Genomic DNA, 230,686 nt, shown 5'->3' on the forward strand with positions numbered 1-230,686 from the left:
TCACGTACATCAACGTGTGGCAGGTTGCGAGCAGCCAGGTACAGGTTCTGATCAACAGCTTCAGACACGATCAAAACGTCGGTCAGGCTCATGTTGTTCAGTTTGCCCAGAAGATCTTTGGTTTTTGGACTTTCAACAACGAAGTCCTGAACCACGACCAGACGATCAGTACGCACGAGTTCAGCAAGGATGGAGCGCAGAGCTGCGCGGTACATCTTCTTGTTGAGCTTCTGAGAGTGATCCTGTGGACGTGCTGCGAAAGTGGTACCACCGCCACGCCAGATTGGGCTACGGATAGTACCGGCACGAGCACGGCCAGTGCCTTTCTGACGCCAAGGGCGCTTACCGCCACCACGTACGTCGGAACGGGTCTTTTGCTGCTTGCTACCTTGACGGCCGCCGGCCATGTAGGCCACGACTGCTTGGTGAACCAGCGTCTCGTTGAATTCGCCGCCAAATGTCAGTTCGGAAACTTCGATCGCTTGAGCGTCATTTACATTTAATTGCATGTCAGCTTCCCCTTAACCGCGAGCCTTGGCCGCTGGACGTACAACCAGGTTGCCGCCAGTAGCGCCAGGAACAGCACCCTTGACCAACAACAGATTGCGTTCAGCGTCGACGCGCACTACTTCGAGGGACTGCACGGTCACGCGCTCAGCGCCCATATGACCGGACATTTTTTTGCCCTTGAATACACGACCAGGAGTCTGGCACTGGCCAATAGAGCCCGGGACGCGGTGGGAAACGGAGTTACCGTGAGTGTTGTCTTGACCACGGAAATTCCAACGCTTGATCGTACCCTGGAAGCCTTTACCCTTGGACTGACCGGTTACATCAACCAGTTGACCAGCGGCGAAGATTTCAGCGTTGATCAGATCGCCAGCCTGGTAGTCGCCGTCTTCAAGACGGAACTCCATGACAGTACGACCAGCTGCAACGTTTGCTTTAGCGAAGTGACCTGCTTGAGCAGCAGTCACACGCGAAGCGCGACGCTCGCCGACAGTGACTTGCACTGCACGATAGCCATCGGTTTCTTCAGTTTTGAACTGGGTGACGCGATTCGGCTCGATCTCAATGACCGTGACCGGAATGGAGACACCTTCTTCGGTGAAAATACGGGTCATACCGCATTTACGACCGACTACACCAATAGTCATGTTGTAAACCTCATGAGTGTACGGGGCTTTCACCCGCTATGGCCGCCCATTTCAGAGCGTTACACGACTAAGACCCAAGTCTTAGCCGAGGCTGATCTGTACTTCCACACCGGCTGCCAGATCTAGCTTCATAAGCGCATCAACGGTTTTATCCGTTGGCTGGACGATGTCCAGTACGCGCTTATGAGTACGGATCTCGTACTGGTCGCGCGCGTCTTTGTTGACGTGCGGAGAGACCAGAACGGTGAACCGCTCTTTACGAGTAGGCAGTGGGATAGGACCACGCACCTGAGCCCCAGTACGTTTCGCGGTTTCCACGATTTCCTGGGTGGATTGGTCGATCAGGCGATGGTCGAAAGCCTTCAACCTGATACGAATTTTCTGATTTTGCATTGGATTTCAGACTCCGGCTGCTTTTCCCAGCGAGCGCAATACGCCCGTTAAAAGGAGGCGCAATTCTATAGACGCTCCAGATAGGTGTCAACTCAATAAAAAAGGCCCCCGCTGAGCGGGGGCCTTCTCAAACATCCGAAGCTATCTCAGAAGAGATGCTTACTCGATGATTTTAGCTACAACACCAGCACCAACAGTACGGCCGCCTTCACGAATCGCGAAGCGCAGACCGTCTTCCATTGCGATGGTCTTGATCAGGGTAACTTCCATTTGGATGTTATCGCCTGGCATTACCATTTCAACGCCTTCTGGCAGCTGGCAGTTACCAGTCACGTCAGTAGTACGGAAGTAGAACTGTGGACGGTAGCCTTTGAAGAACGGAGTGTGACGACCGCCTTCTTCCTTGCTCAGAACATAAACTTCTGCGGTGAACTTGGTGTGCGGCTTGACCGAACCTGGCTTAACCAGAACCTGGCCACGCTCAACGTCGTCACGCTTGGTACCACGCAGCAGAACGCCGCAGTTCTCGCCAGCACGACCTTCGTCGAGCAGCTTGCGGAACATTTCAACACCTGTGCAGACGGTGTTGGTGGTGTCACGCAGACCAACGATTTCCAGTGCATCCTGAACGCGAACGATACCGCGCTCGATACGACCAGTCACAACAGTACCGCGACCGGAGATCGAGAATACGTCTTCGATTGGCATCAGGAACGGCTTGTCGGTCAGACGAACTGGTTCTGGGATGTAGCTGTCCAGAGTCTCTACCAGCTTCTTAACAGCGGTAGTGCCCATTTCGTTGTCGTCTTTGCCTTCCAGAGCCATACGAGCGGAACCGATGATGATCGGAGTGTCGTCGCCTGGGAAGTCGTAAGTGCTCAGCAGATCGCGCACTTCCATCTCAACCAGTTCCAGCAGCTCAGCGTCGTCTACCAGGTCAGCCTTGTTCAGGAAAACCACGATGTACGGAACGCCTACCTGACGGGACAGCAGGATGTGCTCACGGGTTTGTGGCATCGGACCATCAGCGGCCGAGCAAACCAGGATTGCGCCGTCCATCTGGGCAGCACCGGTGATCATGTTCTTCACATAGTCAGCGTGACCTGGGCAGTCAACGTGAGCGTAGTGACGAATCGAAGAGTTGTACTCTACGTGCGCGGTGTTGATGGTGATACCACGAGCTTTTTCTTCTGGAGCGCTGTCGATTTTATCGAAATCAACGACTGCGGAACCGAAAACTTCGGAGCAGACGCGAGTCAGAGCTGCGGTCAGAGTGGTTTTACCGTGGTCAACGTGACCGATAGTGCCAACGTTGACGTGCGGTAGGGAACGATCAAATTTTTCTTTAGCCACGACAATTAACTCCTTGCCTAAAGGACTGAATCAGCCTTGTTTTTTGGATACAGTTTCAGCGATGTGCGCCGGAGCTGTGTTGTATTTTTTGAATTCCATAGAGTAGCTTGCGCGACCCTGGGACATGGAGCGAACGTCGGTCGCATAACCGAACATCTCACCCAACGGAACCTCGGCGCGAATCACTTTGCCGGAAACCGTGTCTTCCATACCCAAGATCATGCCGCGACGACGGTTAAGGTCGCCCATGACATCACCCATATAGTCTTCAGGTGTAACAACTTCTACCGCCATGATTGGCTCAAGCAACTCACCACCGCCCTTCTGGGCCAGTTGCTTGGTTGCCATGGAAGCAGCCACCTTGAACGCCATCTCGTTGGAGTCGACGTCGTGGTAAGAACCGTCAAAAACGGTTGCTTTCAGGCCGATCAGCGGATAGCCGGCAACAACACCGTTCTTCATCTGCTCTTCGATACCCTTCTGGATAGCAGGGATGTATTCCTTAGGAACCACACCACCCACTACTTCGTTCACGAATTGCAGACCTTCCTGACCTTCGTCAGCAGGAGCAAAACGGATCCAGCAGTGACCGAACTGACCACGACCGCCGGACTGACGAACGAACTTGCCTTCGATTTCACAGTTCTTCGTGATGCGCTCACGATAGGAAACCTGAGGCTTACCGATGTTGGCTTCGACGTTGAATTCACGGCGCATCCGGTCAACCAGGATGTCCAGGTGAAGCTCGCCCATGCCGGAGATGATCGTTTGACCAGTCTCTTCATCAGTCTTGACGCGGAAAGATGGATCTTCCTGAGCAAGCTTGCCCAGAGCGATACCCATTTTTTCCTGGTCATCCTTGGTCTTGGGCTCTACGGCAACCGAAATAACCGGCTCCGGGAAGTCCATGCGAACGAGGATGATTGGCTTATCAGCGTTGCACAAGGTTTCACCAGTGGTGACGTCCTTCATGCCGATCAGGGCCGCGATGTCACCAGCGCGTACTTCCTTGATCTCTTCACGGGCGTTTGCGTGCATTTGCACCATACGACCCACGCGCTCTTTCTTGCCTTTAACCGAGTTGATCACGCCGTCGCCGGAGTTCAACACGCCCGAGTAAACACGGACGAAGGTCAAGGTACCCACGAATGGGTCAGTGGCAATTTTAAATGCCAGAGCGGAGAACGGTTCTGCGTCGTCTGCATGACGCTCCAGCTCGATAGTCTCGTCATCCGGGTCGGTACCCTTGATGGCTGGAATATCAACCGGGGCCGGCAGGTAGTCGATCACAGCATCGAGAACCAGGGGAACGCCCTTGTTCTTGAACGAAGAACCGCAAACAGCCAGGACGATTTCGCCAGCGATAGTACGCTGACGCAGAGCGGCCTTGATTTCCACGTTGGTGAGTTCTTCACCTTCGAGGTACTTGTTCATCAGCTCTTCATTGGCTTCGGCAGCAGCCTCAACCATGTTGTTGCGCCACTCGTCAGCCAGCTCCTGCATATCAGCAGGGATAGGCTTACGAACAGGAACCATACCCTTGTCAGCATCGTTCCAGTAAACAGCTTCCATGGTCAGCAGATCGATCTGGCCCTGGAAGTTGTCTTCGGAACCGATAGCCAACTGGATTGGCACCGGAGTGTGACCCAGACGCTGCTTGATCTGACCGATCACGCGCAGGAAGTTGGCACCAGCACGGTCCATCTTGTTTACATAAACAAGACGTGGAACGCCGTATTTGTTGGCTTGACGCCATACGGTTTCCGACTGCGGCTCAACACCCGAGGTACCGCAGAACACAACAACAGCGCCGTCGAGTACACGCAGGGAACGCTCAACTTCAATGGTGAAGTCTACGTGGCCCGGGGTATCGATTACGTTGAAGCGGTGCTCATCTTTGTACTGCTTCTCGGAACCTTTCCAGAAGGCGGTAATAGCAGCAGAAGTAATGGTAATACCACGCTCCTGCTCCTGAACCATCCAGTCTGTGGTCGCGGCGCCGTCATGCACCTCGCCCATTTTGTGACTTTTGCCGGTGTAAAACAGCACGCGCTCGGTGGTGGTGGTTTTACCAGCATCCACGTGAGCGACGATACCGATGTTACGGTAACGGCTAATCGGTGTAGTACGAGCCATAAAGCCCTCGCAAAATTAGTGAAGCTAAGATTAGAAGCGGTAGTGCGAGAAAGCTTTGTTGGCTTCAGCCATACGGTGCACGTCTTCACGCTTCTTAACAGCAGCACCTTTACCTTCAGCAGCGTCCAACAGCTCGCCGGCCAAACGCAGAGCCATAGACTTCTCGCCGCGCTTGCGGGCGAAGTCTACCAACCAGCGCATTGCCAGGGCGTTACGACGGGACGGACGAACTTCGACCGGAACCTGGTAAGTAGCACCGCCTACACGGCGCGACTTCACTTCGACCAGCGGAGCGATGGCGTCGAGAGCTTTCTCGAAGATTTCCAGGGGATCGCTGTTCTTTCGTTCTTTAACCTTTTCCAGCGCGCCATAAACGATACGCTCGGCAACGGCTTTTTTACCGCTTTCCATTACGTGGTTCATGAACTTGGCCAGAATTTGGCTTCCGTATTTTGGATCGTCAAGCACTTCGCGCTTGGCTGCTACGCGTCTTCTTGGCATGGATAAGCCCTCAAACGGTCTTCAGGTTCGTTCGGAATCAGTGCCCTTTCGGGGCGCCTCCGACCTTACTCTTATCGACTCAGAAAATAAGATGATTCAGTTTTACAAGAAGCGACTACTACTTAGGCTTCTTGGTACCGTACTTCGAACGACCCTGGTTACGGCCTTTAACGCCGGAAGTATCCAGGGAGCCGCGTACGGTGTGGTAACGAACACCTGGCAAGTCTTTTACACGACCGCCGCGGATCAGTACCACGCTGTGCTCTTGCAGGTTGTGACCTTCACCGCCGATGTACGAGGAAACCTCGAAACCGTTGGTCAGGCGCACACGGCATACTTTACGCAGTGCCGAGTTAGGTTTTTTCGGCGTGGTGGTATACACACGGGTGCATACGCCACGACGTTGCGGGCAGTTCTGCAGCGCAGGCACGTCGGATTTCTCGACGATACGCTTACGCGGCTGACGTACCAGCTGGTTGATAGTTGCCATCTACTAGCTCCACTGTTGTCTTGCGACGCTATTGTCTTGCAAGAAAAGCAAAATGGCAGGAACGAATTCCCGCCAAATTTAGGGGTACAAGAGTCTAAAGAGGATCTTGCCCCCAGTCAAGGCAAGGCCCCGACCTCCCCGCCCGTCGAATTGGGGCATAAATGCCTCGATCCGACGAATGGGGCTGCCAGGGCCCAGTCTCATCTATCGCAGAACTCAGTTACCGCTTGAGTTCAGCGCTTCGGTCAGTGCAGCTTCCACTTCACTGGCGCTTACGCGCAGCGGCTTGTCAGCATCACGGCGGCGCTTGCGCTCGCTGTGGTAAGCCAAACCGGTACCAGCCGGGATCAGACGACCCACGACCACGTTTTCTTTCAGGCCACGCAGGTAATCGCGCTTGCCGGTTACCGCTGCTTCGGTCAGTACGCGAGTGGTCTCCTGGAAGGAGGCCGCCGAGATGAACGATTCAGTGGACAACGACGCCTTGGTGATACCCAGCAGCACGCGAGTGAACTTGGAGACAAACTTGTCATCCGCGCCCAGACGCTCGTTCTCTACCAGTACGTGAGTCAGTTCCATCTGGTCGCCCTTGATGAAACTGGAATCGCCGGATTCAGCGATTTCAACTTTACGCAGCATCTGACGCAGGATGGTCTCGATGTGCTTGTCGTTGATCTTCACGCCCTGCAGGCGGTAAACGTCCTGGATCTCGTTGACGATGTACTTGGCCAGCGCACTCACACCCAGCAGACGCAGGATGTCGTGTGGATCGCTCGGGCCGTCGGAGATAACTTCGCCGCGGTTTACCTGTTCGCCTTCGAAGACGTTCAGGTGACGCCACTTCGGAATCAGCTCTTCGTACGGATCGGTACCGTCGTTCGGGGTAATGACCAGACGGCGTTTGCCCTTGGTCTCTTTACCGAACGCGATGGTGCCGCTGACTTCAGCCAGAATCGACGCTTCCTTCGGACGACGCGCTTCGAACAAGTCGGCAACACGCGGCAGACCACCGGTGATGTCGCGGGTCTTCGAAGTTTCCTGCGGGATACGCGCGATAACATCACCGATCGCGATCTTCGCACCATCCGCCACACCGACCAGGGCGTTGGCTGGCAGGAAGTACTGAGCGATTACGTCAGTGCCTGGCAGCAACAAGTCCTTGCCGTTGTCGTCGACCATCTTCACGGCAGGACGGATGTCTTTACCGGCAGCTGGACGATCTTTCGCATCGAGTACTTCAATGTTGGTCATACCGGTCAATTCGTCGGTCTGACGCTTGATCGTGATGCCTTCTTCCATGCCCACGTAGGTCACGGTACCTTTCATTTCGGTAACGATTGGGTGAGTGTGCGGATCCCACTTGGCCACGATTGCGCCAGCGTCTACCTTGTCACCTTCTTTAACCGAAATCACAGCACCGTACGGCAGCTTGTAACGCTCACGCTCACGACCGTAGTCATCAGCGATTGCCAGCTCACCGGAACGGGACACAGCAACCAGGTGGCCATCCACTCGTTCAACGTGTTTCAAGTTGTGCAGACGGACAGTACCGCCATTCTTCACCTGAACGCTGTCGGCTGCGGAGGTCCGGCTTGCCGCACCACCGATGTGGAACGTACGCATGGTCAGCTGGGTACCCGGCTCACCGATGGACTGGGCAGCGATAACGCCGACCGCTTCACCGATGTTCACCTGGTGACCACGAGCCAAATCACGGCCGTAGCACTTGGCGCAAATGCCGTAGCGGGTTTCGCAGCTGATCGGCGAGCGAACGATCACTTCGTCGATGCTGTTGAGCTCGATGAACTCGACCCACTTCTCGTCAACCAGGGTGCCAGCAGGAACGATAACTTCCTCGGTACCCGGCTTGAACACGTCACGGGCAATGACTCGACCCAGTACGCGCTCACCCAGCGGCTCTACAACGTCGCCGCCTTCAATGTGCGGCGTCATCAGCAAGCCGTGTTCGGTGCCGCAGTCGATCTCGGTAACAACCAGATCCTGTGCAACGTCTACCAGACGACGAGTCAGGTAACCGGAGTTAGCCGTCTTCAACGCGGTATCCGCCAAACCTTTACGAGCACCGTGAGTGGAGATGAAGTACTGAAGTACGCTCAAACCTTCACGGAAGTTCGCAGTAATCGGCGTTTCAATGATGGAACCGTCCGGCTTGGCCATCAGGCCACGCATACCGGCGAGCTGACGGATCTGCGCAGCAGAACCCCGTGCGCCCGAGTCGGCCATCATGTACATGGAGTTGAAGGACTCCTGGTCAACTTCGTCGCCATGGCGGTCGATGACTTTCTCTTTCGAGAGGTTGGCCATCATTGCCTTGGACACTTCGTCGTTGGCCTTGGACCAAAGGTCGATCACCTTGTTGTACTTCTCGCCCTGGGTTACCAGGCCGGAGGCGTACTGGCTTTCGATCTCTTTCACTTCATCGGTGGCGGCACTGATGATGCGGGCTTTTTCATCCGGGATAACGAAGTCGTTAACACCGATGGAAACGCCGGAGATGGTCGAATAAGCAAAACCTGTGTACATCAACTGGTCAGCGAAGATCACGGTCTCTTTCAGACCAACCACGCGGTAGCACTGGTTGATCAGCTTGGAGATCGCCTTTTTCTTCATCGGCAGGTTGACGACGTCGTACGACAGACCTTTTGGCACAACCTGATACAACAGCGCACGGCCGACAGTGGTGTCGACGATACGCACGTTGCTCACACTGCCGCCGTCACGGTCGTTGACGGTTTCGTGGATCCGCACTTTGACCTTGGCGTGCAGTGCGGCTTCGCCGGCACGGAACACACGGTCAACTTCCTGCAGGTCCGCGAAGACACGACCTTCGCCCTTGGCGTTGATCGCTTCACGGGTCATGTAATACAGACCCAATACAACGTCCTGCGACGGAACGATGATTGGCTCACCGTTGGCTGGCGACAGAATGTTGTTGGTCGACATCATCAACGCACGCGCTTCCAACTGAGCTTCCAGTGTCAGCGGTACGTGCACGGCCATTTGGTCGCCGTCGAAGTCGGCGTTGTACGCAGCACAGACCAGAGGGTGCAGCTGGATAGCCTTACCTTCGATCAGTACCGGTTCAAACGCCTGGATACCCAGACGGTGAAGGGTCGGTGCACGGTTGAGGAGAACCGGGTGTTCGCGGATCACTTCAGCGAGAACGTCCCAAACCTCTGGCAGTTCACGCTCGACCATCTTCTTGGCCGCTTTGATGGTGGTCGCAAGACCGCGCATTTCCAGCTTGCCGAAGATGAATGGCTTGAACAGCTCGAGTGCCATCTTTTTGGGCAGACCGCACTGGTGCAGACGCAGGGTCGGGCCTACGGTAATTACCGAACGACCGGAGTAGTCAACACGCTTACCGAGCAAGTTCTGACGGAAACGACCTTGCTTACCCTTGATCATGTCAGCCAGGGATTTCAAAGGACGCTTGTTCGAACCGGTGATAGCGCGGCCACGACGACCGTTGTCGAGCAACGCATCGACGGCTTCCTGCAACATACGCTTTTCGTTGCGCACGATGATGTCCGGAGCGGACAGATCCAGCAGGCGCTTCAAGCGGTTGTTACGGTTGATCACGCGACGGTACAGGTCGTTGAGGTCGGACGTCGCGAAGCGACCACCGTCCAACGGTACCAGCGGACGCAGGTCTGGCGGCAGAACCGGCAGAACGGTCAGCACCATCCACTCTGGCAGGTTGCCGGAACCCTGGAAGGCTTCCATCAACTTCAGACGCTTGGACAGTTTCTTGATCTTGGTTTCGGAGTTGGTTTGCGGAATCTCTTCACGCAGACGGCCAATCTCGTGTTCCAGGTCGATAGCGTGCAGCAGTTCACGGACAGCTTCAGCACCCATGCGGGCATCGAAATCGTCACCGAATTCTTCCAGCGCTTCGAAGTACTGCTCGTCGTTCAGCAGCTGACCCTTTTCAAGGGTGGTCATGCCTGGATCGATAACGACATAGCTCTCGAAGTAGAGAACGCGTTCGATATCACGCAGGGTCATGTCCATCAGCAAGCCGATGCGGGACGGCAGCGATTTCAGGAACCAGATGTGGGCAACCGGCGAAGCCAGTTCGATGTGCGCCATGCGCTCACGACGAACCTTGGCCAGCGCGACTTCAACGCCGCACTTCTCGCAGATCACACCACGGTGCTTCAAGCGCTTGTACTTACCGCACAGGCACTCGTAATCCTTTACCGGGCCAAAGATCTTGGCGCAGAACAGGCCGTCACGCTCAGGTTTGAACGTACGGTAGTTGATGGTTTCCGGCTTTTTAACTTCACCGAACGACCACGAACGGATCATCTCAGGCGATGCCAATCCAATACGGATGGCGTCGAACTCTTCGACTTGACCCTGGTTTTTCAGCAAATTCAGTAGGTCTTTCAAGGCCTTTCCTCCTGGCGGAGCAGAGAGCGGGCATCGCTGCCACGCTCTCGATTCGCGTCACGTGTTATTCGGTTTCCAGATCGATATCGATGCCGAGGGAACGAATTTCTTTGATCAACACGTTGAAAGACTCGGGCATGCCCGGCTCCATACGGTGATCGCCGTCCACGATGTTTTTGTACATCTTGGTACGACCGTTCACATCGTCCGACTTCACTGTGAGCATTTCTTGCAGAGTGTATGCGGCACCGTATGCTTCCAGTGCCCAGACCTCCATCTCCCCGAAACGCTGACCACCGAACTGAGCCTTACCACCCAGCGGCTGCTGGGTAACCAGGCTGTAAGAACCGGTAGAACGAGCGTGCATCTTATCGTCTACCAAGTGGTTCAGCTTCAGCATGTACATGTAGCCAACAGTAACCGGGCGCTCAAACTTGTTGCCGGTACGGCCGTCGAATAGCTGCATCTGGCCGCTTTCCGGCAGGTCAGCCAGTTTCAGCATGGCCTTGATTTCGCTTTCCTTGGCACCGTCGAACACCGGGGTAGCCATTGGAACGCCGCCGCGCAGGTTCTTCGCCAGATCCAGGATTTCCTGGTCGGAGAAGGTGTCCAGCTCTTCGTTGCGACCGCCGATCTCGTTGTAGATCTCATGCAGGAACTTGCGCAGGTCTGCGACCTTGCGCTGCTCTTCGATCATACGGTTGATCTTCTCGCCCAGACCTTTGGCCGCGAGGCCCAGGTGGGTTTCAAGGATCTGACCAACGTTCATACGCGAAGGTACGCCCAACGGGTTGAGGACGACGTCGACCGGGGTGCCATTGGCATCGTGCGGCATGTCTTCAACCGGCATGATCACGGAGACCACACCCTTGTTACCGTGACGACCAGCCATCTTGTCGCCCGGCTGGATGCGGCGACGGATTGCCAGGTAAACCTTGACGATTTTCAGCACGCCTGGAGCCAGGTCATCGCCCTGCTGCAGTTTGCGCTTCTTGTCTTCGAACTTGTCGTCCAGCAGACGACGACGATCAACGATGTAGGCCTGGGCCTTCTCGAGCTGCTCGTTCAGAGCATCTTCAGCCATGCGCAGTTTGAACCACTGGCCGTGCTCAAGACCGTCGAGTACTTCGTCGGTGATGTCCTGACCTTTCTTCAGACCTGCGCCGCCTTCGGCCTTGTGGCCTACCAGAGCGGAACGCAGACGTTCGAAAGTCGCGCCTTCAACGATACGGAACTCTTCGTTCAGATCCTTGCGGATCTCGTCGAGTTGAGTCTTCTCGATGGACAGTGCACGAGCATCACGCTCAACGCCGTCACGGGTGAAGACCTGTACGTCGATGACGGTGCCCTTGGTACCGGTAGGTACACGCAGGGAAGTGTCTTTAACGTCGCTGGCTTTTTCACCGAAAATGGCACGCAACAGCTTCTCTTCCGGTGTCAGTTGGGTCTCGCCTTTCGGAGTGACCTTACCCACCAGAATGTCGCCTGCGCCAACTTCAGCACCTACGTAAACGATACCGGCTTCGTCCAGTTTATTCAGTGCAGCTTCACCCACGTTCGGGATGTCTGCAGTGATTTCCTCTGGGCCAAGCTTGGTGTCACGCGCCACACAGGTCAGTTCCTGAATGTGGATCGTGGTGAAGCGGTCTTCCTGAACAACACGCTCGGACAGGCAGATGGAGTCTTCGAAGTTGAAGCCGTTCCATGCCATGAACGCGATGCGCATGTTCTGACCCAGTGCCAGTTCACCCATGTCGGTGGACGGGCCGTCGGCCATGATGTCGCTGCGCTGAACGCGATCACCTTTGCGCACCAGCGGACGCTGGTTGATGCAGGTGTTCTGGTTCGAGCGGGTGTATTTGGTCAGGTTGTAGATGTCGACACCGGCTTCGCCAGTTTCAACTTCGTCATCGGCAACACGAACCACGATACGGCTGGCATCAACAGAGTCGATCACGCCGCCACGACGAGCCACGACGCAAACGCCGGAGTCACGCGCTACGTTACGCTCCATGCCGGTACCTACCAGCGGCTTGTCAGCACGCAGAGTCGGTACAGCCTGACGCTGCATGTTGGAACCCATCAACGCACGGTTGGCGTCATCGTGTTCCAGGAACGGGATCAGCGACGCTGCAACAGAAACTACCTGCTTGGGCGAAACGTCCATCAAGGTGACGTCTTCCGGCGCCTTAACGGTGAACTCGTTCAAGTGACGAACCGCTACCAGCTCGTCGGTCAGGACTTTCTTGTCGTTCATCGTGGCCGAAGCCTGAGCGATCACGTGATCAGCTTCTTCGATGGCGGACAGGAACACGATCTCGTCGGTGACCAGAGCGTCTTTCACCACACGGTACGGGCTCTCGAGGAAGCCGTACTGGTTGGTGCGCGCATAAGCGGCCAGCGAGTTGATCAGACCGATGTTCGGGCCTTCCGGCGTTTCGATCGGGCAAACACGACCGTAGTGCGTCGGGTGAACGTCACGCACTTCAAAGCCTGCACGCTCACGGGTCAGACCGCCCGGGCCCAGTGCAGAAACACGGCGTTTGTGGGTGATCTCGGAAAGCGGGTTGTTCTGGTCCATGAACTGCGAGAGCTGGCTGGAACCGAAGAACTCTTTCACCGCTGCAGCCACTGGCTTGGCGTTGATCAGGTCTTGCGGCATCAGGCCTTCGCTTTCGGCCATCGACAGACGCTCTTTGACCGCACGCTCAACACGTACCAAGCCAACGCGGAACTGGTTTTCGGCCATTTCGCCGACACAGCGAACACGACGGTTACCCAGGTGGTCGATGTCATCGACAATGCCTTTGCCGTTACGGATGTCGACCAGGGTCTTCAATACGGCAACGATGTCTTCCTTGCACAACACGCCCGAACCTTCGATCTCGGTACGCCCGATACGACGGTTGAACTTCATCCGGCCGACCGCAGACAGGTCATAGCGCTCAGGACTGAAGAACAGGTTGTTGAACAGGGTCTCGGCAGCGTCTTTGGTAGGTGGCTCGCCAGGACGCATCATGCGATAGATCTCGACCAGCGCTTCCAATTGGTTGCTGGTGGAGTCGATCTTCAGGGTGTCGGAGACGAAAGGACCGCAGTCGATGTCGTTGGTGTACAGGGTCTCGATGCGAACAACCTGGGCCTTGGCGATTTTTGCCAGGATCTCGGTGTTCAGCTCGGTGTTGCACTCGGCCAGGATTTCGCCTGTAGCCGGGTGAACAATAACCTTGGCGGTAGTGCGACCCAGGACGTAGTCAAGAGGCACGTCCAGCGAGGTAATACCGGCTTTTTCGATCTGGTTGATGTGGCGCGCAGTAATACGACGGCCAGCCTCAACAATGACCTTGCCCTTCTCGTCCTGGATATCCAGAACGGCAATCTCACCACGCAGGCGCGAAGGCACCAGTTCCAGGCTGAGGGTTTCATCCTTCAGGCTGAATACGTTGGTGGTATAGAAAGCGTCCAGTACCTGTTCGGTGGTGTAGCCGAGCGCGCGCAGCAGTACCGAGGCCGGCAGCTTGCGACGACGGTCGATACGCACGAACACGCAGTCTTTCGGGTCGAACTCGAAGTCCAACCACGAACCGCGGTACGGAATGATCCGCGCGGAGTACAGGAGTTTGCCGGAGCTGTGCGTCTTACCGCGGTCGTGGTCAAAGAACACGCCCGGGGAACGGTGCAGCTGGGAAACGATTACGCGCTCGGTACCGTTGATAACGAAGGTACCGTTCTCGGTCATCAATGGGATTTCGCCCATGTAGACTTCTTGCTCTTTGATGTCCTTGATCGCTTTGTTCGACGACTCTTTGTCGAAAATGATCAGACGGACTTTTACCCGCAAAGGTACGGCGTACGTTACGCCACGCAACACGCATTCTTTGACATCAAATGCCGGTTCGCCCAGGCGATAACCGACGTACTCCAGCGCAGCATTGCCGGAGTAGCTGATGATCGGGAAAACGGATTTGAAGGCCGCATGCAGGCCCACGTCGCGGAACTGATCTTTGGTCGCTCCCGCCTGCAAGAATTCACGATACGAATCCAGCTGGATAGCCAGAAGGTACGGGACATCCATGACGTCCGGCAACTTGCTAAAGTCCTTGCGGATACGTTTTTTCTCAGTATATGAGTAAGCCATCAGCGTTCCCCAGCTTGGTCACCTGCTTGTTTGGCCCCTCCGACGGGAGCAGCCAGAAAATCTTGCAAACCCCATGGTTTGCACCACCGCTTCGGGTGGCTACAGCGCGTTAATGGCGGCGACCGAGTCGACAGCCAAGAACGGAAAAAGGCCGGTGGCAAGAGCCACCAGCCATCAGCCTTAAGCTTGACGCTTGGGCTGGAGACGCAAGGTCGATGCTTACTTCAGCTCGACTTTAGCGCCTGCTTCTTCCAGAGTTGCCTTGGCTTTGTCGCCGGCATCTTTGGTCACTGCTTCCAGAACCATGGCAGGAGCGCCGTCAACTACAGCCTTGGCTTCTTTCAGGCCCAGACCGGTCAGTTCACGTACTGCCTTGATCACGTTTACTTTCTTCTCGCCAGCTTCCAGCAGCATGACGTTGAATTCGGTTTGCTCTTCAACAACGGCAGCAGCAGCAGCTGGACCGGCGGAAGCAGCGGCAGCGGAAACGCCGAATTTTTCTTCGAAAGCTTTGATCAGCTCAACAACCTGCAGAACCGACATTTCAGCTACGGCGTTGAGGATATCGTCTTGGGAGATAGACATTGCTGTATTTCCTGAATTGGGGGACGGCCTACGCGGCCATCGAAATAAACAAAAATACGCGAGAGAAGTGACTCAGCCTTAGGCTGCGGCAGCTTCTTTTTGCTCGCGAACTGCAGCCAGGGTACGAGCCAGCTTGCTGGTAGCGCCTTGAATCACGCTCATCAGCTGCGAAATGGCTTCGTCGCGGGTCGGCAGTGTTGCCAGTACGTCGATTTGGTTAGCTGCGAGGAACTTGCCCTCGAACGCAGCTGCCTTGATCTCGAACTTATCCTGACTCTTGGCGAATTCCTTGAACAAACGGGCAGCAGCGCCTGGATGGTCCTTGGAGAACGCGATCAGAGTCGGGCCGGTGAACACGTCGTTGAGAACACTGTATTCAGTGTCAGCAACGGCGCGCTTGAGCAGGGTGTTACGTACAACACGTACGTATACGCCAGCTTCACGAGCCTCTTTACGGAGTCCGGTCATAGCGCCTACTGTCACACCACGGGCATCAGCCACGACAGCGGACAGAGCAGCTTTGGCAGCCTCGTTGACTTCAGCGACGATGGCCTTCTTGTCTTCGAGATTAATTGCCACGGGTTTAACTCCTGCTTGTTACCGTTTCATCTGGCCGGAGCCGGATGTCGTTTTGGTGTCTGATTCGGTAAGGAACCGGGAGCACCATCTGCGTAGGCTTGTTGGTTTAAGACTTGCGTCGCCTACGGTCTTGGATAGCCCCCGCCAGGCAGGGACCCCAATCTTTCAATTGGCGCAATCACTTGCGCCAACCTGTGTCTTATACGTCCAGCGAGCCTTGGTCGATGACCAGACCTGGGCCCATAGTGGTGCTCAGGGTAACGCGCTTGACGTAGATGCCTTTCGAGGAAGCTGGCTTGATACGCTTGAGATCAGCGATCAGCGCTTCAACGTTTTCCTTCAGCTTGACGGCGTCAAAGCCGACTTTGCCAACGGAGGTGTGAATGATGCCGTTTTTGTCGGTGCGATAACGAACCTGACCAGCCTTGGCGTTTTTAACAGCGGTGGCTACGTCTGGAGTTACGGTGCCGACTTTAGGGTTAGGCATCAGGCCGCGCGGACCCAGGATCTGACCCAACTGACCTACAACGCGCATTGCATCCGGGGAAGCAATAACTACGTCGTAGTTCAGGTCGCCGCCTTTCATTTCGGCAGCCAGGTCGTCCATGCCAACGCGATCTGCGCCGGCGGCCAGAGCAGCTTCAGCTGCCGGGCCTTGGGTGAAGACAGCTACACGTACAGTCTTGCCAGTACCGTGTGGCAGCACAGTAGCGCTACGAACGACCTGGTCGGATTTACGCGGGTCAACACCCAGGTTTACAGCAACGTCAACCGACTCGCTGAACTTGACAGTCGACAGCTCGGTCAGCAGGGCAGCAGCGTCTACAAAGTTGTAGGCCTTGCCTGCTTCGATTTTGCCGGCGATAGCCTTTTGGCGCTTGGTCAGCTTAGCCATTACACACCCTCCACGTTAAGGCCCATGCTACGAGCAGAACCGGCGATGGTACGCACGGCTGCATCCATATCAGCTGCAGTCAGATCCGCGTTTTTGGTTTTCGCGATTTCTTCCAGCTGAGCACGGGTAACAGTGCCAACCTTAACGGTGTTAGGACGAGCGGAACCGCTAGTCAGACCAGCAGCTTTCTTCAACAGAACCGAAGCCGGGGTCGACTTGGTTTCGAAAGTGAAGCTACGGTCGCTGTATACAGTAATGATCACTGGAGTCGGCAGACCTGGCTCAAGACCCTGAGTACGGGCGTTGAAAGCCTTGCAGAATTCCATGATGTTCACGCCGTGCTGACCCAGAGCTGGGCCGACGGGTGGACTAGGGTTGGCCTGAGCGGCCTTCACTTGCAGCTTGATGTAAGCGGTAATCTTCTTGGCCATGAGGCACTCCAATTACGGGTTCGAACGCCTCGAAAGGCTCCCCGGTTACTTGCGCGTTTATCCCAGTGACGACAAAACCCCACAGCCTAAGACTGCGGGGTTGGGATGCTTTGCCAGCTAGACCTTTTCGACCTGGCTGAACTCCAACTCCACTGGAGTGGAGCGACCGAAAATGAGCACTGCCACCTGGACACGACTCTTTTCGTAGTTAACTTCTTCGACAGTACCGTTGAAATCAGCGAACGGACCATCTGTGACACGAACAACCTCACCCGGTTCGAACAAGGTCTTCGGCTTGGGCTTGTCGCTGCCATCAGCAACACGACGCAGAATCGCTTCCGCCTCTTTGTCGGTGATCGGAGCAGGCTTATCAGCAGTACCGCCAATGAAGCCCATCACACGAGGAGTGTCCTTGACCAAGTGCCAAGTACCTTCATTCATGTCCATCTGAACCAGCACGTAGCCAGGGAAGAACTTGCGCTCACTCTTGCGCTTCTGACCATTCCGCATTTCAACCACTTCTTCAGTGGGAACGAGAATTTCGCCAAAGCCATCTTCCATGCCTGCGAGCTTTACGCGCTCCAGCAAAGAGCGCATCACATGCTTCTCGTAACCCGAATAAGCATGCACAACGTACCAACGCTTAGCCACGGGACACCCTTAGCCAACAATCAAGGAAACAAGCCAACCGAGCAGGGAATCAAGCCCCCACAACAGCAACGCCATAACCAGAACAACAGCCACGACAATCAATGTGGTCTGCGTGGTTTCTTGGCGAGTCGGCCAAACGACTTTACGAATTTCTGTGCGAGCTTCCTTCACCAATACTGCGAAAGACTTACCCTTTGCGGTCTGCAGACCGACAAATGCAGCTACAGCAGCCAGGGCGAGCAAAGCGAGTACGCGGTACAGGATCGGCGAAGCAGAATAGTACTGATTGCCAACAACGCCTACGACCACCAAAGCGACAACAACAAGCCACTTGACCAGATCGAAACGAGAGCTTTGAGCTTCAGCCTTAGGAGTCATCTATGAAGATCCTGTGAAAAGAAAGCCAGACACATTACGTGAATCTGGCAGGTCAGGAGGGAATCGAACCCCCAACCTACGGTTTTGGAGACCGTCGCTCTGCCAATTGAGCTACTGACCTAAAACAAAATCAGGCCGACCATTATGCAGGCCTGAAAAAGACTTTACAACAACCAACCCCACGAGACTTGAATCCACCCAGCCTTTAAAGCCAGAAGCAACACAACCAAGCCGAGGCAGCCGTTAAAACAAAGGCAGATATTTTCATATCTGCCTTGTTATATGGAGCTCTTGAGCGGATTTGAACCGCTGACCTCACCCTTACCAAGGGTGTGCTCTACCAACTGAGCTACAAGAGCAAAACACCTTGCACAACCTGCAAATCTGGAGCGGGTAGCGGGAATCGAACCCGCATCATCAGCTTGGAAGGCTGAGGTTCTACCACTAAACTATACCCGCGGAGCTTGCAGCTCACGCTAAAAATGGTGGAGGGGGAAGGATTCGAACCTTCGAAGTCGTAGACGTCAGATTTACAGTCTGATCCCTTTGGCCGCTCGGGAACCCCTCCTAAGCGAGCCGGCATTTTACATTAGGCCGGCCTTCTGTCAAGCATTTTCTCATTTAAAAATATGAGGTTAGCTGCGTTGACGTGTTTCGCACTGAAGCTCTTAAAAGCTCTTCACTGCGAAGCGGGCGCCATTCTATGCAAACTATTCGCGAGTTGCAATGCCTTCGCACAGCATTATTTTATGTTTTAACTCGTTGAATTCCTTAGCAAGGTTTTCAAAGGGTAGATCGTTAGCCAGGCGCCGACTTTCGGGGGCGATTCTAAGCCAGTAACCCGAAGCATCAGTCGTACTTAGCAGTTGAATCCTGACCTTTATATCCAGACTGATCAGTCGCTGCTCAAGGGCCTGTGCCTGACGCTTGTCAGTGAAACCACCGATGTACATACATGTATTTTGCACTTCTGGCAGTTTTGCTCTATCCGCGCGCGCAGTAGCATCAGCCGACTCGCTCAAAAGGCGAATGTCCTGCTGTGTGCCCCGATACAAACTCAGCGGAGTGACGTCCTTGGCACGCAGCGGCGCCTCTTGCTGATGCCATATGTAATAAAAAATGTTGAGAACGAGCAAAAGCAAAAACAGCCAACGCATAATCACCTCAAGATAAAGGGCATGCCATTGCCAACCCGACGAATACAAGGTCAGGAACCAACCGGGCTTGTGGAACCGCGTCAGCCACCAGATTCGCATCCCCACCCGTCAGGAAGACCGTAAAGTCATCCCCCCAATAGTGACGGGCCAGCTCAAGCTGGGTCAGCACAAACCCTCGGAGCATCAGAGTACACCCGCGCTCGACAGCCTCGACGGTTGTTCGACCAGGATGAAGACATTCAAGGGCTTTTTCGGCCGCCGCATCGTCGTAACGTATCTTGCGGGTATGGGTGCGTAACTGGTTGCGCATCAGCGGCATGCCAGGACAAATGAATCCGCCCAAGTGCTCGCCATCGGCCGTAACGAAATCTGCAGTTGCGGCGGTTCCGAAATCGAGTACAAGGCATGCGCCCGTAGCCAGCCTATATCCGCCAAGCACCGCCAGCCAGCGATCAAGCCCAAGACGCTCGTAATCTTCGTAGCCATTGCGCACCCCGGCCATCTCCCTGGAGGAAGCCGCACAGCACACAACAACTCCAAATGCCTCCTCCAACGTCGCGACCAACTTGTTGGTTTCCTCTAACGCGCGGACGCTCACAAGCCGGCAGCGCGTAAGGAGCAGGCCCGGAAGGGCCAACAGACTGTCAATCAGTGCGCTATCTGAGCTTACAATGCCCTCCGCACAGGCACTCGCGCTACCCGAACTGATCACGCGCCACTTGATAAAGCTATTCCCACAGTCGAGCTCAAGAATCATCACGCAACCTCAGGCTTAACTCACCGCCACTGTATATTTTTTCGACACCATCAACATCCAGACGCAAAGCACCCTGACGATCCACTCCCAAAACAACACCATCTATGTGGTTGATACCGGCAATAAGAGACACCGCCTTACCTTGCCACAGGTGATTCAGCTCCCACTCCTCCTGAAGCTCCGAAAAGCCGGAGGCCCTGTGTCGCTCGAGGTAGCTGTTTAGATGACGACTCAGTTGCGCGGCCAAGTGATTACGATTAATGGCAACACCCGTCTGCAATTGCACCGATGTCCATTCCTGATCAACATCGTCGGCCTTCTGCATGTTGACATTGATACCAATGCCCAAGACAACGTGACAGATGTCAGCGGGATCGCCCACCAACTCCAGCAAGATACCGGCAATTTTCTTCTGCCCGACTAGAACGTCGTTCGGCCATTTCAGGGCAGCACCTTGCACCCCCGATTCTCGCAAGGCATGCATTACAGCTAACCCGACAACCAGGCTCAACCCCTCCAGTTGCCGCAACCCACCTTCGATGCGCAACACGAGGCTGTAATAGATGTTCTGCGCAAATGGGCTCACCCACTTGCGGCCGCGCCTGCCTCTACCCGCTGTCTGCTGCTCCGACAGCACGATAAATGGAGGTTCCATACCCGCATTGACAAGGCGAAGGGCCTCGGCGTTGGTAGAGTCGATTGAATCGAAAACCTGAACTGCCCATGACAGAGGAGCCGTATTCAGCACGATCTCTTCAGCATTCAGGAACACCAGCGGCGAGGCCAACTGATATCCGCGGCCGCGGACCTTATGGATGGGTAAATTCAGCTCCGCCTCAAGATTCTGCAGCTGCTTCCAGACAGCACTGCGACTAATCCCCAAGGCAGCGCCAAGCGATTCTCCCGAGTGGAATCGACCATCTTTTAGAAGTTTCAACAACGTCAGCATGCAAGTATCGCCTCACAAAGAGGCACGCATGATAGCCATGCGCAGAGTCATTGCATAGAAAGGCCGAACACTGGCACTGAGAATGGCAGCAGAGGCATCATTAGACTTTCCAACCGCCCAAAACAAAACCCCATCTGCTTTCGCAAATGGGGTTTCGGAATTTAATCTTGACGATGACCTACTCTCACATGGGGAAACCCCACACTACCATCGGCGATGCATCGTTTCACTACTGAGTTCGGGATGGGATCAGGTGGTTCCAATGCTCTATGGTCGTCAAGAAATTCGGGTACTGAGTCGCGGCCAGATGGCCTCGCTTCAGCAAATTGGGTATGTGACAGCTGTCGGTGTTTTGTGAGCGTCGAACTTTCGGTTCATCTCGTCTTCACACACCGCAATCTGATGCTTCTACTTGTTTCCAAGTCAGGAGTAGTCAAATTGCTTGGGTGTTATATGGTCAAGCCTCACGGGCAATTAGTATTGGTTAGCTCAACGCCTCACAGCGCTTACACACCCAACCTATCAACGTCGTAGTCTTCGACGGCCCTTCAGGGAACTCAAGGTTCCAGTGAGATCTCATCTTGAGGCTAGTTTCCCGCTTAGATGCTTTCAGCGGTTATCTATTCCGAACATAGCTACCCGGCAATGCCACTGGCGTGACAACCGGAACACCAGAGGTTCGTCCACTCCGGTCCTCTCGTACTAGGAGCAGCCCCTCTCAAATCTCAAACGTCCACGGCAGATAGGGACCGAACTGTCTCACGACGTTCTAAACCCAGCTCGCGTACCACTTTAAATGGCGAACAGCCATACCCTTGGGACCGGCTTCAGCCCCAGGATGTGATGAGCCGACATCGAGGTGCCAAACACCGCCGTCGATATGAACTCTTGGGCGGTATCAGCCTGTTATCCCCGGAGTACCTTTTATCCGTTGAGCGATGGCCCTTCCATACAGAACCACCGGATCACTAAGACCTACTTTCGTACCTGCTCGACGTGTCTGTCTCGCAGTCAAGCGCGCTTTTGCCTTTATACTCTACGACCGATTTCCGACCGGTCTGAGCGCACCTTCGTACTCCTCCGTTACTCTTTAGGAGGAGACCGCCCCAGTCAAACTACCCACCATACACTGTCCTCGATCCGGATAACGGACCTGAGTTAGAACCTCAAAGTTGCCAGGGTGGTATTTCAAGGTTGGCTCCACGCAGACTGGCGTCCACGCTTCAAAGCCTCCCACCTATCCTACACAAGCAAATTCAAAGTCCAGTGCAAAGCTATAGTAAAGGTTCACGGGGTCTTTCCGTCTAGCCGCGGATACACTGCATCTTCACAGCGATTTCAATTTCACTGAGTCTCGGGTGGAGACAGCGCCGCCATCGTTACGCCATTCGTGCAGGTCGGAACTTACCCGACAAGGAATTTCGCTACCTTAGGACCGTTATAGTTACGGCCGCCGTTTACCGGGGCTTCGATCAAGAGCTTCGCGTTAGCTAACCCCATCAATTAACCTTCCGGCACCGGGCAGGCGTCACACCCTATACGTCCACTTTCGTGTTTGCAGAGTGCTGTGTTTTTAATAAACAGTCGCAGCGGCCTGGTATCTTCGACCGGCATGAGCTTACGGAGCAAGTCCTTCACCCTCACCGGCGCACCTTCTCCCGAAGTTACGGTGCCATTTTGCCTAGTTCCTTCACCCGAGTTCTCTCAAGCGCCTTGGTATTCTCTACCCAACCACCTGTGTCGGTTTGGGGTACGGTTCCTGGTTACCTGAAGCTTAGAAGCTTTTCTTGGAAGCATGGCATCAACCACTTCGTGTTCTAAAAGAACACTCGTCATCAGCTCTCGGCCTTAAGATCCCGGATTTACCTAAGATCTCAGCCTACCACCTTAAACTTGGACAACCAACGCCAAGCTGGCCTAGCCTTCTCCGTCCCTCCATCGCAATAACCAGAAGTACAGGAATATTAACCTGTTTTCCATCGACTACGCTTTTCAGCCTCGCCTTAGGGACCGACTAACCCTGCGTCGATTAACGTTGCGCAGGAAACCTTGGTCTTTCGGCGTGGGTGTTTTTCACACCCATTGTCGTTACTCATGTCAGCATTCGCACTTCTGATACCTCCAGCAAGCTTCTCAACTCACCTTCACAGGCTTACAGAACGCTCCTCTACCGCATCACTTACGTGATACCCGTAGCTTCGGTGTATGGTTTGAGCCCCGTTACATCTTCCGCGCAGGCCGACTCGACTAGTGAGCTATTACGCTTTCTTTAAAGGGTGGCTGCTTCTAAGCCAACCTCCTAGCTGTCTAAGCCTTCCCACATCGTTTCCCACTTAACCATAACTTTGGGACCTTAGCTGACGGTCTGGGTTGTTTCCCTTTTCACGACGGACGTTAGCACCCGCCGTGTGTCTCCCATGCTCGGCACTTGTAGGTATTCGGAGTTTGCATCGGTTTGGTAAGTCGGGATGACCCCCTAGCCGAAACAGTGCTCTACCCCCTACAGTGATACATGAGGCGCTACCTAAATAGCTTTCGAGGAGAACCAGCTATCTCCGAGCTTGATTAGCCTTTCACTCCGATCCACAGGTCATCCGCTAACTTTTCAACGGTAGTCGGTTCGGTCCTCCAGTTAGTGTTACCCAACCTTCAACCTGCCCATGGATAGATCGCCCGGTTTCGGGTCTATTCCCAGCGACTAGACGCCCTATTAAGACTCGCTTTCGCTACGCCTCCCCTATTCGGTTAAGCTCGCCACTGAAAATAAGTCGCTGACCCATTATACAAAAGGTACGCAGTCACCCAACAAAGTGGGCTCCCACTGCTTGTACGCATACGGTTTCAGGATCTATTTCACTCCCCTCTCCGGGGTTCTTTTCGCCTTTCCCTCACGGTACTAGTTCACTATCGGTCAGTCAGTAGTATTTAGCCTTGGAGGATGGTCCCCCCATATTCAGACAAAGTTTCTCGTGCTCCGTCCTACTCGATTTCATGACCAAGAGATTTTCGCGTACAGGGCTATCACCCACTATGGCCGCACTTTCCAGAGCGTTCCGCTAATCTCAAAGCCACTTAAGGGCTAGTCCCCGTTCGCTCGCCACTACTAAGGGAATCTCGGTTGATTTCTTTTCCTCAGGGTACTTAGATGTTTCAGTTCCCCTGGTTCGCCTCTTACGCCTATGTATTCAGCGTAAGATAACCATCTTATGATGGCTGGGTTCCCCCATTCAGACATCTCCGGATCAAAGTCTGTTTGCCGACTCCCCGAAGCTTTTCGCAGGCTACCACGTCTTTCATCGCCTCTGACTGCCAAGGCATCCACCGTATGCGCTTCTTCACTTGACCATATAACCCCAAGCAATCTGGTTATACTGTGAAGACAACATTCGCCGAAAATTCGAATTTCTCGATTAAGAGAACTCACAAATTTTACCTTAGCCTGATCCGTTACCAGTGAAAGTAACGTTCAGTCTATCTTTCTATCACATACCCAAATTTTTAAAGAACGATCTAATCAAAGACTAGAAATCAATATTCACTTCAGAATATTCATTTCTAAGCTCTAACAGCAGAAGCAGTTAATGGTGGAGCCAAACGGGATCGAACCGTTGACCTCCTGCGTGCAAGGCAGGCGCTCTCCCAGCTGAGCTATGGCCCCATAACAAAATTGGTGGGTCTGGGCAGATTCGAACTGCCGACCTCACCCTTATCAGGGGTGCGCTCTAACCAACTGAGCTACAGACCCAATTTCGAGCGCGTAACTGATTAGCTAAGAGCTATCAGCTTGGAGCTTAAAGCTGCTTCTATCGTCTTCTTCAATGAATCAAGCAATTCGTGTGGGAACTTATGGAGCAGCTGATGTCGTCGATTAAGGAGGTGATCCAGCCGCAGGTTCCCCTACGGCTACCTTGTTACGACTTCACCCCAGTCATGAATCACACCGTGGTAACCGTCCTCCCGAAGGTTAGACTAGCTACTTCTGGTGCAACCCACTCCCATGGTGTGACGGGCGGTGTGTACAAGGCCCGGGAACGTATTCACCGCGACATTCTGATTCGCGATTACTAGCGATTCCGACTTCACGCAGTCGAGTTGCAGACTGCGATCCGGACTACGATCGGTTTTGTGGGATTAGCTCCACCTCGCGGCTTGGCAACCCTCTGTACCGACCATTGTAGCACGTGTGTAGCCCAGGCCGTAAGGGCCATGATGACTTGACGTCATCCCCACCTTCCTCCGGTTTGTCACCGGCAGTCTCCTTAGAGTGCCCACCATTACGTGCTGGTAACTAAGGACAAGGGTTGCGCTCGTTACGGGACTTAACCCAACATCTCACGACACGAGCTGACGACAGCCATGCAGCACCTGTCTCAATGTTCCCGAAGGCACCAATCTATCTCTAGAAAGTTCATTGGATGTCAAGGCCTGGTAAGGTTCTTCGCGTTGCTTCGAATTAAACCACATGCTCCACCGCTTGTGCGGGCCCCCGTCAATTCATTTGAGTTTTAACCTTGCGGCCGTACTCCCCAGGCGGTCAACTTAATGCGTTAGCTGCGCCACTAAAAGCTCAAGGCTTCCAACGGCTAGTTGACATCGTTTACGGCGTGGACTACCAGGGTATCTAATCCTGTTTGCTCCCCACGCTTTCGCACCTCAGTGTCAGTATTAGTCCAGGTGGTCGCCTTCGCCACTGGTGTTCCTTCCTATATCTACGCATTTCACCGCTACACAGGAAATTCCACCACCCTCTACCATACTCTAGTCAGTCAGTTTTGAATGCAGTTCCCAGGTTGAGCCCGGGGATTTCACATCCAACTTAACAAACCACCTACGCGCGCTTTACGCCCAGTAATTCCGATTAACGCTTGCACCCTCTGTATTACCGCGGCTGCTGGCACAGAGTTAGCCGGTGCTTATTCTGTCGGTAACGTCAAAACAATCACGTATTAGGTAACTGCCCTTCCTCCCAACTTAAAGTGCTTTACAATCCGAAGACCTTCTTCACACACGCGGCATGGCTGGATCAGGCTTTCGCCCATTGTCCAATATTCCCCACTGCTGCCTCCCGTAGGAGTCTGGACCGTGTCTCAGTTCCAGTGTGACTGATCATCCTCTCAGACCAGTTACGGATCGTCGCCTTGGTGAGCCATTACCCCACCAACTAGCTAATCCGACCTAGGCTCATCTGATAGCGCAAGGCCCGAAGGTCCCCTGCTTTCTCCCGTAGGACGTATGCGGTATTAGCGTCCGTTTCCGAACGTTATCCCCCACTACCAGGCAGATTCCTAGGCATTACTCACCCGTCCGCCGCTCTCAAGAGAAGCAAGCTTCTCTCTACCGCTCGACTTGCATGTGTTAGGCCTGCCGCCAGCGTTCAATCTGAGCCATGATCAAACTCTTCAGTTCAAACATCTTTGGGTTTTTAAGAAACCCTAAACTTGGCTCAGCAATCGTTGGTTATTCTTTGATTTCTCGCGGAGTAACTTGTGATGCTGATAATCTTGTTGACTATCAGTCTGACTCCACAAGCACCCACACGAATTGCTTGATTCAGTTGTTAAAGAGCGGTTGGTTAAGATCTTTCGTCTCAACCGAGGCGCGCATTCTACAGCAGCCTCATTTGCTGTCAAGTGATTATTTTCAGAAGCTTTCGAAGAATTCTTCAACAACTTCAACCACTTGCGCTTCCGATCTCTCGTCAGCGGGAGGCGAATTCTACAGCGTTACACGCTGCTGTCAACACCTCTTTTTCTCCGCTTTCGACCGAGAAGATCGAAACGTTAATAGCGCCAAACAACACCGCACTATCAACTTCTTCTGGACTTCGATGAACTGAAGCAATTCGCTGTCGAATCTTGCATAACTACTTGTTTACCAAGGAGTTTTCCGTTTCGACTGCGCCGGAAGTGGGGCGAATTATAGACAGATATAATTCGCCGTCAACACTTAATTTCAGGTTTATTCGGCTTTGAGCGTAATACGCGCAAATGCCTTCTTTCCAGCCTGGCAAACGTGAGTAGCGCCCAGCTCATACATAAAGGTGCGATCAACAATCTCACCGTCTATACGCACACCACCGGACCCCAGCAGATCACGCGCAACCGCAGAGTTCTTCACCAAACCTGCCTTATTAAGGACAGCCGCCACGGGCATCGCCTCTGCAGCAGTCAACTCGATCTCCGGCAGGTCATCCGGCAGCTCGCCATCCTTCATGCGGTTACCTGCCGCACGATGAGCATTGGCCGCAGCCTCCTCACCATGGAACCGCGCAACGATTTCCTCCGCCAGCTTGATCTTCACATCCCGTGGATTGGCGCCCGCCTCGACTTCAGCCCGCAGCCCATTGATCTCATCCATGGAACGGAAGCTCAACAGCTCAAAGTAGCGCCACATCAGCGCATCCGGGATCGACACCAGCTTGCCATACATCACCCCTGGCGCTTCCTGAATACCCACATAGTTACCCAAGGACTTGGACATCTTCTTGACACCATCCAACCCCTCCAGCAACGGCATGGTCAGAATGCACTGAGCCTCCTGCCCATACGCGCGCTGCAACTCGCGCCCCATCAGCAGATTGAACTTCTGATCGGTGCCCCCCAGCTCAACATCCGCGCGCAACGCTACCGAGTCATACCCTTGAACCAACGGGTAAAGGAACTCATGAATGGCAATAGGCTGATTGGTGGAGTAACGCTTGTCGAAATCATCGCGTTCAAGCATGCGCGCCACTGTGTACTGGGACGTCAAGCGAATGAAGTCCGCTGGCCCCATCTGATCCATCCAGGTGGAGTTGAACGCAACTTCGGTCCTGGCCGGATCAAGAATCTTGAACACCTGAGTCTTGTAGGTCTCAGCATTATCGAGCACCTGCTCGCGAGTCAGCGGAGGGCGCGTGGCGCTCTTGCCACTCGGATCCCCGATCATCCCGGTGAAGTCACCTATAAGGAAGATGACCTGATGCCCCAGCTCCTGAAACTGACGCAGCTTGTTAATAAGCACGGTATGACCCAGGTGCAGATCCGGCGCCGTGGGATCAAAGCCAGCCTTGATACGCAGGGGTTGGCCACGCTTGAGCTTTTCGATCAGCTCGGCCTCGACCAACAGTTCTTCCGCACCACGTTTTATCAGCGCTAGCTGCTCTTCAACCGACTTCATAACAGACCCGCAAGGCTCAGATTCAAAAGGGAACCAACCATACAAGATCAGGGACTAATTACAAGTTTTGCCCTGCGCACGGACACCGTTCAGCAAGCCCAGCGTTCGCGAGCTTGCGCCACAGATGATTTGGTTATATTTTATACAGTTATTTCATCTTCATCATGTCATTCATCTTTTCCATTTCATCTTCAAAGTCAAAATTACCTATGACCACTGAACCGTCTAAAGCGCCACCGCTTTACCCGAAGACCCACCTGCTCGCCGCAAGTGGTATCGCCGCCCTTCTTAGCCTGGCACTCCTGGTATTCCCTTCCAGTGACGTAGAAGCCAAACGAACCTCCCTGAGCCTTGAGCTGGAAAGTCCCGCTGATCAACTGACACAAGATCAAGACGCTTCCGACGCGCAACAAGCCACAAACGTTCCGACAGAATCGCCATTTGCCCAGATAGAAAACACCCCGGAAGATACCCGGCAGGCCGAGGCAAAGCCTGCGGCAGACAGCATCAAGAACCCGCTACACCGCGAAGTGATCGTGGCCAAAGGCGACACGCTTTCCACTCTGTTCGAAAAGGTCGGCCTTCCTTCCGCCACCGTTGGTGAGGTATTGGCCACAGACAAACAGGCCAAGCAATTCACCCAACTCAAGCGCGGTCAGAAGCTTGAGTTCGAACTGACTCCAGACGGCCAATTGAACAACCTGCACACCGCTCTCAGCGACCTGGAAAGCATCAGCCTGAGCAAAGGCGCCAAAGGTTTTGCATTCAATCGAGTTACCACCAAACCAGTGATGCGCTCTGCCTACGTGCACGGCGTGATCAACAGCTCTCTATCGCAGTCAGCGGCACGCGCGGGCCTGTCCCACAGCATGACGATGGACATGGCCAGCGTGTTCGGCTACGACATCGACTTCGCCCAGGACATCCGCCAGGGTGACGAATTCGACGTGATCTACGAGCAGAAAGTCGCCAATGGCAAAGTGGTGGGCACCGGCAACATTCTCTCCGCACGCTTTACCAACCGCGGTAAAACCTACACCGCCGTGCGCTACACCAACAAACAGGGCATCAGCAGCTACTACACCGCCGATGGCAACAGTATGCGCAAGGCGTTCATCCGCACACCGGTGGACTTCGCTCGTATCAGCTCGCGCTTCTCGATGGGTCGCAAGCATCCCATCCTGAACAAGATTCGCGCGCACAAAGGTGTCGACTATGCGGCCCCCCGCGGCACGCCCATCAAAGCGGCAGGTGACGGCAAGGTCTTGCTGGCAGGGCGTCGTGGCGGCTACGGCAACACCGTGATCATCCAGCACGGCAACACCTACCGCACCCTGTACGGCCACATGCAAGGCTTCGCCAAAGGCGTCAAGACCGGCGGCTCGGTCAAACAGGGCCAGGTGATTGGCTACATAGGGACTACCGGCCTGTCCACCGGCCCGCACTTGCACTATGAATTCCAGGTCAACGGCGTGCACGTCGATCCATTGGGCCAGAAGCTGCCGATGGCCGACCCGATCGCCAAGGCCGAGCGAGCGCGCTTCATGCAGCAGAGCCAGCCACTGATGGCGCGCATGGATCAGGAACGCACCACCTTGCTCGCCTCGGCGAAGCGTTAAGGTATGCCGCGCTATATAGGTGTGATGTCCGGGACCAGCCTCGATGGCCTGGACGTCGCGCTGATCGAACAGGACTCGGCGATCAACCTGATCGCCACCCATTACATCCCTATGCCGGACACCCTGCGCGCCGAGTTGCTCAGCCTGTGCGCCAGTGGCGCGGACGAAATTGCCCGCTCGGCCATCGCCCAACGGCACTGGGTGGAGCTTGCCGCTCAGGGCATCCACGCATTGCTGGATCAGCAAAACCTCAAGCCGCAGGATATTCGCGCGATTGGCAGCCACGGCCAGACCATTCGTCACGAACCCGCACGGGGCTTCACCGTACAGATAGGCAACCCGGCGCTGCTGACCGAGCTCACCGGCATCACCGTGGTCAGCGACTTCCGCAGCCGTGACGTGGCCGCCGGTGGTCAGGGCGCGCCCCTCGTACCCGCGTTCCACGAAGCGCTGTTTGGCGAACGAACCGGCAACCGGGCGGTGTTGAATGTGGGAGGCTTCAGCAACCTCAGCCTGATCGAGACGGGCAAACCTGTAGCAGGTTTCGACTGCGGACCGGGCAACGTGCTGCTGGATGCGTGGATCCACCAGCAACAAGGCGAGCACTTTGACCGTGACGGCCAATGGGCAGCCAGTGGCAAGGTAGAGCCAGCGCTACTCAGCGCGCTGCTCAGCGATCCGTTCTTCCTGACCCAAGGCCCGAAAAGTACCGGTCGAGAAGTATTCAACCTGCCATGGTTGCAACAACACCTGGCACGGCTGCCCGCCTTCCAGCCCGAGGATGTGCAGGCGACTTTGCTGGAGCTGACCGCTCTGACCATTGTCGAGTCCCTGCAGGCAGCTCAACATCAGACCGAAACCCTGCTGATCTGCGGCGGCGGCGCCCATAACGCCACGCTGATGAAGCGCCTGGCCGCCCTGCTTCCCGCCACCCAGGTCAGCAGCACCGCCGCCTATGGCGTCGACCCGGACTGGGTGGAGGCCATGGCGTTCGCCTGGCTGGCCCACTGCTGCCTGGAGGGCATCGCCGCCAATCGCCCGAGCGTCACCGGCGCCCGTGGGTTGCGAGTATTGGGCGCAATCTACCCCGCCTGACTGCTCCGCAAAACCGACAGACAGCAAAACGCCGCTTGGCCGATCAAAGCCAAGCGGCGTTTTTGTACGCGATGCAGACTCGGTTATCGATCAGATCGAAAACGAAGAACCGCAACCACAGGTCGTGGTCGCGTTAGGGTTCTTGATCACGAAACGCGAACCTTCCAGACCTTCCTGATAATCCACTTCGGCACCTGCCAGGTACTGGAAACTCATCGGGTCCACGACCAGGCTCACGCCCTCGCGCTCGACGATGGTGTCATCGTCGGCCACATCTTCATCGAAGGTAAAACCATACTGAAACCCTGAACAACCGCCGCCCGTAACAAATACGCGCAGCTTCAAGCGATCATTACCCTCTTCATCGACCAGGCTCTTCACCTTGTGCGCAGCACCGTGGGTAAATTGCAAAGCCGTGGGGGTGAAGGATTCAACGCTCATGCTGATAATCTCCCGGCGTAACGCCGTCATATGCGTAATGACCGGCATTATCCGCTTCTCCTAGAAAAGCGGTCAACTATTGTTACGGTATATCAATCGGCAACGCGCTCATAAAAACACAAAAGGCCCGATTAGCGGGCCTTTTGTGTATCTACAGCAAAGCCTTAAGGCAACATGCCCGCGTGGGAAAGACCCAGCTTCTCATCCAGACCAAACAGGATGTTCATGTTCTGCACCGCCTGGCCCGACGCCCCCTTGACCAGATTGTCGATCACCGACAGCACCACCACCAGGTCGCCATCCTGCGGACGGTGTACCGCAATCCGGCACACATTGGCACCGCGCACACTGCGGGTTTCCGGATGACTGCCAGCCGGCATGACATCGACGAACGGCTCATTGGCATAGCGCTTTTCAAACAGTGCCTGCAGATCGACCGAGCGATCAACCACGGTTGCGTACAGCGTGGAATGAATACCGCGAATCATCGGCGCGAGGTGCGGCACAAAGGTCAGGCCCACGTCCTTGCCCGCTGCCCGGCAGAGGCCCTGGCGGATTTCCGGCAAATGACGATGCCCTTTAACGGCATAAGCCTTCATGCTTTCTGCGGTCTCGGAGTACAGCGAACCTACCGCCGCTCCACGACCGGCGCCGCTCACTCCCGACTTGCAGTCTGCGATCAGGCGCGAAGCGTCGGCCAGCCCGGCCTCCAGCAACGGCAGAAAGCCCAGTTGGGTTGCGGTCGGGTAGCAACCTGGCACCGCAATCAAGCGGGCTTGCTTGATCTGCTCACGATTGACTTCCGGCAGGCCATACACCGCCTCCTCCAGCAACTGCGGCGCGCCGTGCGGCTGGCCATACCACTTGGCCCATTCATCGGCGTCCTGCAGGCGGAAGTCGGCGGAGAGGTCGATGACCCTGGTACCGGCAGCCAGCAGTTCGCCGGCCAACGCATGGGCAACCCCGTGAGGGGTGGCAAAAAACACCACGTCACAGGCGCCCAGAGTCTTGACGTCCGGTACGCTGAACGCCAGGCCGTCGTAATGGCCGCGCAGGTTAGGGTACATATCGGCCACGGCCAGGCCGGCCTCGGATCGAGAGGTGATGACCACCACCTCAGCCTGCGGATGCTGAGCCAACAGACGCAGCAATTCGACACCGGTGTAACCCGTGCCGCCGACGATACCGACCTTGACCATAACCCTGCCCTCAACGAACCACTGGAAAGCCGTCGATAATAGGGGTCGTATCGCCCTGCGACAACCGTCAACGTGACGTATGGGCGCATCAGCCACTACTATCTTCCCTACCGTGAACCTGGGAATAACTAGAAATGCTCTATCTATGGATCAAAGCCTTCCACATCATCAGCATCGTCTGCTGGTTTGCCGGGCTGTTCTACCTGCCGCGCCTGTTCGTCTACCACGCTCAAAGCGAGGACACCGTCAGCAAGGAACGCTTCAGCGTCATGGAGCGCAAGTTGTACCGCGGCATCATGGGGCCGGCGATGATCGCCTCCCTGGTCTTTGGCATCTGGCTGATCGTCCTCAACCCGGGCATCTTTCAATCCGGCGGCTGGATCCACGCCAAGCTGACCCTGGTAGTGCTGCTTATCGGCTATCACCATATGTGCGGCGCGCAGGTAAAACGCTTCGCTCGTGGTGAAAACACTCGCAGCCACGTGTTTTATCGCTGGTTCAACGAAGTGCCTGTGCTGATGTTGCTGGCCATCGTAATTCTGGTCGTGGTCAAACCGTTCTAACTTCAATCACTCGGAGTTGCGCCAATGTCACTGCCCGCCTTGCTCGAACAGCGTCTGCACCTGCCCCTGGTGGTAGCGCCGATGTTCCTGATCTCCAACCCGCAACTGGTACTGGCGTGTTGTCGCAACGGGGTGGTCGGCAGTTTCCCGGCGCTCAACCAGCGTGAAAGCAGCGGCTTCAAGGCCTGGCTGGAGGAAATAGAAGCGGGCCTGGCGCAGTTCGATAACCCTGCGCCGTACGCCGTGAACCTGATCGTGCACAACAGCAACCCACGGCTGCAGGCCGACCTCGCGATCTGCGTCGAACACAAGGTCCCCATCGTCATCACCAGCCTCGGTGCGGTAAAGGAGCTCGTGGACGCCGTGCACAGCTACGGCGGCCTGGTGTTCCACGACGTCACCACCCGGCGCCATGCCGAAAAGGCCGCCGAAGCAGGTGTCGACGGTTTGATCGCCGTGGCCGCAGGCGCCGGAGGCCATGCCGGCACCTGGAGTCCTTTCGCGCTGATTGCCGAAATTCGTCAGTTCTTCGACAAAACCCTGCTGCTGGCCGGCTGCCTCAACCATGGGCACGAAGTGCTCGCCGCGCAAATGCTGGGCGCAGACCTGGCCTACTTCGGCACACGCTTTATCGGCACCACCGAAAGCCATGCTCCGGATGCCTATAAAGAGATGCTGCTCACATCACACGCCGCCGACATCGTGCACACTCCGGCTGTTTCCGGTGTGCCCGCAAGCTTCATGCGCCAGAGCCTGGAAAACGCCGGCTTCGACCTCACGGCCCTGCAAGGCAAAGGCGGCTCCACGCTCAAGCCGTTGAGCGACGAGGCCAAGGCTTGGAAGACCGTATGGTCCGCCGGCCAGGGTGTCGGCGAGATCAATGATCTGCCCGGCGTCGATGAACTCGTTGCGCGCCTGGATGCCGAATACCGCACGGCGCGCGAGCAGGCCGCACAGTTGCGCTGGCCACGCTGATACACTCGCCGGGCCCGCCGATAAAGCAGGCCGGCCCACCTTCCCTTACAACTGACAAGGATGCCCGCATGAGCGACAACCGTTTCAAGATTGTGTTTGACGGAGCCCTGCTCCCGGGTGTCGAAAGCACCACTGCCAAGCTGAATCTGGCCGAGTTGTTCAAGAGCGATGTGGCTGCGATCGAGAAGCTCTTCACCGGCCGCCCGGTTGCGCTCAAACGCGACCTGTCGCGTGCCGATGCCGAGACCTACCTCACCGCCCTGAAGAACGCCGGGATCGATGCCCGCATCGAGGCCGAGCAACCCGTTGCTTTCAGCCTGGCTGAAACCCACGAAACCGGCTCTGCAGATTTCTCCCGTCCTGGCGCTTCACCCTATGCGCCACCACGCGCCGCTGTCGGTGATGACCTGCCGGAATTCGCCGACCTGAAAGTGTTCACCATCAATGGCCGCATCGGGCGTCTGCGCTACCTGGCCTGGACGTTGGTGCTGACCCTCGCCATGCTGGTGGCCGGCGGCATCATCAGCACCGCCAGTTTCGCCGTGGCAACCGCCTCGCCGACAGCGGCCATTATTCTCGGCGGCGTGCTCGGTTTCGCCCTGTTTGTCGCACTGGTCGTGGTCAGCGTGCAGATCGGTGTGCAGCGCCTGCACGACCTGGGCTGGTCCGGCTGGCTGTACCTGCTCAACCTGGTGCCGCTGGTCAACAGCGTGTTCCCGCTGCTGATGCTGGTACTGCCAGGTAACGCAGGCGCCAACCAATATGGCGCACCGCCTCCGCGCAACTCCACCGCGGTCAAAGTCCTCGCGACCCTGTGGCTGGCGTTCATTCCGGTGATGCTGGCTATCGTGGTGACCTTGGGCATGAACGGCTACCTGGATCAGCTCGAGGCCAACATGGACAGCAACTATGAAAGCAGTTCGATCACCACCGATGAAGCCGGCGACCAGAGCGTCATCATGGAGGATGAAGACGCGCAAAGTGCTGACGATGCAGGCGAACCTGTAGACTCTCCGGAACAGTAAAGAAACGCCCGCCGCTTGTGACGCCTCCGTCACAGGCCCGGCGGCGTTGCGATGGAGAAAGGCATGACCCGTTACGCTCTGATCACCGGTGCCTCCAGCGGCATCGGCCTGGCCCTGGCCGAAGCCCTGGCGCGGCGTGGCCGCAGCTTGATTCTGGTGGCCCGCCAGCGTGATCAGTTGGAAAGCATTGCACTGGAATTGACTCAACGCTTTGGCGTCGAAGTGCTGTTTCGAGCCTGCGATCTGGGCGAGCCACTGCGCTTGTCCGGCTTTTTGCTGGAGCTGGAAGAAGGCGAGCGGCAGATCGACCTGCTGGTCAATTGCGCCGGCATCGGCACCAGCGGGCCGTTCCTGGCCCAGGACTGGATGACCGAGCAGGACCTGATCGAAGTCAACATCCTCGCCCTCACCCGCCTGTGTCACGCATTGGGCAACGCCATGGCACTGCAGGGCGGCGGGCAGATTCTGAATGTGGCGTCCGTCGCGGCGTTCCAGCCCGGCCCGTGGATGAGCAGCTATTACGCCAGCAAGGCCTATGTGCTGCACTTCTCCGAAGGCTTGCGCGAAGAACTCAAAACCTGCGGCATCAAAGTGTCCGTGTTGTGCCCCGGCCCCACGCGCACCGCATTCTTCGGCACCGCACAAATGGACACCGCCAGGCTCGACCGCAGCCAGCAACTGATGAGCCCCGAAGAAGTCGCGCTGTACACCGTGCGCGCCCTGGAAAAAAACAAAGCCATCATCATTCCCGGGCGACGCAATCGCTGGCTGACGTTCAGCCCGCGTCTGAGCCCGCGCTGGCTGACGCGCAAGATCGCCGGCGCAATCAACAAGGCCTATTGCCTGCGCTGACCGCCTGGGTACACTCACCCGCACATCAATAAGGGAGAAACAGCTGTGGATACTCTGTTCACCAAGATCATCAACAGAGAAATACCTGCCAACATCATCTACGAGGATGACCAGGTTCTGGCCTTCCACGATATCGCACCGCAGGCGCCGGTACATTTTCTGGTGATTCCGAAAAAACCCGTCCGCACCCTGAACGACCTGACCGAGGACGACAAGGCGCTGGCTGGCCATATCCTGTTCACGGCTCAACGCCTGGCGCTGGAACTGGGCTGTGAGGAAGGGTTTCGGGTGGTCATGAACTGCAACGAGATGGGCGGCCAGACCGTTTATCACATCCATATGCATGTGCTGGGTCAGCGCCAGATGAACTGGCCGCCGGGCTGAAACAGCCTGTTTGGGGAGGTCATGGCCGCTGGCCGCGACCTCGCTGCCCCAGACTGCACGCAAACGCTTCGCTCTCTCTTGCGGTAGACTGGCCGCTGAGATTTTTCCCGGAGGTCTGCATGACTACCCAACGTCACTACTCGCCGATTGACCGCCTGCTGCTGCAAGCCGACACCGCCATGCGCACGCTATTGCCCTTCAGCGGCCAGCCTCACCGCCCCTCGCCGGCCATCGTGCAGCCCGATGCCCAGATGAGCGCGACCGAGACCCGCCATGTCGCCGGCCTGATGCGCATCAACCATACCGGCGAAGTGTGTGCCCAGGCGCTGTACCAGGGCCAGGCCCTGACCGCCAAGCTGCCGCAGGTGCGCGCCGCGATGGAGCATTCGGCCGAGGAAGAAGTCGACCACCTGGCCTGGTGCGAGCAACGCATCCGCCAGTTGGGCAGTCATCCCAGCGTGCTCAATCCGCTGTTCTATGGTTTGTCATTCGGCATCGGCGCTGCCGCCGGCCTGATCAGCGACAAGATGAGCCTGGGCTTCGTCGCCGCCACCGAGCATCAGGTGTGCAAGCATCTGGATGAGCACCTCGAGCAATTGCCGGCAGAGGACGAAAAATCCCGGGCAATCCTCGAACAGATGCGCATTGATGAAGCCCTCCACGCGGACAGCGCGTTGGATGCCGGCGGTTTTCGCTTCCCGGCGCCGGTACGATTCGGCATGGGCCTGCTGGCCAAAGTCATGACCAAAAGCACCTACCGTATCTAGCAGGAGCGAGCGTGCTCGCTCCTGGCGCTCAACCCAGTTCGATAATCTCGTAATCATGGGTGATGGCCACGCCGGCCGCACCCAGCATGATCGACGCCGAGCAATACTTCTCAGCCGACAGCTCGATGGCCCGCTTGACCTGGGCCTCCTTCAGCGCCCGCCCCTTCACCACAAAATGCATGTGAATCCTGGTAAACACCTTGGGATCTTCCGTGGCGCGCTCGGCCTCCAGAAACGCCTCGCAGCTCTCTACCGCCTGACGGGACTTTTTCAGGATACTGACCACGTCGAAATTGCTGCAGCCGCCCACGCCCAGCAGCAGCATTTCCATCGGCCGCACGCCGAGGTTGCGGCCGCCCGCTTCCGGCGGACCGTCCATCACCACCACATGGCCGCTGCCCGACTCACCGAGGAACATGGCTTCGCCCGCCCATTGGATGCGTGCCTTCATCGCCCAGACTCCACTGCTAAAAAAGGGTCGCCAGCTTAGCACAGGGCCCGGCAGCGGAAGCGTTTGGCGCGAACGCGATCAATAAAAGCGTTTACCCGATAAATTCGCTAATCGAGACAGAATGTGTCTGGTAAGCTGGCGCCAATTCGATGGCGTATTGCCACTGTCGGAGAGCATAACTTCAATTCCTTAGCGTCGCCTTTCGGGAAACAACCATGGTTGCCCTTACTCCCACACCCAAGATCAAGAATCTCGACAAGCTGTTGATGCATTGCCAGCGCCGGCGCTACCCGGTCAAGCACAACATCATCTGCGCCGGCGAACGCTCCGAAACACTGTTTTTCATCATCAAGGGCTCGGTCACCATCCTGATCGAGGACGACGACGGCCGCGAGATGATCATCGCCTACCTCAACACCGGCGATTTCTTTGGCGAGCTGGGCCTGTTCGAACAAGCCGGAAAGGAACAGGAACGCAGTGCCTGGGTACGCGCCAAGGTCGAATGCGAAGTCGCCGAGATCAGCTACACCAAGTTTCGTGAACTGTCCCAACAGGACCCCGACATCCTGTATGCCCTGAGCGGTCAGATCGCCCAGCGTCTGCGCGACACCACGCGCAAAGTCGGCGACCTGGCATTCTTCGACGTCACCGGCCGCGTGGCCCGGTGCCTGCTGGAGTTGTGCAAACAACCCGATGCCATGACCCACCCGGATGGCATGCAGATCAAAGTGACGCGCCAGGAGATCGGGCGCATTGTCGGCTGTTCACGGGAAATGGTCGGTCGCGTACTCAAGGACTTGGAAGAACGCAACCTGGTGCACGTCAAAGGCAAGACGATGGTGGTGTTCGGCACGCGTTAAGCGGGCATGAAACCGGCAAGCATCTGACGGTACAAAGTGTCGAGCCGGCCGATGGCATCGGGCGCGGCAAAGGCTTCATGCAGGGCAATATGGCTGTCGGCGCGCACCCGCTGCTCCAGGCCACAGGCTTGATTGAAACGGTTGACTGCCGCAATCAATGCCTCGCGGTCGTCATCCAGTAGTAACGCGCCGTGTACCAATCCCACCGGACGACCGCCGCTTTGCCGCCAGCGCTGGGCGGTGCCAACCATCTTGCGACCGTTGAGGTTGACGTTGTAACGCCCGTCGCAGAAGGCGCCATCGACTTCACCCACACTGGCATCACCGCCCAGCTCGATCAGCACGTCGCAGATCGGCTGGCACAAACGCTGATAACCGGTTTCGATTCGCCCCTGGTCTCCTTCGCTGCGGGGTGGCGCGTAGACCAGTGCGATATTCACCGTGGCGCCCGACTGCGGCACCGGCTCGCCGCCGGTTTCGCGCAGCAGCACCGGCCAACCGGCCTGCGCCGACACCTCGCTCGCCGCCGCGAACGCCGGCAACCGGCTCAAGCGACGCGGCATCACCAGCGCCTGGTCGGTGGGCTGCCAGAACAGCAACCCGAATGCCTGCTCGCCTGCGCAAACGGCTGCCAGCAAATCCTGCTCGGCGGCAAGGCCGGCCTCAACAGTCATCGCCATCGGTTGAATCATGCGCCCACCTCCCTGAATACACCCACACCCAATGTGGGAGGGGGCTTGCTCCCGATAGCGAAGTATCAGTCGAAATACGCATCAACTGAACGAATGCCATCGGGAGCAAGCCCCCTCCCACAGGTTGACCGTGTTTCAATCAGTCCAGTGTCGAGCCGCCGACCGGCACGCCACGCTCCGGGAAGAACAGACGTTGCAACTCCGCCCCCGGGTGCTCGGCGCGCATGAACGTCTCGCCCACCAGGAACGAATACACGCCATTGATTTCCATCAGTTCCACATCGGCACGGTTGGCGATGCCACTCTCGGTGATCACCAGGCGGTCACGCGGAATGCGCGGCAGCAGGTCGAGGGTGGTTTCCAGGCTGACTTCGAAGGTGTGCAGGTTACGGTTGTTCACGCCAACCAACCGCGTGTCGACGGTTTTCAATGCGCGCTCCAGCTCATCGCCGTCGTGTACTTCAACCAACACGTCCAGACCGACGCTCTTGGCCACCGCCGCCAGTTCGGCCAGCTTTACGTCATCCAGCGCCGAGACGATCAGCAGTACACAGTCGGCGCCCAGGGCACGGGCTTCGATGATCTGGTACGGGTCAACCATGAAATCCTTGCGGATCACCGGCAGCTTGCACGCCGCGCGCGCCTGCTGCAGGAACAGGTCGGAGCCCTGGAAGTAGTCGATGTCGGTCAGCACGGAGAGGCACGTCGCCCCGCCCTTCTCGTAACTGGCGGCAATGTCGGACGGAACGAAGTGCTCACGAATGACGCCTTTGCTCGGCGAGGCCTTTTTCACCTCGGCAATCACCGCAGGCTGCTTGAGCTTGGCCTGGGCGATCAAGGCATTGGCAAAACCGCGCGGGGCATCGGCGACTTTCGCCTGCGCTTCCAGCTCGGCCAGGCTCACGCGCGCGCGGCGCTCAGCGACTTCTTCTGCCTTGCGGGCCAGAATTTTTTGTAGAACGGTTGGCACACTCATCCTTCATTCTCCATCTTGAATACCGCAGTGAATGCTCCCAGCTCTTCGAGTTTTTCGCGAGCCAGACCGGTGTGAAGTGCATCGTGAGCCAAGGCGACACCCTCTTTAAGACTATAGGCATGGTCGGCGGCGTAAAGTGCCGCGCCAGCATTCAGAACAATCATCTCGGCCGCTTTTTGACCGTTCTCGGTCTTGCGGCGCCCCAGGGCATCGCGGATCAACTCCAGGGACGCGGCCGGGCTTTCCACCGCCAGGCCATGCAGACTCTGGCTCTTCATGCCGAGGTCTTCAGGTTCGACCCAATATTCGGTGATTTGGTCGTTCTTGAGTTCCGCCACAAACGTCGGCGCCGCCAGGCTGAATTCGTCCAGGCCATCCTTGGAGTGCACCACCAGCACATGCTTGCTGCCCATGCGTTGCAACACTTCGGCCAGCGGCCGGCACAGGGCTTCGCTGAACACGCCCACCACCTGATGCTTCACACCGGCCGGATTCGTAAGCGGGCCAAGCATGTTGAACAGGGTGCGCAAGCCAAGATCCTTGCGCGGGCCGGCGGCGTGTTTCATCGCACCGTGATGGGACTGGGCAAACATGAAGCCGATGCCGACGCTGTCGATGCAGCGTGCCACTTGCACCGGCGTCAGGTTCAGGTAGATGCCCGCTGCTTCCAGCAGATCGGCACTGCCGCTCTTGCCGGACACCGCACGGTTGCCGTGCTTGGCCACTGTGCAGCCCGCCGCCGCAACCACAAATGAAGACGCCGTGGACACGTTGAAGATATTCGCGCCATCGCCGCCAGTGCCGACCACGTCGACCACACCGTCGAGGGTCTTGAGTTCAACCTTGTCCGCCAGCTCGCGCATGACCGACACAGCGCCGACGATCTCGTCGATGCTCTCGCTCTTCATGCGCATGGCCATCATGAACGCACCGATCTGTGCGTCGGTGCACTGACCGGTCATGATCTCGCGCATCACATCGCTCATTTCCGCGGTGCTCAGGTCCAGGTGGCCGACGATACGGCCCAGGGCAGTCTTGATATCCATGAAAAATCCTTAGCGCGTGCCGCCGCTCTGCTTGAGAAAGTTGGCGAACAGCTCGTAACCCTGCTCGGTCAGAATCGACTCAGGGTGAAATTGCACCCCTTCGATATTCAGCGTCTTGTGGCGCAGGCCCATGATCTCGTCGACCGAGCCGTCTTCCAGCTGGGTCCAGGCGGTCGGTTCCAGGCACTCGGGCAGGGTTTCACGCTTGACCACCAGCGAATGGTAGCGGGTCACTGTTACGGGATTGTTCAACGCCTGAAATACGCCCAAGTCCCTGTGGAACACCGGGCTGGTCTTGCCGTGCATCACCTGGCGCGCACGCACCACGTCACCGCCAAAGGCCTGACCGATGGACTGATGGCCCAGACACACGCCCAGGATAGGCAGCTTGCCGGCGAAATACTGAATGGCTTCGAGGGAGATGCCCGCCTCGGTCGGGGTGCAGGGGCCAGGCGAAACCACGATGCGTTCCGGGTTCAGCGCTGCGATCTGCGCCACGCTCAGTTCGTCGTTGCGCACCACCTTGACCTCGGCACCGAGTTCGCCCAGGTACTGCACGACGTTGTAGGTAAAGGAATCGTAGTTATCAATCATCAGCAACATGTGGGTTCAAACCTCTTGAATTCACTGATTTCGAATGTCCGCCTTCCAGGGCGTGACCCGCTGTCGAACGCACGTTCCAGTGGCCGGCCGAGCCGACACGGGGCGTCAGACAAAGGGTGAAGAAGGCAAATCGGTACAGGTCCGGCGGGGCCGGCAGGGAACAGTCAGGCGCGCCAACGCCAACGGGCGTGAGCCTTGATGACGCGCATCAAGAGTTTGCTGATGATCAACACGGGGAGGGTCTCGTTCATACGTTGGGGCACAGTAGCGTAGCCTCGCGAGCGGTGCAATATAGTCGCGCAAATACGCGGGTAGACCTGCCCTGGTTTATCGGAAAAAGCTGTTTTCACTTGAAGAACATTCTCAATGTCTGGTTAATGTTTCGCTTCCGATACAACAAAACCAAATGGACTTTGTCATGCAAAAACCCGCCCTTCTTGCCCCGCTCGCCGGCTGCCTGTTGTCCCTGGCCTGTGCCCAGGCGCTTGCAGCCTCCTCGCCCTATTCAACCATGGTGGTGTTCGGTGACAGCCTGGCCGACGCCGGCCAGTTCCCGGATGGCAACGCCGGGTCGACACTGCGCTTTACCAACCGCACCGGGCCGAACTTCCAGGGTGACTTCGGCCTGGTCTCATCGACCTTGCTCGGCAGCCGGCTGGGCGTTGCGCCCAACGACCTGAACGCCTCGACCTCGCCGGTTCGCGCGGCCCAGGGCCTGCCCGACGGCAACAACTGGGCGGTCGGCGGCTACCGTACCGACAACATCCTGGACTCGATCAACTCGGTGTCCAACGCCACGGTCCCGCCCAACAATCCCGGCGGCGGTACGGTATTGCGCAGCCGCCAGGGCTACCTGCCGGCCAACGGCGGGCGGGCGGATCCAAACGCGCTGTATTTTCTCTCCGGCGGCGGTAACGACTTCATTCAAGGCCGCGTGCTCAGCGCGGGCCAGGCCGTCGCTGCAGGCGGCCGCCTGGCCGACAGCGCCCAGGCCCTGCAACAGGCCGGCGCCCGCTACATCATGGTGTGGATGCTGCCCGACCTGGGGCTCACACCGGCCATCAACGGCACACTGCTGCAGGCGCCGAGTTCGGCCCTCAGCAGCCTGTTCAACCAATCGCTGGTGCAACGGCTGTCGCAGATCGACGCGCAGATCATCCCGCTGAACATTCCGCTGCTGCTCAATGAAACCTTCGCCGCCCCCGGCCGCTTCGGCCTGGCCACCGGGCAAAACCTCACCGGCACCTGCTTCAGCGGCAACGGCTGCACCGCCAACCCGACCTACGGCATCGGCGGCACCACCCCGGATCCGACCAAGCTGATCTACAACGACGCCGTGCACCCCACCATCGCCGGGCAACGCCTGATTGCCGACTACGCCTATTCACTGCTGTCGGCGCCCTGGGAACTGACCCTGCTGCCCGAAATGGCCCAAGGCACCTTGCGCGCCCACCAGGATGAATTGCGCAACCAATGGCAGGCCGATAACGGCCGTTGGCAAGCGGTTGGCCAGTGGCGCGCGATTGTGGCCGGCGGTGGCCAGCACGTGGACTTCAACCACCAGGACAGCGCCGCGAGTGGCGATGGCACTGGCTACAACCTGAATGTCGGCGGCAGCTACCGGCTCAACGACGACTGGCGCGTCGGCGTGGCGGCCGGCTTGTACCGCCAGACCCTGGAAGTCGGCGCCAACGATTCGGACTACAAGCTCAACAGCTACATGGGCACCGCCTTCGCCCAATATCAGCAAAACCACTGGTGGGCCGACGCGGCGTTGACGGGCGGCAAGCTGGACTTCGACAGCCTCAAACGCAAGTTCGCCCTGGGCGTCAGCGAAGGCTCCGAAAAAGGCGACACCGACGGCTGGCTGTGGGCCTTGAGCAGCCGCGTGGGCTACGACATCGCCGCGCCGGGCAGCGACTGGCACCTATCACCGTTCATCAGCGCCGATTACGCACGGGTCGAAGTCAACGGCTACTCGGAGAAAGACAATCGCTCCACGGCCCTCACCTTTGATGACCAGCAACGCGACTCCAAACGTCTGGGCGCAGGCCTGCAAGGCAGCTACCAGGTAACACCGCAGACCCAGGTGTACGGCGAAGTGGCCCACGAGCACGAGTTCGAAAATGACACGCAGAAAGTGAACATGTCGCTCAACAGCGTGCAGGGCATCGACTTCAAGCTGGACGGCTATACGCCACGCAGCAATTCGGATCGCCTGAGCCTGGGCGTCAGCCACAAGCTGACTCAGGAGCTGGCACTACGGGCGGCGTATAACGTGAGGAAGGATGACAGTTTGACCCAGCAAGGCGTCAGCGTTGGCGTGAGTCTGGATTTCTGATGCAGTCTTGAGAGCGGTACAAAACAAATGTGGGAGCAGGCAAGCCAGCCCCCACATTTTGTTCAATGCCAGCCTTTAGCGTTGCGGCGTTTGCTCGGCCAACGCCACAGCGCGGAACATCGCGCGGCGCTTGTTCAGGGTTTCTTCCCACTCGAGGGCCGGCACCGAGTCGGCGACAATCCCGCCACCCGCCTGCACATGCAGCTCGCCATCCTTGATCACCGCCGTGCGAATCGCAATCGCCGTGTCCATGTTGCCGTTCCACGCAAAATACCCCACGGCACCGCCGTAGACACCGCGCTTGACTGGCTCCAGCTCATCAATGATTTCCATCGCGCGAATCTTCGGCGCGCCCGACAAGGTGCCCGCCGGCAGAATCGCGCGCAGTGCGTCCATGGCGGTCAGCCCGGCCTTCAGCTCGCCGGTGACGTTGGAGACGATGTGCATCACGTTGGAATAACGCTCGATCACCATCTTCTCGGTCAACTTCACCGAACCGATTTCCGAGACCCGCCCGGTATCGTTACGGCCCAGGTCGATCAGCATCAAGTGCTCGGCAATTTCCTTGTCGTCGCTCAGCAGGTCCTGTTCCAGCGCCAGGTCGGCTTCTTCGGTCGCGCCACGGGGACGCGTGCCGGCAATCGGGCGCACGGTGATCAGGTTGTCCTCGACACGCACCAGCACTTCCGGCGAACTGCCCACTACGTGGAAGTCGCCAAAGTTGAAAAAGTACATGTAAGGCGTCGGGTTGAAGCAGCGCAGTGCGCGATACAAGTCGATGGGCGCAGCCTTGAAGTCAATGGACATGCGCTGCGACGGCACCACCTGCATGCAGTCTCCGGCAAGGATATATTCCTTGATGGTATCGACTGCGCGCTCGTAGTCATCCTGAGTGAAGCTTGAGCGAAAGATCGGATCGGCGGCCGGCGGACGGCTGAGGTCCAGGCCGCGACGCGGAGTGATCGGCTGGCGCAGTTTGTCCAACAAGGCTTCGAGGCTCGCCAGCCCCTGCTCGAACGCATCGGCCTGGGCCGGGTCGGCAAGCACGATGGCGTGCATCTTGCCGGCCAGGTTGTCGAACACCACCACCGCGTCGGAGACCATCAGCAGAATGTCAGGCACGCCCAGCGGGTCCGGGTTCGGGCATTTGCCCAGGCGCTTTTCCACATAGCGCACGCAGTCGTAGCCGAAATACCCGACCAGGCCGCCGTTGAAACGCGGCAGGCCCGGGATGGTCGGCACGTTGTAGCGCGCCTTGAAGCTTTCGACGAAGGCCAGTGGGTCTTCCACGTCATGGCTTTCGATCTCGACGCCATCGTGGGTGATGCTCACGTGGTGATCGTGCACCCGCATCACCGTGCGGCACGGCAGGCCGATGATCGAATAACGGCCCCACTTTTCGCCGCCCTGTACCGATTCGAGCAGGTAGGAGTTGGGCTCGTCGGCCAGTTTCAGGTAGATCGACAACGGCGTGTCGAAGTCGGCCAGGGTGTCGCAGGCCAGGGGAATACGGTTATAGCCGGCAGCGGCCAAACGCAGGAATTCTTCGCGGGTCATGATGTGCCTCGTGGCATGAGGGTCTGGCGGTCGGGTAGGCAAACGTGCCGCAGGGTGCGGCCAGGAGCAGTCAGGCGCGCCAACGCCAGCGGGCCAGAGCCTTGATGACTTTCATCCAGAGTTTGCGGGTAACCACCACGATGGCATTTCCAGAAGGGGACGGGTCGATGTCGGGCAACGTTATCCCAGCGCCCGCTCCCAGGCAACCGGGGATTAACAGGCGCAGATCATCAATCACCAGCGCCGGCGATTCTTCGGCAATCGGCCGGCCATGGTTGTAGCCATAACTCAAGGCCACGCACTGCACGCCTGCGGCTTTCGCCGCCTGCACATCGCTGCGCGAGTCGCCGACGAACAACGACTGGGATGCCGGAATATTGGCCATTTTCATCACGAAAAACAGCGCCGCCGGGTCGGGCTTTTTCTGCGGCAAGGTATCGCCGCCGATGATCCAGCGGAAATAGCGGCCGATTTTCATCTGGTCCAGCAGCGGCGCGACAAAGCGTTCCGGCTTGTTGGTGATCAGGGCCATTTCCACGCCCTTTTTGTGCAGCCACTTGAGGGTGTCGCGCACGCCGGGGTACACCACCGTCAATTCATGGCTGCTTTCATAGGCCGCGTTGAACAGTTCCAGAGCGTGCTCGGCCTCCACCTCGTCGACACCCGTGGCGTCGATATGGTTGGCCAGGGCCCGGCGCACCAGCATCGGCGCGCCATTACCCACCCAGTCGCGCACCGCCTCGATCCCTGACGGCTTGCGCCCCAGTTTGAGCAGCATGGTGTCCACCGCCGCAGCCAGGTCGGGCACCGAATCGATCAACGTACCGTCCAGATCGAACATCACCAGCCGTGGCAGCTTGCCGGGAAACAGCTGCTCGAAGCCGCTCATGGACGCGTCAGCGCCAGTTCGGCGCGCATCTTGTCGATGACTTCCTGGTAGTTCGGCGCATTGAAGATCGCCGAGCCGGCCACAAAGGTGTCGGCACCGGCGGCAGCGATGTCGCGGATATTATTGACGTTCACCCCGCCGTCGATCTCCAGGCGGATATCCCGGCCCGAAGCGTCGATCAGCGCCCGCGCTTCGCGCAGCTTGTTCAGGGTGCCGGGGATGAACTTCTGCCCGCCGAAGCCCGGGTTGACGCTCATCAGCAGCACCATGTCGACCTTGTCCATCACGTACTCGAGCACGTTCAGGGGCGTGGCCGGGTTGAACACCAGGCCCGCCTTGCAGCCGCCTTCGCGGATCAGTTGCAGGGTGCGGTCGACGTGCAGCGTGGCTTCCGGGTGGAAGGTGATGTAAGTGGCGCCGGCCTCGATGAAGTCACCGATGATGCGGTCGACCGGGCTGACCATCAGGTGCGCGTCGATCGGCGCGGTGATGCCGTACTTGCGCAGCGCTGCGCAGACCATCGGGCCGATGGTCAGGTTGGGCACGTAGTGGTTGTCCATGACATCGAAGTGCACGAAGTCGGCACCGGCGGCCAACACCTTGTCCACTTCTTCACCCAGGCGGGCGAAGTCGGCGGAGAGAATCGATGGAGCAATGACGAAGGGCTGCATGACGCACCTTTTCTGAGCTAAATCACGATGGCGCGCATTGTATACCTCATGCTTTGCCGCGCGCACCGTGACCTCGTTCAAGGATCAGAAAGCGGCCCGGTAGATTTTCTCGATATCCGCCGCGCTGAGCTTGCGCGGGTTGTTGCGCATCAGACGCTCGATGCCCGCCGCTTCCACCGCCATGGCCGGGATTGCGTCCTCGGGCACCCCGAAACTGTGCAGCCCGGCCGGGATTTCGACGGCGGCGCACAGGCGCGTCATCGCCTCGACAGCCTGGTCGGCGGCGTCATTGGCGCTCAGCCCGGTGACATTCACGCCCATGGCCTGGGCAATGTCCTGCATGCGCTCGACACAGGCCAGTTTGTTCCAGTGCATCACGTAGGGCAGCAACAGCGCGTTGCTCACGCCGTGGGCGATGTTGAAGCGTCCGCCCAGCGGGTACGCCAACGCATGCACCGCGCCCACGCCGGCATTGCCGAACGCCATGCCGGCCATCAGGCTGGCGGTGGCCATATCGTCACGGGCCTTGAGATTGGCCGGGTTGGCATACGCCTTGGGCAGCGCGTTGGCAATCAGCTTGACCGCGCCAATGGCCAGCGCATCGGTGATCGGCGACGCATTCAGCGACAGATAAGACTCGATGGCATGCACCAACGCATCCAGACCGCTGGCGGCGGTGACGCTGCGCGGGCAGGTCAGGGTCATTTGCGGGCTGATCAGCGCCACATCCGGCAGCAGGTAGTCGCTGACGATGCCCTTCTTCAATTGCGCCGCCTTGTCGGAGAGGATCGCCACATTGGTGACCTCCGAACCAGTGCCGGCCGTGGTGGGGATGGCGATCAGCGGCGGCCCTTTGCGCGGCACCTGGTCGACGCCGAACAAATCTGCCAGGGCGCCGTGGTAGCCGGCGTAGGCCGCCACGCTCTTGGCGATATCGATGGCACTGCCGCCGCCCAGACCGATCAGCCCGTCGTGCCCACCGTCGCGATAGACCTGCATGCAGTCTTCGACGATGGCGATTTCCGGGTCGGGCAGCACACGGTCGAAAATCTCATAGGTGCGTCCGCCCAGGTGTTCGAGCGCCAGCGCCACGGTGCCGGACTTGACCAGCGCGGCATCGGTGACGATCAGCGGGTTATCCACATCCAGGCGCGTGAGTTCGGCGGCGAGTTGCTCGATGGCGCCGGCGCCGGTGAGCAGTTTGTGGGCGATCTTGAATGAGGAAGTACTCATGTGCGCGGCCTCTTATCGGTATGGGCTGGCACAAGGATAGCTGACAGATGAGCGTTGTCTGCCATTCAGCATCTGAATGCACGCAATTCAAATGTGGGAGGGAGCAAGCCCCCCTCCCACAATGGATCTCTATCTGATCTCTAGACCTGCGCTGTCCGTAGCTTCTCGCTGCGCCCACGCAACCACTCCAGCGTCAGCAACAGCAGCACCGAGAACCCGATCAGCAAGGTCGCCGCCGCGGCAATCGTCGGGCTGAGGTTTTCGCGGATACCGCTGAACATCTGCCGTGGCAGGGTGGCTTGCTCGGGACCAGCGAGGAACAGCGTCACCACCACCTCATCGAACGAGGTGGCAAAGGCGAACAGCGCCCCGGAAATCACCCCCGGCGCAATCAATGGCAAGGTCACCCGACGAAACGCGGTCAACGGTGAGGCCCCGAGGCTCGCCGCCGCACGCACCAGATTATGGTTGAACCCCTGCAAGGTGGCCGACACGGTGATGATCACGAACGGCACGCCCAGCACCGCATGCACCACGATCAGCGAAAAAAAGCTGTTGCCCAGCCCCAGCGGTGCAAAGAACAAATAACTGGCCACGCCGATAATCACCACCGGCACCACCATCGGCGAAATCACCAGGGCCATCACCAGCGCCTTGCCGGGAAAATTGCCGCGCGTCAGGCCAATCGCCGCTAGCGTGCCGAACACCATCGCCAGCACGGTGGCCGCCGGCGCCACGATGATGCTGTTCTTCAGCGCGCGCATCCATTCGGCCGAGGCAAAGAAATCCTCATACCAATGCAGCGAAAAGCCCTGCAACGGGTACACCAGGAAACTGCCGCTGTTGAACGACAGCGGGATAATCACCAGCACCGGCAAAATCAGGAACAGCAGGATCAGGCCGCACAGCACCCGCAGGCTGTAGAACCACACCCGCTCCACCGGGGACATATAAGGACTCAGCATCGCAAGGTCTCCTCAGCTCAGGCGCAGGCGGCTCGCGCCCACCAGTCGGTTGTAGATCAGGTACAGCAACACGGTGGCCAGCAGCAGCAGGCCGCCCAATGCCGTGGCCATGCCCCAATTGATGCTGGTGTTGGTGTAGAACGCCACGAAGTAGCTGACCATCTGGTCGTTCGGGCTGCCCAGCAAGGCCGGGGTGATGTAGTAACCAATCGCCAGAATGAACACCAGCAGGCAGCCAGCGCCGACACCGGCGTAGGTCTGCGGGAAGTACACGCGCCAGAAACTGGCGAACGGGTGACAGCCCAGGGAAATCGCCGCACGCAGGTAGGTAGGCGAAATGCCCTTCATCACGCTGTAGATCGGCAGAATCATGAACGGCAGCAGGATGTGCACCATGGAGATGTAGACCCCGGTGCGGTTGAACACCAGTTCCAGCGGGCTGTCGATCAGGCCCAGGCCCATCAGCGCGCTGTTGATCAGGCCGCCCGACTGCAGCAACACGATCCACGCCGCCACCCGCACCAGAATCGAGGTCCAGAACGGCAACAGCACCAGAATCATCAGCAGGTTGCTTTTGCGCGCCGGTAGGTTGGCCAGCAGGTACGCCAGCGGGTAGGCCAGCAGCAGGCAGATCACGGTGATCACCAGGCCCATCCAGAAGGTGCGGGCGAAGATGTCCAGGTAGATCGCCTGGTCAGGCGTGGCCGGGGCGATCTCGCCGAGGTCGTCGATGCGGTGATCGACGGCCGCCAGCAGGTAGTACGGGGTAACGCTGCTGGTATTGCGCCGGATCGCCTGCCAGTAGGCTGGGTCGCCCCAGCGTTCGTCGAGGTTTTCCAGCGCTTGCTTGTAAGAGCCGGGCGTTTCGGCAAACGGCAGCGCCCGCGCGGTTTTCGTCAGCAGGCTGCGATAGCCCGCCAGTTCCATGTTCAAGCGTTTGGACAAGTCGCCCAGGGTCTGGTTTTTACGCGCCTCGCCCAGGTCTTCGCTGAGCGCCTGGTACACCGACTCGCCCGGCAGGCCGCGCCCGTCCCAGGCCGTCACGGCCACCACGGTACGCGGCAAGCCCGCCACCACTTCCGGGTTGCCGACACTCTTGAACAACAGCGCGACAATCGGCACCAGAAACACCAGCAGCAAAAACAGCACCAGCGGCGCAATCAAGGCCTGCGCCTTCCAGCGATTGAGCCGCTCGGCACGCGCCAGGCGCTGCTTGAGGGTGGGGCTGTTGACCTCGTTCGAGGGAACGGCGATGGCCATGGCTGACTCCGGATATTGAAGATAAATGCACACCCTTGTGGGAGGGGGCTTGCTCCCTACCACAGGGGGTCAGCGGTGCTGCTGCTTACTTGGCCGCCCAGGAATTGAAGCGCTGCTCCAGTTGCTCGCCGTTATCGGCCCAGAAGCTCACGTCGATCTGCACCTGGTTGGCGATGTTTTCCGGGGTGGTCGGCATGTCCTTGAGGACGTCCTTGGCCAGCAACGGCACGGCCTGGGTGTTCGCCGGGCCGTAGGCGATGTTTTCCGAGTAGGTCTTCTGCTGCTGCGGCTGCACTGAGAAGGCGATGAATTTCTTCGCCGCTTCCGCGCGGTCCTTGGCCAGGCCTTTAGGGATGGCCCAGGCGTCAAAGTCGTAGATGCCGCCATTCCACACCACTTTGAGGTTGCTCTCTTTCTGCACGGCGGCGATGCGGCCGTTGTAGGCCGAGCTCATCACCACGTCACCCGAGGCCAGGTACTGCGGCGGCTGTGCGCCGGCTTCCCACCACTGGATCGACGGTTTGAGTTCGTCGAGTTTCTTGAATGCGCGGTCCTGGCCATCTTTGCCGGCCAGCACTTTGTACACGTCTTTGGGCGCTACCCCGTCGGCCATCAGCGCAAATTCCAGGGTGTACTTGGCGCCCTTGCGCAGGCCACGCTTGCCGGGGAATTTCTTGGTGTCCCAGAAATCCGCCCAACTGGTTGGCGCGGAAGCCAGCTTGTCGGCGTTATAGGCCAGCACGGTCGACCACACGAAGAAGCCCACGCCGCACGGCTGGATCGCGCCCTTCACGTAGTCGGCGGTGTTGCCGAACAGTTTCGGGTCGAGTGGCTCGAACATGTCTTCGTCGCAGCCACGGGACAGTTCCGGCGACTCTACTTCCACCAGGTCCCAGGACACGCTCTTGGTGTCGACCATGGCTTTGACCTTGGCCATCTCACCGTTGTATTCGCCGGCGACAATCTTGCCATTGCCCGCACTTTCCCACGGCGCGTAGAACGCCTTGACCTGGGCCGCCTTGTTCGCGCCACCGAACGACACCACGGTCAGGTCGGGGCCTGCCATGGCCTGTGTGGCGCCCATCAAGCCAAGTGCCAGGGCCGAATACTTAAGGGATTTCAACATTGTTGTGCTCTCCACGTGCAGGGTTGGTGAAGCCAGGGGGCGATCAGTTCGCCTCTAGAAGTGGGTCGAGTGCGCGAACGTGCTCGACTTGCCAGCCAATCGGTACCACGTCGCCGACCGCCAGGGCCGGGTCCAGCTCGGCAATCGGTTGTTTCACAAAGAAATCGGTCTTGCCGCAGACCTCCAGGCGCACCCGCACGTGGTCGCCCAGGTAGATGAACTCCGCCACGCGCCCGGAGAAACGGTTGACGCAGCGTTCGCTGGTGCCGTTGAGGCTGACGCGCTCCGGGCGCACCGACAGGGTGACGGGGCCGCCGACCTCGCCGACGTTCACCGCCAGCGCCTCGACCTTCTCGCCCCGCGCCAGCTCCACCACGCAACGCTCGCCGGTGTGGCTGTGCAGGCGGCCATTGAGGCGGTTATTTTCGCCGATGAAGTTGGCGACGAAGGTGTTTTTCGGCTCTTCATACAAGCTGCGCGGCGCGGCGATCTGCTGGATTTCGCCCTGGTGAAAAACTGCTACGCGGTCGGACATGGTCAAGGCTTCGCCCTGGTCGTGGGTCACGTACACCACGGTCAAGCCGAGGCGCTGGTGCAGGTGCTTGATCTCCATCTGCATGTGCTCGCGCAGTTGCTTGTCGAGGGCGCCGAGGGGTTCGTCCATCAACACCAGCTGTGGCTCGAACACCAGCGCGCGGGCCAGGGCCACGCGCTGTTGCTGGCCGCCGGACAGCTGCGCGGGGTAGCGCTGGGCGAAGGCATCGAGCTGGACCATGCTCAGCACGCGCTTGACCCGTTCGCTGATATCGGTCTTGCTCAACGAGCGTACCGACAAGGGAAAGGCGAGGTTTTCGGCGACGGTCATGTGCGGGAACAGCGCGTAATTCTGGAACACCATGCCGATATCGCGCTTGTGCGGCGGCACGTTGTTGATGGAGCGCCCGGCCAGCTGGATCTCGCCGGCGGTGGGCGTCTCGAAACCGGCGAGCATCATCAGGCTGGTGGTCTTGCCCGAACCGGACGGCCCGAGCAGGGTGAGGAACTCGCCCTTGCGAATCTCCAGGTTGAGGTCCTTGACGATCAGGTTCTCGCCGTCGTAGCTCTTCTGCACGCCACGAAAGCTGACCAGCACATCCTTTGAATCCACCTCGCTCATACCCGCACCTTTGTGTTTTGGACTGCTGTGGCACAAGCGTAGTCCAGGCGCGAGCCCCCGGAAATCGGGGGCCAGGAGAGAATCGCATCAGCCGGACGGAAGGTGGCGGGTAGGGATTGCCCTACACCGATGGCGGGGATGGGACAGTGCCGTGGCAAGGCGCGAGCTGCACACGGCAGGAACGGTGCGGCGGTGGTTTTCCGGGTCGTCGTTATTGGGTAAGTCGCTAGAGAAGCTTGTGCTCCATGGCGTACTTCACCAGCTCGGCCAATGAGGTGATATGCAGCTTCTGCATCAAACGCGCCTTGTGGGTGCTGATGGTCTTGTTGCTCAGGGCCAGTTGCTGGGCGATGTCATTGACGTTGGCGCCCTGGGCCAGGCGCTCGAACACCGAAAACTCCCGCTCCGAGAGCAACGAATGCAACGGCCGCGAGTCGGTGAGGCCGACCTCGAAGACCATCCGGTCGGCCAGGTCCGGGTCGATATAGCGCCCACCCGCCGCCACCTTGCGAATCGCCGCCAGCAGCAGCGCGGGGTCGCTGTCCTTGGTGGCGTACCCTGCCGCACCGACTTTCAGGGCGCGCGCGGCCATTTGGGCTTCGTCGTGCATCGACAGCACCAGGATCGCCGGCGGATCGTTCAGCGCGCGAATACGCGCAATCGCTTCCAGCCCATTGACGCCCGGCATCGAAATATCCAGCAGCACCACTTCGCAGGGCACATGGCGCAAGGTCTCGAGCAACTGCTCGCCGTTGCTGGCCTCGCCAACCACCAGCAGGTCTTTGGCCAGACCGATCAATTGCTTGATGCCTTCTCGAACAATGGTGTGGTCTTCGGCTACCAGTACGCGGATCACAGGGGTTTCCTTTTGTAGTTAGGCATCCAGCGGCACCGTGACACTCAGGGTGGTGCCCTCCCCCAACGCGCTGTCTAGGGTCAACAGCCCGCCCATGATCAGCACCCGCTCGCGCATGCCCACCAGGCCGAACGACACCGGGCGCTCCCCGGTCTGGACGAACCCCACGCCGTCATCGCTGATGCTCAGCCGCAGGGACTCGCCGTCTATCGCCAGGGTCAGTTCGACAGTATGCGCCTGGGCATGGCGCATCACATTGGTCAGCGCCTCCTGCAGGATACGGAACAGGCCGATGGCCTTGGCATCACTCAGGGCCGGCAGGTGTTCCGGCACCTGCACCAGGCAAGGAATCTGCGTGCGCGCTTCGAACCGCCGCGCCTGCCATTCGATGGCCGAGCCGATCCCGGCATCCAGAATCGGCGGGCGCAGGGCCGTGGCCACGTCTCGCACCAGCTGGAACAATTGGGCGATCAGACGCTTCATGCTGTTCAAGCGCTCATGCAGCCCGGGATCAAGCTGCGCATAGGCCAACTCGCACATGGAGGTTTCCAGCTTGAGTACCGTCAGCATCTGCCCGAGTTCGTCGTGCACCTCGCGGGCGATGCGTGCCTTTTCTTCTTCGCGCACGGTTTCCAAGTGGGCGGAGAGTTCGCGCAATTGCGCTTCGCTTTGCAGCAAGGCAGCCAGGGTGCGGCGCAGTTCGGTGACGTCATTGAGATAGACCACCAGGTATTCGGCCTCGGCAAAGCGCAGAAAACTCAGCGACACCGTGACTGGCACGATGCTGCCATCGGCGCGCGTGCAGTCGGTGGCGAAGTTCTGTGGCGCCTCTTCGTTGGCCCGCGCGCGCTTCCACAGGTTGAGCCAGCGGTCCATGTCCAGCGTGGGATCAAGCGCGGCCAGCGGCCGTTCGATCAGCGCGCCGGGGCCGTAGCCGAGCATGCTTTCGGCCGCACGGTTGGCGTAGCGCACATGGCTGTCCCAGTTGACCCAGAGAATTCCGACGGTGCTTTGATCGATGGAAAACTGCGTCAGCCGTAACGCTTCGGCACCGGCGGCGCGGGCGGCACTTTCTTCACGCGCGGCCAGCAGGCTGCGTTCGAGCCCGCGCTGCTGACGGCGCTGCCAGGCCACCAGCGTCAGGCTGGCAAGCAGCAACAGGCCCAGCAGCAGGCAGAGGTTTTGCCACAACCCGGGGGATGCGGACAGGCGTGGATACTGGGGTTGCAGCCAGCGATTGTGCAATTGGTCGAGGTCGCGGGCGGGGATGGAGCGCAGGGCGCTCTGCATAATGCCCGCCAGTTGGGGCCAATCGCGGCGCGTCGCCACCCGCAGCAATTGCGGCAGGCCAACATCGCCCACCACCGCCAACCCGGCGAACTCCGCTTCGCCCGACAGCCGGCTCAACTGCGCTTCGTCCACCACCGCATAGCGGGCCTGCTGACTCACCAACAATTGCAGGGCCTGGCGCTCCATGGGCACGCCTTGCAGATTGAGGCCGGGATAAGTGCTGCGCAGATAATCGGCCACTGCGCTGGGCATGCGCACGGCGATGCGCGAGAGGCTGTCGAGCTTTTCCAGCTCCACCGCACCGCCGCCCTCGCGGATGCCGACGATGTGCTGCGGCACACGCATGTAGGGATCGCTGAACGACCACAGGCGCAAGCCGGCCGGGGTTTGCTGCAAGCCGGGGGCGATATCGATCTCGCCGTCGCGCAGGGCGGTTTCGAGTGACTCCTGAGCAGGAAAATTGCGCCACGACAGCTCGATATTCAGCGCCTTGGCCAGCCATTGCATCAATTCCACATTGGCTCCGGACAAACGCTGCAACCGCCGGTCGTATTGCGCATACGGTGCCTGCAGCACCAGGCCGACGCGCAGTTGCGGATGACGGGCCAGCCATTCCCGTTGCTCGGCATTGAGTTGCGCCTGCGGTACGCCCGGCGCAGGGGCCGCATTGGCGATCAAGGCGAGGCACAGACCGCCGATAAACAGCACACAGCGAAAACCCATGATCACGTCTCACGTCACTGACAAATACTGACCAACCCATTAGGCTGCTGGAATCATTCCGGCCGGGAAGCAACGATGCCATCACCCAACCGCTCAGCAGTGCCAGCATTGTGCCTGTCGCTGTTATTTACCAGCGCCTTTTCTGTCCAGGCCGCCGACGCCCCTGCGCCCGCCGCCGAAAAACCGGCCGAGCGCCAGCCTCTGGTGGAGCGCAGCCAGGAAGAGTCCGCCGCCCTCGAGCGCCAGCTCCCGCGTGGCGAGCAGCAACAACTGCAGGCTGGCAGCGAGTCATTCCTGGCCCTGTGGAAGCCGGCCAACAGCGCCGAAGCCGAAGGTGTGGTGATTATCGTGCCGGGTGCCGGGGAAACGGCGGACTGGCCGCAGGCAGTTGCGCCGCTGCGACGTAAATTGCCGGACGCCAACTGGGGCACGCTCAGTCTGTCGTTGCCGGACGTGAACCTCGACACCCTGCCGCCCCGGGTAATGGAATCCCCCAAGGCCGCCGTTGACACCAGCAGCAAGGAAGGCAGCACCGCCGCCAAGCCGATCGAACAGGCCGCCAGCGCCGAGGCCGAAGGCACCGACCCGGCCGTGGTACCCGGTGCGGATGAACAGGACAAGACCGACGCCAAACGCATCTTCGACCGTATCGACGCCGCCGTGGCCTTCGCCCAGGCCCAGAGCGCGCGCAGCGTGGTGCTGCTCGGCCATGGCACCGGTGCCTGGTGGGCCGCGCGTTACCTGAGCGAAAAACAACCGGCCCAGGTGCAGAAACTGGTGATGGTGGCCGGCAAGACCCCGCCGGCCCGCCAGCCGGACCTGCTGCAACTGGCACCGGCGCTAAAACTGCCGACGGCGGACGTCTTCTATCAAGACAGCGCAGCCGCCAGCAAAAACGCCCTGGCACGCAACCAGGCCGCCAAGCGCGCGAAAAATGAGGGTTACAAGCAGGTGTCGCTCAAGACGCTGCCCGGCAACAGCTCGGCCGAGCAGGAGCAGTTGTACCGCAGGGTTCGCGGCTGGCTGAGTCCGCAGGGCAACGCCGACTGACACCACAGAACCAGGTTGAATGCTTAAACCCAGTAGTCAGGGGGCCATTGTGGCGAGCGGGCTTGCCCTAATGCCGTTCAGTTAAGCGCAGATTCCCTGTGGCGAGCAGGCTTGTCCTGCGTTGGGCTGCGCAGCAGCCCCAAAGCCAGGCGCTGAGCCGTATCAGGTACACCGCGTTTTGCTCGATTGGGGGCGCTTCGCACCCCAACGCGGGGCAAGCCCGCTCGCCACAGAGGTCTTCGGTCGGAAGCAACTCATCCTGTATTCATTGGGTTGTCATTTGGACACTGTCAGCGAAAATCCCGTCGCTCGCGAATCAGCGCATATGCATTGTGCAACTCCCGGGTACGTTCGGTGGCCTCGCGCACTTGCGCGGGGCTGGCGCCTGAGCCAGCGATTTTATCCGGGTGATGGCGGCTGAGCAGGCGGCGGTAGGCACGCTTGATCACAGACGGTTCGCTCGTCGCGGTCACCCCCAGAATGCGCAGGGCGTCCTGATAGGCACCGCCCCGGTTGGCCACCGGCTTGCGCTCCGGCGCATAGTCGGACGCCAGCGCCTGCAGCTGTTGCGGGGTCCAGCCCAGCCATTTGCCCCACAGATCAATGAGGTCGCGCTCGGCGTTGTCCGCCTTGCCGTCCGCCCAGGCCATGCGCCAGCAGGCGCGCAGCACGCCCTCCGCCGCATGGGGCTGGGCCTTGAGCACGCGCAAATAGGTGCGCACCCGGTCGGATCCGGACTTGCCCCGATTAAACGCAGCAATTGCCCGATGCCGGGCCGGCTCGCTCATGTCCAATGCACGCATTTCCTGGCGGGCCTGCTGGATATGCCCATCCACCACGCGGCCGTTGCTTTTGGCCAGGCGACCCAGCAGCACAAACAACAATTCGTCGTTGCGCAACACCGGGCGCCCACCCAGGCGTTCACGCAACTGTTCCCAGCTTTGCAACTGCAGGCGGCGGTCCAGCGCCTGCCCCAGCAATGCGCCCAATAAAGCCCCCGGAATACTGGCAATGGCATAGCCAGCCCCGGCGCCGATCAGCGTCCCTGGCCACAGCATGCTAGTGCCCCGCTGTCAGCAGGGTTTCGACCTGCGCCAGACGCTCCAGCGTGCCGACATCAATCCAGCGTCCCGTCATGTGCTCTCCCGTTACCTGATCCCTGGCCATCGCCTCGCGCAACAGCGGCGCGAGTTTGAAGGCGCCAGCGCTGCAACCCGCGAACAAACGTGGGTCGAGCACTGAAATGCCACTGAAGGTCAGGTTATCGGCACCGGGCGCCGCATCATGAAGCAGGCCGTCATCCAGGCGAAAATCCCCGCCCGATGGGTGATGCGCCGGGTTGTCGACCATCACCAGGTGGGCCAGGCCCTGGATCGGCTGCTTGAGACGGGTAAAGTCGTAGTCGGTCCAGATATCGCCATTGACCACCAGAAACGGCTCATCCCCCAGCAGCGGCAAGGCCTGGAAAATCCCGCCGCCGGTTTCCAGCGGCTCGCCCTCGGCGGAATAACGGATGCGCACACCGAACTGCGCGCCGTCGCCAAGGTAGCGCTCGATCTGTTGGCCGAGCCAGGCATGGTTGATCACGATGTCGGTAAAGCCTGCCCTGGCCAGCGCCTCCAGGTGATATTCGATCAAGCGCTTGCCGCCGGCCTGCACCAGCGGCTTGGGCGTGTGCAGGGTGAGCGGGCGCATGCGTTCGCCCTTGCCGGCCGCCAGGATCATCGCCTTCATAACACGGCCTCGGCAGGCTGGCGCAGGCTGCAAAGCAGCTCACCCAGCGCATCGAGTTCGGGGCGCTCGGCGAGCACGGCTTCTATATAAGCAAAGAAACGCGGCACATCGGCCAGGTAGCGCGGTTTGCCGTCGCGGTGGCAGATACGCGAGAAGATGCCGATGACCTTGAGATGACGTTGCACGCCCATCAGGTCGCTGGCGCGCAGGAAGTCGTCGAAATCCGCCTGCACCGGGATGCCCAGTTGTACGGCGCGCTCCCAGTAACCGCGCTGCCATTCACGCACGCGGGCCTGGGGCCAACTGAGGAAGGCATCCTTGAACAGGCAGGTGATGTCGTAGGTCACCGGGCCGTAGACTGCGTCCTGGAAGTCGAGCACGCCGGGATTGGGCGTGCTGAGCATGAGGTTGCGCGGCATGTAGTCGCGGTGCACCAACACCTTGGGCTGGGCCAGGGCGCTGTCGATCAGCAGGTCGCTGGCGCGCTGCCAGAGAGCCTGCTGCTGCGGGTCCAGCTCCAGACCCAGGTGCCGACGCACGTACCACTCGGGGAACAATTCCAGCTCGCGGCGCAGCAAGGCCACGTCGTAACTGGGCAGCGGCTCGTCCATCGGCAACTGCTGAAAAGCCAGCAAGGCATCGATGGCATCGGTGAACAAGGCGTCGGCATTTTGCGTGTCGATCACGTCAAGAAAGGTCTTTGTGCCCAGGTCATTGAGCAAAAGAAAGCCGCGCGGTAGATCTTCTGCATAAATTTTTGGGACATTTATTCCTGATTTCGCCAGCAAATAAGCGATATCGACGAAAGGTTTGCAGTTTTCCTGAGGGGGTGGTGCGTCCATCACGACCAACGTGCGGCCGCCCCCCTCCCAACGGAAATAACGCCTGAAACTCGCGTCGCTGCTGGCCGCAGTCAATGTGGCCGGGGGTACGGCGCCCCAGTCCTGAGCGTTGAAAAGGATCGGCAACTGCTCATCCAGCCAGACTTCCAGCTGTTGTAAACGTAGATCGTGCTCGGGCATTACAAGGGTCTCCGACGGCGCTAGCCGTCAAGCGGGGCATGCTTTATTATCACGCATCTTTTTCAGACCATCGAGAGGCGTGCGGCCCAAACCGCGGGCAGATGGCACGCAGGAAGCCCGGACTAATAAGATGGCATTGAAATCCCCCGCGTTTCGTAGAAAATTTCCGTTGCTGGTAACCGGCAGTCTGCTGGCCATGCAACCTTTCGCCACCTCATTCGTGGTCGCCGCGGAACAGTATGACTGCTCAGTCTCTGCTTCGGGTGCCTGGGATTGCGCGCCGAAAACCGCCGCCGCCCCATTACCACCGCGCCCGGTGCATGACGGCGCTGCCGTCAGCTCGGCCAACAGCACGGCCCAGGCCGCTGCGGGTGGCACTGCCGAGGCCGAGCCGAAGACGGCGCTGGTCACCGAATCCAAGGGCCGTGGCCTGCGTTCGCGCAGCGCCGACTACAGCCACCTGGACTGGGTGCCGCGCAATAAGCTGACCGCAGCCCAACTGGCCGAAACCGGCCCGTACTGCGGCGGTGCGTACATCGAGCCGATTCGTCCTGGCATGAACGACAAGACGGACAAGAGCGATGCGCCCACCTTCATCGGCGCCAAGGCCTCCCGTTACGAGCAGGAGTCGCAGGTCGCGACCCTCGCCGGTGACGTGGTCATGCGCCAGGGCAGCATGCAGCTCGAATCCCAGGAAGCCAGTCTGTACCAGGCCGAGAACCGTGGCGAGCTGAACGGTAACGTGCGTCTGCGCGACAATGGCGCGCTGATCGTCGGCGACCATGCCGAGGTCCAGCTGGACACCGGTGCGGCGCAAATCGACAACGCCGAGTACGTGATGCACAAGTCGCGTATCCGCGGTAACGCGCTGTACGCCAAGCGTGCCGAAAACGCGATCATCCGTCTCAAGGACGGTACGTACACCACCTGCGAGCCGGACAGCAACGCCTGGCAACTGCGCGGCAACAACATCACGTTGAACCCGGCCACCGGTTTCGGCACGGCCACCAACGCGACGTTGCGGGTCAAGAACATCCCGATCCTGTACACCCCGTACATCTATTTCCCGATCGATGACCGTCGTCAATCCGGCTTCCTGCCGCCGAGCTTCAGCACCGGCAGCGAGACCGGCTTCACCCTGGTAACGCCGTACTACTTCAACCTGGCGCCGAACTACGACGCCACGTTGTACCCGCAATACATGACCAAGCGCGGCCTGTTGATGGAAGGCGAATTCCGCTACCTCACCAAGTCCAGCGAAGGCCAGTTCGGTGGTGCGTACCTGAACGACGACAACAACGAGCGCAGCAAGCAGACCGATTACGAGAAAACCCGCTATATGCTCAATTGGCAGCATAAGGGCGGGTTGGATTCGCGCGTGACAACGCAGGTGGATTACACCCGGATCAGCGACCCTTACTACTTCCAGGACTTGAAGTCCTTTGAAGAAGGCGTTGAGAGCCGTGACGCTCTGAATCAGCAGGGCTCTGTGTCGTATCGCGGTGACAACTACACAGCTCGCCTGAATCTCCAGGCGTACCAGTTGGCGACCATCTCGCAAATCACGCCGTACGACCGCTTGCCTCAGATCACCTTCAACGGTGCACTGCCATACCATCCGGGCGGGCTGAACTTTACTTATGAGACCGAAGCGGTACGTTTTGATCGGGACCTGCAAAACGGTTCCTTCACTGATGAAAACGGCCTTACATCCGCGCGCCTCGACACCTTTGTCACCGGCCTGACCCGTGCAAACGGTACTCGCCTGAACGTGGCACCCGCTGTCGACTACCCGATGAACTGGACTTACGGTTTCATTACGCCAAAGCTTAAGTACGTCTATACCAAGTACGATCTGGACCTCGACACCATCGGCAAGAACACGCTTGCAGCGGGCGATGAGTTCAAAAGTTCTCAAGACCGTGCTGTGCCGATCGCCAGCGTAGACAGCGGCCTGTTCTTCGACCGCAAGACCAACTGGTTCGGCAAAGAATACAACCAGACTCTTGAGCCTCGCGCTTACTACCTCTACGTGCCGAACAAGGACCAGAGCGACATCCCGGTCTTTGACACCAGTGAAAACACGTTCAGCTACGCCTCGCTGTTCCGCGACAACCGCTTCAGTGGCAATGACCGGATCGGCGATGAAAACAAGCTGTCCCTGGGTGTGACCAGCCGCTGGATCGAAGAAAACGGCTTTGAACGTCAGCGTGTGGCCATCGGCCAGGCCCTGTACTTCAAGGATCGCAAGGTTCAACTGCCAGGCATCCTGGCTGCCGACCGTGACGACGCCAAGACCGATGTGTCGCCGATCGCGCTGGACTACGAGTTCCGCTTCAACCGCGACTGGCGCGCCACGGCCGACTATAACTGGGACCCGGTGAGCCACTCGCCACGTTCCGGCAGCGCAATGTTCCACTACCAGCCGGAAGACAACCCGAACAAAATCATCAACCTTGGCTATCGCTATCGTAACGACCAAGTGGTCTACAACCAGTTGACCGGCAAATGGCAGTTCGGTGGTGACTACAGCGTTCCGTCAGACACTGCGAACTACGTGAAGGATTACTACAAAATCCAGCAACACGACTTCTCGATGATGTGGCCGATCATTCCTCAGTGGAACCTGATCACCCGCTGGCAGTATGACTACGCCCGCAACCGCACTCTGGAAGCCTTCGGTGGTTTCGAGTACGACAACTGCTGCTGGAAACTGCGCGTCATCAACCGTTACTGGGTTTCCAACGACGAATACAGCCAGATCGCCCCACTTAACGAAAAGGGTGACCACGGTCTCTTCTTCCAAATCGTTCTCAAAGGACTCGGCGGCCTGACCGGCGCCAAGGTAGAGAGCTTCCTCGACAAAGGCATTGAAGGTTATCGTCAACGTGAAGATCAAGCTTTCTGAGTCTCTGCGCCCGCTCCTGCTGGGCGCGCTGTTCCTGGGTGCCGCATCGGCGCACGCTGCGGTTCAACAGCTGGATAAGGTCGTGGCCATCGTCGATAACGACGTGATCATGCAGAGCCAACTCGACCAGCGCGTCAAGGAAGTCCAGCAAACCATCGCCAAGCGTGGCGGTGGTGTACCGCCGACCAGCGTGCTGGACCAGCAGGTACTGGAACGCCTGATCGTCGAAAACCTGCAACTGCAGATCGGCGAGCGTTCCGGCATCCGTATCTCGGACGAAGAACTGAACCAGGCCGTCGGTTCCATTGCTCAGCGCAACAACATGAGCATCGACCAGTTCCGCGCCGCCCTGGCCCACGATGGTCTTTCCTATGAAGACGCCCGTGACCAGATCCGCCGCGAGATGATCATCAGCCGTGTACGCCAGCGCCGTGTGGCCGAGCGGGTTCAGGTATCCGAGCAGGAAGTGAAGAACTTCCTCGCGTCGGACCTGGGCAAGATGCAGCTTTCCGAAGAACTGCACCTGGCCAATATCCTGATCCCGACCCCGGACAGCGCCAACTCCGAGCAGCTCAACGCCGCCGCCGCGAAAACCCAGGCTATCTATGATCGCCTGAAAGCCGGTGCCGACTTTGCGCAAATGGCCATTGCCCAATCCGGTAGCGACAATGCCCTTGAAGGCGGTGACATGGGCTGGCGTAAAGCCGCGCAACTGCCACCTCCGTTCGACCGTGAGCTGAGCGCCATGCAAGTCGGTGGCATTACTCAGCCGGCCCGTACCCCGGGCGGCTTCATTATCTTGAAGCTGCTGGAACGTCGTGGCGGCGAGACTTCGCTCAAAGACGAAGTGCATGTACGTCATATCCTGGTCAAGCCAAGTGAAATCCGCACCGAGGCGCAAACCAAGGAACTGGCGCAGAAGATCTATGACCGCATCGAAAGCGGTGAAGACTTCGCCACCCTGGCCAAGAGCTTCTCGGAAGACCCGGGTTCTGCCCTCAACGGCGGCGACCTCAACTGGATCGACCCGCGTGCGCTGGTGCCGGAGTTTCAGGACGTGATGGCCAAGACTCCGCAAGGCGTGCTGTCCAAGCCGTTCAAGACTCAATACGGCTGGCACGTACTGGAAGTCCTCGGCCGTCGCGCTACCGACAACACCAACCAGGCCCGCGAGCAACAAGCGCTGACCGTGCTGCGTAACCGCAAGTACGACGAAGAGCTGCAAACCTGGTTGCGTCAGATCCGTGACGAAGCCTACGTGGAAAACAAGCTGCCAGGCGCCGAGCAAACAGGCACCGACCAGGCTACTCAGTGAAACCACAGCGTTTCGCAGTGACACCCGGCGAGCCGGCCGGCATTGGTCCAGACCTGTGCCTGCTGCTCGCCTCGCACGCCCAGCCGCATCCCCTGATCGCCATAACCAGCCGCGACCTGCTCCTTGAGCGGGCCGCGCAGCTGGGTGTGGCTGTCACACTGCTGGACGTGGCGCCGGGCAACTGGCCCGAGCTGCCGGCCCCGGCGGGCAGCCTGTACGTGTGGGACACGCCCTTGCAAGCCAGGGTCATTGCTGGTCAGTTGGACAAGGCCAACGCGGCCTTCGTACTCGAAACCCTCACCCGCGCAGGCCATGGCTGCCTCAACGGTGACTTCGCCGGCATGATCACCGCCCCGGTGCACAAGGGCGTGATCAATGAATCCGGCATTGCCTTTTCCGGGCATACCGAATTCCTCGCCGAACTGACCCATACCGAACAAGTGGTGATGATGCTGTCCACCCGTGGCCTGCGCGTCGCCCTGGTGACCACGCACCTGCCACTGCGGGACGTCGCCGACGCCATCACCGCCGAGCGAGTGGAGCGTGTGACGCGCATCCTGCACGCCGACCTGCAACACAAATTCGGCATTGCCCGGCCCCGTATCCTGGTCTGTGGGCTCAACCCACACGCCGGCGAAGGCGGCCACCTGGGCCATGAAGAAATCGACATCATCGAACCCACCCTGGAGCGTCTGCGCCAAGAAGGCATGGACCTGCGCGGCCCGCTGCCGGCGGACACTCTGTTTACCCCCAAATATCTGGAGCACTGCGACGCAGTGCTGGCGATGTACCACGACCAGGGACTGCCCGTGCTGAAGTACAAAGGCTTCGGCGCCGCCGTCAACGTGACACTGGGCCTGCCGATCATCCGCACCTCCGTCGACCATGGCACCGCCCTGGACCTCGCGGGCAGCGGCAAAATAGATACCGGCAGCCTGCACGTGGCCCTGGAAACCGCCTATCAGATGGCCGAGACCCGTATATGACCGAGCATTACCAACACCGGGCGCGCAAGCGCTTCGGGCAAAACTTCCTGCACGACGCTGGCGTGATCGACCGCATCCTGCGCTCCATCCACGCCAAGCCAGAAGACCGCCTGCTGGAAATCGGCCCGGGCCAGGGCGCGCTGACCCAGGGCCTGCTGGCCAGCGGCGGCCAGCTCGATGTGGTTGAGTTGGACAAGGACCTGATCCCGATCCTCAACCAGCAGTTCGCCGGCAAGACCAACTTCAACCTGCACCAGGGCGACGCGCTGAAGTTCGACTTCAACAGCCTCAATGCCGCGCCCAACAGCTTGCGAGTAGTGGGCAACCTGCCCTACAACATCTCCACACCGCTGATCTTTCACCTGCTCAACAACGCCTCGATCATCCGCGACATGCACTTCATGCTGCAAAAGGAAGTGGTCGAGCGTCTGGCCGCCGGCCCTGGCGGCGGTGATTGGGGCCGGCTATCGATCATGGTTCAGTACCATTGTCGCGTTGAGCACCTGTTCAACGTCGGCCCCGGCGCGTTCAACCCGCCGCCGAAGGTCGACTCGGCCATCGTGCGCCTGGTGCCCCACGCCGTGCTGCCGCATCCAGCCAAGGATCACAAACTGCTGGAGCGGGTAGTGCGTGAAGCGTTCAACCAACGCCGCAAAACCTTGCGCAACACGCTCAAGGCACTGCTGAGCAATGCCGAAATCGAATCCGCCGGCGTCGACGGCAGCCTGCGCCCTGAACAGCTGGACCTCGCCGCCTTCGTGCGGCTGGCCGACCAGTTGGCGATCCAGCCTGCGCCAGCAGTGGAATAAGGCTCAAGCCTCGACACAATCCAAATGTGGGAGGGGCTTGCTCCCGATTGCAGAGTGTCAGTCGATGCATGCGTTGACTGATCCGCCGCTTTAGGGAGCAAGCCCCCCCACAATTGAATCCAGTGATGCCAACAGTTGCTCAAAGCCTCCCGGACAGCATGTCTGGCCTAGTGCCCATCTCTTGGCCTAGACTGACCCGCATCTGCTGTCTTCCGCTTTTGCTTTTAAGGCCTCTTGCATGTCCGATCCTCGTTACCAGATCGACGTCAGCGTCGTCACCCGCTTTCTGGCGGACCAATCCCAACCCGAGCACAACCGCTTCGCCTTTGCCTACACCGTCACGGTGAAGAACAACGGCCTGGTGCCGGCCAAGCTGCTGTCGCGCCACTGGGTGATTACCGACGGCGACGGCCAGGTCGAGGAAGTACGCGGTGCAGGCGTGGTCGGCCAGCAGCCATTGATCGACAGCGGCGCCAGCCACACCTACAGCAGCGGCACGGTGATGACCTCAAGGGTCGGCACCATGCAAGGCTCGTATCAGATGAAAGCCACCGACGGCCAACTGTTCGACGCCATCATCAAGCCGTTCCGCCTCGCCGTGCCCGGGGCCCTGCACTGATGGCGACGTACGCGGTCGGCGACCTGCAGGGCTGCCTGGATCCCCTCAAGCGCCTGCTGGAGCGCGTGGCCTTCGACCCGGCGCAAGATCGCCTGTGGCTGGTCGGCGACCTGGTCAACCGCGGCCCGCAGTCACTGGAAACCCTGCGCTATCTCTATGGCCTGCGTGATTCGCTGGTGTGCGTATTGGGCAACCATGACCTGCACCTGCTGGCGGCCGGCCGTAACATCGAGCGCCTGAAAAAGGGCGACACCCTGCGCGAAATCCTCGAAGCGCCGGACCGTGCCGAACTGCTGGAATGGGTGCGCCGGCAAAAAATCATGCATTACGACGAAGCGCGCAACATGGCGCTGGTGCATGCGGGCATTGCGCCGCAGTGGACGCTGAAGAAAGCCCTCAAGTGCGCCGCCGAAGTCGAAATTGCCCTGGCCGACGATAACCTCTATACCGCCTACCTCGACGGCATGTACGGCAATGAGCCGGTCAAATGGGACAATGACCTCACCGGCGTGGCACGCCTGCGGGTGATCACCAACTACTTTACGCGTATGCGCTTCTGTACGGTCGACGGCAAACTGGACCTCAAGACCAAGGAGGGCGCTGACAGCGCGCCGCCTGGCTACAAGCCCTGGTTCGCCCACAAGGAGCGCAAGACCCGCGACACGAAGATCATCTTTGGTCACTGGGCCGCCCTCGAAGGCAACTGCGATGAGCCCGGCGTATTCGCCCTCGACACCGGCTGCGTGTGGGGCGGCGCCATGACCCTGATGAACATCGATACCGGCGAGCGCCTCCGTTGCCAGTGCCAATCCCCTCTCCCACCACAAACGGCCGCCCAGCCCTAGGAGCCCGCCATGAGCGAATTCAAACGTATCCCCCCCGCACAAGCCCAGGCCCTGCGCGAGCAAGGCGCCGTGGTGGTCGATATTCGTGACCAGCCCACGTACGCCGCTGCTCACATCAGCGGCGCCCGGCATCTGGACAACGTCAATATTCAAGACTTCATCCGCGCCGCCGATTTCGACGTGCCGCTGATCGTGGCCTGCTACCACGGCAACTCCAGCCAGAGCGCCGCCGCTTACTTGGTCAGCCAAGGCTTCTCCGACGTCTATAGCCTGGACGGCGGCTTTGAGCTGTGGCGTGCGACCTATCCCGCAGAAATTTCCTCGGGCGATCCGCAATAATTTTTTTCACACCCCGCCACCCCGCGTGATGCTTGGGCTTGCGCCGTTTCTGACGAACGGCGCGGGCAAACTAATTTCGCATCACGCCTTGACCTCCACAATTCCGAACTATCCTTAAGCGCAGGCCATCCAAATCAGGGGAGAGCCGGTACACCGGCGCACGGGTCATCGGTAGCGTTTCAGGGTGTTCTGGGGGGAAACAGCCATTGGTGTCTGCCAATGGTTGCCAGCATCGACTGATTGATCCGGCGTCGGCTCCACGTATCGAGCGAGGTGACGACGTCATGAGTATCTTTAGCCACTTCCAACAACGCTTTGCGTCCACACAGCAGGAAGAACTCACGCTTCAAGAGTATCTGGAGCTGTGCAAACAGGACCGCAGCACCTATGCGTCGGCCGCCGAGCGCCTGCTATTGGCGATCGGCGAGCCGGAGCTGGTGGAGACCGCGAACAATTCACGCCTGTCGCGAATATTCTCCAACAAGGTGATCCGTCGCTATCCGGCCTTTGAAGACTTCCACGGAATGGAAGAATGCATTGACCAGATCGTCTCCTACTTCCGCCACGCCGCCCAAGGCCTGGAAGAAAAGAAACAGATTCTTTACCTGCTCGGCCCGGTGGGTGGCGGTAAATCCTCCCTCGCCGAGAAGCTCAAACAGCTGATCGAGAAGGTCCCCTTCTATGCCATCAAGGGCTCGCCAGTGTTCGAGTCGCCCCTGGGGTTGTTCAACGCCACGGAAGATGGCGCGATCCTCGAAGAAGACTTCGGCATCCCTCGGCGCTACCTCAACACCATCATGTCGCCCTGGGCCACCAAGCGCCTGGCCGAGTTCGGTGGTGATATCAGCCAGTTCCGCGTGGTCAAGCTCTACCCTTCGATCCTCAACCAGATCGGGGTCGCCAAGACCGAGCCCGGCGACGAAAACAACCAGGATATTTCGGCGCTGGTGGGCAAGGTCGATATCCGCAAACTCGAAGAATTTCCGCAGAACGACGCCGATGCCTACAGCTACTCGGGCGCACTGTGCCGGGCCAACCAAGGCCTGATGGAGTTCGTGGAGATGTTCAAGGCGCCGATCAAGGTGCTGCACCCACTGCTCACCGCCACCCAGGAAGGCAACTACAACAGCACCGAGGGCCTGGGGGCGATTCCGTTCACCGGGATCCTGCTGGCCCACTCCAACGAATCGGAATGGCACACCTTCCGCAATAACAAGAACAACGAAGCCTTCATCGACCGGATCTACATCGTCAAAGTGCCGTACTGCCTGCGCGTCAGCGACGAGATCAAGATCTACGACAAGCTGCTGTTCAACAGCTCCCTGGCCAAGGCTCATTGCGCGCCTGACACCCTGAAGATGCTCGCGCAGTTCACCGTGCTGTCACGCCTCAAGGAGCCGGAAAACTCGAATATCTATTCGAAGATGCGCGTATACGACGGCGAAAATCTCAAGGACACCGACCCCAAGGCCAAGTCGATCCAGGAATACCGCGACACCGCGGGCGTGGACGAGGGCATGAACGGGCTGTCGACGCGCTTCGCGTTCAAGATCCTGTCCAAGGTCTTCAACTTCGACCCGCACGAAATCGCCGCCAACCCGGTGCACTTGCTGTATGTGCTGGAGCAGCAGATTGAACAGGAGCAATTCCAGGCCGAAACCCGCGAACGCTACCTGCGCTTCCTCAAGGAATACCTGGCGCCGCGCTATATCGAATTCATCGGCAAGGAAATCCAGACCGCGTATCTCGAATCCTACAGCGAGTACGGCCAGAACATCTTCGACCGCTACGTGCTGTACGCCGACTTCTGGATCCAGGATCAGGAATACCGCGACCCGGAAACCGGCGAAATCCTCAACCGCGTGGCTCTCAACGAGGAACTGGAAAAAATCGAAAAACCGGCCGGCATCAGCAATCCGAAGGATTTCCGCAACGAAATCGTCAACTTCGTACTGCGCGCCCGCGCCAACAACAACGGCAAGAACCCCACTTGGCTCAGCTACGAGAAGCTGCGCGTGGTCATCGAGAAGAAAATGTTCTCCAACACCGAGGACCTGTTGCCGGTCATCAGCTTCAACGCCAAGGCCAGCAAGGAGGATCAGCAAAAACACAACGACTTCGTCACACGCATGGTCGAGCGAGGCTATACCGACAAACAGGTACGACTGCTGTCGGAATGGTACCTACGGGTCCGGAAATCGCAGTGAGAGCAGTAGCTGCAAGCTTCTAGCTACAAGCTGCAAGAGAACAGCGCACGCCGTTCCAACTTGCAGCTTGCAGCTTACGACTTGAAGCTCCCCGGAGGGGCCCCATGAGCTATGTGATCGACCGACGCCTCAATGGCAAGAACAAGAGCACGGTAAACCGGCAGCGTTTCCTGCGGCGTTACCGTGACCACATCAAAAAGGCCGTGGAAGAAGCGGTCAGCCGCCGCTCCATCACCGATATGGAGCATGGCGAGCAGATCAGCATTCCCGGGCGGGATATCGACGAGCCGGTGCTGCACCACGGGCGCGGCGGCAAACAGACGGTCGTGCACCCGGGCAACAAGGAGTTCACCACCGGCGAACATATCCAGCGACCCCAGGGTGGCGGTGGCGGCAAGGGTGCGGGCAAGGCCGGCAACTCCGGCGAAGGCATGGACGAGTTCGTGTTCCAGATTACCCAGGAAGAATTCCTCGAGTTCATGTTCGAGGATCTGGAGCTGCCCAATCTGGTCAAGCGCAACCTCACCGGCACCGACACCTTCAAGACCGTGCGCGCGGGGATCAGCAACGAAGGCAACCCGTCGCGCATCAATATCATCCGCACCCTGCGTTCAGCCCACGCGCGGCGCATTGCGCTGTCCGGCAGCAGCCGCGCCAAACTGAGGGAAGCCAAGGAAGAACTGGCGCGGCTCAAACGCGAAGAACCGGACAATTTCGGCGATATCCAGCAGATCGAGGCGGAAATCGAAAAACTCAGCGCGCGTATTCATCGTGTGCCGTTTCTCGATACCTTCGACTTGAAATACAACCTGCTGGTCAAGCAGCCCAACCCCAGCTCAAAGGCCGTGATGTTCTGCCTGATGGACGTGTCCGGCTCCATGACCCAGGCCACCAAGGACATTGCCAAGCGCTTCTTTATCCTGCTGTACCTGTTCCTGAAGCGGAACTACGACAAGATCGAGGTGGTGTTCATCCGCCATCACACCAGCGCCCGGGAAGTGGACGAGGAAGAGTTCTTTTACTCGCGGGAAACCGGCGGCACCATCGTCTCCAGCGCCTTGAAGCTGATGCAGGAGATCATGGCCGAGCGCTATCCGGCCAATGAGTGGAATATCTACGCGGCCCAGGCTTCCGACGGTGACAACTGGAACGATGACTCACCGATCTGCCGCGATATTCTGATCAACCAGATCATGCCGTTCGTGCAGTACTACACCTACGTCGAAATTACCCCCCGTGAGCACCAGGCCCTGTGGTTCGAATATGAGCGCATCGGCGAAGCCTTTGCCGACACATTTGCCCAGCAGCAACTGGTCTCGGCCGGCGATATTTACCCGGTCTTCCGTGAACTCTTCCAGCGCAGGTTAGTGACATGACCGCCAAAAAAGAGACTAGACGCCAACCCCTTTCCACCGGGTCCGAGTGGACCTTTGAACTGATCCAGGCCTATGACCGGGAAATCAGCCGCATTGCGGCGGGTTATGCGCTGGACACTTACCCCAACCAGATCGAAGTGATCACCGCCGAACAGATGATGGACGCCTATGCCTCGGTAGGCATGCCGCTGGGTTACCACCATTGGTCCTACGGCAAACACTTCCTCAGCACCGAGAAATCCTACACCCGTGGCCAGATGGGCCTGGCCTACGAGATCGTGATCAACTCCGACCCATGCATCGCCTACCTGATGGAAGAAAACACCATCTGCATGCAGGCGCTGGTGGTCGCCCATGCGTGCTATGGACATAACAGCTTCTTCAAGGGCAACTACTTGTTCCGCACCTGGACGGATGCCAGTTCGATTATCGATTACCTGGTATTCGCCAAGCAGTACATCATGCAGTGCGAGGAGCGCCACGGCATCGATGCGGTGGAAGACCTGCTCGACTCCTGCCATGCGTTGATGAACTACGGGGTCGACCGCTACAAACGCCCGTACCCGATTTCTGCCGAAGAAGAACGCCTGCGCCAGGCTGAGCGCGAGGAGCATCTGCAGAAGCAGATTAACGACCTGTGGCGCACCATTCCGAAAAAGGCCGGCAAAAACAACGACAAGGATAATGCGCGCTTCCCCGCCGAACCTCAGGAAAACATCCTCTATTTTCTGGAAAAACACGCGCCACTGCTTGAGCCCTGGCAGCGTGAAATCGTGCGCATTGTGCGCAAGATCGCCCAGTATTTTTATCCACAGCGCCAGACTCAGGTGATGAATGAAGGCTGGGCAACCTTCTGGCACTACACCCTGATGAACGACCTGTACGACGAAGGCCTGGTCACGGACGGCTTCATGATGGAGTTCCTCACCTCCCACACCAGCGTAGTGTTCCAGCCCGGCTTCGACAGCCCTTATTACAGCGGCATCAACCCTTACGCCCTGGGCTTCGCGATGTACCGCGATATACGGCGCATGTGCGAGCACCCCACTGAGGAGGATCGCCGCTGGTTCCCGGAAATAGCCGGCAGCGACTGGCTGTCGACCATCAAGTTCGCCATGAGCAGCTTCAAGGACGAGAGCTTTATCCTGCAGTACCTGTCGCCTCAGGTGATCCGCGATCTCAAGCTGTTCAGCATCATGGATGACGACCTCAAGGACGATCTGGTGGTGCCGGCCATCCACGATGAACCGGGCTACCGCACCATCCGCGAAACCCTGGCGGCGCAGTACAACCTGGGCAATCGCGAGCCCAACGTGCAGATCTACAGCATCGATGTGCGCGGTGATCGCTCGCTGACCCTGCGTCACCAGCAGCACGACCGCAAACCCTTGGGCGAGTCCACCGAAGAAGTCCTCAAGCACCTGCACCGGCTGTGGGGCTTCGACATTCACCTGGAAACCCTGCAGGGCGATCAAGTGATGAAAACCCATCACGTGCCACCGCGCAGCGATCACGGTGATGGCGACTATGGCCGTCTGGATTTGGCAGTCGTTCATCTCTGAAACGGCAAAGCCTCCATTGGTCAGGCACAGGCGGTATCCTGTGGCGCTAATGGAGGCTTTTTCATGAAAATCTACACAGTCGGCGGCGCCGTACGCGACCGCTTGCTGGGCATCAAGGTTACCGATGTCGACCGCGTGGTGGTTGGCGCGAGCGCCGAAGAAATGCTCGCCAAAGGCTACAAGCCGGTAGGCGCAGACTTCCCGGTATTCCTTGACCCTAAGAACGGCGACGAGTACGCCCTGGCCCGCACTGAACGCAAAAGTGGCCGGGGCTATGGCGGTTTTGTGTTTCACGCCAGCCCCGAAGTGACGCTGGAAGAAGACCTGATCCGTCGCGACCTGACGATCAACGCCATGGCGGAGGACGACGACGGTAATGTGATCGATCCGTATCACGGCCAGCGCGACCTGCAAGCCCGTATTCTTCGCCACGTTTCCCCCGCGTTTGCCGAAGATCCGTTACGTGTACTGCGCGTGGCGCGCTTTGCCGCACGGTATGCGTCCCTGGGTTTTACCGTCGCGCCGCAGACCCTGGAACTGATGCGCCAACTCAGCGAGTCCGGCGAACTGGAAGCGCTGATACCCGAGCGCAGTTGGAAAGAAATCTCCCGCGCACTGATGGAGAATCAGCCCCAGGTATTTATCCAGGTGCTGCGCGACTGCGACGCGCTGAAAACCCTGATGCCGGAAGTGGACGCCCTGTTCGGCGTGCCGCAACCCGAAGCCCATCATCCGGAAATCGATACCGGTGTGCACACCTTGAGCGTGCTGGAACAGGCCGCCGTGCATCATCAACCGCTGACGGTGCGCTGGTCCTGCCTGCTGCACGACTTGGGCAAGGGCAACACGCCTGTGGATAAGTTGCCGCAGCACATTGCCCATGAGCAACGGGGCTTGAAGCTGATCAAGGCAGTGAACGAACGCTTCAAGGTGCCGAAGGATTGCCAGGAGCTGGCACTGCTGGTGGGTCAATATCATACCCACGGCCACCGTGCGCTGGAGCTGAAAGCCTCGACGTTGTTGGAGTTGCTGCAAAGTTTTGATGTGTATCGTCGGCCGCAACGCTTTGAAGAGTTTGTGGTGAGCTGCGAAATGGATGCGCGTGGCCGCAAGGGACTGGAACAGAGAAGTTATCCACAAGCAGATTATTTACGCGGCGCAGCGAAGGCGGCGCGCGAGGTGCCAGTGGCGCCGCTGCTGGAGAAAGGCTTCAAAGGCCCGCAATTGGGCGAGGCATTGAAGCGCGAACGGCTCAAAGCACTGCAGGCCTACAAATCACTGCAGACCTGAGCCTCACGCCTGCAGGAGGGTTGCGGGCGTGAGTGGCTGGCCCTGCCATTCGAACCCGACCGGCGCCAGCACCTGGTCGATCTGTGCATCACGCCACAGCTCGGCCATGGTCCTGCGGGCCAGTGGATGCACGCGTTCCGGTGCCATCATCGACAGCGGCCACAGAACGAAAGCGTTGGTCAGGATCTCTGCGCGCGGCAGGATCAAACCGTCGAAATCCCCCACCAGCTCGCCGTACAGCAATACGTCGATGTCCAGCGGCAAGCCTTTGCGGCCGGGTGCATAGCGGCCGTTTTCGGCCTCGATGAGTTTCAGCCTGCGGTCCAGTTCCTTCAGCGGCAGGTCGGTATATGCCGACACCACCAGGTTGAAAAAAGGCCCGCTCTTGATGCCAACCGGCTGGCTTTCGAACACCGCCGAGCAACGCATCTGCGTCAGAAAGCTCGCCAATGCATCCAGCCCGGCACACAAACGCAACTCGCGCTCGATATTGCTGCCAAGGCCGAGGTAAACCTGAGTCAGCGACATCCGCGCTCGATCTCCACGCCCACGCCCCTGGCAGCCGGTACGGCGCCTGGCTTGGTCAACTTGAGGTGCAACCAGGGAATCTGGAACTCGCTCATCAGCACCTGCGCCAGGCGCTCGGCGAAGGTTTCCACCAGCTGGTACCGGGACTCGTCGGCAAAGGCCTGGATACGTGCGGACACGCTGGCGTAATCCAGCGCCAGGGTCAGGTCGTCACCGGCCGCGGCCGGGCGATTGTCCCAGGCGAAACTCAGGTCCAGACGCAGGCATTGCTTGATGCCGCGCTCCCAGTCGTAGGCGCCGATCACCGTGTCGACTTCCAGGCCTTCGATAAACACTCTGTCCAAGCACTCTTCTCCGCAGCACGACAAGGGCGCGATGCCCCGTTAGAATCAGGGCGTCCTCGCCCGGAATAGTTAGCATGTTTTGGTCACTGGCGGTTTTCGCCTACCTGCTCGGCTCGCTGTCCTTCGCCATTGTGCTCAGCCGCCTGACGGGAAATCCCGATCCGCGAATGAGTGGCTCAGGCAATGCCGGCGCCACCAACATGTTGCGTCTGGCCGGCAAGAAACTTGCCGTATTGACCCTGCTGGGTGACGTCTGCAAGGGCCTGGTGCCCGTGCTGATTGCCAGCCTCGCCGGCCTGGCCCTGCAACAGCAGGCCTGGGTGGGCGTATGCGCCGTCCTGGGCCATCTGTTTCCCCTGTACTTTCGCTTTCGCGGCGGCAAAGGCGTCGCCACGGCGGCCGGCATGCTGCTGGGGATCTACCCACCCGCGGCTTTGCTGGCCATGACGGCCTGGCTGCTGACGTTCTACCTGACCCGCACCAGCTCCCTGGCCGCGCTGATCGCCACGCCGCTCACCCTGCCATTGCTGGCCTGGCAGGCGCCGGCAGCGCTGTTGCCGATGAGCGTGCTGACGCTGCTGATCGTCTGGCGCCACCGCGGCAATCTACGCGACCTGTTTGCCGGGCGCGAACGGCATTTTTAAATACGCCCGGTGAACCCGGTTCATGCGCAAGCCTTACAACGGTGACAACTGCTCCATCGGCCAGCGCGCCTGCACGCTGATCGCCAGGCTTTCATGCTGCCCGGCCTGCAGGCGCTGGCAGCCGGCGTAGGCGATCATCGCGCCATTGTCGGTGCAGAACTCGGGGCGTGCGTAGAACACATCGCCCTTCATGTCACCGAGCATTTTTTCCAGCGAGGTACGCAAGGCCTTGTTGGCGCTGACGCCGCCAGCGATCACCAGGCGCTGCATGCCCGCCTGCTTGAGCGCGCGTTTGCACTTGATGGTCAAAGTGTCCACCACGGCCTGCTGGAACGCCAGAGCGATGTCGCAACGGGCTTGCTCACTGTCGTCCCCGGCGCTGACGCTTTGCTGCCAGGTGTTGAGTGCCGAGGTTTTCAAACCGCTGAAGCTGAACATCAGCCCCGGGCGATCACACATCGGACGCGGGAAGGTGTAGCGACCGGCCACGCCCTTTTCGGCGAGACGCGCGATTTCCGGGCCGCCAGGATAATTGAGGCCCATCATCTTCGCGGTCTTGTCGAACGCCTCACCGGCGGCATCGTCCAGGGACTCGCCCAACAGGGTGTATTGACCGATTCCATCGACCTGAACCAGTTGCGTATGGCCGCCCGACACCAACAAAGCGACGAACGGGAACTGCGGTGGTGTTTTTTCCAGCATGGGCGCCAGTAAATGGCCTTCCATATGGTGCACACCGAGGGCCGGAATGCCCCAGGCAAATGCCAGCGCCTGCGCGCAAGAGGCCCCAACCAGAAGGGCTCCAACCAATCCGGGACCGGCGGTGTAGGCGATGGCATCGATCTCGGTCGGCACACAGCCGGCCTCGTCCAACACCTGCCGGATCAACGGCAGCATGCGCTTGACGTGATCGCGGCTGGCGAGCTCCGGCACCACGCCGCCATAGGCACGGTGCAGGTCGATCTGACTGAACAGTGCATCGGCCAAAAGCCCGCGTTCACTGTCGTAAAGTGCGACACCGGTTTCATCGCAGGAGGTTTCAAGTCCCAGTACTAGCATGGGTTTGCGCCTTGTAGAGGCTGAATTCGAAGGCGCGCATAATAGTCGCCACTCCCCCTCCCGCCTAGCGGTTTTCGATCAGAGGCTTTGCATTCCGGGCAATGAGGGGTTAACATCCGCAACCCTTAAAAACCGACGACCTCAGCCGCGAATTTTTTGCGACGAGAACGTTGAATCCCGGTAATGAAAGAAGGTAGCTCTGGATGCCAGCCGTCAAAGTAAAAGAGAACGAACCCTTCGACGTAGCTCTGCGTCGTTTCAAGCGCTCCTGCGAAAAAGCCGGTGTTCTGGCTGAAGTTCGTAGCCGCGAATTTTATGAGAAGCCAACTTCTGAGCGTAAGCGCAAGGCAGCAGCCGCTGTTAAGCGTCACGCCAAGAAAGTTCAGCGCGAACAGCGCCGCGCCGTTCGTCTGTACTAATACACAGACGTTCGTAGCAAGCTTCTGCCAAGCCCGGCCCTCAGCCGGGCTGTTGGCATTTGCGGATATCGCTTGATGCTTCACTGTTGACGCCGCACACGCGACCGATACAACCGCTTCACACGTCAGGACTGGCTCTTTTGCCAGCGGTGCGCGTCTCTTCTGACGAGCCTAACAAGGCTACTGACGAGCACACTTATTCTTCAAACAGACGATCAACCGTGTCGGCTGTGCCCATTGACGAGTTCCGAGGCCGCCCGCAGGCCAAGACCGGATACCGGGGCAACATTTCCATGCCGACTCCTGATAGAAACCTAACGTCAGAGAATGTTCGGCAGATACACTTCCTGACAATCCATGCAGACGCAAGCTGGTCGAGCACTCGATAGCTGCGCTTGAACACTTCATGGACCCCGATTGACACGCAGTGATGACGAGAACGCCATGGCCGGGCTGATTCCCCAGAGCTTTATTGACGACCTTCTGAACCGCACCGACATCGTCGATGTTGTCAGCTCACGCGTGCAATTGAAAAAAGCCGGCAAGAACTACACCGCCTGCTGCCCGTTCCACAAGGAAAAGACCCCGTCGTTCAGCGTCAGCCCCGACAAGCAGTTCTACTATTGCTTCGGCTGCGGCGCAGGCGGCAACGCCCTCGGCTTCCTCATGGACCACGACAACCTGGACTTCCCCCAGGCGATCGAGGACCTGGCTAAAGCCGCCGGCATGGAAGTCCCCCGCGAAGAGAGTGGCCGCCCGCACAAACCGCGCCAGCCCACCGATTCGCCGCTGTACCCGCTGCTGACCGCTGCCGCCGACTTTTATCGTCAGGCGCTCAAGAGCCATCCGCAACGCAAGGCCGCCGTCGACTACCTCAAGGGCCGCGGCCTCACCGGCGAAATCGCCCGTGACTTCGGCCTGGGCTTCGCGCCGCCCGGCTGGGACAACCTGTACAAGCACCTGAGCAGCGACACGCTCCAGCAAAAAGCCATGATCGATGCCGGCCTGCTGGTGGAAAACGCCGAGACCGGCAAGCGCTACGACCGTTTCCGCGACCGCGTGATGTTCCCGATCCGCGACAGCCGTGGTCGTATCATCGCCTTTGGTGGGCGCGTGCTGGGCGACGACAAGCCCAAGTACCTGAACTCACCGGAAACCCCGGTGTTCCACAAGGGCCAGGAACTCTATGGCCTGTATGAAGCGCGCAAGAACAATCGCAACCTTGATGAGATCATCGTGGTTGAAGGCTATATGGACGTGATCGCCCTGGCCCAGCAAGGTTTGCGCAACGCCGTGGCGACCCTCGGCACCGCCACCAGCGAAGAACACCTCAAGCGGCTGTTTCGCGTGGTACCCAGCGTGCTGTTCTGTTTCGATGGCGACCAGGCCGGTCGCAACGCCGCCTGGCGCGCCCTCGAAGCTACGTTGTCGAGCCTGCAGGACGGGCGCCGCGCGCGCTTTCTGTTCCTGCCCGAAGGCGAAGACCCGGACACTTTGGTACGCGCCGAAGGCACCGATGCATTCCGTGCGCGCATCAACCAGCATGCACAGCCGCTGGCGGATTATTTCTTCCAGCAACTGACCGAGGAAGCCGACCCGCGCTCCCTTGAGGGCAAGGCCCACATGGCCACCCTCGCCGCACCACTGATCGACAAGGTGCCCGGCGCCAACCTGCGCACCCTGATGCGCCAGCGTCTGCTGGAAATTACCGGGTTGAGCGGCGAGGCCGTCAGCCAGCTGGTGCACAGCGCGCCGCAGACCGCACCACCGACCTATGATCCGGGCATGGACTACGATGCCATGCCGGACTACGCCGACTTTCACCCGCCGCAGGACGCCTATGCGCCGCAGCAGGACTGGACGCCAAAGAAACCCGGTGCCGGCGGCAAGAAGTGGGAAAAGAAACCCTGGAGCAAGAATTTCAAGCGCGGTGATCGCGACGAGGCTTATGCCCCGCGAACACCGGTCGCCGTCGAAGCACCCACGCTGATTGCCCTGCGCACGCTCATCCACCACCCGGAACTGGCGGGCAGGGTTGAAAGTGCCGAGCATTTTGCCAATGAGAGCAATACCTACGCTCAGGTGCTGATTGCCCTGATCGAAGCCGTGCAGAAAAATCCTAAGCTAAACTCCATCCAGTTGATGGCTCGTTGGCATGGCACCGAACAGGGCCGTTTGTTGAAAGCACTCGCAGAAAAGGAGTGGCTAATTGACGGCGATAACCTTGAACAACAGTTTTTAGACACCATTACTAGGTTATCTGCGGGTCAGCACACGCAGACCCTCGATGAGCTTATCAAGAGAGCAAGGCAGCCAGGATTGTCGGCTGAAGAGCAAATTCAGATAGCAAAACAGATGCGCGACCTATTAAAACAGAATGTTTCAGCATCAAACCCGACCTCAGCTGGCGTGTGAGGTCATAGCTCGGGTATAATCCTCGGCTTGTTTTTTGCCCGCCAAGACCTTCAGTGGATAGGGTGTTATGTCCGGAAAAGCGCAACAGCAGTCTCGTATCAAAGAGTTGATCACCCTTGGTCGTGAGCAGAAGTATCTGACTTACGCAGAGGTCAACGACCACCTGCCTGAGGATATTTCAGATCCTGAGCAGGTGGAAGACATCATCCGCATGATCAATGACATGGGGATCCCCGTACACGAGAGTGCTCCGGATGCGGACGCCCTTATGTTGGCCGACGCCGACACCGACGAGGCAGCCGCTGAAGAAGCCGCTGCCGCGCTGGCTGCGGTGGAGACCGACATCGGTCGCACGACTGACCCTGTGCGCATGTATATGCGTGAAATGGGCACCGTCGAGTTGCTGACGCGTGAAGGCGAAATCGAAATCGCCAAGCGCATTGAAGAGGGTATCCGTGAAGTGATGGGCGCAATCGCGCACTTCCCTGGCACGGTTGACCACATTCTCTCCGAGTACACTCGCGTCACCACCGAAGGTGGCCGCCTGTCCGACGTCCTGAGCGGTTATATCGACCCGGACGATGGCATTGCGCCGCCTGCCGCCGAAGTACCGCCACCGGTCGATCCGAAAGCCCCGAAAGCGGACGACGAGACCGACGACGAAGAGACTGAAGGCAGCAGCGACGACGAAGACGAAGTCGAAAGCGGCCCGGATCCGGTTATCGCTGCACAGCGTTTCGGTGCGGTTTCCGATCAAATGGAAATCACACGCAAGGCCCTGAAGAAGCACGGTCGTTCCAACAAGCAGGCAATTGCCGAGCTGTTGGCCCTGGCTGAGCTGTTCATGCCGATCAAACTGGTACCGAAGCAATTCGAAGGCCTGGTTGAGCGTGTTCGCAGTGCCCTCGAGCGTCTGCGTGCACAAGAGCGCGCAATCATGCAGCTGTGTGTGCGTGATGCACGCATGCCGCGTACCGACTTTCTGCGCCAGTTCCCAGGCCATGAAGTTGACGAAAGCTGGACCGACGCGCTGGCCAAGGGCAAGGCGAAATACGCCGAAGCCATCGGTCGCCTGCAGCCCGATATCATCCGCTGCCAACAGAAGTTGACCGCGCTTGAGACCGAGACCGGCCTGACGATTGCCGAGATCAAGGACATCAACCGTCGCATGTCGATCGGTGAGGCCAAGGCCCGCCGCGCGAAGAAAGAAATGGTTGAAGCCAACTTGCGTCTGGTGATCTCCATCGCCAAGAAGTACACCAACCGTGGCCTGCAATTCCTCGATCTGATCCAGGAAGGCAACATCGGCTTGATGAAGGCTGTGGACAAGTTCGAATACCGTCGCGGTTACAAGTTCTCGACCTATGCCACCTGGTGGATCCGTCAGGCGATCACTCGCTCGATCGCTGACCAGGCACGCACCATCCGTATTCCGGTGCACATGATCGAGACGATCAACAAGCTCAACCGCATTTCCCGGCAGATGTTGCAGGAAATGGGTCGTGAACCGACCCCGGAAGAGCTGGGCGAACGCATGGAAATGCCTGAGGATAAAATCCGCAAGGTATTGAAGATCGCCAAAGAGCCGATCTCCATGGAAACCCCGATCGGTGATGACGAAGACTCCCATCTGGGTGACTTCATCGAAGACTCGACCATGCAGTCGCCAATCGATGTCGCCACCGTTGAGAGCCTCAAGGAAGCAACCCGCGACGTACTCTCCGGCCTCACTGCCCGTGAAGCCAAGGTACTGCGCATGCGTTTCGGCATCGACATGAATACCGACCACACCCTTGAGGAAGTCGGTAAGCAATTTGACGTGACCCGTGAGCGGATCCGTCAGATCGAAGCCAAGGCGCTGCGCAAGTTGCGCCACCCGACGCGAAGCGAGCATCTGCGCTCCTTCCTCGACGAGTGATACCAGAACCCCCGGCCCAGGCCGGGGGTTTTGCTTTCTGTACATGTCTTTCTACAGATTAACTGCCTCGCCTCTCCCTCCCCCCGCATTGCCCGTCTACACTCGAAATATTCCCCGTGCCATAACGAGACCGTTATGCCCAGACTGCCGACCGTGATACTGCTGTCGCTGCTGACCTGGACCGCAACGGCTGGCGCGTTGACGCTTACTGATGAAGAGCGTGGCTGGCTGTCGGACCATCAGGAGCTGAAACTCGGTGTGGACCCTTTATGGCCACCGTTTGAATACCGTGATGAAAATGACCGTTACCAGGGCCTTGCGGCCGATTATATTCGCCTGATACAGGATCGCCTGGGCGTCAGGGTCAAACTGATCGAGCCTGGAAGTTGGAGGGCGGTTCTCGATCTGACGAAAGACAATCAGCTCGACCTGCTGCCTGCCGTCATGTCCACCCCTGAGCGTCAAAGCTTCATTGCGTTCACGCGGCCTTACCTGGACTTCCCCATCGTCATCCTGGCCCATGAGGGTGGCGCCAAACCGCGCAACCTTCAGGACCTGTACGGGCTGAAGATTGCCGTGGTGGAAAACTATGCGCCCCATGAGCTGCTGCGCAGCCACCATCCCGACCTCAATCTGGTCGCCATGCCCAATGTCAGCTCGACCTTGCAGGCGCTGGCCACTGACGAGGTGGATGCGGTAGTCGGAGACCTGGCTTCCAGCGTCTGGAGCCTGCGCCAACTCAAGCTGGAAGGCCTGTACGTCAGTGGCGAAACGCCCTATCGCTATCAACTGGCAATGGGTGTGCCGCGCGACAACAAGGTCCTGGTGGGCATCCTCGACAAGGTGCTCGCCGACCTCACCCCCGGCGAAACCGAAGCCATCCAGCAACGCTGGGTAGGCGGCATCAACGATCACCGCACTTTCTGGAAAGACCTGTTGACCTACGGCCTACCCGCCGTATTGCTGCTGATCACCGTATTGGCCATCGTGATTCAGATCAATCGCCGGCTCAGTTCGGAAATTTCCCGCCGCGTCGCCCTCGAACAGGAACTGCGCAGCAGCGAATACCACTACCGTGGCCTGGTGGAGAGCCTTTCCGCCATTGCCTGGGAAGCCAGCGTTACCGATTTCACCTACAGCTACGTGTCGCCCCACGCTGAGGATTTACTCGGCTACCCCCGTGCCCATTGGCTGATCCCGGGCTTCTGGCGCAATATCATTCACCCCGCCGACCTGACCCGCGCCGAAGCCTATTGCAACCGTGAAACGCGCGCCAACCGTGACCACAGCATTGATTACCGGGTTATCACCGCCGACGGCCGCTGCCTGTGGGTGCGTGACATCGTGAGCCTGATCGAACACGGGCACGAACCCGTGCTGCGCGGGTTGATGATCGATATCAGCGAAGCCAAGCGCACGGAAGAAGCCCTGCAGCGTTCCGAACAGAAATTCGCCTCGGTGTTCCAGCAATGTCCGGACATCCTGGTGATCGCGCGCCTTTCCGACGGCTGCCTGCTCGAGGTGAACAAAGCCTTCGAAGACCAGATTGGCCTGAGTGCCGAGCAGGTAATCGGCAAGGCCGGTACCGAGCTGGATATCTGGGGCATTCCCGGCATCGGCTCGGAGTTGCTGAAACGCGTCCAGACCACCAGTATCCGCAACCTGGAACTGCCCTTCCGGCGCAGCAATGGCCAGGCGTTCATAGGGCTGATTTCCGCCGAACCGTTCCTGCTCGATACCACGGAAGCCATCGTCGTCGTGGTGCGCGATATCACCCAGCTCAAGGAAACCCAGCAACAGCTGCAAACCTCCGAAGAGAAGTTCGCCAAGGCCTTCCATGCCTCGCCCGACGGCTTGTTGCTGAGTCGCCAGCGGGACGGCCTGTTGATTGAGGTCAACGAAGGCTTCAGCCGTCTCACCGGCTACACCTCCGCCACGTCTCTGGAACACTCAGCCATGGAGCTGGGCATCTGGGTCGACCTCAACGAACGCAAACACATGCTGGATCTGATACGACGCGACGGCTTCGTGCGTGACTTCATTTGCCACATACGGCGCAGCGACGGGGAGATCCGGCTTTGCGAAGTGTCCAGCCGGCCCCTGCCCATCGGTGATGAAGCCTGCATATTGACCATCGCCCGCGACATCACCGAACGTCAGTTGATGCAGGAGAAACTGCAACAGGCCGCGACCGTGTTCGAAAGCACCGCCGAAGGCGTGTTGATCACCGACACCTCGCAGAACATCAGCGCAGTCAACCGCGCGTTCAGCGAAATCACCGGCTACAGCGAGGCTGAAGCCTTGGGCCAAACCCCGCGTCTGCTCGCCTCCGGCCAGCACGACAGCGCGTTCTTCGCTGCGATGTGGCACCAGTTGGCCGCCCATGGGCATTGGCAAGGCGAGATCGCCAACCGTCGCAAGGATGGCGAGGTGTACCCCAGTTGGCTGACCATCAACGCCGTGCGTAATCGCGACGACGTGATCACCCACTTCGTTGCCGTATTCGCCGATATCTCCAGCCTCAAACTTGCCCAGGCCCGCCTCGATTACCAGGCGCACCACGACCCGCTCACCGGCCTGCCCAACCGCACCCTGTTTGAAAGCCGGCTGCAGGCCGCTCTCGATGGCCACCAGGAAACCGGCCAACAAGGCGCCGTTCTATTCCTCGACCTGGACCGTTTCAAGCACATCAATGACAGCCTCGGCCACCCCATCGGCGACCTGCTGCTCAAAGGCATCGCCGTGCGCCTCAAAGAACAACTGCGCGACATCGACACCGTTGCGCGCCTGGGCGGCGATGAATTCATCATCCTGCTGCCCGGCCTGCAAAACGCCAGCGACGCCGACTACCTGGCCAACAAGCTGCTCGCCTGCTTCACGCAGCCGTTCCAGGCGGGCGAACACGAGTTCTTCATCAGCGCCAGCATCGGCACCAGCCTGTACCCCGAGGACGGCACCGACGTCGCCACCCTGGTCAAGAATGCCGATGCCGCCATGTACCGCTCCAAAGCCAAGGGCCGCAACCGGGTCGAAAGCTACACCAGTGACCTGACGACCCAGGCCAGCGAACGCGTGGCACTGGAACACGAACTGCGCCGCGCCATCGAACGTGACGAACTGAGCCTGTATTACCAACCCAAGCTAAGCCTGACGAGCCAGGAACTGATCGGCGCCGAAGCCCTGATCCGCTGGCACCACCCCACTTTTGGCGACGTGCCGCCCGAACACTTCATCGCCCTGGCCGAAGAAAACGGCACCATCCTGCAGATCGGCGACTGGGTGCTGGAACAAGCCTGCCAGCAACTGCACGCCTGGCAGGGCACCTTCGACACATTCGGCCCGCTCTCGGTCAACCTCGCCGGCGCACAACTGCGCAGCCCCAACCTGCTGGCGCGCATCGAACAACTGCTGCACGACTACCACCTCGACCCCGGCTGCCTGCAACTGGAGATCACCGAAAACTTCATCATGAGCCAGGCCGAAGAGGCCCTGAAAGTGCTGCACCAGCTCAAACACCTCGGCGTGCAACTGGCAATTGACGACTTCGGCACCGGCTACTCCTCCCTCAGCTACCTCAAACGCCTGCCCCTGGACTTCCTGAAAATCGACCAGTCCTTCGTCCGCGGCCTCCCCGACGACCCCCACGACGCCGCCATCGTCCGCGCCATCATCGCCCTGGGCCACAGCATGCAATTCACAATCATCGCCGAGGGAGTGGAGAATGCGGCGCAGCAGGATTTCCTGGCGGCGGAAGGGTGTGAACAGATGCAGGGTTACATCGTGAGCCTGCCATTACCGCCGGGCCTTTTTGCCGAGGCGTTTCTTCGTACGAAGATTGAGAATTTTACGGATGGCACAGCGAAGAAACCGTCGTTATAATCCGCGACCTACTGAGGGCCTATAGCTCAGTTGGTTAGAGCAGGGGACTCATAATCCCTTGGTCGTAGGTTCGAGTCCTACTGGGCCCACCATACTCAAAGCCGCGCATTGCGCGGCTTTCGTCGTTTCTGGTCTCAGGCTTTTCCCCGCACAAGCCTGTAACATGCCACCAACCGCCCCCCATCCCGGAGCCCCCTTGGCCACCCTAGACGAAATCGACCGCCAACTCATCGCTGCGCTGCAACTGAACGCCCGCGAAAGCGTGGCCATGCTCGCTCGGCAGCTCGGCATCGCGCGCACTACGGTCACCTCTCGCCTGGCGCGGCTGGAGAAAACCCAGGTGATCACCGGTTACGGCGTTCGCCTCAGTCAACGTGTCGCCGATGGGGGTCTGCAGGCATATGTAGGCATCACCGTACAACCACGCTCCGGCAAGGAAGTGCTGCGCAAACTCAGCGCCATGGCTCAGGTGCAGCAACTCTGCGCGGTGAGCGGCGAATTCGATTATGTGGCCTGGCTGCGCACCGATTCGCCCGAGCAACTCGACCAACTGCTCGATCAGATCGGCAGTGTCGACGGCGTTGAAAAAACCACCACGTCGATCATCCTCAGCAACAAACTGGATCGCGCACAACCAATCTGATCGATCGACTCGTCATATTGACTAAAACCAGCTCAATATGACGACACATTGCGTCTTATTAATGACCTCTGCACTCCCTAAACTGGCTGCCATCTTTTCCTATACTCAGCGGGTCGCTTCCCGTCGAGTCGTCAACAAGGTCAGCCATGAGCATTCCGTCCAGCACCCTCAGCAAGACCATTCGCCACCCTGCCGACGGTAAAAAACCGATCACTATCTTCGGCCCGGATTTTCCGTTTGCCTTTGATGACTGGATTGAGCACCCGGCGGGCCTGGGCAGCATTCCTGCTGCCAATCACGGCGCCGAGGTGGCGATTGTCGGCGCGGGGATTGCCGGGCTGGTCGCGGCCTATGAGCTGATGAAGCTGGGTCTGAAGCCGGTGGTGTACGAAGCCTCGAAAATGGGCGGCCGTTTGCGCTCCCAGGCGTTCGAAGGCGCCGAGGGCATCATTGCAGAGCTGGGCGGCATGCGGTTTCCGGTGTCGTCCACGGCGTTCTATCACTATGTGGACAAGCTGGGGCTGGAAACCAAACCGTTTCCCAACCCGCTGACGCCGGCCTCCGGCAGCACGGTGATTGATCTGGAAGGCGAGACTCACTACGCGCAGAAACTCTCGGACTTGCCGGCGCTGTTCCAGGAAGTGGCCGACGCCTGGGCCGATGCGCTGGAGGCCGGTTCGCAGTTCGGCGATATCCAGCAGGCTATCCGCGACCGCGATGTGCCGCGTCTGAAAGCGCTGTGGAACAAGCTGGTGCCTCTGTGGGACGACCGCACTTTCTACGACTTCGTGGCCACCTCGAAGGCGTTCGCCAAGTTGTCGTTCCACCATCGCGAAGTGTTTGGCCAGGTGGGTTTCGGCACCGGCGGCTGGGACTCGGACTTCCCCAACTCGATGCTGGAGATCTTTCGCGTGGTGATGACCAACTGCGACGATCACCAGCACCTGGTGGTCGGCGGCGTGGCGCAGGTGCCCATGGGCATCTGGCGCCATGTGCCGGAGCGTTGCGCCCACTGGCCGGCCGGCACCAGCCTCAGCTCATTGCACTGCGGCGCGCCACGGGCCGGGGTCAAGCGCATTGCCCATGCGGCGGGTGGCCGTTTCGCGGTCACCGACAATTACGGCGACACCCGCGAATACGCTGCGGTGCTCACCACCTGCCAGAGCTGGCTGCTGACCACACAGATCGAATGCGACGAAACCCTGTTCTCGCAAAAGATGTGGATGGCTTTGGACCGCACGCGCTATATGCAGTCGTCGAAAACCTTCGTGATGGTCGACCGCCCGTTCTGGAAGGACAAGGACCCCGAAACCGGCCGCGACCTGATGAGCATGACCCTCACCGACCGCCTGACCCGTGGCACTTACCTGTTCGACAATGGCGACGACAAGCCGGGCGTCATCTGCCTGTCGTACTCGTGGATGAGCGACGCGCTGAAAATGCTGCCGCAGCCCATCGATAAACGGGTGAAACTGGCGCTGGACGCCCTGAACAAGATTTACCCGAAAGTCGACATCAAGGCGCGCATCATCGGCGATCCGATCACCGTGTCCTGGGAAGCCGACCCGCATTTCCTCGGCGCCTTCAAGGGCGCATTGCCCGGCCACTATCGCTACAACCAGCGGATGTACGCGCACTTCATGCAGAAGGACATGCCCGCCGAGCAGCGTGGGATTTTCATTGCCGGCGACGATGTGTCCTGGACGCCTGCGTGGGTCGAAGGCGCGGTGCAAACTTCCCTCAACGCGGTGTGGGGCATCATGAATCACTTTGGTGGCAGCACTCACCCCGAGAACCCGGGGCCGGGTGACGTGTTCGATGAAATCGGGCCGATTGCCCTGCCTGAATAACTGCCCGACTCAAGGAGCTGCGTCATGCGTGTCGCCCTGTATCAATGCCCGCCGCTGCCGCTGGACGTGGCCGGCAACCTCAAGCGCCTGCACCAGGTGGCGCAAGAGGCGGCCGGCGCCGATGTGCTGGTGCTGCCGGAGATGTTTCTCAGCGGCTACAACATTGGCCTCGAAGCGGCAGGTGCCTTGGCCGAGGCGCAGGACGGGAATTCTGCCCTGGCCATCGCCGAGATTGCGCGAAACGCCGGCTTGGCGATTGTGTACGGCTATCCGGAGCGCGCCGAAGATGGCCAGGTCTATAACGCCGTGCAGTTGATCGACGCGCAAGGTCAACGCCTGTGCAATTACCGCAAGACACACCTGTTCGGCGACCTCGACCGTTCGATGTTCAGCGCCGGCGGCGATGATTTTCCGCTGGTGGAACTCAACGGCTGGAAGCTGGGGCTGCTGATTTGCTATGACCTGGAGTTCCCGGAGAACACCCGACGCCTGGCCCTGGCCGGTGCCGAGCTGATCCTGGTGCCCACGGCCAACATGGTGCCGTTCGACTTTGTGGCTGACGTCACCGTGCGGGCGCGCGCCTTCGAGAACCAGTGCTACGTGGCCTACGCCAATTATTGCGGGCATGAAGGCGAGATCCAGTATTGCGGGCAAAGCAGCATCGCCGCGCCGGACGGTCAGCGCGTCGCCCAGGCGGGATTGGACGAAGCCTTGATCGTCGCGGCGCTGGATCGCCAATCGATCCTCGCTGCCCGCACCGCCAACCACTATCTGCAAGACCGCCGCCCGGAACTGTACGGCGCGCTGCACAAGCCCTGATCCAGCGGGTTTGTTAGCATAGGCACTTCCCTCGCTTCGGAAGTGCCCATGCCTGCGCCGGCCCAATCTCATCCCATCCACCTGACCTTGGCCAACGGCCTGCGCGTCTCGTTGCGCCATGCGCCGCGTTTGAAGCGTTGCGCTGCAGCCTTGCGCGTGGCTGCCGGTAGCCATGATGTGCCGTTGGCCTGGCCTGGGCTGGCGCATTTTCTTGAGCATTTGTTGTTCCTGGGGACAGAGCGTTTTCCTGCAAGCGATGGGCTGATGGCCTACGTGCAGCGTCATGGTGGTCAGGTCAATGCCAGCACCCGCGAGCGCGCCACCGACTTCTTCTTTGAGCTACCGGTCTCGACCTTTGCCGATGGGTTGGAACGGCTGGCAGACATGCTGACCCACCCTCGGCTGACAAGCGAAGACCAACTGCGCGAACGGGAAGTGCTGCACGCAGAGTTTATCGCCTGGTCCCAGGATGCAGCGGCGCAACAGCAAGTGGCGCTTTTGCAGGGCCTGGCGGCCGATCATCCGTTGCGGGGTTTTCACGCAGGCAATCGCGACAGCCTGCCGGTGGAAAGCCAGGCGTTTCAACAGGCCTTGCGAGCCTTCCATGAGCACTTTTATCAAAGCGGGCAGATGACCTTGAGCCTTACAGGCCCACAGCCGTTGGCAGAACTGGAGGCGTTGGCGCAACGCTTCAGTGACTCCCTGGCTTCAGGCCCCCTGCACCCGCAAACCTTGCCGCCGCCTTTGATGCCCGGCCAGGCGCAGAGCTATCAACACCTGGACGGCAATCACTTGCATCAGGTCATTTGCTGCGAAGCCCCTCGCGAAGCCCTGGAATTTCTGTGTACCTGGCTCAACGCTTCGGCACCGGGCGGGCTGCTGGCTGAACTGAAAACGCAGCAACTGGCCACCTCGCTGCACGCCTCAGTGCCGTACGACTTTGCGGGGCAGGCGCTGCTGGTTATCGACTTCACCGTCGAGACTCAAGAAACAGCGCAGATCGAGACACTGCTGTACGACTGGCTGAGCTTTTTTGCCCACAGTGACTGGACCTCCCTGCGCGAAGAGTTCGCCCTGCTGGCCGCTCGTCAGCAGCAGACCCAGGGCGCACTGGCGCTGGCCCGCAATCACAGCGAAGCACTGTCGGAACCTGCGGTCGCAGCACTCAAGGCCATGCTCGACTCATTGCACCTGCCCGTGTCCCAACACGGGTGGCAGCCTGCTCCCAACAATCCCTTCCTGCGCCCCCCTGTCAAGGAAGAGCGCGCAGGCCTGATTCGCGGCCAGACCAGCGCCCATCGCGGGTTACGCACCTTTGCCCAGGACCGTTCACGGGGCCGCAAGGACGCATCGGCGCTGACGTTCAGCCATGCGCTGGCCGATGACAGTGATGAAGGCGCGCTGTATCTGCAGTGGCGCTTCAACGCGCCCGCCCCCGAACTGGACAGTACGCTGCAGGCATTGCGCGAAAATGCCGGTCAGGCCGGTGTCGAATTATCCTTCGAGGCTATGGGCAATGACTGGCGTGTGAGGATGATCGGTCTTCAACAGCCAATGCCTGCGGTGCTCGAAGCCTTGGCCCATGCGCTGAAACAGCCGCAAGCGCCAGCTCCCGCGCCGGTGCCGATGATCGCCATTCGGGCACTGCTCAAGGCACTGCCTGACTGCTGTGCCAACGCGACCGGCGCTGATGAGACGCCAGCGTCCTGGTCCGACGCCCGCTGGCAAGGCTTGGGCATAGGGCTGACAGCCACGTGCGAGACCGCGATCAAAGCGGCCGCCGCGCGCTTGCCTGGACAACCCGCGATTATTGGTCACGACGTTGCAGATCTTGCCGGCCAACACGTTTGGCACGCAGTAAAAACCGACACGAGCGAAGCCGCCCTGCTGCTGTTCTGCCCCACACCGAGCGGATCTCTGGCCGATGAAGCGGCCTGGCGCCTGCTCGGTCATCTGCTGCAAGCCCCCTTCTACCAACGCCTGCGCGTCGAGCTGCAATTGGGCTACGCGATCTTCAGCGGCGTCCGACAGATCAACGGACAAACCGGACTGCTGTTGGGTGTGCAATCGCCCACGGCGTCATTGGAAGACATCGTCGAGCACCTGCACAGCTTCCTGCAGCAGCTGCCGGCCTTGATCGAGCGCAGCGACGAGTTGGGCAACCGGCCCTTGGCCGAACAGTTTGCCCGCGAGGCGCTGCCCGTTGCGCAAGCTGCCGAACTGCTCTGGCACGCGCATCTGGCAGGCCACCCGTCGGATTACTTGCAGCAACTGCAACAACGCATTCTGGCGTGCACCCGGGGCGACTTGCTGCACGCCGCCCGGCAGTTGCAAACTGCAGCGGGCGGCTGGCGCTATGTGGCCAATGGCCCACGTATGATCAACTGAACAGCGATCATTGCTGCCTTTGCAAAAGGCTTTTTCCATCAAGACAGCGCTAACTTGAAAAGAATTGCGTAACATTCACACGCACACATCTGAACATCTCCGACAGGAGATGGACTATATGTATTACACATCCCATCCCTACGTAGGAGTAAGAACATGACCTGGTCCAAACCTGCTTACACTGATCTGCGCATTGGTTTCGAAGTCACCATGTACTTCGCCAGCCGTTAATCCGCTGGGTAATACAACGCCTCGGTTCGCCCGGGGCGTTTTTGTTTTGAGCTTTGCTTGATGGAGCGGCCATGTTTGTCCAGATTCTAGGTTCCGCCGCTGGCGGTGGTTTTCCGCAGTGGAACTGCAACTGCGTGAACTGCGCAGGTTTTCGCGACGGCAGCCTGCGCGCCCACGCGCGTACTCAGTCATCCATTGCAATCTCCGACGACGGTGTGAATTGGGTACTGTGCAACGCCTCACCGGATATTCGCGCGCAGTTGCAAGGCTTTGCGCCGATGCAACCCGGCCGCGCCCTGCGGGATACCGGCATCAGCGCAATCATCCTGATGGACAGCCAGATCGACCACACCACCGGCCTGCTGAGCCTGCGCGAAGGTTGCCCGCACCAGGTGTGGTGCACCGACATGGTCCATGAAGACCTGAGCACCGGTTTCCCGCTGTTCACCATGCTTACCCACTGGAACGGCGGCCTGGCCTGGAACCGCATCGAACTGGACGCCAGTTTCACCATCCCGGCCTGCCCCAATCTGCGCTTTACCCCACTGCCGCTGCGTAGCGCCGCACCGCCCTATTCGCCACATCGCTTCGACCCGCATCCGGGCGACAACATCGGCCTGATCGTCGAAGACCTGCGCACTGGCGGCAAGCTGTTCTACGCCCCAGGCCTGGGCAAGGTCGACGCGCCGTTGCTGCAGATCATGGCCGGCAGCGACTGCCTGCTGGTGGACGGCACGATGTGGGACGACGATGAGATGCAGCGCCGCGGCGTCGGCACGCGCACCGGTCGCGAGATGGGCCACCTGGCGCAGAACGGACCCGGCGGCATGCTGGAAGTGCTGGAACAATTGCCCGAGCAGCGCAAGGTGCTGATCCACATCAACAACACCAATCCGATCCTCGATGAGGACTCCCCCGAGCGCGCGGAACTGGTGCGGCGCAATGTCGAAGTGGCTTACGACGGCATGAGCATTGAATTGTAGGAGCTATCGAAATGACTGACACAGCCCTGACCACCGCCGAATTCGAAGCAGCCCTGCGCGCCAAGGGTGACTTCTACCATATCCATCACCCTTACCACGTGGCGATGTACGAAGGTCGCGCCAGCCGCGAGCAAATTCAGGGCTGGGTCGCCAACCGCTTCTACTATCAGGTGAACATTCCCCTGAAAGACGCCGCAATCCTGGCCAACTGCCCCGACCGCGAAATCCGCCGCGAGTGGATCCAGCGCCTGCTCGACCACGACGGTGCGCCGGGTGAAGACGGCGGCATCGAAGCCTGGCTGCGCCTGGGTCAAGCCGTTGGCCTGGACCCCGACCAGTTGCGCTCCCAGGAACTGGTGCTGCCCGGCGTGCGCTTCGCGGTGGACGCCTACGTCAACTTCGCTCGTCGCGCCAGTTGGCAGGAAGCCGCCAGCAGCTCGCTGACCGAGCTGTTCGCGCCGCAGATCCACCAGTCGCGCCTCGACAGTTGGCCCCAGCATTACCCGTGGATCGACCCGGCCGGCTATGAGTATTTCCGTACCCGCCTGGGCCAGGCGCGCCGCGATGTGGAGCACGGTCTGGCGATCACGCTGCAGCACTACACCACCCGTGCAGGCCAGGAACGCATGCTGGAAATCCTGCAGTTCAAACTGGACATTCTGTGGAGCATGCTCGACGCCATGAGCATGGCCTACGAACTCAAACGCCCGCCGTATCACAGCGTGACCGCGCAGCGGGTCTGGCATAAAGGGATCACCCTATGAGTTTTGACCGCAGCAAAAAACCCGTGTGGCGCCAGGGCTATCGCTACCAGTACGAGCCTGCGCAAAAAGGCCATGTGCTGCTGTACCCGGAAGGCATGATCAAGCTCAACGAAAGCGCCGCGCTGATTGGCGGCTTGATTGATGGCGAGCGTGATGTGACAGCCATCATCGCCGAACTGGACCAGCAATTTCCCGGCGTGCCTGAACTCGGTGAAGACATCGAGCAATTCATGGAGGTCGCCCGTGCTGAGCACTGGATCGAACTTGCCTGAAAAACCGCCTGTCGGCCTGCCCCTATGGCTGCTCGCCGAGCTGACCTACCGCTGCCCGTTGCAGTGCCCGTACTGCTCCAACCCATTGGATTTTGCCGAGCAGGGCAAGGAACTGACTACCGAGCAGTGGATAAAGGTATTTCGCGAGGCACGCGAGATGGGTGCCGCGCAGTTGGGCTTTTCCGGCGGTGAACCGCTGGTGCGCCAGGACCTCGCCGAACTGATCAGCGAGGCGCGCAAGCTTGGGTTCTACACCAACCTGATCACCTCCGGCATCGGCCTCACCGAACAGAAGATCAGCGACTTCAAGAAAGCCGGCCTGGACCATATCCAGATCAGCTTCCAGGCCAGCGACGAGCAGGTGAACAACCTGTTGGCCGGCTCGAAAAAAGCCTTTGCGCAAAAGCTGGAAATGGCCCGCGCCGTAAAGGCCCACGGCTATCCGATGGTGCTGAACTTCGTCACCCATCGGCACAACATCGACAAGATCGACCGTATCATCGAGCTGTGCATTGCGCTGGAGGCGGACTTCGTTGAGCTCGCCACCTGCCAGTTCTATGGCTGGGCGCAGCTCAATCGGGTGGGACTGCTGCCGACCCGGGAGCAACTGGTGCGCGCCGAGCGTATCACCAATGAATACCGCGCCAGGCTCGAAGCCGAGGGCCATCCCTGCAAGCTGATCTTTGTGACGCCGGATTATTACGAGGAGCGCCCCAAAGCCTGCATGAACGGCTGGGGCAGCATCTTCCTGACCGTCACACCGGACGGCACTGCCCTGCCCTGCCATGGCGCGAGGCAAATGCCGGTGCAATTCCCCAATGTGCGCGACCACAGCATGCAGCACATCTGGTATGACTCGTTCGGCTTCAATCGTTTTCGCGGCTATGACTGGATGCCCGAGCCGTGCCGTTCATGCGATGAAAAGGAAAAGGACTTCGGCGGCTGCCGCTGCCAGGCGTTCATGCTGACGGGGGATGCCAGCAATGCCGACCCGGTGTGCAGCAAGTCCGAGCACCACGGCATCATCCTGCAGGCAAGGGAAGAAGCCGAGCACGCCACTCAGACCATCGAACAACTGGCGTTTCGCAATGAGCGCAATTCACGGCTGATCGCAAAAGGCTGAAGGAACACCATGAGGTCTGAAAAGGTGAGAGGGGGCTTGCTCCCGATGGCGGTGGCTCAGTCAACCTATCAGTGACTGCTCCACTGCCATCAGGAGCAAGCCCCTCCTGCATTTGACCTTCAGCGCAACAGACAGGCCTTAACGCTTGGCGATGATGTACACCGCATGGATGATGCCGGGGAAGTAACCGCACAGGGTCAACAGGATGTTCAGCCAGAACGCGCCGCCGAAACCTACTTGCAGGAACACACCCAGTGGCGGCAGTAGAATGGCGATGATGATGCGAATGATATCCATGGGTCAGCTCCAGAAAATCGGCTCGTGCGAGCCCTGTAGCTAATCGACCTTGGGCGTCGGCGAGGGTTCAGTGGTTTCTGGCATTGCGCCATCGTCAGGCCCGACCTGACTTTTTCGCAGGCGAAAGAAAACCCCGCCGAAGCGGGGCTTTGCAGACTGTTTCCCTGACATCCATTTCACTCCGCCATCCTGGCAGAATCCTACGTGTCCGTGTTGTTGCTTTGCGCTTCCTGCGCGACGTCCATGTGAAGTAGATTATCGATGGATCCAATTTGGCGATAGAGGACGAATAGCAGCACGTCATGTAAGAGAATGCTTACACGCCCTTTAAAGCCTTAAAATAGGGCCTCATCCAGCAAAAACAATGATTCGCTACCGGCTTTGACCGACGCACTCAGCGAATGAATACGCGGCAGCAGGCGCGCAAAGTAGAAGCGCGCAGTGCCCAGCTTGCTCGCATAGAAGTCTTCCTCAGCCTGTTTGCCCCACGCCGCCTTGGCCATGCGCGCCCACATATAGGCGTAGGCCATATAGCCAAAGGCGTGCAGATACTCCACCGATGCCGCACCGATTTCATTCGGGTTGGCTCTGGCGCGATCCAGCACCCAGGCGGTCAGCTCATCAAGGTTATCCACAGCCTTACCGAGCGGCCGGGTGAATTCGCCCAGTTCGGCGCCAGCGGAGGCGATGAACTCGCGCACTTCATCGGCAAACAGCGTGTAGAACGCGCCACCGCTGCCGACGATCTTGCGCCCCACCAGGTCCAGCGCCTGGATGCCGTTGGTGCCTTCGTAGATCTGGGTGATGCGTACATCACGCACCAGTTGCTCCTGGCCCCACTCGCGAATATAGCCATGGCCGCCAAACACCTGCTGGCCCAGCACAGTAGTCTCAAGGCCCAGATCGCTGAGGAACGCCTTGGCCACTGGGGTCAGCAATGCTACGAGATTGTCCGCCCGCTCACGCGCGGCAGCGTCTTCGCTGAACTTGGCGATGTCCAACTGCGTCGCCACGTAGGTGGAGAATGCGCGACCGCCTTCGTTCGACGCTTTCATGGTCAGCAGCATGCGACGCACGTCGGGGTGCACGATGATCGGGTCGGCCACTTTGTCTTTGGCCTGGGCGCCGGTTGGCGAGCGGCTTTGCAGTCGGTCGCGCGCGTATTCAATCGCGTTCTGGTAAGAGCGCTCACCGGAGGCCAGGCCCTGGATGCCCACGCCCAGACGCTCGTAGTTCATCATGGTGAACATTGCCGCCAGGCCACGGTTAGGCTCGCCCACCAGAAACCCCACAGCCCCGTCGAAATTCATCACGCAGGTGGCGGACGCCTGAATCCCCATCTTGTGTTCGATGGAGCCGCAGCTCACCAGATTACGCGCGCCCAGGCTGCCGTCGGCATTGACCATGAACTTGGGCACCAGAAACAGCGAGATGCCCTTTGGCCCGGCTGGCGCGTCTGGCAGCTTGGCCAGCACCAGGTGGATGATGTTTTCGGTGAGGTCGTGTTCGCCACCGGTGATGAAGATCTTGGTGCCGCTGATGGTGTACGAACCATCCGCCTGCGGCTCGGCCTTGGTGCGAATAATCCCCAGGTCGGTGCCGGCATGGGCTTCGGTCAGGCACATGGAACCTGCCCACTCACCGGAATACATCTTCGGCAGATAAGTGGCCTTGAGCGCTTCGGTGGCGTGGGTGGCGATCGACACGCAGGCGCCGGAGGTCAGCATCGGGTACAGGCCAAACGCCAGGCTGGCCGAGTTGATCATTTCTTCGACCTGGGCCGATACCGCTTTGGGCATGCCCATGCCGCCAAAGGCAGGATCGCCGCCGACACCCACCCAGCCGCCTTCGGCGTAGGTTTTGTAGGCTTGTGGATAACCGTCCGGAGTGAACACGGCGGTGTCGTCCCAGCGACAACCTTGTTCATCGCCGCCACGGCTGATCGGAGCGATGGACTTGGCGGTAACTTTGCCGGCTTCCTCGAGGATCGCCTCGACGGTTTCGGCGTCGACGCTGTCTGCCAGTGCCGGCAATTGGGCCCAGGTGGTGGCGACCTCAAACACTTCGTTGAGGACGAAGCGCATATCACGCAGCGGCGCTTTGTAATCAGCCATGGCAAACCTCGTGAGAACGTAAAAGTGATTCAATGGGATCGGTTTTACAGGCCCCAAGTGTAACCGAAAAACTTTTCAGACACATAGCGTCAGTTCGTGACTGCCAAGTATTTCAGAGTCACGCCAAGCCCCTTCCCACACCGTTACAGCGCAAACGCATTTGCCGGCAAACTCATCAGGCAGTCACTGCCTGCCTCCACCGCCGCCCGGTGCATGCCCGTACGCGGTAACAGCCGCTTGAAGTAAAAGTCGCACGTCGCCAGCTTGGCCTGGGCAAACTCCGCGTCATCCAGCGCCTGCGCCGCAATCGCCATGCGCAGCCACAGGTACGCGAGGATGATGTAGCCGCTGTACATCAGGTAATCCACCGCCGCCGCGCCCACTTCGTCCGGATTCTTCATCGCCGCCATCCCCACCCTGGTCGTCAGCTCGCCCCACTCCTGATTCAACTGATTGAGCTGCGCCACCTGCGCCTTGAGCTGCGGATGCTCGGCGTTCGCCCCGCAGAACTTATGCACAATTTTAGTAAACCCGCGCAGCAACCTGCCCTGGCTGCCGAGCACCTTGCGCCCCAGCAGGTCGAGGGCCTGGATGCCATTGGTGCCCTCATAAATCGGCGCAATCCGCGCATCGCGCGCCAACTGCTCCATGCCCCATTCACGGATATAACCGTGCCCGCCAAACACCTGCATGCCGTGGTTGGTCACCTCAAGCCCGGTGTCGGTCATGAAAGCCTTGCAGATCGGCGTGAGGAACGCCAGCAGGTCGTCGGCTTCCTGGCGCGCCGTGGCATCGCTGCTCAGGTGCGCCGTGTCGATCAACTGCGCAGTGAAATAAGTCAGCGCGCGATTGCCTTCGTTAAAGGCTTTCATGGTCAGCAACATACGCCGCACATCGGCATGCACGATGATCGGGTCGGCGGCTTTCTCGGGCGCTTTGGCGCCGGTCAGCGAGCGCATTTGCAGGCGGTCATTGGCGTATTTCACCGCCCCCTGGAAGCTCGTCTCGCCATTGCACAGGCCCTGCATCCCGGTGCCCAGGCGCGCGTGGTTCATCATGGTGAACATGCAGTTGAGGCCCTTGTTCGCCTCGCCGATCAAAAACCCTTTGGCGCCATCGAAATTCAGCACACAAGTGGCGGACGCCTTGATGCCCATCTTGTGTTCGATGGAGCCGCACTGCACCGCATTGCGCTCGCCCGAATCGACGTGAAACTTGGGCACGATAAACAGCGAAATCCCTTTGGTGCCCGCCGGCGCATCCGGCAACTTGGCCAGCACCAGGTGGATGATATTGGCGCTCAGGTCGTGCTCGCCGGCGGAGATGAAAATTTTGCTGCCGGTGACCGCATAGCTGTCATCCGCCTGGGGCACGGCGCGGGTCTTGATCAGGCCCAGGTCGGTGCCGCAATGGGCCTCGGTGAGGCACATGGTGCCGGTCCATTCGCCGGCGGTGAGTTTGCTCAGGAACGTGGCTTTCTGTTCTTCGGTGCCGTGGGCGTGGATCGCCGACATCGCACCGTGGGTGAGGCCGGGGTACATGCCCCAGGACGTGTTGCTGGAACCGATCATCTCGCTCAGCACCAGACCCAGTGACTGCGGCAAGCCCTGGCCACCGTAGGCCGGGTCCGCCGCCACGCCATGCCAGCCGCCTTCCACATACTGGGCGAAGGCGTCCTTGAACCCCTTGGGCGTGGTGACCACCCCGTTGTCAAAGTGGCAGCCTTCCTCATCGCCGCTGCGGTTGAGCGGTGCGAGTACGTTTTCGCAGAATTTCGCGCCTTCTTCGAGGATCGCGCTGACCATGTCCGGGCTGGCGTCGGTCGCGCCCAGGGCGGCGTAATGGCTGTGGAAGTCGAACACGTTGTCGATCAGAAAGCGCATGTCGCGCAGGGGAGCTTTGTATTCAGGCATGACAGTTTCTCCGGCAGCAGATGGTTTCAACCTACTGCCGGCCGCTGCCGCGAACAATCACTGTAGCGCCGCTGAATACAGCGCCATTACTCAACCCGCAGCGCGCTCCATGCGTACCGCGCCGCGCCGGTTCTGCCCGGCCGCCACCACGCAGTTACGCCCGGCGCCCTTGGCCGCGTACAGCGCCTGGTCGGCGGATTTGAGCACTTCTTCGGGCGTGCGTTGCTCGGCCTGACGCTCGGCCACGCCGATGCTGACGGTCACCGACACACTCGACGCACCGCTGTCCGCACGGCGCTGGCGGCCCTGTTGATCGTCGTTGGGCCGATCCGGGTTGCGCAGCTTGATGTCGTAATGGGCGACGATCTCGCGAATTTCCTCCAGGTGCGGCAAGCACTCGTCCAGGGTCTTGCCGGCAAACACCACGGCGAACTCTTCACCGCCGTAGCGATAGGCTCGCCCGCCGCCGTTGACCTTCGACAGCTTGCTCGCCACCAGGCGCAGCACCTGGTCGCCCACATCGTGGCCGTGGGTGTCGTTGAAGCGCTTGAAGTGATCGACGTCGGTCATTGCCAGCACATAGTTGCGCCCCAGGCGCTGCATGCGCTCGTTCAGCGCGCGGCGCCCCGGCAGGCCGGTCAGTTCATCGCGAAACGCCATCTGATAGGCCTCATGCGCGACGCCGGCAGCGATCATCAGCATCACCTGACTGCACATGATGTTCAGGGTAAACGGCAGAATGAACGTTTGCGGCAGCATCCAGAACAGCCCCAGCAACCCCACCAGTTGCGCTGCATGCAAGGGGCGCGGCTGATACCAGTACTGGGCGGCCAGGGTGACGAAACCCACCAGGAACATCGGGTACGCCAGCTGGATCAGGCTCATCCAGGTGCCATGCAGCATTGGCCAGCGAATCTCCGCCAGCCAGTCCAGCAGCCCCTGGGGATAACGTTGTTCAAGGGCCAGCGCCACGCTGCCCAGCGCCAGCAACACTGCGCAGCGTGCGATGAAATCGCGAAACAGGTGGGTCTTTTCCTGCCACAGCGCGTAAATGCTGAACAGCAACGGCAGCAGCAGGCAACACAGATGAAACACCACCGCCGCGTCTGCGCGCACGCGGCCGTTGTCGCGGTAGAAGTCGGTCTGGGTGTCGAGCAGGAAATACACGATGTACACGGTGATCATCAGGAACAGTTCGCGCTGGCGGCGATAGACCGCGCAGTACGCGCCGCCCAGCAGCAGCACCAGGGTCGGCAGCACGTTGAACAGCGAGGTGAAGAACACATTGAGGTCCTTCAGGTACGCAGCCGAAAGCCCCGCCAGCAACAGCAGCAATGAGGGCAGAAAGTGACTGAAGCGCACTGCGGACACGCGTGACAAGGGTTGAGCTCCGACCCGCAAATGGAGGATGGCATCGAGACACGGCGGCGACAGTTAATCACATTCCGCGGTGCATGCATCAAATTGCCATCACTTTAACGGCAGAAGGTTGCAATCCCTGAACGTGACTCCGTTTTTTCTGTATTCAACATCAACCGAATGGGGGAGGGACTTGTTTCCTCCCACAAAAAAACCGCCGCCCCTGAGGGCGGCGGTTTCAGAAAACTTCGAAGGCTTAGTAAGCCAGGCCGAAGTGCTCTTCTTTCATGTCCATCAGGTTGTTGGCGCCCGACAGCATGGTAGCCACGTGGGTACGGGTACGCGGCAGGATGCGCTGGAAGTAGAAGCGCGCGGTCTGCAATTTGGCGGTGTAGAACGCCTCGTCGCTGGTACCGGCCGCCAGTTTCTCAGCCGCCACTCGCGCCATGTCGGCCCAGAAGTAGGCCAGGCACGCGTAACCGGAGTACATCAGGTAGTCCACCGAAGCGGCGCCGACTTCTTCACGGTCTTTCATCGCGGCCATGCCGACCTTCATGGTCAACTCGCCCCACTCCTTGTTCAGCGCCGCCAGCGGCGTCACGAACTCTTGCACCGCCTCAACACCTTCGTTGGCCTGGCAGAACTTGTGCACGATTTTGGTAAAGCCCTTGAGCGCTTCGCCCTGGGTCATCAGCACTTTACGGCCGAGCAGGTCCAGCGCCTGGATACCGGTGGTGCCTTCGTACAGCATCGAAATGCGGCTGTCGCGCACGTTCTGCTCCATGCCCCACTCGGCGATAAAGCCGTGGCCGCCGTAGATCTGCACGCCGTGGTTGGCCGATTCAAAACCGACTTCGGTCATGAACGCCTTGGCGATCGGCGTCATGAACGCCAGCAGGCCATCAGCCTGTTTTTTGGCTTCGTCGTCGGTGCCGTATTTAACGATGTCGACCTGCTTGGCGGTGAAGTACACCATCGCGCGGTTGCCTTCGGCGAAGGCTTTCATGGTCAGAAGCATGCGGCGCACGTCGGGGTGCACGATGATCGGGTCGGCAGCCTTTTCCGGCGCTTTCGGGCCGGTGAGGGAGCGCATCTGCAGGCGATCACGGGCGTATTTCAAGCCACCCTGGAAGCCGATTTCGGCGTGGGCCAGGCCTTGCAGCGCGGTGCCCAGGCGAGCGGTGTTCATAAAGGTGAACATGCAGTTCAGGCCTTTGTTCGGCGGGCCGATCAGGTAACCGGTGGCCGCGTCGAAGTTCATCACGCAGGTGGCGTTGCCGTGAATGCCCATCTTGTGTTCCAGGGAGCCACAGCTCACTGCGTTGCGCGCGCCAATGGCGCCGTCTGCATCTGGAATGAACTTGGGCACGATAAACAGCGAGATGCCTTTGGTGCCGGCCGGTGCGTCCGGCAGGCGGGCCAGTACGATATGGACGATGTTGTCGGCCATGTCGTGTTCACCGGCCGAGATAAAGATCTTGGTGCCCGAGACTTTGTACGAACCGTCGGCCTGAGGCTCGGCCTTGGTGCGCAGCATGCCCAGGTCGGTGCCGCAATGCGGTTCGGTCAGGCACATGGTGCCAGTCCACTCGCCCGACACCAGTTTGGTCAGGTAAGCCTCTTGCTGTTCGGGGGTACCGTGCTCGGAGATGGTGTTCATCGCACCATGGGACAGGCCCGGGTACATGCCCCACGACCAGTTGGCCTCGCCAACCATTTCGCTCACCGCCAGGCCCAGGGATTCCGGCAGGCCCTGGCCACCGTGCTCCACATCGTGGGCCAGGCTCGGCCAGCCGCCTTCGACGAACTGCTTGTAGGCTTCTTTGAAACCGGTCGGGGTCTTAACGCCTGACTCACTCCAGGTGCAGCCTTCGATGTCGCCCACACGGTTCAGCGGGGCCAGCACCTGCTCACAGAACTTGGCGCCTTCTTCGAGGATGGCGTCCACCATGTCCGGCGTAGCGTCCTGGCAAGCCGGCAGGCTTTGATAGTGCGCTTCATAGCCGAGCAGTTCGTCACGAACGAAGCGAATATCACGCAAGGGGGCCTTGTAGTCAGGCATAGCGATAAACCTCTGCTGATGAATCTGGGATGAACAAACCGCGCGGAAGTGCCAGGGCGGTCAAACAGGTGTTTGAAACATACGTTTACGACCTGGGGTTGTCAAGGGTCGTCCGGGCACCGTTTGTCTTGACGCACCCAAGCGCCAGGCACGACGAAGCGCACGCAAAGCCACTGCGTCAAATTGAGTGTAGAGATGATCAGGATAAAACCGCGCCAAATGTAAGAGGGGGTTTGCTCCCGATGGCGAATACATCAGTCGTACATCCAGTGACTGACCCACCGCTATCGGGAGCAACCCCCCTTTCAGCTGTTCAATGACTAGGCGTAAGTGTCGATCAGGCTACCCAGCATTTCATCCGAAGCCTTGGCGACTTTGACGCCCAGCTCCACTTGAAATTTACCCTGGGCCATTTCAACCATGTTGCTCGCCGAATTGGTTGCCTGGGCACGGTCGTTGGCTTGCAGACGGTCGCTTTGCGCGGCCGAAGGCTGAGTGGTGGCGGCGCTGGCGATCTTGCCGGCGGCCTGGTCGACACGGCTTTGCCCGGTCTGAATGCTGCTCAGTCCCGAGTAAAACGCGCTGCTTCCAGAGATTTCCATGGCGTAGGCCTGCCTTTAGAGAATCGTGAAGCTGAATTGAAGCAGACAATCTGGCAAAAGGCCCGCTAAAAACACTAATGGCACAATGCCTGCTGATAGCGAAAATCAGTCAAGCAGGTGCAAATGCAGGTAGTCGGCGACCGCTTCAGCCCCGGCGTGCGTGAGTTTCGGCACGCGCCCCAGGCAAGGCGCCGGCAGGCGCTCGGCCAGGGTGGCGAGGTTTTCTTCCAGACGGGAGGTCGCCGGGTCGATGATATTGGCCACCCACCCCGCCAGCGTCAAACCGTCCCGCGCAATTGCTTCGGCCGTCAGCAGCGCATGGCTGATGCAGCCAAGACGCACGCCCACCACCAGAATCACCGGCAGCTTGAGCGCCACGGCCAGATCCGAGAGGTTTTCCTGGTCCGCCAGGGGTACGCGCCAGCCGCCCGCGCCTTCGATCAAGGTAAAATCCGCCTGTCGCGCAAGAATTTGCTGCATCGGCCCGAGCAACGACGGCACCGTCAATGCCACACCCGCCTCGCGCGCCGCCAGATGCGGCGCGATGGCCGGCTCGAAGGCCACCGGGTTGACCTCGGCATAGCTCAGCGGCACGGAACATTCGGCCAGCAACGCCACGGCATCGGCATTGCGCAAGCCTTCGTCCGTGACCTCACAACCCGACGCCACCGGCTTGCCCGCAGCGGTGCTTTTACCGGCCCGGCGCGCGGCATGCAGCAGGCCGGCGGCAACGGTGGTCTTGCCGACATCGGTGTCGGTGCCGGTGATGAAATACGCAGCGCTCATCAAGGTTTCTCCAGTACGGCGTACACTACTTGATAAGTGGCCGGCAGGCCCTGGGCCTGACGAAACTGCTCATAAGCGTCCACCAGCGCAACCATCCGCGCGCGGCCGGTCAGGCCGCCCGGACGGCCCGGGTTCAGGTTATGTGCCCCCAGCGCCTTCAGTTCGTGGGTCAGGCTGCGCACATCCGGGTAGTGCAACACATGGGGGCGCCGCTCCAGGCTCACCACCCGCAAGCCACTGGCCGCACACAAGCGTTGATAGGCCTCGAACGGGCGGAAGCGATTCACATGAACCATGCCATCGGCAGCGCGCCAGCTTTCGCGCAACTCATCCAGCGTGCCCACGCACAAGCTGGCAAAGGCCAGCACCCCGCCCGGCTGCAGCACGCGCGATGCCTCACCGAGCACCGCCTCGAAATTGCCACACCATTGCACCGCAAGGCTGGAGAAGAGCAACTGCACACTGTCAGCCTTGAGCGGCAAGCGTTCGGCATCACCGGCGATGAAGTGAGAGGCGCCACCCAGCGGCCGTGCGTGGTTGAGCATGCCTTGGGCAATGTCCAGCGCGATGCCTTCACTGGCAGGCCAGCGCTCGCCCAGCACACGGCTGAAATAGCCGGTGCCGCAGCCCATGTCCAGCCAGCGTTGTGGCGCGCAGGCAGACGGCACACGAGCCAGCAGCGCATGCCCTACGGCACGCTGCAGCTCGGCCACGCTGTCGTAGCTGGCAGCGGCGCGGGAAAAAGAGGCGGCGACCTCGCGCTTGTCCGGCAAGGCGCCCGGCAAGGCAGGATGGGAGAGATCAGTCATCAACGCACTCGTGCAAAAAAGCCTGGATGGCCCCCGCGACACCGTGGGGGTCCTCCAGAAGAAAAGCGTGACCGGCCTGTTCAATCAGGCCGATTTCCACATCGGGGAGCAACGCCAGCAATTGGCCGGCAGCTTCGGCAGGCACCAGTTCGTCAAGGCCGCCAAACAGGTGCAACTGCGGCCCGCGAAATCCCTGCAAGGCGGCGCGGGTGTCCATTTGGGCGAGCAGCTCCAGGCCCGGCATCAGCACACCGGGGGCACTATGCGGCGCGCCGCTGACCAACAAGCGCGACAGCCCGCGAGGGTCCGCGCAGCCCTTGGCACACAACAGGCCAAAGCGTTTGAGGGTGACCTGGGAATCGGCGTGGCAGCCCGCGAGGAACGCATCGAAGGTCTCGGCGGGCATGCCGTGAGGCCAGCCATCGTGGGCGACAAAACACGGGTTGCTCGCCAGCGTCAGCACACCGCAGCAGCGCTCACCGCGCCGCGCCGCCAGTTCCGAGGCGAGCATGCCGCCCAGCGACCAGCCGCCCAGCCAGGCGTTGTCCGGCAGCGTGGCATCGAGTTCGTCCAGCCATTCGTCGAGGTTGCTGGACGCCAGCGTCGGCAGCGGCTCGACCTGTACCTGCAGATGGGCGTTCAGGCCCCGCAGGGCGGCGGCCAGCGGTTCCAGCGGCGACACGCCAAGGCCCCAGCCGGGCAGCAGAATCAGGCGGTCACGCATGCTCGGCCTCCAGGCAGAAACACGCTTCCAATGCGTCAAGCAGCTGTTGCACCTGCGCCTCGCTGTGGGCTGCCGTCAACGTCACGCGCAACCGGGCGCTGCCGGCGGGCACGGTGGGCGGGCGAATGGCGGTCACCATGATGCCGCGCTCGCGCAGCCGCTGCGACAGGCGCATGGCCTTGGCGCTGTCGCTAATCAGGATCGGCTGGATCGGCGTGAAACTGTCCATCAGCGCCAGGCCCATCTGCTCGGCCCCCCGGCGGAACTGGCGGATCAGCCCGTTGAGGTGCTCACGCCGCCAATGCTCGGTGCGCAACAGCTCAAGGCTTTTAAGCGTGGCGCAGGCCAGCGCCGGCGGTTGGCTGGTGGTGTAGATATACGGCCGGGCGAACTGGATCAGGCTTTCGATCAGTTCCTCACTGCCCGCCACAAACGCGCCGGCGGTGCCGAACGCCTTGCCCAGCGTGCCGACCAGCACCGGCACGTCCTCCTGGCTCAAGCCGAAATGCTCAACGATGCCACCCCCATTGGCGCCCAGCGGACCAAAGCCATGGGCGTCGTCCACCATCAACCAGGCACCTTTGGCGCGGGTTGCACGGGCCAGCGCGGGCAGGTCGGCCAGGTCGCCGTCCATGCTGAACACGCCGTCGGTGACCACCAGCGTATTGCCGGTGGCTTTCTCCAGGCGCTTGGCCAGGCTCTGGGCATCGTTGTGCAGGTAGCGATTGAAGCGCGCGCCGGACAACAGACCGGCATCCAGCAGCGAGGCATGGTTGAGACGGTCCTCAAGCACCGTATCGCCCTGCCCCACCAACGCCGTGACCGCGCCGAGGTTGGCCATGTAGCCGGTGGTGAACAACAGCGCACGTGGGCGACCAGTAAGGTCGGCCAGCGCTTCTTCCAGTTCATGGTGCGGCGTGGCATGGCCCACCACCAGGTGCGAAGCGCCGCCGCCCACGCCCCAGCGCGACGCACCGGCACGCCAGGCTTCGATCACCTGCGGGTGATTGGCCAGGCCCAGGTAGTCGTTGTTGCAAAAGGCGAGCAACGGCTGACCGTCGACCACTACCTGCGGCCCTTGCGGGCTCTGCAGCAACGGGCGCTGGCGATAGAGGTGTTCGGCACGGCGGGCAGCAAGGCGCGCGGCGAGATCGAAGGACATGAGGCCTCGGTTTTATCAGATTCAACTCGGCCAAAACTGTGGGAGGGGGCTTGCTCCCGATAGCGGTGTATCAGTCAATGCATGTACCGACTGACACGCCCTCATCGGGAGCAAGCCCCCTCGCACACTGGTCTCTCATCTCAATCAATCAAACAGCAGCGTTATAGAACTGCTCGCTGCTCTTCTGCTCCACCAGCGCCTGCTCAATCGCCGCCTGGTGCACTTCATCGGCGTGCTCTTCACGGGCCTCCGGCAAAATCCCCAGGCGCGAGAACAGCTGCATGTCCTTGTCCGCCTGCGGGTTGGCGGTGGTCAGCAGTTTGTCGCCGTAGAAAATCGAGTTGGCCCCGGCAAAAAACGCCAGCGCCTGCATCTGCTCGTTCATCGCCTCACGGCCGGCCGACAGCCGCACATGGGACTGCGGCATCAGGATGCGGGCCACGGCGAGCATGCGGATGAAATCGAACGGGTCGATGTCCTCGGCGTTTTCCAGCGGTGTGCCGGCCACTTTCACCAGCATGTTGATCGGCACCGACTCCGGATGCTCCGGCAGGTTGGCCAGCTGGATCAGCAGGTTGGCGCGGTCGTCGAGGGACTCGCCCATGCCGAGGATGCCGCCGGAACAGATCTTCATCCCCGAATCGCGCACGTAGGCCAGGGTTTGCAGGCGCTCGCCGTAGGTGCGGGTGGTGATGATGCTGCCGTAGAACTCCGGCGACGTATCCAGGTTGTGGTTGTAGTAATCGAGGCCGGCCTGGGCCAGCGCTTCGGTCTGGTCCTGATCGAGACGGCCGAGGGTCATGCAGGTTTCCAGACCCATGGCCTTTACGCCCTTGACCATCTCCAGCACGTAAGGCATGTCCTTGGCCGACGGGTGTTTCCACGCCGCGCCCATGCAGAAGCGGGTCGACCCGATCGCCTTGGCGCGGGCGGCCTCTTCGAGGACCTTCTGCACTTCCATCAGCTTTTCTTTTTCCAGGCCGGTGTTGTAGTGACCCGACTGCGGACAATATTTGCAATCTTCCGGGCAGGCGCCGGTTTTGATCGACAGCAGGGTCGACACCTGCACGCGGTTGGCGTCGAAATGCGCGCGGTGCACGGTCTGCGCCTGGAACAACAGGTCATTGAACGGCTGCACGAACAGTGCTTTGACTTCGGCCAAAGACCAGTCGTGACGAAGAGTGGCAGTGAGGCTAGCGCTCATGGGCGATTCCTTGATTATGCTTGGGCAGACGCTGCGGGAAGGGCAATACCCACAGGCACGACACGGATGCTCGGCATATTTAAGGAAGATTCATGCACTGTCAACTTAACCTCAAACGCGAAGTTTACATCTGGTTAAAAAACAACCAAACCTGTTTAATCTGCGATGAAGCGACCCAATCCATCGATTGTATGTGCAACGCCTGCGAAACCGAGCTGCCCTGGCTGATGGATGCATGCGAAGTCTGCGCCCTGCCCCTGCCGATGGACGGCCTGATATGCGGCCAATGCCACACGCAACCGCCGGCGTTTAAACACGTGATCGCGCCCTGGACGTTCAGCTTTCCCGTCGACACCCTGATCAGTCGCTTCAAGCACCAGGCCCGCTGGCCCCTCGGGCACATGCTGGGGCGCTTGTTCGGGGTCTATCTGCAACACCGCTTCGACACCACCGAACTCACGCGCCCCGACTGCCTGCTGCCGGTGCCCATGGCGCCCAGGCGCTTGCGCGAGCGCGGCTACAACCAGGCGCTGATGCTGGCGCGCTGGCTCAGCACCGACCTCGACATCCCCTGCGACCCCCACCTGCTGCTGCGGCCCTTCGAAACCGTGGCCCAGCAGGACCTCGACGGCAAAACCCGCAAACGCAATCTGCTGCGCGCCTTCACCCTGGCCCCCGGCGCCCAGGTGCAAGGCCGTCACCTGGCGCTGGTGGACGACGTCCTCACCACCGGCGCCACCGCCCACAGCCTGGCGCGGCTGTTGATGGGCGCCGGCGCACGCCGGGTCGACGTGTACTGCCTGGCCCGCACGCCCAAGCCCGGCGCTTGACTCTCATGCGCCACGGCGGCAACGTCCGCTCATCCCACTGCAGTGTGTGCCCATGTCTCTGCCCACCTCTCTCAGCCAGCACATCATCCGCCGCCCGCAACGCATTGCCCTGCTCGGGCATATTGCCGAGCAGGGCTCCATCACCCGCGCCGCCAAAGCGGCCGGTTTGAGTTACAAGGCCGCCTGGGACGCAATTGATGAACTCAATAACCTTGCGCAAAAGCCGTTGGTGGAACGCAGCGTCGGCGGCAAGGGCGGTGGCGGCGCCAGGCTGACGCTTGAAGGCGATCGCGTATTGCGCCTCTATCAGCGCTTGCAGGCCTTGCAGGCCGAGGTGCTCGGTTCGGACGAGGCCGCCCGCGACTTCAACCTGCTGGGACGCTTGATGTTGCGCACCAGCGCGCGCAATCAGTTGCACGGCCAGGTCATCGCCATCCAGGCCCAGGGCCGTAACGACTTGATTCGCCTGGAACTGCCCGGCGGGCTCACTCTGGACGCGCGCATCACCCACGACAGCACACAACGGCTGGAGCTGGAGCCAGGCGTGGAAGTGGTGGCCCTGATCAAGGCCGGTTGGCTGGAACTGCTGGCAACGGAGCACGCCGCAACACCTGGACACAATTGCCTGAGCGGTAGAATCGAGACGATTCTCGACGCCGATGACGGCCCCAGCGAAGTGCGCATCCTCCTGCCCAATGGCCCGGTGTTGTGCGCCCTGGCGCAGCCCGCCGCGCTCAAGGCACTCGATGCCGTCGCAGGCCAGCCGATCCAGGTGCAGTTCGCGCCCGGCAATGTCCTGCTCGGCACGCCCGCGTAGGCGCTGACCGTCTTCAACCTGCAACAATTTCGTCACGCGTGCTCCTTAAGGTGTCTGCAAAAACCGCTGGGAGCCTGCAATGAACCTATTAGAAGAAAACCAAGCCACCGACCTTGAACAGATGGTCGGCCTCACCCGCCGCCGCTTTATCGGCGCCGGCGCCCTGTGCGGGGCCGCGATGTTCCTCGGCGGCAACCTGCTCAGCCGCAGCGCCCTCGCGGTCAACGCCGCCTCCGCCAGCCCGCTGCTGGGCTTTGCCGGCATCGCCGCCGATACCCGCGACACCATCACCCTGCCGCCGGGTTACAACGCTTCGGTGCTGATCAGCTGGGGCCAGCCGCTGAGCAGGCACGCCCCGGCGTTCGACCCGTCCGGCAACGGCAGCGCCAAGGCCCAGGAACAGCAGTTCGGCGACAACAACGACGGCATGAGCCTGTTCGCCTTTCCCGGCGACGACAACCGCGCGCTGCTGGCGATCAACAACGAGTACACCAACTACCGCTACCTCTATGCCCACGGCGGCGCGCCGCAGTCGGCCGAAGACGTGCGCAAGGCCTTGGCCAGCGAAGGCGTGTCGGTGATCGAGGTGCGGCGCAGCGGCGATACCTGGCAGTTCGTTCAGGACTCGCGCTACAACCGACGCATCCACGGCAACTCGCCGATCCGCCTGAGCGGCCCCGCCGCCGGCCACGCCTGGCTGAAAACCAGCGCCGACAACACCGGCAAAAAAGTCCTCGGCACCTTCCAGAACTGCGCCAACGGCAAGACTCCATGGGGCACGTACCTGACCTGCGAAGAAAATTTCACCGACTGTTTCGGCAGCAGCAACCCGCAGCAGAGCTTCGATGCCGCGCAAAAACGCTACGGCGTGGTCGCCGCCAGCAAAGAAATCAACTGGCACCCCCATGACCCGCGTTTCGACATGGCCAAAAACCCCAACGAACTCAATCGCCACGGCTGGGTGGTGGAGATTGACCCGTTCGACCCGCAATCCACCCCGGTCAAGCGCACTGCCCTGGGCCGCTTCAAGCACGAAAACGCGGCCCTGGCCGAAACCCGCGATGGCCGCGCCGTGGTGTACATGGGCGACGACGAGCGCGGCGAATTCATCTACAAATTCATCAGCCGCGACCCGATCATCCACGATAACCCCAAGGCCAACAGAGACCTGCTCGACCACGGCACCTTGTACGTGGCGATCTTCGACGCAGGCGATGGCGATGCGGATCATCCAAGGGGCAAGGGCCAATGGGTCGAGCTGACCCACGGTAAAAACGGCATCGACGCCAGCAGCGGGTTTGCCAGCCAGGCCGAAGTGCTGATCCACGCACGCCTGGCCGCCAGTATCGTCAAGGCCACACGCATGGATCGCCCGGAATGGATCGTGGTGAGCCCCACGGACGGCCAGGTCTACTGCACCCTCACCAACAACGCCAAGCGCGGCGAAGACGGCCAGCCGGTGGGCGGGCCCAACCCGCGCGAGAAAAACGTGTATGGCCAGATTCTGCGCTGGAAGGCCGATGCCGATAACCATGGCAGCAGTACATTCAGCTGGGACCTGTTTGTGGTCGCCGGCAACCCCGGCGTGCACGCCGGCCAGCCCAAGGGCGGCTCGTCCAACATCAACCCGCAGAACATGTTCAACAGCCCCGATGGCCTGGGGTTCGACAAGGCCGGGCGCTTGTGGATCCTCACCGATGGCGACTACAGCAATGCCGGCGACTTCGCGGGCATGGGCAATAACCAGATGCTCTGCGCCGACCCGAATACCGGCGAGATCCGCCGCTTCATGGTCGGGCCGGTGGCGTGCGAGGTGACGGGCATCAGCTTTTCGCCGGATCAGAAAACGCTGTTCGTGGGGATTCAGCATCCAGGCGAAACCGGCGGCTCGACCTGGCCGGAGCATCTGCCCAATGGCAAGCCGCGGTCCTCCGTGGTCGCGATCCGGCGCGACGATGGGGGCATTGTCGGCGCCTGACCGCTACAACCGCCTACCTTGATTTCAGCCAACCCAAAAACCCTGTGGAGAGCGGGCTTACTGTGGCGAGCAGGCTTGTCCTGCGTTGGGCTGCGCAGCAGCCCCAAAGCCAGGCTCTGAGCCGTATCAGGTACACCGCGTTTTGCTGAATTGGGGGCGCTTCGCCCCCCAACGCAGGACAAGCCTGCTCGCCACAGACAACCACCTATCCCAGTCCCGGTGCGCTACCATACGAGGCCCGACGCGGCGCCCTGCTGCGCGCAGGAGTTCGCATGGCCCACCCGTTTGAAACACTCACCCCCGACCTGGTCCTCGACGCCGTCGAAAGCATCGGCTTTCTCAGCGATGCGCGCGTGCTGGCGCTCAACAGCTACGAAAACCGCGTGTATCAGGTGGGCATCGAAGACAGCGAGCCGCTGATCGCCAAGTTCTATCGGCCGCAGCGCTGGACCAGCGAGGCGATCCTCGAGGAACACCGCTTCACCTTCGAGCTGGCCGAGTGCGACGTGCCGGTGGTTGCGCCGATGATCCACAACGGTGAAAGCCTGTTCGAACACGCCGGGTTCCGCTTCACGCTGTTTCCACGCCGGGGTGGCCGCGCGCCGGAGCCGGGTAACCTTGATCAACTGCACCGCCTTGGGCAACTGCTCGGCCGACTGCATGCGGTGGGCTCAACCCGCCCGTTCGAACACCGCGAAGCCCTGGGTGTGAAGAACTTCGGCCACGACTCCCTCACCACCCTGCTCGAAGGCAACTTCATCCCCAAAAGCCTGCTGCCCGCCTACGAGTCGGTCGCCCGCGACCTGCTCAAGCGCGTGGAAGAGGTGTACAAGGCCACGCCGCACAAGAACATCCGCATGCACGGCGATTGCCACCCCGGCAACATGATGTGCCGTGACGAAATGTTCCACATCGTCGACCTGGACGACTGCCGCATGGGCCCGGCGGTGCAGGACCTGTGGATGATGCTCGCCGGTGATCGCCAGGAATGCCTGGGGCAACTGTCGGAATTGATGGATGGCTATCAGGAATTCCATGACTTCGACCCCCGCGAACTGGCGCTGATCGAACCGCTGCGCGCCCTGCGCCTGATGCACTACAGCGCCTGGCTGGCCCGGCGTTGGGACGACCCGGCGTTCCCCCACAGTTTCCCGTGGTTCGGCAGCGAGCGTTATTGGGGCGACCAGGTGCTGGCGTTGCGCGAGCAGCTGTCGGCGCTCAACGAAGAACCCCTGAAGCTGTTTTAACCGGTGGGAGGGGGCGTGCTCCCGATGACGGTGTGTCAGCTAAAGCGGGATTGGCTGTCACACCGCTATCGAGAGCAAGTCCCCTCGCACATAAAGCAAAGCCAATCCCCCAGGCTGACAAATATCCTTACAATCACGCCTTTGTCAGTTGCCCGAGCAAGGATTCCGCATGCACGCCGCCAACCCCCGCAAGGGGTACATCCTGGGCCTTAGCGCCTACATCATCTGGGGCCTGTTCCCGCTCTACTTCAAAGCCATCGCCAGCGTGCCCGCCGTCGAGATCATCGTGCACCGGGTGTTGTGGTCGGCGCTGTTCGGCGGTTTGTTGCTGATGGTGTGGAAACACCCGGGCTGGTGGCGCGAGCTGCGCGACAACCCCAGGCGCCTGGCGATCCTGGCCCTCAGCGGTTCGTTGATTGCGGCCAACTGGCTGACTTATGTGTGGTCGGTGAACAGCGGGCGCATGCTCGAAGCAAGCCTGGGTTACTACATCAACCCACTGGTGAATGTGCTGCTGGGCATGCTGATCCTCGGCGAGCGCCTGCGCCGCCTGCAATGGGTGGCCGTGGGCCTGGCGGCGGTGGGTGTGGCGCAGCAGGTGTGGCAGGTCGGCAGTTTGCCGTGGGTGTCGCTGGTGCTGGCGCTGACCTTCGGTTTCTACGGGCTGATCCGCAAGCAGGCGCCGGTCAAGGCGCTGCCGGGGCTGGTGGTGGAAACCTGGATGCTGGTACCGATTGCCGTGGCGTGGTTGCTGTTCAACCCTTCGGCCCACAGCGCGCAGATGGCATTCTGGAGCACATCCGAAGCCTGGTGGCTGGTCGCAGCCGGTCCGGTCACGCTGGTGCCGCTGGTGTGTTTCAACGCCGCCGCACGGCATCTGCCCTACACCACCTTGGGTTTTTTGCAGTACATAGCGCCCACTCTGGTGCTGCTCCAGGCCGTGCTGCTGTTCGGCGAGCACCTGGCGCCGGCCACGCTGATTGCCTTCGCGTTCATCTGGGCCGGGCTGGCGGTGTACAGCGTGGATATCGGGTTGAACGCGCGCAAACGCTGATCACTCCTCGCTGCGCAGCTCCACCATCAAGTCATCGGCGAGGGTCTCCAGGGATTCCTGCAGGGTTTCCAGGGACAAACCGGACGGCACCTGCAGCAGGGCTTCGGCACTGAACAGCGGGTCGCCACTCATGGGCGCCGGGCGCACATCGGTGCTCAGGCGCTCCAGGTTGACGCCCTGGCGGCTGAGCAGCGCGGTAATCTCGCGCACGATGCCCGAGCGGTCATTGCCCAGCAGCGTCATCACAATCGACTTGGACGTCGACGCCTGCCCGCTGCTGCCCTCGCCCACCAGCACACGAATGCCATGGGTGGACAGGTCCTCCAGCGCGCCCACCAGCGCCTGTCGGCTCTCGGCCGGCACGCTCACCCGCAGAATCCCGGCAAACTGCCCGGCCATATGCGCCATGCGGCTTTCCAGCCAGTTGCCACCGTGGGCGGCAATGTTCTGCGCGATGCGTTCGACGAGGCCGGGTTTGTCGGCGGCGATAATTGTGAGTACAAGATGGTCCATGGCGAAGCCCTCTGGAAATCAATCTACAAAGTGGACCCGCAGGCCCTCGAAAACAAATCGTGTACCATTTTTATTTTTATCTGGAACAATCCAACGGTTTCTTGAGAACATCCGGCTCTTCGCTGTGACCGCATGATCAAAATGGGTCGCTAAACGACGTATTGAGTCTGATATTCACAAGCACAAGTCATCATGTAGTATGCCCAACCGGGCACTACATAATGATCATCAGATTAAGCGCATAAGCTCCGCAGAGTGAGGCAAGCAATGACTGAACACGTTCAAGTCGGTGGCCTGCAGGTCGCCAAAGTCCTGTTCGACTTCGTCAACAACGAAGCGATTCCCGGCACCGGCCTCACGGCCGAGCAGTTCTGGGCCGGCGCCGACCAGGTCATTCACGACCTCGCGCCGAAGAACAAGGCCCTGCTCGCCAAACGCGACGATTTCCAGGCGCAGATCGACGCCTGGCACCAGGCTCACGCCGGCCAGGCCCACGACGCGGTGGCCTATAAAGCCTTCCTGCAAGACATCGGCTACCTGCTGCCGGAAGTCGCAGATTTCCAGGCCACCACTGAAAACGTCGACGACGAAATCGCCCGCATGGCCGGCCCGCAGCTGGTGGTGCCGGTAATGAACGCGCGCTTTGCCCTCAACGCCTCCAACGCCCGCTGGGGTTCGCTGTACGACGCGCTCTATGGCACCGACGCCATCAGCGAAGCCGACGGCGCCGAGAAGGGCAAGGGCTACAACAAGGTGCGTGGCGACAAGGTCATCGCCTTCGCCCGCGCCTTCCTTGACCAGGCTGCGCCACTCAGCGCCGGCAGCCATGCCGAGTCCACCGGCTACAAAATCGTCGATGGCGTGCTCATCGTGGCCCTTAAAGGTGGCAGCAACAGTGGCCTGCGCGACGATGCCCAGCTCATTGGCTTCCAGGGCCCGGCAGCCGCGCCGATTGCAATCCTGCTGAAAAACAACGGCCTGCATTTCGAAATCCAGATCGACGCCAGCACCCCGGTTGGCCAGACCGATGCCGCCGGCATCAAAGACATCCTGATGGAAGCCGCACTCACCACCATCATGGACTGCGAAGACTCCGTCGCCGCCGTCGATGCCGACGATAAAGTGGTGATCTACCGCAACTGGCTCGGCCTGATGAAGGGCGACCTGGCTGAAGAAGTCGCCAAGGGCGGGACCACCTTCACCCGCACCATGAACCCCGACCGCGTCTACACCGGCGTGCACGGCGAGGACGTGACGCTGCACGGCCGTTCGCTGCTGTTCGTGCGCAACGTGGGTCACCTGATGACCATCGACGCGATCCTCGACAAACACGGCAACGAAGTGCCCGAAGGCATTCTCGACGGCCTGCTCACCAGCCTGGCGGCGATCCACAGCCTCAACGGCAACAGCAGCCGCAGCAACAGCCGCACTGGCTCGGTGTACATCGTCAAACCGAAGATGCATGGCCCCGAAGAAGTGGCGTTCACCAACGAGTTGTTCGGTCGCATCGAGGACGTGCTGAAGCAGCCACGCAACACCCTCAAGGTCGGGATCATGGACGAGGAGCGCCGCACCACGGTCAACCTCAAGGCCTGCATCCAGGCGGCCAGCGAGCGCGTGGTGTTCATCAACACCGGCTTCCTCGACCGCACCGGCGATGAAATCCACACCTCCATGGAAGCCGGCGCGATGGTGCGCAAGGCCGCCATGAAAGCGGAAAAATGGATCGGCGCCTACGAAAACTGGAACGTCGACATTGGCCTGCGCGCCGGCCTGCAGGGCCGCGCCCAGATCGGCAAAGGCATGTGGGCCATGCCCGACCTGATGGCCGCCATGCTCGAACAGAAAATCGCTCACCCCCTGGCCGGTGCCAACACCGCCTGGGTGCCGTCGCCAACCGCCGCCGCCCTGCATGCGTTGCACTATCACAAGGTCGACGTATTCGCCCGCCAGGTGGAACTTGCCCAGCGCGAACGCGCCTCGGTGGACGATATCCTGACGATTCCGCTGGCCGGCTCTACCGATTGGTCCGACGAAGAAATCCGCAACGAACTGGACAACAACGCCCAGGGCATCCTCGGTTACGTGGTGCGCTGGATCGACCAGGGTGTGGGCTGCTCCAAAGTGCCGGACATCAACGATGTTGGCCTGATGGAAGACCGCGCCACCCTGCGTATTTCCAGCCAGCACATTGCCAACTGGCTGCGCCACGGCATCGTCAGCGAAGCCCAGGTGCTGGAAAGCCTCAAGCGCATGGCGCCGGTGGTGGACCGCCAGAATGCCGGGGATGCGCTGTACCGGCCGTTGGCGCCGGACTTCGACAGCAACATCGCGTTTCAGGCCGCGGTGGAACTGGTGATTGAAGGGACCAAACAGCCCAATGGTTACACCGAGCCGGTGTTGCACCGCAGGCGTCGGGAGTTCAAGGCTAAAAACGGCCTGTAAATGAAAAAGCCCTGATCGAGAGATCAGGGCTTTTTCTTTGGTTTCAGGGTCACTGGAGTGGCGCTATCGGGAGCAAGTCCCCTCGCACATCTGCAAGGTATTCACAGCTCGACATGTGGGAGGGGGCTTGCTCCCGATGAGGCCAGCACCGTCACCTCACCATCAGGAAATCATCCCCAACTCCCGCTTCACCATCTGCGCCAACTTCACGCTATCAATCGGCTTGAGCAAAAAATCCACCACGCTCAAATGCATCGCATCAATCACATCCGGCGCCTCGGCGTCCCCCGACATAATGATGATCGGCAACGCCGCGCGGGTGGATTCACGCACCTGGCGGATCAGCTCAAGACCACTCCCGGGAGCCATGCGCAGGTCGGTAATCAACAAGCCGATCGAGCTGCTGGTTTTCAATAACTCCCACGCTGCCTCACCACTGTCGGCCGTCATGCAGCGAATACCGTCCAGCCCCAGAATCTCCGCCAACAGTTCACGCGCATCCTTGTCGTCATCAACAATCAATACACGCTGTGGCGGTAAATCAGGTTCCAGCATCACGGCGCTCAGCGCCTCGCGCTCGGCATCACTCAAAATATCGTGGTCGGACATACAGTTCTCAGCAGTTCTATTCAATCTCGCAGCACACTCGTCAGACATCTGCGCAAGGGCGTTCAATGTGCACTTCGTCGGAAACTTTGCCTAGTGGGCGTTCCACGGGGTTTGCACGGTAGTCCCATAGGGTTTTTCCCTAGTCCGTGCAGTCACTTCGCTACCTAGACTTACGTCCAATGGGCACCCGCCGTGCGCCAGCCGACCATGCAGCACGATAACGACAAAAACATTGCGGTCACTGTTATGAGTAAAGCTGATGCTTTCGCCCAGGCGGGAAAAACCGCCGTCTTGCAGAACATCCACGGCACCCTGCAATTCCTGCAGCGCTTTTCGCCGTTCAACCAAATGGAGAACGCGCACCTGGCGTTTCTGGTGGAGCAATGCCAGCTGCGCTTTTACGGCACCGGCGACAGCATCCTCAAACCGGCGGGCGGGCCGGTGGAGCACTTCTATATCGTCAAGCAAGGCCGCGTGGTGGGTGAACGCCCGGACTCGACCGAAACCACCTTCGAAATCACCACCGGCGAATGCTTTCCGCTGGCCGCATTGCTCGGTGAACGAGCAACCCGCACCGAACACAAAGCCGCCGAAGACACCTTCTGCCTGCAATTGAACAAGCCGGCCTTTATCAAGCTGTTTGCGCTGTCCAGCCCGTTCCGCGATTTCGCCTTGCGCGGCGTCAGCAGCCTGCTGGACCAGGTCAACCAGCAGGTGCAGCAAAAGGCCGTGGAAACCCTCGGCACCCAATACTCCCTGAACACCCGCCTGGGCGACCTGGCCATGCGCCATCCGGTGATGTGCAGCCCGCAGACACCGCTGCGCGAAGCCGTGACGCTGATGCATGAACAGCAAGTGGGCAGCATCGTGATCGTCGACGACCAGCAGGCGCCTCTGGGCATCTTCACCCTGCGCGACCTGCGCCAGGTGGTGGCCGACGGCACCGGTGACTTCAGCCAGGCCATCGCGGGGCACATGACCCAGGCGCCGTTTTTTCTCACCCCGGACCACAGCGCTTTCGACGCCGCTATCGCCATGACCGAACGGCACATCGCCCACGTGTGCCTGGTCAAGGACCAGCGCCTGTGCGGCGTGGTGTCCGAACGCGACCTGTTTTCCCTGCAACGGGTCGACCTGGTGCACCTGGCCCGCACCATCCGTAACGCGCCCAGGGTCGACAACCTGGTGGCGATGCGCGGCGAGATCGGTCAACTGGTGGAGCGCATGCTCGCCCACGGTGCCTCGTCCACCCAGATCACCCACATCATCACGCTGCTCAACGACCACACCGTGTGCCGGGTGATCGAACTGACCCTCGCCGAAAAGGGCGACCCGGGCGTGCCATTCAGTTGGCTGTGCTTCGGCAGCGAAGGACGCCGCGAACAGACGCTCTACACCGATCAGGACAACGGCATCCTGTTCGAGGCCAGGGACGCCGCCGAAGCCGCCGAGCGACGCGGGCGCCTGCTGCCGTTGGCGCAGCAGATCAACCAGAGCCTGGCGCTGTGCGGCTTCAGCCTGTGCAAGGGCAACATCATGGCCGGCAACCCCGAGCTGTGCCTGTCTCGCTCTGAATGGGCACGCCGGTTTGCGGCGTTCATTCGCGAGGCCACCCCGGAAAATCTGCTGGGCTCGAGCATCTATTTCGACCTGCGCGTGGTGTGGGGCGATGAGCAGGGCTGTGAGCAACTGCGCCAGGGCGTCCTTGACCAGGTCGCCGACAACCGCCTCTTCCAGCGCATGCTGGCCGAGAACGCCCTGCGCCAGCGCCCGCCGGTTGGGCGCTTTCGCGACTTCGTGCTGACGCGCAACGGCGCCGAAAAGGCCACACTCGATCTCAAGGTGCAGGGCCTTACGCCATTCGTTGACGGCGCGCGACTGCTGGCCCTGGCCAATGGCATTCACGCCAATAACACCCTGGAGCGCCTGCGTCAGTTGGTGATCAAGGCCGTGATCGAGCCGCTGGACGGCGCCGCGTATGAAGAGGCCTATCACTTTATCCAGCAGACCCGCATGCAGCAGCACCAACTGCAAAGCCGGGAAAACCAGCCGTACTCCAACCGCGTCGACCCCGACAGCCTCAACCACCTGGACCGCCTTATCCTGCGCGAATCCCTGCGCCAGGCCCAACGCCTGCAGAGCAGCCTGACATTTCGGTATCAGCTGTGAGCCTGTTCAGCTGGCTGCGCAAGACAAAACCGCGGCTCGACGCGGCGCAGCAGCAACGCCTGGTGCAACTGCCCTCACCCTGCGCACTGGGCGACGGTTCTTTGCGCAGCCAGCGCTGGGTGGTGGTGGACCTGGAAACCAGCGGTCTGAACCTTAACCGCGACCAGGTGCTGTCCATCGGCGCCGTGGTCATTGAGGACGGTGCGGTGGACTTCTCGCAACTGTTCGAACGCACGCTGCACCGCGCCGACAACCGGCTCAGCCCCAGCGTGCTGATCCACGGCCTGGGCCCCAGCGCCATCGCCGCCGGCAGCGACCCGGTGGAGGCGCTGCTGGACTTCATGGCGTTTGTCGGCGACAGCCCGCTGCTGGCCTTCCATGCGCCGTTCGATCAACACATGCTGGGCCGCGCGCTCAAGGACAGCCTGGGCTATCGCCTGGCCCACCCGTTCCTCGACGTGGCCGAGATCGCCCCGCTGCTGTGCCCCGACGCGCCACTGCGTGAAGCCGGGCTGGACGACTGGATCCACCACTTTGGCCTGCAGGTGGGCGAACGCCATCACGCCAGCGCCGATGCCCTGGCCACGGCGGAACTGATGCTGATTCTGTTCAGCCGCGCGCGCCGACAGCACATCGACTCACCGAAGGCCTTGCAAGAGCGCTTGGGCCAATGGAGACGGCGCAAACACGCGCCATCGTTTTAATGTCACCTCCCGACAAACGCCAATTGCGCCCATCCGATGCCTCTGCCACAATCGCGAATAATTCTCGTTAGTTTAAACAATTCGTTTATCCGGTGATGCCTTGTCGTCAGTCCAGCCTCCCCACAGTGAGCTTGTTGGTGCGTTGTATCGCGACCATCGTGGCTGGCTGCTGGCCTGGCTGCGGCGCAACGTGGCCTGCGCCAGCCGCGCCGAAGACTTGAGTCAGGACACCTTCGTGCGCCTGCTGGGACGTGCCGAGCTGCGCGAACCCCGCGAGCCACGTGCCTTTTTGGTGTCCATCGCCAAAGGCCTGCTCTTCGACTACTTCCGCCGCGCGGCGCTGGAACAGGCCTACCTCACCGAATTGATGCTGATCCCGCAAAGCGAACACCCCTCGCCCGAAGAACAGCAATTGATCCTCGAAGACCTCAAGGCCATCGACCGCCTGCTCGGCAAACTGTCGAGCAAGGCTCGCGCCGCGTTTCTGCACAGCCGCCTGGATGGCATGGGCCACGCCGAAATCGCCCAGCGCCTGGGCGTCTCGGTGCCCCGCGTGCGCCAGTACCTGGCCCAGGGGATTCGCCAGTGCTACATCGCCTTGTACGGCCAGCCGCTGTGATAGGTGCCAAACCGGTCTCGGCGCGGGTGCTGGATGCCGCGATTGCCTGGCAACTGTCCCTCGACGCGGGCGACGCCAGCGCGGTGGAACAGGAAGAATTGCGCAGATGGCTGGCCAGCGATGCCGAGCACGCCCGCGCCTGGCGCCAGCTGGGCATGCTCGATCAGCGTTTCAGCGCAGCCTCGGGCCCGGCGCGGGCGGCCTTGCTGCAGTCGCGCGAAGGCATTCGCCAACGCGTACGCAAACTGGGGCGGGGCCTGGCGAGTATCGCGCTGGTGTGCGGGCTGGCGTTGTTTGCCGGCGAGCGCTACGTGCCGCTGCATTACTGGCTCGCCGACCAACGCACCGCCACCGGCGAGCAGCGCACGCTGACACTGGCCGATGGCACCTCGATCAACCTCAACACCCACAGCGCCATCGACGTGCGTTTCGACGAAAAGCGCCGCCTGATCGTGTTGCAGGCCGGGGAAATTCTGATCGAAACCGGCCATGACGACGCGCGCCCGTTTTACGTGCAAACCCCCGACGGCAGCCTGCGGGCGCTGGGCACGCGGTTCATCGTCAAGCGCGAAGACCACGCCACGCGCCTGAGCGTGTTGCAGTCGGCCGTGGCCGCGCAGCCTGAGGCGCAGCACCAGGCACAGGTGGTCAAGGCCGGCCAGCAAGTGCTGATGCGCAGCGATGGTTTGGGCCCCTTGCTGGCCGTCACCCCCGGCAGCGACGCCTGGACGCGCGGCATGCTGGTGGTCGACAACGCGCGTCTCGCTGACGTGATCAAGGAGCTCGGCCGCTACCGCAGCAGCCACCTGGGCGTGGATAAAAACGTGGCCGACCTGCGCATCACCGGCAGCTTCCCGCTGCGCGATACCAACCTGGCGCTCAATGCATTGCTGCCGACGCTGCCGGTGCAAATCGAGCAGCACACACCGTGGTGGGTGACGGTGCGCGCCAGGCCTTGAAATGCGGGAGGGGCTTGCCCCCGATGAGGCCCTCAACAACAACCCAAAAAAATATTTACCGCCCGCCCTATCACTTTCCCATTCTCATCCGGCTCCTAGGCAATCGAGAACTATTTCCATCAGGAGCCGCCCCTTCATGTCCCGCACGCTCGACACCTTGTTGCGCCCCAGCCTGTTAGCCGTGGCCATTGCCTTCGGCGCCCCGCTCGCCAGCCCCTTGCTGCTCGCCGCCGAACACGCCGCAAGCGTGCGCGCCTACAACCTGCCGTCCGCGCCCCTGGCCAGCACCCTCAACCAGATCGCCAGTCAGGCCGGCCTTGCGCTGACCCTCAACCCGACGCTCGCCGCCGGCAAGACCTCGGCACCAGTCAAGGGCCAGTTCGATGCGCAGAGCGCGCTGCGTGAAGCCTTGCGCGGGACGGGGCTGCAACTGGAGCAAGGCACGGCAGGGACGTTTACGTTGGTGCCGATTCCGGACGGGGTTGTGGCGTTGCCGCAGACCAGCGTTATCGGGCAGGGCAATTATGAAAGTGCGTGGGGGCCGGTGGAGGGTTACCTGGCCAAGCGCACCGCCGCCGGCACCAAGACAGACACTGCACTGGTCGAAGCACCGCGCTCGATTTCTGTTGCCACCCGCGAGCAGATGCAGGATCGCAACGTTCAGAACCTGGACGATGCCGTCAAATACATGCCCGGCATTGTGTCCGCCAGCTACGGCAGCGACACACGCTACGACTGGATGCGCGTACGCGGCTTCGAACCCACCCAATTCCTCGACGGCCTGCCACTGCCGCGCGGTGTGTACGCCAACCCTAAAGCCGAAACGTGGAATCTGGACCGCCTCGCCCTGCTGCGCGGCCCGGCCTCGTCGGTCTATGGCCAGACCCCGCCGGGCGGTCTGCTGGACATGGTCAGCCGGCGTCCCAGCGCAGAACCGAGTAACGCAGTGCAGGTGCAGTACGGCAGTGACAACTACCGCCAGATCAACTTTGACAGCACCGGCAAAATCGATGACGAAGGCCGGTTTCTCTACAGCCTCAGCGGTGTGCTGCGTGATGCTGGCACCCAGGTCGACCATATCGACAATAAGCGCTACAACATCGCGCCCAGCCTGACCTGGAATATCGATACCGACACCAAGTTGACCCTGCTGTCACAGTTCACCCGCGATGATACCGGCACCACCAGCCAGTTCCTGCCGATCCAAGGCACCAAGATCAAATCACCGCTAGGCGAGGTTTCCCACCACAAGAACCTTGGCGATCCCGATTACGACTTCTACGACCGTACCTACTACGCACTCGGCTATGCTTTCGAGCATCGCTTCAACGATACTTGGCAATTCAAGCAGAACCTACGCTACACCAAGTCCGAATTGGCGTTCCAACAACTGACGGTCGGCTCCTTCGCGTTCTCCCCTGCTGATGCCAATGGCAATATCAGCCGCTCCTCGACCAACGTGGACGAGGACATCAGCCAGTTCGCAGTGGATAACAATTTCCAGGCTGACTTCGCCACCGGCGACATCACTCACACTCTGCTGCTGGGTCTGGATCATCAGCGCACCGATACCTCTTACCTGGCGATTTTCGGCGACGGCGGCACCACCAACATTTTCAACCCGGTCTACGGTCAGCCGATCGTACGCCCGGCGCGCTCAACGGCCTTCTACGATTACAACCAGAAAACCGTGCAGACCGGCCTTTACGTGCAGGACCAAATGGCCCTCGATAACTGGCGCCTGACCCTTGGCGGCCGTGAAGACTGGGTACACCAGGGCACAACCTACTTCAATAAAAACGACGCCACCAATACCGACCGCAGCAAGAACTTCAGTGGCAACGCGGCGCTGAGCTATGTGTTCGATTCAGGTTTCGTGCCCTACCTTTCCTACGCCGAGTCGTTCCAGCCCGCGAGCAACGCCAGCGTAGACCCCGTCCAGTCGTTCAAACCGACCGAAGGCCAGCAGTGGGAACTGGGGATCAAATACCAGCCGCCCGGCTCCAACACACTGCTCAGTGCCGCGGTCTACGACCTGACGCAGAAGAATGTACAAGTCACAAGCTTCCAGTCCGGTGGTGCCTCGGTCACCGATCAGACCGGCGAAGTGAAGGTCAAGGGCCTGGAATTGGAAGCCGTGTCTGACGTGACCGATAACCTCAAGGTAATCGCGGCCTACACCCTGGCCAAGTCTGAAGTGCAAAAGGGCCAGTACAAAGGCAACCGGCTGCAACTGATCCCCAATCAGCAAGCCTCGCTGTGGACCGACTACACCTGGCATACCGGACCACTCGACGGTTTCGGTATCGGCTTTGGCGCGCGCTACACCGGCAACACCTATGGCGACCAGGCCAACACCTGGGCCGGCAAAGCCAATGCCTACACCGTGTTCGACGGCGCCGTACACTATGACCTGGGCCGACTGGACAATAGCCTCAAGGGTGCGTCGGTGAAAGTGAACGCCACTAACCTGTTCAACAAGGATTACATTTCCACCTGCGACGGCTCCTACTGCTACTTCGGCGACCAACGCAGCGTAGTCGCCAGTGCCACTTATCAGTGGTAATCCGCTGAGTTAACCACCAAGCCGTCCTCCGGGACGGCTTCGGTGCGTTTGAAGGCTAGAAAAATGAAAAGCAAAACCATCCGCCGCTGGTCCTTCATCCACACCTGGACCAGCCTGATCTGCACCGTATTCCTGTTGCTGCTCGCCCTCACCGGGCTGCCGCTGGTGTTTCATCATGAGATCGACCACCTGCTGGGCAATGAGCCGACGCTTGCGCAGATGCCGGCCGACACGCCGCAGCTCGATCTGGAACGACTGGTCGCTAAAGCCCAGGCCCATCGCCCGGGCGAGGCCATGCAGTATTTGGCCTGGGACGAGGACGACAAAAACGGGGTAATCGCGATCATGGCGGCGACCGCCGGCACCGAGCCCAATTCGTCGCACACCTTCATGCTCGACGCACGCACCGGTGAATCGGTGGAGATGCCCTCGGCCAATGGCGGTTTTACGCTGTTCGTGCTGCGCCTGCATGTGGACATGTTCGCCGGCCTGCCGGGCAAGTTGTTGCTGGCGTTCATGGGCTTGCTGTTTGTGTTGGCGATTGTCTCCGGCACGGTGCTGTACCTGCCGTTCATGCGCCGCTTGAAATTCGGCACGGTGCGCCAGGATAAATCCACGCGCCTGCGCTGGCTCGACCTGCACAACCTGCTCGGCGCGGTTACCCTGACCTGGACGCTGGTGGTGGGCGTGACCGGCGTGATCAGTGCCTGTGCCGACCTGATCATCGCCGCCTGGCGCACCGACAGCCTCAGCGCCATGATCGAACCCTACAAGAACGCCCCGCCGCTGACGCAGCGCGCACCGGTCAGCGAGTTGCTGAGCATTGCCGCCAAGGCCGCGCCGGGCATGCAGCCGGACTTCATCGCCTTCCCCGGCACACGCTTTTCCAGCGAGCACCACTACGCCGTGTTCATGAAAGGCAGCACGCACCTGACCTCGCACCTGCTCACGCCGGTACTGATCGACGCCCGCACCCTGACCGTCACCGCCATCGCCGAACGACCGTGGTACATGGACGCCATGGGCATGTCGCAGCCGTTGCATTTTGGTGACTACGGCGGCATGACGATGAAAATTCTGTGGGCGGTACTGGATGTGCTGACCATCATTGTGCTGGGCAGCGGGGTGTACCTGTGGCTCGTGCGGCGCAAGGCGGGCAAGGCATGAAGCCGCGCCAGTCGAGTTTCTGGAAGGTGTTTGGTATACCGCTGGGGATCGGCCTGCTCAGTGCCGCCGGGCTGTTTGCGGCGCTGCTGGGCGACGGGCTCTGGGACGTTTTGAGCTGGGTGGGGCTGGGGGTTCCAGCGGTGATTGGCGCCTGGGGGTTGTTGGCGCGGCGCGGCTGAATGCGCTATCGGGAGCAAGCCCCCTCCCACATTTGAAAGTATTCACAATTCAAAATGTGGGAGGGGGCTTGCTCCCGATGAGGCCCGAAAAAACACCACAATCTCCTCGCCAGCCATCGCCCAACCTCATAGGCTAGGCCCCAGCCCACTTCGAGGAATACCCATGTCCACGCCCAGCATGACCTTGTTCCACAACCCCGCTTCACCCTTCGTGCGCAAAGTCCGCGTGCTGCTGATCGAAACCGGCCAGCAGGACCGCGTGGCCCTGCACGACTGCGTGCCGACGCCGGTCAGTCCGGACGCCCAGGTGGTGCAAGGCAACCCTGTCGGCAAGATCCCGGCCCTGCGCCTGGCCGATGGCAGCAGGCTGCACGACAGCCGGGTGATCCTCGATTACCTCGACCACCAGCACGTCGGCAACCCACTGATCCCTCGCGACGGCTCAGCCCGCTGGCGTCGCCTCACATTGGCCTCGATGGCCGACGGCATTCTGGATGCCGCCGTGCTGACGCGCTACGAGCTCGCCCTGCGCCCGGTGGAAAAACACTGGGCTGCGTGGCTGGACGAACAACGCATTAAGATACGCCGCACCCTCGCCGAGCTGGAACAGGATGCGATGGCCGAGCTGGCCAGCCATTTCGACATCGCCGCCATCAGCGTGGCCTGTGCCTTGGGCTACCTTGACTTCCGCCATCCGGACCTGCAATGGCGGGCGGATAACCCCAGGCTTGCGCAGTGGTATGCCGAGGTCAGCCAGCGGCCTTCGATGCTGCAGACCCAGCCGCCTGCCTGACATTCTGTGGCGAGCGGGCTTGCCCCGCGTTGGGCTGCGAAGCAGCCCCCTCAAGCAGATTGCGGTGCTTCAGGCACTCCTCTGCGGCTGGTTTTGGGGCTGCTGCGCAGCCCAGCGCGGGGCAAGCCCGCTCGCCACAACAGCGTGTTGATCCTGCTCACCAACTGTTCCCTTAACTGTTGATCCTCGCGCAAGCCCATCATTGCTCAACCCCCTTGCGCCGGCCCACGCCGTACCAGTCCAGTTTGCGCGTCAGCACCATCACCGTGCCGAGCAGGGCGAACAGCAACAGCGATCCCATCAGCAGCGCATAATCCTCGGCGCTGAGCAGCCCGTACAACAAGCCATACAGCGCCGCCAACCCCGCCGAAAACCGCAGGCCATGGGCAAGGCTGCGCAGCACATGGCACAGGTAAAAGCCGATCAACAGCACACCGGCACTCGCCGAGATCAGGTAGGCCAAGGCGAACCCCAGGTGCTCGGCCAACGACAACAGCAGCAGATAAAAGAACGCCAGGGCCGCGCCCACCAGGCCGTACTGGATCGGGTGCAGCGCCAGGTTCTTCAGCACTTCGAACAGGAAGAAGCCGCCAAAAGTCAGGGCGATGAACAGCAACGCGTATTTGATCGCGCGGTCGCTCTTGAGGTACTGGTCCACCGGATCGATGAAGTTCACGCCGAAGCTGCGGTTGTTGAAGTCCTCACAGGCCTGGCGGTCCAGACAGCTTTGCAGGGCTTGCTCCAGGTTGGTGGCAAAAAACGAGGTTTGCCAGCGAGCAGTAAAGCCCTTGTTCGTCACGTCCCGTTGCGTCGGCAGGAAGTTGCCGATAAAGCTGGGGTGCGGCCAGTTGGAAGCGAGTGACACCTGGCTGGTCTTACCCACTGGCAACACGTGCAGCTGTTCGGTGCCTTGCAGGCGCAGGTCGAACGCGAACTCCAGCGCGGCGGGCTTGTGGCTGTCCAGCGCCGGCAGCGCCACGTGCACACCCTCCCCCAGCCAGTCCACCAGAGAGCCCGGTGCGAACGCGAGGCGCTGGCTGCCCAGTTCCAGTTTCAGCGCATTTTCGATGCCGCGAATATCGCTGACACCCACCGCCAGAAACGCCGGTTCAAAGCGGTAATCGGCAAAATGCTCGGTAATGCCCAACTGCTCAGGCAACTCGAAACGCCCGCTGATGCGGTTGTCGGCATGGAACAGTCGCGCCTGGTAGATGCCACGCGTACGCAGCTCGGTGTGCACCTGGCCATCGAGTTCAAACCGCTCCGGCAGGAAATACAGACGACCGCGTTCTTCACGGGTTTCTTCGTAGCGTTGATTGAGTTTTTCATTGAGCTTCCACTCGCGCACGGTCCTGCGATACGGCACCACCATCACCGGCCCGGTGAGGCGCTGTGGGTAACTGGAGCTGCGGGCGATATCCGCCAATACCTCATCGCGCCTTTGCTGACGATCACTGATGAGGCCATCGATCATCATCAACGGAATCAGCAACAGCAACATCAGCAGCGCAATGGCGCCAAGTTTGTAAAGCAGGCTTCGGTTCATGGGGCTCTCCCTGTTTTGGATGGGCAGAGCGTGAGCCGCGCATGTGGGCGATTTATGTGGGCATCGTGGAGACTGTGTGGAGATGCAGCACCACTTGCACGCCGCCCGGCACATTGCCGATCGCCATGGCGCCGCCGTGCAGCTTCATTACTTCTTCGACAAAGTTGAGGCCCAGGCCGGTACTTTTGCGTCCGCTGGCCGGGCGCGGCAGCGAGTAAAAGCGCTCGCTCAGGCGCGGCAGGGCATAGTCGGGAATCGGCTCCGCCTGGTTGAACAGGCTGACGTCTACATCGTGCTGCCGCACCTGCGCGCTGAACCTCAGCGTGCCGCCCGCCGGGGTGAAGTCCAGGGCGTTATCCAGCAGATTGCCCAGCGCCTGGCGCAACAGAAAGGGCTCGCCGAACACCTGTACATCCGCCGCAATGGCCTGCTCGACCCGCAGCCCGGCGCCTTCAATACGCGCGCACTGCGCCTTGAGCACCTCATCGACCAATGCCCCCAGCGCAATGCTCGCCTGCTCTTCCAGGCCCTGGCGCTGTTCGACCTGCGCCAGGTTCAGCAGGCGTTCGATCAGCTGCTGCAGGCGCGCGCTTTCGCTGTCGATATTGCCGACAAAGCGCTGCTGCTGTTCGCGGCTCATGTCGCCCTGCAACAACTCCGCCGCACCGCGAATCGCCGCCAGCGGGCTTTTCAACTCGTGCGTCAGGGTGTGCACGTAATGCTCAACGTATGCCTTGCCTTCCAGTTGCGTGCGCATGTGTTCCACGGCGGTGGACAACTGCTTGAGCTCGCCGCCCCGGTAATGCGGCAACTCGGCACGGCGCCCTTCGCTGACTGCCTCGGCATAGGCGGTGAGGCGCCGCAAGGCAGCGCTCAACCACCACGACAGCAACGCGCCAAGCAGCAGGCCGAGCACCACCAGCCCGGCGCCGTACCACAGCAAACGGCGCTCGGTGCGGTCGACATAGGGTTGCAAGGAGCTGTTGGGCTTGGCCACGGTGACCACGCCGATGATCCGTCCGTTGTCGCGGATCGGTGCGCCCACGTGCATCACCGACGAGGCCGGGTCGTCGGGGTCGCTGCGGGTGGAGCGCGCGCCGTATTCACCGCGCAGGGTCAGGTACACGTCGTTCCAGCGGGAATAATCCTGGCCCAGCGCTTCGCCCGTGGAGTCGAGCAGCACACGGCCCTGGGCGTCGGTCACATAGATGCGATGGTTGACCTGGTTTTTCGGCAGCCCCCAAATGGTCGCGCCCGGCTGGCGGCTGCCGTAGGCCTTAAGCAGCTCCGGCCAATGGCTTTGGCCGAGGGTGCCGTTCTTCACGTCATCGCGCAGCACTTCGGCCAGCAGGTTCGCGGTGTCCACCAGGGTTTCCTCGGTGGACTGGCGCACACCGGGACGGATTTCGTTCATGACGGTGCTGAGCACGAAATAACCGGTAAGGCCGATAAACAGCGCATACACCAGGAAAATCCGCAGCCCCAGGCGCATCAGCTGTTGCCGGGGCTGTAGCTGTAGCCGAGGCCGCGATGGGTCTGGATCGGCTCAGCCTGCGCCGCCACGCTGCGCAATTTGCTGCGCAGGCTTTTGATGTGAGTGTCGATGTTGCGTTCGTAGCCGGCGTCGGCGGGCACGCCCACCGCGTCCAGCAGTTGCTCGCGACTGAATATTCGCTCGGGTTGTTCCAGCAGGCTTTGCAGCAGGCGGAACTCATGGCGGGTCAGGCTCAGGGGCTGGCCGCGATAGGTGATCTGCATGCGCTCCAGATCAATCTGGAACACCGCAGGCGCCGCAACCGGGCCGACCCGCTTGAGAATCGCGCGCACCCGCGCCGCCACTTCACGCGGGCTGAACGGCTTGACCACGTAGTCGTCGGCGCCGATCTCCAGCCCCACCACCCGGTCGATCTCGCCATCCCGGGCACTGAGAAACATCACGGGCACTTCGCTGAAACGGCGCAATTGCCTGCAGGTTTCAAAGCCGCTGATATCCGGCAGGCCAATGTCGAGAATCACCAGGTCAGCCGGGGTCTGGCGCTGATGCGCAAGCGCCGCCTGGCCGAGGGTCAGCCAGGTGGTGGTGAACCCTTCGCCTTGCAGGGCGAAGATCAGCGTATCGGCAATTGCGGCTTCGTCTTCGACAATCAGGATGTGCGCCATGGCGGTCCGTCAGCAGTCCGGTTTGTCGGCAGTGTAGCGCCGCGCCGGGTTCACCGCCGCGCCGAATTCGCGCAGGGCCTTGGCGCCGATCAACAGCGGATAGTTGAAGCTGCTGCGGTCGGTGAGGTTGACCTCGACGGTGCGTTTGACGTCGCCCAGGCACATTTCCAGGTCGATCACCGGCCGCTTGGTCACGCTGGTCTCGTCCTTGTCGTCATCCTCGTCAGCGCGGCTCTTGATCTTGCTGATACGCGCGACCTTGTGCTCGTACACCTTGTTCGACGCGTCCTGGCCGCCGAGGCGAAAGCGTACCCAGTCGTCGCCGTCACGGGTGAACGTCTGAATGTCGCGGGCCGACAGCGAGGCGGTCAGCGCGCCGGTGTCCATCTTGGCCTTGAAGGTCTCGCCGATCTCCGGCAACTGGATGTATTCGTAGCGCCCGTAGAGGGTCGGTTCGGCGGCCATGACGGGCAGGGCAACCAGGGTGAACGCGGCAAGGAGCAATTTCACGGCGTGATTTCCTCGAAAGAAGGTGGGCGGATTCTAGACCGCAAACCCGGCACTTAGTTGGATGACCGAGCATAGCGTGCCCGTTGTGAAACATTCGTAGGGTGATTTGCGATTTGGCCTCTGGACCGCGCTTGCTTATGATGAGCGGCCCACAGGAATTCCAAGAGTTGCTTATGCGCCGCCTGCTCACCGGCTGTTGCGTCACGTTGCTGCTGTTGCTCAATACGCTGATCCTGATCGGCCCGTTGCTGGTGTTCGCGCTGCTCAAGCTGGCTGCGCCGGGGCGCTGGCGCGACCATGCCTCGGCGGCGGTAATGTGGATCGCCGAGACTTGGGCCGAGATCGACAAGCTCATCTTCTCGCTGTGTATCCCGACCCAGTGGGACATTCGCGGCGGCGCCGACCTGCGACGTGACACCTCCTACCTGGTGATCAGCAATCACCAGTCGTGGGTGGATATTCCGGCACTGATCCAGGCGCTCAACCGGCGCACGCCGTTCTTCAAGTTTTTCCTGAAAAAAGAACTCATCTGGGTGCCCTTCCTGGGCCTCGCCTGGTGGGCGCTCGACTACCCGTTCATGAAGCGCTACACCAAGGCGTTCCTGGCCAAACACCCGGAGCTGGCAGGGCAGGACCTGAAGATCACCAAACAGGCCTGCGAACTGTTCAAGCGCCAGCCGGTGACGGTGGTCAATTACCTGGAGGGCACGCGGTTCAACGAAGCCAAGCGGGTGCAGCAGGAATCACCCTTTACCCGCCTGCTCAAGCCCAAGGCGGGCGGCGTGGCGTTCGTGCTGGCGGCGATGGGTGAACAGCTGGACGCGATCCTCGACGTAACCGTGGTTTACCCGCAGGCGAAAATTCCGGGGTTCTGGGACTTGATCAGCGGCGGCGTGCCAACCGTGATCGTGGATATCCGCACCCGTGAGCTGGATCCGGCGTTGTGGCAGGGGGATTACGAGAACGATCCGGTGTTTCGCCAGACCGTCCAGAACTGGGTCAACCAGCTCTGGCAGGAGAAAGACGCGCGCATCGAACAGCTGCGCGCGCAGCAGGCTTAGCTGCCGGTGCCCCAGGCCTGGGCCAGCTTGCCCAGTACCGAGCCGTTGGCGCCCTGGCTGCCCAGGTATTGCAGGATCACCGGCGCAAACTGGCCGATCATGCCGCTGTCCATGCCCAGGGCGCTGAACGCGGTGTTCAGGTCGTTGGTGTTCTTCACGTTGCCCAACAGGCCGTCCAGGCCGCTGGTCTTGCTGCCGCCGCTCTGGCCGAGCATCCCGCTCAAGGCCCCGAGGCTGCCCAGTGCATTGTCGCCGGACAGCTTGTCCAGCCCCGGCACGCTCTTGGCCAATTGCGAATAATCGTTGCCGCTCAGCTGGTTCTTGGCCAGGCCCAGCATGGCGCCGGTGCCGCCGACGGCCTGCTCGGGGGTGACATTGAGTTGCGAGGTGAGTGCGCTCAGCAGACCGGCCGTCTCGGACGACGGCGCGGCGGCAGCGGCCTTGTTGTTGCCGCCCTGCATGCCGGAAATCGCATTGGCCGCATCACCAAGGCTGAACCCTGCGGCGAACACCGGGGCCGCTGCCAGGGTCATCAGGCAGGAAAGGGCGAAACCGCGTGAAATCTTCATCGAAACAACCTCTGCAGGTGGGGGCGAAAGCAGGCGTTGGACTGGCGATAACAGGGCTTGTTCCCAACCGCATCCGAAACACCCCGGCCTGCGTATAACGCTTACAGGCCGCCCGGAGCTGGATGGAATGACTGCGCAAATTGGATTACCCTCTGCCCACCGTGCGCAGTCCCGTCGCCCTCGCTCGAGAGCCTGGAGAAGCCCCATTACGCTGACCGATGCTGACCCACTACGCCCGCTGCTGGCCCAATGCGCCCTGGGCAACCGCCAGGCGTTCGAAACCCTGTACCGCAGCGCTTCGCCGCGCCTGCATGGGGTGGCCTACCGCTTCATGGGCCGTGCGGACCTCGCCGAGGACGTGTTGCAGGAGGCTTTCGTACGCATCTGGTACAATGCGTCGCGCTACGAGCCACACCTGGCGTCGCCCATGACCTGGATGGTGAACATCACCCGCAACCTGGCCATCGACCAATTGCGCAAACGCCGTGAGCAACCCCTCACCGAAGGCCAGCAGGACGCCCTGCTCGACGAAGGTCACAGCGCTCACGACCAGCTCGACAGCGAACGCAACGCCCGCGCCCTCAACCGTTGCCTGGACACCCTCGACGGCATGCAGCGCCAATCGATCACCCTGGCTTACTTTCGAGGCCTGTCGTGCTCGGAGCTGGCCGAACACCTGGCGGCCCCCCTGGGCTCGGTCAAATCCTGGATTCGTCGCGGCATGGAGCGCCTGCGCAGGTGCCTTGAATCATGAATTACCACACCACCGCCCTGCGCCGTGCCCTGGCCGCCGACTACGCGATCGGCCTGATGCCGGCCACCGCGCGTCGCCGGTTTGACACCCTGCTGCTCAATGATGCCGCGCTGCGCGCAGAGCTTGGGCATTGGCAGGAGGCCCTCGCCAGCCTCACCGGCAGCCTGCCCGAACGCGCAGTGCCCGATCACGTGTGGGCAGGCATTCAGGCACGGATCGAGCCGCAGGGGCTGCACGTACCGGCGAAAAAACCGTGGTGGAGGAACGGGCGCCTGCTGGCTGCCGCGTGCGCCCTGATTGCGGCAGTGTTGATCGGCATGCTCTACCCACGCGACACGGGCCTTGCATACCGCACCACGCTAGTCGCTGCTGACCAGCAGCCAGCGTTGCAAATCGACACGTTTGCCGATCACCTGCAGGTTGAACCACTCGCAATAGCTGCATTGACGCCTGCGCAGGCGCTGGAATTATGGGTTATTCCCGCCGGTGGCAAACCGATCTCCCTGGGGTTGGTACCGACGGCAGGCAAGGGCCGAATTCAGTTGAGCGAGGCACAGCAAACGCTGCTCAAAGCCCCGGCCACCCTCGCCGTCACCCTCGAACCCGAAGGCGGTTCACCGAGCGGCCAGCCGACCGGCCCAGTGCTATATAAAGGCCAATTGGCATCACTCTGACGAAGATCGCCGACGATGGGCCCCGGAACCCATCGTCATTGGCAAGGTCCATGAACTGACTACAAAATTTGTCAGGAAGAGACTTATGACTGCGATCCAACCCTCAGTGATTGAGCACAAGCCTCCATTCTGGAGCCGTCCGCGCCTGTTTATCGGCGCCTGTGTCGTCGTGGTTGCCGGTGTCGGCGGCGCGCTCTACACCAAAGACAGCGTCAAATCCGCCGCCACCCTGGTCACCACCGCCCAGCAGCCGGCCGCGCAGATCATGGCGCACAAGGATTACCTGGAAGTGCAGCCGATTGCCGCCACGGCCCCGGCGCCCGACCAAAGCCTGGAACTGTGGGCCATCCCCGAAGGCGGCACGCCCGTGTCCCTGGGGCTGTTGCCGGAAGACGGCAAAGGCATCATCGGCCTGAACCCGCGCCAGCAGGAAACCATCAGCAAACCGGTGGAATTGATGGTGAGTTCGGAAACCAAGGGCGGTTCGCTGAGCAAGCAACCGACAGGCCCAACCGTCTATCAGGGCGCATTGGCCACACGCTGACTCAAATCTATTGAACACAGCAGAACCCATGTGGGTGGGGGCTTGCCCCCGATGGCGGTGGATCAGCTACAAGTATGCTGACTGACACACTGCTATCGGGGGCAAGCCCCTCCCACATTTGAACCGCATCGGCTGGGTGACTTGCTCGTGGCGGAGGATGACGCTTATAGTTCGGCCGTCGTCCACATGGCGATACGGGTTTGGCGACCCGGTGAATGGTGCAAAAGCTTCTGCTTCTTTGCAGGTTCTTTTGTATCCGCAATAGCTGCTTTCATGGCGGCTGTGCGCGGGAGACCTTCGGGTCTGCCGGTTCCATTCCCGGTTCGCCAACCTGCGTACAGCTGCCACCCAATTCGTTTGGCGACGAATACGTGTGTAGCCCACCTCTACTTGAATGGGTTTTAAAACATGAACCGATACATACCACTCACCGGCCACGACAGCACCACCCCTTCCCTGCTCATCGACACCCAAGTCCCGCTGGACGTGCTCCACGACGCTGCGCTCTACCGCATCCGCGCCGTCACCCAAGTCATGGAAAACCTGGCCTTTCGCGAAGGCCTGCAAACCGACAACGTCGTCCTCCAGGACTTTGCCCTGCTCTGCGCCATCCCGTTGCGGGATGGTTGTGATTTGCTGGATGTGATCAGCCGGCGGCTGCAATCGTAGGCATAGACCTGAACTTAAGTAGCCCGTTTCCGAAACATCAGTCCCCCCCCTGCATGCGTCTTACATCAGTTGTAGTGCCTTCTATAGTCGTGTGCGCCACATTCACTAAGAGGTGCTAACAATGCAGGGGCCTTCTGCATTTACTTTTGAACTACATCCAACTCTTTGACTGTTCGGCTACAGACTTTCGTTAAATACCCACACATAAATTAAGCTCGAAATCTTCTATCACAATATTGCAATGCTAGGGCGTTGCGCGAGCAATTATTAACCAACGGAGACAGATCAACAGCATCTTCTACCGCCGCACAAGCAAGACCGACGCAATCTAAATGCCCATCATATTTTGATCAGGAAGTACCCTCAAACACAGGACATCATTCCCGCGTTCTCTCGGTCAAAAGCCTGTAACAGCAAAATAACTAAGTCGAGAGTGGGGGAGCAGTAGGAAGTCCTTGAAAATCCTCAACACAAACTGACGACCTCAGTTAAAAACCAAAAATGGAGTAAGTAATGAAAACAATGCTCGGAGTAGCAGCGGCAATTCTGATGGGAGCCCCTATTGCTCACGCTTCTGTAAAAGACGCCAAGGAAATATCAGAACTAACCACAAAAAAACAAACAACAACCCCCCACCAAATTACTATTGCAGCTTTTGACAGGTCGAGATGCACCCGCGGCATGATTGCACTGTTACCTTTTTGCAATAATTAAATCGTAGGCTATCAGGGGATCTATTCCCCTGATATCCATTTTGAGGCATTCATGGAAGATCTAATTTACTTTACTGAAAACGTTCCTTCCGGAGTTATCGTCCCATCGACAGTCTTTACCTACCAAGGAGAAGAAGTTTTAATCAGTGGGCCAGCAGGCGTCTCGCGCATTTCGGCGAGTGATGAAGATGGCTTTCGAGAAGCCTTGGTCGGTGCAGGATCGTTGATTGAGGGACTTCCTGACGAAGTCCGCGGTATCATTGAGTTACTTGCTGATCCAATAACCAGCAGAACTGTCAGTTATCTGCTTTGCTCTGCGAAAAGCTGCCGCGATGTCATAGAGGACGTGATGGCACTTAGCCAGGCAAAAGTTATGATTGTAGGCTGCGGTGGTATAGGCAGTTCTGTGTGCATGTTATTAGCAGGTGCCGGCGTCAAAAACTTCTATTTAGTAGACGCTGATGTGATCGAGAAGAGTAATCTGAATCGACAATTTTTCTGGACGCTGAAAGATATCGGGCAAAAGAAAATCCATGTATTGAAACAGGCGCTTGATGCCCGATTTGAAGGTATCAGCGTCGATTACCTGGATGCAAAAGCCGACATGGATCATCTCTGCCAGATGGCTGCACTAGGTTTCGATGGCGTCGCTATTACGGCTGATAATCCTCCTACCTTGGCCAGAGATGGATGGAAAATATCGAAGACCTGTGGGATTCCAGTTGTAGCCGGTGGTTACCTGCACCATCTTTGCGCGTCATTTCACTTCGAGCCTCACGATTATCACGTTGTTGAAGAGGCAGCTCAAATGGCTGAGAACGAAAAATGGGCAGCCCTACCGAGCGCTATTATGCCCAGCTATGGGCCAATGAATTTATCGCTCGCTGCGGCATTGAGTTCAAACTTGATATCTTCTATAGCTAAATGCTCATTTGGAACACAGGAAACAAGTATAGCTCGTTGGGACTCCCGAACCACTTAGCCCACTAGAAGAGGTTTACACGTGCATAATAAAGGATGTATTTTTTGCGAAATCGTACATAGACAAGCGCCTTCACACATTTTCTGGGAGGATGATATGCATATTGCATTTCTTTCGATTTTCCCAAACACGGTTGGCGCTACAGTTGTCATTCCAAAGAAACATTATTCCAGCTATGCATTTGCTCAGGATGATGCGCCACTTGCTGAGCTCGTAATTGCCTCGAAGAAAATTGCGAGGATTCTTGATGACACACTGGAGGATGTGGGGCGAACCGCAATGGTTTTTGAAGGATATGGTGTAGACCATCTTCACGCGAAACTCTTCCCAATGCACGGGACGGGAAACCATAGCGAATTTAAAAAAATCTCATCAAATATTGATAGGTTTTTCGACCGGTACGAGGGATATATTTCTTCACATGATTGGCGACGTGCAGATGATGAGCAGCTAGCAGCCTTGGCGCAAAATTTAACTAGTGCAAGTAATCTGAAAAGTTGTTCTTCATGATTCCGCGAACCGTGCTTAGGTATGTTGCCCCGCCAAAGCGCGATGCGCGCTCTGACTACGAGAGTGATTTATTGCCCTGCATGCACCATAACAGCGCGGCATCGATAAATGCTGAAAGCATAGAATTCCTAAGACACAAAAAGGGCGATCCGTAGCAGACTGTGTGAAAACCTAGCAATCTGCTGGCCGGTTAAAGAAGATGCCCGTATCGCAAGATACGGGCATTTTGCTTATGCGCTATATCCAAGGTGAAGACCGCTCCCAGAGCGCGCTGTTTCCACTTTCGCTGGACGAACTTATCCCCGATGACCATCTGATTCGGGTGATCGAGGCCTACATTTCCCTGCTGGACCTTGAGCAGTTGGGTTTCGACAAAGCCAGGCCCAAGGCCACGGGACGCCCTTCGTACGATCCTGCCGATCTGCTCAAACTCTATTTGTACGGCTATTTCCAGCGTATTCGCTCGTCGCGACGACTCGAGGCCGAGTGTCAGCGCAACGTTGAAGTCATGTGGCTGTTGGGCCGACTGGCCCCTGACTTCAAAACCATCGCTGATTTTCGCCGTGACAACAGTGCGGCGTTCAGCGCCACCTGCCGCGCCTTTGTTCAGTTTTGCCGACACGCTGGCCTGATTGCTGGCGAGCTGGTGGCCATCGATGGCAGCAAGTTTCAGGCAGTGGCTTCGAATCGAAAGCATATGACGCCGAAAAAGCTCAAACACCAGGAAGCGGCGCTCGAGAAGCGCATTGCACGCTATTTGGCGCAGCTCGATGAGGCGGATCGTGGCGAGGAAGGGGAATTCATTGACCGCTCGGCGGTGCAGGCGACGCTTCGGGAGTTGCAGGTAAAAAAGGCCAATAACCAGACTTGCCAACTGCTCATGGAAGCTCAAGGTCTGGTTCAACACATTGTGGGCGAGTCCGATGCGCAAAAAATGCGCACGCCTTCTGGCAAGTTCGTGGCGTACAACATCCAAAGCGCCGTGGACGCTGAACATTGTCTGATTCTGCACCACGAGGTAACTCAGGATGGCGCTGATCGGCAGCAGCTTGAGCCAATGGCAAAAGCTGCTAAAACCGAGCTGAATCAATCGCAATTAAGCGTCACGGCCGATGCCGGCTACTCCAATGGCGAACAGTTTCAAGCCTGTGAAGATGTCGGCATCATGGCCTTCGTACCGCCTAATCGCTCGGTCAACAATCAAGGTGACGGTACTGTGTTTTTTGATCGCACGGACTTCAAATACGAGGAACAACGCGACGCTTATCAATGCCCTGGCGGTAAATGGCTAACACTTAAGCAGATGAGCAAAGGCAATCGGATTTATCAGGCGACTATCGCCGATTGTGGCGTTTGTCCGTTAAAAAGCCGCTGTACCAAAACGAGCCGCCGCTACCTCACGCGCCATGCTCATGAAGCCGCTTTTGAACGGATGGAGCAGCGAATGCGGGCCCATCCCGAGATGATGGCTAGCCGACGATCTATCGTCGAACACCCCTTCGGTAATCTCAAGCAATGGCTATTTGGCAATGGCCGGTTCTTGCTACGACAGCTGAAAGGCGTCAGAGCCGAAACGGCACTGGCGGTACAAGCCTACAACCTGAAAAGGGCGATCAAGGTGCTCGGAGCACAAAAGCTGATGGCGTTGATGGGCTGAGAGGCCCATTATTTTTCAGATTTCAGAAAAGCCAATGCCCCGACAAGTCGGGGCATTGGCTTTTAAGTAGCGGCAGACTGCGTTTTCACACAGTCTGCCGTAGGTCGCCCTTTTCATTGGCACAACGATTTACGCCGCGCTGAACAGCTTGTGCGGATCAATCACAAACTTCTTCGGCACACCCGCATCGAACTCGCCGTACCCACGCGGCGCGTCATCCAGGCTGATGACCTGCACACCGACAATGTCGGCAATGTTGATGCGGTCCCACATGATCGCCTGCATCAGTTGGCGGTTGTACTTCATCACCGGCGTCTGCCCGGTGTGGAAGCTGTGGGACTTGGCCCAGCCCAGGCCAAAGCGGATGCTCAGGCTGCCCATTTTCGCGGCGGCGTCCACCGCGCCTGGGTCTTCGGTCACGTACAGGCCCGGAATACCGATCTTGCCCGCCACGCGCACCACGCCCATCAGCGAGTTGAGCACGGTGGCCGGTGCTTCGGCCTTGACGCCGTCGTGACCGTGGCCGCGTGCTTCGAAGCCCACGCAGTCAACGGCGCTGTCCACTTCGGGCTCGCCCAGCAGTGCGGCGATCTGTTCGTGCAGCGGGGTGTCGGTGGACAAGTCGGCAATTTCGAAACCCTGGGCCTTGGCGTGCGCCAGGCGGATCGGGTTGACGTCGCCGATGATCACCACCGCTGCGCCCAGCAGGCGTGCGGAAGCCGCAGCGGCCAGACCGACCGGCCCGGCACCGGCGATGTACACGGTGCTGCCCGGGCCGACGCCGGCAGTGACAGCGCCGTGGTAGCCGGTCGGCAGGATGTCGGAGAGGCAGGTCAGGTCGCGGATTTTCTCCATGGCCTTGTCGCGGTCCGGCAGCTTCAGCAGGTTGAAGTCCGCGTACGGCACCAGCACGTATTCAGCCTGGCCGCCGGTCCAGTCGCCCATGTCGACATAGCCGTAGGCGCCACCGGCACGAGCCGGGTTGACGGTCAGGCACACGCCGGTGTGTTGCTCCTTGCACGAGCGGCAGCGGCCGCACGCCACGTTGAAGGGTACGGAGACCAGGTCACCGATTTTCAGGTTCTCGACGTCGCTGCCCTTCTCGATCACTTCACCGGTGATTTCGTGACCGAGCACCAGGCCAGTCTGAGCGGTAGTGCGGCCGCGCACCATGTGTTGGTCGGAGCCGCAGATGTTGGTGGAGACCACGCGCAGGATGACGCCGTGTTCAATCTTCCTGCCACGGGGGTCCTGCATTTTGGGATAGTCGATTTTCTGTACTTCGACCTTGCCGTTGCCGAGATACACGACACCACGATTACCAGACATGCTTTCACCTCGCTGTTGTTTTTATGGAACTGCGTTGCCCCTTTGGGTGGGCAGCGCGTTAAGTGCTCGGGTACAGATGCTGTTTCCTTGTGTTTTTCCTGTGGGCCTCATCGGGGGCAAGCCCCCTCCCACAGGAGAATGCATTCCAAAGGTGGGAGGGGGCTTGCTCCCGATGGCGCCAGTCAGAGCACCACGGTCCGATTGGCATTCAAGAACACCCGCCGCTCGATGTGATACCCCACCGCCCGCGCCAACGTGAGCCCTTCGATATCCCGCCCCTTGGCAATCAAGTCCTCGGGATAGTGGCTGTGGTCCACCACTTCCACCCCCTGGGCAATGATCGGGCCTTCATCCAGATCGTTATTGATGTAATGCGCCGTGGCACCGACCAGCTTCACCCCCTTGTTGTACGCCTGGTGATAGGGCTTGGCGCCCTTGAAGCCCGGCAGCAACGAGTGGTGGATGTTGATCGCCTTGCCATCCAGCTTGCGGCACAGCTCCGGTGACAGCACTTGCATGTAGCGCGCAAGGATCACCAGTTCCGCGCCCGTCTCTTCAATCACCTGCCACACCTGACGCTCCTGGGACGGTTTGTCGTTGGGGTCGAGGGGGAAATGGTAGTAGGGAATCTGGTGCCAGTCGGCCAACGGTTGCAAATCAGGGTGATTGGACACCACCGCAACCACGTCCATCGACAGCTGGCCGATGCGTTGGCGGTACAGCAGGTCGTTGAGGCAGTGATCGGCCTTGGAGACCATGATCACCACTTTTGGCCGGTAGTTCGGCGCCGTCAGCTCGAAGATCATGCCAAAGGCTTCACCGCGCGTGGCCAGGCCATCGCGAAAACCCTGCTCGTCAAAGCCGTCTGGCTGGCGAAATTCCACCCGAATAAAAAATCGTCCCGAGAGGCGATCATCGAACGAATGGTGCTCGGTGACGTAGCAGCCCTGCTCGAACAGGTAGCGGGTGACCGCGTCCACCGTGCCGAGCACGCTGGGGCAGTCGGCAGTCAAAATCCATGTATCGGGTGCGCGGCTCATGGTTTATTCCTCAGGCTTGAACACTCAGGCCGAACTCGGCCGAGGCATCCTGCAGCCACAACCACCAGTAATCCGAGAAGCTGCGACGAATCAGCAGTTCCCAGGTGTCTTCTGCCGTGTGGCGGATCACCAATTGCGACTTGGCAAACACCGTGCCCACCGCCTTGCCCACCGGGAAGTTGTTGGGGTGCACGTCGTAGCTGGTGGACTTCATCAGTACGTCGCGCACGTTCGGGCCGCTGAGTTCGAGGATCTGCTGGCCGCCGCTGACGTTGACGATCTGGATATGCAGCTCGCCCAGGGCCGCGCGCAGGTTCTGCTCGGCAGCAAACTCTTCACCGCCTGGCACGATCAACAGCCACTCATCCGGGCCGAGCCATTGCAGGCTGGTTTCGCCTTTGACGATGACCTGCAGGGCGCCCGGCAACTCAATGCCCAGAGCCTTGTGCACGCCAGCGGCGAAGGCGGCGTCATGGCCATCGCCACGGATGGTCAGGTGGCCGAGGAGTTTCTTTTCACGCACGGTCACGCCGGCATTGTTGCGGCCCTTGCCGACCAGGCTGGCGAGGTCGGCATGGTGCAGCGAGGATTCGGCTTTGGCGCTGGTGGTGGGGCGTTGTTGGTAAACATTGGCTGCTGTCATAAAGCACCTGTTTGAATTCTGTTGTGAGGCTGATGGCCTCATCGGGAGCAAGCCCCCTCCCACAGGGGAATGCATTTCAAAATGTGGGAGGGGGCTTGCCCCCGATGCAGGCGACTCAAATGTTCTGCCGGTCACCCTTAGGATCAAAGAACACCGAGGACACAATCTCCGCCTCGATCACGCTGCCATCCGCCTGCGGCGAGAACACCCGCTCGCCGATGCGCTTCAAGCCGCCCTTGACCACACCCATGGCAAACGAATAACCCAGGGAGTTGTGCGCATAGCTGGAAGTGACGTGGCCGACCATCTTCATCGGAATCGCCTGCTTGGCATCCAGCACAAGCTGCGCGCCTTCGGGCAGCCACACATTCGGATCGATCGGCTTCAAGCCCACCAGTTGCTTGCGCTCTTCACGCACGCAGTCTTCACGGTTCATGCCACGCCAGCCGATCCACGAGAACGGCTTGGTGCGGCCTACGCACCAGCCCATGTTGAGGTCGTCCGGGGTCATCGAGCCGTCAGTGTCCTGGCCGACGATGATGAAGCCCTTCTCGGCCCGCAGTACGTGCATGGTTTCGGTGCCGTACGGGGTCAGGTTGTACTGTTTGCCGGCCTCGACGATTTTCTCCAGCACGCCCATGGCGTAGTCGGCCTGCACGTTGACTTCATACGACAGCTCACCGGTAAACGAGATGCGGAACACCCGCGCCGGTACGCCGCCGACCAGGCCTTCCTTCCAGGTCATGAACGGGAAGCCGTCCTTGTCCAGGTCGATATCGGTCACCTCACTCAGCAGCTTGCGGCTGTTGGGGCCCGACAGGGTCATGGTCGCCCAGTGGTCGGTGACCGAGGTGAAGTACACCTTGAGGTCCGGCCATTCGGTCTGTTGGTAGATTTCCAGCCACTGAAGAACACGCGCCGCGCCGCCGGTGGTGGTGGTCATCAGGAAGTGGTTATCGGCGAGGCAGGCCGTCACACCATCGTCGAAGACCATGCCGTCTTCCTTGCACATCAGGCCATAGCGCGCCTTGCCCACGTCGAGCTTGGTCCACGCATTGGTGTAGATGCGGTTGAGGAACTCGCGGGCATCCGGGCCTTGAATGTCGATCTTGCCGAGGGTGGACGCGTCCAGCAGGCCGACGCTGTCGCGCACGGCCAGGCATTCGCGCTTCACCGCCGCGTGCAGGTCTTCACCGTTGCGCGGGAAGTACCACGGGCGTTTCCACTGGCCGACATCTTCAAACTCGGCGCCGTTCTTCACGTGCCAGGCTTGCAGCGCGGTGTAACGCACCGGTTCGAAGATGTGCCCACAATGGCGGCCCGCTATCGCGCCGAAGGTGACCGGCGTGTAGTTGGGACGGAACATGGTGGTGCCCATCTGCGGGATGGTCACGTTCAGCGAGCGCGCGGCAATCGCCAGGCCGTTGACGTTACCCAGCTTGCCCTGGTCGGTGCCGAAGCCCAGTGCGGTGTAGCGCTTGACGTGCTCGACCGACTCGAAACCCTCGCGGGTCGCCAGTTCGATGGCGGCGGCGGTGACGTCGTTTTGCAGGTCGACAAATTGCTTGGGGGCCCGTGCAGTGACTTTGTCGTGGGGTACCTGGAACAGCGCCAGAGTCGGTTCTTCCAGACGGCTCAAGGCTTTTGGCAGCGTGCCTTCCACCGGCGCAAACCCGGCTTCGCTGGCCGCGCGCACGCCGCCTTCAAAACCGTCGGCCAACGAATCACCAAGGCCATAAACGCCGTTGATACCGCCGACGCACACGCGTTTCTGCGGCGCTTCGCCCGGCACGAAACCGAGAATATCTTCGCGCCAGGTCGGCTTGCCGCCCAGGTGCGAGGCCAGGTGCACCACCGGGCTGTAACCGCCGGAGCTGGCGAGCAGATCGCAGTCCAGCCATTCGCCGGGGCTGCTGACTTTATGGGCTTTCACATCGATTGCCGCCACGCGGGCAGCGGTGACGTGCTTGCTGCCACGGGCCTCGATCACGGCACTGCCGGTGAGAATGCGAATGCCCTTGGCGCGGGCTTCTTCCACCAGCGCGCCGCGTGGGTTGTGGCGCGCATCGGCCACGGCCACCACTTGCAGCCCGGCGTCGAACCAGTCCAGCGCCACGCGGTAGGCATGATCGTTGTTGGTCGACAGCACCAGTTTCTTGCCCGGCGCCACGCCGTAGCGGCGCACGTAGGTCGACACCGCACCGGCGAGCATATTGCCCGGCACGTCGTTGTTGCCGTACACCAGCGGACGCTCGCACGCACCAGTCGCCAGCACGACGCGCTTGGCGCGCACCCGGTGGATACGCTGACGCACCACGCCAATTGGCGCACGGTCACCGAGGTGATCGGTGAGGCGTTCGTGAATGGTCAGGAAGTTATGGTCGTGGTAGCCGTTGACCGTGGCGCGGGGCAGCAGCACCACGTCCGGCAGAGCCTTGAGTTCTGCGATCACGCTGGCGACCCACTCGGTGGCCGGCTTGCCGTCGAGGCTTTCGCGCGAATCGAGCAACGAGCCGCCGAATTCTTCCTGCTCATCGGCGATGATCACACGGGCACCGCTGCGTGCAGCCGCCAGTGCCGCGGCGAGGCCGGCAGGGCCTGCGCCCACGATCAGCACGTCGCAGTGACGGTTGAAATTGTCGTAGGTGTCCGGGTCGTTCTCGGTCGGCGAGCGGCCAAGGCCGGCAGCCTTGCGGATGTACTTCTCGTAGGTCATCCAGAACGATTGCGGGTACATGAAGGTTTTGTAGTAGAAGCCCGGCGGCATCAACTTGCCGCCGACCTTGCCGAGAATACCCATCATGTCGTTGTTCACGCTCGGCCAGCCGTTGGTGCTGGTGGCGACCAAACCCTGATACAGCGCCTGTTGCGTGGCGCGCACGTTGGGGATTTGCGTGGCTTCGGTGGCGCCGATCTGCAGCACCGCGTTCGGCTCTTCGGCGCCGGCGGCAAAAATGCCGCGCGGGCGCGAGTACTTGAAGCTGCGGCCGATGATGTCGACGCCGTTGGCCAGCAGGGCGGCGGCCAGGGTGTCGCCTTCAAAGCCCTTGTAGCTCTGGCCGTTGAAGGTAAACGTCAGGACCTTGTTGCGGTCGATGCGGCCACCGTTGGACAGGCGATTGATCTGGCTCATAACTTCTCTCCAGAGGCCTTGGCGGTGAATTGTGGCTGCTCACCGATCTTGTAGGTTTCAAGGATTTCGTAGGTCACGGTGTCGCGGGTGGCGTTGAAGTACTGACGGCAACCGGCGGCGTGAATCCACAGTTCGTGGTGCAGACCACGGGGGTTGTCGCGGAAGAACATGTAGTCGCCCCACTCGGCATCGGTGCAGGCATTCGGGTCCAGCGGGCGCGGGATGTGCGCTTGGCCGGACGCGTGGAATTCCTCTTCGGAGCGCAGTTCGCCACAGTGAGGACAGAAGATATGCAACATAAGGTGGTTCTCCTGTTAGTGGGCGACGGCCGCAGCGCCGTGTTCGTCGATCAGCGCACCGTTGTGGAAACGGTCGATGGAGAAAGGCGCGGCCAATGGGTGCATTTCACCCTTGGCGAGGCTGGCGGCAAACACGTTGCCTGAGCCCGGCGTAGCCTTGAAGCCACCGGTGCCCCAACCGCAGTTGAAGAACATGTTCGGTACTGGAGTCTTGGAAATGATCGGGCACGCGTCCGGCGTGGTGTCGACGATGCCGCCCCACTGCCGGTTCATGCGTACGCGCGAGAGCACCGGGAACATCTCGACGATGGCCTGGATGGTGTGTTCGATCACCGGGTACGAGCCGCGCTGGCCGTAGCCGTTGTAGCCGTCGATACCGGCGCCGATCACCAGGTCGCCCTTGTCGGACTGGCTGATGTAGCCGTGCACGGCGTTGGACATGATCACGCTGTCGATAATCGGCTTGATTGGCTCCGACACCAACGCTTGCAGCGGGTGGGATTCGATTGGCAGACGGAAGCCCGCAAGCCCGGCCATGTGGCCCGAGTTACCGGCGGTGACCACACCGACGCGCTTGGCGCCGATAAAGCCCTTGTTGGTTTCCACGCCGATGCACACGCCGTTTTCCTTGCGAAAACCGATCACTTCGGTCTGCTGGATCAAGTCCACGCCCAGTGCGTCAGCCGCGCGGGCGAAGCCCCAGGCCACGGCATCGTGACGGGCCACGCCGCCGCGACGTTGCACGGTGGCGCCCAGCACTGGGTAGCGAGTGTTCTTCGAGCAATCGAGGTACGGGATCTCGTCGGCAACCTGTTTGGCGTTGAGCAGTTCGCCGTCGACGCCGTTGAGGCGGTTGGCGCTCACGCGGCGTTCGGAATCACGGATGTCCTGCAGGGTGTGGCACAGGTTGTAGACGCCACGCTGGGAGAACATCACGTTGTAGTTGAGGTCCTGGGACAGGCCTTCCCACAGTTTCATCGCGTGCTCGTACAGGTGCGCCGACTCATCCCACAGGTAGTTGGAACGCACGATGGTGGTGTTGCGCGCGGTGTTACCGCCGCCCAGCCAGCCCTTCTCGACCACGGCCACGTTGGTGATGCCGTGCTCCTTGGCCAGGTAGTAGGCGGTCGCCAGACCATGCCCGCCGCCGCCGACGATGACCACGTCGTAGACCTTCTTCGGGGTCGGCGTGCGCCACATCTTCTGCCAGTTTTCGTGATGGCTGAGGGAGTGCTTGAAGAGGCCGAAGCCCGAGTAGCGTTGCATAGTCATTACTCCAAAACCGCGCTCAGCGATAAACCGGGAAATCAGCGCACAGGGCAGACACGTGCTTGGCCACGTTGGCCTCGACGTCGGCATCGCCGAGGTTGTCGAGGATGTCGCAGATCCAGCCGGCCAGTTCGACGCACTGCGCCACTTTGAAACCGCGCGTGGTCACCGCCGGGGTGCCGATGCGCAGGCCCGAGGTCACGAACGGCGACTGCGGGTCGTTCGGCACGGCGTTCTTGTTGACGGTGATGTGGGCGCGCCCCAGGGCGGCGTCGGCGTCTTTGCCGGTGAGGCCCTGGCGGATCAGGCTGACCAGGAACAAGTGGTTGTCGGTGCCGCCGGAGACCACATCGTAGCCACGCTTGATAAACACTTCGGCCATCGCCTGGGCGTTGTCGATCACCTGTTGCTGGTAAACCTTGAAGCCAGGCTCAGCCGCTTCCTTGAAGCACACGGCCTTGCCGGCGATCACGTGCATCAGCGGGCCACCCTGGGCACCGGGGAACACGGCGGAGTTGAGTTTTTTCTCGATGGCTTCGTTGGCCTTGGCCAGAATCAAACCGCCACGCGGACCGCGCAGGGTCTTGTGGGTGGTGGTGGTGACCACGTCGGCGTAGGGCAGCGGGTTCGGGTACAGGCCAGCGGCAACCAGGCCGGCGACGTGGGCCATGTCGACGAACAGCAGCGCGCCCACCTTGTCGGCAATCGCACGAAAGCGCGGGAAATCCAGAGTCTTGGAGTAGGCGGAGAAACCGGCCACGACCATCTTCGGCTTGTGCTCGACGGCCAGGCGCTCGACTTCGTCGTAGTCGATCAGCCCGGTGTCGGTGTTAATGCCGTATTGCACCGCGTTGTACAGTTTGCCCGAGGACGACACTTTGGCGCCGTGGGTCAGGTGACCGCCGTGGGCCAGGCTCATGCCCAGGATGGTGTCGCCAGCGTTGATCAGCGCCAGGTACACCGCGCTGTTGGCCGACGAACCGGAGTGCGGCTGCACGTTGGCGTAATCGGCGCCAAACAATTGCTTGGCACGCTCGATGGCCAGGGCTTCGACCTTGTCCACATGCTCGCAGCCACCGTAGTAGCGCTTGCCCGGGTAGCCTTCGGCGTATTTGTTGGTGAGGCCGCTGCCTTGCGCCTGCATCACACGTTTGCTGGTGTAGTTCTCCGACGCGATCAGCTCGATATGATCTTCCTGACGCTGCTCCTCGGCATTCATCGCCGCCAACAGTGCGTCGTCATATCCCTGGATCTGGTCTTGTTTGCTGAACATCGCGTCTCTCCCAGCCTTTCGTATTGTTGAGGCCCGTGCAGGGCCCTTTGATGCGATGGTAGGGCTGGGGCGTGCAGGTCAAATGCCTACGGACGCCACGCAAAGGTGCGTTTACGACATCGCCTGAATATTGTGCAGAGGCCTCTGTGGGAGCTGGCTTGCCTGCGATGGCATCGCTGCGGTGCAACTGACGCTCCGAGGTGTCTGCATCGCAGGCAAGCCAGCTCCCACAGGGGTTAGGCGATGATCTTGCGAAGGAGGAAAAGCAGCAGAAAATGCGCCGGATACAAAGCATATGCCCAGCGACGCATGGCCGGCGGCGAGACATTTTTGACATGTCGCAACAAGACCAATCCGGCCAATGGCGCAATCAGGCACGCAGCCAGCCCGGTCAGCGCCACGATTGAGCCGCTATTGAGCAAAATCTGCCATTGATTAGCCGCCACACAGACCAAACCCGGCAACACACTGAAATACCATGGCCGGCGAAACACCAGCAGCATCGCCAGCGGCAGCAATACACCGAATACCCCGAACATCAAATATGGGGAAAACACAGCACCTGACGCGAGCGCGATCAACGCCAGTCCTCGATCAAAAAACGCCTTCTGCTGCCATCCTCGGGCAACCAGCAGACCCAGCGCGAGGGTGGGCAGCACGTTCAAGGTATCGGCATCGTCGATAAACATCCGATACGGCACTTCGCTGATCACGCTGAACAGCAGCAGCCAGCCCAGATAACGCCAGTGGCCGGTCACCACAGCGTTGCGCGTACGGTGCAGGTTCGCCGCAATCGCCAGGCAAAACCACGGGAACGCCAGGCGTCCCGGCACATACAGCCCATCCAGGCTCACACCGACGTAGCGCAGGTGATCGAGCACCATGCTCAGCAGCGCCAGCCACTTGAGCAGATCCAGGGCGCCATCACGGACTCGTCCGACAGGCGTAGTGTGAGTACCGTGCATAATTCTCCACTGACTTTGCATTTACAGCGCGTGCGCACCCCGGCCGATGTTGGGTACAGTGCGCACCAACATCGACCACAGGAACGGGCCATGACCGACAAGAGCCAACAATTTGCCAGCGACAACTATTCCGGCATCTGCCCGGAAGCCTGGGCCGCCATGGAACAAGCCAACCAGGGCCATCAGCGCGCCTACGGTGATGATGAATGGACCCATCGCGCCGCCGACGGTTTCCGCAACCTGTTCGAAACCGACTGCGAAGTGTTTTTCGCGTTCAACGGCACCGCCGCCAACTCGCTGGCGCTGTCGTCCCTGTGCCAGAGCTACCATAGCGTGATTTGCTCGGAAACCGCCCACGTCGAAACCGACGAATGCGGCGCGCCGGAGTTTTTCTCCAACGGCTCCAAGCTGCTCACCGCACGCACCGAAAACGGCAAGCTGACCCCGGACTCGATCCGCGAGATCGCCCTCAAGCGCCAGGACATTCACTACCCCAAGCCGCGCGTGGTCACGCTGACCCAAGCCACTGAAGTGGGCAGTGTGTACACCCCCGAAGAAATCCGTGCCATCAGCGTCACCTGCAAGGAACTGGGCCTGAACCTGCACATGGACGGCGCGCGCTTCGCCAACGCGTGCGCTTTCCTCGGCTGCTCGCCGGCGGACCTTACCTGGAAGGCCGGGGTGGACGTGCTGTGCTTTGGCGGCACCAAAAACGGCATGGCGGTGGGTGAAGCGATCCTGTTCTTCAACCACGCGCTGGCCGAAGACTTCGACTACCGCTGCAAACAGGCGGGCCAGCTGGCATCGAAAATGCGCTTTCTCTCCGCGCCGTGGGTGGGCCTGCTGGAAAACGACGCGTGGCTCAAGCACGCCCGCCACGCCAACCACTGTGCGCAATTGCTGAGCAGCCTGGTGGCGGATATTCCCGGCGTGGAGTTGATGTTCCCGGTACAGGCCAACGGCGTGTTCCTGCAACTCTCGGAACCGGCGATTGCGGCGCTCACGGCCAAGGGCTGGCGGTTCTATACCTTCATTGGCAAAGGCGGCGCGCGGTTCATGTGTGCGTGGGATACCGAGGAAGAGCGTGTAAGGGAATTGGCTGCTGATATCAGGGAAGTGATGAACGCCTGACGCAGGAAATCGGCGAGTGGGTACTGGCCGATTGCCGAGGTTGTTTTATGGTATTTCCGACAGCCCACGGTATCAAAATCATTGACTAGCCTCTTGGAACCCGGAAGGAAAACGCAGACCGGTCTGCCACTTTCCGGGGCTGACCGCCCGCCGAATGAATCGGCAGGAAACGGAAATCCAATAGAGGGCTACACCATGGAAGACGCTGCACGCTACACAATGAACGCAAAACAATTCGGCACTCTTGCGCCAACCTACATAGGTTGGGACGACTTCAGGAAACTGGCGAACGTCGGTGACACCATCAGGGAGCCTTCCAGGACCTTGACCATTACCGGAAAAGTGTTCGAACTGACACCTTCAGGTGATCAGTTCGCCATCCACATCTATACCCGATAACGATCAGGGGCAGCGCCGGGGACTCATCCACCCCGGCGCAGTTCTTGTGTTGGAGGGGGCAAGCCCTAATGCCGTTCAGTTAAGCGCAGATTCCCTGTGGCGAGCAGGCTTGTCCTGCGTTGGGCTGCGCAGCAGCCCCAAAGCCAGGCGCTGAGCCGTATCAGGTACACCGCGTTTTGCTCGATTGGGGGCGCTTCGCACCCCAACGCGGGGCAAGCCCGCTCGCCACAATAAGCCCACACATTTTCCTTAACTGAACGGCATTAGGGCTTGCCCCCTTGCACATTTGAACAGTGCGTCCCCGGGAAATCAGAACTCGATACGCACATCGCCCTTCGGCACGCTGCAGCACGACAGGATGTAACCCTCGGCTTCGTCTTCTTCGGTGATCCCGCCGTTGTGCTCCATCTCGACCTCCCCGCCCAGCTTCATCACTTTGCACGTGCCACAGATGCCCATGCCGCAGGCCTTCGGAATCAGCAGGCCCAGCTTGGCGGCGGCCGCATGCACGGTTTCGCCGGGGGCCACGCGGATGCTCTTGCCCGAGGCGATGAACTCCACTTGATGCAGGTCGGCCAGGTCGACTTCCGGAGCGTCGGCAGCCTGTTCGGCCTGCTCCACCGCGTCGGCGCGGGCTTCCGGTGGCGTGGCGCCGAAGGATTCTTCGTGATACCGCGCCATGTCGAACCCGGCCGTTTCCAGCAGGCGCTTCACCGCGCTCATGTACGGCGTGGGGCCGCAGCAGAACACTTCACGTTCGAGGAAGTCCGGCACCATCAGTTCGAGCATCTTGTGGTTCAGGTAGCCGCGATAACCCGCCCAGGGTTCGCCAAGGCCATGTTTCTCGCAGATCAGGTGCAGACTGAAGTTATCGATCCGCGACGCCATGTGCTCCAGCTCGCGGTGGTAGATGATGTCCTTGGGCGAGCGGGCGCTGTGGACAAAGGTCATGTCGACATTGGCATTGGTGTCGTAGAACCAGCGCGCCATGGACATCACCGGCGTGATGCCGACCCCGCCGCTCAGGTACAGCACTTTGGGGCTGGGAAAGTCGATGGCGTTGAACAGACCAACCGGCCCGTGCACCGCCAGCTCCTGCCCTTCATGCAGGGTATCGTGCAGCCAGTTGGACACCCGGCCGCCCGGTACGCGCTTGATGGTCACCGAAAAACTGTAGGGCACCGACGGCGAACTGGAAATGGTGTAGGAACGCATGATCGGCTGGCCTTCGATTTCCAGCTCCAGCGTGACGAACTGCCCCGGCTTGAAAAAGAACAGAATCGGCTGGTCGGCCATGAAGCAGAAGGTGCGCACGTCCCAGGTTTCCTGGATGACTTTGACGCAACGGACGATGTGCCGACCATTGGCCCAGGTCTGTGTCGTTACCGGATTCAGGAAATTGTTGGACATGCTTATTCTCCGTAGCCGTAGGTCGGCCTGATGGTGGCGATTCTGCGTAACGCCGGAACCACCCACTTACCTATCTGCGACATTCACATACTTACGGCGACCAGCCCCCAATGACAGGGGGTTGCGCGTCGGGATCAGATTGCGCCATGTCGCCCATGGATAAGGTTCGTCGCAACGCCGGCCCCACACTCACGCCCAACAAGACACTTTCTTTACGCCTTGCATTGCAACAACCGTAGCCACTTTCACCGGCCACACAGAATGGCCTTGAGGACACACACGATGGACGTCACCGCAACCTTAAGCTTGGGCGATCCGCTGGAACCCGCACGCAAGGCCACCGCGCAAATGCTGCAAGAGCGTGAGCGCACCTTTTCCCTGCCGCAGCCGTTCTACTCTGACGAGCGGCTGTTTGATATCGACATGCAGGAAATCTTCCAGAAAGAGTGGTTGATCGCCGGCATGACCTGCGAAATCCCTGCCAAGGGCAACTACCTGACCCTGCAGATCGGCAAGAACCCGATCATCGTGATCCGTGGCGCCGAAGGCGTGGTGCATGCGTTCCACAACGTGTGCCGGCACCGTGGCTCGCGCCTGTGCACCAGCGACAAGGGCAAGGTCGCCAAGCTGGTCTGCCACTACCACCAGTGGACCTACGAGCTCGATGGCCGCCTGCTGTTCGCCGGCACCGAGATGGGCACCGATTTCGACATGAAGCAGTACGGCTTGAAGCCGGTGAACGTGAAGACTGCCGGCGGCTACATCTTCATCAGCCTGGCGGAAAACCCGCCAGCCATCGATGATTTCCTGTCGACACTGAACCACTACATGGAACCCTACGACATGGAAAACACCAAGGTGGCGATCCAGACCACCTTGTTCGAAAAAGCCAACTGGAAACTGGTGCTGGAAAACAACCGCGAGTGCTACCACTGCAACGCGTCGCACCCGGAACTGCTGAAAACCCTGCTGGAATGGGACGACGTCACCGACCCACGGGCCGACCAGGCCTTCAAGGACCACGTCGCCGCCTCGGCCGCCGCCTGGGACGCCGAGAAGATCCCTTACGCCCACGCCAGCTTCGGCCTGCGCAACCGCATTGTGCGCATGCCGCTGCTCAAGGGCACTGTGTCGATGACGTTGGATGGCAAACAGGGCTGCGCCAAACTGATGGGTCGCATCAAGAACCCGGACCTGGGCTCGATGCGCATCCTGCACCTGCCCCACTCCTGGAACCACTGCATGGGCGACCACATCATCGTGTTCACCGTGTGGCCGATCAGCGCCGAGGAAACCATGGTCACCACCAAGTGGATCGTGCACAAGGACGCCGTGGAAGGCGTGGACTACGACGTCGACCGCATGCGCCAGGTGTGGGACGCCACCAACGACCAGGACCGTCGCCTGGCCGAAGAGAACCAGCGCGGGATCAACTCCACGGCCTACCAGCCGGGTCCGTACTCCAAGACCTATGAGTTTGGCGTGGTGAACTTCGTGGACTGGTACAGCGAGCGGTTGCTCAATAACCTGGGTGCGGCGCCAGCGCCTTATCTCAAAGGTGTGGCTGCACACGAGTAACTGATACCCCACAGATCAGAAAGGTGGGACTTTTGTGGGAGCGGGCTTGCCTGCGATGCGGACACCTCGCTGCCTCGGCGGCACCGGGGTGATGCCATCGCAGGCAAGCCCGCTCTCACATTGGATATCATCAGTGTTCAAAAAATGCTCAGCCCCCTTCAAACCCTCTATCGCCCTGCCCTCCAGCCTTTACCCAACAACTTATCCACAAAGCCACCCACAGCAATTGTGGGCAACTGCATCGTTCAGCTGAAATTAAATCAAGAAAATCCGTGACTTATTCAGTTGACGCAGTTTTATCCCGCACTGATCACTTATTGATCAACCCCATCAAAGCCGCGATCTGCAAGGGCTGTAGCGGTGCGCGAACACCTTATCCACAGAAGCACCAACAGACTTTGGGGGCAACTTTGCAAGCGCTGTGGAAAACCATGTCAACGCTTCATAAACCGGGGTATCCAGGGGTTTTTGGCCGCTGAAAAGGCGACATTGATCAGAATTTGATCAGAGCGGCGCAGCCCACGTTTTATAAGGCCTGCAGCCGATAGCGAACATCTTATCCACAGAAGCGCCAACAGACTTTGGGGGCAAGTTCAGAACTTTCTCAACGGAAAAACCCAATAAAAACCGCAGGTTAGCCTGGTTATTTTTCGTACGACAGGCTTCAGGGCCTGATTTACAAGGGGTGTGGACATGCGCGAACAGGTTATCCACAGACGGGTCAACAGGGATTGTGGGTAAGCACCCCGTCATCACAAAAATAACGGTGGGAGGGCTTGCCCCTCCCACACAGGGTTCAGCGTACGACGCCTTCTTCTATGAGCAACTTGAGAATGGCCTGGGCGCCCTCTTCGGCGCTGACGCCCTTGAGCACTTGGCCACCGCCGCCGCTGGCCTTGGCCGTGGCGGCTTTCATGCGGTCGGCGCCGCTCTTGGCTTTGATCACCTTGAGGCGCTTGGGCCGAGGCTTGGCCGGTTGCAGCGAGGCGCCTGTGAATAACTCGTCTTCTTCGACTTCAACCTCATGGGCCGCCAATTCGCCGCGTTGCGCCGGGCCGTACGCGCTCTGCCGGGGCTTGGGCGCGGCGTTATCCACAGTTGCCAGAAACGGCAGGCGCACCTTCAGGCGCCGCCGCTGACCACGGGGCAACGCCTGCAACACATGGGCCACGCCGCCGTCGATGGATTCCACTTGCGCCAGCCCCACAATCAGCGGCCAGCCCAGGTGTTCAGCGAGCAAAAACGGCAGCATGCCCGAGCCTTCACCGGTTTCGGCCTGGCTGCCGGTGAGCACCACCTGGGCGCCGGCCTCGCGCAGATAATCGCCGAGCACCGGCAGCGCATCGGCGCCGCTCGGTTGTTCCAGCACGTGCAGTTGCGGCAGGCCCATGCCCAGGTAGCTGCGCAAGGTGGGCTCATTGATGTTGCCGGCGTGCAGCACCTGCAACTTATCCCCAGCCATTTGCAGGCCCAGCTCGACAGCGCGTGCGTCCTGCTCTGCACGGCGCGCGCGCCCGGAGGTGGGATGGGCGCCGATGGACACCAGGCTGATTACATTGGTTGTCATGCTCATGTCCTCAAGCCGCGTCGCGCTTGGCGCCGTGGCGGTGGGCCTCGACCGCAGCGATCAAGGCTTGCAGAATCGCGGCACTTTCACCGATCACCGACAGGTCGGCCCGCTTGATCATGTCGCAACCCGGGTCGAGGTTGATCGCCACCACCTTGTCGCAGGCACCGATGCCTTGCAGGTGCTGGATCGCCCCGGAAATGCCCACGGCCACGTACACCCGCGCCGTGACCCAGGTGCCGCTGGCGCCGACCTGACGGTCACGCGCCATGAAGCCGTCGTCCACCGCCACCCGTGATGCGCCTTCGGTGGCGCCGAGTGCGGCGGCAGTCTGGTGAAACAGTGCCCAGTCCTTGACCCCGTTGCCGCCGGAGAAAATGAATTCGGCTTCGGCCATGGGAATCGCCGCCGGGTCCACCGCCACCGCGCCCAAATCTTCGATACGCGGCAGGCTGCGCGCCAGGGCTGTGGATAACTCCACCGGCAATACTTCATGGCGCGTGTCGCTGACCGGTTCGGCGCATTCGACGGCGGCGAGGATCAGGCGTGGCAACGGCCGCGCCACATCCTGCTGGCCGGCACCGGCGCGGCCGATGCATTGTTCGTCCTTGACTTGCCACACTCGCGTGGCCGGACGTTCCTTGAGGCTGGCGGCAAAGCGTCGGCCCAGTTCACCGCCGCCGCTGCGGCTGTCGGGCAGCAACCAGTGGCGTGGGTTGAACTGGTTATCCACAGCGCGCAGCCCCTGCACCCGTTGCTCCGGTGAATAACCGTCGAATTCGTGACCCTCCAGCACCAGCAGGCGGTCGACGCCAGCGGTGGCGAATGCGCTTTCCTTGTGCTCGCCAAACACCACGGCCAGCACCGCGCCGTCGTGGCCGGCCAGTTGCCGTGCCAGGCCCAACAGATCGCGGTCGTGGCTGCTCAGGCGGCCGCCGACCATGTCCGGCACCACGTTGATGTAAAACGCAGGCTCGGCAATCCGGTGCAACGGCAACTGCACTTCCACTGCCGCCGTACGCTTGGCCGCGCCGCCCTGCTGGGCGCCGCTGCGGTCGATGCGCTTGATGCCGTTGGGGCCGATAAAGCCCACGCCATGCACGTTCTTGCGCATGACGCCGTTGGGCCCCATCCAGCTCTGCTGCACAGGCTGCATGGCCGCGTGCAAGGGATGCAGACGGTTACGGGCGATCCATTCGGCCCGTGGGTCGCGGCGGATAATGTCGCTCATCACTGCACCTCCGCAGGTTCACGCTTTAAGGGGACTTTGGCCGGTGCAGCGTCTTCCAGCAACGCGTCAGCCACCAACTCGGCGATGTCCTTGATCAACGGCCGCGGTTCGACCACGCCTTCGAGCATTGCCGTGCATTGCGGGCAGCCCACGGCCACCAGTTCGGCGCCGGTCTCACGGATGTCGTCCATGCGCATGTCCGGGATCCGTTGCTTGCCGGGAATGTCGGTGATCGGCGCGCCGCCACCGCCGCCGCAGCAGCGCGAACGGAAGCCCGAGCGCTGCATCTCCTTGACCTCGATGCCCAGCGCACGCAGTACCTGACGCGGCGCCTCGTACTCGCCGTTGTAGCGGCCCAGGTAGCAAGGGTCGTGGTAGGTCACGCTGTTGCCCTTGTGCTGGCCCAGGTTCAGCTTGCCCGCGTCGATCAGTTCGGCCATGAAGGTGCTGTGATGCTGCACCTGGTAGTTGCCGTTGAAGGCGCCGTATTCGTTTTTGAGTACATGAAAACTGTGCGGGTCGCAGGTGACGATGCGTTTGAAGCAGTACTTCTCCAGGGTCTGGATATTGCGGGTCGCCAGCAGCTGGAAGGTCGCTTCGTCGCCCAGGCGTCGGGCCACATCGCCGCTGTCGCGTTCTTCCAGGCCGAGGACGGCGAAGTCCACCCTGGCGGCCTTCAGCACCTTGACGAAGGCGCGCAGGGTGCGCTGGTTGCGCATGTCGAAGGCGCCGTCGCCGACCCAGAACAGCACATCACAGCTGGCCTTTTCGCTGAGCAACGGCAGGTTCAGATCCGCCGCCCAGTTGAGGCGACCGCCCGGGGCGAAGCCGCCGGGGTTGTCGGTGGCGATCAGGTTTTCCAGCACTTCAGCGCCCTTGTTCGGCGTGGCGCCCCTTTCCAGGGTGAGGTGGCGGCGCATGTCGACGATGGCATCGACGTGCTCGATCATCATCGGGCACTCTTCCACGCAGGCGCGGCAGGTGGTGCATGACCACAGGGTCTCGGCGTCCACCAGGCCGTTGACGATTGGCTGGTGCGGGTTGCCGCCGTGTTCGCCGACGGGTTTGCCCGGATAGGGGCTGCCAGCGAATTTTGCGTCGGTGCCGCCAGCCAGGCCGACGACCATGTCCTGGATCAGTTTTTTCGGGTTCAGCGGCTGGCCGGCGGCAAAGGCCGGGCACGCCGCTTCGCACTTGCCGCACTGCACGCAGGCGTCGAAACCGAGCAGTTGGTTCCAGGTGAAATCCTTGGGCTTTTCCACGCCCAGGGGCGCGCTTTTGTCCGTCAGGTCCAGCGGTTTCAAGCCGGTGGAGCGGCCGCCGCCGAAGCGTTCGGCGCGGCGGTGCCAAGCCAGGTGCAGGGCCCCGGCGAAGGCGTGCTTCATCGGGCCGCCCCAGGTCATGCCGAAGAACATTTCGCACACGCCCCACAGCACACCCACGCTCAGCAATGCAGCGAGCAGCCAGCCGCCAAAGTCAGCGGGCAGAATGCCGGCGACCGGCAAGGTCACCAGGAAGAAGCTCACCGAGAACGCCAGCAGGCTTTTCGGCAGGCGCATCCATGGGCCTTTCGACAGGCGCGCGGGCGGGTTGCGGCGGCGCAGGTACATGAAGATCGCGCCGACAAACATCAAGGTCGAGGCCAGCAGCAAGGCGTAGCCGAGGATACGGTTTTGCAGGCCGAACCCATGCACCAGGATCGCCAGCAGCGCCGACAGCACAAAGCCCAGCGCCGTGGCGACGTGGGTGTTGGCGATGTATTTGTCGCGGGCGACCACGTGGTGCAGGTCGACCATGTAGCGCTTGGGCATGGCCAAAAGGCCGCCCAGCAGGTCGACTTTGGACGCGCGGCCACGGCGCCACATGTTTGCCCGGCGCAGGGCGCCGAGGACGGCGAGGCCCAGGGCGGCAAACAGGAGAATAGGCAGCAAGGTGTTCAACATGGTGAAGCTCCAAAAGACCACACAAATCTAAAGTGAAACTGGCCTTTAATGTGGGAGGGGGCTTGCCCCCGATAGCAGTGGGTCAGCTACAGCTGCATCAACTGACACTCCGCTATCGGGGGCAAGCCCCCTCCCACATTTTTCGACCGTGTGCGGGTCAGAAATCCTTGCACAAGCGCAGGGCGTCATAGATGGCGGCGTGGGTGTTGCGCTGGGCCACACAGTCACCGATGCGGAACAGCAAGTAGCCCTCGCCCGCTTCGCTCAAACAAGGCTGCGGCTTGATCGCGAACAAGGCTTCGACGTCGATCTGGCCCTTGTTGCGCGAGGCTTCCTTGAGGGCGTAGTAGATGGCCTCGTCCGGACGCACGCCGTTCTCGACCACCACCTGGTCCACCACCCGCTCCTCTTTGGCGCCGGTGTATTCGTTCTCCAGCACCGCCACCAGTTTGTCGCCCTCGCGGTAGACCTTCTCCAGCATCATGTCGCCGGTCATGATCACTTCTTTCGGGTACATGCTGCGGTAGTAGGTGGGGAACGACGTGCCGCCAATCGCCACGCCCGGCTTGATGTCGTCGGTGACGATCTCCACCTGGCAGCCCTTGTCGGCCAGAAAGTCCGCCACCGACATGCCGGTGAACTCGCAGATGGTGTCGTACACCAGCACGTTCTTGCCCGGCGCAACCTTGCCGTCGAGCACGTCCCAGCTGCTCACCACCAGGCCTTCGGCGGCGCCCCAGTGTTCGTTCTGCTCGATGAACGGATGGCCGCCGACGGCCAGCACCACCACGTCGGGGCGCAGGTCGAGGATGGTGTCGGCGTCCGCCGCTACGCCCAGGCGCAGGTCGACTTTCAAGCGCGCCAGCTCCAGTTGGAACCAGCGGGTGATCCCGGCAATCTGGTCACGCTGCGGCGCTTTGGACGCGGTGGTGATTTGCCCGCCGATAAACTCTTTCTTCTCGAACAGGGTCACGTCGTGGCCACGTTCGGCCGCCACGCGCGCAGCTTCCATCCCGGCCGGGCCGGCACCGACCACAACGACCTTGCGTTTCGGTCCGGTGGATTTCTCGATGATGTGCGGCACGCCCATGTATTCACGGGAGGTCGCGGCGTTCTGGATGCACAGCACGTCCAGGCCCTGGTACTGGCGGTCGATGCAGTAGTTGGCGCCGACGCACTGCTTGATCTGGTCGATCTGGCCCATCTTGATCTTGGCGATCAGGTGCGGGTCGGCAATGTGCGCACGGGTCATGCCGACCATGTCCACGTAGCCGCCTTCGAGGATGCGCGTGGCCTGGTTCGGGTCCTTGATGTTCTGCGCGTGCAGCACCGGAACCTTGACCACTTCCTTGATACCGGCGGCCAGGTGCAGAAACGGCTCCGGCGGGTAGCTCATGTTCGGGATCACGTTGGCCAGGGTGTTGTGGGTGTCACACCCCGAGCCCACCACGCCGATAAAATCGAGCATGCCGGTGTCGTCGTAATACTTGGCGATCTGCTTCATGTCCTCGTGGGACAAGCCGTCCGGGTGGAACTCGTCACCACACAGGCGCATGCCCACGCAGAAGTCGTCACCGACCTCGGCGCGCACGGCTTTGAGCACTTCCAGGCCGAACTTCATGCGGCCTTCGAAGGTGCCGCCCCATTCGTCAGTACGCTTGTTGACGCGCGGGCTCCAGAACTGGTCGATCATGTGCTGGTGCACGGCGGACAGTTCCACACCGTCCAGGCCACCGGCCTTGGCGCGTTTGGCGGCGCTGGCGTAGTTGCCGATCACGCGCCAGATCTCTTCGGGCTCGATGGTCTTGCAGGTGGCGCGGTGCACCGGCTCACGCACCCCGGACGGCGACATCAGGGTCGGCCAGTTAAAACCGTCCCAGCGCGAGCGACGGCCCATGTGGGTAATCTGGATCATGATCTTGGCGCCATGCTTGTGCATGGCGTCGGCCAGGTTCTGGAAGTGCGGGATGATGCGGTCGGTGGACAGGTTCACCGAACTCCACCATTCCTGCGGGCTGTCGATGGCCACCACCGAGGAGCCGCCGCAGATGGCCAGGCCGATACCGCCCTTGGCTTTCTCTTCGTAATACTTCACATAGCGGTCGGTGGTCATGCCGCCGTCGGTGGCATACACCTCGGCGTGGGCGGTACTGAGCACGCGGTTGCGGATGGTCAGTTTGCCGATCTGAATCGGCGCAAACATTGCTTCGAAAGCCATGGCACGGTCCTCGGCTTACAACGGCTTGACGGTGAACAAACCATCTTCGTGACCCTCTTCGGAGCCTCCGTAGACTTGTTCGGCGACGGTGCGGATCTGGCTGCCGCGGGCTTGCAGAATCTGGTCCATGGCGCCGGCAAACCAGCCAGTGAACATGTAGTCGACCTTGCGCCCGACCTTGCCGTACACGTAGACGAAGGCCGAGTGTTCGAGCTTGACGCTGGCGGTGCCTTTGTCCAGATCGATGTCCTGGATCTTGAACAGGCCCCAACCGCGCTGCGAGAGGCGCTTCATGTAGTGCTCGAACACGGCGACGCCTTCCAGGCCGTGACATTCGGCTTCCTTTTCACACCAGTGCCAGGCGGACTTGTAGCCGGCCTTGTAGAGGATGTCGGCATAGGCGTCGGCACCCAGCACTGCTTCGATGCCCATGTGGTTGTTGACGAAGAAATGGCGCGGCACGTACAGCATCGGCAGGGCGTCGGAGGTCCAGACACCGGTTTCGCTGTCGACTTCGATTGGCAATTGCGGGGCGATCTTGGCCATGGAAACTTAACTCCAGAAAATTCGTTTGGATGCCCCCGGCGCGGATGCCGGAGGAAAAGAGAGGTTGGCTTATTCGCCCCAGACGTCTTTCAAGACGTTGACCCAGTTTTCGCCCATGATCTTGCGCACTACGCGTTCGCTGTGGCCGCGCTTGAGCAGGGTCTCGGTGAGGTTGGGGAATTCGCCCACGGTGCGGATGCCCAGCGGGTTGATGATCTTGCCGAAGCTGGTCAGGCGGCGGGCGTAGCCCTTGTCATGGGTCAGCATTTCGAAGAAATCCTGGCCATGGCCCTGGGTGAAGTCGGTGCCGATGCCGATGGCGTCTTCGCCGACGATGTTCATGGTGTATTCGATGGCTTCGGCGTAGTCGTCGATGGTGGAATCGATGCCCTTGGCCAGGAATGGCGCGAACATGGTCACGCCGACAAAACCGCCATGGTCGGCAATGAACTTGAGCTCTTCATCGGACTTGTTGCGCGGGTGCTCTTTGAGGCCGGACGGCAGGCAGTGGGAGTAGCACACCGGCTTTTTCGATTCGAGGATGACTTCTTCGCTGGTCTTGGAGCCAACGTGGGAGAGGTCGCACATGATGCCGACGCGGTTCATCTCACCGACGACCTCACGGCCAAAGCCGGACAGGCCGCCGTCGCGCTCGTAGCAGCCGGTGCCGACCAGGTTCTGGGTGTTGTAGCACATCTGCACCACACCCACGCCGAGCTGCTTGAAGATCTCGACGTAGCCCAACTGGTCTTCAAAAGCGTGGGCGTTCTGGAAGCCGAAGATGATGCCGGTCTTGCCCAGCTCTTTCGCGCGGCGAATGTCGGCGGTGGTTTTTACCGGGATCACCAGGTCGCTGTTCTCACGGATCAGGGTCTGGCTGGCAACGATGTTGTTGATCGTGGCCTGGAAGCCTTCCCACACCGACACCGTGCAGTTGGCGGCGGTGAGGCCACCTTTGCGCATGTCTTCGAACAGGTCGCGGTTCCACTTGGCAATAATCAGACCGTCGATAACGATGCTGTCGGCGTGCAACTCGGCTGGGCTCATCAGGCGTCCCCTTATTGGCGATTCATGCGCCGAATCGTCTGCCGGCGCTTTGGGGCCAGCATATGCCCCGGGGCTGAACGGACCGGGTGCAAAAACGACAGGGGAATTGCCGAAAGCGTCAATCCGCGACAAAGGCTGCACAGACAGGCCTGACTGGCGGCTGTTCTTTGTCTTACGCTTGAGCCAGAATTCGGCCATCACCTGATATGAGACGGCGCAATGAAATCGATTTTCCTGGCTTTGGCACTCATCGCAACCGGCGTCCACGCCGCCGAAGACACCGACAGCACGCCGTGCGACGGCATCGAAAACGACCAGCAGACCCTCGCCTGCGCCACCTACAACAAGACCACCGCCGAGCAATTGCTCAAGGACAACTATCAGGGCCTGCTCGAGCGCATGGGTTCGACCTACGGCAGCGACAAGACCAAACTGGCCGACATTACCGCCCGTCTGAAGGACGCCCAGCAAAAATGGGAAAAACTGCGCGACGCCGACTGCGCCGTGGACACCTTCCCGGCGGTGAATGGCAGCAAAGCGTATGCGATTGCGCAGAATGATTGCCTGGCACGGATGAGTGATGAACGGTCGGAGTTTTTGGAGTCGATTGGGCAGGAATAAGCGACAATCTGCGCCCACTTGATCTTATCCAGGGCTATTCATGACTATCTGCGGCATCGAAATCAAAGGCAGCGAAGCCATCATCGCGGTGGCCTCACTGGATAACCAGGCGCTGACCCATGTGGCCCTGTCCACAAAGAAAATCGCCCTGGAAGACGACGATGAGGCCGCCAACGTCAAAGCCTTCGCCGCACAGGTGAAGGCCTTCGTACAGGCAAACGCAATCACCCGCATCGCGATCAAGAAGCGCAGCAAGAAAGGTGAGTTTGCCGGTGGGCCAACCACGTTCAAGATTGAAGGGGTGTTTCAGTTGCTGGACGGGGTTGAGGTGACGCTGCTGTCGCCGCAGACCATCAATGCACAGAACAAGAAGCACACCTTTGACCTGCCGGCTTCGCTGAACAAGTATCAGCATGAAGCGTACAAGGCGGCGTGTTCGGCACTGCTGAAAAAATAAGCCACACCAAAATCTACTGTGGGAGGGGGCTAGCCCCCTCCCACAGTAGATCTCTGTGTTCTTCAGGCAACTGTACGGCGCCGGTGCTGCAGCCAATCCCCGAAGGATTTGTCCTCCAGAGCATAGCCACCCCGGCTCGACTTCCACACCAACTCTTTATCGCGCAGGGCATCAATACAGGCCTGAATGGTCTGGGTGCCCGGCACTACGTCGCTGCCCATGTCCTCCAGTGCCTTGCTGACGGCCGTGATGGTGCTGTCGGTAAACGGCGCGAACGGTTCGTTGTTCTGGGAGCGCTCCACCATCACTTCCAGCACCGCACGCTGGGGAATGGTGAGGGCGTTCCAGGCACTTTCGAATTCGGTCCAAACGCCAGCGCGCAGCAGTTCGGCGCGGCTGTGCAGCAGTTGGCCGAGATTGCTTGCCTCCCCCAGTTCCAATGCCACCTCACCAATAATGGTGCGCAACATTTCCGGGCGACGGCCCACCAGCTCGAACGCTTCATCGATGTCGGCCGCATTGAACTGGTTGGTCTTGGCCAGAAGGCCGTTGAGGTACACGGTGTAGGCCTGTGTGAATGCTTTGCCCAGCAGTGGAAATGGCGTGATGCTGGACCCGAAGAACGGCTGGCTTTTACCTAATACCAGATGGGCAAGCTTGTCGCGATTGGACCCCGTGAACACCAGGCGCAACCCGCTGCCCTCGCCTTCACGACCTTGGTTGAGCTGGTCTCGGGCGGCCTTGAGGGCAAACATCGCGTTAACACCCGCTTCGGTGGTGAGCGCGTGCTGGGCTTCGTCGATCACCAGCACGACGGTTTTCTCGGCAGCGCTGTGAAGCAGCTCCAGCGCTTGCGTCAGTGTCGCGCCTGCAGGCAATTGCGGCTTGGTGAAATCCCAGGACAAGGTGCGCAGGAAGCTGAGCTTTTCAATGCCGATATTCTTGGCCAGTTTGCGGATGCCCTTTGCAAAGGGCACCAGGGCACCGGCAATGGCGCTGGAGATCAGGTCGGCGGGGTCTTTTTCCTTGTCGGCCCACAGGTCAACATACACCGCCAGCCAACCACGCGCCTGGCATTCAGGAACAAAGTCCTCACGCAAAAAAGTACTTTTGCCCGTGCGACGCGGCGCCGCGAGAAACAGGCCAGAGGTGAAATCCTGAATACCGGCCCCCACCAGGCCATCGGCAATGCTGCTTGCCAGGTCGGGACGGCGGAACACAAAGCCGCTGTTCTTGGACATGCTTTTATACTCAATTATGGAAAGGACTATAAATTATAGTAACGAGTATAATTGACTATAATCAGCCGTCAAACCACCTCCCGTCGCCGATCCTCCCTTGGACACTTCGCAAACCTGGCGCGATAACTCCGGGTGAAATACGACGGCGACTCAAACCCGCACGCAATGCTCACCTCCAGCACGCTCATGCCGCTTTGGCGCAACAGCTGCCGGGCTTTTTCCAGGCGCAGGCCAAGGTAGAAGTTGCTTGGCGTGTCGTTCAAATGCAGGCGAAACAGCCGTTCCAGCTGGCGCCGCGTCACTTTGATCGCTTCGGCCAGGGCCAGTGTGCTCAGCGGCGGCTCGGTGTGCTGCTCCATCTCGCCGATGACCTGCACCAGTTTCTTGTTGTTGATGCCGTAGCGCGTGGCGATCTGCATGCGCTGGTGGTCTTTGCGCGGGCGGATGCGGCCGAGCACGAACTGTTCGGAGACCTGGATCGCAAGGTCGGGGCCGTGGGCCTGAGCGATCAGGTCGAGCATCAGGTCGATGGAGGCGGTGCCGCCGGCGCAGGTGATGCGGCGACGGTCGATTTCGAACAGTTCCTGAGTCACGCTCAGGTGCGGATACGACTCCTTGAAGGCATCGATGGCTTCCCAGTGCAGGGTCACGCGGTGGCCGTCGAGCAGGCCGGCTTCGGCCAGCACGCAGGCGCCGGTGTCAATGGCGCCCAGGGTCACGCCGTCATGGTCGAGGCGGCGCAGCCAGTGTTCCAGGGCAGGCGTGGCGAACTGCAGCGGTTCGAAGCCGGCCACCACCAACAGCGTCGCGCCTTTGTTCAGCGGTTCCAGCGCAGCGTCGGCGTTGACCGACATGCCGTTGCTCGCCAGCACCGCACCGCCGTCGGCGCTCAGTATGTGCCAGCGGTACAGCTCGCCGCGAAAGCGGTTGGCCACTCGCAGCGGTTCCAGCGCAGAGATAAAGCCGATGGCGGAGAAGCCCGGCATCAGCAAGAAGTAGAAATCCTGAGACATGGTGGGGCTCTCGTCGGCAGGCTAAGTGGCACTGTGATACTCCCGTTGTCGGGCGGATTCAAGGGGGCAGGTCGCTGCAGTGCAAGCGTCGGTCGCCGCTGTGCGTTTTGTGCTCGACGAAGATCCGTAACGTGGCGTCACGGTGCACGAAGACGCCGGCCCCCACAATAACGACCTGCCGAGGGATCCACCATGAACCGACTGATCAGCCGCTGCGTGTTTGCACTCAGCGCCAGCGCCATTTTGAGCACCAACGCTCTGGCCGCCGACGCGGCATCCTGCCAGAACGTGCGCATGGGCGTGGTGAACTGGACCGACGTCATCGCCACCAGCGCCATGACCCAAGTGTTGCTCGACGGCCTCGGCTACACCACCAAACAGACCAGCGCCTCCCAGCAAATCATCTTCGCCGGCATCCGCGACCGGCGCCTGGACCTGTTCCTCGGCTACTGGAACCCGCTGATGACCCAGACCATCACGCCATTCGTCGACGCCAGGCAAGTCAACGTCCTCGACAAACCCAGCCTGGAAGACGCCCGCGCCACCCTCGCCGTGCCGACTTATCTGGCCGACAAGGGCCTGAAAACCTTTGCCGACATCGCCAGGTTCGACAAGGAACTGGGCGGCAAGATCTACGGCATCGAGCCGGGCTCGGGCGCCAACACGCAGATCAAGGCGATGATCGCCAAGAACCAGTTCGGCCTGGGCAAGTTCCAGTTGGTGGAATCCAGTGAAGCCGGCATGCTCGCCGCCGTCGACCGCGCCGTGCGACGCAAGGAAGCCGTGGTGTTCTTCGGCTGGGCGCCGCACCCGATGAACGTCAACATTGCGATGACCTACCTCAGCGGCAGCGAAGACGCCCTGGGGCCGAACGAGGGCATGGCAAGCGTGTGGACCGTCACCTCGCCCACCTACGCCCAACAGTGCCCCAACGTGCACAAGCTGCTGACCAACCTGACCTTCACCGCCGCCGACGAGAGCCGGATGATGCAGCCGCTGCTGGATCACAAGGACGCCCTGGAATCCGCCCGGCAGTGGCTCAAGGACCACCCGCAGGACCAGGCACGCTGGCTGGAAGGTGTGACCACCTTCGACGGAAAACCGGCTGCGGCCAACCTGCAACTGACCGGTAAATAACCCGTTTTCAATCACTGTTTCGCGGTCGCTTTCGACCGCGAGCGGCACCACCACGCCTGTAAGGAACCGCCCCATGAACCACGACGTCATCATCACCTGCGCACTCACCGGTGCTGGCGACACGACCAGCCGCAGCCCCCACGTGCCGGTCACCCCCAAACAGATCGCCGCCGCTGCCGTGGAGGCCGCCAAGGCCGGCGCCACGGTGGTGCACTGCCACGTACGTGATCCAGAGACCGGCAAGTTCAGCCGCGACGTGGCGCTGTACCGCGAAGTGATGGAGCGCATCCGCGAAGCCGACATCGACATCATCGTCAACCTCACCGCCGGCATGGGCGGTGACCTGGAGATCGGCGGCGGCGAGAACCCGATGGCATTCGGCCCCAACACCGACCTGGTCGGCCCGCTGACCCGCCTGGCCCACGTCGAAGAACTGTTGCCGGAGATCTGCACCCTGGACTGCGGCACCCTCAATTTCGGCGATGGCGACACCATTTACGTGTCCACCCCGGCGCAATTGCGGGCCGGCGCCAAACGCATCCAGGAACTGGGCGTAAAAGCCGAGCTGGAAATTTTCGACACCGGCCACCTCTGGTTCGCCAGGCAGATGATCAAGGAAGGCCTGCTGGATAACCCGCTGTTTCAGCTGTGCCTGGGCATCCCCTGGGGCGCGCCGGCCGACACCACCACCATGAAAGCCATGGTCGACAACCTGCCGACCGACGCGGTGTGGGCCGGCTTCGGCATCGGCCGCATGCAGATGCCGATGGCGGCGCAGGCGGTGCTGCTGGGCGGCAACGTGCGGGTGGGCCTGGAAGACAACCTGTGGCTGGACAAGGGTGTGCTTGCTACCAATGGCCAGTTGGTGGAGCGCGCCAGCGAGATCCTCAGCCGCCTGGGTGCGCGGGTCCTCAGCCCCGCCGAGGGCCGAATCAAGATGGGTCTGACCAAACGCGGTTAAAGAATGTGGGAGGGGGCTTGCTCCCGATAGCAGTGTGTCAGCCAATAAATCCATCAACTGACCCATCGCCATCGGGAGCAAGCCCCCTCCCACAAGGGATTAGCGAACTCTTTAGGAATGTGCCATGAGTTTTATCACTGAAATCAAAACCTTCGCCGCCCTCGGCAGCGGTGTTATCGGCAGCGGCTGGGTGTCCCGCGCCCTGGCCAACGGCCTCGATGTGGTGGCCTGGGACCCGGCCCCCGGTGCCGAAGCGGCACTGCGCAAACGTGTCGCCAACGCCTGGGGTGCCCTGGAAAAACAAGGCCTGGCACCCGGTGCATCCCAGGGCCGCCTGCGCTTTGTGCCAACCATTGAAGAGTGCGTGAAAGACGCCGACTTCATCAAGGAAAGCGCCCCGGAACGCCTGGAGTTGAAGCTGGAATTGCACAGCAAAATCAGCGCCGCAGCCAGGCCGAACGCCTTGATCGGCTCCAGCACTTCGGGCCTGTTGCCGAGTGAGTTCTACGAGGGCTCGACCCACCCGGAGCGTTGCGTGGTCGGGCACCCGTTCAACCCGGTGTATCTGCTGCCGCTGGTGGAAGTGGTGGGCGGCCGGCACACCGCGCCCGAGGCCATCCAGGCAGCGATCAAAGTGTACGAATCCCTCGGCATGCGCCCGCTGCATGTGCGCAAGGAAGTCCCCGGGTTTATCGCCGACCGACTGCTCGAAGCGCTGTGGCGGGAGGCGTTGCACCTGGTGAATGACGGCGTGGCCACCACCGGTGAGATCGACGATGCGATTCGCTTTGGCGCGGGATTGCGCTGGTCGTTCATGGGCACGTTTCTCACCTACACCCTGGCGGGCGGCGATGCCGGTATGCGGCACTTCATGGCACAGTTCGGCCCGGCGTTGCAGTTGCCGTGGACTTACCTGCCCGCACCGGAATTGACTGACAAGCTGATCGACGATGTGGTCGATGGCACCCGCGATCAGTTGGGCAAACACAGCATTTCGGCGCTGGAGCGCTATCGTGATGATTGCCTGCTGGCAGTGCTTGAAGCGGTGAAGAGCACCAAGGCAAAACACGGCATGACCTTCGCCGAATAAAGGACCACTTTCCATGCCCGCATTGATCACCTACACCACCAAAATCCAGCCCGCGTGGGTGGACTACAACGGTCATCTGCGCGATGCGTTCTACCTGCTGATTTTCAGCTACGCCACCGACGCGCTGATGGACACCCTGGGCCTGGACAGCGACAACCGCGAAGCCAGCGGCCACTCGTTGTTCACCCTGGAGCTGCACCTGAACTACCTGCACGAAGTCAAACTCGGCGCCGAGGTGCAGGTGCACACCCAACTGATCGCCTTTGATACCAAGCGCCTGCACCTCTATCACAGCCTGCATTGGGTGGGCGACGAGAAGGAGTTGGCAGGCAACGAGCAGATGCTGTTGCACGTCGACCTGGCCGGCCCGCACGCGACGCCGTTCAGCGAGGTCACATTGGCAAGACTCATGGCCCTCAGCGCCGGGCAGAAGGATCTCCCCAGGCCCGCCCTGCTGGGCCGGGTGATCGGTTTGCCGACAAAAAAAGCCCCGATCCAGCCGTGACTGAATCGGGGCAGAGGTGCCTTGTGTGAGCCATGCATCCCGAGGGTGACCAAACCGTCAAGCTGCTTGCCTGGGTGCAGTGTGCCGGTTCATGCGCTCGCCACCTGCCCCCAAAACGACACCCTCATAGCCATTCGAGGCATTCGGGCATTCTGCCCTTGCCGAGCGGTCGGGGGGCTACCAGAATCCGAGTCAATCCAGCTCCGTTAACCAGGGTAAACGTCATGATGCACGCGGATTTGATTGACCAGGATGACCTGCTGAGCCAACTGCGCTCGCTGGGTTTCGACGTGTCCAGCGGCGCCAGCGCCGAGCAGGCCTGCGAGTGTGCGGTGCGCGGTTTGAGTGACGAGCGGGCGAAGGCGCTCCAGAGGATGGTTGAGCGGATGTATGGCGGCAGTGCGACGATCCTGCCAGCGGTGAGGCAGGCAATTGACAGGCAGTTGCTGCCGGCATTGATGCAATTCAAACAGAATTCCGGCGCCTGACAGGGCGCTATCGGGAGCAAGCCCCCTCCCACATTTTGAATTGTGAATACCTTCAAATGTGGGAGGGGGCTTGCTCCCGATACAGGCGACGCGGTCTAGAGCCTCACGCTGGCGAACGTCGACTCGTTCCTGGCCTGGCTCAACGCCGACATCGGCCCCGACAACGGCGACAACAGCGCCTGCGGAATCGGTAGCATCGCCACCTGCTGGGTGGTGTTGGAGCCGACGCGCTCATCGCGTGGCGGAATGCCGAAGTATTCGCGGTAGCACTTGGAGAAATGCGGCGTGGACACAAACCCGCACACCGATGCCACTTCGATGATCGACATCGGCGTTTGCTTGAGCAACTGCCGCGCACGGATCAGACGCAGTTTGAGGTAATAGCGCGACGGCGAGCAGTGCAGGTATTTCTGGAACAGCCGCTCCAGTTGGCGTCGCGACACGGCGACGTACACCGCCAGTTCATCCAGGTCGATCGGCTCTTCGAGGTTGGCTTCCATCAACGCGACGATTTCCTGCAGCTTCGGCTGGTTGGTGCCGAGCATGTGCTTGAGTGGCACGCGCTGGTGATCCTGTTCGTTGCGGATGCGTTCGTAGACGAACATTTCGGAGATGGCCGCCGACAATTCACGGCCGTGGTCGCGGCTGATCAGGTGCAGCATCATGTCCAGCGGCGCGGTGCCGCCGGAGCTGGTGAAGCGGTTGCGGTCGAGGGTGAACAGGCGCGTGCTCATGGCCACGCGCGGGAAGGCTTCCTGCATCGACGCCAGGCATTCCCAGTGCACGCTGCAATCGAACCCGTCGAGCAAACCGGCACAGGCCAGCGCCCAACTGCCGGTGCACACCGCACCCAGGCGGCGCGACTGGCGCGCCTGGCTCTGCAGCCACGACACGTGCTCACGGGTCACGGTGCGCTGGATGCCCACGCCGCCGCACACAATAACGGTGTCCAGGGCCGGGGCTTTGTGCATGGAGGCATCGGGCGTGATTTGCAGACCGTCGCTGGCCCACACCTGGCTGCCGTCGGCACTCAGGGTGGTCCAGCGATACAGTTCGCGACCGGACAGCTGATTGGCCATGCGCAGCGGTTCCACCGCCGACGCCAGGGAAATCAGCGTGAAATTGTCCAGCAGCAAAAAGCCGATGGATTGAGGCGCACGGTTCTGGGGTTGGGCCCCTGAGTTGAACGACGTCATCGCGGTATCTCCTCACACAAAGCAGTTGATGGCCTCAGGCGAGGCTCTTGTTATTGCGCTCTTCATCCATAAAGAAGAGAGGCTTTGAATTGCTAGAGCAAATGCCGTGCCTGAATTTGAATGCCTATTCAATAAATCCTGAAAACGACCTGTTGACGCGTCTATACAAGCCCACGCAGGGAGTACGGGATACGGCTGAAAAAGGCGCTCGTTCAAAAGGGGTGAGCAGATCGGTAGCACTTGTGGGAAGGCGCTTTGCGGGCGTAGGAGTAGTCTGTCACCCCATGCGCAGGTGACGGGTCGTTAAGGGGGAAGTCGTTCGCTAGCTACTTATCTATTTGCGACGCGCTAAAAGGTGGCGCTTTTGGGTCCGGGTGTTCACTTTATGAGCAGTGTCAGCTGAGCGACCGCTATCGGGAGCAAGCCCCCTCCCACATTTGAAGGTATTCACAATTCAAAATGTGGGAGGGGCTTGCTGCCGATGCAGGCAACTCGGTCTCAGCACTCAACCGCGCTGACCGCCAAGCCACCGCGCGACGTTTCCTTGTACTTGTCATGCATGTCCGCGCCGGTATCACGCATGGTGCGGATCACCCGGTCCAGGGAGATAAAGTGCTGCCCATCGCCACGCAGGGCCATTTGCGCGGCGTTGATCGCTTTCACTGCGGCAATCGCATTGCGCTCAATGCACGGCACCTGCACCAGGCCACCCACCGGATCGCAGGTCAGACCAAGGTTGTGCTCCAGGCCGATTTCGGCGGCGTTGCACAGTTGCTCCGGGGTCGCGCCAAGAATCTCCGCCAGCCCGGCGGCGGCCATGGCGCACGCAGAACCCACCTCGCCCTGGCAGCCGACTTCGGCGCCGGAGATCGACGCGTTCTTCTTGCACAGAATCCCCACCGCCGCAGCGCCGAGCATGTAGTCGACCACGTTGGCTTCGGTGACGTCTTCGCTGAATTTCATGAAGTAGTGCAGCACTGCCGGAATGATCCCTGCCGCGCCGTTGGTGGGGGCGGTGACCATGCGCCCGCCGGCGGCGTTCTCTTCGTTGACCGCCAGGGCGAACAGGTTGACCCACTCCATGGCGCTCAGGGTCGAGCCGATCACATTCGGTTTGCCCAGCTCTTGCAGGCTGCGGTGCAACCTGGCCGCACGGCGCCGCACATTCAGCCCGCCGGGGAGGATGCCTTCATGCTTGAGGCCCTGCTCCACGCAATCCTGCATGGCGCGCCAGAGCTTCATCAGGCCGCTGCGGATTTCCTCTTCGGAGCGCCACACCTTTTCGTTGGCCAGCATCAGTTCGGCGACGCGCAGGTTGTGGGTCTTGCATAACTGCAACAACTCGGCCGCGCTGGAAAAATCATAGGGCAGCTCGGTGCGGTCCATGTCGGCCACCCCGCTTTGCGCCTGGGCCTCGTCCACCACAAAGCCGCCACCCACCGAGTAGTAGGTGTCGCGGTGCAATTCGCCGTGCTGGTCAAACACCACCAGGGTCATGGCATTGGGGTGAAACGGCAGGTTTTCGTCGAGCAGGCGCATGTCCCGCGCCCACACGAAGGGCACCGGCAAACGCCCGTCGAGCAGCAGCGTGTCGGTTTCGCGTAGGGTGCTGATGCGGATGCCGATCTGCGACGGATCAATGGCGTCCGGCCACTCGCCCATCAGGCCCATGATGGTGGCGGTGTCGCTGCCGTGACCGATGCCGGTGGCCGACAATGACCCGTACAGCTGAACTTCGACGCGGCAAACCTGTTCCAACAGGTCACGTTCACGCAGTGTCTGAACGAACAACGCCGCGGCGCGCATGGGGCCGACGGTGTGAGAACTCGAAGGCCCGATGCCGATCTTGAACAGGTCGAAAACGCTGATAGCCATTAACGTGAAACTCCTCGGTGGACACAAATCGGACACCCGGGAGCTGCTACGCTCAGATCGCCCAGATGGCGGCATCATCAGGCTTTTGTCCGCCGTCACGGCGTCTCACACCGACGCAACCATGCTCACCAGCGTCGCCTGCGTGCAATCGCCTGTTTTGGCCGTTTTTTGCGGTGCGCAAGGCTGAAAACTGCGGTTTTGCCTTGGGAAAAATCTGTAAGCGACGTCACCAATACTGGATACGACCCTCCCTGTACTGGATACGACGCCCCCTGTAGGCGTCAGATTTTCACTGGTACATGATCAGTCCCGACTCGTTTGCAAGGCACCGTGCCAGAGCTGCATCGCACGCTCCAACCGCAACACCTATAAAGCGCGGCGATTGCCGCCAGAAAAAACACAGGAGTCTAGCCCTATGAAAGCTTCACCCTCGTTGTTGTTGGCCGCCATGCTGAGTCTGCCCGTCATGACTCACGCTGCAGAACCGGAACAGTGCAAGACCGTCAACTTCTCCGATGTCGGCTGGACCGACATTACCGTCACCACCGCGACCACCAGCGAAATCCTCAAGGGCCTGGGCTACAAGCCGCGCACCACGATGATTTCGGTACCTGTGACCTACAAGTCGCTGGCCGACGGCAAGAACATGGACATCTTCCTCGGCAACTGGATGCCGACCATGGAAAACGACATCAAGCAGTACCGTGATGCCGGCACCGTGGAAACCGTACGCGCCAACCTGGAGAACGCCAAGTACACCCTGGCCGTGCCGGAAGCGCTGTACAACAAGGGCCTGAAAGACTTCGCCGATATCGCCAAATTCAAGGACGAGCTGGACGGCAAGATCTACGGCATCGAGCCTGGCAACGACGGCAACCGCACCATCCAGACCTTGATCGACAAAGACGCCTTCGGCCTCAAGACCGCCGGTTTCAAAGTCGTCGAGTCCAGCGAAGCCGGGATGCTTTCGCAGGTGGAGCGCGCTGCCCGGCGCGACAAGGCCATCGTGTTCCTTGGCTGGGAACCGCACCCGATGAACACCCGCTTCAAAATGAAATACCTGACCGGGGGTGATGATTCATTCGGCCCCAACTACGGCCAGGCCACCATCTACACCAACACCCGCAAGGGCTACACCCAGGAATGCAGCAACGTGGGCCAGTTGCTGAAAAACCTGGTGTTCAGCCTCGACATGGAAAGCACCCTGATGGGCAAGGTCCTGGACGACAAACAGAAGCCCGACGCCGCCGCCAAGGCCTGGCTGAAAGCCAACCCGCAAGTCCTCGATACCTGGCTCGCCGGTGTCACCACCGTCGACGGCAAACCCGGGCTCGACGCCGTTAAAGCTTACCTCGCCAAATAACCCCCGCTGACCCCGGGCCGGTGCGCTGGCCCGGGATGTTTTCCCCTTCGCATGTGGACATTCACTACCATGCTGACTGAACAGAAAATCCCACTAGGCCAGTACATCGCTGCCTTCGTCGAATGGTTGACCGAACACGGTGCCAACTACTTCGACGCAATCGCATCGACACTGGAAACGATGATCCACGGCGTGACGTTCGCGCTGACCTGGTTCAATCCACTGGCATTGATCGGTCTGATTGCGCTGCTGGCTCACTTCATTCAACGCAAATGGGGACTGACTGTCTTCGTCATCGTCTCCTTCCTGCTGATCCTCAACCTGGGGTACTGGCAGGAAACCATGGAAACCCTCGCGCAGGTGCTGTTCGCCACCCTGGTCTGCGTGGTCATCGGCGTGCCGCTGGGCATTGTTGCCGCGCACAAGCCGATGTTCTACACCATGATGCGGCCGGTACTCGATCTGATGCAGACCGTACCGACCTTCGTCTACCTCATCCCTACCCTGACCCTCTTCGGGCTGGGTGTGGTGCCTGGCCTGATCTCCACGGTGGTGTTCGCGATTGCCGCGCCCATCCGGCTGACCTACCTGGGCATCCGCGATGTACCGCAAGAGTTGATGGACGCCGGCAAGGCCTTCGGCTGCTCGCGCCGTCAGTTGCTCTCGCGCATTGAACTGCCCCACGCCATGCCGAGCATTGCCGCCGGTATTACCCAATGCATCATGCTGTCGTTGTCGATGGTGGTGATCGCCGCGCTGGTGGGCGCCGACGGCCTCGGCAAACCGGTGGTCAACGCACTGAACACCGCCGATATCGCCCTGGGCTTTGAAGCGGGCCTGGCGATCGTGTTGCTGGCCATCATGCTCGACCGCATCTGCAAACAACCCGAAGCCAAAGCAGGGGGTGATGCATGAGCATTATCCGATTCGACAAGGTCGACGTGATCTTCTCCAAGGACCCACGCGAAGCGCTCAAGCTGCTGGACCAGGGCATGAGCCGTAACGAGATTCTGAAAAAAACCGGGCAGATCGTCGGCGTGGAAAACGCCAGCCTGGATATCCAGAAAGGCGAAATCTGCGTGCTGATGGGCCTGTCGGGCTCCGGCAAGTCGAGCCTGCTGCGCTGCATCAACGGCCTCAACACCGTGAGCCGTGGCCAGTTGTTCGTCGAGCATGAAGGCCGCCAGATCGACATCGCCTCGTGCACACCCGCGGAGCTTAAGATGATGCGCACCCAGCGCATTGCCATGGTGTTCCAGAAGTTCGCCCTGATGCCCTGGCTGACGGTGCGCGAAAACATCAGCTTTGGTCTGGAAATGCAGGGTCGCCCGGAGAAAGAGCGACGCAAGCTGGTGGATGAAAAACTCGAGCTGGTGGGCCTGACGCAATGGCGCAACAAGAAGCCGGACGAGCTGTCGGGCGGCATGCAGCAACGTGTGGGCCTGGCCCGTGCGCTGGCGATGGACGCCGACATCCTGCTGATGGACGAACCTTTCTCCGCCCTCGACCCGCTGATCCGCCAGGGCCTGCAAGATGAACTGCTGGAACTGCAGCGCAAGCTGAACAAGACCATCGTGTTCGTCAGCCACGACCTGGATGAGGCGCTCAAACTGGGCAGCCGCATCGCGATCATGAAGGACGGCAAGATCATCCAGTACAGCGTGCCCGAAGAGATCGTGCTGAACCCGGCCGATGACTACGTGCGCACCTTCGTCGCGCACACCAACCCGCTGAACGTGCTGTGCGGCCGCAGCCTGATGCGCACGCTGGACAACTGCACGCGCGTCAACGGCTCTGTGTGCCTGGACCCGGGCGGCGACTCGTGGCTGGACCTGGCCGAAGGCAATACCATCCAGGGCGCGCGGCAGAACGGCGTGGTCATGAATCTGCAGAACTGGGCGCCGGGCCAGGCCGTGGAAAGCCTGGAGCGGGTACCGACGCTGGTGGATTCCAATATCGGCATGCGCGATGCGTTACAGATTCGCTACCAGACCGGCAACAAGCTGGTGTTGCATGACAACCACAAGGTGGTAGGCATCCTCGGAGACAGTGAGCTGTACCACGCCCTGCTGGGCAAAAACCTGGGCTGACAGACACTGCACAACAACCTGTGGGAGGGGGCTTGCTCCCGATAGCGGTGTATCAGCCACAGAGGGTGTGGCTGACAGCCTGCCATCGGGAGCAAGCCCCCTCCCACATTTTTTTGTGCCGATTCCAGCCTGTGATTTTTTATTGATTGAACGTTCAATCAAAACAAAATAGACTGCCCCTCAAGCCGATGGCCGCATTTGGCCCATCAGCGGCCTAAGGAAGAGGTGAAACATGCCCAAGGTCGGTATGCAACCCATACGCCGCCAGCAGTTGATCGAGGCCACATTGACGGCCATCGACCAGGTCGGCATGGCAGACGCCAGCATTGCGCTGATCGCGCGTCTGGCCGGGGTGTCGAACGGCATCATCAGCCACTACTTTCAGGACAAGAACGGCCTGATCGCGGCAACCATGCGTTACCTGATGAATGTGCTGATCGAGCGCGTCCAGGAGCGCCGACAGGCGTTGGAAGACGACAGCCCCCGTGCACACCTGCAGGTGATCATCGGCGGCAACTTCGACGCCAGCCAGGTCAGTGGCCCGGCAATGAAAACCTGGCTGGCCTTCTGGGCCGCCAGCATGCACCACCCGTCATTGCACAGGTTGCAGCGGATCAACGATCACCGCCTGTATTCCAACCTGTGCTGCCAGTTCCGCCGTGTGCTGCCGCTGCCCGAAGCACGCAGCGCAGCCCGCGGCCTGGCGGCCCTGATCGACGGTTTGTGGTTGCGCGGCGCCCTCTCGGGAGACGCTTTCGACACGGCGCAGGCGCAGCGGATCGCTGACGAATACATGGACTTCCAATTGGCCAAGCAGGCGAGCTAGCGCACCAACACGCGCTCAACTCCCCAAACGCGCCAACCCATTAATGCACATGCGAGGACTTTATGGCCCGTTTCGAAACGCAAAAACTCTACATTGACGGCGGCTACAGCGACGCTGGCAGCGATGCCACCTTTGAAGCCATCAACCCGGCTAACGGTGAAGTTCTCGCCCACGTGCAACGCGCCACCTTCGATGACGTCGAGCGTGCCGTGGTCAGCGCCGAAAAAGGCCAGAAAATCTGGGCCGCGATGACCGCCATGGAGCGTTCGCGCATCCTGCGTCGCGCCGTCGATATCCTGCGCGAGCGCAACGACGAGCTGGCCGCCCTGGAAACCCTGGACACCGGTAAAGCCTTTTCCGAAACCCAATTCGTCGACGTCGTCACCGGCGCCGACGTGCTGGAGTACTACGCAGGCCTGGTGCCGGCCATCGAAGGCGAGCAGATTCCGCTGCGCGACACCTCGTTCGTCTACACCCGCCGCGAACCGCTGGGCGTGGTGGCCGGTATCGGCGCGTGGAACTACCCGATCCAGATCGCCCTGTGGAAATCCGCACCGGCCCTGGCCGCCGGCAACGCGATGATCTTCAAGCCCAGCGAAGTCACCTCGCTGACCACCCTGAAACTGGCCGAGATCTACACCGAAGCCGGCGTACCGGCAGGCGTGTTCAACGTACTCACCGGCAGCGGCCGCGAAGTCGGCACCTGGCTCACCGAGCACCCGCGCATCGAGAAAGTCTCGTTCACCGGCGGCACCGACACCGGCAAGAAGGTGATGGCCAGCGCTTCCAGCTCTTCGCTGAAAGAAGTGACCATGGAACTGGGCGGCAAGTCGCCGCTGATCGTGTTCGAAGACGCCGACCTGGACCGCGCCGCCGACATCGCAATGATGGCCAACTTCTACAGCTCCGGCCAGGTGTGCACCAACGGCACCCGCGTGTTCGTGCCCAAGCAGCTGCAATCGGCGTTCGAAGCCAAGATCCTTGAGCGTGTGGCGCGCATTCGCGTCGGCGACCCGCAGGACGAAAACACCAACTTCGGCCCGCTGGTCAGCTTCGCCCACATGGAAAGCGTGCTGGGCTACATCGCCAAGGGCAAAGAGCAAGGCGCACGCCTGCTGTGCGGCGGCGAGCGCATGACCGAAGGCGACCTGGCCAAAGGCGCCTACGTGGCCCCGACGGTGTTCAGCGATTGCACCGACGACATGGTGATCGTGCGTGAAGAAATCTTCGGCCCGGTAATGAGCCTGCTCACCTACGAGACTGAAGAAGAAGTGATCCGCCGCGCCAACGACACCGACTTCGGCCTGGCTGCTGGCCTTGTGACCAAGGACCTGAACCGCGCCCACCGCGTGATTCATCAACTCGAAGCGGGCATCTGCTGGATCAACGCCTGGGGCGAGTCCGACGCGAAGATGCCGGTGGGCGGCTACAAGCAATCGGGTGTGGGCCGCGAGAACGGGATCAGCTCGCTGAACAACTTCACCCGCATCAAATCGGTACAGGTTGAGCTGGGCGACTACGCCTCGGTGTTCTAAAACCGGGGGCAATGCCCCCCTGTGGCGAGCGGGCTTGCCCCGCGCTGGGCTGCGAAGCAGCCCCATTGCAGCCCGGCACAGTCTTTTCAGATAGAACTCCAGCGCTGATTTTGCGACTGCTGCGCAGTCGAACGGGGGGCAAGCCCCCTCGCCACAAAAGCAGCCGAACCCAATTTTACGAGGGTGCATCCAATGTCCCAAGAATACGACTACATCATTGTGGGTGCCGGCTCGGCCGGTAACACCCTGGCGACCCGTCTGACCGAAGACGAAGGCGTCACCGTTCTGCTGCTGGAAGCCGGCGGCCCCGACTATCGTCTGGATTTCCGCACCCAGATGCCCGCCGCCCTGGCGTTCCCACTGCAAGGCCGCCGCTACAACTGGGCCTACGAGACCGATCCCGAGCCACACATGAACGGGCGCCGGATGGAATGCGGTCGCGGCAAAGGCCTGGGCGGTTCCTCGCTGATCAACGGCATGTGCTACATCCGTGGCAACGCGATGGACTATGACAACTGGGCCAAATTGCCGGGCCTGGAAGACTGGACTTACCTCGACTGCCTGCCGTACTTCCGCAAGGCCGAAACCCGCGACATCGGCCCGAATGACTGGCACGGCGGCGACGGCCCGGTCAGTGTGACCACGCCCAAGGCCGGCAATAACCCGCTGTTCAGCGCCATGGTGGAAGCCGGGGTGCAGGCCGGTTACCCGCGTACCGAAGACCTGAACGGCTACCAGCAGGAAGGCTTCGGCCCGATGGACCGCACCGTCACGCCCAACGGCCGTCGTGCCAGCACTGCGCGCGGTTACCTGGACACCGCCAAAAAGCGTTCGACCCTGACCATCGTCACCCACGCCCTCACCGACAAGGTGCTGTTCGAAGGCAAACGTGCAGTGGGCGTGCGTTACCTGATCGGTGCCGCCGAAGAACGCGTTGAAGCCCGTGCACGTAAAGAAGTATTGGTCTGCAGCGGCGCAATCGCTTCGCCGCAACTGCTGCAACGCTCCGGCGTCGGACCGGCCAAACTGCTGGAGAGCCTCGACATCCCGGTGGTCCACGACCTGCCCGGTGTCGGCGAAAACCTGCAGGACCACCTTGAGCTGTACCTGCAATACGCATGCACCCAACCGGTGTCGCTGTACCCGTCGCTGCTCTGGTATAACCAGCCGGCCATCGGTGCCGAGTGGCTGTTCAATGGCACCGGCATCGGCGCCAGCAACCAGTTCGAAGCCGGCGGTTTCATCCGTTCGCGTCCGGAATTCGAATGGCCGAACATCCAGTACCACTTCCTGCCGGTGGCGATCAATTACAACGGCAGCAAGGGTGTGCAGGAGCACGGTTTCCAGGCGCACATGGGCTCCATGCGTTCGCCAAGCCGTGGCCGTGTGCAGGTGAAGTCGAAGAATCCACGGGACTACCCGAGCATCCTCTTCAACTACATGGCCTCGGAGCAGGACTGGGAAGAATTCCGCGACGGCATCCGCCTGACCCGCGAAATCATGCAGCAGCCGGCGCTGGACCCTTACCGTGGCCGCGAAATCAGCCCGGGCATCGAGGTGCAAACCGATGAACAGCTCGACACGTTCATCCGCGAGCACGCCGAAACGGCCTACCACCCTTCATGCTCGTGCAAGATGGGCACCGACGAGATGGCCGTGGTCGATGGCGAAGGCCGCGTGCATGGCATGCAGGGCCTGCGTGTGGTGGATGCGTCGATCATGCCGATCATCACCACCGGCAACCTGAACGCGCCAACGATCATGATCGCCGAGAAAATCGCCGACAGGATCCGCAACCGCCAGCCGTTGCCACGCAGCACTGCCGACTACTACGTGGCGGGCGATGCGCCGGTGCGCGGCAAACCGCTGCGTGAGATTGCGCAGTAACTGATACCCCTTGTGGCGAGCAGGCTTGCCCTAATGCCGTTCAGTTAAGCGCAGATTCCCTGTGGCGAGCAGGCTTGTCCTGCGTTGGGCTGCGCAGCAGCCCCAAAACCAGGCGCTGAGCCGTATCAGGTACACCGCGTTTTGCTCGATGGGGGGCGCTTCGCACCCCAACGCGGGGCAAGCCCGCTCGCCACAATAAGCCCACACATTTTCCTTAACTGAACGGCATTAGGGCTCGCCACAACGGTGCACCTGCCACAAAGCACTGCCTTTCCTTGATCAGCTCACCAGCCCAGGCCTACTCTGTTCGCCTGCCCGCGCTGAGCCGCCCACAAGGAAGGCCCCATGTTCGACCACCACGCCACACTCAAACAGCACTTCAACGCCCTGCGCACCACCGCCGACTTCTTCTCGCTGCGCTATGTACGCGAATCCGGCCAGTACCTCTCGGTCCGCAAGAACGTCGCCGAACCGCCGCACCTCAGCCACGACGAAGGCGCCATGCTCACCGTGCGTCTCAACGGCGTGCAAGCCTACGCCGCGACCAACGACATCTCCCTCGCCGGCCTGCAAGCCGCCCTCGAGCGCGCCGAACAGCAAGCCCGCCAGATCAAGCCCCATGCCCTGCTCGACCTGCACCAGCAACCGGTGTCCAGCGACGTGGCCGATTACCTGTCGCCCAATCTCGAGCAGGCCTTCCCGTCCCTCAGCGACTGCTACCAATTGCTGGGCGATGAATCCGCCGCCGTGCCCAGGGACGAGCGCCTGGTGAGCTGGGATGTGAGCCTGGGCCTCACCCACGTCGAGCAGATCTACCTCAACAGTGCCGGCGCCGAGCTGCGCCAGGCCCAGCGCTTTGTGTTCCCCGGCGTCAACGTCACCGCCTTTGATGGCCACGACAGCCAGACCCGTACCCTGGGCGGCAGCAACTTCGGCCAGCAGGGCGGCTTCGATGTGATCAGCCGCTTCGGCCTGATCGGCGCTGCGCCACGCGTCGCCGATCAGGCGCTGCAACTGCTGCTCGCGCCGAACACCCCCCAGGGCCCGCGCGACCTGCTGTTGATGCCCGACCAGATGATCCTGCAGATCCACGAATCCATCGGTCACCCGCTGGAACTCGACCGTATCCTGGGGGATGAGCGCAATTACGCCGGCACCAGTTTCGTCAAGGCCAGCGACTTTGGTCACCTGCAATACGGCTCGCCGCTGCTCAACGTGACCTTCGACCCGGACATCCCCGAGCAGCTGGCCAGCTATCACCATGACGATGACGGCACCCGCGCCAGCAAACAATTCCTGATCCGCGAAGGGCTGCTGCTCAAGCCTTTGGGTGGCGCCTTGTCGCAATTTCGCTCGGGCCTGCCAGGCGTGGCCAACAGCCGCGCCAGCGGTTGGAACCGCCCGCCCATCGACCGCATGGCCAACCTGAACATCGAGGCCGGCGACCAGAGCCTGGCGCAGATGATTGGCGCCATCGAGCACGGCATTCTGATGTCGACCAACCGCTCCTGGTCCATCGACGATGCGCGCAACAAATTCCAGTTCGGCTGCGAATGGGGCCAGTTGATTGAAAACGGCGAACTCAAGGGCGTGGTGAAAAACCCCAACTACCGGGCCATTTCCGCGCAGTTCTGGCGCAACCTCAGCGCGGTGGGCGACGCCAGCACGTTCCAGGTATTGGGCACGCCCAACTGCGGCAAGGGCGAGCCCAACCAGGTGATCCGCGTCGGCCATGCGTCGCCGGCCTGTGTGTTCAGCAACGTGGATGTATTTGGGGGAGATGCCTGATGAACGATTTCAAGGCATTGGTGCAGTGGCTCCAGCAAGCCGTCACCGACAATGAACAATTTCACCTGGGCTACGCGGCCGAGTCGTCCGAATTCGTGCGATTCAACCACGCCGAGGTACGCCAGGCCGGGCATGTGCAGCAGGCCAGCGTGAACCTCAAGCTGATCAGCGATGGCCGGCATGCCGACCTCGGCATCACTCTGGCCGGCTCGCCGGCACTGGATCGCCAGCGCCTCGCCGATGGCCTGCAACAGCTGCGCGAGACCTTGCCGTTGCTGCCACAGGATCCTTATCTGCTGCTCAATCAGGAGCCTTGGCAAAGCCACAATGAACACGTGAGACCGCTGCCGGACCTGGCCCGCGTGCTGGAGGAGATCAGCCAGGCCGCAGCCGACGTTGACCTGGTCGGTTTCTACGCCGCAGGCCCAATCAGCCGTGGCTTTGCCAGTTCGAACGGCGCGTTCGGCTGGCATCAGGCCAATAGTTTCAACTTCGACTTCAGCCTGTTCCACGCCAACGGTGAAGCGGTAAAAGCCAGCTACGCCGGGCACACGTGGGACAGCGCCGAATTCGCCGCGCGCCTGCAGCAGGCGCGCGCGCAGTTGGCGTTCCTCGATCGCCCGCTGCACCCGCTGCCGCCCGGGCAATACCGCGCCTACCTGGCACCGGCGGCACTGGAAGAAATCATCAGCATCATCACCTGGGGCGGTTTTTCGGCCCAGGCCATCGCCAGCAAAGGCAGCTCGCTGCAAAAGCTCTATGCCGGTGAGCAGCCGTTGAGCCCATTGGTGACCGTCACCGAGCAGATCAGTGGCTCGCTGAGCCAGGCGTTTTCCACCGAGGGTTACCCGCGCGGTGATGTCACGTTGATCAAGGCCGGTGCTGCCTGCGACCAGTTGGTGAACTCGCGCAGCGCCGCCGAATACGGCCTGCCCGCCAACGGCGCCAGCAGTGATGAATCCCCCAGCGCCCTGCAGATGGCGGCGGGCACGCTCGCCCAGGCCGATATCCTCAAGCAACTGGGCACCGGGCTGTACATCAGCAACCTGTGGTACCTGAACTATTCCGACCTGCCGGCGGCCCGCCTCACCGGCATGACGCGCTTCGCCACGTTCTGGGTGGAGAACGGCGAAATCAAGGCGCCGGTCAGCACCATGCGCTTTGATGACAGCGTCTACAGCCTGCTCGGCTCGCAGCTGGAAGCGCTCACGGCAGAGCGGGAATTGCTGTTGTCGCCGAGCACCTACGGCCAGCGCAACACCGCTTCCAATCTACTCCCGGGTGCGCTGGTCAAACGCCTCACCCTGACCCTCTAATCCTTGGGGGACGGGGCTTGCTGCCGGTGGCGGCGTATCAGTCATGCATGCGGTGACTGACACACCGCCATCGGCAGCAAGCCCTCTCCCACAGTGTCCTGCGTTGCTTCTGACATCTCCTTCCGAACTTGCATGACTCCCCGTGCAGCCTGTTGTTGTCTGCTTAAAAGCTCGCTATAACGGTTAGTGGCAGACCGCCATCTCACAGGAAGTGCGACGATGAATCATGGAAGTTTCGTCATAGAGAAGCTGTTCAAGCATTACAACATTCACGTAGAGCAACTGGGCAACGACCCGCAGCAGAAAACCGTGCTGATGGTCAATGGCGCGCTGTCCACCACGCGTTCCTTTGCGCGCACCAGCAAGTGCCTGGCCGAACATTTCAACGTGCTGCTGTTCGACCTGCCGTTCTCCGGTTACTCGCGCGAACACAACACCGACCTCGACCTGGTGACCAAGGACGACGAGGTGCACATCCTGCGTGCGCTGGTGGAGCGCTTTGCGGTCAACCATCTGGTGTCGGCGTCCTGGGGCGGTATCTCCACGCTGCTGACCCTGGCCCATAACCCGCCGTCCATCGAAAGCTCGGTGGTGATGGCCCTGGCACCCAACCTCAACCCCGTGATGCTCGACTACGTGGAACGCGTGCGCGTGCTGATCGAGGCCGATGACAAATCCGCCGTCGGCCATCTGCTCAACGAGACGGTCGGCCAGTACCTGTCGCCGCGCCTCAAGCGCAACAACCACCGCCACCTGTCGAACATGGCGACCACCGAGTACCGCCAGGCGCGTTTTCATATCCATCAGGTGCTGGCACTGGGCGATGGCAACTACCTGCCGGCGCTGCGCCAGATCGACACGCCGGTGCACTTTCTCAACGGCGCGCTGGACGCCTACACGCCGGCCGCCGACGCCCGCTTGTTCAAGCAATACGTGGGACGCAGCAGCTTTGCCGTGGCCGAACACACCGGCCACCTGCTCGATCTGGAATCGCGCGAGGCGGCAGCGGCAGTGCACCGGGCGCTGTTGGACTTTTTGGTCGGCAAACACGCGACGCTGTCGGAATTAGACGAACCGCCAATGGGAAAACGCGCGACGGATGGCGCATAATCGGCGATACATAGCCAGCTAACCAAAGGACTGCCATGCCGACCCGCGCTCCTCTCGATGCCAAGACCGCTCGCTGGCTACCCTGGGTGGTGGCGATTGCCTTCTTCATGCAGTCGCTGGACGGGACGATTCTCAACACGGCCCTGCCGGCCATGGCCCAGGACCTCGCGGAAAACCCGCTGCGCATGCAAGGGGTGGTGATCGCCTATATGCTCACCGTCGCCTTGCTGATCCCCGCGTCGGGCTGGATCGCCGACCGCTTCGGCACCAAGAAAATCTTCTTCGGCGCAATCATGCTGTTCAGCATCGGCTCGCTGCTGTGCGCACTGTCCAGCAGCCTGAGCATGCTGGTGGGCGCGCGGGTCGTGCAGGGCCTGGGCGGCGCGCTGATGCTGCCGGTCGGTCGGCTGGTGGTGCTGCGCGCCTACCCGCGCTCCGAGCTGGTGCGGATCATGGGGTTCATCACGATTCCCGGCCTGCTCGGTCCACTGCTCGGCCCGACCATGGGCGGCTGGATGGTGCAATACATGACCTGGCACTGGATCTTTCTGATCAACCTGCCGGTGGGCATCATCGGCTGCTTCGCCGTGTGGAAATTCATCCCCGACCTGCGCGGCAGCGAGCGCACGCGCTTTGACGGTATGGGCTTTGTGCTGTTTGGCGCGGCGATGGTGCTGATCACCATCGCCATGGAAGGCCTGGGCGAACTGCACCTGCCGCACCTGCGCGTGATGCTCCTGCTGTTCGGCGGGCTGGCGTGCCTGGCGGCGTACTGGCTGCGCGCCGGGCATATCGAAAATCCGCTGTTTTCGCCGGTGCTGTTCAAGACCCGCACCTTTGCCGTGGGCATCCTGGGCAACCTGTTCGCGCGCCTTGGCAGCGGCGCCCTGCCCTTTCTGGTGCCGCTGCTGTTGCAGGTGGCGCTGGGTTATTCACCGTCCCAGGCCGGCATGAGCATGCTGCCCCTGGCGGCGGCAGCGATGTTCGCCAAGTCCATCGCGCGGCCGCTGATCGAGCGCCTGGGTTATCGCGCGGTGCTCACCGGCAACACCCTGGCGCTGGGCCTGATGCTGGCGAGCATGGGCCTGGTCAGCGAGCAGACGCCCTACCCGCTGCTGCTGGCCATGCTGGCGGTGCTGGGGGCGATCAACTCGTTTCAATTTACCGCGATGAATACCGTCACCCTGATCGACCTCGATGACGCCCAGGCCAGCAGCGGCAACAGTTTGCTGTCGGTGGTCGCGCAATTGTCCCTGAGCCTGGGCGTGGCCTGCGCCGGTGCGCTGCTCGGCGGGTTCACCGCCGACGCCGGCAACGATGGCGTGAACACGGTACTTGGCGCATTCCAGCTGACCTTCCTCACGGTGGGCATCATGGCGATGCTGGCGGCGGCGATCTTCCTGCAGTTGTCGCCAAGCGACGGCAAACGGGCGATCAACCGTGAACACGATCTCGAGCACTGACGGGCGTCTCGTCTAGAACTTGCGGGGAAAATTTCACAGGGCTGCTACACTGCGCGACATTTTGTTTTGCAGAGCCAGTCCCGTGACTACCATCGCCACCGCTTTTAATACTTTGCCCCTGTCCGCCGCCATGCTGGCTAACCTCGACTCGCTGGGTTACGTCGAGATGACGCAGATCCAGGCGCAAAGCTTGCCGGTGATCCTCAAGGGACTGGACCTGATTGCCCAGGCCAAGACCGGCAGCGGAAAGACCGCCGCCTTCGGCATCGGTCTGCTGAACCCGATCAACCCACGCTACTTCGGTTGCCAGGCGCTGGTGATGTGCCCCACCCGTGAGCTGGCCGACCAGGTCGCCAAGGAAATCCGTCGCCTGGCCCGCGCCGAAGACAACATCAAGGTGCTGACCCTGTGCGGCGGCGTGTCCCTCGGCCCGCAGATCGCCTCCCTCGAGCACGGCGCCCACGTCATCGTCGGCACCCCGGGGCGCATCCAGCAACACCTGCGCAAGGGTTCGCTGGTGCTCGACGGCCTGAACACGCTGATCCTCGACGAAGCCGACCGCATGCTCGACATGGGCTTCTACGACGCCATCGAAGACATCATCAGCAAGACCCCGCCACGCCGCCAGACCCTGCTGTTCTCGGCCACCTACCCGGTGAGCATCAAGCAACTGGCGTCCAAGTTCATGCGCGCGCCGCAACAGGTGAAAGCCGAAGCGTTCCACTCCGATGACCAGATCGAGCAGCGTTTCTACGAGATCTCGCCGGAAGAACGCATGGACGCCGTGACCCGGGTGCTGGCGCACTTCCGCCCCGCGTCGTGCGTGGCGTTCTGCTTTACCAAGCAGCAGGTGCAGGAAACCGTGGATCACCTGACCGCCAAGGGCATTTCCGCGGTCGGCCTGCACGGCGACCTGGAACAGCGCGACCGTGACCAGGTGCTGGCGATGTTCGCCAACCGCAGCACCTCGGTGCTGGTCGCCACCGACGTGGCCGCGCGCGGCCTTGACATCGACGCGCTGGACATGGTGATCAACGTCGAACTGGCCCGCGACTCGGAAATCCATATCCACCGCGTGGGCCGTACCGGCCGCGCCGGTGAGACCGGCATCGCCATCAGCCTGGTGGCGCCGTCCGAAGCGCACCGTGCCCAGGCCATCGAGCAACTGCAGAAGTCGCCGCTGAACTGGGACCAACTGGACAACCTCAAGCCGCAAAGCGGGGGTCCGTTGCTGCCGCAGATGAGCACCCTGTGCATCGCCGCAGGGCGCAAGGACAAAGTGCGTCCAGGCGACATCCTTGGCGCGTTGACCGGTGACGCGGGTATCCCGGGTGCCCAGGTCGGCAAGATCGCGATCTTTGATTTCCAGGCCTTCGTGGCCGTGGAACGCGGCATCGCCAAACAGGCGCTGCAGCGCTTGAACGACGGCAAGATCAAGGGCCGCTCGCTGCGCGTGCGTATCCTGTAAGACCCTCTCCCATCCAGGTGGAGACCCCCTGTGGGAGGGGGCTTGCTCCCGATAGCGGTGTATCAGTTGCAGATGCTCTGACTGACACACTGCAATCGGGAGCAAGCCCCTCCCACAGTGTTGATTGCATTTCAGATCAATATTTTTGTGAGGACATGGCTGTGCGCTCGACCGAAGTTGTGATCATTGGCGCCGGCGCCGCAGGCTTGATGTGCGCACTGACCGCCGCCGGGCGCGGAAGGCAGGTCATGTTGCTGGACCACGCGAACAAGGCCGGCAAAAAGATCCTGATGTCCGGCGGTGGCCGCTGCAACTTCACCAATATGTACACCGAGCCGGCCAACTTTCTCTCGCACAACGCGCACTTCTGCAAGTCCGCCCTGGCGCGCTACACCCAGTGGGATTTCATCGCGCTGGTGGCTAAACACGGTGTGCCGTACCACGAGAAGAAACTCGGCCAGCTGTTCTGCGACAACAAGTCCAGCGACATCCTCGGCATGCTGCTCGACGAATGCATCCAGACCGGTGTGAGCCTGCACCTGGACACCTCGATCGAAACCATCGCCAGGGTCGACAACGGCTATCGGTTGCAGACCACCCTGGGCGAGCTGCACTGCGAATCCCTGGTGATCGCCACGGGCGGCTTGTCGATCCCGACACTGGGCGCGACCGGTTTTGGTTACCAAGTGGCCAAGCAATTTGGCCACGAGCTGCTGCCAACCCGCGCCGGGCTGGTGCCGTTCACCATCACCGACCAGCTCAAGGACCTGTGCGGCGAGCTGTCCGGTACCTCAGTGGATTGCCTGGTCAGCTGCAACGGCCAGAGCTTTCGCGAGAACATCCTGTTCACTCACCGTGGCCTGAGTGGGCCGGCGATTTTACAGATTTCCTCGTACTGGGAATCCGGCGACACGGTGGAGATCAACCTGCTGCCCGACCACGACGCCCACACCTGGCTGCAAGCGCAACAGGCCGAGCGCCCCAACAGCGAGCTGAAAACCCTGCTGGGCGAAATCTTCACGAAAAAGATGGCCAACCTGCTGGCGGACACCTGGTTTGCGTCCAAGCCGATGAAGCAGTACACCCATGCCGAAATTGCCGACATCGCCAACAAGTTGGGCAACTGGCAATTGGTGCCGGCGGGGACCGAAGGCTATCGCACCGCCGAGGTGACGCTGGGCGGGGTGGATACGCGAGAAGTCTCGTCCAAGACCATGGAGTCCCTGAAAAGCCCGGGCCTGTACTTTATTGGCGAAGTGCTGGACGTGACCGGGCATCTGGGCGGGTTCAACTTCCAGTGGGCCTGGGCGTCGGGTTATGCGGCGGCGCAGTACGCCTGAAGGATGTACTCGATCAAATGTGGGAGGGGGCTTGCTCCCTCCCACATTTGGTTGGTGGTGTGCCTGAGAGATATTTTGCCCTCTGATGTGATCACCGCCCTTGCCGTGGCGTCATTACTGGCTCAATTTAGCGACATCGCTCCGGAAGACGCCCGACTTCATGTCATCGACCTCGTTCAAGCACTCCCTGCGGCGCCTGTGGGCGCTGGATAAATTCAGCTACAGCATTCGGGTGTTCATCGCCCTCACCGGCAGCATGGCGCTGTGCTGGTATCAGAATGAAATGGCGCTGTTGATCCCGTTGTTCCTGGGGATCATCGCCAGCGCGCTGGCCGAGACCGACGACAGTTGGCAGGGCCGCCTCAACGCCCTGGCGGTGACACTGGTGTGTTTCAGCATCGCCGCGCTGTCGGTGGAGTTGCTGTTCCCCTACCCCTGGTTTTTCGCCCTCTCGCTCGCCCTGGCGACGTTTTGCCTGACCATGCTCGGCGCGCTGGGCGAACGCTATGGCGCGATTGCTTCGGCCACGTTGATTCTGTCGGTGTACACCATGATCGGCGTGGACCAGCGCGGCGGCGCGGTCACCGACTTCTGGCACGAGCCGGCGCTGCTGGTGGCCGGCGCGGCCTGGTACGGCGTGCTGTCGGTGTTATGGCAGGCGCTGTTTTCCAATCAGCCGGTGCAGCAGAGCCTGGCGCGGTTGTTTCGTGAGTTGGGCCGCTATCTCAAACTCAAGTCGTCGCTGTTCGAACCGATCCGTCAGTTGGATGTGGAAGCTCGCCGCCTGGAACTGGCGCAGCAGAATGGCCGGGTGGTTGCCGCGTTGAACGCCGCGAAGGAAATCATCCTGCACCGCGTGGGCAATGGTCGACCGGGCTCGAAGGTCAGTCGTTATCTCAAGCTGTACTTTCTCGCCCAGGACATCCACGAACGCGCCAGTTCGTCCCACTACCCGTATAACGCGCTGGCCGAGGCGTTCTTCCACAGTGACGTGCTGTTCCGCTGCCAGCGCCTGTTGCGTCAGCAGGGCAAGGCCTGCCAGGCGCTCGGCGAGTCGATCCAACTGCGCCAGCCGTTCATCTATGACGACAGTTTCGCCGAGGCCCTCGGCGACCTGAACGCCTCGCTGGAACACCTGCGCCTGCAGAGCAATCCGGCCTGGCGCGGCCTGCTGCGTTCGCTGCGGGCCCTGGCGGCCAACCTGTCGACCCTCGACCGCCTGCTCGGCGACGCCAGCAACCCTGACGCCCTGGCCGACGCCACCGACAGCAACCTGCTGGACCGCGCGCCGCGCAACCTCAGGGAAATGTGGACACGCCTGCGCACCCAGCTCACGCCAACATCGCTGCTGTTTCGGCATGCGTTGCGCCTGTCCCTGGCGCTGACCATCGGCTACGCCACCCTGCATGCCATTCACGCGTCCCAGGGTTACTGGATCATCCTCACCACGCTGTTCGTTTGCCAACCCAACTACGGCGCGACGCGGCGCAAGCTCGGCCAGCGGATCATCGGCACGGCCATCGGCCTCACAGTGGCCTGGGCGCTGTTCGACCTGTTCCCCAGCCCTCTGGTGCAGTCGATGTTCGCCATCGCCGCCGGCCTGGTGTTCTTTATCAACCGCACCACCCGCTACACCCTGGCCACGGCGGCCATCACGCTGATGGTGCTGTTTTGTTTCAACCAGGTGGGCGATGGCTACGGGCTGTTTCTGCCAAGGCTGTTCGATACCTTGCTGGGCAGCCTGATCGCGGGCCTGGCGGTGTTCCTGTTCCTGCCGGACTGGCAGGGGCGGCGCCTGAACAAAGTGCTGGCCAACACCCTGACCTGCAACAGCATCTACCTGCGCCAGATCATGCAGCAATACGCCGACGGCAAGCGCGACGACCTGGCCTACCGCCTGGCCCGACGCAACGCGCACAACGCCGACGCGGCGCTGTCCACCACCCTGGCCAACATGCTGATGGAGCCAGGGCACTTTCGTAAGGAAGCCGACGTGGGCTTCCGCTTTCTGGTGCTGTCGCACACCTTGCTCAGCTATTTGTCGGGGTTGGGCGCACACCGCGACACGCAACTGCCGCCGCAGATGCGCGAGCAGTTGATCGACGGTGCGGGCGACAGCCTCGCGGCGAGCATCGATGAAATCGCCAGCGGCCTTGCCAACAAACAACCGATTGCGATTCAAAGCGATGCAGAGGAAGCCCTGGCGGCGCAGCTTGAGCAGATGCCGGATGAAATCGATGAAGGGCAGCGACTGGTGCAGACGCAGTTGGCGTTGATTTGCCGGCAGTTGGGGCCGTTGCGCACGTTGGCGGCGCATTTGATCAAGGATACCCGCGCGGCTTGAATCGCTATCGGGAGCAAGCCCCCTCCCACAGTTTGATGTGTGAATACCTTTCAACTGTGGGAGGGGGCTTGCTCCCGATGGGTCCTCAAGAACATTACATCCCGTGCTGTTTCATCAACCGCGCATAACTGCCATCTGCCTTCATCCTGGCAATCTCGCGATCAAACCCGGCCACAATCTGCGCATGCTCGGGGTTCTTCAGGCTCACCAGGATATGCAGGCTGTTTTCACTCAATGGCTTGGGCAGAAACTCCACTGCATTGCGCACCCGCGCGGATTCACGCGCCAGGTAAAAGCGCGCCACGTATTCATCCTCCACCGTCAGCCGCACCCGCTCGGCCGCCAACATGCGCACGGCCATGACGAAGTTGTGCACCGGAATTTTCTGCAACTGCGTGTCGGCATCGAACGCCGTCGAATACGCATAGCCGCGCACTACCGCGATGGGTGCCTCGTGCAGTTGCGCCAGATTCTCGAACTCGATCGGGTCTTCGCGGCGCTTGATGAATCGCACGCGATTGAGCAGGTACTCGGCGGAAAACTGCCCCAACTGCGTGCGCGCCTCGTCATACCAGGCGTTGATCAGCACGTCATAACGCCCATCGCCCACGCCCTTGAGTGCACGGGCCCAGGGCACCTGCTCGAAGTCACTGGCGTAGCCGGCGCGGGCCAGAGCAGTCGTGACGATATCGGTGGCCAGGCCGCCATTGACCAGCGTGGCATCGGTAAACGGCGGCCACGCATCTGCAGTCAGGCGCAAGCGCTGCGCGTACAGGGGCTGGGCCAGCAACAACACTCCAAATAAAGCAACGGCACGAGAGAATCGCGGCATGCTCAAAATCCTTGGCAGGCAGGCTTTGGCCCTGGCGCAGGGCAATCCTGAGGCTGTAACAGTAGCTCAGATTACACAAACTGACCGGCGGCGCACCCAGACAATGATGGCAAATTGAGGTCATTCACAAAAATAGCTGATTTAGACACGAACGCTCGTCCCGCTTACTATCGGCGCCAGGCATTTATCGGACATCTATCATGACAGTGGATTGGCTCTGCAAGCATCACACCGACCTGGGCAAGGAGCAGCTGTACGCCATCCTGCGGCTGCGTTGCGAGGTGTTCGTCGTTGAGCAGCAGTGCGTTTATCAGGACATCGACGGGCAGGACCTGGACGGTGACACCCATCATCTGATGGCCTGGGAAGGCGATGAACTGGTGGCTTACCTGCGCCTGCTTGACCCAGCACTGCAAGGCGGCGATGTGGTCATCGGCCGGGTGGTCGTGGCGCCCTCGGCGCGCGGTACGGGGTTGGGACACCAGATGATGGAGGAAACACTCAGGCAGATTGAGCCTATCTGGCCGGATACGCCGATTTATCTATCGGCCCAGGCGCATCTGCAGGGGTATTACGGGCGGTATGGGTTTGTGGCAGAGGGGGAGCAGTATCTGGAGGATGGGATTCCACATAGAGGTATGCGGCGTGCCTGAGGGCGCTAGCGGGAGCAAGCCCCCCCCATTTAAAGGTGTTCACACGTCAACATGTGGGAGGGGGCTTGCTCCCGATGGCGTCAGCCCAACCACCGCCAGCTTCAGGGATACCCCAACACACGCTTGATCGACGCCAGATTTGCCTCGATCCACTGACGGTCTATCGCCCCCCAACTGCGCACCCGATAGCACCCCGCATGGTTGCGGGCGCCGTCTTCCTGCTCGAACTCACACACAATATCCAGATCCGCCAACGCCGCAATCGTGTCCTGGGCGGTGCGGCGCGGCATGCCCGTCAGTTCGGTCAACGCCGGCACGCTGCTGGCCTGCCCGCTGTCGATCAGGTAGGCCACATACAAGCGGCGGTAGAAACTGCTCTTGGTCTTGCTCACGTCCATGGTCGTTCGCCTTGTGCTTAAGTCTTGCCCTGCAAATCGCGCCAGGTGAGGTACACCCGCAGGTCGAATTCCACCTGATGGTAGCCCGGCATCATGTACTCGCAGAGTTTGTAAAACGCTTTGTTGTGGTCCGATTCCTTGAAGTGCGCCAGCTCGTGCACCACGATCATGCGCAGAAATTCCGGCGCCGCCTCCTTGAACAGCGCGGCGATGCGAATCTCTTTCTTGGATTTGAGGTTGCCTCCCTGCACCCGGGAAATCGTGGTGTGCAGGCCCAGGGCGCGGTGCGTGAGATCCAGGCGGTTGTCGAACAGCACCTTGTCGATGGCCGGCGCATTGCGCAGGTGCTCCTGCTTCAAGGCCAGGGCGTACGCATACAGCGCCTTGTCGCTCTGCACGGCGTGGCGCTCGGGGTAGCGTTGCTCGAGGTAGGCGCTCAATTGGTCCCTGGCGATCAATTGGCGAACGTGTTCCTGGAGGGCCGCTGGGTAGGCCTGGAGGTATTTCAGGGTGGTCATTGAGGTCTGCAACAGGCTTGGGATGGGCGCCAGTGTAGCGAATTCAACGTTGCCGAGCGCGTGCCCAGTCAACGACCTCGTCGGCCATCAAGGGCTTTGATGCCCATGCGCCCTGAATGAACCGGCAGCCATTGGCCTTGAGCCAATCGGCCTGCGCCTGGGTATCCACGCCCTCGGCTACCACCAGCACGTCGAAATGCGTGCACAGCTCGATAATGCTGCGGGCCATCGCTGCATCCCGCGCCGAATCCGGCAGCCGGGCGACCAATTGCGGGTCCAGCTTGAGGGTGTCGAACGCCAGATCGCGCAGGTGGGCGAGTGAGCAGTTGCCCAAACCGAAGTCGTCCAGGGCAATCCGTACACCGATGCGGCGCAACAGCTTGAGCTGTTTGATGGATTCTTCGAGGTTGCTCATCAGGCTGTCTTCGCTGATTTCCACCTCCATCTGACGGCCCTGCAACCCATGTCGGTCAAGCACCTGCTGCAACTGGGTCGCCAGGTTGGGCATATTGAACTGACTTGCGCTCAGGCTCACGCTCAGCACCAGTTCACCGTCGAAACAGGTCTGCCAGGCCTGGCGTTGCGCGGCGACTTGCTGGTAAATCCAGGCGCTCAACTGGCTGATCAGCCGCGCTTCTTCCAGCAGCGGCAGAAACAGCCCCGGCGGTACGTCGCCGACGCTGGGATGCTGCCAGCGCAACAGCGCTTCGACGCCGCGCAAACGACCGGCGTCGAGGGACACCTGGGGCTGGTATACCAGGGTGAATTCCTTGTTGTGGATTGCCGTGCGCACGCTGTCTTCCAGCATCAGGCGCGAACGTGCGCGACCGTTCATTTCCTGGTCGTAATAGCGATATTGCTGACGTCCCGCGCGCTTGGCTTCGTACATGGCAATGTCGGCCGCGCGCAGCAGGCCGTTCAGGTCCGAGCCACAATCGGGAAACGTAGCAATGCCGATGCTGACCCCAAGCATCACATCCAAACCGTCAACCTGATGACAAACAGACACTCGTTCGATCAGCTTCTCTGAGATCTTTGCCGCCTGCTCCGGGAACTCCAGCTCCAGCAACGCGGTGAACTCATCCCCACCCATGCGCCCGAGAAGGTCGCACGAGCCCAGGCATGCCTTGATCTGCTCGGACACCCAGCGCAGCACCCGGTCACCGGCATCATGGCCCAACGAATCGTTGACCCGCTTGAACCCGTCGAGGTCCAGGTAGAGCAGCACCAGCGACGCCTCACTGCGTTCGCCGCGCAGCAGAATGCTGTCCACCGCCTGTTGAAAACCACGACGGTTCAACAGCCCGGTCAACGGGTCGGTCACGGCCTGGAACTCCAGTTGCTGATGCAGGTGACGCACTTCGGACATGTCCAGCACCGTCACCACCATGGCCTTCTGCTCGGCGGGCAGGCGCGCGCAGGACAACGCCACCGGCACCTGCTGGCCTCGGCTGGTACGCAGGATCGCATCGTGCAGGCGCCAGGTCTCGCCGCTGCGGTAACCGGCGTACATCTGCGAATCGAACCAGGCCGGCACATGGGGTTTTTGCAGGAAGCGCAGAAACTCCTGGCCCTGCAGCTCATCGGTGGTGGCGTTGAGCAGACGCGAGATCGCCGGGTTGGCGTACTGAATCACGCCGTCCTCGCCGACCACCAGAATGCCCTCGGCGGCGTTGTCGAGCACCGAGGCGTTGAACGCGCGGGCCAGCTCCAGATCATGGCTCAAACGCTGCAAGGCCCGGCGGTTGCGCTGGTGGTCGAGCAACGCCTGGACTTTGGGCTTGAGGATAAGCGGATCGAAGGGCTTGAACAGGTAGTCGATGGCACCGCTGGCGTAGCCCTCCAGCACGGAGGCCGGCGACTGCGCGTTGGCACTCAGGAAGATGATCGGCGTCATGCAGGTGCGCTGGCTGCCGCGCATCAGGCGAGCGACTTCAAAGCCGTCCATGCCAGGCATCTTCACGTCCAGCAAGACCAGATCGACGTCGTGCTCCAGCAACAGTCCCAGCGCTTGCACACCGGAATCGGCGGTTATCACCTGCCAATCGTCATGCTGCAACAGCGCGCGCATGCTGATGAGGTTTTCCGGGTAATCATCGACCACCAGAAGAACCGAACTGCCATCGCGGTGGTGTGGAGCGCATTCCATGCTACGTCTCTTCCTTAGGAACTGACCCGGTCACTTCCGACAGAAAACCCGGACAAATACTGAGGCCTCACTCTAGCCTTGGAACCTGCAAATCAGAAGTGACGCAGGTGCCATCATTGCGCCAAAGCCGGGGAAGCCGACTAACGGTCGAGCGCTACACCCCACGGGGTACGGGAACATGGCTTTTTGGTATTCCTTTGACGCCAGAAATTTGCCACAAAATAATTAACAACCTGGTGAGTTCCGCCTATAAATAAACTCTGGAGCCCTCGGGCTAAAGCCTTCTCTTTCCTTAAAAGGCCAACACCATGATCGACCTTTCCACCTGGAACCTGAGCATTCCGGTAGGCTCGCCCCCCTCGACCATCGACACCCCCAAGCTGATGAACGGCTTCAAGGACCAGTACTTTCAGGCTGAAGGCAGCAACGTGCAATTCTGGACACCGGTAACCGGCACGCGCACCGACAATGCCATCTACCCCCGCAGCGAACTGCGCGAAACCTACGCCGACGGCCGCCTGCGCAACTGGAACTATCCCGATGCCGACAACTTCCTGCGCGCCACTCTGGAAGTGAACCAGGTGCCCTCCAGCGGCAAGGTCGTGATCGGCCAGATCCATGCCTACGACAGCCAGAAACCGCTGATCAAGCTGGAATACCAGTTCAAGGAAAAAACCCAGAGCGGCAACATTGTCGCCAAAGTGCGCATGCGCCCGGACGACGACGAAAGCCGCGTGATCACCGTCGCCACCAACGTGCCGCTGGACAAGAGCTTTACCTACGTGATCAACCTCAACAAGGCAGGGCTACTCAGCGTGGAGGCTGCCGACGGGCAATGGAACGAGCGCATCGGCGCGGCATGGGGCGCAAAGCCTTTGTACTTCAAGGCGGGGGTGTACGTGCAGGACAACAGCGGCGACAGCAAGGAAGGCGCGCGGGTGAAGTTTGCGAAGCTGGATATTGATCACGAGTGACGCCAGGAAGCAGCCCCGTGAATAGCGGGGCTTCTCAGTCAGATCACCTTATTCAACGCACATCAACATGAAGCCCATTGACGAATCACCGGCCGGCTTGTTGTCACCCACCTTGAGCGTCAAGACGTTAACGTAATTAATCGCCGGAACGCTGCCCAACTTGGCGTGTCCGTAGAAAATGTGATCATTGGAGCTGACATCGGTGACCGAGACCGTACAGAAACGCGGAACCTCCTTAAACGTCCCGGGAACAAATCTGACCTTGTAGTCTGAAAAGTAATCAGGCTGAGCGGTTAACTTAACGTCCTTTATCCACAGAGGCGATTGGGCGGTTATTACGCCCTTTGCATCAACAGACGCGGTGAATACCCGCTCCTTCGCAAAGGCTGCCGTGCCTATTGTCAACAACGCCATCATGACAGCGGCTTTTTTGATATATCCCATCACTAACTCTCCATCATCAAATAGATTCAATGCGCGTTCAAAACACGAACTTAAACTATTCGAGATGAATAAAATCACACCTTGGATGGCGCACATAAAAAATAGAAAATAGTCAATGCCTGACGGGATTCACCCTACAAGATATTTAATGTTCAGGCATCTTTCCATGCCTGCCAGGATAATTCGCGGTTGCTCGAATACGGCGCCGTATCCCGCGGATCCATCTTCAAATATCGACACACCTGCCTTTATGAAGATTCCGACTAAATCTCGGAATGCAGGCGTCTAAAAATTATAAAGAACTGTCATAACTCACAGTGGAACACGCCCCCCACAATAAATATGCTCAGACGTGGCGGTGATCGTGTCGTACCGGCCTTGATAGACGACTTAAAAAAATCTCATCAGGAAGAATCCCATGACTATTGCACCGTACTTTACATCCCCAGAGCCTCATAGCACACACCCGCACTCGAATGTACCTGTTACAGGCGTAGGAGAACCTCGCACTAACGTGAGTATTTGTATTGCGAATCACGGATACGAATTGGCCAGTGTTTTCTGTGACGAAAACGGTCACTTTTCTGCCACATTAAGATTTCAGGGCCCTGAAACCATAGCCATTACCGCACAATGTAGACTCGCAAACAGTGCATCGTCCTGGGGACCCAGTATGACTATTAATTTAAGCTAATACTGGCGCAGCAAAAAAGTTACTTAAGCAGCTCGCCAATACTCGCCTGATGCCATCGCAGTTAGGCTACTCAAAAACTAATCTGGTTACACCCCGTACGGCGGACACTCATTTTTCATGAGTGTCCGTATGCATAAAAAAGCCCGCATCATGCGGGCTTTTTTTGATACCTAAGGCCTAGTTCACCTTGGCGCTCAACTCACCCTTCAAATACCGCTGATACATTGCTTCCAACGAAATCGGTTTGATCTTCGAAGCATTACCCGCCGTACCAAAGGCTTCATAGCGAGCGATACATACATCGCGCATCGCAGTCACGGTGGCGCCGAAGAACTTGCGCGGGTCGAACTCGCTCGGGTTGGTGGCCATCAGGCGACGCATTGCGCCGGTGGAGGCCAGGCGCAGGTCGGTGTCGATGTTGACCTTGCGCACGCCGTGCTTGATGCCTTCGACAATTTCTTCAACCGGCACGCCGTAGGTTTCTTTAATGTCGCCGCCGTACTGGTTGATGATCGCCAGCCACTCCTGCGGCACGGAGGAAGAACCGTGCATCACCAGGTGAGTGTTGGGGATGCGCTTGTGGATTTCCTTGATGCGGTCGATGGCCAATACGTCGCCGGTCGGCGGCTTGGTGAACTTGTAGGCGCCGTGGCTGGTGCCGATGGCGATGGCCAGGGCGTCGACCTGGGTCTTTTTCACGAAGTCAGCGGCTTCTTCCGGGTCGGTCAGCATCTGGCTGTGATCCAGCACGCCTTCGGCGCCGATGCCGTCTTCTTCGCCGGCCATGCCGGTTTCAAGCGAACCCAGGCAACCCAGCTCGCCTTCCACCGAAACGCCGCAGGCGTGAGCCATGGCCACGGTTTGCTGGGTGACGCGTACGTTGTACTCGTAGTCAGTGGGGGTCTTGCCGTCTTCGCCGAGGGAGCCGTCCATCATGACCGAGCTGAAGCCCAGTTGGATGGAGCGCTGGCACACGTCAGGGCTGGTGCCGTGGTCCTGGTGCATGCACACCGGGATGTGCGGGAATTCTTCGATGGCGGCGAGGATCAGGTGACGCAGGAAAGGCGCACCGGCGTATTTGCGGGCACCGGCCGAAGCCTGGACGATCACGGGGGAGTCGGTCTTGTCAGCGGCTTCCATGATGGCGCGCATCTGCTCGAGGTTGTTGACGTTAAAGGCTGGGACGCCGTAGCCGAACTCGGCTGCGTGGTCCAGCATTTGACGCATGCTGATAAGTGCCATTGTGTTGTCTCTCCCGGTAGAGGGTCGTTAATCGTGCAAGCCTGCCGTAGCGGCGGCTGCTATTCAAGTTATTGCAGATCAAGGGGTTAAGCCTGGCCTGCTGAATCGTTATAGCTGTCGGATTCAGTTGGCTTTGCAGCCCCTTCCGATCAAATCATCGGTGGCGACCCAGTAAACCAGGCCTTCCTCACCCTTGGTATGAAACGCCAATTGGCCGTCGCTATACAGAACACCCGAGGCGGCAACCTCTTGCTTGAGGCGATAAACCTGGTCCGAACCGCCAAGGCGCACATCCACTTCGGAACGGGCTGCATTGGCAAAGCGCCAGTTGACCTCGGCTTTGCTGTCGCAGGTCCAGGTGGTCCATTTGTCTGCCGGCTCTGGCGCCTTGTTGAACATGTTCATGCTGCTGCAACCGGCCAACAAGGCCAGGGCTGCCAGGGCGAATACGCCTTTCATTACCACTCCTCGAACGACGGCCCAAGGGCCGCCACTGCTGTCGGTTAGTTGATCAGACCCGTCATGGGCAACCCTGTTCCTGACCGTTGGGCGCGGCGTCGTATTGTTCCAGCCGTTCATTGCCGATGCGCTTGTTGATCACTGGCATGGTTTCGGCTTGCCAGTCGGCCTGGTAGCAGCTTTTTTTCGGCGCAGCCCCAGGCTTTTCTGCCTCGGGCGCAACGCTTGGCGTGCTGCCGCAGCCGGCCAACAGGCCCGCTGCGATCACCCATGCCAACGACTTGATCATGGGAATGCTCCTTTTCCGGATCATGGCAGGCCTCAGCCCTTGGCCCGGGTTTCCAGCACTTCAACGGCCGGCAGGACTTTGCCCTCGACGAACTCGAGGAACGCGCCGCCACCGGTAGAAATGTAGGAGATCTGATCAGCAACGCCATATTTATCGATGGCGGCCAGGGTGTCGCCACCGCCGGCGATGGAGAATGCCGAGCTTTCGGCAATCGCCTTGGCCAGCACTTTGGTGCCGTTGCCGAACTGGTCGAACTCGAACACGCCGACCGGGCCATTCCACAGAATGGTCCGGGACGCCTTCAGCAGTTCAGCGAAGTTAGCCGCGGTTTGTGGGCCGATATCCAGGATCATGTCGTCAGCCGCCACGTCAGCGATGAGCTTGACGGTGGCTTCGGCGCTTTCAGCGAATTCCTTGGCCACCACCACGTCCACTGGCAGCGGCACGCTGACTTTGGCGGCGATGGCGCGGGCGGTATCCAGCAGGTCCGGTTCGTACAGCGACTTGCCCACCGGGTGGCCAGCGGCGGCGAGGAAGGTGTTGGCAATGCCGCCGCCGACGATCAACTGGTTGCAGATCTGGCTCAGGCTGTTGAGTACGTCCAGCTTGGTGGACACTTTGGAGCCGGCGACGATGGCGGCCATCGGTTGTGCCGGTGAGCCCAGGGCCTTGCCCAGTGCGTCCAGTTCAGCGGCCAGCAACGGGCCAGCAGCGGCAACCTTGGCGAACTTGGCCACGCCGTGGGTCGACCCTTCTGCGCGGTGAGCGGTGCCGAAGGCGTCCATCACAAACACATCACACAGCGCCGCATATTGCCGGGCCAGTTCGTCGCTGTTCTTTTTCTCGCCCTTATTGAAGCGTACGTTTTCGAACAGCACGATGTCGCCGGCTTTAACGTCGACACCGTCCAGGTAGTCGGCCACCAGCGGCACGTCACGGCCCAGGGCCTTGCTCAGGTATTGCGCCACCGGCTTGAGGCTGTTTTCAGCCGAGAATTCACCTTCGGTGGGACGACCCAGGTGGGAGCAGACCATCACGGCCGCGCCTTTTTCCAGAGCCAGCTTGATGGTCGGCAGCGAGGCCAGGATTCGCGCATCGCTGGTGACCACACCGTCCTTTACGGGGACGTTGAGGTCTTCGCGAATCAGTACGCGCTTACCTTGCAGATCGAGGTCGGTCATCTTCAACACGGTCATGGGTCGCAGTTCCTGAATTACTGTTGAGGTTGTTGGGGTGAGGCCACTTGCAGGTAGTGCTGGGCAACGTCGAGCATGCGATTGGCAAAGCCCCATTCGTTGTCGAACCAGGCCAGGATATTCACCAGCCGAGGGCCGGAGACGCGGGTCTGGCTGGCGTCGACGATTGCCGAATGCGGGTCGTGGTTGAAATCACAACTGGCGTGGGGCAACTCGGTATAGGCCAGCAGGCCTTTGAGCGGGCCGCGGGTGGCAGCGTCGCGCAGTATCCGATTGACCTCCGCGGCATCGGTGTCGCTGATGCTCTGCAGGGTGATGTCCAGGCAAGACACGTTTACCGTCGGCACCCGTACGGCTTTGGCCTGGATTCGCCCGGCAAGTTCCGGCAGCAATCGCTCGATGCCACGGGCCAGGCCGGTGGACACCGGGATCACCGACTGGAACGCCGAGCGCGTGCGACGCAGGTCTTCATGGTGGTAGGCATCGATCACCGGCTGGTCGTTCATCGCCGAGTGAATGGTGGTGATCGACACGTAATCGATACCAATCGACCGGTCCAGCAGGCGCAACAGCGGCACGCTGCAGTTGGTGGTACAGGACGCGTTGGACACCAGCAACTCGGCGCCGGTCAGGCAGTCCTGGTTAATGCCGTAGACGATGGTGGCGTCGACATCCGCCTCGCTGGCCATCGGCTGGGAAAACAGCACACGCGGCGCGCCGGCGTCGAGAAAACGCTGGCCGTCGGCGCGGGTGTTATAGACACCGGAACATTCCAGCACCAGGTCGACACCCAGTGCCTTCCAGTCGATGCCTTCGGGGGTGGCACTGCGCAATACCTGCACGCAGTTGCCATTGATATGCAGACAGTCGTCTTCAACCCGCACTTCGCCGGGAAAGCGGCCGTGGGTGGAGTCAAAGCGTGTCAGGTATTCGATGCTGGCCATGTCGGCCAGATCGTTGATCGCGACAATCTCGAACCCGGCTGCCGCCCCTCGCTCGAACAGCGCACGCAAGACGCAACGACCAATGCGGCCGTAGCCGTTGAGTGCAACTTTGTAGGGACGCGGTTGGGGCATGGGGTTCTCGATCAACTTGGGTGAAGGGGTGAATGTGCCGCCGCCTTCGCGAGCAAGCCCGCTCCCACATTTTGATCGGGTTCACACAATGGAACTGTGAACCCATTCAAGTGTGGGAGCGGGCTTGCTCGCGAAGAGGCCAGCACAGCCACCTCGATCTACAGCCTTAGTCTTCCAGCAGCTCTTCAGCTTGACCCAGGATGTTTTCCAGAGTGAAACCGAACTCTTCGAACAACGCTGGCGCCGGCGCCGACTCACCGTAGGTGGTCATGCCGATCACGCGGCCTTCCAGGCCCACGTACTTGTACCAGTAGTCGGCGTGTGCCGCTTCAACGGCGATACGCGCGCTGACCTGCAACGGCAATACCGATTGCTTGTAGCCAGCGTCCTGGGCTTCGAACACGCTGGTGCACGGCATGGACACAACACGTACGTTGCGGCCTTGCGCGGTCAGCTTGTCGTAGGCCTGCACAGTCAGCCCCACTTCGGAACCGGTGGAGATCAGGATCAGCTCTGGCTCACCGATGCAGTCCTTGAGCACGTAGCCGCCACGGCTGATGTCGGCGATCTGTGCGTCGGTACGCACCTGATGCTGCAGGTTCTGACGCGAGAAGATCAGCGCCGAAGGGCCGTCCTTGCGCTCGATGGCATGCTTCCAGGCCACCGCGGATTCCACCGCGTCGGCCGGGCGCCAGCAATCCAGGTTCGGCGTGGTCCGCAGGCTGGTCAGTTGCTCGACCGGCTGGTGCGTCGGGCCGTCTTCGCCCAGACCGATGGAGTCGTGGGTGTACACATGGATCACGCGTTTTTTCATCAGCGCGGCCATGCGCACAGCGTTACGCGCGTATTCCATGAACATCAGGAAGGTCGCGCCGTAAGGCACCAGCCCGCCGTGCAGGGACACGCCGTTCATGATGGCGCTCATGCCGAACTCGCGCACGCCGTAGTACATGTAGTTGCCGCTGGCGTCTTCGGCCGACACGCCTTTGCAGCCTTTCCACAGGGTCAGGTTGGAACCGGCCAGGTCGGCCGAGCCGCCGAGGATCTCGGGCAGCAGCGGACCAAAGGCGTTCAGGGTGTTCTGGCTGGCTTTACGGCTGGCGATGGTCTCGCCCTTGGCCGCAACTTCGGCGATGTAGGCCGAGGCTTTTTCCGAGAAGTCGGCCGGCAGGTCACCGGCCAGACGACGTACCAGTTCGTTGGCCAATTCCGGGAATTCGGCGGAGTAGGCGGCAAAACGCTGGTCCCACTCGGCTTCAGCTGCCAGGCCTTTTTCCCTGGCGTCCCATTCGGCCGCGATATCGGCCGGAATTTCGAACGGGCCGTAGTTCCACTTCAGCGCTTCGCGGGTCAGGGCGATTTCCGCGTCACCCAGCGGGGCACCGTGGCAGTCTTCCTTGCCCTGCTTGTTCGGCGAGCCGAAACCAATGGTGGTTTTGCAGCAGATCAGGGTCGGTTGCACGCTCTTGCGCGCGGTGTCGATGGCGGTCTTGATCTCTTCCGGATCGTGGCCGTCGACGTTGCGGATCACCTGCCAGTTGTAGGCTTCAAAACGCTTCGGGGTGTCATCGGTGAACCAGCCTTCGACTTCGCCGTCGATGGAGATGCCGTTGTCATCGTAGAAGGCAATCAGCTTGCCCAGGCCCAGGGTGCCGGCCAGGGAGGCGACTTCATGGGAAATGCCTTCCATCATGCAGCCATCACCCAGGAACACATAGGTGTGGTGGTCGACGATGTCATGGCCGGGACGGTTGAACTGCGCGCCCAGGACTTTTTCAGCCAGCGCAAAACCCACGGCGTTGGCCAGGCCCTGGCCCAGGGGACCGGTGGTGGTCTCGACGCCCGGGGTGTAGCCGAATTCCGGGTGACCCGGGGTGCGGCTGTGCAGCTGGCGGAAGCTCTTGAGGTCGTCAATGGTGACGTCGTAGCCGGTCAGGTGCAGCAGCGAATAGATCAGCATCGAACCGTGGCCGTTGGACAGCACGAAGCGGTCACGGTCGGCGAAGGAGGGATTGCTCGGGTTGTGCTTCAGGTAATCACGCCAAAGGACCTCGGCGATATCCGCCATGCCCATCGGGGCACCGGGATGGCCGCTGTTGGCTTTTTGCACGGCATCCATGCTGAGGGCACGAATGGCGTTGGCACGCTCACGACGGCTGGGCATCGCTGTTCTCCTGAGGATTCTGAATAGTGAGTGATTAAAAGAAACGCAAAAAAGGACCGGCATTTTCCCTCAGCCACCGCCTGTGGGCAATGACCGATACTCACATGAGGCCGTTTTTCCTGTGGTTGGCGCGCCAATGCCCTGTAGAACCGCGCCACCCGCTCGTCCAGAAGATAGAGCGGCTGCTTATAACCGCCACTTATCGTTCAATATCAAAACTTTTTGATATTGGCCTTGCGATGACTCCACCCCGTCACTAGACTGCTGGCCTTATGAACCTGACCGTGCCTTCCCTGCGTCCCGACGATAGCGATGAGCTGGCCGCCCTGTGCAAGGCCGCCGGTGACCCGTTGCGCCTGAACGTATTGCGCGCGCTGGCCAACGATTCGTTTGGCGTATTGGAGCTGTCGCGGATCTTCGCCATCGGTCAGTCCGGCATGAGCCACCATCTGAAGGTACTGGCTCAGGCCGACCTGGTGGCCACCCGCCGCGAAGGCAACGCCATTTTTTACCGGCGCGCCCTACCCCACACCGAGTTGCTCGGCGGCAAACTGCACGGCGCCCTGCTCGAAGAAGTCGACAACCTGAGCCTGCCCGGCGACGTGCAGACACGCATCAGCGAGGTGCACGGGCAACGCGCAGCCGCCAGCCAGGATTTTTTCTCACGGGTGGCCGAAAAGTTTCGCGCCCAGCAGGACTTGATTGCCGGCCTGCCTCAGTACCGCGAAAGCGTATTGGCGCTGCTCGACAAGTTAAGCTTCAGTAACAAGGCCACCGCACTGGAAGTAGGCCCCGGCGACGGCGGTTTCCTGCCGGACCTGGCGCGGCGTTTTGTGCAGGTTACGGCGCTGGACAACAGCCCGGCGATGCTGGAGCTGGCCCGCCAGTTGTGTGAGCGCGAGGCGCTGGGCAATGTCACCCTGCAACTGGCTGATGCGTTGAGCGACACGCCCCTGCAGGCCGACTGCGTGGTGCTGAACATGGTCCTGCACCATTTCGCCGCCCCGGCAGACGCCCTCAAACAAATGGCCGGGTTGCTGCACCCCGGCGGTAGCCTGCTGGTTACGGATTTATGCAGCCACAACCAGAATTGGGCCAGGGAGGCCTGCGGTGATCTCTGGTTGGGTTTTGAACAGGACGATCTGGCCCGTTGGGCCACCGCTGCGGGACTCGTTCCCGGGGAAAGCCTCTATGTAGGTTTACGTAATGGTTTCCAGATCCAGGTCCGCCATTTTCAGCGACCGGCTGGCGACACTCACCATCGGTAAATATCAGGAAATCATCGAGATGAGCGAATACTCCCTTTTCACCTCCGAGTCCGTGTCTGAAGGGCATCCGGACAAAATCGCCGACCAGATTTCCGATGCGGTGCTGGACGCCATCATTGCTGAAGACAAATTCGCCCGTGTGGCGTGCGAGACGCTGGTGAAAACCGGTGTAGCGATCATCGCCGGTGAAGTGACCACTACCGCCTGGGTCGACCTGGAGCAGATCGTTCGTGACGTGATCACCGACATTGGCTACAACAGCTCCGACGTCGGCTTCGACGGCGCCACCTGCGGCGTGATGAACATCATCGGCAAGCAGTCCCCGGACATCAACCAGGGTGTGGACCGCGCCAAGCCGGAAGACCAGGGCGCCGGCGACCAGGGCCTGATGTTCGGCTACGCCAGCAATGAAACCGACGTGCTGATGCCGGCACCGATCACCTTCTCGCACCAGTTGGTGCAGCGTCAGGCCGAAGCCCGCAAAACCGGCCTGCTGCCGTGGCTGCGTCCGGACGCCAAGTCCCAGGTGACCTGCCGTTACGAAGGCGGCAAAGTCGTGGGTATCGACGCCGTTGTACTGTCGACCCAGCACAATCCGGACGTTTCCTACGCCGACCTGCGCGAAGGCGTGATGGAGCTGATCGTCAAACACGTGCTGCCGGCCGAGTTGCTGAGCAAAGACACCCAGTTCCACATCAACCCGACCGGCCAGTTCATCATCGGTGGCCCGGTGGGTGACTGCGGCCTCACCGGTCGCAAGATCATCGTCGACAGCTACGGCGGCATGGCCCGTCACGGCGGCGGCGCGTTCTCGGGTAAAGACCCGTCCAAGGTTGACCGTTCGGCGGCCTACGCCGGTCGTTATGTGGCCAAGAACATCGTGGCCGCCGGCCTGGCAGAGCGCTGCGAGATTCAGGTTTCCTACGCGATCGGCGTGGCCCAGCCTACGTCGATCTCGCTGAATACCTTCGGCACCGGCAAGATCAGCGACGACAAGATCGTCAAGCTGGTGCGTGAGATCTTTGACCTGCGCCCGTACGCAATCACCACCATGCTCGACCTGCTGCACCCGATGTACCAGGAAACCGCAGCCTACGGGCACTTCGGTCGTACGCCTGCGCAGAAAACCGTCGGCGACGACACCTTCACTACCTTCACCTGGGAAAAAACCGACCGCGCCAACGACCTGCGCACCGCCGCCGGCCTGTAACTTCGGCAAGCGGAAATACCCGGTAAAAAGCCCCGCCCTGTCGGGGCTTTTTTGTGCCCGCTGTCCCGTCCTGAATAAGGTTTACACCTTCTGACCTTTCTTCAGGAGGACTCAATGGATACGGGAAAAAGGCGCAGCCAACGCGATTACACGCTAGCTTTTAAATTGTCGGTCGTAGACCAAGTCGAAAAAGGCGAGTTGAGTTATAAAGAGGCTCAACGGCGCTTTGGCATTCAGGGCCGGTCCACGGTACTGGTTTGGCTACGCAAGCATGGCCGACAGGACTGGAGCCAAGGCGCCTCAATCCGAGCGCCGCGGAGCAGGCCGATGACCGACCCCAACCTCCCGCTGACACCCGAGCAGCGGATTAAAGAGCTTGAAGAACAGTTGGCGCTGAGCAATCAAAAGGCCCAGTTCTTTGAAGCTGTCGTGAACGTCTTGAAAAATGATTACGGTGTGTCCATCGTAAAAAAGCGACCCGGCAAGTCCTCTCGCAAGGGCAAATCCAAGACCTGAGCATTACCAGGGCTTGCCTGTTCATGGGAATTTCGCGCCAAGCGTATTACAAACGTAACCGAGCCGTTGATGCGAGAGCTCACCAAGACCAGCAAGTAGTGGACTTTGTTCTGGAAAAGCGGCGTCGCCAGCCGAGGTTAGGCACGCGCAAGCTGCATTATCTGATGAGCACTGAGGCTGAAGTGCAGGTAATTGTTGGTCGAGACCGTCTTTTTTCCATCTTGCGCGAAGCGCGAGAGCTGGTTCCTCGAAAGCGTGCTTATCATAAAACTACGCATAGCCATCATCGGTTCCGCCGCCATCCCAACCTGCTCAAAGCAGGCCCGGAACAAGTTGTCGCTGGCAGGCCCGAGCAGGTTTGGGTTGCAGATATTACCTATCTGCCCACGCGGGAAAGTGTCGTTTACGTCAGCCTGATAACAGACGCGTACTCACGCAAGATCGTGGGTCATCATGTACATGACAGCCTGCATACGGAGTCGGTGGTCAAAGCATTGCAGAAAGCTGTTAGCCAGCGAAAATCCAAGCAATCGCTGATCCATCACTCGGATCGCGGGGCCCAATACTGCTCCGACCTGTACCAGCAAATGCACGCCAAGCATGGGATCAAGTGCTCAATGACGGATGGCTACGATTGCTATCAGAACGCGATGGCAGAGCGGGTAAACGGGATTTTGAAAACTGAGTTTTTGCTGCACCGGCCCAAAGATTTGGCGGATGCCGTAAAAATGGTGGATGAGTCGGTGCTGATCTACAACGGGGAGCGGCCGCACTTATCCCTGAAATACAAAACGCCCGATGCGGTGCATCAGGCGTTTTGAGACTGAAACAGGTGTAAACCTATTTCAGGACTAGACACGCGGGAATCATTTAGGCTGAGGACCCTTTTCGAGCAAGGATGCTCATGATGCGTCTGGTGATTGTTCTCTTACTTTGTACCCTGGCCTGTCGAACATGGGCCGAAGACTGCCCCCCACAAGCGCAAACTCAGGTTGGCACCCTGGCCGAACAGATCCGATTGTGGGACGACAGCTACCACCGCCTCGGCCAGTCGCCCGTCAGCGATGAGCTCTATGACCAGGCCCGCCAGCGTTTGGCCAACTGGCGCCAGTGTTTCCCCCGGACCACGGCGGTGGCTGACCAGCCATTGGCCAGCGCGCGGGGCACGTTGCGCCATCCGGTCGCCCATACCGGCCTGGAAAAGCTCGCCGACGAATCGGCCGTCGCCGCCTGGCTGGGCAACCGGCATGACGTGTGGGTCCAGCCCAAAGTCGACGGCGTCGCCGTCACGCTGCGGTACCGCAAAGGCCGCCTGACGCAGGTGATCAGCCGCGGCGATGGCCAGCTCGGCCAGGACTGGTCGGCGTCTGCGCGCAGGATTCCCGGCGTCGTCCAGCAACTGCCGGAGCCCCTCGACCTGCTGCTGCAAGGCGAACTCTACTGGCGTCTCGACGACCACGTGCAATCGGCGCAGGGCGGGCTCAACAATCGCGGCAAGGTGGCCGGCCTGATGAACCGCCGCCAGTTGAGCAACGCCGAGGCCGCCGGTATCGGCCTGTTCGTCTGGGCCTGGCCGGAAGGCCCGGCATCCTTCGTCGAACGCCTGGCCAGCCTTGAGCGGTGGGGCTTCGGGGATACCCGGCGCTACAGCCAGCCCGTCCGGAACATCACCGACGCCGCATACTGGCGCGTCTATTGGTACAACCAGCCCCTGCCCTTCGCCAGCGACGGCGTGGTGCTGCACCAGGCGCAGCGCGCACCCGCCGAGCGCTGGAAAGCCAGCCCGCCCTACTGGGCGGCCGCCTGGAAATACCCGACAGCCAAAGCCCTGGCGCTGGTGCGTGACGTCCAGTTCAAGATCGGTCGCACCGGGCGCATCACACCCATACTGGAACTGGAGCCGGTGCGGCTGGACGACCGGCAGATCAGTCGGGTGAGTGCCGGCTCGCTGAGGCGCTGGCAGGCCATGGATATCCGCCCTGGCGACCAGGTGTCGATCACCCTGGCCGGGCAGATCATCCCGCACCTGGACCAGGTCATCCTGCGCAGCACCCACAGGGAGGACCTGGCCGTACCCGACCCGCGTCACTATCACGCCTTGAGTTGCTGGCAACTGGATCCGGGGTGCGATGAGCAGTTGCTCGCACGCCTGACCTGGCTGAGTGGCAGCCAGGGGCTCGCACTGCCCCATGTGGGCCGCGAAACCTGGAGCCTGTTGATCGAGGCCGGCCTGATCGCAAGCCTGCTCGATTGGTTGACCCTGGAAGCGACAGAGCTTGCTAACATTGACGGCTTCGGTGATCGCAGCCGCGCGCGGGTAATTGACAGCCTGCGCAGCGCCCGGCAACGGCCGTTCGCACAATGGCTCAAAGCCTTGGGTGTACCGCCTGCGGCACGCAACAATCTGGACGGCGACTGGCAGACGCTGGTCGCCAGAGACCACCAGGCCTGGCTCGCCATCGATGGCATCGGCCCGGGTCGCGCGGCGCAACTGAGCGCTTTTTTTCGCGATCCGTACGTGCTGAGCCTGGCCGAAACACTACGCGTGGCCGGTATAGACGGGTTTTGAACCCTGCCCGGCCCCTTCGATTGCGACCCTGGAGTAACCCATGAAATTTCTAGCCCCTTTCGCGCTGTTTACCGTCGCCAGTTTCATGACCATGCCGCTACTGGCCGCTGAAGAAGCCGACCCACTCACCGGCTGCGCCGCCAAGCGCCAGGCCATCAGCACCCAGATCGAGCAGGCCAGGGCCCAGGGTAACGGCGCACAACAGGCGGGCCTGGAAAAAGCCTTGAGTGAAGTCACCGCCAACTGCACCGACGCATCCCTGAAAAAGGAGCGTGAAAACAAGGTGCTCGACGCCAAGCACGAAGTCAGCCGCCGTCAGGCCGACCTCGACAAGGCGATGAAAAAGGGTGACGCCGACAAGATCAACAAGCGCAAGGACAAGCTCGCCGAGTCGCGCAAAGAGTTGCAGGACGCGGTGGAAGAGCTCGACCAATAACGGCCGCCAGTGATCGCAAAATTGTTTTCAGGAAGTGCATGCATGAATGTCACCGTTAAACCCTGGGGCCGCCGCCTGGCGTGGGCCCTACCGATGATCGCGCTGCTGGCCGGCTGCGACATGGGCAAAGACACCGGCAACGTCGCCGTTGAACCGCAGCCTGCCAAGCCCCATGCCATCGCCACGTATGTCGGCGCGCCGTGGGAAGCCTTGCCGGCCGTGTCCGACAGCGACCTGCTGGCCGGGTTCGAGTCCTGGCGCAGCGCCTGCCAACGCCTCAAGGCCGACCCGGTATGGGGCACTACCTGCGCCGCAGCGGCCAGCGTGCCCACCGATGCCGTGGCAGTACGCGGTTTTCTCAAGGAGCGTCTGGACGTGTTCGGCCTGCGCTCGGCGGACGACAGCGCGAACGGCTTGATCACCGGCTATTACGAGCCGGTCTACCCCGGCAGCCTGACCGAAACCGCCAGCGCCCACGTGCCGGTGTACGGCGTGCCGGACGACCTGATCATCGTCAATCTGGAGAGCATCTACCCCGAACTCAAGGGCAAACGCCTGCGTGGGCGCCTCGAAGGCCGCGTGCTCAAGCCCTATGACGATGCAGCCACCGTCAACAGCCAGGGCTCCACGGCCAAGCCGATTGCCTGGCTGACCAACCCCATGGACCTGCAATTCCTGCAGATCCAGGGCTCCGGCCGTATTCAACTGGCCGATGGGCGCCAACTGCGCGTCGGCTATGGTGACCAGAACGGCTACCCCTACCGCCCCATTGGCCGTTGGCTGGTGGAGCAGGGCGAGCTGAAAAAAGAAGACGTGACCATGGGCGCCATCAGCGCCTGGGCCAAGGCCAACCCGCAACGCATACCCGAACTGCTGGCGAGCAATCCCAGCTACGTCTTCTTCAGCGCCCGCCCCGACAGCAACGAAGGCCCACGCGGCTCGCTCAATGTGCCCCTGACCGCCGGCTACAGCGTGGCGGTGGACCGCAAGGTCATCCCGCTGGGCAGTCTGCTGTGGCTGTCGACCACCAAACCGGACGGCTCACCCATCGCCCGACCGGTGGCCGCGCAGGACACCGGTGGCGCGATCACCGGCGAAGTGCGTGCGGACCTGTTCTGGGGCACCGGCGAGGCGGCGGGTGAACTGGCAGGAAACATGAAGCAGCAGGGACAAATCTGGATGCTCTGGCCCAAAGGCGTAGCGTTGCCGCATGTACCGGATGCGCCGACCGGGACCTGACAACGCTATCGCCCAGCAAACTGAGGCTTGTGGAGAGCGGGTCTGTCGGGGCAAGCCCTAATGCCGTTCAGTTAAGCGCAGCTCCCCTGTGGCGAGCAGGCTTGTCCTGCGTTGGGCTGCGCAGCAGCCCCAAAGCCAGGCGCTGAGCCGTATCAGGTACACCGCGTTTTGCTCGATTGGGGGCGCTTCGCACCCCAACGCGGGGCAAGCCCGCTCGCCACAGATCAGCCCCGCTAACACAGGCAGGTTTGCATCAGGCTTCAGATCGAGACGAAGAAGAAACTCGCGATCAGCGCCATACCCACCACCCACACCAGCGAACGCAGCATCGCCCAGTCCGCCAGGTAGCAAATGATGTACAGCAGACGACTGGTGATAAACAGCACCGCCAGCACATTGATGGTCACCAGTTCGGCCGTGCCGGCCAGGTGCGCGATGATCACCGCCGCGGCGAACGCCGGAGTCACTTCAAAGCTGTTGAGTTGCGCACTGTGGGCGCGCTTGGCAAACCCATCGAGGGTTTCCAGGTAGGCGCGGGGGTCGTGGTTCTGCCGTGGGCCAAACTTGCCGCCGCTGAACTTGGCCACCCCCGTGCACAGGTAAGGCAGGAAAATTGCGATCAATACACACCAGAAAGCTACCGTCATCACTGAATTCCTTTTGTCGTTTTATGCAGCAATTAGAGTTCTAGCACTAAAAACGCCCAATCGCACCTAACCGCTTAGGTGCCATGGCACACACAAAGGTTCTATCGCGCTTTCGCCACCACGGCCTGCAACATCATGTTGATATTGCTGTCCATGCCCCATCAATCACTTTGCCTGTCTTCCAAGGACCCCGGATGCTTGAACTTGTCGCCGCCTTCATTTGCCTCACCACCCTGCTCACCTATGTGAACTACCGGTTTATCGGCCTGCCGCCCACCATCGGCGTGATGGTCACTGCGATGCTGTTTTCCCTGATTCTGCAAGGCCTGAGCTTTCTCGGTTTTCCTGGCCTGGAGGAACGCATCCAGCAGCTCATCGGCCAGATCGACTTCGGCGACCTGCTGATGAACTGGATGCTCTCGTTCCTGCTGTTCGCCGGTGCCCTGCACGTCAACCTCAACGACCTGCGCAGCTACCGCTGGCCCATCGGCCTGCTGGCGACTTTCGGTGTGCTGATCGCCACCGTGGTGATCGGCAGTCTGGCGTATTACATTTTTGCCCTGTTCGGCTGGCACGTCAGCTTCCTGTACTGCCTGCTCTTCGGCGCGTTGATTTCGCCCACCGACCCGATTGCGGTGTTGGGCGTTCTGCGTACCGCCAACGCCTCGAAACCGCTGAAGACCACCATCGTCGGCGAGTCGTTGTTCAACGACGGCACGGCGGTGGTGGTGTTTACCGTGCTGCTGGGCATCGCGCAGTTGGGAGAAACCCCAACAGTCGGCGCCACCGCGATGCTGTTCGCCCATGAGGCGATTGGCGGCGTGGTGTTCGGCGGGCTGATCGGCTACCTCGTGTACCTGATGATCAAGAGCATCGAGCAGCACCAGATCGAAGTGATGCTGACCCTGGCGCTGGTGATCGGTGGCTCGGCGATGGCGTCCGAATTGCACGTCAGCGCGCCGATTGCGATGGTGGTGGCCGGCCTGATCATCGGCAACCTGGGGCGCAAACTGGCCATGAACGACATGACCCGGCGCTACCTGGACGGCTTCTGGGAATTGCTCGACGACATGCTCAACGCACTGCTGTTTGCGCTGATCGGTATGGAACTGCTGCTGTTGCCGTTCAACTGGCTGCACGTATTTGCGGCCAGTTTGCTGGCGGTGGCCATCCTGCTCTCGCGCCTGCTCACCGTGGCGCCGGCAATTCTGCTGCTGCGGCGCTGGCGCACGGTGCCACGCGGCACCATTCGCATCCTCACCTGGGGCGGTCTGCGCGGCGGCGTTTCGGTGGCATTGGCCCTGGCGTTGCCGTTGGGCCCGGAGCGCGACCTGCTGCTGAGCATCACCTATATCGTAGTGCTGTCGTCGATCCTGTTGCAGGGTTTGAGCATCGGCAAACTGGTCAAGCGCGTGACCCGGGGCGAACCCGAGGCCACGCCCGACGCTCACTGATCCTTCTTGACCTGCTGCGGATGCCTGGGGTCCGCAGCCTGTTTGCCGGGCAGGCTGCCTTCGCTGCGGATCTGCGCATGGCTGATCAAGGCAAAGATAAAACTGCCGCCGATGATATTGCCGGCCAGCGTCGGCCCGGCGAACACCAGCCAGAAGTCGTGCCACGACAGCTCACCGGCGAACACCAGGTAGGACACCTCCGCCGAGCCGACGACGATGTGGGTGAAGTCACCCAGCGCCATCAGGTAGGTGATGAGGATGATGATCCACATCTTGGCGCTTTCCATCGACGGGATCATCCACACCATGGTGGCGATCATCCAGCCCGAGACGATGCCCTTGGCAAACATCTGGCCGGCGTCGTTTTCCATGATCTTGCGGCCAATCTCGAGGAAGGCCATGTCGGTCTTGGCGTCGAAGATCGGCAGGTGCAACATCACGTAGGCCACCAGCAAGGTGCCGCACAGGTTGCCCACCAGCACCACCGACCACAGGCGCAACAGCCGACCGACATTGGCCAGCGTCGGCTTGCTCATCACTGGCAGCACGGCCGTCAGGGTGTTTTCGGTAAAGAGTTGCTGGCGCGCGAGGATCACCGCCAGGAAGCCTGCGCAATAACCGAAGCTGGCGATGACCTTAAAGGCCTCACCGTCCGGCAGCCGTGAGTTGAGCAACCCCATGGCCATCAGCGACAGCCCCATGGTCAACCCGGCAGCCAGTGCCGACCACCAGAGTGCGGCGACATTGCGCTCCAGTTCCTGATCGCCCTGGGTGCGGATGATTTCGTGCAGTACCGCCGCGCGGGGCGGCTGGTTCTCGTCTACGTCCTGCTGCTCTTCCTGCGACAGGTTGGGAGTCTTGCCGTCTGCTTGCGTGGCCATGGTGATACCTGAACGGGGGGCGATGTTCAGGTACGACCTATGGCCAATCAATAGCGTTCACTGGCCCCGGCAGTATTATTCGCTGAGGCCGTCTTCCTGGAACTGGTCCTTCACGTACTTGATCTCGGTACGCCCATGGGGCGCGGGCAAACCGTCCTCACCGAGGTTCACGAAGACCATTTTCTCGACGGTCAGGATGCTCTTGCGGGTGATCTTGTTGCGCACCTCACAGGTGAGCGTGATGGAGGTGCGGCCGAACTCGGTGGCGGTGATGCCCAGCTCGATGATGTCGCCCTGGCGCGAGGCGCTGACGAAGTTGATTTCGGAGATATATTTGGTGACGACGCGCTGGTTGCCCAGTTGGACAATCGCGTAGATTGCCGCTTCTTCGTCGATCCAGCGCAACAGGCTGCCGCCGAACAGGGTGCCGTTGGGGTTGAGGTCTTCGGGTTTAACCCATTTGCGGGTGTGGAAGTTCATGGTCACTCCAAAGCGTCTGGCCAAATGATGGGCAGCATCATGGCAGAGCCCGCGCCCAAGCTCTATGCACCAATGCCTATCGCGCCCATGAGCGATCTGCATGCCGCCGACGGAAAGGCTTGGGAAGTGCCACGTACACCGCTATAATCCCCACCGATTCAAAACGGTCATCTCACCTTGATACCGTTCTCCCGCCACCTGTCCGAGGGGCGCTGCAGCAGGTTCACCCTGTCAGGCTCGGATGGGGCGTTGCCCGGCCTGGTTTCACGGCTGGATACTAAACGCACAACGGCGCCCATTCGCACACTACGAATGGAGGCTCTCTATGAGCGCTGTAATCACGCCTGCAGAATTCAACGACTACAAAGTCGCCGACATGTCCCTCGCCGCCTGGGGCCGTCGCGAAACCTTTATCGCCGAATCCGAAATGCCTGCCCTGATGGGCCTGCGTCGCAAGTACGCCGCTGAGCAGCCGCTCAAGGGCGCGAAGATTCTCGGCTGCATCCACATGACCATCCAGACCGCCGTGCTGATCGAAACCCTGGTTGCCCTCGGTGCCGAAGTGCGTTGGTCATCCTGCAACATTTTCTCGACTCAGGACCAGGCCGCCGCTGCCATCGCCGCCGCCGGCATCCCGGTATTTGCCTGGAAAGGCGAGACCGAAGAAGAGTACGAGTGGTGCCTGGAGCAGACCATCCTCAAGGATGGCGCGCCATGGGATGCCAACATGATCCTCGACGACGGCGGCGACCTGACCGAGCTGTTGCACAAGAAGTACCCGGCCATCCTCGACCGCGTCCACGGCGTGACCGAAGAAACCACTACCGGCGTGCATCGCCTGCTGGACATGCTGGCCAAGGGCGAGCTGAAAATCCCGGCCATCAACGTCAATGACTCGGTGACCAAGAGCAAGAACGATAACAAGTACGGCTGCCGTCACAGCCTCAACGATGCCATCAAGCGCGGCACCGACCACCTGCTGTCGGGCAAGCAGGCCCTGGTGATCGGCTACGGTGACGTGGGCAAGGGTTCGTCCCAGTCCCTGCGTCAGGAAGGCATGATCGTCAAGGTTTCCGAAGTCGACCCAATCTGCGCCATGCAAGCCTGCATGGACGGTTTCGAAGTGGTTTCGCCGTTCATCGATGGCGTCAATGACGGCACCGAAGCCAGCATCGACAAGGCCCTGCTGGGCAAGATCGACCTGATCGTGACCACCACCGGTAACGTCAACGTCTGCGATGCCAACATGCTCAAGGCCCTGAAAAAGCGCGCCGTGGTGTGCAACATCGGTCACTTCGACAACGAGATCGACACCGCTTTCATGCGCAAGAACTGGGCATGGGAAGAAGTGAAGCCGCAGGTGCACAAGGTTCACCGCACCGGCGCTGGCACCTTTGATCCGCAGAACGACGACTATCTGATCCTGCTGGCCGAAGGCCGTCTGGTAAACCTGGGTAACGCCACTGGCCACCCAAGCCGCATCATGGATGGCTCGTTCGCCAACCAGGTACTGGCGCAGATTTTCCTGTTCGAACAGAAATACGCCGACCTGTCGCCCGCCCAGAAAGCCGAGCGTCTGACCGTGGAAGTACTGCCGAAGAAACTCGACGAAGAAGTGGCCCTGGAAATGGTCCGCGGCTTCGGCGGCGTGGTGACCCAACTGACCAAAACCCAGGCCGACTACATCGGCGTGACGGTTGAAGGCCCGTTCAAGCCGCACGCTTACCGGTACTGACAGCAGCAGCAAGCTTTTAGCTACAAGCGGCAAGTAAAGGCGCTTGCGGCGAGGGCTTGCTACTTCCTTACTCTTTAAGCAGCCATGAGCGGTGAGCTTCAAGCGACAAGAACAGGCGCACCGCCCCTCTTGCAACTTGAAGCTTGCAACTTGCAGCTGGAGCCCTCCCCCATGTCCCAAGACCGTCGCTACAGCTTCGAGTTCTTCCCGACGAAGACCGATGCTGGGCATGAAAAATTGATGGCGACTGCCAAGCAGTTGGCCAGCTTCAACCCCGACTTCTTCTCCTGCACCTACGGCGCCGGCGGTTCGACCCGCGATCGCACGATCAACACCGTGTTGCAGCTGGAAAGTGAAATCAAGGTTCCCGCCGCACCGCACTTGTCGTGCGTGGGCGACAGCAAGGCCGACCTGCGCAGCCTGCTGACCCAATACAAAGCCGCCGGCATCAAGCGCATCGTCGCCTTGCGTGGCGACCTGCCGTCCGGCATGGGCATGGCCAGCGGCGAGCTGCGCTACGCCAATGAGCTGGTGAGCTTCATTCGCGAGGAAAGCGGCGATCACTTCCACATCGAAGTGGCGGCTTACCCGGAAATGCATCCCCAGGCACGCAACTTCGAAGACGATCTGCAGAATTTCGTGCGCAAGGCCAACGCCGGCGCCGACAGCGCGATCACCCAGTACTTCTTCAACGCCGACAGCTACTTCTACTTTGTCGAGCGTGTTCAAGCCATGGGCGTGAACATCCCGATCGTCCCGGGCATCATGCCGATCACCAACTACAGCAAGCTGGCGCGTTTTTCCGACGCCTGCGGGGCCGAGATCCCACGCTGGGTGCGCAAGCAACTGGAAGCCTACGGCGACGACGTCAAGAGCATCCAGGCGTTCGGCGAGCAGGTCATCACCCAGATGTGTGAACAGTTGTTGCAAGGTGGCGCGCCAGGGTTGCACTTCTATACCCTGAACCAGACCGAGCCCAGCCTGGCCATCTGGAACAACCTCAAGCTGCCGCGCTGAAGGTTGCCCGACCGTGCCAAGGCCCTCGTCTTTACGAGGGCCTTTGACGTTTTACCTGCCCACGGAACCCCGTCGTCCATGAATACAGCGTCCCCGTCTTCCCGCCCGCAACTGGTGTACCTGGTCTTCGGCTCCGAGACCTACCACCAGGAAGCCGTCTTCAGCATCGCCAGCGCGCTGGCGTTTCTGCAGGCCACCCCGGACGCCGTGGATATCCAGGTATTCAGCGACAACCCCGAGCCCTATCGCCTGCTGCCGGTGCGCGTGCGTGCGCTGGACGACGCCACGCGCAAACGCTGGAGCGAGCCTCACGGCTACCACTTTCGCACCAAGCACGTGGTATTGCGCCAGGTGCTCGAAGAGTCGCCGGTGGCGATGCTGATCGACACCGACACCTTCTTCCACCATTCGCCCCTGGCCCTGTTCGAACGCGTGCAGCCCGGCACCCTGCTGTGCAACGCCTTCTACACCCGATACGGCGACAACCACGAAAGCATTCTCTACACCGCACTGCACCAGCGCCTGCTGGAGATGGGCGTGGCGGACGATGACATGATGACCCTCAACTCCGGGGTCATGGGCCTGACCCGGCAGGACGCGGCGGTGCTGGATCGCTCGATTGAACTGATGGACGAGCTGTTCCCCCACGCCCAGGGCGCCTACACCCTGGAAGAGTTTTGCCTGTCGATTGCCGCCTACCGCACCGTGAATGTGCGCGAGTGCCCCGACCTCATCCACCATTACTGGAGCCGCAAACAACTGTTCCGGGCCAAGGTCAAGGCGTGGATTGCCAAGCACGCAGCGGCGCCCACCAGTGCCCAGGCGCTGGCCGACACGCGCCAGGTGTCCGCCCACCTGCCACGCCCGCCACGCCTGCAACGCCTGATGTACAAGTTGATCACGCTGGTGCTGCCCAAGCATCAGCAACAGTTCATCCGCGAAATTCTCTACGGTTGCTACGAACACGAGAATGAATTCGACCAGGCGTGTGGCCCGGTTTGGTGGGACAAGGCGCGGCAGAATCAGGAAGAGCGCCAGAAACGCCCGATTGATGCCCACCAGCTTGAACACTGGTTCGCCAACCCTGTGGTGCGCCTGATTCTGGGCGAGCGGCGTTCGGCAATCTATCAACACCTGATGACGACACCCGGCAAATAGCCCTCGCCGCAAATGCCCGTGCCAGCGCTTTTCTTTAGCGCTGGAGCATCGTAACCTCAGGCCATGCCTGTCCTTTTCAAGCTGTTGAGCGCTGCCCTTCTTACTTGCCTGAGCCTGGCCGCTTACGGCGAGACACTGCGCATTGTCACCGAGCCCTGGGCGCCCTATGTGTACGACGACAAGGGCACCATGCGCGGGCTCGACTACGAAACCACGGTGATTGTGTTCGAGCGCCTGGGCGTGGAAGTGCAGTGGCAATTCCTGCCGTGGAAGCGCTGCCTGGCGATGCTCGAGCAGGGCCACGCCGACGGCGTGCTGGATATTTTTCGCAATCATACGCGCGACGCCCAACTGCTCTACCCCAGCGAACCGCTGTCGACCGTGGAGTTCGTGTTGTTCTATGCCAACGACCGCCCGCACCCGGCCAACTCCCTGAATGATCTCGCCGGGCTGACGGTGGGTACGTCGCCGGGTTATCTCTACGCGGACAGCTTCAACGACGCCCCGCAGTTCAACCGCGAGCCCGCCGCAAGCCATGAAGCCAACTTCGGCAAACTGCTGCTCGGGCGCATCGACCTGGCAATCACCGACCGCCGCGTAGGACAACACCTGATCAAGAATCTTGCGTTGCAGGACAAGGTCAGCCAGGCACCGCTGGTGGTCAACCGCCAGCCACAGTTTCTCGCCGTGCGCCGTGGCGCGGGCATGGACCTGCTGGTACAGCGCTTTGCCGCCGAGCTCAAACGCTTCAAGCAGGAGCCCGCCTACGCCGCCCTGAGCGCCAAATATGCCGGAGTTCAGGCTATTTCGGCAGCGCAAGGCACCGTTGAGCAGCAGGAAAGCGGCGTAAAGTGATTGCTCTGTTATACTCCGGCCTTCCCGCCAGGCTTACGCCCGGCCGCTGAGGTCTTGAAAAAGGCACCCAACCCCGCTACAGCGCAGCTTTGCAGCCCGCGCGAGCCGGTGGAGTGCCCGCCAGACGCAGCAGGACCGGACGGGATTACGCTCCCCTAAGCGCCATTCACGCCCGGCAAGATTATCCCTTTGGGCCAAGCCCTAACTAAAACAGGATTACTCATGTCCTTTGCTTCCCTCGGTCTCTCCGAGGCTTTAGTCCGCGCCATCGAGGCAGCGGGCTATACCGAGCCTACTCCGGTGCAACAGCGGGCCATTCCCGCCGTGTTGCAAGGTCGCGACCTGATGGTTGCGGCGCAGACAGGTACTGGTAAAACCGGCGGTTTCGCCCTCCCGATTCTGGAGCGGTTGTTCCCCAACGGTCACCCGGACAAATCCCAGCGTCACGCCCCGCGCCAACCGCGCGTACTGGTCCTGACCCCCACCCGCGAACTCGCCGCCCAGGTGCACGACAGCTTCAAGCTGTATGCCCGCGACCTGAAGTTCGTCAGCGCCTGCATCTTCGGCGGCGTCGGCATGAACCCGCAGGTTCAGGCCATGTCCCGTGGCGTTGACGTGCTGGTTGCCTGCCCGGGTCGCTTGCTCGACCTGTGCGGCCAAGGCAGCGTCGACCTGTCCCACGTGGAAATCCTCGTGCTGGACGAAGCCGACCGCATGCTCGACATGGGCTTTGTCCATGACGTGAAAAAGGTCCTCGCCCGCCTGCCGGCCAAACGTCAGAACCTGCTGTTCTCGGCGACGTTCTCCAACGACATCACCGCCCTGGCCGGCAAGCTGCTGCACAACCCGGAACGCATCGAAGTCACGCCGCCCAACACCACGGTCGAGCGTATCGAGCAACGCGTCTTCCGCTTGGCCGCCAGCCACAAGCGCTCGCTGCTGGCGCACCTGATCACCCACGGCGCGTGGGAACAGGTGCTGGTGTTCACCCGCACCAAGCATGGCGCCAACCGCCTGGCCGAGTACCTGGACAAGCACGGCCTCACCGCCGTCGCCATCCACGGCAACAAGAGCCAGAACGCGCGCACCAAAGCCCTGGCCGACTTCAAGGCCGGTGAAGTGCGCATCCTGGTGGCCACCGATATCGCCGCGCGCGGCCTGGACATCGACCAGTTGCCGCACGTGGTCAACTTCGAGCTGCCAAACGTCGACGAAGACTATGTGCACCGTATCGGCCGTACCGGCCGCGCCGGTCGTTCGGGCGAGGCCATCTCGCTGGTTGCACCGGACGAAGAAAAACTGCTGAAAAGCATCGAGCGCATGACCAAGCAGAAAATCGCCGACGGCGACCTGATGGGCTTCGACTCGAGCGCCGTAGAGGCCGAAAAACCAGAAGTGCGCGAGCGTCCGGACGTGCGTAATCCACGCAACCCACGCGGTCCGAAGGGCGATGGCCCGAACGGTGGCGGCGGCGGCGGTGGTCGTCGCGACAAGGGCAAGGACAAGGGCGGCAAGGACAAAGCGCCTGCCAATGCCCGTGGCGAACGCCCGGCCCGTGAGCAGAAGCCTCGTGAAGGCACGCCGGCACGCGAACAGCGTCAGCCGAGCCAGCCGCCACGCGCCGCGTCGGACCGCGCCCCGGACGAGTTCCTGGACGATGACGTGGACAACTTCGGTAACCGCGTCGACTACGTGCCCCAGGCCAAACCGGCCCAGGGCCGTGGCCGTCGTCCGGGTGCGCCGGCACAAGGCGCCGGCGCTGGCGCCTCTGCTCCCCGTGGCGGTCAGCCGCAGGGCGCTCGCCAGAACGGCCCGCGCAACAGCAGCGGCGGCACCACCGGCACTCCGCCGGCCAAACGCAGCGGCCCGCGCAACGGCGCACCGCGTGACGGCCAGGCGCGCCGCGAAGACTCGCGCAGCAACAACCGCCGCCCGGCCCGTGACGAGCCACAACGCTCCTCCGAGCCAGCCGTGCAGAACCCGCGCAGCGGCCCGGCGCCGAAGATTATCCACAAGGAGTCCAAAGCCGACCGCTTTCCGACACCCGAGCAGTTGGATCAACTGCCAGGCCGTCCTCGTGGTGAAAAACCAGCGCTGCTGACCCGCAACCGCTAAGTTTCAAAAAGCCATAAAAAATGCCCCGGCTCTTTGGAGACGGGGCATTTTTTTGCCTGTGATACAGATCAAAAATGTGGCAGGGGGCTTGCCCCCTCCCACACTGAACGCATTCAGACGAGAAAATTACTTCTGCTTCACGCCTTCCAGCGAGATGTCCAGGTCGACAGTCTGCGACGTCGGGCCTGGGCCCTTGATGCCGAAGTCGGTCAGGTTAAGCGTCGTGGTGGCGTTGAAGCCGGCGCGTTCACCGCCCCATGGATCCTTGCCTTCACCGTTGAAGGTGGCCTTGAATACCACGGGCTTGGTCACGCCGTGGAAGGTCAGGTCGCCGGTCACGTCAGCGGTTTTCTCGCCGGTGGGTTTGACGGCAGTGGACACGAACTTGGCATCGGCAAACTTGGCGACGTCCAGGAAGTCCTTGCTGGAGATGTGCTTGTCACGCTCGGCGTGGTTGGACCACAGGCTCGCGGTCTTCACGTCGACGGCGATTTTGCTGGCTTCAGGCTTGGCGGCATCCCAGCTGAAGGAGCCATCCCAGTCCTTGAAGGTACCGTGGATGTAGCTGTAGCCCAGGTGGCTGATTTTCCAGTCGATGAAGGCGTGCTGGCCTTCCTTGTCGATCTTGTAGTCAGCGGCCATTACCTGGCCTGCGGACAACAGCGCAGTACCGATTGCCAGAGCAGCGAGGGTCTTTTTCAACATGCTTTCTATTCCTTGTGAGTCGAGGTTGAACATCAGGCTTTGCGCCCCAGCATTCGCAGCAGGGTCACATCACGATCGATAAAGTGGTGTTTCAACGCAGCCACGCCATGCAAGCCGGCGAAGACCACCAACACCCAGGCCAGGTACAGGTGCACCCAGCCGGCGGTGTCTGCCTGGTCCGGTAGACCGGAAACCAGCGCAGGAATTTCAAACAGGCCAAACACCGGGATACCGACACCGTCTGCGGTGGAAATCAGGTAACCGGCAATCATCACCGCAAACAGGCCCACGTATAAAAATGCGTGGCCGAAGGCGGCACCGATACGGGTCATACGGCTGTAGCTGGCCAGCGCCGGCGGCGGCGGGCTGAGCAGGCGCCACACCACGCGCAGCAGCATGATGGCGAACAGCGTGATGCCAATGCTCTTGTGCAGGTCCGGCGCCTCTTTGCGCCACGCACTGTAATAGTCCAGGCCGACCATCCACAGTCCCAGCGCGAACAGACTGAACACCACCAGGGCCACGCCCCAGTGCAGAACCATGCTGACCCAACCGTAACGGGCCGGAGAATTGCGTAACTGCATGTACTTAATCCCGTAAGTGCTGTGCCCAAGACTAGCGATTTATCTATCGAATTAAAGCCGAAAATTTTGCTTTGAAATATCGAAAAATGCGATCTGGAGGGTATGAACAGTAAATTAACATCGGATTAAGGACTATCCCGAATAAACGTGACACACCGTCCTGCGTTTACTGCCAATTCATCCGTAATGGGTTGTGACACAGCCGCTCATTGCATAGGCTTGCGCGACTGTTTCGCCTGCGCCCGGCGCAGGACCGCTTCGAGGAGATCACCGATGGGCCTGAATAACCAGTGGATGCAGCGCGACCTCGCGGTGCTGTGGCATCCCTGCACCCAGATGAAAGACCACCAGCAACTGCCGTTGATCCCGATCAAGCGCGGCGAAGGCGTGTGGCTGGAAGACTTCGAAGGCAAGCGCTACCTCGACGCCGTCAGTTCATGGTGGGTCAACGTGTTCGGTCACGCCAACCCGCGCATCAACCAGCGCATCAAGGACCAGGTCGATCAGCTGGAACACGTGATCCTCGCCGGCTTCAGCCACCAGCCGGTGATCGAGCTGTCCGAGCGCCTGGTGGCGATGACGCCCGAGGGCCTGACCCGCTGCTTCTACGCCGACAACGGTTCGTCATGCATCGAAGTCGCCTTGAAGATGAGCTTTCACTACTGGCTCAACCGCGGCCTGCCGAATAAAAAGCGCTTCGTCACCCTCACCAACAGCTACCACGGCGAAACCATTGCGGCGATGTCGGTGGGCGACGTGCCGCTGTTTACCGAAACCTACAAGGCGCTGCTGCTCGACACCCTCAAAGTGCCGAGCCCGGACTGCTACCTGCGCCCCGAGGGCGTGAGCTGGGAAGAACACTCGCGCACGATGTTCCTGGCCATGGAACAGACCCTGGCCGAGCACCACGACACCGTCGCCGCCGTGATCGTCGAACCGCTGATCCAGGGCGCCGGCGGCATGCGCATGTACCACCCGGTCTACCTCAAGCTGCTGCGCGAAGCGTGCGATCGCTACGGCGTGCACCTGATCCACGATGAAATCGCCGTGGGCTTTGGCCGCACCGGCAGCATGTTCGCCTGTGAGCAGGCCGGCATCCGTCCGGACTTCCTGTGCCTGTCCAAGGCCCTCACCGGCGGCTACCTGCCGTTGGCGGCGGTGGTCACCACGGATGATGTCTACGACGCCTTCTACGACGACTACCCGACCCTGCGCGCCTTCCTGCATTCCCACAGCTACACCGGCAACCCGCTGGCCTGCGCTGCGGCCCTGGCAACCCTGGATATTTTCGAAGAAGACAACGTCATCGAAAACAACAAGGCCCTGGCCCAGCGGATGGCCACGGCCACCGCGCACCTGGTGGACCACCCCCACGTCTCGGAAGTGCGCCAGACCGGCATGGTATTGGCCATCGAAATGGTCCAGGACAAAGCCACCAAAACCGCCTACCCGTGGCAGGAACGCCGTGGCCTCAAGGTCTTCGAGCACGCCCTGGAGCGCGGCGCGCTGTTGCGGCCGCTGGGCAGCGTGGTGTATTTCCTGCCACCGTATGTGATTACACCGGAGCAGATCGACTTCCTGGCCGAAGTGGCCAGCGAAGGCATCGACATCGCGACCAACAGCAAAGTCAGCGTGGCGGTGCCAACCGATTTTCACCCGGGCTTCCGCGATCCGGGTTGATTGCCTTCACACCTTTTCCAGAGAACAGAAATGAGACTGTCCCGCTTTTTCACCGACGCGCCGCTGAGCCTTGGCGAGCATGAACTGCCCGAAGCCCAGGCGCACTACATCAGCCGTGTGTTGCGCATGGGCGAAGGCGACGCCGTGCAATTGTTCGACGGCTCCGGCCAGGAGTTCCTGGGCAGCCTGCTGGAAGTGGGTAAAAAGCGCGTCACTGTGCAACTCACCGAAAACTTCGCTGGCCAGGCTGAATCGCCCCTGCATATCCACCTCGGCCAGGGTCTCTCGCGTGGCGAGCGGATGGACTGGGCAATCCAGAAAGCCACCGAGCTGGGCGTCAACGCCATCACGCCGATTTTCAGCGAGCGCTGCGAAGTGCGGCTTAAAGACGAACGCGCCGACAAACGCCTGCTGCACTGGCGGCAGGTGGCGATCAGCGCGTGTGAGCAATGCGGGCGTTCGACGGTGCCGGTGATTCATCCGCCGTTGTTGCTGGCCGATTGGCTGAAGCAGACAGAGGCCGAGTTGAAGCTGGTGCTGCACCCGGTGGCCGAGCCGATGGTCAGCCATGCGAGGCCTGCGAGCCTGGCCTTCCTGATCGGACCTGAGGGTGGGCTGACGGATGGAGAAGTCGAAACCGCGCAAGGCGCCGGCTTCCACGCCGCCCGCCTCGGCCCGCGGGTATTGCGCACCGAAACGGCACCGGTGGTGGCGCTGGCCGTTGCCCAGCAATTATGGGGCGACTTCTAACCTGCCTTGCAAACTCAATCAAGCCCGCTCCCACATTTGAATTGGGTTATCACTCCACCGGGTCACTTACCGGTTTGGCAATAATCGCCTTCAACTCGCGGGTCATCGGGAATTCCAGATTCAGGCCCTTCGGCGGGATCGGCTGTTCGAACCAGCGCTGGTATATCCCGTTGATCTCGCCACTGCGGTACAGGTCGCCGAGCGCCTCGTTGACCACCGCGAGAAACTGCGGGTCGTCCTTGCGCACCATGCAGCTGTAGATCTCTCGCGACTGCTCCTCGCCCACCACCACCCAGTTATGCGGGTCCCTGGCCTTGGCACGCTCGCCGTAGAGCAACGCATCGTCCATATAGAACGCCACGGCGCGGCCTGTCTCGAGCATCTTGAACGCTTCGCCGTGGTCCTTGGCGCTGATGACAAACATATTGGCCTCGTGCTCGGCGTTGTAACTCTTGAGAAAGCGCTCGTTGGTGGTGCCGGCGGTGGTGACCACGTTCTTGCCAGCGAGGTCAGAAAACCCCTTGATTCCGCTGTCTTTGGCCGTCAGCAACTGGCCTTTCACGTAGATAAACCCGTAGGAAAACGCCACCTGTTTCTGCCGGTCGGCGGTCACCCCCGTGGAGCCGCACTCCAGGTCGACAGTGCCGTTCTGCACCAGCGGAATACGTGTTTGCGAGGTCACCAGGTTGTATTTCACCTTAAGGTCGGCCCCGCCGATTTTCTGCTGGATACGCTCGACGATCTTGCTTGCCAGGTCTACCGAATAGCCCATGGGCTTGCCGCTGTTATCCCCCACATAGGAAAACGGTACCGACGCATCGCGATAACCCAGGGTGATGGATCGGGCATTGGCGATCTTGCTTAGCGTGCCGTCCAAAGGGGTTTGAGTCGCATAGGCCTGCGCGCCAAACAAAAGCCCCAGGGTGCAGCCGGTCAACAGGATTCTTTTCATTGTTATGCTCCGTTGGTCTTTGAGTTATTTACGTACGGCAATCACGCTGATTTCCACCAGCACAGTCGGCCGCGCCAGCTCCGCTTGCAGGGTAGTGCGTGTAGGCGCCAGCCCCGGCGACAGCCATGCGGACCACACCTCGTTCATCGGCGCAAAACCGCTGCCAATGTCTTTCAGGTAAATCGTCGCGTTCAGCAGGTGATCCTTATCGCTGCCCGCCTCGGCCAACAGCGCATCGATTTTGGCCAGCACTTCGCGGGTTTGCGTCATCACGTCCTGCCCTTCCCCCGGCACCTGGCCTGAGAGGCACACCAGGTCCTTGAAAGTGACTGCGCCACTGAGACGCTCGTTGCTGCTGATTCGGTTGATGGTCATGGGGCATCCTCAAGCGGCGCGGGGCGTCAGGCCCTGCATGTCAATGGAAGGAACCTGTTGGTTGATCAGTTCAGCCAACAGTTGGGCGCTGCCGCTGGCCAAGGTAAAACCGAGGGCGCCGTGACCAAGGTTCAGCCACAAATTGCGATAAACACTGGCACCAATCAGCGGCACGCCGGTCGGGGTAGCTGGACGCATGCCGGCCCATTCGACCGCGTGGGCGTAGTCGCCGGCCAGCGGAAACGTCTCCAGAGCCTGGCGTTTCATCAAGGCCAGCCGTTTGGGCTCAAGGCTGGCATCAAAGCCGACGATATCCACCATGGCAGCTATGCGCAGTTGCTCACCGATGCGCGCGTAGACGATCTTGCGCTCATAGTCGGTGATGCTCACATTCGGCGCCTGGTGCTGCGCGCCAATCGGCACGCTCAGGCTGTAGCCCTTGAGCGGATACAACGGCAGTGATAACCCCGGCAAGCCCAACTCAGCGCTGCGATGCCCTGCCGCCAGCACCACATGCTCGGTCGGCATCACCTCATCACCCAACTCGAGGGTGTGCACCGCCCCGTGGGTGTGACGAATGCCGGTGACCCTGCGGCCCAACAAAAACGTGCAACGCCCCGATGCCTCAAGCCGCGCCGCCAATTGCTGGCAAAAGGCATGACAATCCGCGACTTCCTCGTCGGGCGTATAGATCCCGCCGACAAAATCATCACCCGCGAGCGCCGGTTCCAGGCGCGTGCAATCGGTAGCGGACAGCACCTGCTGCTGCAGGCCATCCGTGACCCTGCTGCGTGCATGCGCGAAGGTCGCGGCGCTGCGAAAGGTCACCAGCTTGCCGTTGCGCCGCCAGTCGAAATCGCCCAGGCGATCCTCCTCGCGCCATTGCTGCAAGGTGCCTTGGCTCAAGGTCGCCAGGCGCAGCAAGTGGGCGGCGTTGCGCGTGTTCACCGAGCCCCGGCAGGCGCCGATAAAAGCCGCCATCCAGCGCCATTGCTGTGGATCAAGCCGGGGGCGCAGCTTCAGGGGTGAGTCACCACGCAATAACCAGCCAATCGCCTGCAGCGGCACCCCGGCATCAGCCAGGGGTGCGACATAGCGGTAGGACAACTGCCCGCCATTGGCGAAGCTGGTTTCGCTGCCCAGGCTGTCGCGTGCATCGATCACGGTCACTTCATGGCCGGCACGCACCAGCGCATACGCGCTCGCCAAGCCAATGACCCCACCTCCGATGATGCAAACCTGCCTGGCCATACCGCCCCCCCAGCCGTTGATTAAGAGCGCTCAAGCCTAGGGGCAGGTGACAGGCTGACGACAATGAATAAAGATGGTCCACCTATAAACAAAGGTTATGGACTTGCCATGCGCTTGCGTCATATCGAAATCTTCCAGGCCATCCGCCAGACCGGCTCCGTCAGCGCCGCCGCACAGTTGCTGCACGTCTCGCAACCGGCGGTGACCAAAGTCTTGCAGCACGCCGAGTTGCAGTTGGGTTTTCCGCTGTTCCTGCGGGTTCGCGGCAAATTGCAACCCACACCGGAGGCGCTGGCGCTGGAAAGCGAAGTCGAGAAAGTCACCGCGAGCCTGCAAGGCGTGCGGCGCCTGGCCAAGAGTTTGCGCCGCGCGCCGGGACACAGCGTGCGTATCGGCGCGATCCCGGCACTGGCGTTGTCGTTGTTGCCGCCGGCAGTGTTGGAATGGAGACGCGACTACCCGGACATCGCCTGCGAGCTGTCCAGCGACCACAGCCGCGAACTGGTGCAGAAGCTGTTGATGCGCGAGATTGACCTGGCGCTGACGCTGAATTTTTCCGGCCATCCGGGGCTTACCACCCAGGTACTCGCCAACGGCGTGCTGGTGGCGCTGGCGTCCAAGGGTTATTGGCCCGACGCCGAGCTGAACCAGCCATTGCCCCTGGCCGACCTGGCGGGCGCTGCGCTGATCGGCCTTTCCAGCGCCGACCCACTGGCGACCAAGCTCGACAGTTACCTGGAAAATGTCGACCCGCCGCCGCGCGTGACGATATCGGTGCAGACTTACTCCCTGGCCCGCGCCATGGTCGAGTCCGGTGCCGGCCTGACCGTTATCGACCCCTTTACCGCGCTTGGCGCATCCACCGCCACCACCTGCATCCGCACACTCACCCCGCCGCTGCCGATCACCCTTTACGCCCTGACCCGGGCCGACGAGCCGCCGCCGCATATGCTGGCGAAGTTGCTGAGCATCGCCAGCCAATGGGCACAAAAACAGTTGGCGACGCTATAACGGCAGAAGCGCGCTTGCTCCTGCCGTCTATGGATCAGAGCACGTAATGCATGATCGCCACGAAATGCAGCAGGCTCCCGCCGATCACGAACAGGTGCCAGATCCCATGGGAATGCCGCAGCCGGTCCTCCAGGGCAAAAAAGATAATGCCCACGGTGTACAGCAGCCCGCCCGACGCCAGCCATGCAAACCCCGCCGTGCCCAGCGCGGCGAGCAGCGGCTTGACCGCCACCAGCACGATCCAGCCCATCACGGCATAGATCACAATCGACAGGATCCGTGCTTCGGAGCGCGGCTTGATCTCCTGCAGGATGCCGATCACCGCCAGCCCCCACACAATCCCGAACAGCGTCCAGCCCCACGGCCCGCGCAGCGTTACCAGGCAAAACGGCGTGTAGCTGCCGGCGATCAATAAATAGATCGAAAAGTGATCAACCTTTTGCATGATCTCTTTTCGCCGGCCCTGCACGCTGTGGTACACCGCCGAGGCGCTGTACAGCACCATCAACGTAAAGCCATAAATCGCCACGCTGACGATCTTCCAGGGGCTGCCGTCCAGGCTCGCCACCACCAACATCCACACAGCGCCAATACACGCCGCGACCGCACCAAGCAAATGGCTCCAGGCGTTGAATCGTTCTCCGTGGTACATCTGTCGTAAACCTCCCGTCAGCCAAAAGAACAGGCTGGCAAGCGTCCAGCCTTGCGCATCAGAGTGCAAGTGCTGTGTGTTGTTCCTGGCTGGGAGCGCTGCGCTTTTGCAGGCACAATCGAGGGCATTCGAACCCGAGCCACGGCCATGCTGATCGACGAAGAATTCACCCTCAAGAAGCTGGAAATCTTCCTGGCGTTCATGCGCACCGGCAACCTGGCCCGCGCCGCCGCCGAGCTGCACACCAGCAACGTCAGCGTGCACCGCGCCATTCACTCCCTGGAAAACGCCCTGCGCTGCCCGCTGTTCAAGCACGAGGGGCGCAACCTTACGCCGCTGGAAAGTGCCTACGTACTCGAAGAGCGCGCACAAAAACTGGTGGCCGACGTGGTCGACAGCGTGCGCCTGACTCGCGAAGCCGCCGGTTTCTCCGCCGAGCGTTTCAAGCTGGGCTCGCTCTACTCGCTGACCGTAAAGACCGTGCCGCAACTGATCATGGGCCTGAAGATCCGCCGCAGCGAACTCAACATCGACCTGATCCTGGGCTCCAACTTCGACCTGCTCTACAAGCTCAAGAACATGGAGGTGGACGCGATCCTCATCTCCCTCGACGAACACGCCAACGACCCCGACTGCGAGCAGATCGCGCTGTTTTCCGACGACATTTTCCTCGCCACGCCCGCGGATTCACCCTTCGACCGCGAGCAGGAGATCGACCTGGCCGATGTGCGCGACGCCACTTTCATCACCCTCACCCAGGGCTTCGCCACCCACCAGGATGGCAACCGGGTGTTCAAGCAGGCGGGGTTCGAGCCGAAGGTGGCGATGCAGGTCAACGACATCTTCACCTTGCTGAGCATGGTCAGTTCCGGCGTGGGTTATGCCCTGCTGCCCGGGCGGATTGCGGCGGTGTACGAGAACCGCGTGAAGCTGATACCGCTGCAACCCAGGTACCGGTTGCAGCAGCAGATTGGGGTGGTGTTCTTGAAGGCCAAGGAGCGCGATCCGAACTTGCTCGCCCTGCTGGCGGAGTGTCGGATGTATGCCAATCGGCAGCTGCCAGCCTGAGACACCGCTATCGGGAGCAAGCCCCCTCCCACAGGTTGACCGCGTACTCGTGCTGGAATGCAGTCAAGTGTGGGAGGGGGCTTGCTCCCGATAGCGCCAGACCAGCCACCACCCACCTCGAATTCAGCCCACCAACCCCCGCACAATGAAGTACAACAACGAAGGCCCCAGCAAACACCCAAGCCCGGTATGGAACGTCGCGGTCAACGCCCCATACGGCACCAACCGCCGATCCGTCGCCGCCAGCCCCGCCGTCACCCCGCTGACCGTGCCGGCCAGCCCACCAAACACCATCGCCGACCGCGGGTTGTCCAGCCCCATCCAGCGCGCCGCCACCGGCGTGCCCACCATCACCAGAATCGCCTTGATCAACCCGGTGGCAATCGACAGCGCCATCACATCCGAGGTCGCGCCAATCGCCGCGCCGGTGACCGGGCCGACGATGTAAGTCACGGCGCCCGCGCCAATGGTGGTCATGCTGACCGCATCGCGATAGCCGAACACCCAGGCCATGCTCGCACCGACGATAAACGGCAGGATCGTGCCCAGCAGCAGCGCGATCACACCGATCATCCCGGCCTTGCGCGCCTCGGTGGCCTGCACCTCAAACGCGGTGGCGACGATGGCGAAATCGCGCAGCATTGCGCCGCCCATCAGGCCGATGCCGGAGAACAACGCCAGGTCCGCCAGGCCCTTCTGCCCGCCGGTCAACGTGCCGCCCACCCAGGCCAGCACCAGGCCGATG

Annotated in this window: 200 protein-coding genes, 7 tRNA genes, 3 rRNA genes and 1 riboswitch (2 of these 211 only partly in view); of the genes, 101 read left to right on the top strand and 109 right to left on the bottom strand. The window is 60.7% G+C overall.

From position 1 onward, the window contains the following. From rplD to tyrS, 28 genes are all read right to left on the bottom strand, one after another. Nucleotides 1-509: the 5' portion of a 50S ribosomal protein L4 gene (gene rplD / locus RHM60_RS13385; RefSeq protein WP_209985407.1), read on the bottom strand. 94 nt of this gene lie to the left of the window's left edge; the window shows 509 of its 603 coding nt (coding positions 1-509); its start codon is at nt 507-509; its stop codon lies off the left edge, out of view. A 12-nt stretch (nt 510-521) separates the two neighbouring features. After that, nucleotides 522-1,157, bottom strand: a complete 636-nt coding sequence (gene rplC, locus RHM60_RS13390) for a 50S ribosomal protein L3 (protein ID WP_003194649.1) — start codon at nt 1,155-1,157, stop codon at nt 522-524. Between the two features lie 81 nt (nt 1,158-1,238). Beyond that, entirely contained in the window at nt 1,239-1,550 is a 312-nt protein-coding gene (gene rpsJ, locus RHM60_RS13395; RefSeq protein ID WP_003232414.1) for a 30S ribosomal protein S10, read from the bottom strand. Nucleotides 1,551-1,709: 159 nt separating this feature from the next. Beyond that, nucleotides 1,710-2,903: an elongation factor Tu gene (gene tuf / locus RHM60_RS13400; protein WP_057010371.1), complete on the bottom strand. Its 1,194-nt coding sequence runs from the start codon at nt 2,901-2,903 to the stop codon at nt 1,710-1,712. 30 nt (nt 2,904-2,933) lie between these two features. Then, nucleotides 2,934-5,039 (bottom strand): elongation factor G, encoded by a 2,106-nt coding sequence (gene fusA, locus RHM60_RS13405; protein WP_003232412.1) that lies wholly within the window; start codon nt 5,037-5,039, stop codon nt 2,934-2,936. 30 nt (nt 5,040-5,069) lie between these two features. Continuing rightward, nucleotides 5,070-5,540, bottom strand: a complete 471-nt coding sequence (rpsG, locus tag RHM60_RS13410) for a 30S ribosomal protein S7 (protein ID WP_002555493.1) — start codon at nt 5,538-5,540, stop codon at nt 5,070-5,072. Between the two features lie 118 nt (nt 5,541-5,658). Next, nucleotides 5,659-6,030, bottom strand: a complete 372-nt coding sequence (gene rpsL / locus RHM60_RS13415; protein ID WP_002555494.1) for a 30S ribosomal protein S12 — start codon at nt 6,028-6,030, stop codon at nt 5,659-5,661. 216 nt (nt 6,031-6,246) lie between these two features. After that, nucleotides 6,247-10,446 carry a DNA-directed RNA polymerase subunit beta' gene (gene rpoC / locus RHM60_RS13420; RefSeq protein ID WP_209985410.1) on the bottom strand — a complete coding sequence of 1,400 codons (4,200 nt, stop codon included), beginning with the start codon at nt 10,444-10,446 and terminating at the stop codon, nt 6,247-6,249. Between the two features lie 64 nt (nt 10,447-10,510). Beyond that, nucleotides 10,511-14,584, bottom strand: coding sequence for a DNA-directed RNA polymerase subunit beta (gene rpoB / locus RHM60_RS13425; protein ID WP_057010369.1), 4,074 nt, complete (start codon nt 14,582-14,584; stop codon nt 10,511-10,513). Nucleotides 14,585-14,803: 219 nt separating this feature from the next. Further along, nucleotides 14,804-15,169, bottom strand: coding sequence for a 50S ribosomal protein L7/L12 (rplL, locus tag RHM60_RS13430; RefSeq protein ID WP_053138313.1), 366 nt, complete (start codon nt 15,167-15,169; stop codon nt 14,804-14,806). 78 nt (nt 15,170-15,247) lie between these two features. Continuing rightward, the gene (rplJ, locus tag RHM60_RS13435; RefSeq protein WP_003232405.1) at nt 15,248-15,748 is read right to left on the bottom strand and encodes a 50S ribosomal protein L10; all 501 of its coding nucleotides are present in this window, start codon (nt 15,746-15,748) and stop codon (nt 15,248-15,250) included. A gap of 199 nt (nt 15,749-15,947) precedes the next feature. Then, complete coding sequence (gene rplA / locus RHM60_RS13440; protein ID WP_003232403.1) at nt 15,948-16,643, bottom strand: 50S ribosomal protein L1; 696 nt, start codon at nt 16,641-16,643, stop codon at nt 15,948-15,950. Beyond that, complete coding sequence (gene rplK / locus RHM60_RS13445) at nt 16,643-17,074, bottom strand: 50S ribosomal protein L11 (RefSeq protein WP_003176435.1); 432 nt, start codon at nt 17,072-17,074, stop codon at nt 16,643-16,645. Before rplK ends, rplA begins: the two co-directional genes overlap by 1 nt. Nucleotides 17,075-17,191: 117 nt before the next feature. Then, complete coding sequence (gene nusG, locus RHM60_RS13450; protein ID WP_003232401.1) at nt 17,192-17,725, bottom strand: transcription termination/antitermination protein NusG; 534 nt, start codon at nt 17,723-17,725, stop codon at nt 17,192-17,194. A 9-nt stretch (nt 17,726-17,734) separates the two neighbouring features. Further along, nucleotides 17,735-18,103, bottom strand: coding sequence for a preprotein translocase subunit SecE (gene secE / locus RHM60_RS13455; RefSeq protein ID WP_003232399.1), 369 nt, complete (start codon nt 18,101-18,103; stop codon nt 17,735-17,737). A 45-nt stretch (nt 18,104-18,148) separates the two neighbouring features. Beyond that, nucleotides 18,149-18,224, bottom strand: a tRNA-Trp gene (locus RHM60_RS13460). Nucleotides 18,225-18,386: 162 nt separating this feature from the next. Further along, nucleotides 18,387-18,462, bottom strand: a tRNA-Thr gene (locus tag RHM60_RS13465). 26 nt (nt 18,463-18,488) lie between these two features. Further along, a tRNA-Gly gene (locus RHM60_RS13470) sits at nt 18,489-18,562 on the bottom strand. A gap of 24 nt (nt 18,563-18,586) precedes the next feature. Continuing rightward, nucleotides 18,587-18,671, bottom strand: a tRNA-Tyr gene (locus tag RHM60_RS13475). A gap of 142 nt (nt 18,672-18,813) precedes the next feature. Continuing rightward, on the bottom strand, nt 18,814-19,260 hold the full coding sequence (locus tag RHM60_RS13480) for a hypothetical protein (RefSeq protein ID WP_322212042.1): 447 nt from the start codon (nt 19,258-19,260) through the stop codon (nt 18,814-18,816). A 7-nt stretch (nt 19,261-19,267) separates the two neighbouring features. Further along, nucleotides 19,268-20,017, bottom strand: a complete 750-nt coding sequence (locus RHM60_RS13485) for a pantothenate kinase (RefSeq protein ID WP_209985415.1) — start codon at nt 20,015-20,017, stop codon at nt 19,268-19,270. Further along, the gene (gene birA, locus RHM60_RS13490; RefSeq protein ID WP_322212043.1) at nt 20,007-20,966 is read right to left on the bottom strand and encodes a bifunctional biotin--[acetyl-CoA-carboxylase] ligase/biotin operon repressor BirA; all 960 of its coding nucleotides are present in this window, start codon (nt 20,964-20,966) and stop codon (nt 20,007-20,009) included. Before birA ends, RHM60_RS13485 begins: the two co-directional genes overlap by 11 nt. Nucleotides 20,967-21,131: 165 nt before the next feature. After that, nucleotides 21,132-21,247: ribosomal RNA gene (gene rrf, locus RHM60_RS13495) — 5S ribosomal RNA — on the bottom strand. 172 nt (nt 21,248-21,419) lie between these two features. Next, nucleotides 21,420-24,311, bottom strand: a 23S ribosomal RNA gene (locus tag RHM60_RS13500). Between the two features lie 237 nt (nt 24,312-24,548). Further along, nucleotides 24,549-24,624 (bottom strand) — tRNA-Ala (locus tag RHM60_RS13505). Between the two features lie 10 nt (nt 24,625-24,634). Continuing rightward, nucleotides 24,635-24,711: transfer RNA gene (locus RHM60_RS13510), tRNA-Ile, on the bottom strand. A 124-nt stretch (nt 24,712-24,835) separates the two neighbouring features. Continuing rightward, nucleotides 24,836-26,372, bottom strand: a 16S ribosomal RNA gene (locus RHM60_RS13515). The 16S, 23S and 5S rRNA genes sit together here with 2 tRNA genes alongside, the layout of an rRNA operon. A gap of 552 nt (nt 26,373-26,924) precedes the next feature. Beyond that, complete coding sequence (gene tyrS, locus RHM60_RS13520) at nt 26,925-28,124, bottom strand: tyrosine--tRNA ligase (protein WP_322212044.1); 1,200 nt, start codon at nt 28,122-28,124, stop codon at nt 26,925-26,927. A gap of 209 nt (nt 28,125-28,333) precedes the next feature. Between tyrS and RHM60_RS13525 the strand changes: the two genes are divergently transcribed. Continuing rightward, nucleotides 28,334-29,743 (top strand): peptidoglycan DD-metalloendopeptidase family protein, encoded by a 1,410-nt coding sequence (locus RHM60_RS13525; protein ID WP_322212045.1) that lies wholly within the window; start codon nt 28,334-28,336, stop codon nt 29,741-29,743. 3 nt (nt 29,744-29,746) lie between these two features. After that, a complete protein-coding gene (locus RHM60_RS13530) occupies nt 29,747-30,838 on the top strand; it encodes an anhydro-N-acetylmuramic acid kinase (RefSeq protein WP_322212046.1) in 1,092 nt (363 codons plus the stop codon). 90 nt (nt 30,839-30,928) lie between these two features. On the opposite strand, the gene erpA is transcribed toward RHM60_RS13530, so the two are convergent. Beyond that, complete coding sequence (gene erpA, locus RHM60_RS13535; protein ID WP_003176443.1) at nt 30,929-31,279, bottom strand: iron-sulfur cluster insertion protein ErpA; 351 nt, start codon at nt 31,277-31,279, stop codon at nt 30,929-30,931. A gap of 164 nt (nt 31,280-31,443) precedes the next feature. Then, entirely contained in the window at nt 31,444-32,478 is a 1,035-nt protein-coding gene (gene argC, locus RHM60_RS13540; RefSeq protein ID WP_209985429.1) for an N-acetyl-gamma-glutamyl-phosphate reductase, read from the bottom strand. A gap of 134 nt (nt 32,479-32,612) precedes the next feature. On the opposite strand from argC, the gene hemJ reads away from it, so the two are divergent. The 6 genes from hemJ to coq7 all read left to right on the top strand — a co-directional run bounded on the left by hemJ (nt 32,613) and on the right by coq7 (nt 37,044). Beyond that, the gene (hemJ, locus tag RHM60_RS13545) at nt 32,613-33,041 is read left to right on the top strand and encodes a protoporphyrinogen oxidase HemJ (RefSeq protein ID WP_003232547.1); all 429 of its coding nucleotides are present in this window, start codon (nt 32,613-32,615) and stop codon (nt 33,039-33,041) included. Between the two features lie 24 nt (nt 33,042-33,065). Continuing rightward, entirely contained in the window at nt 33,066-34,016 is a 951-nt protein-coding gene (locus RHM60_RS13550) for a nitronate monooxygenase family protein (RefSeq protein ID WP_322212048.1), read from the top strand. A gap of 68 nt (nt 34,017-34,084) precedes the next feature. Further along, nucleotides 34,085-35,041: a DUF805 domain-containing protein gene (locus RHM60_RS13555; RefSeq protein ID WP_322212049.1), complete on the top strand. Its 957-nt coding sequence runs from the start codon at nt 34,085-34,087 to the stop codon at nt 35,039-35,041. Nucleotides 35,042-35,104: 63 nt separating this feature from the next. After that, nucleotides 35,105-35,893 (top strand): SDR family NAD(P)-dependent oxidoreductase, encoded by a 789-nt coding sequence (locus tag RHM60_RS13560; protein WP_231423613.1) that lies wholly within the window; start codon nt 35,105-35,107, stop codon nt 35,891-35,893. A 45-nt stretch (nt 35,894-35,938) separates the two neighbouring features. Then, nucleotides 35,939-36,277: a histidine triad nucleotide-binding protein gene (locus RHM60_RS13565; protein WP_057006693.1), complete on the top strand. Its 339-nt coding sequence runs from the start codon at nt 35,939-35,941 to the stop codon at nt 36,275-36,277. Nucleotides 36,278-36,396: 119 nt separating this feature from the next. Beyond that, nucleotides 36,397-37,044, top strand: a complete 648-nt coding sequence (coq7, locus tag RHM60_RS13570; protein ID WP_322212050.1) for a 2-polyprenyl-3-methyl-6-methoxy-1,4-benzoquinone monooxygenase — start codon at nt 36,397-36,399, stop codon at nt 37,042-37,044. 28 nt (nt 37,045-37,072) lie between these two features. Here coq7 and RHM60_RS13575 read toward each other — a convergent pair whose 3' ends face one another. Beyond that, on the bottom strand, nt 37,073-37,495 hold the full coding sequence (locus tag RHM60_RS13575) for an OsmC family protein (protein WP_003210947.1): 423 nt from the start codon (nt 37,493-37,495) through the stop codon (nt 37,073-37,075). Between the two features lie 215 nt (nt 37,496-37,710). On the opposite strand from RHM60_RS13575, the gene crp reads away from it, so the two are divergent. Continuing rightward, entirely contained in the window at nt 37,711-38,355 is a 645-nt protein-coding gene (gene crp, locus RHM60_RS13580) for a cAMP-activated global transcriptional regulator CRP (protein ID WP_322212051.1), read from the top strand. Here the strand turns inward: crp and RHM60_RS13585 are convergent. From RHM60_RS13585 to RHM60_RS13600, 4 genes are all read right to left on the bottom strand, one after another. Continuing rightward, complete coding sequence (locus RHM60_RS13585) at nt 38,352-39,047, bottom strand: lipoate--protein ligase family protein (protein WP_322212052.1); 696 nt, start codon at nt 39,045-39,047, stop codon at nt 38,352-38,354. The two genes, crp and RHM60_RS13585, sit on opposite strands and share 4 nt — an antisense overlap. 139 nt (nt 39,048-39,186) lie before the next feature. Further along, on the bottom strand, nt 39,187-40,023 hold the full coding sequence (trpC, locus tag RHM60_RS13590; protein WP_209985449.1) for an indole-3-glycerol phosphate synthase TrpC: 837 nt from the start codon (nt 40,021-40,023) through the stop codon (nt 39,187-39,189). Beyond that, the gene (gene trpD, locus RHM60_RS13595; protein ID WP_015373084.1) at nt 40,020-41,069 is read right to left on the bottom strand and encodes an anthranilate phosphoribosyltransferase; all 1,050 of its coding nucleotides are present in this window, start codon (nt 41,067-41,069) and stop codon (nt 40,020-40,022) included. The genes trpC and trpD overlap by 4 nt, the downstream gene beginning before the upstream one ends. A gap of 9 nt (nt 41,070-41,078) precedes the next feature. Then, the gene (locus tag RHM60_RS13600; RefSeq protein WP_003232567.1) at nt 41,079-41,672 is read right to left on the bottom strand and encodes an aminodeoxychorismate/anthranilate synthase component II; all 594 of its coding nucleotides are present in this window, start codon (nt 41,670-41,672) and stop codon (nt 41,079-41,081) included. Between the two features lie 418 nt (nt 41,673-42,090). Between RHM60_RS13600 and estP the strand changes: the two genes are divergently transcribed. Further along, nucleotides 42,091-44,013 (top strand): esterase EstP, encoded by a 1,923-nt coding sequence (estP, locus tag RHM60_RS13605; protein ID WP_322212053.1) that lies wholly within the window; start codon nt 42,091-42,093, stop codon nt 44,011-44,013. A gap of 75 nt (nt 44,014-44,088) precedes the next feature. Here the strand turns inward: estP and trpE are convergent, their stop codons facing one another. The 10 genes from trpE to RHM60_RS13655 all read right to left on the bottom strand — a co-directional run bounded on the left by trpE (nt 44,089) and on the right by RHM60_RS13655 (nt 55,739). Continuing rightward, on the bottom strand, nt 44,089-45,570 hold the full coding sequence (gene trpE, locus RHM60_RS13610) for an anthranilate synthase component I (protein WP_209985457.1): 1,482 nt from the start codon (nt 45,568-45,570) through the stop codon (nt 44,089-44,091). A 70-nt stretch (nt 45,571-45,640) separates the two neighbouring features. Then, nucleotides 45,641-46,459, bottom strand: coding sequence for a phosphoglycolate phosphatase (locus tag RHM60_RS13615; RefSeq protein ID WP_322212054.1), 819 nt, complete (start codon nt 46,457-46,459; stop codon nt 45,641-45,643). Then, the gene (rpe, locus tag RHM60_RS13620) at nt 46,456-47,130 is read right to left on the bottom strand and encodes a ribulose-phosphate 3-epimerase (protein ID WP_209985460.1); all 675 of its coding nucleotides are present in this window, start codon (nt 47,128-47,130) and stop codon (nt 46,456-46,458) included. Before rpe ends, RHM60_RS13615 begins: the two co-directional genes overlap by 4 nt. 84 nt (nt 47,131-47,214) lie before the next feature. Further along, a complete protein-coding gene (locus RHM60_RS13625) occupies nt 47,215-48,363 on the bottom strand; it encodes an iron-containing alcohol dehydrogenase (protein WP_057006682.1) in 1,149 nt (382 codons plus the stop codon). A gap of 140 nt (nt 48,364-48,503) precedes the next feature. Continuing rightward, on the bottom strand, nt 48,504-49,328 hold the full coding sequence (locus RHM60_RS13630) for an ABC transporter permease (RefSeq protein ID WP_209985466.1): 825 nt from the start codon (nt 49,326-49,328) through the stop codon (nt 48,504-48,506). Between the two features lie 12 nt (nt 49,329-49,340). Then, on the bottom strand, nt 49,341-50,588 hold the full coding sequence (locus tag RHM60_RS13635) for an ABC transporter permease (protein WP_322212055.1): 1,248 nt from the start codon (nt 50,586-50,588) through the stop codon (nt 49,341-49,343). Nucleotides 50,589-50,673: 85 nt separating this feature from the next. Continuing rightward, nucleotides 50,674-51,714, bottom strand: coding sequence for an ABC transporter substrate-binding protein (locus RHM60_RS13640; RefSeq protein ID WP_209985472.1), 1,041 nt, complete (start codon nt 51,712-51,714; stop codon nt 50,674-50,676). Nucleotides 51,715-51,757: 43 nt separating this feature from the next. After that, nucleotides 51,758-52,870, bottom strand: a complete 1,113-nt coding sequence (locus RHM60_RS13645; protein ID WP_209985475.1) for an ABC transporter ATP-binding protein — start codon at nt 52,868-52,870, stop codon at nt 51,758-51,760. Nucleotides 52,871-53,096: 226 nt separating this feature from the next. Continuing rightward, nucleotides 53,097-53,726: a response regulator transcription factor gene (locus tag RHM60_RS13650; protein ID WP_003232590.1), complete on the bottom strand. Its 630-nt coding sequence runs from the start codon at nt 53,724-53,726 to the stop codon at nt 53,097-53,099. 18 nt (nt 53,727-53,744) lie between these two features. Beyond that, entirely contained in the window at nt 53,745-55,739 is a 1,995-nt protein-coding gene (locus tag RHM60_RS13655; RefSeq protein ID WP_322212056.1) for a histidine kinase, read from the bottom strand. 75 nt (nt 55,740-55,814) lie between these two features. On the opposite strand from RHM60_RS13655, the gene RHM60_RS13660 reads away from it, so the two are divergent. Next, a complete protein-coding gene (locus RHM60_RS13660; protein WP_322212057.1) occupies nt 55,815-56,789 on the top strand; it encodes an alpha/beta hydrolase family protein in 975 nt (324 codons plus the stop codon). 290 nt (nt 56,790-57,079) lie between these two features. On the opposite strand, the gene RHM60_RS13665 is transcribed toward RHM60_RS13660, so the two are convergent. From RHM60_RS13665 to RHM60_RS13675, 3 genes are read right to left on the bottom strand one after another with little or no spacing between them, the layout of a single operon-like run. Further along, nucleotides 57,080-57,847 (bottom strand): TerB family tellurite resistance protein, encoded by a 768-nt coding sequence (locus RHM60_RS13665; RefSeq protein WP_057006680.1) that lies wholly within the window; start codon nt 57,845-57,847, stop codon nt 57,080-57,082. A gap of 1 nt (nt 57,848) precedes the next feature. Next, entirely contained in the window at nt 57,849-58,523 is a 675-nt protein-coding gene (gene murU / locus RHM60_RS13670; protein WP_322212058.1) for an N-acetylmuramate alpha-1-phosphate uridylyltransferase MurU, read from the bottom strand. After that, nucleotides 58,520-59,545: an aminoglycoside phosphotransferase family protein gene (locus RHM60_RS13675; RefSeq protein WP_322212059.1), complete on the bottom strand. Its 1,026-nt coding sequence runs from the start codon at nt 59,543-59,545 to the stop codon at nt 58,520-58,522. The genes murU and RHM60_RS13675 overlap by 4 nt, the downstream gene beginning before the upstream one ends. Nucleotides 59,546-59,675: 130 nt before the next feature. Between RHM60_RS13675 and RHM60_RS13680 the strand changes: the two genes are divergently transcribed. From RHM60_RS13680 to RHM60_RS13730, 11 genes are all read left to right on the top strand, one after another. After that, entirely contained in the window at nt 59,676-62,453 is a 2,778-nt protein-coding gene (locus RHM60_RS13680) for an LPS-assembly protein LptD (protein ID WP_231423605.1), read from the top strand. Further along, nucleotides 62,434-63,768, top strand: coding sequence for a peptidylprolyl isomerase (locus RHM60_RS13685; protein WP_231423604.1), 1,335 nt, complete (start codon nt 62,434-62,436; stop codon nt 63,766-63,768). Before RHM60_RS13680 ends, RHM60_RS13685 begins: the two co-directional genes overlap by 20 nt. After that, complete coding sequence (pdxA, locus tag RHM60_RS13690) at nt 63,765-64,754, top strand: 4-hydroxythreonine-4-phosphate dehydrogenase PdxA (RefSeq protein ID WP_322212060.1); 990 nt, start codon at nt 63,765-63,767, stop codon at nt 64,752-64,754. Before RHM60_RS13685 ends, pdxA begins: the two co-directional genes overlap by 4 nt. Next, entirely contained in the window at nt 64,751-65,563 is an 813-nt protein-coding gene (gene rsmA / locus RHM60_RS13695) for a 16S rRNA (adenine(1518)-N(6)/adenine(1519)-N(6))-dimethyltransferase RsmA (protein WP_322212061.1), read from the top strand. The genes pdxA and rsmA overlap by 4 nt, the downstream gene beginning before the upstream one ends. A gap of 238 nt (nt 65,564-65,801) precedes the next feature. Next, a complete protein-coding gene (apaG, locus tag RHM60_RS13700; protein WP_209985501.1) occupies nt 65,802-66,182 on the top strand; it encodes a Co2+/Mg2+ efflux protein ApaG in 381 nt (126 codons plus the stop codon). Beyond that, nucleotides 66,182-67,027: a symmetrical bis(5'-nucleosyl)-tetraphosphatase gene (locus tag RHM60_RS13705; protein WP_209985504.1), complete on the top strand. Its 846-nt coding sequence runs from the start codon at nt 66,182-66,184 to the stop codon at nt 67,025-67,027. The genes apaG and RHM60_RS13705 overlap by 1 nt, the downstream gene beginning before the upstream one ends. Nucleotides 67,028-67,036: 9 nt before the next feature. Continuing rightward, nucleotides 67,037-67,366 carry a thiosulfate sulfurtransferase GlpE gene (glpE, locus tag RHM60_RS13710; RefSeq protein ID WP_209985507.1) on the top strand — a complete coding sequence of 110 codons (330 nt, stop codon included), beginning with the start codon at nt 67,037-67,039 and terminating at the stop codon, nt 67,364-67,366. Between the two features lie 284 nt (nt 67,367-67,650). Next, nucleotides 67,651-69,573: a PrkA family serine protein kinase gene (locus tag RHM60_RS13715; protein ID WP_003194732.1), complete on the top strand. Its 1,923-nt coding sequence runs from the start codon at nt 67,651-67,653 to the stop codon at nt 69,571-69,573. Between the two features lie 104 nt (nt 69,574-69,677). Next, nucleotides 69,678-70,949, top strand: a complete 1,272-nt coding sequence (locus RHM60_RS13720) for a YeaH/YhbH family protein (RefSeq protein ID WP_322212062.1) — start codon at nt 69,678-69,680, stop codon at nt 70,947-70,949. Beyond that, entirely contained in the window at nt 70,946-72,511 is a 1,566-nt protein-coding gene (locus RHM60_RS13725) for a SpoVR family protein (protein WP_209985511.1), read from the top strand. Before RHM60_RS13720 ends, RHM60_RS13725 begins: the two co-directional genes overlap by 4 nt. A 63-nt stretch (nt 72,512-72,574) precedes the next feature. Continuing rightward, nucleotides 72,575-73,801, top strand: coding sequence for a multifunctional CCA addition/repair protein (locus tag RHM60_RS13730; protein ID WP_322212063.1), 1,227 nt, complete (start codon nt 72,575-72,577; stop codon nt 73,799-73,801). Nucleotides 73,802-73,804: 3 nt separating this feature from the next. Here RHM60_RS13730 and folK read toward each other — a convergent pair whose 3' ends face one another. Beyond that, nucleotides 73,805-74,329 carry a 2-amino-4-hydroxy-6-hydroxymethyldihydropteridine diphosphokinase gene (gene folK, locus RHM60_RS13735; protein WP_209985517.1) on the bottom strand — a complete coding sequence of 175 codons (525 nt, stop codon included), beginning with the start codon at nt 74,327-74,329 and terminating at the stop codon, nt 73,805-73,807. Beyond that, entirely contained in the window at nt 74,320-74,673 is a 354-nt protein-coding gene (folB, locus tag RHM60_RS13740; RefSeq protein ID WP_209985521.1) for a dihydroneopterin aldolase, read from the bottom strand. Before folB ends, folK begins: the two co-directional genes overlap by 10 nt. 74 nt (nt 74,674-74,747) lie before the next feature. Between folB and plsY the strand changes: the two genes are divergently transcribed. Next, nucleotides 74,748-75,317, top strand: coding sequence for a glycerol-3-phosphate 1-O-acyltransferase PlsY (plsY, locus tag RHM60_RS13745; protein ID WP_231423602.1), 570 nt, complete (start codon nt 74,748-74,750; stop codon nt 75,315-75,317). 33 nt (nt 75,318-75,350) lie between these two features. Here the strand turns inward: plsY and tsaD are convergent, their stop codons facing one another. Further along, nucleotides 75,351-76,376, bottom strand: coding sequence for a tRNA (adenosine(37)-N6)-threonylcarbamoyltransferase complex transferase subunit TsaD (gene tsaD, locus RHM60_RS13750; protein WP_209985526.1), 1,026 nt, complete (start codon nt 76,374-76,376; stop codon nt 75,351-75,353). Between the two features lie 203 nt (nt 76,377-76,579). Between tsaD and rpsU the strand changes: the two genes are divergently transcribed. From rpsU to pqqE, 14 genes are all read left to right on the top strand, one after another. Continuing rightward, nucleotides 76,580-76,795, top strand: coding sequence for a 30S ribosomal protein S21 (gene rpsU / locus RHM60_RS13755; RefSeq protein WP_002551877.1), 216 nt, complete (start codon nt 76,580-76,582; stop codon nt 76,793-76,795). Between the two features lie 444 nt (nt 76,796-77,239). Further along, nucleotides 77,240-79,210 (top strand): DNA primase, encoded by a 1,971-nt coding sequence (gene dnaG, locus RHM60_RS13760; protein ID WP_322214613.1) that lies wholly within the window; start codon nt 77,240-77,242, stop codon nt 79,208-79,210. Nucleotides 79,211-79,277: 67 nt separating this feature from the next. Further along, complete coding sequence (rpoD, locus tag RHM60_RS13765; protein ID WP_209985529.1) at nt 79,278-81,128, top strand: RNA polymerase sigma factor RpoD; 1,851 nt, start codon at nt 79,278-79,280, stop codon at nt 81,126-81,128. A 135-nt stretch (nt 81,129-81,263) separates the two neighbouring features. Further along, on the top strand, nt 81,264-85,007 hold the full coding sequence (locus RHM60_RS13770; protein WP_322212064.1) for an EAL domain-containing protein: 3,744 nt from the start codon (nt 81,264-81,266) through the stop codon (nt 85,005-85,007). A 15-nt stretch (nt 85,008-85,022) separates the two neighbouring features. Further along, nucleotides 85,023-85,099, top strand: a tRNA-Ile gene (locus RHM60_RS13775). A 104-nt stretch (nt 85,100-85,203) separates the two neighbouring features. Continuing rightward, complete coding sequence (locus RHM60_RS13780; protein ID WP_003232633.1) at nt 85,204-85,650, top strand: Lrp/AsnC family transcriptional regulator; 447 nt, start codon at nt 85,204-85,206, stop codon at nt 85,648-85,650. Between the two features lie 146 nt (nt 85,651-85,796). Next, nucleotides 85,797-87,500, top strand: coding sequence for a flavin monoamine oxidase family protein (locus tag RHM60_RS13785; protein ID WP_322212065.1), 1,704 nt, complete (start codon nt 85,797-85,799; stop codon nt 87,498-87,500). A gap of 24 nt (nt 87,501-87,524) precedes the next feature. Then, nucleotides 87,525-88,319 carry a carbon-nitrogen hydrolase family protein gene (locus RHM60_RS13790; protein WP_231423594.1) on the top strand — a complete coding sequence of 265 codons (795 nt, stop codon included), beginning with the start codon at nt 87,525-87,527 and terminating at the stop codon, nt 88,317-88,319. Nucleotides 88,320-88,367: 48 nt separating this feature from the next. Further along, nucleotides 88,368-90,707, top strand: a complete 2,340-nt coding sequence (pqqF, locus tag RHM60_RS13795) for a pyrroloquinoline quinone biosynthesis protein PqqF (protein ID WP_322212066.1) — start codon at nt 88,368-88,370, stop codon at nt 90,705-90,707. Nucleotides 90,708-90,863: 156 nt separating this feature from the next. Next, entirely contained in the window at nt 90,864-90,938 is a 75-nt protein-coding gene (pqqA, locus tag RHM60_RS13800) for a pyrroloquinoline quinone precursor peptide PqqA (protein ID WP_003194766.1), read from the top strand. 71 nt (nt 90,939-91,009) lie between these two features. Then, entirely contained in the window at nt 91,010-91,921 is a 912-nt protein-coding gene (gene pqqB, locus RHM60_RS13805; protein ID WP_231423592.1) for a pyrroloquinoline quinone biosynthesis protein PqqB, read from the top strand. Between the two features lie 11 nt (nt 91,922-91,932). Next, nucleotides 91,933-92,685, top strand: coding sequence for a pyrroloquinoline-quinone synthase PqqC (gene pqqC, locus RHM60_RS13810; protein WP_209985565.1), 753 nt, complete (start codon nt 91,933-91,935; stop codon nt 92,683-92,685). Further along, complete coding sequence (gene pqqD / locus RHM60_RS13815; protein WP_322212067.1) at nt 92,682-92,957, top strand: pyrroloquinoline quinone biosynthesis peptide chaperone PqqD; 276 nt, start codon at nt 92,682-92,684, stop codon at nt 92,955-92,957. Before pqqC ends, pqqD begins: the two co-directional genes overlap by 4 nt. Continuing rightward, nucleotides 92,950-94,080, top strand: coding sequence for a pyrroloquinoline quinone biosynthesis protein PqqE (gene pqqE / locus RHM60_RS13820; RefSeq protein ID WP_245229033.1), 1,131 nt, complete (start codon nt 92,950-92,952; stop codon nt 94,078-94,080). Before pqqD ends, pqqE begins: the two co-directional genes overlap by 8 nt. Before the next feature lie 138 nt (nt 94,081-94,218). On the opposite strand, the gene RHM60_RS13825 is transcribed toward pqqE, so the two are convergent. From RHM60_RS13825 to bioB, 11 genes are all read right to left on the bottom strand, one after another. Continuing rightward, complete coding sequence (locus tag RHM60_RS13825; RefSeq protein ID WP_003194776.1) at nt 94,219-94,377, bottom strand: YqaE/Pmp3 family membrane protein; 159 nt, start codon at nt 94,375-94,377, stop codon at nt 94,219-94,221. Between the two features lie 335 nt (nt 94,378-94,712). Then, nucleotides 94,713-96,491, bottom strand: a complete 1,779-nt coding sequence (locus RHM60_RS13830; protein WP_231423820.1) for an acyl-CoA dehydrogenase C-terminal domain-containing protein — start codon at nt 96,489-96,491, stop codon at nt 94,713-94,715. Nucleotides 96,492-96,634: 143 nt separating this feature from the next. After that, a complete protein-coding gene (locus tag RHM60_RS13835) occupies nt 96,635-98,404 on the bottom strand; it encodes an acyl-CoA dehydrogenase C-terminal domain-containing protein (RefSeq protein ID WP_322212068.1) in 1,770 nt (589 codons plus the stop codon). Between the two features lie 90 nt (nt 98,405-98,494). Beyond that, on the bottom strand, nt 98,495-99,784 hold the full coding sequence (locus RHM60_RS13840) for a sensor domain-containing diguanylate cyclase (protein WP_209985581.1): 1,290 nt from the start codon (nt 99,782-99,784) through the stop codon (nt 98,495-98,497). Between the two features lie 235 nt (nt 99,785-100,019). Next, nucleotides 100,020-101,825, bottom strand: coding sequence for a phenylacyl-CoA dehydrogenase (locus RHM60_RS13845; RefSeq protein ID WP_209985584.1), 1,806 nt, complete (start codon nt 101,823-101,825; stop codon nt 100,020-100,022). Between the two features lie 320 nt (nt 101,826-102,145). Beyond that, nucleotides 102,146-102,427, bottom strand: coding sequence for a hypothetical protein (locus RHM60_RS13850; RefSeq protein WP_003232654.1), 282 nt, complete (start codon nt 102,425-102,427; stop codon nt 102,146-102,148). Between the two features lie 105 nt (nt 102,428-102,532). After that, nucleotides 102,533-103,213, bottom strand: a complete 681-nt coding sequence (bioD, locus tag RHM60_RS13855) for a dethiobiotin synthase (protein WP_322212069.1) — start codon at nt 103,211-103,213, stop codon at nt 102,533-102,535. Continuing rightward, nucleotides 103,213-104,022: a malonyl-ACP O-methyltransferase BioC gene (gene bioC, locus RHM60_RS13860; protein WP_209985592.1), complete on the bottom strand. Its 810-nt coding sequence runs from the start codon at nt 104,020-104,022 to the stop codon at nt 103,213-103,215. Before bioC ends, bioD begins: the two co-directional genes overlap by 1 nt. Then, nucleotides 104,015-104,746: an alpha/beta fold hydrolase gene (locus RHM60_RS13865; RefSeq protein ID WP_322212070.1), complete on the bottom strand. Its 732-nt coding sequence runs from the start codon at nt 104,744-104,746 to the stop codon at nt 104,015-104,017. The genes bioC and RHM60_RS13865 overlap by 8 nt, the downstream gene beginning before the upstream one ends. Next, a complete protein-coding gene (gene bioF, locus RHM60_RS13870; protein WP_231423815.1) occupies nt 104,739-105,908 on the bottom strand; it encodes an 8-amino-7-oxononanoate synthase in 1,170 nt (389 codons plus the stop codon). Before bioF ends, RHM60_RS13865 begins: the two co-directional genes overlap by 8 nt. Before the next feature lie 148 nt (nt 105,909-106,056). Next, nucleotides 106,057-107,112, bottom strand: coding sequence for a biotin synthase BioB (bioB, locus tag RHM60_RS13875; protein WP_209985601.1), 1,056 nt, complete (start codon nt 107,110-107,112; stop codon nt 106,057-106,059). Between the two features lie 92 nt (nt 107,113-107,204). Here bioB and RHM60_RS13880 point away from each other — a divergent pair, with 92 nt between their 5' ends. The 5 genes from RHM60_RS13880 to rarD all read left to right on the top strand — a co-directional run bounded on the left by RHM60_RS13880 (nt 107,205) and on the right by rarD (nt 113,038). Next, entirely contained in the window at nt 107,205-107,942 is a 738-nt protein-coding gene (locus RHM60_RS13880; RefSeq protein ID WP_231423814.1) for a ComF family protein, read from the top strand. Between the two features lie 52 nt (nt 107,943-107,994). Then, entirely contained in the window at nt 107,995-108,759 is a 765-nt protein-coding gene (locus RHM60_RS13885) for a TOBE domain-containing protein (protein ID WP_322212071.1), read from the top strand. A gap of 79 nt (nt 108,760-108,838) precedes the next feature. Continuing rightward, complete coding sequence (locus RHM60_RS13890) at nt 108,839-110,737, top strand: PhoX family protein (protein WP_209985612.1); 1,899 nt, start codon at nt 108,839-108,841, stop codon at nt 110,735-110,737. A 272-nt stretch (nt 110,738-111,009) separates the two neighbouring features. Beyond that, nucleotides 111,010-111,984 carry a serine/threonine protein kinase gene (locus RHM60_RS13895; protein ID WP_209985616.1) on the top strand — a complete coding sequence of 325 codons (975 nt, stop codon included), beginning with the start codon at nt 111,010-111,012 and terminating at the stop codon, nt 111,982-111,984. Between the two features lie 169 nt (nt 111,985-112,153). Beyond that, nucleotides 112,154-113,038, top strand: coding sequence for an EamA family transporter RarD (gene rarD / locus RHM60_RS13900; protein WP_322212072.1), 885 nt, complete (start codon nt 112,154-112,156; stop codon nt 113,036-113,038). Here rarD and RHM60_RS13905 read toward each other — a convergent pair whose 3' ends face one another. Beyond that, nucleotides 113,039-113,551: a glycine cleavage system protein R gene (locus RHM60_RS13905; protein WP_209985622.1), complete on the bottom strand. Its 513-nt coding sequence runs from the start codon at nt 113,549-113,551 to the stop codon at nt 113,039-113,041. Between the two features lie 267 nt (nt 113,552-113,818). Here RHM60_RS13905 and RHM60_RS13910 point away from each other — a divergent pair, with 267 nt between their 5' ends. Continuing rightward, nucleotides 113,819-115,996 (top strand): malate synthase G, encoded by a 2,178-nt coding sequence (locus RHM60_RS13910; protein WP_322212073.1) that lies wholly within the window; start codon nt 113,819-113,821, stop codon nt 115,994-115,996. Nucleotides 115,997-116,158: 162 nt separating this feature from the next. On the opposite strand, the gene RHM60_RS13915 is transcribed toward RHM60_RS13910, so the two are convergent. Beyond that, nucleotides 116,159-116,605, bottom strand: a complete 447-nt coding sequence (locus tag RHM60_RS13915; protein WP_209985627.1) for a response regulator — start codon at nt 116,603-116,605, stop codon at nt 116,159-116,161. A 246-nt stretch (nt 116,606-116,851) separates the two neighbouring features. Here RHM60_RS13915 and RHM60_RS13920 point away from each other — a divergent pair, with 246 nt between their 5' ends. The 8 genes from RHM60_RS13920 (at nt 116,852) to RHM60_RS13955 (ending at nt 125,761) form a co-directional block, all read left to right on the top strand. Next, complete coding sequence (locus RHM60_RS13920) at nt 116,852-118,774, top strand: putative nucleotidyltransferase substrate binding domain-containing protein (protein ID WP_231423810.1); 1,923 nt, start codon at nt 116,852-116,854, stop codon at nt 118,772-118,774. Next, nucleotides 118,771-119,478 (top strand): 3'-5' exonuclease, encoded by a 708-nt coding sequence (locus tag RHM60_RS13925; protein ID WP_322212074.1) that lies wholly within the window; start codon nt 118,771-118,773, stop codon nt 119,476-119,478. The genes RHM60_RS13920 and RHM60_RS13925 overlap by 4 nt, the downstream gene beginning before the upstream one ends. A gap of 100 nt (nt 119,479-119,578) precedes the next feature. Next, on the top strand, nt 119,579-120,097 hold the full coding sequence (locus RHM60_RS13930) for an RNA polymerase sigma factor (RefSeq protein WP_322212075.1): 519 nt from the start codon (nt 119,579-119,581) through the stop codon (nt 120,095-120,097). Then, complete coding sequence (locus RHM60_RS13935; protein ID WP_322212076.1) at nt 120,094-121,056, top strand: FecR family protein; 963 nt, start codon at nt 120,094-120,096, stop codon at nt 121,054-121,056. The genes RHM60_RS13930 and RHM60_RS13935 overlap by 4 nt, the downstream gene beginning before the upstream one ends. 136 nt (nt 121,057-121,192) lie before the next feature. Then, complete coding sequence (locus tag RHM60_RS13940) at nt 121,193-123,622, top strand: TonB-dependent siderophore receptor (protein WP_322212077.1); 2,430 nt, start codon at nt 121,193-121,195, stop codon at nt 123,620-123,622. 63 nt (nt 123,623-123,685) lie between these two features. Continuing rightward, a complete protein-coding gene (locus tag RHM60_RS13945) occupies nt 123,686-124,789 on the top strand; it encodes a PepSY-associated TM helix domain-containing protein (protein WP_231423806.1) in 1,104 nt (367 codons plus the stop codon). Beyond that, entirely contained in the window at nt 124,786-124,968 is a 183-nt protein-coding gene (locus RHM60_RS13950; RefSeq protein ID WP_209985641.1) for a hypothetical protein, read from the top strand. Before RHM60_RS13945 ends, RHM60_RS13950 begins: the two co-directional genes overlap by 4 nt. Before the next feature lie 163 nt (nt 124,969-125,131). Further along, nucleotides 125,132-125,761, top strand: a complete 630-nt coding sequence (locus RHM60_RS13955; RefSeq protein ID WP_209985643.1) for a glutathione S-transferase — start codon at nt 125,132-125,134, stop codon at nt 125,759-125,761. Nucleotides 125,762-125,960: 199 nt separating this feature from the next. On the opposite strand, the gene creD is transcribed toward RHM60_RS13955, so the two are convergent. The 4 genes from creD to RHM60_RS13975 are packed head-to-tail and all read right to left on the bottom strand — an operon-like array spanning nt 125,961 to nt 129,977. Beyond that, the gene (creD, locus tag RHM60_RS13960; protein WP_322212078.1) at nt 125,961-127,307 is read right to left on the bottom strand and encodes a cell envelope integrity protein CreD; all 1,347 of its coding nucleotides are present in this window, start codon (nt 127,305-127,307) and stop codon (nt 125,961-125,963) included. A 52-nt stretch (nt 127,308-127,359) separates the two neighbouring features. Next, nucleotides 127,360-128,799, bottom strand: a complete 1,440-nt coding sequence (gene creC, locus RHM60_RS13965) for a two-component system sensor histidine kinase CreC (protein ID WP_322212079.1) — start codon at nt 128,797-128,799, stop codon at nt 127,360-127,362. Then, nucleotides 128,799-129,467, bottom strand: coding sequence for a two-component system response regulator CreB (gene creB / locus RHM60_RS13970; RefSeq protein WP_209985652.1), 669 nt, complete (start codon nt 129,465-129,467; stop codon nt 128,799-128,801). Before creB ends, creC begins: the two co-directional genes overlap by 1 nt. 9 nt (nt 129,468-129,476) lie before the next feature. After that, the gene (locus RHM60_RS13975) at nt 129,477-129,977 is read right to left on the bottom strand and encodes an ATP-dependent zinc protease (RefSeq protein ID WP_209985655.1); all 501 of its coding nucleotides are present in this window, start codon (nt 129,975-129,977) and stop codon (nt 129,477-129,479) included. A 173-nt stretch (nt 129,978-130,150) separates the two neighbouring features. Here RHM60_RS13975 and RHM60_RS13980 point away from each other — a divergent pair, with 173 nt between their 5' ends. Then, nucleotides 130,151-131,038, top strand: a complete 888-nt coding sequence (locus tag RHM60_RS13980) for an acyltransferase (RefSeq protein WP_209985658.1) — start codon at nt 130,151-130,153, stop codon at nt 131,036-131,038. Here the strand turns inward: RHM60_RS13980 and RHM60_RS13985 are convergent. Next, the gene (locus tag RHM60_RS13985) at nt 131,035-131,607 is read right to left on the bottom strand and encodes a DUF2780 domain-containing protein (RefSeq protein WP_322212080.1); all 573 of its coding nucleotides are present in this window, start codon (nt 131,605-131,607) and stop codon (nt 131,035-131,037) included. The two genes, RHM60_RS13980 and RHM60_RS13985, sit on opposite strands and share 4 nt — an antisense overlap. A gap of 127 nt (nt 131,608-131,734) precedes the next feature. Here RHM60_RS13985 and RHM60_RS13990 point away from each other — a divergent pair, with 127 nt between their 5' ends. The 8 genes from RHM60_RS13990 (at nt 131,735) to RHM60_RS14025 (ending at nt 138,110) form a co-directional block, all read left to right on the top strand. After that, nucleotides 131,735-132,361: an RNA polymerase sigma factor gene (locus RHM60_RS13990; protein ID WP_231423804.1), complete on the top strand. Its 627-nt coding sequence runs from the start codon at nt 131,735-131,737 to the stop codon at nt 132,359-132,361. Next, nucleotides 132,358-133,035 carry an anti-sigma factor domain-containing protein gene (locus RHM60_RS13995; protein WP_322212081.1) on the top strand — a complete coding sequence of 226 codons (678 nt, stop codon included), beginning with the start codon at nt 132,358-132,360 and terminating at the stop codon, nt 133,033-133,035. Before RHM60_RS13990 ends, RHM60_RS13995 begins: the two co-directional genes overlap by 4 nt. 85 nt (nt 133,036-133,120) lie before the next feature. After that, nucleotides 133,121-133,579: an anti-sigma factor domain-containing protein gene (locus RHM60_RS14000; RefSeq protein WP_323571396.1), complete on the top strand. Its 459-nt coding sequence runs from the start codon at nt 133,121-133,123 to the stop codon at nt 133,577-133,579. 408 nt (nt 133,580-133,987) lie between these two features. Beyond that, entirely contained in the window at nt 133,988-134,248 is a 261-nt protein-coding gene (locus RHM60_RS14005; RefSeq protein ID WP_322212082.1) for a hypothetical protein, read from the top strand. Nucleotides 134,249-134,761: 513 nt separating this feature from the next. Next, entirely contained in the window at nt 134,762-134,962 is a 201-nt protein-coding gene (locus RHM60_RS14010) for a hypothetical protein (protein WP_322212083.1), read from the top strand. Nucleotides 134,963-135,013: 51 nt separating this feature from the next. Beyond that, a complete protein-coding gene (locus RHM60_RS14015; protein ID WP_322212084.1) occupies nt 135,014-135,943 on the top strand; it encodes a ThiF family adenylyltransferase in 930 nt (309 codons plus the stop codon). Between the two features lie 21 nt (nt 135,944-135,964). Beyond that, a complete protein-coding gene (locus RHM60_RS14020; protein WP_322212085.1) occupies nt 135,965-136,453 on the top strand; it encodes an HIT family protein in 489 nt (162 codons plus the stop codon). Between the two features lie 232 nt (nt 136,454-136,685). Next, the gene (locus tag RHM60_RS14025; protein WP_322214619.1) at nt 136,686-138,110 is read left to right on the top strand and encodes an IS1182 family transposase; all 1,425 of its coding nucleotides are present in this window, start codon (nt 136,686-136,688) and stop codon (nt 138,108-138,110) included. A gap of 129 nt (nt 138,111-138,239) precedes the next feature. Here RHM60_RS14025 and fdhA read toward each other — a convergent pair whose 3' ends face one another. The 8 genes from fdhA to RHM60_RS14065 all read right to left on the bottom strand — a co-directional run bounded on the left by fdhA (nt 138,240) and on the right by RHM60_RS14065 (nt 148,061). Next, on the bottom strand, nt 138,240-139,439 hold the full coding sequence (gene fdhA, locus RHM60_RS14030) for a formaldehyde dehydrogenase, glutathione-independent (RefSeq protein ID WP_090401752.1): 1,200 nt from the start codon (nt 139,437-139,439) through the stop codon (nt 138,240-138,242). Between the two features lie 182 nt (nt 139,440-139,621). Further along, on the bottom strand, nt 139,622-140,479 hold the full coding sequence (gene purU, locus RHM60_RS14035) for a formyltetrahydrofolate deformylase (protein WP_003234431.1): 858 nt from the start codon (nt 140,477-140,479) through the stop codon (nt 139,622-139,624). Nucleotides 140,480-140,489: 10 nt separating this feature from the next. Beyond that, nucleotides 140,490-141,122, bottom strand: a complete 633-nt coding sequence (locus tag RHM60_RS14040; protein WP_209985674.1) for a sarcosine oxidase subunit gamma — start codon at nt 141,120-141,122, stop codon at nt 140,490-140,492. Between the two features lie 115 nt (nt 141,123-141,237). Continuing rightward, nucleotides 141,238-144,255 carry a sarcosine oxidase subunit alpha gene (locus RHM60_RS14045; protein WP_322212086.1) on the bottom strand — a complete coding sequence of 1,006 codons (3,018 nt, stop codon included), beginning with the start codon at nt 144,253-144,255 and terminating at the stop codon, nt 141,238-141,240. Further along, on the bottom strand, nt 144,252-144,554 hold the full coding sequence (locus RHM60_RS14050; protein ID WP_322212087.1) for a sarcosine oxidase subunit delta: 303 nt from the start codon (nt 144,552-144,554) through the stop codon (nt 144,252-144,254). The genes RHM60_RS14045 and RHM60_RS14050 overlap by 4 nt, the downstream gene beginning before the upstream one ends. Before the next feature lie 15 nt (nt 144,555-144,569). Beyond that, nucleotides 144,570-145,820 (bottom strand): sarcosine oxidase subunit beta, encoded by a 1,251-nt coding sequence (locus RHM60_RS14055; protein ID WP_209985679.1) that lies wholly within the window; start codon nt 145,818-145,820, stop codon nt 144,570-144,572. A gap of 22 nt (nt 145,821-145,842) precedes the next feature. Continuing rightward, the gene (gene glyA / locus RHM60_RS14060; protein ID WP_209985682.1) at nt 145,843-147,096 is read right to left on the bottom strand and encodes a serine hydroxymethyltransferase; all 1,254 of its coding nucleotides are present in this window, start codon (nt 147,094-147,096) and stop codon (nt 145,843-145,845) included. Between the two features lie 236 nt (nt 147,097-147,332). After that, the gene (locus RHM60_RS14065; RefSeq protein ID WP_209985685.1) at nt 147,333-148,061 is read right to left on the bottom strand and encodes a TraX family protein; all 729 of its coding nucleotides are present in this window, start codon (nt 148,059-148,061) and stop codon (nt 147,333-147,335) included. 90 nt (nt 148,062-148,151) lie between these two features. Between RHM60_RS14065 and RHM60_RS14070 the strand changes: the two genes are divergently transcribed. Together RHM60_RS14070 and RHM60_RS14075 are read left to right on the top strand one after the other, a co-directional pair. Next, nucleotides 148,152-149,192: a threonine aldolase family protein gene (locus tag RHM60_RS14070; protein WP_209985688.1), complete on the top strand. Its 1,041-nt coding sequence runs from the start codon at nt 148,152-148,154 to the stop codon at nt 149,190-149,192. A 195-nt stretch (nt 149,193-149,387) separates the two neighbouring features. Continuing rightward, complete coding sequence (locus tag RHM60_RS14075) at nt 149,388-149,591, top strand: hypothetical protein (RefSeq protein ID WP_416195149.1); 204 nt, start codon at nt 149,388-149,390, stop codon at nt 149,589-149,591. Nucleotides 149,592-149,900: 309 nt separating this feature from the next. Here RHM60_RS14075 and gbcB read toward each other — a convergent pair whose 3' ends face one another. Then, nucleotides 149,901-151,001 (bottom strand): glycine-betaine demethylase subunit GbcB, encoded by a 1,101-nt coding sequence (gene gbcB / locus RHM60_RS14080; RefSeq protein WP_209985690.1) that lies wholly within the window; start codon nt 150,999-151,001, stop codon nt 149,901-149,903. A 282-nt stretch (nt 151,002-151,283) separates the two neighbouring features. On the opposite strand from gbcB, the gene gbcA reads away from it, so the two are divergent. Continuing rightward, nucleotides 151,284-152,579, top strand: coding sequence for a glycine-betaine demethylase subunit GbcA (gene gbcA, locus RHM60_RS14085; RefSeq protein ID WP_322212088.1), 1,296 nt, complete (start codon nt 151,284-151,286; stop codon nt 152,577-152,579). 796 nt (nt 152,580-153,375) lie between these two features. Here the strand turns inward: gbcA and RHM60_RS14090 are convergent. The 6 genes from RHM60_RS14090 to RHM60_RS14115 form a co-directional block, all read right to left on the bottom strand. Continuing rightward, nucleotides 153,376-154,146 (bottom strand): electron transfer flavoprotein subunit beta, encoded by a 771-nt coding sequence (locus RHM60_RS14090; RefSeq protein WP_209985696.1) that lies wholly within the window; start codon nt 154,144-154,146, stop codon nt 153,376-153,378. Between the two features lie 10 nt (nt 154,147-154,156). Continuing rightward, nucleotides 154,157-155,377: an electron transfer flavoprotein subunit alpha/FixB family protein gene (locus RHM60_RS14095; RefSeq protein WP_209985699.1), complete on the bottom strand. Its 1,221-nt coding sequence runs from the start codon at nt 155,375-155,377 to the stop codon at nt 154,157-154,159. Beyond that, nucleotides 155,377-157,320: a dimethylglycine demethylation protein DgcB gene (dgcB, locus tag RHM60_RS14100; protein ID WP_322212089.1), complete on the bottom strand. Its 1,944-nt coding sequence runs from the start codon at nt 157,318-157,320 to the stop codon at nt 155,377-155,379. Before dgcB ends, RHM60_RS14095 begins: the two co-directional genes overlap by 1 nt. 157 nt (nt 157,321-157,477) lie before the next feature. Next, nucleotides 157,478-159,538: a dimethylglycine demethylation protein DgcA gene (gene dgcA, locus RHM60_RS14105; protein WP_209985706.1), complete on the bottom strand. Its 2,061-nt coding sequence runs from the start codon at nt 159,536-159,538 to the stop codon at nt 157,478-157,480. A 15-nt stretch (nt 159,539-159,553) separates the two neighbouring features. Then, on the bottom strand, nt 159,554-160,084 hold the full coding sequence (locus RHM60_RS14110) for a DUF5943 domain-containing protein (protein WP_209985709.1): 531 nt from the start codon (nt 160,082-160,084) through the stop codon (nt 159,554-159,556). Nucleotides 160,085-160,153: 69 nt separating this feature from the next. Next, nucleotides 160,154-161,131, bottom strand: coding sequence for a dipeptidase (locus tag RHM60_RS14115; RefSeq protein WP_176996679.1), 978 nt, complete (start codon nt 161,129-161,131; stop codon nt 160,154-160,156). A 219-nt stretch (nt 161,132-161,350) separates the two neighbouring features. Here RHM60_RS14115 and RHM60_RS14120 point away from each other — a divergent pair, with 219 nt between their 5' ends. After that, on the top strand, nt 161,351-161,752 hold the full coding sequence (locus RHM60_RS14120; protein WP_057006602.1) for a lysozyme inhibitor LprI family protein: 402 nt from the start codon (nt 161,351-161,353) through the stop codon (nt 161,750-161,752). A 40-nt stretch (nt 161,753-161,792) separates the two neighbouring features. Then, nucleotides 161,793-162,209 carry a DUF3010 family protein gene (locus tag RHM60_RS14125; RefSeq protein WP_322212090.1) on the top strand — a complete coding sequence of 139 codons (417 nt, stop codon included), beginning with the start codon at nt 161,793-161,795 and terminating at the stop codon, nt 162,207-162,209. 62 nt (nt 162,210-162,271) lie between these two features. On the opposite strand, the gene RHM60_RS14130 is transcribed toward RHM60_RS14125, so the two are convergent. Then, nucleotides 162,272-163,450, bottom strand: a complete 1,179-nt coding sequence (locus RHM60_RS14130) for a hypothetical protein (RefSeq protein ID WP_322212091.1) — start codon at nt 163,448-163,450, stop codon at nt 162,272-162,274. Nucleotides 163,451-163,518: 68 nt separating this feature from the next. Next, complete coding sequence (locus RHM60_RS14135; protein WP_015373139.1) at nt 163,519-164,463, bottom strand: GlxA family transcriptional regulator; 945 nt, start codon at nt 164,461-164,463, stop codon at nt 163,519-163,521. A gap of 192 nt (nt 164,464-164,655) precedes the next feature. On the opposite strand from RHM60_RS14135, the gene RHM60_RS14140 reads away from it, so the two are divergent. The 5 genes from RHM60_RS14140 (at nt 164,656) to RHM60_RS14160 (ending at nt 168,644) form a co-directional block, all read left to right on the top strand. Beyond that, nucleotides 164,656-165,600 carry a choline ABC transporter substrate-binding protein gene (locus RHM60_RS14140; RefSeq protein WP_231423507.1) on the top strand — a complete coding sequence of 315 codons (945 nt, stop codon included), beginning with the start codon at nt 164,656-164,658 and terminating at the stop codon, nt 165,598-165,600. A gap of 73 nt (nt 165,601-165,673) precedes the next feature. Beyond that, nucleotides 165,674-166,561, top strand: a complete 888-nt coding sequence (locus RHM60_RS14145; RefSeq protein ID WP_209985722.1) for a 3-keto-5-aminohexanoate cleavage protein — start codon at nt 165,674-165,676, stop codon at nt 166,559-166,561. 124 nt (nt 166,562-166,685) lie between these two features. Continuing rightward, the gene (locus RHM60_RS14150; RefSeq protein WP_322212092.1) at nt 166,686-167,651 is read left to right on the top strand and encodes an L-carnitine dehydrogenase; all 966 of its coding nucleotides are present in this window, start codon (nt 166,686-166,688) and stop codon (nt 167,649-167,651) included. Between the two features lie 13 nt (nt 167,652-167,664). After that, nucleotides 167,665-168,156, top strand: a complete 492-nt coding sequence (locus RHM60_RS14155; RefSeq protein ID WP_322212093.1) for a thioesterase family protein — start codon at nt 167,665-167,667, stop codon at nt 168,154-168,156. Nucleotides 168,157-168,380: 224 nt separating this feature from the next. Then, nucleotides 168,381-168,644 carry a hypothetical protein gene (locus tag RHM60_RS14160; RefSeq protein ID WP_209985734.1) on the top strand — a complete coding sequence of 88 codons (264 nt, stop codon included), beginning with the start codon at nt 168,381-168,383 and terminating at the stop codon, nt 168,642-168,644. Nucleotides 168,645-168,739: 95 nt separating this feature from the next. Here RHM60_RS14160 and RHM60_RS14165 read toward each other — a convergent pair whose 3' ends face one another. Next, on the bottom strand, nt 168,740-169,840 hold the full coding sequence (locus tag RHM60_RS14165) for a GlxA family transcriptional regulator (protein WP_209985736.1): 1,101 nt from the start codon (nt 169,838-169,840) through the stop codon (nt 168,740-168,742). Nucleotides 169,841-170,338: 498 nt separating this feature from the next. Then, on the bottom strand, nt 170,339-171,715 hold the full coding sequence (locus tag RHM60_RS14170) for an L-serine ammonia-lyase (protein ID WP_209985740.1): 1,377 nt from the start codon (nt 171,713-171,715) through the stop codon (nt 170,339-170,341). Between the two features lie 415 nt (nt 171,716-172,130). Here RHM60_RS14170 and RHM60_RS14175 point away from each other — a divergent pair, with 415 nt between their 5' ends. The 13 genes from RHM60_RS14175 (at nt 172,131) to yccS (ending at nt 190,245) form a co-directional block, all read left to right on the top strand. Beyond that, on the top strand, nt 172,131-173,078 hold the full coding sequence (locus RHM60_RS14175; RefSeq protein ID WP_060548166.1) for a choline ABC transporter substrate-binding protein: 948 nt from the start codon (nt 172,131-172,133) through the stop codon (nt 173,076-173,078). A 69-nt stretch (nt 173,079-173,147) separates the two neighbouring features. Continuing rightward, nucleotides 173,148-173,993 (top strand): choline ABC transporter permease subunit, encoded by an 846-nt coding sequence (gene choW, locus RHM60_RS14180; RefSeq protein WP_015373144.1) that lies wholly within the window; start codon nt 173,148-173,150, stop codon nt 173,991-173,993. Next, a complete protein-coding gene (choV, locus tag RHM60_RS14185; RefSeq protein WP_209985743.1) occupies nt 173,990-175,168 on the top strand; it encodes a choline ABC transporter ATP-binding protein in 1,179 nt (392 codons plus the stop codon). Before choW ends, choV begins: the two co-directional genes overlap by 4 nt. 232 nt (nt 175,169-175,400) lie before the next feature. Beyond that, on the top strand, nt 175,401-175,994 hold the full coding sequence (gene betI / locus RHM60_RS14190; protein WP_209985746.1) for a transcriptional regulator BetI: 594 nt from the start codon (nt 175,401-175,403) through the stop codon (nt 175,992-175,994). A gap of 62 nt (nt 175,995-176,056) precedes the next feature. Beyond that, the gene (betB, locus tag RHM60_RS14195) at nt 176,057-177,529 is read left to right on the top strand and encodes a betaine-aldehyde dehydrogenase (protein WP_209985748.1); all 1,473 of its coding nucleotides are present in this window, start codon (nt 176,057-176,059) and stop codon (nt 177,527-177,529) included. A 192-nt stretch (nt 177,530-177,721) separates the two neighbouring features. After that, nucleotides 177,722-179,416 carry a choline dehydrogenase gene (gene betA / locus RHM60_RS14200; RefSeq protein ID WP_209985752.1) on the top strand — a complete coding sequence of 565 codons (1,695 nt, stop codon included), beginning with the start codon at nt 177,722-177,724 and terminating at the stop codon, nt 179,414-179,416. Between the two features lie 345 nt (nt 179,417-179,761). Then, the gene (locus RHM60_RS14205; RefSeq protein ID WP_322212094.1) at nt 179,762-181,204 is read left to right on the top strand and encodes a TldD/PmbA family protein; all 1,443 of its coding nucleotides are present in this window, start codon (nt 179,762-179,764) and stop codon (nt 181,202-181,204) included. After that, nucleotides 181,204-182,520 (top strand): TldD/PmbA family protein, encoded by a 1,317-nt coding sequence (locus RHM60_RS14210; RefSeq protein WP_322212095.1) that lies wholly within the window; start codon nt 181,204-181,206, stop codon nt 182,518-182,520. Before RHM60_RS14205 ends, RHM60_RS14210 begins: the two co-directional genes overlap by 1 nt. Before the next feature lie 219 nt (nt 182,521-182,739). Beyond that, nucleotides 182,740-183,630 (top strand): alpha/beta hydrolase, encoded by an 891-nt coding sequence (locus tag RHM60_RS14215; protein ID WP_322212096.1) that lies wholly within the window; start codon nt 182,740-182,742, stop codon nt 183,628-183,630. Nucleotides 183,631-183,665: 35 nt separating this feature from the next. Further along, nucleotides 183,666-185,093: a multidrug transporter subunit MdtD gene (mdtD, locus tag RHM60_RS14220; RefSeq protein ID WP_209985764.1), complete on the top strand. Its 1,428-nt coding sequence runs from the start codon at nt 183,666-183,668 to the stop codon at nt 185,091-185,093. A 130-nt stretch (nt 185,094-185,223) separates the two neighbouring features. Further along, complete coding sequence (gene dbpA, locus RHM60_RS14225; protein ID WP_231423516.1) at nt 185,224-186,561, top strand: ATP-dependent RNA helicase DbpA; 1,338 nt, start codon at nt 185,224-185,226, stop codon at nt 186,559-186,561. A 161-nt stretch (nt 186,562-186,722) separates the two neighbouring features. After that, nucleotides 186,723-187,901, top strand: a complete 1,179-nt coding sequence (locus RHM60_RS14230; RefSeq protein WP_231423499.1) for an NAD(P)/FAD-dependent oxidoreductase — start codon at nt 186,723-186,725, stop codon at nt 187,899-187,901. 160 nt (nt 187,902-188,061) lie between these two features. After that, on the top strand, nt 188,062-190,245 hold the full coding sequence (yccS, locus tag RHM60_RS14235; protein ID WP_322212097.1) for a YccS family putative transporter: 2,184 nt from the start codon (nt 188,062-188,064) through the stop codon (nt 190,243-190,245). Between the two features lie 94 nt (nt 190,246-190,339). On the opposite strand, the gene RHM60_RS14240 is transcribed toward yccS, so the two are convergent. Further along, entirely contained in the window at nt 190,340-191,077 is a 738-nt protein-coding gene (locus RHM60_RS14240) for a substrate-binding periplasmic protein (protein WP_322212098.1), read from the bottom strand. 200 nt (nt 191,078-191,277) lie between these two features. Here RHM60_RS14240 and RHM60_RS14245 point away from each other — a divergent pair, with 200 nt between their 5' ends. Continuing rightward, entirely contained in the window at nt 191,278-191,730 is a 453-nt protein-coding gene (locus RHM60_RS14245; protein ID WP_231423497.1) for a GNAT family N-acetyltransferase, read from the top strand. A 101-nt stretch (nt 191,731-191,831) separates the two neighbouring features. Here the strand turns inward: RHM60_RS14245 and RHM60_RS14250 are convergent, their stop codons facing one another. From RHM60_RS14250 to RHM60_RS14260, 3 genes are read right to left on the bottom strand one after another with little or no spacing between them, the layout of a single operon-like run. Beyond that, on the bottom strand, nt 191,832-192,128 hold the full coding sequence (locus RHM60_RS14250) for a winged helix-turn-helix domain-containing protein (RefSeq protein WP_209985779.1): 297 nt from the start codon (nt 192,126-192,128) through the stop codon (nt 191,832-191,834). Nucleotides 192,129-192,145: 17 nt separating this feature from the next. Further along, nucleotides 192,146-192,646 (bottom strand): M48 family metallopeptidase, encoded by a 501-nt coding sequence (locus RHM60_RS14255; protein ID WP_209985783.1) that lies wholly within the window; start codon nt 192,644-192,646, stop codon nt 192,146-192,148. A 43-nt stretch (nt 192,647-192,689) separates the two neighbouring features. After that, nucleotides 192,690-194,795: a putative bifunctional diguanylate cyclase/phosphodiesterase gene (locus RHM60_RS14260; protein WP_209985787.1), complete on the bottom strand. Its 2,106-nt coding sequence runs from the start codon at nt 194,793-194,795 to the stop codon at nt 192,690-192,692. A gap of 308 nt (nt 194,796-195,103) precedes the next feature. Between RHM60_RS14260 and RHM60_RS14265 the strand changes: the two genes are divergently transcribed. Further along, entirely contained in the window at nt 195,104-195,769 is a 666-nt protein-coding gene (locus RHM60_RS14265; protein WP_209985789.1) for a polysaccharide lyase family 7 protein, read from the top strand. 48 nt (nt 195,770-195,817) lie between these two features. Here RHM60_RS14265 and RHM60_RS14270 read toward each other — a convergent pair whose 3' ends face one another. The 7 genes from RHM60_RS14270 to tkt form a co-directional block, all read right to left on the bottom strand. Further along, nucleotides 195,818-196,213 (bottom strand): hypothetical protein, encoded by a 396-nt coding sequence (locus RHM60_RS14270; protein ID WP_209985794.1) that lies wholly within the window; start codon nt 196,211-196,213, stop codon nt 195,818-195,820. A gap of 871 nt (nt 196,214-197,084) precedes the next feature. After that, nucleotides 197,085-198,149, bottom strand: coding sequence for a class II fructose-bisphosphate aldolase (fba, locus tag RHM60_RS14275; protein ID WP_322212099.1), 1,065 nt, complete (start codon nt 198,147-198,149; stop codon nt 197,085-197,087). Between the two features lie 123 nt (nt 198,150-198,272). Then, on the bottom strand, nt 198,273-198,608 hold the full coding sequence (locus RHM60_RS14280; RefSeq protein ID WP_231423495.1) for an MliC family protein: 336 nt from the start codon (nt 198,606-198,608) through the stop codon (nt 198,273-198,275). Between the two features lie 61 nt (nt 198,609-198,669). Continuing rightward, complete coding sequence (locus RHM60_RS14285; protein ID WP_209985799.1) at nt 198,670-198,897, bottom strand: hypothetical protein; 228 nt, start codon at nt 198,895-198,897, stop codon at nt 198,670-198,672. A gap of 32 nt (nt 198,898-198,929) precedes the next feature. Next, nucleotides 198,930-200,093: a phosphoglycerate kinase gene (locus RHM60_RS14290; protein WP_322212101.1), complete on the bottom strand. Its 1,164-nt coding sequence runs from the start codon at nt 200,091-200,093 to the stop codon at nt 198,930-198,932. Nucleotides 200,094-200,110: 17 nt separating this feature from the next. Continuing rightward, a complete protein-coding gene (gene epd / locus RHM60_RS14295) occupies nt 200,111-201,169 on the bottom strand; it encodes an erythrose-4-phosphate dehydrogenase (protein ID WP_209985805.1) in 1,059 nt (352 codons plus the stop codon). A gap of 166 nt (nt 201,170-201,335) precedes the next feature. After that, nucleotides 201,336-203,333 (bottom strand): transketolase, encoded by a 1,998-nt coding sequence (gene tkt / locus RHM60_RS14300; protein ID WP_209985808.1) that lies wholly within the window; start codon nt 203,331-203,333, stop codon nt 201,336-201,338. Nucleotides 203,334-203,605: 272 nt separating this feature from the next. On the opposite strand from tkt, the gene RHM60_RS14305 reads away from it, so the two are divergent. The 6 genes from RHM60_RS14305 to RHM60_RS14330 all read left to right on the top strand — a co-directional run bounded on the left by RHM60_RS14305 (nt 203,606) and on the right by RHM60_RS14330 (nt 210,571). Continuing rightward, nucleotides 203,606-204,601: an ArsR/SmtB family transcription factor gene (locus RHM60_RS14305; protein ID WP_209985811.1), complete on the top strand. Its 996-nt coding sequence runs from the start codon at nt 203,606-203,608 to the stop codon at nt 204,599-204,601. Nucleotides 204,602-204,620: 19 nt separating this feature from the next. Continuing rightward, nucleotides 204,621-205,811: a methionine adenosyltransferase gene (gene metK, locus RHM60_RS14310; protein WP_122542141.1), complete on the top strand. Its 1,191-nt coding sequence runs from the start codon at nt 204,621-204,623 to the stop codon at nt 205,809-205,811. A 114-nt stretch (nt 205,812-205,925) separates the two neighbouring features. After that, nucleotides 205,926-207,148, top strand: a protein-coding gene (locus RHM60_RS14315) for an IS3 family transposase (protein ID WP_322212102.1) whose coding sequence is annotated in 2 segments (ribosomal slippage) — nt 205,926-206,277 and nt 206,277-207,148 — 1,224 coding nt in all. Because the reading frame shifts where the segments join, the coding sequence is not laid out codon by codon here. 83 nt (nt 207,149-207,231) lie between these two features. Next, nucleotides 207,232-208,896 carry an NAD-dependent DNA ligase LigB gene (ligB, locus tag RHM60_RS14320; protein ID WP_322212103.1) on the top strand — a complete coding sequence of 555 codons (1,665 nt, stop codon included), beginning with the start codon at nt 207,232-207,234 and terminating at the stop codon, nt 208,894-208,896. Between the two features lie 40 nt (nt 208,897-208,936). Beyond that, the gene (locus tag RHM60_RS14325) at nt 208,937-209,332 is read left to right on the top strand and encodes a DUF1090 domain-containing protein (RefSeq protein WP_209985816.1); all 396 of its coding nucleotides are present in this window, start codon (nt 208,937-208,939) and stop codon (nt 209,330-209,332) included. A 42-nt stretch (nt 209,333-209,374) separates the two neighbouring features. Next, on the top strand, nt 209,375-210,571 hold the full coding sequence (locus tag RHM60_RS14330) for a murein transglycosylase A (RefSeq protein WP_322212104.1): 1,197 nt from the start codon (nt 209,375-209,377) through the stop codon (nt 210,569-210,571). Between the two features lie 260 nt (nt 210,572-210,831). Here RHM60_RS14330 and RHM60_RS14335 read toward each other — a convergent pair whose 3' ends face one another. Then, complete coding sequence (locus RHM60_RS14335; protein ID WP_057006563.1) at nt 210,832-211,218, bottom strand: MAPEG family protein; 387 nt, start codon at nt 211,216-211,218, stop codon at nt 210,832-210,834. A 194-nt stretch (nt 211,219-211,412) separates the two neighbouring features. On the opposite strand from RHM60_RS14335, the gene RHM60_RS14340 reads away from it, so the two are divergent. Then, complete coding sequence (locus RHM60_RS14340) at nt 211,413-212,672, top strand: sodium:proton antiporter (protein WP_322212105.1); 1,260 nt, start codon at nt 211,413-211,415, stop codon at nt 212,670-212,672. Here the strand turns inward: RHM60_RS14340 and RHM60_RS14345 are convergent. Both RHM60_RS14345 and RHM60_RS14350 read right to left on the bottom strand, forming a co-directional pair. Then, a complete protein-coding gene (locus RHM60_RS14345; RefSeq protein WP_209985822.1) occupies nt 212,666-213,553 on the bottom strand; it encodes a formate/nitrite transporter family protein in 888 nt (295 codons plus the stop codon). The two genes, RHM60_RS14340 and RHM60_RS14345, sit on opposite strands and share 7 nt — an antisense overlap. A 75-nt stretch (nt 213,554-213,628) precedes the next feature. Continuing rightward, nucleotides 213,629-214,033: an acyl-CoA thioesterase gene (locus RHM60_RS14350; RefSeq protein WP_034128915.1), complete on the bottom strand. Its 405-nt coding sequence runs from the start codon at nt 214,031-214,033 to the stop codon at nt 213,629-213,631. 198 nt (nt 214,034-214,231) lie between these two features. Next, nucleotides 214,232-214,337: riboswitch (S-adenosyl-L-homocysteine riboswitch) on the top strand. A gap of 21 nt (nt 214,338-214,358) precedes the next feature. On the opposite strand from RHM60_RS14350, the gene ahcY reads away from it, so the two are divergent. From ahcY to RHM60_RS14375, 5 genes are all read left to right on the top strand, one after another. Next, complete coding sequence (gene ahcY / locus RHM60_RS14355; protein ID WP_231423490.1) at nt 214,359-215,768, top strand: adenosylhomocysteinase; 1,410 nt, start codon at nt 214,359-214,361, stop codon at nt 215,766-215,768. Nucleotides 215,769-215,939: 171 nt separating this feature from the next. Beyond that, nucleotides 215,940-216,785 (top strand): methylenetetrahydrofolate reductase [NAD(P)H], encoded by an 846-nt coding sequence (gene metF / locus RHM60_RS14360; RefSeq protein ID WP_209985829.1) that lies wholly within the window; start codon nt 215,940-215,942, stop codon nt 216,783-216,785. A gap of 78 nt (nt 216,786-216,863) precedes the next feature. After that, nucleotides 216,864-217,943: a hypothetical protein gene (locus RHM60_RS14365; protein ID WP_231423489.1), complete on the top strand. Its 1,080-nt coding sequence runs from the start codon at nt 216,864-216,866 to the stop codon at nt 217,941-217,943. Nucleotides 217,944-218,006: 63 nt separating this feature from the next. Continuing rightward, entirely contained in the window at nt 218,007-218,798 is a 792-nt protein-coding gene (locus RHM60_RS14370; RefSeq protein ID WP_322212107.1) for a transporter substrate-binding domain-containing protein, read from the top strand. A gap of 222 nt (nt 218,799-219,020) precedes the next feature. Continuing rightward, complete coding sequence (locus RHM60_RS14375; RefSeq protein ID WP_322212108.1) at nt 219,021-220,913, top strand: DEAD/DEAH box helicase; 1,893 nt, start codon at nt 219,021-219,023, stop codon at nt 220,911-220,913. Nucleotides 220,914-221,039: 126 nt separating this feature from the next. On the opposite strand, the gene RHM60_RS14380 is transcribed toward RHM60_RS14375, so the two are convergent. Both RHM60_RS14380 and RHM60_RS14385 read right to left on the bottom strand, forming a co-directional pair. Next, nucleotides 221,040-221,618 (bottom strand): YceI family protein, encoded by a 579-nt coding sequence (locus RHM60_RS14380; RefSeq protein WP_322212109.1) that lies wholly within the window; start codon nt 221,616-221,618, stop codon nt 221,040-221,042. Nucleotides 221,619-221,650: 32 nt separating this feature from the next. Then, complete coding sequence (locus RHM60_RS14385; RefSeq protein ID WP_209985849.1) at nt 221,651-222,202, bottom strand: cytochrome b; 552 nt, start codon at nt 222,200-222,202, stop codon at nt 221,651-221,653. 273 nt (nt 222,203-222,475) lie between these two features. Between RHM60_RS14385 and RHM60_RS14390 the strand changes: the two genes are divergently transcribed. After that, nucleotides 222,476-223,882 (top strand): adenosylmethionine--8-amino-7-oxononanoate transaminase, encoded by a 1,407-nt coding sequence (locus RHM60_RS14390; protein ID WP_209985854.1) that lies wholly within the window; start codon nt 222,476-222,478, stop codon nt 223,880-223,882. A gap of 30 nt (nt 223,883-223,912) precedes the next feature. Further along, nucleotides 223,913-224,632 carry a 16S rRNA (uracil(1498)-N(3))-methyltransferase gene (locus RHM60_RS14395; RefSeq protein WP_231423486.1) on the top strand — a complete coding sequence of 240 codons (720 nt, stop codon included), beginning with the start codon at nt 223,913-223,915 and terminating at the stop codon, nt 224,630-224,632. A gap of 49 nt (nt 224,633-224,681) precedes the next feature. Here RHM60_RS14395 and RHM60_RS14400 read toward each other — a convergent pair whose 3' ends face one another. Genes RHM60_RS14400 through RHM60_RS14410 form a run of 3 tightly spaced genes read right to left on the bottom strand, consistent with a single transcriptional unit; the run spans nt 224,682 to nt 227,210 of the window. Then, on the bottom strand, nt 224,682-225,584 hold the full coding sequence (locus RHM60_RS14400) for a transporter substrate-binding domain-containing protein (RefSeq protein WP_209985860.1): 903 nt from the start codon (nt 225,582-225,584) through the stop codon (nt 224,682-224,684). Nucleotides 225,585-225,608: 24 nt separating this feature from the next. Beyond that, nucleotides 225,609-225,959, bottom strand: a complete 351-nt coding sequence (locus RHM60_RS14405) for a RidA family protein (RefSeq protein ID WP_231423483.1) — start codon at nt 225,957-225,959, stop codon at nt 225,609-225,611. 9 nt (nt 225,960-225,968) lie between these two features. Beyond that, a complete protein-coding gene (locus tag RHM60_RS14410; RefSeq protein WP_231423481.1) occupies nt 225,969-227,210 on the bottom strand; it encodes a D-amino acid dehydrogenase in 1,242 nt (413 codons plus the stop codon). Between the two features lie 108 nt (nt 227,211-227,318). Between RHM60_RS14410 and RHM60_RS14415 the strand changes: the two genes are divergently transcribed. Next, nucleotides 227,319-228,221 carry a LysR family transcriptional regulator gene (locus RHM60_RS14415; protein ID WP_231423479.1) on the top strand — a complete coding sequence of 301 codons (903 nt, stop codon included), beginning with the start codon at nt 227,319-227,321 and terminating at the stop codon, nt 228,219-228,221. Nucleotides 228,222-228,255: 34 nt separating this feature from the next. Here RHM60_RS14415 and trhA read toward each other — a convergent pair whose 3' ends face one another. After that, nucleotides 228,256-228,873, bottom strand: coding sequence for a PAQR family membrane homeostasis protein TrhA (gene trhA, locus RHM60_RS14420; RefSeq protein WP_209985871.1), 618 nt, complete (start codon nt 228,871-228,873; stop codon nt 228,256-228,258). 147 nt (nt 228,874-229,020) lie between these two features. On the opposite strand from trhA, the gene RHM60_RS14425 reads away from it, so the two are divergent. Then, on the top strand, nt 229,021-229,941 hold the full coding sequence (locus tag RHM60_RS14425; RefSeq protein ID WP_057006547.1) for a LysR substrate-binding domain-containing protein: 921 nt from the start codon (nt 229,021-229,023) through the stop codon (nt 229,939-229,941). Nucleotides 229,942-230,064: 123 nt separating this feature from the next. On the opposite strand, the gene madM is transcribed toward RHM60_RS14425, so the two are convergent. Next, nucleotides 230,065-230,686: the 3' portion of a malonate transporter subunit MadM gene (madM, locus tag RHM60_RS14430; protein WP_057006546.1), read on the bottom strand. It continues 143 nt past the right edge of the window; the window shows 622 of its 765 coding nt (coding positions 144-765); the start codon falls outside the window, past its right edge; the stop codon is at nt 230,065-230,067.

This window comes from Pseudomonas sp. MH9.3, from assembly GCF_034354675.1.
GTDB lineage: Bacteria > Pseudomonadota > Gammaproteobacteria > Pseudomonadales > Pseudomonadaceae > Aquipseudomonas.

What these genes read in the sequence shown, in the direction of transcription:
- rplC (WP_003194649.1), bottom strand. Translation starts at nt 1,157, where the DNA reads ATGACTATTGGTGTAGTCGGTCGTAAATGCGGTATGACCCGTATTTTC.
- rpsJ (WP_003232414.1), bottom strand. Translation starts at nt 1,550, where the DNA reads ATGCAAAATCAGAAAATTCGTATCAGGTTGAAGGCTTTCGACCATCGC.
- fusA (WP_003232412.1), bottom strand. Translation starts at nt 5,039, where the DNA reads ATGGCTCGTACTACACCGATTAGCCGTTACCGTAACATCGGTATCGTC.
- rpsG (WP_002555493.1), bottom strand. Translation starts at nt 5,540, where the DNA reads ATGCCAAGAAGACGCGTAGCAGCCAAGCGCGAAGTGCTTGACGATCCA.
- rpsL (WP_002555494.1), bottom strand. Translation starts at nt 6,030, where the DNA reads ATGGCAACTATCAACCAGCTGGTACGTCAGCCGCGTAAGCGTATCGTC.
- rpoB (WP_057010369.1), bottom strand. Translation starts at nt 14,584, where the DNA reads ATGGCTTACTCATATACTGAGAAAAAACGTATCCGCAAGGACTTTAGC.
- rplL (WP_053138313.1), bottom strand. Translation starts at nt 15,169, where the DNA reads ATGTCTATCTCCCAAGACGATATCCTCAACGCCGTAGCTGAAATGTCG.
- rplA (WP_003232403.1), bottom strand. Translation starts at nt 16,643, where the DNA reads ATGGCTAAGCTGACCAAGCGCCAAAAGGCTATCGCCGGCAAAATCGAA.
- rplK (WP_003176435.1), bottom strand. Translation starts at nt 17,074, where the DNA reads ATGGCCAAGAAGATTACCGCTTACATCAAGCTGCAAGTGAAGGCCGCT.
- secE (WP_003232399.1), bottom strand. Translation starts at nt 18,103, where the DNA reads ATGACTCCTAAGGCTGAAGCTCAAAGCTCTCGTTTCGATCTGGTCAAG.
- RHM60_RS13480 (WP_322212042.1), bottom strand. Translation starts at nt 19,260, where the DNA reads ATGCGTTGGCTGTTTTTGCTTTTGCTCGTTCTCAACATTTTTTATTAC.
- RHM60_RS13485 (WP_209985415.1), bottom strand. Translation starts at nt 20,017, where the DNA reads ATGATTCTTGAGCTCGACTGTGGGAATAGCTTTATCAAGTGGCGCGTG.
- birA (WP_322212043.1), bottom strand. Translation starts at nt 20,966, where the DNA reads ATGCTGACGTTGTTGAAACTTCTAAAAGATGGTCGATTCCACTCGGGA.
- tyrS (WP_322212044.1), bottom strand. Translation starts at nt 28,124, where the DNA reads ATGAAGTCGGTTGAAGAGCAGCTAGCGCTGATAAAACGTGGTGCGGAA.
- RHM60_RS13525 (WP_322212045.1), top strand. Translation starts at nt 28,334, where the DNA reads ATGACCACTGAACCGTCTAAAGCGCCACCGCTTTACCCGAAGACCCAC.
- RHM60_RS13530 (WP_322212046.1), top strand. Translation starts at nt 29,747, where the DNA reads ATGCCGCGCTATATAGGTGTGATGTCCGGGACCAGCCTCGATGGCCTG.
- erpA (WP_003176443.1), bottom strand. Translation starts at nt 31,279, where the DNA reads ATGAGCGTTGAATCCTTCACCCCCACGGCTTTGCAATTTACCCACGGT.
- argC (WP_209985429.1), bottom strand. Translation starts at nt 32,478, where the DNA reads ATGGTCAAGGTCGGTATCGTCGGCGGCACGGGTTACACCGGTGTCGAA.
- hemJ (WP_003232547.1), top strand. Translation starts at nt 32,613, where the DNA reads ATGCTCTATCTATGGATCAAAGCCTTCCACATCATCAGCATCGTCTGC.
- RHM60_RS13550 (WP_322212048.1), top strand. Translation starts at nt 33,066, where the DNA reads ATGTCACTGCCCGCCTTGCTCGAACAGCGTCTGCACCTGCCCCTGGTG.
- RHM60_RS13555 (WP_322212049.1), top strand. Translation starts at nt 34,085, where the DNA reads ATGAGCGACAACCGTTTCAAGATTGTGTTTGACGGAGCCCTGCTCCCG.
- RHM60_RS13560 (WP_231423613.1), top strand. Translation starts at nt 35,105, where the DNA reads ATGACCCGTTACGCTCTGATCACCGGTGCCTCCAGCGGCATCGGCCTG.
- coq7 (WP_322212050.1), top strand. Translation starts at nt 36,397, where the DNA reads ATGACTACCCAACGTCACTACTCGCCGATTGACCGCCTGCTGCTGCAA.
- RHM60_RS13575 (WP_003210947.1), bottom strand. Translation starts at nt 37,495, where the DNA reads ATGAAGGCACGCATCCAATGGGCGGGCGAAGCCATGTTCCTCGGTGAG.
- crp (WP_322212051.1), top strand. Translation starts at nt 37,711, where the DNA reads ATGGTTGCCCTTACTCCCACACCCAAGATCAAGAATCTCGACAAGCTG.
- RHM60_RS13585 (WP_322212052.1), bottom strand. Translation starts at nt 39,047, where the DNA reads ATGATTCAACCGATGGCGATGACTGTTGAGGCCGGCCTTGCCGCCGAG.
- trpC (WP_209985449.1), bottom strand. Translation starts at nt 40,023, where the DNA reads ATGAGTGTGCCAACCGTTCTACAAAAAATTCTGGCCCGCAAGGCAGAA.
- trpD (WP_015373084.1), bottom strand. Translation starts at nt 41,069, where the DNA reads ATGGATATCAAGACTGCCCTGGGCCGTATCGTCGGCCACCTGGACCTG.
- RHM60_RS13600 (WP_003232567.1), bottom strand. Translation starts at nt 41,672, where the DNA reads ATGTTGCTGATGATTGATAACTACGATTCCTTTACCTACAACGTCGTG.
- estP (WP_322212053.1), top strand. Translation starts at nt 42,091, where the DNA reads ATGCAAAAACCCGCCCTTCTTGCCCCGCTCGCCGGCTGCCTGTTGTCC.
- trpE (WP_209985457.1), bottom strand. Translation starts at nt 45,570, where the DNA reads ATGACCCGCGAAGAATTCCTGCGTTTGGCCGCTGCCGGCTATAACCGT.
- RHM60_RS13615 (WP_322212054.1), bottom strand. Translation starts at nt 46,459, where the DNA reads ATGAGCGGCTTCGAGCAGCTGTTTCCCGGCAAGCTGCCACGGCTGGTG.
- rpe (WP_209985460.1), bottom strand. Translation starts at nt 47,130, where the DNA reads ATGCAGCCCTTCGTCATTGCTCCATCGATTCTCTCCGCCGACTTCGCC.
- RHM60_RS13625 (WP_057006682.1), bottom strand. Translation starts at nt 48,363, where the DNA reads ATGAGTACTTCCTCATTCAAGATCGCCCACAAACTGCTCACCGGCGCC.
- RHM60_RS13630 (WP_209985466.1), bottom strand. Translation starts at nt 49,328, where the DNA reads ATGCTGAGTCCTTATATGTCCCCGGTGGAGCGGGTGTGGTTCTACAGC.
- RHM60_RS13635 (WP_322212055.1), bottom strand. Translation starts at nt 50,588, where the DNA reads ATGGCCATCGCCGTTCCCTCGAACGAGGTCAACAGCCCCACCCTCAAG.
- RHM60_RS13640 (WP_209985472.1), bottom strand. Translation starts at nt 51,714, where the DNA reads ATGTTGAAATCCCTTAAGTATTCGGCCCTGGCACTTGGCTTGATGGGC.
- RHM60_RS13645 (WP_209985475.1), bottom strand. Translation starts at nt 52,870, where the DNA reads ATGAGCGAGGTGGATTCAAAGGATGTGCTGGTCAGCTTTCGTGGCGTG.
- RHM60_RS13655 (WP_322212056.1), bottom strand. Translation starts at nt 55,739, where the DNA reads ATGGGTTTTCGCTGTGTGCTGTTTATCGGCGGTCTGTGCCTCGCCTTG.
- RHM60_RS13660 (WP_322212057.1), top strand. Translation starts at nt 55,815, where the DNA reads ATGCCATCACCCAACCGCTCAGCAGTGCCAGCATTGTGCCTGTCGCTG.
- RHM60_RS13665 (WP_057006680.1), bottom strand. Translation starts at nt 57,847, where the DNA reads ATGCTGTGGCCAGGGACGCTGATCGGCGCCGGGGCTGGCTATGCCATT.
- murU (WP_322212058.1), bottom strand. Translation starts at nt 58,523, where the DNA reads ATGAAGGCGATGATCCTGGCGGCCGGCAAGGGCGAACGCATGCGCCCG.
- RHM60_RS13675 (WP_322212059.1), bottom strand. Translation starts at nt 59,545, where the DNA reads ATGCCCGAGCACGATCTACGTTTACAACAGCTGGAAGTCTGGCTGGAT.
- RHM60_RS13680 (WP_231423605.1), top strand. Translation starts at nt 59,676, where the DNA reads ATGGCATTGAAATCCCCCGCGTTTCGTAGAAAATTTCCGTTGCTGGTA.
- rsmA (WP_322212061.1), top strand. Translation starts at nt 64,751, where the DNA reads ATGACCGAGCATTACCAACACCGGGCGCGCAAGCGCTTCGGGCAAAAC.
- apaG (WP_209985501.1), top strand. Translation starts at nt 65,802, where the DNA reads ATGTCCGATCCTCGTTACCAGATCGACGTCAGCGTCGTCACCCGCTTT.
- RHM60_RS13705 (WP_209985504.1), top strand. Translation starts at nt 66,182, where the DNA reads ATGGCGACGTACGCGGTCGGCGACCTGCAGGGCTGCCTGGATCCCCTC.
- glpE (WP_209985507.1), top strand. Translation starts at nt 67,037, where the DNA reads ATGAGCGAATTCAAACGTATCCCCCCCGCACAAGCCCAGGCCCTGCGC.
- RHM60_RS13715 (WP_003194732.1), top strand. Translation starts at nt 67,651, where the DNA reads ATGAGTATCTTTAGCCACTTCCAACAACGCTTTGCGTCCACACAGCAG.
- RHM60_RS13720 (WP_322212062.1), top strand. Translation starts at nt 69,678, where the DNA reads ATGAGCTATGTGATCGACCGACGCCTCAATGGCAAGAACAAGAGCACG.
- RHM60_RS13725 (WP_209985511.1), top strand. Translation starts at nt 70,946, where the DNA reads ATGACCGCCAAAAAAGAGACTAGACGCCAACCCCTTTCCACCGGGTCC.
- RHM60_RS13730 (WP_322212063.1), top strand. Translation starts at nt 72,575, where the DNA reads ATGAAAATCTACACAGTCGGCGGCGCCGTACGCGACCGCTTGCTGGGC.
- folK (WP_209985517.1), bottom strand. Translation starts at nt 74,329, where the DNA reads ATGTCGCTGACTCAGGTTTACCTCGGCCTTGGCAGCAATATCGAGCGC.
- plsY (WP_231423602.1), top strand. Translation starts at nt 74,748, where the DNA reads ATGTTTTGGTCACTGGCGGTTTTCGCCTACCTGCTCGGCTCGCTGTCC.
- tsaD (WP_209985526.1), bottom strand. Translation starts at nt 76,376, where the DNA reads ATGCTAGTACTGGGACTTGAAACCTCCTGCGATGAAACCGGTGTCGCA.
- rpsU (WP_002551877.1), top strand. Translation starts at nt 76,580, where the DNA reads ATGCCAGCCGTCAAAGTAAAAGAGAACGAACCCTTCGACGTAGCTCTG.
- dnaG (WP_322214613.1), top strand. Translation starts at nt 77,240, where the DNA reads ATGGCCGGGCTGATTCCCCAGAGCTTTATTGACGACCTTCTGAACCGC.
- rpoD (WP_209985529.1), top strand. Translation starts at nt 79,278, where the DNA reads ATGTCCGGAAAAGCGCAACAGCAGTCTCGTATCAAAGAGTTGATCACC.
- RHM60_RS13770 (WP_322212064.1), top strand. Translation starts at nt 81,264, where the DNA reads ATGCCCAGACTGCCGACCGTGATACTGCTGTCGCTGCTGACCTGGACC.
- RHM60_RS13785 (WP_322212065.1), top strand. Translation starts at nt 85,797, where the DNA reads ATGAGCATTCCGTCCAGCACCCTCAGCAAGACCATTCGCCACCCTGCC.
- RHM60_RS13790 (WP_231423594.1), top strand. Translation starts at nt 87,525, where the DNA reads ATGCGTGTCGCCCTGTATCAATGCCCGCCGCTGCCGCTGGACGTGGCC.
- pqqF (WP_322212066.1), top strand. Translation starts at nt 88,368, where the DNA reads ATGCCTGCGCCGGCCCAATCTCATCCCATCCACCTGACCTTGGCCAAC.
- pqqB (WP_231423592.1), top strand. Translation starts at nt 91,010, where the DNA reads ATGTTTGTCCAGATTCTAGGTTCCGCCGCTGGCGGTGGTTTTCCGCAG.
- pqqC (WP_209985565.1), top strand. Translation starts at nt 91,933, where the DNA reads ATGACTGACACAGCCCTGACCACCGCCGAATTCGAAGCAGCCCTGCGC.
- pqqD (WP_322212067.1), top strand. Translation starts at nt 92,682, where the DNA reads ATGAGTTTTGACCGCAGCAAAAAACCCGTGTGGCGCCAGGGCTATCGC.
- RHM60_RS13825 (WP_003194776.1), bottom strand. Translation starts at nt 94,377, where the DNA reads ATGGATATCATTCGCATCATCATCGCCATTCTACTGCCGCCACTGGGT.
- RHM60_RS13830 (WP_231423820.1), bottom strand. Translation starts at nt 96,491, where the DNA reads ATGGCTGATTACAAAGCGCCGCTGCGTGATATGCGCTTCGTCCTCAAC.
- RHM60_RS13835 (WP_322212068.1), bottom strand. Translation starts at nt 98,404, where the DNA reads ATGCCTGAATACAAAGCTCCCCTGCGCGACATGCGCTTTCTGATCGAC.
- RHM60_RS13845 (WP_209985584.1), bottom strand. Translation starts at nt 101,825, where the DNA reads ATGCCTGACTACAAGGCCCCCTTGCGTGATATTCGCTTCGTTCGTGAC.
- RHM60_RS13850 (WP_003232654.1), bottom strand. Translation starts at nt 102,427, where the DNA reads ATGGAAATCTCTGGAAGCAGCGCGTTTTACTCGGGACTGAGCAGCATT.
- bioD (WP_322212069.1), bottom strand. Translation starts at nt 103,213, where the DNA reads ATGAGCGCTGCGTATTTCATCACCGGCACCGACACCGATGTCGGCAAG.
- bioC (WP_209985592.1), bottom strand. Translation starts at nt 104,022, where the DNA reads ATGACTGATCTCTCCCATCCTGCCTTGCCGGGCGCCTTGCCGGACAAG.
- RHM60_RS13865 (WP_322212070.1), bottom strand. Translation starts at nt 104,746, where the DNA reads ATGCGTGACCGCCTGATTCTGCTGCCCGGCTGGGGCCTTGGCGTGTCG.
- bioF (WP_231423815.1), bottom strand. Translation starts at nt 105,908, where the DNA reads ATGTCCTTCGATCTCGCCGCGCGCCTTGCTGCCCGCCGTGCCGAACAC.
- bioB (WP_209985601.1), bottom strand. Translation starts at nt 107,112, where the DNA reads ATGAGCGCTAGCCTCACTGCCACTCTTCGTCACGACTGGTCTTTGGCC.
- RHM60_RS13880 (WP_231423814.1), top strand. Translation starts at nt 107,205, where the DNA reads ATGCACTGTCAACTTAACCTCAAACGCGAAGTTTACATCTGGTTAAAA.
- RHM60_RS13885 (WP_322212071.1), top strand. Translation starts at nt 107,995, where the DNA reads ATGTCTCTGCCCACCTCTCTCAGCCAGCACATCATCCGCCGCCCGCAA.
- RHM60_RS13890 (WP_209985612.1), top strand. Translation starts at nt 108,839, where the DNA reads ATGAACCTATTAGAAGAAAACCAAGCCACCGACCTTGAACAGATGGTC.
- RHM60_RS13895 (WP_209985616.1), top strand. Translation starts at nt 111,010, where the DNA reads ATGGCCCACCCGTTTGAAACACTCACCCCCGACCTGGTCCTCGACGCC.
- rarD (WP_322212072.1), top strand. Translation starts at nt 112,154, where the DNA reads ATGCACGCCGCCAACCCCCGCAAGGGGTACATCCTGGGCCTTAGCGCC.
- RHM60_RS13905 (WP_209985622.1), bottom strand. Translation starts at nt 113,551, where the DNA reads ATGGACCATCTTGTACTCACAATTATCGCCGCCGACAAACCCGGCCTC.
- RHM60_RS13910 (WP_322212073.1), top strand. Translation starts at nt 113,819, where the DNA reads ATGACTGAACACGTTCAAGTCGGTGGCCTGCAGGTCGCCAAAGTCCTG.
- RHM60_RS13915 (WP_209985627.1), bottom strand. Translation starts at nt 116,605, where the DNA reads ATGTCCGACCACGATATTTTGAGTGATGCCGAGCGCGAGGCGCTGAGC.
- RHM60_RS13920 (WP_231423810.1), top strand. Translation starts at nt 116,852, where the DNA reads ATGAGTAAAGCTGATGCTTTCGCCCAGGCGGGAAAAACCGCCGTCTTG.
- RHM60_RS13940 (WP_322212077.1), top strand. Translation starts at nt 121,193, where the DNA reads ATGTCCCGCACGCTCGACACCTTGTTGCGCCCCAGCCTGTTAGCCGTG.
- RHM60_RS13945 (WP_231423806.1), top strand. Translation starts at nt 123,686, where the DNA reads ATGAAAAGCAAAACCATCCGCCGCTGGTCCTTCATCCACACCTGGACC.
- RHM60_RS13950 (WP_209985641.1), top strand. Translation starts at nt 124,786, where the DNA reads ATGAAGCCGCGCCAGTCGAGTTTCTGGAAGGTGTTTGGTATACCGCTG.
- RHM60_RS13955 (WP_209985643.1), top strand. Translation starts at nt 125,132, where the DNA reads ATGTCCACGCCCAGCATGACCTTGTTCCACAACCCCGCTTCACCCTTC.
- creD (WP_322212078.1), bottom strand. Translation starts at nt 127,307, where the DNA reads ATGAACCGAAGCCTGCTTTACAAACTTGGCGCCATTGCGCTGCTGATG.
- creC (WP_322212079.1), bottom strand. Translation starts at nt 128,799, where the DNA reads ATGCGCCTGGGGCTGCGGATTTTCCTGGTGTATGCGCTGTTTATCGGC.
- creB (WP_209985652.1), bottom strand. Translation starts at nt 129,467, where the DNA reads ATGGCGCACATCCTGATTGTCGAAGACGAAGCCGCAATTGCCGATACG.
- RHM60_RS13980 (WP_209985658.1), top strand. Translation starts at nt 130,151, where the DNA reads ATGCGCCGCCTGCTCACCGGCTGTTGCGTCACGTTGCTGCTGTTGCTC.
- RHM60_RS13985 (WP_322212080.1), bottom strand. Translation starts at nt 131,607, where the DNA reads ATGAAGATTTCACGCGGTTTCGCCCTTTCCTGCCTGATGACCCTGGCA.
- RHM60_RS13990 (WP_231423804.1), top strand. Translation starts at nt 131,735, where the DNA reads ATGACTGCGCAAATTGGATTACCCTCTGCCCACCGTGCGCAGTCCCGT.
- RHM60_RS13995 (WP_322212081.1), top strand. Translation starts at nt 132,358, where the DNA reads ATGAATTACCACACCACCGCCCTGCGCCGTGCCCTGGCCGCCGACTAC.
- RHM60_RS14000 (WP_323571396.1), top strand. Translation starts at nt 133,121, where the DNA reads ATGACTGCGATCCAACCCTCAGTGATTGAGCACAAGCCTCCATTCTGG.
- RHM60_RS14005 (WP_322212082.1), top strand. Translation starts at nt 133,988, where the DNA reads ATGAACCGATACATACCACTCACCGGCCACGACAGCACCACCCCTTCC.
- RHM60_RS14010 (WP_322212083.1), top strand. Translation starts at nt 134,762, where the DNA reads ATGAAAACAATGCTCGGAGTAGCAGCGGCAATTCTGATGGGAGCCCCT.
- RHM60_RS14015 (WP_322212084.1), top strand. Translation starts at nt 135,014, where the DNA reads ATGGAAGATCTAATTTACTTTACTGAAAACGTTCCTTCCGGAGTTATC.
- RHM60_RS14025 (WP_322214619.1), top strand. Translation starts at nt 136,686, where the DNA reads ATGCGCTATATCCAAGGTGAAGACCGCTCCCAGAGCGCGCTGTTTCCA.
- fdhA (WP_090401752.1), bottom strand. Translation starts at nt 139,439, where the DNA reads ATGTCTGGTAATCGTGGTGTCGTGTATCTCGGCAACGGCAAGGTCGAA.
- purU (WP_003234431.1), bottom strand. Translation starts at nt 140,479, where the DNA reads ATGAGCCGCGCACCCGATACATGGATTTTGACTGCCGACTGCCCCAGC.
- RHM60_RS14040 (WP_209985674.1), bottom strand. Translation starts at nt 141,122, where the DNA reads ATGACAGCAGCCAATGTTTACCAACAACGCCCCACCACCAGCGCCAAA.
- RHM60_RS14045 (WP_322212086.1), bottom strand. Translation starts at nt 144,255, where the DNA reads ATGAGCCAGATCAATCGCCTGTCCAACGGTGGCCGCATCGACCGCAAC.
- RHM60_RS14050 (WP_322212087.1), bottom strand. Translation starts at nt 144,554, where the DNA reads ATGTTGCATATCTTCTGTCCTCACTGTGGCGAACTGCGCTCCGAAGAG.
- RHM60_RS14055 (WP_209985679.1), bottom strand. Translation starts at nt 145,820, where the DNA reads ATGCAACGCTACTCGGGCTTCGGCCTCTTCAAGCACTCCCTCAGCCAT.
- glyA (WP_209985682.1), bottom strand. Translation starts at nt 147,096, where the DNA reads ATGTTCAGCAAACAAGACCAGATCCAGGGATATGACGACGCACTGTTG.
- RHM60_RS14065 (WP_209985685.1), bottom strand. Translation starts at nt 148,061, where the DNA reads ATGCACGGTACTCACACTACGCCTGTCGGACGAGTCCGTGATGGCGCC.
- RHM60_RS14070 (WP_209985688.1), top strand. Translation starts at nt 148,152, where the DNA reads ATGACCGACAAGAGCCAACAATTTGCCAGCGACAACTATTCCGGCATC.
- RHM60_RS14075 (WP_416195149.1), top strand. Translation starts at nt 149,388, where the DNA reads ATGGAAGACGCTGCACGCTACACAATGAACGCAAAACAATTCGGCACT.
- gbcB (WP_209985690.1), bottom strand. Translation starts at nt 151,001, where the DNA reads ATGTCCAACAATTTCCTGAATCCGGTAACGACACAGACCTGGGCCAAT.
- gbcA (WP_322212088.1), top strand. Translation starts at nt 151,284, where the DNA reads ATGGACGTCACCGCAACCTTAAGCTTGGGCGATCCGCTGGAACCCGCA.
- RHM60_RS14090 (WP_209985696.1), bottom strand. Translation starts at nt 154,146, where the DNA reads ATGACAACCAATGTAATCAGCCTGGTGTCCATCGGCGCCCATCCCACC.
- RHM60_RS14095 (WP_209985699.1), bottom strand. Translation starts at nt 155,377, where the DNA reads ATGAGCGACATTATCCGCCGCGACCCACGGGCCGAATGGATCGCCCGT.
- dgcB (WP_322212089.1), bottom strand. Translation starts at nt 157,320, where the DNA reads ATGTTGAACACCTTGCTGCCTATTCTCCTGTTTGCCGCCCTGGGCCTC.
- dgcA (WP_209985706.1), bottom strand. Translation starts at nt 159,538, where the DNA reads ATGGCTTTCGAAGCAATGTTTGCGCCGATTCAGATCGGCAAACTGACC.
- RHM60_RS14110 (WP_209985709.1), bottom strand. Translation starts at nt 160,084, where the DNA reads ATGGCCAAGATCGCCCCGCAATTGCCAATCGAAGTCGACAGCGAAACC.
- RHM60_RS14115 (WP_176996679.1), bottom strand. Translation starts at nt 161,131, where the DNA reads ATGAGCCCAGCCGAGTTGCACGCCGACAGCATCGTTATCGACGGTCTG.
- RHM60_RS14120 (WP_057006602.1), top strand. Translation starts at nt 161,351, where the DNA reads ATGAAATCGATTTTCCTGGCTTTGGCACTCATCGCAACCGGCGTCCAC.
- RHM60_RS14125 (WP_322212090.1), top strand. Translation starts at nt 161,793, where the DNA reads ATGACTATCTGCGGCATCGAAATCAAAGGCAGCGAAGCCATCATCGCG.
- RHM60_RS14130 (WP_322212091.1), bottom strand. Translation starts at nt 163,450, where the DNA reads ATGTCCAAGAACAGCGGCTTTGTGTTCCGCCGTCCCGACCTGGCAAGC.
- RHM60_RS14135 (WP_015373139.1), bottom strand. Translation starts at nt 164,463, where the DNA reads ATGTCTCAGGATTTCTACTTCTTGCTGATGCCGGGCTTCTCCGCCATC.
- RHM60_RS14140 (WP_231423507.1), top strand. Translation starts at nt 164,656, where the DNA reads ATGAACCGACTGATCAGCCGCTGCGTGTTTGCACTCAGCGCCAGCGCC.
- RHM60_RS14145 (WP_209985722.1), top strand. Translation starts at nt 165,674, where the DNA reads ATGAACCACGACGTCATCATCACCTGCGCACTCACCGGTGCTGGCGAC.
- RHM60_RS14150 (WP_322212092.1), top strand. Translation starts at nt 166,686, where the DNA reads ATGAGTTTTATCACTGAAATCAAAACCTTCGCCGCCCTCGGCAGCGGT.
- RHM60_RS14155 (WP_322212093.1), top strand. Translation starts at nt 167,665, where the DNA reads ATGCCCGCATTGATCACCTACACCACCAAAATCCAGCCCGCGTGGGTG.
- RHM60_RS14160 (WP_209985734.1), top strand. Translation starts at nt 168,381, where the DNA reads ATGATGCACGCGGATTTGATTGACCAGGATGACCTGCTGAGCCAACTG.
- RHM60_RS14165 (WP_209985736.1), bottom strand. Translation starts at nt 169,840, where the DNA reads ATGACGTCGTTCAACTCAGGGGCCCAACCCCAGAACCGTGCGCCTCAA.
- RHM60_RS14170 (WP_209985740.1), bottom strand. Translation starts at nt 171,715, where the DNA reads ATGGCTATCAGCGTTTTCGACCTGTTCAAGATCGGCATCGGGCCTTCG.
- RHM60_RS14175 (WP_060548166.1), top strand. Translation starts at nt 172,131, where the DNA reads ATGAAAGCTTCACCCTCGTTGTTGTTGGCCGCCATGCTGAGTCTGCCC.
- choW (WP_015373144.1), top strand. Translation starts at nt 173,148, where the DNA reads ATGCTGACTGAACAGAAAATCCCACTAGGCCAGTACATCGCTGCCTTC.
- choV (WP_209985743.1), top strand. Translation starts at nt 173,990, where the DNA reads ATGAGCATTATCCGATTCGACAAGGTCGACGTGATCTTCTCCAAGGAC.
- betI (WP_209985746.1), top strand. Translation starts at nt 175,401, where the DNA reads ATGCCCAAGGTCGGTATGCAACCCATACGCCGCCAGCAGTTGATCGAG.
- betB (WP_209985748.1), top strand. Translation starts at nt 176,057, where the DNA reads ATGGCCCGTTTCGAAACGCAAAAACTCTACATTGACGGCGGCTACAGC.
- betA (WP_209985752.1), top strand. Translation starts at nt 177,722, where the DNA reads ATGTCCCAAGAATACGACTACATCATTGTGGGTGCCGGCTCGGCCGGT.
- RHM60_RS14205 (WP_322212094.1), top strand. Translation starts at nt 179,762, where the DNA reads ATGTTCGACCACCACGCCACACTCAAACAGCACTTCAACGCCCTGCGC.
- RHM60_RS14210 (WP_322212095.1), top strand. Translation starts at nt 181,204, where the DNA reads ATGAACGATTTCAAGGCATTGGTGCAGTGGCTCCAGCAAGCCGTCACC.
- RHM60_RS14215 (WP_322212096.1), top strand. Translation starts at nt 182,740, where the DNA reads ATGAATCATGGAAGTTTCGTCATAGAGAAGCTGTTCAAGCATTACAAC.
- mdtD (WP_209985764.1), top strand. Translation starts at nt 183,666, where the DNA reads ATGCCGACCCGCGCTCCTCTCGATGCCAAGACCGCTCGCTGGCTACCC.
- dbpA (WP_231423516.1), top strand. Translation starts at nt 185,224, where the DNA reads ATGCTGGCTAACCTCGACTCGCTGGGTTACGTCGAGATGACGCAGATC.
- yccS (WP_322212097.1), top strand. Translation starts at nt 188,062, where the DNA reads ATGTCATCGACCTCGTTCAAGCACTCCCTGCGGCGCCTGTGGGCGCTG.
- RHM60_RS14240 (WP_322212098.1), bottom strand. Translation starts at nt 191,077, where the DNA reads ATGCCGCGATTCTCTCGTGCCGTTGCTTTATTTGGAGTGTTGTTGCTG.
- RHM60_RS14245 (WP_231423497.1), top strand. Translation starts at nt 191,278, where the DNA reads ATGACAGTGGATTGGCTCTGCAAGCATCACACCGACCTGGGCAAGGAG.
- RHM60_RS14250 (WP_209985779.1), bottom strand. Translation starts at nt 192,128, where the DNA reads ATGGACGTGAGCAAGACCAAGAGCAGTTTCTACCGCCGCTTGTATGTG.
- RHM60_RS14255 (WP_209985783.1), bottom strand. Translation starts at nt 192,646, where the DNA reads ATGACCACCCTGAAATACCTCCAGGCCTACCCAGCGGCCCTCCAGGAA.
- RHM60_RS14260 (WP_209985787.1), bottom strand. Translation starts at nt 194,795, where the DNA reads ATGGAATGCGCTCCACACCACCGCGATGGCAGTTCGGTTCTTCTGGTG.
- RHM60_RS14265 (WP_209985789.1), top strand. Translation starts at nt 195,104, where the DNA reads ATGATCGACCTTTCCACCTGGAACCTGAGCATTCCGGTAGGCTCGCCC.
- RHM60_RS14270 (WP_209985794.1), bottom strand. Translation starts at nt 196,213, where the DNA reads ATGGGATATATCAAAAAAGCCGCTGTCATGATGGCGTTGTTGACAATA.
- fba (WP_322212099.1), bottom strand. Translation starts at nt 198,149, where the DNA reads ATGGCACTTATCAGCATGCGTCAAATGCTGGACCACGCAGCCGAGTTC.
- RHM60_RS14280 (WP_231423495.1), bottom strand. Translation starts at nt 198,608, where the DNA reads ATGAAAGGCGTATTCGCCCTGGCAGCCCTGGCCTTGTTGGCCGGTTGC.
- RHM60_RS14285 (WP_209985799.1), bottom strand. Translation starts at nt 198,897, where the DNA reads ATGATCAAGTCGTTGGCATGGGTGATCGCAGCGGGCCTGTTGGCCGGC.
- RHM60_RS14290 (WP_322212101.1), bottom strand. Translation starts at nt 200,093, where the DNA reads ATGACCGTGTTGAAGATGACCGACCTCGATCTGCAAGGTAAGCGCGTA.
- epd (WP_209985805.1), bottom strand. Translation starts at nt 201,169, where the DNA reads ATGCCCCAACCGCGTCCCTACAAAGTTGCACTCAACGGCTACGGCCGC.
- tkt (WP_209985808.1), bottom strand. Translation starts at nt 203,333, where the DNA reads ATGCCCAGCCGTCGTGAGCGTGCCAACGCCATTCGTGCCCTCAGCATG.
- RHM60_RS14305 (WP_209985811.1), top strand. Translation starts at nt 203,606, where the DNA reads ATGAACCTGACCGTGCCTTCCCTGCGTCCCGACGATAGCGATGAGCTG.
- metK (WP_122542141.1), top strand. Translation starts at nt 204,621, where the DNA reads ATGAGCGAATACTCCCTTTTCACCTCCGAGTCCGTGTCTGAAGGGCAT.
- ligB (WP_322212103.1), top strand. Translation starts at nt 207,232, where the DNA reads ATGATGCGTCTGGTGATTGTTCTCTTACTTTGTACCCTGGCCTGTCGA.
- RHM60_RS14325 (WP_209985816.1), top strand. Translation starts at nt 208,937, where the DNA reads ATGAAATTTCTAGCCCCTTTCGCGCTGTTTACCGTCGCCAGTTTCATG.
- RHM60_RS14330 (WP_322212104.1), top strand. Translation starts at nt 209,375, where the DNA reads ATGAATGTCACCGTTAAACCCTGGGGCCGCCGCCTGGCGTGGGCCCTA.
- RHM60_RS14335 (WP_057006563.1), bottom strand. Translation starts at nt 211,218, where the DNA reads ATGACGGTAGCTTTCTGGTGTGTATTGATCGCAATTTTCCTGCCTTAC.
- RHM60_RS14340 (WP_322212105.1), top strand. Translation starts at nt 211,413, where the DNA reads ATGCTTGAACTTGTCGCCGCCTTCATTTGCCTCACCACCCTGCTCACC.
- RHM60_RS14345 (WP_209985822.1), bottom strand. Translation starts at nt 213,553, where the DNA reads ATGGCCACGCAAGCAGACGGCAAGACTCCCAACCTGTCGCAGGAAGAG.
- RHM60_RS14350 (WP_034128915.1), bottom strand. Translation starts at nt 214,033, where the DNA reads ATGAACTTCCACACCCGCAAATGGGTTAAACCCGAAGACCTCAACCCC.
- ahcY (WP_231423490.1), top strand. Translation starts at nt 214,359, where the DNA reads ATGAGCGCTGTAATCACGCCTGCAGAATTCAACGACTACAAAGTCGCC.
- metF (WP_209985829.1), top strand. Translation starts at nt 215,940, where the DNA reads ATGTCCCAAGACCGTCGCTACAGCTTCGAGTTCTTCCCGACGAAGACC.
- RHM60_RS14365 (WP_231423489.1), top strand. Translation starts at nt 216,864, where the DNA reads ATGAATACAGCGTCCCCGTCTTCCCGCCCGCAACTGGTGTACCTGGTC.
- RHM60_RS14370 (WP_322212107.1), top strand. Translation starts at nt 218,007, where the DNA reads ATGCCTGTCCTTTTCAAGCTGTTGAGCGCTGCCCTTCTTACTTGCCTG.
- RHM60_RS14375 (WP_322212108.1), top strand. Translation starts at nt 219,021, where the DNA reads ATGTCCTTTGCTTCCCTCGGTCTCTCCGAGGCTTTAGTCCGCGCCATC.
- RHM60_RS14380 (WP_322212109.1), bottom strand. Translation starts at nt 221,618, where the DNA reads ATGTTGAAAAAGACCCTCGCTGCTCTGGCAATCGGTACTGCGCTGTTG.
- RHM60_RS14385 (WP_209985849.1), bottom strand. Translation starts at nt 222,202, where the DNA reads ATGCAGTTACGCAATTCTCCGGCCCGTTACGGTTGGGTCAGCATGGTT.
- RHM60_RS14390 (WP_209985854.1), top strand. Translation starts at nt 222,476, where the DNA reads ATGGGCCTGAATAACCAGTGGATGCAGCGCGACCTCGCGGTGCTGTGG.
- RHM60_RS14395 (WP_231423486.1), top strand. Translation starts at nt 223,913, where the DNA reads ATGAGACTGTCCCGCTTTTTCACCGACGCGCCGCTGAGCCTTGGCGAG.
- RHM60_RS14400 (WP_209985860.1), bottom strand. Translation starts at nt 225,584, where the DNA reads ATGAAAAGAATCCTGTTGACCGGCTGCACCCTGGGGCTTTTGTTTGGC.
- RHM60_RS14405 (WP_231423483.1), bottom strand. Translation starts at nt 225,959, where the DNA reads ATGACCATCAACCGAATCAGCAGCAACGAGCGTCTCAGTGGCGCAGTC.
- RHM60_RS14410 (WP_231423481.1), bottom strand. Translation starts at nt 227,210, where the DNA reads ATGGCCAGGCAGGTTTGCATCATCGGAGGTGGGGTCATTGGCTTGGCG.
- RHM60_RS14415 (WP_231423479.1), top strand. Translation starts at nt 227,319, where the DNA reads ATGCGCTTGCGTCATATCGAAATCTTCCAGGCCATCCGCCAGACCGGC.
- trhA (WP_209985871.1), bottom strand. Translation starts at nt 228,873, where the DNA reads ATGTACCACGGAGAACGATTCAACGCCTGGAGCCATTTGCTTGGTGCG.
- RHM60_RS14425 (WP_057006547.1), top strand. Translation starts at nt 229,021, where the DNA reads ATGCTGATCGACGAAGAATTCACCCTCAAGAAGCTGGAAATCTTCCTG.